Origin of the sequence: Sphingobium sp. B2D3C, from assembly GCF_025961835.1 — a bacterium.
Classification (GTDB): Bacteria; Pseudomonadota; Alphaproteobacteria; order Sphingomonadales; family Sphingomonadaceae; genus Sphingobium.
This window is the reverse complement of record NZ_JAOQOK010000001.1, coordinates 3,181,902-3,367,500: the sequence shown is the minus strand read 5'-3', so window position 1 is coordinate 3,367,500 and position 185,599 is coordinate 3,181,902. Positions and strand designations below refer to the sequence as shown.

Below are 185,599 nucleotides of genomic sequence, written 5' to 3'. Positions count from 1 at the left end.
GACGCTGTCCGTCCGCGCCGCACAGATGACGTCCTTATAGGATGCGCCCAGCAATGTTCTGATGGTCATCGGCCTCTCCTCTGTCTTGCAGCCCTTCCATATGAGGGCGCTGCACGGACCGGCCGGTCGACATCCTGGCTGCAGACCGGATGCACGGTCTCGTTGTGACAGACTATGCGCGCGTCAGGCGCGAGCGTCAAAGGAGGCGTGCTCACGATGGTTGATCCGCACCGCCGCTCTCCCATATGGGCGGCATATGGCCGAACCTTCCACTCTTGATGATCCCCGCTACGCCCGCTTTGCCTGGGCGCGCTTCCGCAAGATCCTGTGGCTGATCGCCGGCGTGTCGCTGCTGGTCGGTCTTGCGGTCGCCGGGCTGCTCTGGTGGCTGCGCGGTCCCTTGCCCTGGGTCTTCCTCGGCATGGTCGTCGGTGGCGTGTTCGCCACCATCATGATGGCGGCGGCGCTCATGGGCCTGATGTTTCTCTCGAGCGGGACGGGACATGACCAGAGCGTCGAAGATCCGCTGAGCGACGATCTGCTCGAGGCAACCGAGCGCTAGGCCCACTCAGCGCCTGAAACGACAAGAGCACGATCAGCTATATGGCCGATCGTGCTCTTTTGATTTGGTCGAACCGGATCACACGTCCGCGCCCTCAAAGAGAGCGGCTCCGGATCAGATCATTCCGCCGCTTCGGTCGCACGAGGGCGACGGCCCCGGCGCGGCTTTGCGGGCGCTTCCGTGGCCTCGGTCACCTCGGCCGGCGCTTCGGCCCGATCCTCGGGCTCATCCGATTCGATGCGGGCGATGGAGGGCGGCAGACCGGGAAGGCCGATCTCGCCCTCATCCCGATCGGTTTCGTCATCATTGGCAACGCGCGGACGGCGCGGCTGACGCTCTTTGCGTTCAGCACGCTCCGGGCGCTCGGCGCGTTCCGGGCGTTCAGCACGCTCGGGCCGCTCTGCCCGTTCCGCACGCTCGCCCTGGTCCTGACGCGGCTCCTGCCGTGCCGGGCGATCCTGCCCGTCCCGGTCCCGCCCACGATCGCGGCGCGGGCGCTCGTCCTGATTGCGATTGTCCTGCTGACGGAAATCCTGATGGCGCGGTGCGAACTCGTCGCCATCCTCGCTGCCGTCGATCAGCTCGTCATTGTCGAAGCTGTTGTCCTGATCGCCATCGTCGTTGCGACGGAAGCGGCCCTGCTGCTCCTCCTGCCGCGCACGGTTGTCGGCGAGGACGCGAAAATAGTGATCGGCGAACTGCAGATAATATTCCGCGTTCACCCGATCGCCGGACATCTGGGCGTCGCGCGCCAGATTGCGATATTTTTCGAGAAGCTGAGGCGCATTGCCCCGTGCGCGGCTGTCGATCCGGTTGCCCGAATCGCCGTTACCGCGATTGCCTCCGCCCCCTTGGCGCGGGTTATTCCGACCGCGACGGCGACCGGCCTGACGATTATTGATCAAAGGTTCGTCCCTATGCTCTCGACTAAAACCCGGCGTTCCCGATCAATGGCCCCAAGCGCTATACAACACATCGTTGGCGGAACGGTTTTGACACCGCTCTCGCCCCGCGCTTCGGCCAACGGCTCCAATTCCAGAACGCCGCCAAAACTGTGGGAGCAGACCACTCACGCAAGCGCTTCGCGCGTTTGCAACAGTGGTCCTGAAACTGGCAGATAGTCGTTCCCGTGCATCAAACCAAGCGAAAATCGTTGGGAGCCGTGAAAAAGCGCAGCCCTATGCCCTGGTGAGCACCAGCGCCCGCGCCCGCCCGGCCAGATCGCGGCGCACCGCGACATGGAAGCCGGCTTCCCGAAACAGTGCGCCGGCCGTCTCCTCCTGGTCGAAACCGATCTCGAAGATCGCTGCGCCCCCTGCGGCGAGGCGGTCGCCCGTCTGCGCGGCAAGCCGCCGATAATCGTCCAGTCCGTCGGCTCCCGCGAACAGGGCGCTGGCTGGCTCATGATCGCGCACCTGCGGGGGCAGCATGGCGGACGTGCTGATATAAGGCGGGTTGCAGAGAATGAGGTCGAAGCACTCGTCGATCCCCTCGGCCCAGTCCCCCGCGCGGATCTCAGCCCGCCCATCCATCCCGCAATGCAAGACATTCTCCCGCGCGATCTCGATCGCGGCCGCAGAGGCATCGATGCCAATGCCGCTCGCCTCCCGCCAGACATCCAGCGCCGCCAGCAGCAGCGCGCCCGAGCCAGTGCCGAGATCGAGAATGCGCCCCGGCGCCCGCCTCCCCTCGAACTGCGCGATCGCCGCCTCGATCAGGGTCTCGCTGTCCGGTCGCGGCACCAGAACGCCCGGCGCGACCTTCAGGGTCAGCGTCCAGAAATCCCGCTTGCCGGTGATGTAGGCGATCGGCTCATGCGCCAGCCGCCGGGCAAGCAGCGCATCGGCGCCCTCGGGGCAGGAGAGCCGGGGCATGGCGAGGATCATCTCCTCGCGGCTCATCGCCAGCGCGTGGGCGGCAAGCAGTTCAGCATCGAGCCGGGGCGTATCGCTGACCGCGCCCAGAGCGGTCGTGGCGGCGCGCAGCCAATCGGGCAGCCCGCTCACAAGCTCGTACTCCTGCGCAGGCAGGAGACCCGGACAAAGCAGCCCGCCACGCCCGGCTTCATGGTCGACACACCCCCGCCGCTCACGCCGCCATGTCGAGCTGCGCCAGCCGCGCAGCCTCATCCTCGGCGATGAGCGCGGCGATCACCTCGTCTAGTCCAGGGCCTTCGAGAATTTCCGGCAGGCGATGCAGGGTCAGGTTGATGCGATGATCGGTCACGCGGCCCTGCGGGAAATTATAGGTGCGGATGCGCTCCGAGCGGTCGCCCGAGCCGACCATCGCCTTGCGCGCGCCCGCATGCTCCGCCTGCGTGCGCTCGCGCTCGGCTTCATAGAGGCGTGTGCGCAGCACCTTCATCGCCTTCGCCTTGTTCTTGTGCTGGGACTTCTCGTCCTGCTGCGTCACGACGAGACCCGTCGGCAAATGGGTGATGCGCACGGCGCTGTCGGTCGTGTTCACATGCTGCCCGCCCGAGCCGGACGAGCGATAGACGTCGATCCGCAGGTCGGTCGCCTCGTTGATCTGCACGTCGACATCCTCGGCCTCGGGCAGCACGGCCACGGTCGCCGCCGAGGTGTGGATGCGCCCGCCGCTCTCCGTCACCGGCACGCGCTGCACGCGATGGACGCCGCTCTCGAACTTCATGCGCGCGAACACCCCAGTGCCGGTCACGCTGGCGATCACTTCCTTGAAGCCGCCCGCTTCGGACGCGCTGGCCGAGATGATCTCGACGCGCCAGCCCTGCGTCTCGGCATAGCGCTGATACATGCGAAACAGATCGCCCGCGAACAGCGCGGCTTCATCTCCACCCGTGCCGGCGCGAATCTCCAGCATCGCCGGGCGGGCATCCGCCGCATCCTTGGGGAGCAGCGCCACGGCCAGCGCATGTTCGGCCTGCGGGAGCCGCGCGCGCAGGCTCTCCAGTTCCTCCTGCGCCATCGCCTTCATTTCGGGATCGATGAGCATCGCCTCCAGCTCACCCTGCTCGGCGCGCAACGACACAACCGCCCGCGCGGCCTGCACCACCGGCTCGAGCTCGGCATAATCCTTGGACAGCCGCACGAACTCCGCCGGATCAAGATCCGGCCGCGCCATCTGCGCCTGCACCTCATCCTGCCGCCGGAGGATCGCAGCGATGCGATCGGGGGAGATGGTGGTCATGCCTGCGCCCTGCCCCCGTCATGCTGAACTTGTTTCAGCATCCATGGCACGGCAATGATGGGGGCATGCGACGTCGCAACCCGTGCACCTATATTCTCGCCAGCCAGAAACGCGGAACCTTGTATGTCGGCGTGACGTCCGATCTCCCCGCCCGCATTGGGCAGCACCGGTCCGCCGAGTGTCCGGGTTTCACCTCGCGCTACCGCGTTTACCGCCTCGTCCATGCCGAGTTCTTCGAGACCATGGACGGGGCGATCAGCCGCGAAAAGCAACTCAAGCGCTGGCATCGCGCCTGGAAGATCAACCTCATTGAAGCGAACAATCCCGACTGGGCCGACCTCGCCGTGACGTGGGGACTGGCCGAGCCGCTGCTCCATGGACCCTGAAACAAGTTCAGGGTGACGGGAGAAAGGAGCAGTGCAACCAATCATCCGATGGACCTGATCATCGCTTCGGCACGCGCTGCTGTATCGCTGCCGTCTCCGCGCACATTGAGATAAATCGCACCGTCGCGCGTCCCGAGGGATATAAGGGCATGCGCGTCGATCTTCGCCGCCTTGTCAAAGCGTTTGCGAGCCGAGCCCGTCGCTACGAGGTCAGCGGAGTGTCCAGCCTGGCGCAAAGCCGTGAGGCCGCGCATGGCCAGGCTCAGCAGACCATCATCCTCCAGAGCGATGACGGCATCCAGCTTCTGCGAGCCACTGTCACCCAGCAGCATCCCCAGCCGCTCAATCCCCGCCGCCCAACCGACCGCCGGGGTCGCCGGCCCGCCCAGCGTCTCGATCAGCCCGTCATAGCGTCCACCGCCGAGCACCGTCCCCTGCGCGCCCAGCCGATCCGTGACGAACTCGAACGCGGTGTGCCGATAATAATCCAGCCCGCGCACCAGCCGGGCATTGCGGGTCCACGCCACGCCGGCCGCCTTCAGCCCGTCGGTCACCTTCTCGAAGAAGGCCTGCGCCTCCTCGGTCAGATAGGCGTCGATATCCGGCGCGTCCGCCACGACCGCCTGATCGCGCGGGTCCTTGCTGTCGAGGATGCGCATCGGGTTCTTTTCGAGCCGGGTCAGACTGTCTTCGCTCAGGCTCGCCTTGTGCCCCTCGAAATGCGCAACCAGCGCCTCGCGCCACGCATCGCGGCTCGCGGCATCGCCCAGCGTGTTGAGCGTCAGCGTCACGCCCTCGCTGATGCCCAGCTCCTTGAGCAACTGATCGGCGAAGATCAGCAGTTCGGCATCGGCCAGCGGCTCGGCCGCGCCGATGATCTCGGCATCGATCTGGTGGAACTGGCGATAGCGTCCCTTTTGCGGCCGCTCATAGCGGAACAGCGGCCCGTGCGTCGCAACCTTGAGCGGCGCATATTGCTGCCAGCCCTCGGTGATATAGGCCCGCGCGATGCCGGCGGTGAACTCCGGGCGCAGCGTGAGCGAATCCCCGCCGCGATCCTCGAAGCTGTACATCTCCTTGGAGACGACATCGGTGGTTTCGCCCAGCGAGCGGGAGAAGACCGCCGTCTGTTCGAACACGGGCACCTCGATCCGCCGGAAGCCATAGAGCTTGCGGACTTTCTCGAACGTTTCGACCACATGCGCGAAGCGGTCCGCGCTGTCGCCGATCATATCCTGAGTGCCGCGAACGGGCCGGGGTGTCTCGATTTTCGCCATGGCCGCGCCTCTAGCGGGAATCGCGCTTTAAGGAAACCGGCTTGCAAGTGCAGCTTGTTCTCTTTATGTTCCAAATTGGGCTTGAGGAGACGATGATGAGCGAGAGTTTGGAAGGTGGATGCCAATGCGGCGCGGTGCGTTACCGGGCGACAGGAGTGCCTGAGCATGTGGCGCTCTGCCATTGCGCAGACTGCCGCAAATCGTCCGGCGCGCCGATGGTGCTCTGGGCCGCCTTTGCCGAAAAGGCGGTGACGGTGCTGACCGGTTCTGTCAGCGATTATCAGTCCTCGCCGTCGGTGACCCGGAGCTTCTGTCCCGTCTGCGGCACGGGCCTGTTCTTCACAAATCCGGAGGCGCTGCCCGGGCTGATCGACATCCAGGCTGCCACGTTCGACGATCCCGAGGCGCTGCCGCCGCAAGTGCAGATCCAGACCGCCGAGCGACCGCACTGGATGACCACGCTGGATGCCCTGCCGAGCTTCGCGCGCTTTCCTGGCGAATAAGGTTCGCCCCATCCACTTCACCTAAAGCGCGACGAGGCGGAGGGTTTGACACGGATCAACGCCGCCCCTGTCGAAAGCGGCCATTCACTCGACTTGTTGAGAGATCAATCAAGGAGAGTCGGATGGCCCACTACCCCAATACGCCCGGCATGACAGGCGTGCTGCGCCCGTTGCGCATCGAAGGTGACATTCTGGATATGGAAGTCGAGGGGGAAATCCCCACGCAACTCAATGGCACCTTCCATCGCGTCCACCCCGATGCGCAATTCCCGCCGATGTTCGAGAACGATCAGTTCTTCAATGGCGACGGCATGGTCAGCCTGTTCCACTTCCATGATGGCAAGGTCGATTTCCGCCAGCGCTACGCCCAGACCGACAAGTGGAAGGCCGAGCGGGCCGCCGGCAAGTCGCTGTTCGGCATGTATCGCAATCCGCTGACCGATGACGAGAGCGTCAAGGGCATGATCCGCGGCACGGCCAACACCAACGTCATGGTCCACGCCGGCAAGCTCTATGCGATGAAGGAGGACAGCCCCTGTCTCATCATGGATCCGCTCAGCCTGGAAACCGAGGGCTACACGAATTTTGACGGCAAGATCAAAAACCAGACCTTCTCCGGCCATGGCAAGATCGACCCCGTCACCGGCAATTTCTGCAACCATGGCTATGCCGCGACCGGCGTGCTGACCGACGATGTCAGCTATTTCGAGATCGACCCGCAGGGCAATGTGCTGTTCGAGACCTTCTTCAAGGTCCCCTATTATTGCATGATGCACGACTTCGGCCTGACGCAGGATTATGTGATCTTCCACATCGTGCCGATCACCGGCAATTGGGATCGGCTGAAGGCCGGCAAGCCGCATTTCGGCTTCGACAAGACGCTCCCGGTCTACCTCGGCGTGCTGAAGCGCGGCGCTGACGGCTCCGACATTCGCTGGTTCAAGCGCGACAACTGCTTCGCCAGCCATGTCATGAACGCCTATCAGGACGGCACCAAGATTCACTTCGACACCTGCGAGGCGAAAGGGAACAGCTTCCCCTTCTTCCCGGACATCCAAGACGACAGCTTCGATCCGGTGGCGGCGCGTCCCTTTCTGACCCGCTGGACGGTCGACCTGGCTTCCAACGGTGAAGAATTCGCCAGCATCGAGAAGCTCACCGACTGGATCGACGAATTTCCCCGCATCGACGAGCGCTTCGTCGGCCAGCCCTATCGCCACGGCTGGGGCCTGGTGATGGACCCGGACATGCCGATGGACTTCCTCCGTGGTCGCGCCAGCGGCTTCAAGATGAACAAAATCGGCCATTGGGATCTCGTCGCACGCACCGAGGATTGCTGGTGGGCGGGTCCGGAATCGATCATCCAGGAGCCCTGCTTCGTGCCGCGCTCGGCCGACGCGCCGGAGGGCGATGGCTACATCATCGCGCTCGTGGACAATCTCATCACCAACTATTCCGATCTGGTGGTGCTCGACGCGCTCAACCTGCCCGCCGGGCCGATCGCCCGCGCCAAGCTGCCGATCCGCATCCGCTCGGGCCTGCATGGCAATTGGGCAGACGCCAGCAAGCTGCCGCGCGCAGCCTAAAGACCAAGCATAGGATATAGAGCGAGGGGGTGGACGCCTTGCCACCCCCTTGTCATGCTGGGCGCATCTACTTCCCCGGAGTGCCATGATGCGCCGTTGCCTTTTGCCTGCCCTTCTTCTGCTGACCCTGCCCGCAAGCGCGCTTTTCGCTCAGGATGCCGCCGCGCCGCCGCTGCGCTCTGCACCCGCCGCGCTGCCGATCCTGAGCACCGTGCCGCAAGCGCGGGACATCGCCTGGACCAGCGGCACGCTCAAGCTGGAGGTGGACGCGACCGATGTGGACCGGCGCATCATCACCATCCGCGAGACCATCCCCATGTCGACCGGTGGCCCGCTGACCCTGCTCCTGCCGGAATGGCTGCCGGGCCACCACGCCCCGCGCGGGCAGATCGAGAAGATCGCCGGCCTGAGCTTCACGACCGCGGACGGCCGGCCATTGCGCTGGAAGCGCGACCCGCTCAACGTCTACGCCTTTCACCTCTCCGTGCCGGACGGGGCAGGCGCCGTGATCGCCAATTTCCAGTTTCTGGCGCCCACCGCGGGCAATCAGGGCCGGATCGTGATGACCGACTCGCTGCTCAACCTGCAGTGGGACAGCGTCTCGCTCTATCCGGCCGGCTTCTACACCCGCCGCATCCCGATTCAGGCCAGCGTCACGCTGCCGGAAGGCTGGACCGCAGCGACTGCGCTGGCCAGTGAACGCGACGGCAAGACGGTCCGCTACGAGGAGACCGATTACGAAACGCTGGTCGATTCGCCGATCTTCGCAGGGCTCCACAGCCGCGAGATCGCGCTGGCGCCAGACGTGCGGCTGAGCGTCTTTGCCGATACGCCGGAAGAGCTCAAAGCCACCGAGCCGCAGATCAACCTGCATCGCCGCCTTGTCGATGAAGCCGTCGCGCTGTTCGGCGCGCGCCATTATGATCGCTATAATTTCCTGCTCTCCATCTCGGACAAGCTGGGCGGCATCGGCCTGGAGCATCACCGGCTCAGCGAAAATGGCGTCTCGCTGGGCTACTTCACGCAATGGGAGGCCGCGCTGGGCGACCGCGACCTGCTCGCGCACGAATTCACCCATAGCTGGAACGGCAAATATCGCCGCCCGGAGATGCTCTGGACACCCGATTTCGCCACGCCCATGCAGGACGACCTGCTCTGGGTGTATGAAGGACAGACCCAGTTCTGGGGCTATGTGCTCTCCGCCCGCTCGGGACTGTTGAGCAAGGCCGAGACGCTCGATGCGCTGGCCGCCATCGCGGCGCGGCTCGACGCGACCAGAGGCCGCACCTGGCGCCCGGTGATCGACACCACCTACGATCCGATCATCGCGGCCCGCCGCCCCAAGGCCTGGACGAGTTGGCAGCGCTCGGAAGATTATTATAATGAAGGCCTGATGATCTGGCTGGAAGTGGACGCCATCATCCGCCGCGAAACCGCTGGCGCGCGCGGCATCGATGATTTCGCCAAGGCCTTCTTCGGTGTGAATGATCGCGACTGGGGCGTGCTGACCTACAATCGTCAGGATGTCATCGACACGCTGAACGGCGTCGTCGCTTATGATTGGGACGGGCTACTGCGCGAGCGGATAGAGCAGACCAATAGCGAGGTCACCAAGGCCGGGTTCGACCTTGGCGGCTACAAGCTGACCTACGGCCTTATCACCAACTCGACGATTCGGGCCGCCGAGACCGTGAGCAAATATGTCGACCAGAGCTTCGGCCCCGGGCTGATCGTCGGGGAAGATGGCGTCGTGCGCTCCGTCACCTGGGATAGCCCCGCCTTCAAGGCAGCCATCGCGGTCGGCGATTCGATCACGGCGGTTGGCGACACCGAGTTTTCCGCCGATGTCTTCCGCGAGGGGGTGCGGGCGACGGCCCAAAAACATCCGCTCGTCCTGACCCTGAGGCGGGACAAAAGATATCGCACGATCACGCTCGATTATTCCGGCGGCCTGCGCTATCCGCGCCTCGAAAAATCACAAGAGGGTTCAACCAGTCTCGACCGACTGCTGACAGCGCGGACCGGCGAGACTTCCGTCAATTAACCTGTGGGTGCGAAAAACCATGAACATCGATATGATTCCTGTCGGCAGCAATCCGCCGGAAAGCCTCAATGTCGTCATCGAAGTGCCGACCGGTGGCGAGCCGGTGAAATATGAGTTCGACAAGGCATCGGGCGCCCTGTTCGTCGATCGCATCCTCCACACGCCGATGCGCTACCCCGCAAATTACGGTTTCGTTCCGCACACGCTCTCGCCCGATGGCGATCCGCTCGATGCGCTGGTCGTGGCCCGCTCGCCCTTCATCCCGGGCTCGGTGGTGCGCGCCCGCCCCATCGCCGTCCTCAACCTCGAGGATGAGCATGGCGGTGACGAGAAGCTGCTCTGCGTCCCCGACGACGCGACCTTCCCTTATTACGCCAATGTGACCGAGAAGGAGCATCTGCCCGACATCGTGTTCAAGCAGGTCGAGCACTTCTTCACGCACTATAAGGATCTCGAGGCCGAGAAGTGGGTGCGTGTCGGCACATGGGGCAACAGCGCGGAAGCCCGCCAGATCACGCTGGAAGCCATTGAGCGCTACCAGCAGAACAAGGCCGCGAAGAGCGCCGCCTGATCGTTTGGCCCACTGCACGGGCCCCGCAGATACAAAAAGAGGCTCCCAGCGCACCGCCGGGAGCCTCTTTTTTATGAGATTATGTCGGAATGAGTTCAGCTCGCGGTCTTCACCTTCTCATAGGGAACGAACTTGCCCAGGCTGACGAACCCGCGCGGGAAGTGCCCGGCGCGATCCACCAGCCGTACGATATCGACATCGCACAGCTGCGAGCTGCTCGTCTTGGTGACGAGAATATCGTCATCGTCGAGAGACGAGGCGCCGCTCACCGGCCGGTTGACGTAGAGCTTGCCGCCGACCTCATAGATGATCGCCGTCTTGTCGATGATCTGCGTCGAGCGCACGCTGCTCAGGCTGATGCACCGGACCGGCTCTCCGGCGGTGCGCCCTTCCAGCGCCTTGGCGAGCTTGGCGTCATTTTTGGCCTGCGCCTCTGCTGCGCGAGTCGATTGGGCGGCGGCGGGCACTGTAGCGACCATCGCGACCCCGATAATGCCTGTGAACAGGCGAGACATGAAACGCATCCTGCGTCCTTTCCGGTTTCCCATTTCCCGCGCCCGATTGCCGCTCTACCCCCTTCTGCCTGAATGGGCCATGAGCGCCCCTTTCCGCCCGGTGAAAAAACAGCATTTCGCTTCCGTTCGTCGCCCCCTTTTCCTATAGGCTGGGGCATGACGGACAATAGCAATACGACCCCCGCTCAGAACGCAAATGATTATGGTGCCGACAGCATCAAGGTGCTGAAGGGCCTGGATGCCGTGCGCAAGCGCCCCGGCATGTACATCGGCGATACCGATGACGGCTCCGGCCTGCATCACATGGTCTTCGAGGTGAGCGACAACGCCATTGACGAGGCGCTGGCCGGACATTGCGATCTGGTGCTGATCGAGCTGAACCCGGACGGCTCCGTTTCGGTCGAGGATAATGGTCGCGGCATCCCGACGGACATTCACCGCGAGGAAGGCGTTTCGGCGGCCGAGGTCATCATGACCCAGCTCCACGCCGGCGGGAAGTTCGAGAACACCTCCGACGACAATGCCTATAAGGTGTCCGGCGGCCTGCACGGCGTCGGCGTCTCTGTCGTCAATGCCCTGTCCGAGTGGCTGGAGCTGACCGTGTGGCGCGAGGGCAAGGAGCACTGGATGCGCTTCCGCTATGGCGATGCGGAAGGCCCGCTCGTCGTGCGCGGCGATGCGCCTGTGGTCGACGGCAAGCCCAAAAAGGGCACGCGCGTCACCTTCCTCGCCTCGACCGACACGTTCAAGAACGTCACCGAGTTCGATTTCGACAAGCTGGAGCATCGCTATCGCGAGCTTGCCTTCCTCAACTCAGGCGTGCGCATCCTGCTGCGCGACAAGCGCCATGAAGAGGTGAAGGAGCACGACCTGTTCTACGAGGGCGGCATCGCGGCCTTCGTGAAATATCTCGATCGCAACAAGAATGCGCTGATGCCCGACCCCATCGCCATCTCGGCGGACCGGGACGGCATCGGCATCGATGTCGCGCTGGAGTGGAACGACAGCTATTATGAGAACGTCCTCTGCTTTACCAACAACATCCCGCAGCGGGACGGCGGCACCCATCTGGCCGCCTTCCGCGCCGCGCTGACCCGCACGCTCAACAGCTATGGTGACAAGTCCGGCCTGCTCAAGAAGGAGAAGGTCAGCCTTACCGGTGAGGACATGCGCGAGGGGCTGACCGCCATCGTTTCGGTCAAGCTGCCCGATCCCAAGTTCAGCAGCCAGACCAAGGACAAGCTGGTCTCCTCCGAGGTGCGCCAGCCGCTTGAGAGCCTGATGGCCGACAAGATGCAGGAGTGGCTGGAGGAAAATCCCGGCCACGCCAAGTCGATCATCCAGAAGGTGGTCGATGCCGCCGCCGCGCGCGAGGCCGCCAAGAAGGCCCGCGAACTGACGCGCCGCAAGGGCGTGATGGACATCGCCTCCCTGCCCGGCAAGCTCGCTGACTGTCAGGAGCGCGACCCCGCCAAGTCCGAACTGTTCCTCGTCGAGGGCGATTCGGCCGGTGGCTCCGCCAAGCAGGGCCGCGACCGGCATTTCCAGGCGATCCTGCCCCTGCGCGGCAAGATCCTCAATGTCGAGCGGGCCCGGTTCGACCGGATGCTGGCCAGCCGCGAGATCGGCACGCTCATCCAGGCGATGGGCACCGGCATTCGCGACGACTTCAATCTCGAGAAGCTGCGCTACCACAAGATCGTCATCATGACGGACGCCGACGTGGACGGCGCCCACATCCGCACGCTGCTGCTGACCTTCTTCTACCGGCAGATGCCGCAGATCATCGAGGCCGGCCATCTCTACATCGCCCAGCCGCCGCTCTACAAAGCCACGCGCGGGCGCAGCGAAGTCTACTTGAAGGACGAAGCCGCGCTCGACCAGTATCTGGTCGACAATGGCGTCGATACGCTGGTGCTGGAGACGGAAACCGGCACCCGCTCGGGTCAGGACCTGCGTGACCTCATCGACCATGCCCGGCGCAGCCGCGCGCTGATGCGCTATGTGCCGCGTCGCTATGACGGTGCGATCGTCGAGGCGCTGGCGCTGGCGGGCGCGCTGGCCTTCGATCTCTCTGATGATGCCCGCGCGCAGGCGCTCGCCCGCGCGGCGGAATGGCTGGACCGGACCGACGAGGAAGGCCGCTGGACCGGCCGCCTCTCGGCCGAGGGCGGCTATCATCTCGAGCGGCTGGTGCGCGGCGTGACCGATCACCACATCATCGAGCCGGCCTTCCTCAATTCCGCCGAAGCCCGCAAGCTGGACACGCTGACCAAGGAGCAGGCGAGCCTCTACGCCAGCCCAAGCCATCTGCTCGCCGCGCGCGCTGCCGCCGCGCAGGCGCAGGCCGAGAGCGAGGCAGAGGACAGCGACGGCGAAGAGAGCGCCCCGCCCGCCGCCACGCAGGCGCGCGGCGTGCGGATCACCCGCCCGTCCGAGCTGCTCGACGCCGTACTGGCCGCCGGCCGCAAGGGCCTGGCGATCCAGCGCTACAAGGGCCTTGGCGAAATGAACGCCGACCAGCTGTGGGAAACCACGCTCGACCCCAATGTGCGATCGATGCTGCGCGTGGAGATCGAGCAGGCGGACGTCGCCGACGAGATCTTCACGCGCCTGATGGGCGACATCGTCGAACCGCGCCGCGAGTTCATCCAGGACAACGCCCTCAACGTCGCCAATCTCGACGTTTGAGGGATCCTCACTAACCAGCTTGGAATGAGGCACCCTCGGTCCGCTCGATATCGAGTCGGCTGAGGGCACCCATCAATGCGCCGCGCCCGGATCGACGGCCCTTTTCGGCCGGGGCGCAAACCATACCGCTGCGGCAGCGAACACGAAGGCGGCTGCGGACAGCAGGAACATGTGGTTGATCGCCACCGTCAGGCTTTCCTGCTGGACGGTCTGCTCGATCACCCCGCGCACCTGATCCAGCGAAAAGCCGGCGCCTTGCAGCGCCTCGCGCGTCGCCTCGCTGTTCATCGCGCCGACCATCTCGCTGCGCGCGGTCACGGCATTATTGGCCCACATGGTCGTCGCGACGGAGGTGCCGATGGCACCCGCCATCGTGCGCAGGAAGCTCATCACGCCCGCCGCCGATGCGGTCTCGTCCGGGTCCACCGCCGAGAGCGCGATCGTGGTGAGCGGAATGAAGAAGAAGGGCATGCCGATGCCTTGCATCAGCTGCGGGAAGGCCAGCGTCCAGAAGTCCGCACCCGACGTCCAGTGTGCGCGCAGCAGCGACGTGAGCCCGAGCCACAGGATGCCGAATGTCACCAGAATGCGCGGATCGACCTTGTTGGTGAGCTTGCCGACGATGGGCGACATGATGACGGCAGCCACGCCCATGAAGGCGGTTACGTAGCCAGCGTCGGTGGCAGTGTAGCCAAGGTCGGTCTGCAGCCATTGCGGAATGAGCACAACCGCCGAGAACATCGTCCCGAAGGCAAGCGACAGGCTGAGCACCGCCGCCGAAAAGCCGCGATGCCGGAACACCCGCAGATTGACGATCGGCTGCGCCTCAGTCAGCTCCCAGGCGAGGAACAGCGCGAAGCCGATCAGCGCGATGATCGCCAGGGTTACGATCTTGCTGTCCCCGAACCAGTCATGCTCGCGGCCAATGTCGAGGATGATCTGCAACGCACCGATCCACAGGATCAGCAGTGCCAGACCGATCGTGTCGACACGCATCTTCTCGGTCTTCGTTTCGGCGCGGCTCAGGAAGCGCACGGCGCCATAAGCGCAGAGCGCGGCGACCGGCACGTTGATGAAGAAGATCCAGTGCCAGGACCAGCTATCGCTGATCGTGCCGCCCAGGATGGGGCCGAGGATCGGCGCGATCACGGTGGTCATCGCCCACAGACCCATTGCCTGCCCCTGCAGATGCTTGGGGAAGATGCGCATCAGCAGGGTCTGGCTAAGCGGCATCAGCGGCCCGCCGCACAGCCCTTGGCCGATGCGGAAGGCGACCAGCATCCCGAGGCTACTCGACAGGCCGCAGAGCACCGAGAAGATGCCAAAGCCGATCATGCCGAAGGTGAAGGTACGCACGGTACCGAAGCGCCCCGCCAGCCAGCCGGTCAACGGCACGCAGATCGCTTCCGCCACCGCATAGGAGGTGATGATCCACGTCCCCTGCGAGGAGGAGATGCCGAGCGAGCCGGCGATATGCGCCACGGAGACATTGGCGATGGTCGTATCCAGCACGACCATGAAATTGCTGAGCGCGAGCACGGCGCCGGCAATCACCAGCGCAGCGCCCGAGAGCGGCGTGAAATCGTCCGCCTTGCTGGCCATGCCTGTGCCCTTCCCTATCCGGTCGCGCTCACTGCGCCGATGTATCGACCTCGGCGGTCATCGAAAGCCCGACCCGCAGCGGATGCGCGGCCAGCTCCTTGGCATCGAGCGCGACGCGCACCGGCAGGCGCTGCACCACCTTGATCCAGTTGCCGGTCGCGTTCTGGGCGGGGATCAGCGCGAAAGCCGATCCGGTGCCACCCGAAAAGCCGACGACACGGCCATGATATTCGACGCTGCTGCCATAGAGATCGGACACCAGCGTCACCGGCTGGCCCGGCTTCACCTTGGTGAGCTGGCTTTCCTTGAAATTGGCGTCGACATACACCTGACCGACCGGGACCACGCGCATCACCGTCGCGCCCGGCGCGATGCGCTGGCCCACCTGCACGGTCCGGTTGGCGATAACGCCATCAATGGGCGCGCGGATGACGGTTCGCTCAAGATCGAGCTCGGCCTGACGCACCTTTGCTTTGGCGGCGAGCACATCCGGATTGGTCTCAACCGTGCTGCCCTGGATCAACGCATCGTTGGCGGCGAGATTGCCGGCCGCGACGCCGCGCGAGGCGCTGGCCTGCGCCATGGCGGCCTTGGCCTGCTCCAGCGCGGCACGCGCGCTGGCCAGCGCATTGGTCGCCGCTGTCAGCTCATCACCGGAGACTGCGCCATTGGCGGAGAGCGCCTTGCGCCGACCGTAATCGACCTGCGCCTTCTCGAACGAGGCCTGCGCCGCGACGAGTTGGGCCTTCGTGCTGCGGATGTCCGCGCCCCGGGCGAGAACCTGATCGGACAGCGCGTTACTTGTCGCGCTCGCCTGCCCGAACTGGCGGCGCGCCTTGGCCAGCTCGGCCTGCGCGGTCGCCAGGGCAATCTGCGCATCGCGATCATCTAGACGGACCAGGATATCGCCCGCCTTCACGCTGTCCGTGTCCGTCTTGAGCACGGCGGCGACTTGCCCGCCGACCATGGGGGTGATCTGCGCGGTATCTGCGCCGACATAGGCATTGTCGGTCTCGACATAATGGCTGCCAATGGCGGCATACCATCCGCCATAGCCAATGCCCGCCAGCAGAACCGCGCCGGCAATGGCGAGCAAGGCCGTCTTGCGCCGACTGCGGGAGGGCGCAGCGTCCGACGTTTGCGTTGCAGTAGCCGCGGGGAAGTGAGGGTCAGCTTCAGCCATGGGTAGCATCCTTGGTGGGCATCATGTGGGCAGCCGTGCCCGTATCGGTAAATCCGCCGCCGAGCGCGCGGACGAGCGCGACGTCGAGCGTGAAGGCGCGCGCCTGAAGATCGGCCACGATGCGCTTGGCCTGCAGCGCACGGTCCTGCGCGGTCAGCACATCGAGGAAGGTCGAGAGCCCGCCCTCGTAACGCTGCGTGGCAATCGCGTACGCCGCTTCGAAATCCGCGAGCGACTTGCGCGATTGCTCAAGCTGAACGGCAAGCGCGCGCTGGCTGACGACGGCATCTGCGACGGCGCGATAGGCGTCGGTCACTGTCCGGTCGTAGCTCGCAACGGCCTCGTCATAGCCGGCGCGGGCGCCTTTATACTGCCCTTGCAGCGCGCCGCCGCGAAAGATCGGTAGCGTGATCGCCGGACCAACGCTGCCATAGTCGGAGCCGCTCTTGAACAGGTTGGATAGCCCGAGCGACTGAAAGCCGAAGATCGCGGACAGGTTGATAGCCGGATAGAAATCGGCGCGGGCAACCTTGATACGGCTTGCCTCGGCCTCCACCCGCACCCGCGCGGCGGCAATGTCGGGCCGGCGGCCGACCAGATCGGTCGTGACATTCTCGGGAATGCCCCGCGCCGCGATGGTCACGGCCGGAGGCATGATCGCCAGACCGCGATCGGGGCCGGCGCCGAGCAGGGCTGCCAGCCGGTTGCGAGCCAGCCCGATCTGCTCATCCGTCGCGGCGAGATCGCTGCGGGCGGCGGGCACGGCGGCGCTGGCCTGCTTGAGCTCTGCCTGGGTATCGAGGCCGGAGGTCACGCGATCGCTCACCAGGCCCTGCGTCTTCTCGCGCACTTCCAGCGCCGTCTGCAGCACCGCCCGCTGCGCGAACAGCCGCGCCAGATCGGCATAGGCATCCGCAACATTGGTGGAGAGCATCAGCGCCGCCTGCTGATAATCGAGCTGCGCCGCCTCGGCATCCGAGCGGGCAGCGGCATAGGCCGCGCGATTGCGCCCCCAGAGGTCAAGATCGAAACCGAGCGCGGCGTGGACATTGCCCGAGCTGTTCCAGCCCTGCGGCACGAAGGCCGGCGGAATGCCGTTGTTATAGCTTTGCTTGGCAGCGGAGCCGCCGGCCGACACATCGAGCGACGGCAGGCGGGCCGCGCCGGACTGCTGGGCGATCGCCTCGGCCCGGCGGACGCGCGCTAGCGCAACCGCGAGATCGGGCGATCCGGCCAGCGCCTCCTGAATCAGCCCGTCGAGCTGCGGGTCGCCATAGCTGGCCCACCAATCCGCCTTGACCCAAGGCGCGCCCGGGGCGGTCGGAGTCAGGCTCTGGCTCGCCGCGTAATGATCGGCCGGCGCGATCGCCGGTGCCGGCCCCATATGAGGGACGGTCGCGCAGCCGGGGAGAGCCAGCATCGCGAGCAGGGCACCAGCGCGTCGAGACAGGAAAGTCGTGTCCATGAGTCGAAAAACCGTACTGTTGGGTACAGTCAGCGCTCTGATCCTCATCGACGGGCTTGTCAACAGAAAACTGTACTGTATAGTACGGTTATGGAGCAGGATACTGAAACACTCCCCGTCACCCGCCGGGAAAGCCGCAAGCAGGACCGTCGGCAGGCCATTGTCGACGCTGCGCGCACCTCGTTTCTGGAGCATGGTTATGCCGGCACGTCGATGTCCGGCCTGCTCAAGACGCTCGGCGGCTCCAAAGCGACTTTGTGGGGCTATTTTCGATCCAAGGAAGACCTGTTCGCCGCAGTCGTTGAGGAAGTCAGCCTGCAGTTTCGCGCCGAGATTCAGGACGTGCTGGCAACGAAAGCCGATCTTGAGTGCACGCTCATCGCCTTCTGTCGCGCCTTCCTGCGCAAGATCACGTCGCCGGACGGCCAAGCCACTTGGCGGCTGGTCGTTGCGGAGAGTGGGCGCTTTCCCGAGGTCGGCAAGATTTTCCACGAGCGGGCTGCGCGGCCCGTCCAAGGCGCATTGCAGGCTTTCTTTGCCCGGCAGGTCGCCAGCGGCGCGCTGATCGAGGAAGACCCCGCAGTCATGGTGGAAGCCCTGATGGGCCTTTGCATCGGCCAGCACATGCGGGCGATCTGGGGATTCGAGCGACTGAACGACGCCGAGATTGACGTCTATGCACTCCGTTTCACGCACATCTTCATGCGGGCCTACGCGCGGGGCGCCTGAGATCGCAGGCGCATCGTCGCCCCCGCGTAGCCCGCCGCCTCATTGTCTCCAACACATCCTCTCCTATGTGCAGAAGACAGGAGAAATTCGATGCGCATCGGGACAGTCAAGGAAATCAAGAACCACGAATATCGTGTCGGTCTCACCCCGGAGAGCGTGCGGGAACTGGTGGCGCACGGCCATGAAGTCTGGGTCGAACAGGCCGCGGGTCTAGGCATCGGCAGCAGCGATGAGGATTATCGCGCCGCCGGAGCGATCATCCAGCCCGATGCGCGGACGGTGTTCGAGCAGTGCGAGATGATCGTCAAGGTGAAGGAGCCGCAGGCCGAGGAACGCGCGATGCTTCGGCCCGGGCAGATCCTCTACACCTATCTCCATCTCGCCCCCGATGCCGCCCAGACTGCCGATCTCGTTCGCTCCGGCGTGACGGCCATCGCCTATGAAACGGTAACCGGTCCGCAGGGCACGCTGCCCTTGCTCAAACCGATGAGCCAGGTGGCCGGGCGGATGAGCATACAGGCCGGCGCGACCGCGCTTGAGAAGGCGCATGGCGGGCGCGGCGTTCTGCTCGGCGGCGTGCCAGGCGTTCTGCCGGCGAAGGTGGTCATTCTCGGGGGCGGCGTGGTCGGCTTCAATGCCGCGCAGATGGCCACAGGATTGGGCGCCGACGTGACGATTCTCGACCGCAATCCGGATGTTCTGGAGCGCCTCGGCACCCACTTCGAGGGGCGCGCGAAGACTCGCTTCTCCAGCCGGGCCGCGCTAGCGGAAAGCCTTGTCGATGCGGATCTGGTGATCGGCGCGGTGCTGGTACCCGGTGCCACTGCGCCGAAGCTGGTCTCACGCGACATGCTCTCGTCCATGAAGAGCGGCGCGGTGCTTGTCGATGTCGCGATCGATCAGGGCGGCTGTTTCGAGACCAGCCGGCCCACCACTCATGCCGAGCCGACCTTCATCGTGGACGGCATCGTGCATTATTGCGTCGCCAACATGCCCGGCGCCGTCGCGCGGACGAGCACCTACGCGCTGAACAACGTCACCCTGCCCCATGCGCTCAGCATCGCCGATCTCGGCTGGCGCGCCGCGCTTGCCCGCGACCCGCATCTGGCCAGTGGCCTCAATGTCCATGCCGGCAAGGTCACCTGCCCCGCCGTCGCGGAGGCGCTGGGTTATGAGGTGGAGCCGGTGAAGGCCGTGCTCGGGCTCTAGATCCCGGAAACGGTCGGCCCCTCGCCAAAGGGCATCAGCGGGCTGACGCCCAGCACATCGGCCAGCGGTCTGCCATCGCTGAGCCGCCGGAACAGCGCATAGGCAATCCAGCGGGCGCGACCATCGACATTCGGCGCGCCGCGCCCTGCCAGATGATCGCTGATCCGAACAGTGCGCGTCTCCAGCGAGATGCGCGTCAGCCTGGTCCGGTTCTCCACCCCGACATGAGCGTGCTGCGCCGAAAAGGCGATGATCTCGCCCGGCGCGATCAGCACCGGCGTGCCCTGGGCCGCATCGATGGGGACGAGCGGGCGCGGCGCCATGCGACCGCGATCGGCTGAGGCGCTGCCGGTGCGGCGCCGGGCCAACGCCTCGGCGAGATCGAAATCGGCGCTGTCATTGGGGATCGGCCGATCGAACAGCTCGGGCAGAAACGCGAAGGTCCGCCCGCTTGTGATCGGCCAGACCGGCGCCCACCAGTTGACCTGCGCCGCCAGATTGGTGCCCCAGCTATCGCGATGAAAGCCGACCGTCGCCGTGCTGCGCGCGCTGTGCGGCTGGTTATCCGCCGGCACGGGCGGCTGGAAGCGCAGCAGCAACCGGTCCCGCGCCACGTCGTCAGCCTGCAATCCCACCGCCTCGAACAGCGCGCGCCATAAGTGCTTGGCTTGCGCATCATTGGAGAAGGCGCGCTGCACGGCGTCGAGCGTCTCGGCCAGCGCCACCCTGCCCAGCGCCTCGTGAATGCGCTCCGGATCGTGGGGGGCGAGGTGCTGCTCCACGAAGGCGCGCGCATGATCCGCCAGCGCGCGCATCGCCGGAAGTGTCCTGAAGCGGACGATATCGCCGCGATAGAGCTGGTCATGCAGCGCATCGACCGACACCGCCGGGGCCGCGTAGATATCCGCCGCTGCGGCCATGCTCAGTCCCGCACCTGCCGGCCTTCGATGGGATAGGCCGGATCGGTATAGCCATGGGTGGAGGCATAACCGGGGGCCACCAGCCCGTCGGCAAAGGCCTCGTCCTCGGGGCCCATCGGTACGCTCAGCGCATCGAGATAGGCATCCCACTGCGCCTCGGTGCGCGGGCCGGCAATCGCGGCGCTGACGAAGCGGTTGCGCAGCACCCAGGCGAGCGCAAAGGCGACGGTGCTCACCCCCTTGGCAGCGGCATGGGCATTCACCGCCTCGGCAATGGCCAGCGATTCGGTGCGCCACTCGGTTTGCTTGAGACGGATGTCGCCCCGCGCGGCGCGAGAGTCCGCCGGCGGCGGCCCATCACCGGCATATTTGCCGCTCAGCACCCCCCGGGCCAGCGGGCTGTAGGGCACCACGCCCAGGCCATAATGGCCAGCGGCGGGCATCTGCTCCACCTCAACGAGGCGATCGACCATATTATACAGCGGCTGACTGGCAATCGGCCGATCCATGCCAATGGCGTCCGCCGCGCGGCAGATCTCGGCAATGCGCCAGCCGCGAAAGTTCGACACGCCATAATAACGCAGCTTCCCCTGCGCGATCAGATCGTCAATCGCCCGCAGCCCTTCCTCGAAGGGCGCATGCGGATCGGCCTTATGAAAATAGAGCAGGTCGATATAGTCGGTGCCCAGCCGCTTGAGGCTCGCCTCGACATCCTGCACGATCCATTTGCGCGATTGCCCGCCCTCATTCGGCCCCTTCCCGAAGGCATGGCCAAATTTGGTGGCGACGACCCAATGATGCCGGTGGTCGCGGATCGCCCGGCCCACCACTTCCTCAGATTGGCCGCCATTATAGCCATCGGCGGTGTCGAGAAAATTGATGTCCTGGTCGCGCGCCTTGTGGATGATCCGCGTCGCCGTGGGCTCATCCGTCGCGTCGCCGAACATCATGGTGCCAAGGCAAAGTGGCGAGACCTTGAGGGCGCTGCGCCCCAGATAGCGATAGTCCATAGTCCCTCTCCTCTCCCTCCTGACACGATCGTGCGATTGGCAATCGCTATCATGCTAAGCAATCGCCGTCAGCCTTGAGGACAGCGCATCCATTCAAATTTCCATCTTCGGCCATTAGCCTCCGCTCGATGATGCCCGGCAAGGGCGCATAGAACGGAGGGAGAGTGCGATGCGTGATGCAATTATAGCTGTAGGCCTGCTGGCCATGGCCGGACTGAGCGGGGCGAGCCTCGCGGAGACGCCAAAGGCGCCGCTCACCGTCGAGCAACGGCTGCAGCGGGTTGAGGATGAACTGGCGATCCGGCGCATCATCGTCGATTATGCCGCCACACAGGATGCCCGCGACTATACCGCCTATGCGAACCTGTTTGCCACTGATGGCGAATGGGCGAACGGCAAGGCCGTCCACAAGGGGCGCGCGGCAATCCGGCAGTTGCTCGTCAACCTCTATGGCACGCCGCCCGCGGGCTTCGTGAACAACGAGAACTATCACCTCACGTCCAACATCCAGATCGACATCGACGGTGACCGGGCGACTGCGCACTCGCGCCACCTGCTCATCTGGCGCGGCCCGAATGGCGAGCCGGTGCCGGCGCTCGCGGGCCGCTATGAGGACGAATTCATCCGCGAGAATGGCGAATGGAAAATCCGGCGCCGCGTCGATTATCCGGTGATGCCCACCGCCGAGGAATGGAAGAAGGTCGTCCGCGCGCGCCAGGCCGCGCAATGATCGCGTTGCGCCCCATCGCTGCCATCGCGCTGCTCGCCGGCGCCGCTCTTCCGGCCAGCGCCCAGCGCGACGAAACCGCCGATCGGGCCGCCATCCACGCGCTGCTCGTCGCTTATGGCAGCACGCTCGACGCGCGCGACTTCGCGGGGTTCGGGCGACTGTTCGGTAAGGATGGCGTCTATGCCGCGGGCGGTGGCGCAGAAGCGCGGGGGCCGGCTGCCGGCGAAATGATGCGCAAGGTCTTCGCCGGCAATGCCATGGGCTTTGCAGAGCCGAATTATCACCTGTTCTTCAACGAGGTCGTGACCTTCACCGGCGCGGACAGCGCGAGGGCGACATCCATGTCGCTCTACGTCGTGCCGGATGAGCGGAACCGGCCCACGCCCATGCTTATGGCCGCCTATGAGGACGATCTGGTCCGCGAAGACGGCCGCTGGGTTTTCGCGCGCCGGTCTGTGAAGGGGCTCATGCCTGCGCGCCGACCTTAGCGGAGCTGGGGCGGCGCAGGAGGAAGCTGCCGTTCCTCGCGGAAAAGCAAATGTTCATCGCAATCCTATTGTCAATATAATCGATTGAGTTAAGTTAGTGCCTCCGACCCGGCAAAACAGGAGGAACGGCCGATGTCTACACCCACGCCCCATTCCGCTGCCCAGAGCGGGGATGACCCCCATGGCAGCGCGCTCTCTCTGATCCGGCAGCATCTTGACCGCCTCAAATTCGGCGCCGTGCATTTGACTGTGCACGAAGGCCGCCTCGTCCAGATCGAGGTAACCGAGAAGACCAGGCTGACCGCCTGACCCTTTCCGTCGGGCCGCTGACCGCCCGCACCGATAACAGACCCATAGCATGATGCTGACCGGACCACTGGAGGCATCCCTTTTCCAAACAAGGGGATTTCACCATGGTCAACAGACCACTTCTTTCGTTGAGCGCGCTCGCCGCAGCTCTTCTCTTTCATGGCACTGCACAAGCGGATGAAACCGCGGGCGCAGCGCCCGCTACCGGCTCCCGCAGCACGGCCGTAGCGCATGAAGACCGCAGCGCCCCGCAGGATATTGTCGTGACAGCGCGCCGGCGCTCCGAAACCTCGCAGGAAATTCCGATTGCCGTCTCCGTCGTCGGCGGCGCCCAGCTCGACAGCACCGGGGCCTTCAATGTCGGCCGTCTCCAGCAGCTTGCGCCGACGCTGCAATTCTATTCGTCCAACCCGCGCAACACGGCCGTGAACATCCGCGGCATCGGCGTGCCCTTCGGCCTCACCAGCGACGGCTTCGAGCAGGGGGTCGGCATCTATGTGGATGACGTCTATTACTCGCGGGTCGCCTCAGCCACCTTCGACTTTCTCGACGTCGCGCAGATCGAAGTGCTGCGCGGACCGCAGGGCACGCTTTACGGCAAGAACACCACAGCCGGGGCGATCAATATCACCACCAATCAGCCGACCTTCGACTTTGAGGGCAAGGCGGAGGTCAGCGTGGGCAGCCTGAACTTCAAGCAGGCCAAGGCCGCCATTTCCGGCCCGCTCTCGGACACGCTGGCTGCGCGCATCGCCGTCTCCAGCACCAGCCGGCGCGGCACGATCTACAATGTCACAACCGACCGGTGGATTCAGAGTCAGGACAATATCGGCCTGCGCGGACAGTTGCTCTGGAAGCCCACCGACACCTTCAGCGCCACCCTTGTGGGCGACTATAGCGAGCAGGATGCGGCGTGCTGCGGCTCGGTGTTCGTGCGCACGGGCGCCACCCAGCGCCCGCTCAATCGCCAGTTCGCCGCCTTGGCTGCCGCGCAGAACTACGCGCCACCCAGCCTGAATGGCTTTGACCGCCTGACCGATCTCGATGCCAGCCTCAATGCCGGCAACGTCATCGGCGGCGTCGCCCTGCGGTTGAAGTGGGATGTCGGCCCCGGCACGCTCACCTCCGTAACGGCCTGGCGCAGCTGGAACTGGAAGCCGGAGAACGACCGCGATTTCACCGGCCTGCCGATCGTCACGCTCTCGCAGAACCCCTCCCAGCAGGATCAGTACACGCAGGAGCTGCGCTATAATTACAGCGGCAAGCAGTTCGATTTCGTCCTGGGCGCCTTTGCCTTCAATCAGCGGATCGACACGCAGGGAACCGAGCAGCATGGTTCGGCATCGAGCCGCTGGACGCTGAACCCGACCAGTGCGCTCGCCAGCAACCCGGCGGTGCTGAACGGGCTGACCGCGCGCAACACGCAATATCTCAAGAGCACCAGCCTGGCGCTGTTCGGCCAGCTGGCCTGGAAGGCCACCGACGCGCTGACCATCCAGCCGGGCCTGCGCCTCAACTATGACAAGAAGGAAGGCTTCTATCAGCGCCGCGTCTTCGATGGGCAGGGTGTGGAAATCTACGCGACGGACACGGGCACTGTGCGTGCGGCGCAGCTCGGTGTCTTTACCCCGCAGCTCAGCGCGCCGGAGGCCAGCGACTGGAACTTCAGCTACGACCTCACAGTGAGCTACCGCGTCGCCCCGGACATCCTGACCTATGCAACCTATGCCAAGACGTTCAAGACCGTCGGCATCAACCAGAACGGCCTGCCCACCGATGCCGCCGGCAATCCGATCCTTGCCGCCGGGCAGATCCGGCCCGAGCAGGTCCAGCATTTCGAGGCCGGCATCAAGGCGCAGTTCTGGGATCGCCGCGCGACGCTCAACGTCTCGGCCTTCCGCACCGACATCAAGGACTATCAGGCCACGGTGAACAACGGCCAATTCGGGGTGCTACGCGGTTACCTCGCCAATGCCGACAAGGTCCGCTCGCAAGGCGTGGAGGTCGACTTCTCGGTGCGCCCGAGCCAGCGCTTCAATGCCTATGTGAATGGCGCCTACACGGATGCCACCTATCGGCGCTTCGTCGACGCGCCCTGCCCGCCGGAGCTTTCGGGCGGCACGGCGGCCGGAAGCAATGCGCCGAGCGTGCCGGGCACGCCCGGTGGCTTCAGCCCGGCCAATTGCGACATCTCCGGCCAGCGCCTGCCGGGCGTCTCCAAATGGGCGCTCTCCTTTGGCGCGGAGGGCAATGTGCCGGCCACGCTGCTGGGCCAGACCGGCGAGGTGTATCTCGGCTATGACGGCAGTTATCGCTCCAACTTCTCGTCCAACGCCTCACCCTCGGCTTACACCTGGATCGACGGCTACAGCCTGTCGAACGTCCGGCTCGGCTTCCGGACGGATGCCGGCCTCGACATCTTCGGATGGGTGCGAAATGCCTTTAACGAGAATTATTACGAGCAGCTGTTCGTCGGCCCCGGCAATACCGGCCTGATCGCCGGCCTGCCCGGCGACCCGCGCACCTGGGGCGCGACGGTGAAGGTCTCCTTCTGAAGACATGCGGGCGGGGGACTAAAATCTCCCGCCCTAATGCGCGCCCGCCCCCCCGTTCGTGTCGAGCGAAGTCGAGACACGGAAGCACAGCGCTGGGCGTGTCTCGACGACTTCGCTCGACACGAACGGGAGGTAGAACGAGATTTGGTCCGCGGCTTTCGGAGGGAGTGCCGCTCACCCCCCCGCCAGCTGCGCCCCAGTCGACCAATTACCGTGCAACCCCTGCCGGATACGCACCGGTAGCTTAGCCCGGGCGATCGGCCCTTCATCGACATGCTGGGCATCGAAGAAGCACAGCTCCGAATAATTGGTCACGTGATTGTCGACCAGCGCGATGACATAGCCATCGCCTTCCGGAGCATCCGCCGATTTCGGAACGAAGCAGGGCTCCTGGATGCCACATTGCGGCCCGGGCCACCAGCTCTTGGTGCTCCCGGTCGCCAGATCGATATGAGCAAGGCTGTTGATCATGCCGACGAACGGACCGCCCGGCCCTTCATAGGGTTTCTCGCGATCCATCACGAGCATCCAGCCATGACGATAGGCCTGCGTGGCATAGCGGTCATCGATCCGGGGAAACTCGTCGGCGAGATTGGTCAGCTTCTCGATGCTCTCGAACTCGTCGCTGTTGGACGCCATGTCGACGCTCCAGCGGCTGAGATAGCCCAGGCCCGCAATCGGATCGAACGGCGCGCCATGAATATCCGGGAAGAAGGGGAAGCTGTTGTTGGCCGCCACCGGATGATCGAAGTAGATCCGCGTGCCCTCGTTGAAGGCATTCATCACATGCCCCACGAAGCAGTTGGATGGCGCCTTGAACCAACGCATGTCCGCGGCCGTGGCGCCGGCCTGCCGGGGTAGCACGGCAAGCCAGACCGGCTGGGTGGTATCGAACCCGAAATAGGGCAGGCGCTTTTCCAGCCGCTCCATGCTGGTGAGCAGCGGCATGACCGAGAACACCGCATAATCTTCCGTCACGCCGAAATCGTGCATCATGCACAGATACTTGTTCTGGAAGGGAATCTCGAACAGCAGCTCGCCGGTTGGCGAGATTTCCATATAGCTCATGTCATGGGTCATCGGCCCTTTGGACATGTAGGAGAAGGCGCACATATTGCCGGTGGCCGGATCAATCTTCGGGTGGGCGCAGAAGGTCTTGCTGTCGATCCGCCCACCGAAATCGGTATAGCCATGCGTCTCCAGCGTGTTCGGGTCCATGAGCAGGCAGGGGCTGTCCTCCTTCATGGCGTAGAGCTTGCCGGCATGGACCAGCACATTGGTGTTGGCGGTGCCGCGAATCTGCCCTTCGACGCTCGGATCGTCGGTCAGGTGATTGCGGTACATGCCGAACAGCGACTTGCCGGCCTTGTTCTCCAGCTTCCATTTGTCGGTCTGCGCATAACGCTGGCGGAAATCGACCTTGCCATCTTTGACCCGGAACATGCTGACCATGCCGTCGCCATTGAAGAACTGGTCGTCCTCGAATTTGGGCGCGAACTGATTGTCCGGGTGGACGCGGTGGAAGGCGCCATCCAGATCGGCGGGGATTTCCCCCTCGATTTCGACGTCGTGAATGTCGCCCTGCAAACGGAGCGGGCGAAGTGTACCGGTGAAACCGAACGTGTTGGGGAAATGGGCCATGCGTCGCTCTCCTCGATTCTCTCTCTCTCGCGCCTGATCTACAGGCCCGCGCATCTGCAGAAATTGATCGAGCGCAACACGCGCCTGGATCATCTCGTCGCCTGATTGGACAGGCTGGCAACCGCGCCCTCGCAGCCCTGTTTTTTGCGAAACAGCTCGTTAACCAGGCTCCGCTAGTGTCTCAGCGCGCATCGTCGCGCGGACGGGGAACCTGCAATCATGCGGCATGTGATCGCTTTTGGCTCGGTAGTGGCGCTGCTGACGCTGGCCGGCTGTGGGGGTGGCGGTGGCGCGCTCAACTCGACGCCCACACCCGCGCCGGCTCCCACACCGACTCCGACCCCGGCACCCACGCCCGCGCCGACACCCAGCACAGTCAATTACGACACCAGCGAATACCGCAATTCCTCCGGCCTGCCTTATCACGGCGCGATTACTGCCTATCAGGCGGGCGCCAGCGGCGCGGGTGTGACGGTGGGCGTGGTGGACAGCGGCCTCTCGGATCCGACCGGCGAGTTCACCGGCCGGATCAGCGCCGCCTCCGCCAACTTTGCCGGCAACAGCAGCTACACGGATGTGGAGGGCCATGGCACGGCAGTCTCGGCAGTGCTGGCCGCCGGACGCAACAACCGGCGCGTGATGGGCATGGCCTGGGGCGCGACCGTGATGGCGCTGCGAACCGACGACCAGTCCGACTGCGACGCCAATGGATGCAAGCACAGCACCACGGCCATCGCCAACGCGATCGACCATGCCCGGATCAATGGCGCGCGGATCATCAACGTCTCGCTCGGGGGCGGCGCGGCTCCCAATTATCTGCTGCAGGCGGTGAAGCGCGCCACCCAAGCCGGCATCATCATCGTCATTTCCGCCGGCAATAACGAGGACGGCCAGCCCATGATGGCCGCGCCGGACGAGCTGGCGCAATCCTTTGCCAACCCGGCCTATAGCAATGGCCTCGTGATCATCGCGCCATCGGTGAACAGCAACGATACGGTGAGCAGCTTCTCGGCCGGTGTCGCCGGCTTCGAGAGCGTGAGCATCGCCGCGCTCGGCAGTCGCGTCCTGTCCTTCGATCACACCGGCACTGACTATCTCTACTCCGGCACATCGTTTGCAGCGCCGCAGGTGGCCGGCGCCGCTGCGCTGCTGGCGGATGCCTTCCCCAATCTCACCAGCGCGCAGATCGTTGCGTTGCTCAAGAACAGCGCGCGCGATGTCGGCGCGCCGGGCGCCGATGCGCGCTATGGCGTGGGCATCCTGGATATCGCCAAGGCGTTCCAGCCGGTCGGCACGCTCAGCATGGCTGGCACACAGATCGCGCTCTCACCCCTTTCGACCAGCACACTGTCCGCACCGATGGGCGACGCCACGCCTGCCGCGCTGGATGCGGTTGCGCTGGACGATTATCAGCGCGCCTATCGCGTAGACCTGACCCCGCGCTTCGCCCGCCCTGCACCGCGCCGTGCGTTCGCCGCTGCGCTCGACACCACCCAGCGCCATCTCAACGTCGGGACGCAGTCGCTCAGCCTCTCGCTCAATCTCCGCCCGACAGTTGAGGCGACCACCACGCGCGATCCGTTTGCGTTCCGTCAGTCAGACGAGGCCCGCACCCGGCTGCTCTCCGGCACGCTGAGCGCGCAGATCGCACCCCAGGCGCGCATGATGCTGGGCTTGCGGACGAGCATCGCCGCGTTGGAACAGCGCCTCGCCGGCCGTGCCGGCCCCAGCTTCCTGATGGCGGATCATGGCTTCGATGCCGATCAGGCCGACCGGCAGGCGCAAGCTGCCCTCACCGTCTCGCAGCAGCTGTCACCGGCGCTGACCATCATCGGCGGGTTCGAGCGGGGCGATATGCAACGTGCCGCTCTCGCGGATGCCGAGCAGTGGCGCGCCACGCCCTATCATGCAGCGTCGCTCTCGCTCGACTATCAGCGCGGGGCGATCGGCCTCACTGCCGGGACGACGATGCTGGACGAACAGGCAACGCTGCTCGGCGCCCGCTTCTCCGCCAATTTCGGGGCGCAGTCAGCGCGCAGCCTGTTTACGCGGCTGGGTGCGCGCGCCGACTTGCCCGGTGCCATCCGCCTCTCCGCCAACTGGCAGCGGGGCTGGTCTCGTGCCGCCGCGGGCGGAACCTTGCGCGAGGGCGGGTCGCTGGTCAGCCAAAGCTGGTCGGCCGATCTGGCCCGTGGCGATCTCTTCGCGCCCGGCGATCTGCTGGGCCTGCGCATCGCGCAACCGCTGCGCGTCATCGCCAGCCGCTTCACACTTATCGTCCCGCAGGCCTGGGACTGGGAGCAGGAAATCGCGACGGACGCGCGCGTACCGCTCAACCTTGTGCCGCGCGGCCGCCAGCGCGATTATGAGCTGAGCTATGGGCGCGGCATCGGCCCCGGCTGGCTGGGCGCCAACCTCTTCCTGCGCGAGCAGGGCAGCAACATCGCGGCCATACCCAATGAACTGGGCATGGCCCTGCGTTGGTCGGTAGGGTTCTGAGGCTCGACTGCTGCCGAGGTTCAGGACAGGAAGCTGGCCATGCGCTGCTGAAGCAGCTTGATCAGTGCCGGGTCCATGAATGCGTACTCGTCGGGGATATTCAGGCAGACGATCCGCCGCCCGTTCAATATCCGCCGGAAGCGTTGTTGAATCTTGGCGCGGTGAACGCGCTCCATCACGACGATCAGGTCGGCCCAGTCCACCAATTCGCCGGTCAGCGGGTTTTCGGCATTCTGATTCGTGCCCGCAGAGCTGACTTCCATGTCGCCGCGCTCAGCGAAAATCTGCTCTGCCGTCGGGCTGCGCAGCCGGTTCTGGCTGCACACGAACAGGATGCGGCGCGCCTTCAGACGGTGAAGCTTTCGCCGCAGCCGCAGGCGCCCTTGGCGTTGGGATTGTTGAACACGAAGCCGGCGGTGAAATCGTCTTCCACCCAGTCCATGGTCGAGCCGATGAGGTAGAGCACCGAGGCGGCATCGATGAAGAACAGGCCGCCGGGCGTCTCGATGCGCTCATCGAACGGCGCGACCTCGCTCACATAGTCGACGGAATAGGCCAGCCCCGAGCAGCCCCGGCGCGGCGTGGAGAGCTTGACGCCCATCGTGCCCTCAGGCGCCTTGGCCATCAGGTCCGCGACGCGCTGCTCGGCGGCCGGCGTCAGCGTAACGGCGGCAGGCAGAGGGCGCTTGGTGGTGGTCGTGGTCATCAGTCTCACTCTCACTCAATGTCCGTGCAGTCTTCAAAAGAAGAACCCTTCGACAAGCTCAGGGCGAACGGACAAGAATTGTTCCCAACTCGCCAAAAGGTCTCCTTTTGGCGAAGCGTTACAGCATCCCCAGTTCCAGCTTGGCTTCGTCGCTCATCTTCTGCGGGTCCCATGGCGGGTCCCACACGAGGTTGACGTCCACCAGCCCGACGCCGGGCACCGATCCCACGCGCATTTCCACTTCGCCGGGCATCGATTCCGCGACCGGGCAATGCGGCGTCGTGAGCGTCATGGTCACGGCGACATGATTGTCCTCGCCCACCTCGACCCCGTAGATCAGCCCCAGATCGTAGATGTTCACGGGGATTTCCGGATCGAAGATGCTCTTGAGCGCATCGATCACCGCATCATAGGTCGCGCCGCCCGGCTCGCCGGCGGGCGCATCGCTGGGCTTCTGGGCGAGAAAGCCCTCCAGATAGTCGCGCTTGCGGGCGACCTTGTCCGAGGCGTTTTCCGCAACGCCGGAAGCATCCTCCACCACATCGCTCACGCGAGCGCGCGGCGGCGGGGCGACGCCTTCGACTTCCTCGGTCCTGATTCTGCTCTCGTCATTCATCCGAATATCGTCCTGACCCGATCGAGGCCACGCAGCAGCGCCTCGATATCGCTTTCATCATTGTAAATCCCGAAGCTGGCCCTCGCCGTCGCCTCGACGCCGAGATGCGCCATGAGCGGCTGCGCGCAGTGATGGCCCGCGCGGATCGCCACGCCGCTCTCATCCAAGATAGTGCCGATGTCGTGGGGATGAACCCCCTCCATCACGAAAGAGACGATTCCCGCCGCATCCTCCGGCCCGAGCAGGCGGATGGTGTTGATGCCGCGCAACGCCTCACGCGTGCGTGCGACCAGCGCATCCTCATGGGCAGCCATGCGATCGAGCCCGATCGCCTCGACATAATCGATTGCCGCCGCCAGCCCGATCGTCTCGATGATCGCGGGCGTGCCTGCCTCGAACCGCGCCGGAGGCGGCGCATAGGTCGTGCGCGCAAAAGTCACCTTGTCGATCATCGCGCCGCCGCCATGATAAGGCGGCATGGCCCCCAGAATCTCGCCGCGCGCCCAGAGCACGCCGATGCCGGTCGGGCCATAAAGCTTGTGGCCGGAGAAGAGATAGAAGTCGCAGCCCAGCGCCTGCACGTCGATGGCGAGCCGTGGCGCGGCCTGACAACCATCGACCAGCAGCAGCGCCCCGGCGCCATGGGCAATCTCCGCCACGCGCCGCACGTCCAGCACGCTGCCGAGCACATTGGAGACATGCGCAAGTGCCACGAGCTTGTGCTCCGGGCGGATCATTGCCGCCATGGCATCCAGATCGATGCGGCCATCCGGCGTCAGCGGCACGACGTCGATTTGCGCGCCGGTCCGCTCGGCAATCAACTGCCAGGGCACGATATTGCTGTGATGCTCCAGCGTCGAGAGCAGGATACAGTCGCCGGCCTTGAGATTGGCGCCGCCCCAGCTCTGCGCGACGAGATTGATCCCCTCGGTCGCGCCGCGCACGAAGACGATCTCATTCTCGCTCGGCGCGTTGATAAAGCGCGCCACGCGACGGCGCGCGGCCTCGAAAGCCAGCGTCATGTCCGCCGACCGCGCGTAGACGCCGCGATGGACCGTCGCATAGTCCGCGCCCATTGCCCGCACCGTGGCGTCGATCACCACCTGCGGCTTCTGTGCCGTGGCGGCGGTATCGAGATAGTGCCAGGGCTTGCCGTCAACGGTGACGAGGCCGGGGAAATCGGCGCGACGGCTGAGGAGCGCGTTCATGGTTGCGGCGGAGGGTGTCTCGACTTCGCTCGACACGAACGGGGTCTTGGTCGTCATCACGCTGACATCTCCGAACAGAGCGCGCGAGCGCGAACCCGAGGCCGGAATAACCCGATCACGCCCACCCTCCCGTTCGTGTCGAGCGAAGTCGAGACACGCCCAGCACCGTCCCTTCCCGTGCTCCTGCGAAGGCAGGAGCCCAGGGCGGCAAGGGCAGTCGGTTGCGCCCTAGACCCCTGCCTTCGCAGGAGCACGGGGGCGGCAGAAGCCAGCGAACCGTTCAGAAGAGCAGCACGCACCATCATCCCAGCGCCTCCAACCGGGCCCGCGCCACCGTTCCGAACCGCTCGCGCTCGGCCTCGTCGGCCATGTCGTCGAACAGCCCGGCGATGAAGGCTTCGAGCAGCAGCGCCTTGGCGCTCGCCGGATCGATCCCGCGCGAGGCCATGTAGAACAAGGCAGCGGCATCGAGCTGGCCGATGCTGGCGCCATGGGCGCACTTCACGTCATCGGCGAAGATCTCCAGCTCCGGCTTGGCATTGGCCGTGGCGGTACGGCCGAGCAGCATCGCCTTGAAGCTCTGCGCGGCATCGGTCTTCTGTGCATCGCGCGCGACGCGGATCTGCCCGAGATAATTGGTCGTCGCCTTGCCCGCCGCGATCGCCCGCACGGTCTGCGCACTGGTCGCTTCCGGCTCGGCATGGTTGAGCGTCGTCACCAGCTCGATGGTCTGCGACGCGCCACCGATCAACGCCGCCTTCAGCTCGAAATGCGCATGGCGCGCCAGCGTCACGTCGAAGGTGACCCGCCCCAGCGTGCCGCCGCTGTTCAGCAGATGGACGTTGAGCGTCCCGCCCGCGCCGATCTCGACCAGATGATCGCGCACGATGCTCTCGCCGTCCGTGCCATCCTGCAGCAGCGCCAGCGTGCGCACTTCGCCGGGCGCGACGACGATCCGCTCGGGCGCGCCCACGGGCCAGACCTGCGCCACGGCATCGAGGTCGCTATAGCGCCAGGCCTCGTCGCGGCGCGTGGGGAGCGTTGCCGGTGCCATCATGCGCCGCCTCCCGCACGCTCGATCGACAGATACTCGCGAATGCGCGCGACCAACGAGGGCCGGGCCTTGTCCACACAGGCGCGCACCTCGTCCTGCGTCGCCTTGCCATTGCGCACGCATTGCGTCGTGGCCTTGCACAAGGCCGCGTCGAGCTTGCGCACGCCGGTCGATTCACTCAATCCGCAATGATATTTGCCCGCCGCGTCACGGGTCATGCCCACTTGGACGCCGCGCAGGCGCTGCGCGATGACGGTGATGTCCTCGGCAGCCGCACCCTCATTCGGTACCGGCGGCGCGGCGACGGCGCTCTGGGCAAGCACCAAGGCGGCAATCAGACTCATGCGGCGACCACCTCGGCATAGCCGTCCTTCTCCAGCGCCAGCGCCAGTTCCGGTCCGCCCGATTTCACGATGCGGCCCGCGGCAAGCACGTGCACGAAGTCCGGCTGCACATAATCGAGCAGGCGCTGATAATGGGTGATGAGCAGCACGGCCTTGTCCGGCGCGCGCATGATCGCGTTGATCCCTGCGCCCACGGTCTTGAGCGCATCGATATCGAGGCCGGAATCGGTCTCGTCGAGAATCGCCAGCTTCGGGTCCAATATGCCCATGTGGACCATCTCGGCGCGCTTCTTCTCGCCGCCGGAAAAGCCCACATTCACCGGGCGCTTGAGCATCTCCATGTCCATGCCGAGCAGCGCCGCCTTCTCGCGCGCCAGCCGCAGGAAATCGGCGGCGGACAGCGGCTCTTCCCCGCGGACGCGGCGCTGGCTGTTCAGCGCCTCGCGCAGGAACTGGACATTGGAAACGCCAGGAATCTCGACCGGATATTGGAAGCCGAGGAACAAGCCGGCGGCGGCGCGCTCATGCGGCTCCATGTCGAGCAGATCGGCGCCGTTGAACGAGACGCTGCCCTGCGTCGCTTCATAGCCGGGCCGGCCGCCAAGCGTATAGGCCAGCGTGGACTTGCCCGCGCCGTTCGGCCCCATGATCGCGTGGATTTCCCCCGCATTGATCGAGAGGCTGAGGCCCTTGAGGATGGCCTTGCCGTCGATTTCGGTGTGGAGATTGTCGATGATCAGCATCAGCGCGCGCCTTCCTGCTCGTGCTGGCGGATGAGCGTGCGGGCCGTCCAGAAGGCCATGTCGCGCACGTCGCCGGGGGCGGGGAACAGCGTGTCGATGTGCCGCTTGATCGGCATATAGGGCCACCAGTCGGCGCCCGGCTCCGGTGCGCCCTTCTCCAGCAGGCCCACGACGAACTCGCTCACCGGCCCCATGCGCGCGAGGTTGGGCGCCTTCGCCTTGTGGAACGCCTTGTCCGTCCGCAGCCGCTCGGTGAACGTCGCATCGCCCTTGGCCAGCGCCTCGCGGCACTGCGCCTGATAGGCATCGAGATCGCCGAAATCCTGGACGGCACGCGGCTGAAGCTCGCCCTCTTCCAGTTCATAATCCTCGGTCAGGATGCGGATGGCCGCCGTCCACGACTGGCCATTGCCGACATCTTCCGCGAAATCGGCGAGGGCATCCTGGATATCGTCTTCGTCGCTCAAAAGTCTCGTTCCTGTAAAAGCCCGCTCAGGGAGAGGGTGTTTAATGTTCGTCACCCCGGACTTGATCCGGGGTCCAGCTGCCCTTCGGCGCCGCGTCGTAAGAAGCGGGATGCCGGATCAGGTCCGGCATGACGTGGGAGGACAAGGTAGAAGTCACCCCACCGACCCTTCCAACGAAATCCCGAGCAGCTTCTGTGCTTCCACCGCGAATTCCATCGGCAGTTGCTGGAGCACGTCCTTCGCAAAGCCGTTGACGATAAGGCTCACCGCCGCTTCCTGATCCAGCCCGCGCTGCAGGGCGTAGAAGAGCTGATCGTCGCTGATCTTGCTCGTCGTCGCCTCATGCTCGACGATGGCGCTCGGGTTCTTCACCTCGATATAGGGCACGGTGTGGGCGCCGCACTGGTCACCCAGCAGCAGCGAATCGCACTGGGTGAAGTTGCGCGCCCCTTCCGCATTGGCGCTCATCCGCACAAGGCCGCGATAGGTGCCATTGGACTTGCCGGCGCTGATGCCCTTGGAGACGATCGTCGAACGGGTGTTCTTCCCGTTGTGGATCATCTTGGTGCCGGTATCGGCCTGCTGGCGATTGTTGGTCACAGCCACCGAGTAGAACTCGCCGACGCTGTTCTCGCCGTTCAGCACGCAGCTGGGATATTTCCACGTGATCGCGCTGCCGGTTTCCACCTGAGTCCAGCTCACCTTGCTATTGCGCCCCTGGCAGAGCGCGCGCTTGGTGACGAAATTGTAGATGCCGCCCTTGCCCTCAGCATCCCCGGGGTACCAGTTCTGCACGGTCGAATATTTGATCTCGGCATCGTCGAGCGCGACCAGTTCGACCACGGCAGCGTGGAGCTGATTCTCGTCGCGCTGCGGGGCGGTGCAGCCTTCCAGATAGGAGACGTAGCTGCCCTTGTCGGCGACGATCAGTGTGCGCTCGAACTGGCCGGTATTCTCGGCATTGATGCGGAAATAGGTGGAGAGCTCCATCGGGCAGCGGACGCCCTCGGGAATGTAGACGAAGGTGCCATCCGAGAAGACCGCGCAGTTCAACGTGGCGAAGTAATTGTCATGCATCGGCACGACCTTGCCGAGCCACTTCTTCACCAGATCGGGGAACTCGCGGATCGCCTCGCTGATCGAGCGGAAGATGACGCCGGCTTCCTCCAGTTCCTTGCGGAAGGTGGTGGCGACCGAAACGCTGTCGAACACGGCGTCCACAGCGACCCGGCGCGCGCCCGCGACATTGGCGAGCACTTTCTGCTCCTCGATTGGAATGCCCAGCTTCTCGTAAGTCCGGCGGATCTCCGGATCGAGCTCGTCCAGGCTCCCCAGCTCGACCTTCTTCTTGGGCGCCGCATAATAATAGGCGTCCTGATAATCGATGGGCGGCACGTTGAGCTTCGCCCAGTCCGGCGAGTCCATCGTCAGCCAGTGGCGATAGGCCTTGAGGCGCCACTCCAACATCCATTCCGGCTCGTTCTTCTTGGCCGAGATGAAGCGGACAGTGTCCTCGCTCAGGCCCTTGGGCGCGAACTCCTGCTCGATGTCCGAACTGAAGCCCCACTCATAGTCGCTCACCTTCTTGGCGGCGGCGAGCGCATCTTCATTCTTGGGGCGGGTATCGACCGGGGCAGTCATTGCACGGACTCCATGGCGGTGGCGCTTGCAGGGCCAGTCAGGCCCGGAGGCGAGAAAGCCGCAACCGGCAGCGTTTCAGGGGAAGCGATGAGATGAGCCAGCGTGACATGCGCCAGCGCATCGCGGACCAGCGCGTTGACGCCGATCCAGTGCGGGCGGATGTCACAGGGCTGCGAGAGGGCGCAGCATTCCGCCCCGTGCGGCTCGAGGCAGCCAGTGAGCGCGATCGGTCCATCGACCGCTTCGATGATGTCGGCCAGCGTGATCGCCGCCGCCGGGCGCGCCAGCTTGATGCCGCCGCCGCTGCCACGCGTCGCCTTGATCAGCCCGGCCCGTCCGAGCAGGCTCGCAAGCTTCTGTCCCGTCGGCACCGGAATGCCGGCCTTGGCCGAGAGGCTCGCCGCATTCGCCCGCGCGCCACCGCACTGCGAGGCGGCGGTCCGCATCATCAGCACGGCATAATCGGCAAGGCTCGACAGGCGCATGTTTGCAAACGACTCTCAAATCGGAGTAAATCGGTCTGATTGCGCAAATGGGCCGGCGCTCGCCGGAAATCAAGCCCGAAAGCAGAGCAATTCGCAGCGCGGGCGCTTCTGTTGCCTTACGCCATCAGGGGCGGGCAGGCGACAGCGGCTGGCGAGTCAGCTGATCTGGCTCAACCTGGCGATCCCGCCCTTCAGCTCCGCGCGCTTCATCGAGAGGCGAATCACGATGCTGGCCCGCTCGCGCAGTTCGGTGGGCGTGAGACCCGTGAAATGCTTGATCTCGCGGATGAAATGCGACTGGTCATAGAAGGCATCGCCGCTCACTTCCGCCCATTCCAGATCTTCGCGCGCCAGAACCTGGGCACAGCGCAGCGCCCGATACTTTCGCGCCAGATATTTGGGCGGCGCGCCGTACAGGCGGTTACACCAGCGCGCGAGCTGGCGCGCGGAAAGGCCCGTCGTCTCCTGCAGCACCTCGACCCGCGGCGACTGTTCGTCTGCCAGCCAGCGGTCCACGACCTCGATGAATTTGCGCTCTGCATCCGGGACGGGATGAAGGTGATCGCGGATGAAAGCCCAGAAGATAGCTTCCGCGCTGCCGGGATCATCGATCCTCCGCAGCGCCGAGAGCATGTCGGTCCAGCCCGGGCCGAACCGGGCAGCGAGATCGACGACATCATCGGATGCCGCATCCGCATCGCCCGCCCGCAGCGCCGCCCAGCCCAGCGGTAGAACGGAAACGCCGAACACCTGCAGCGGCCCGTGCACATCGAAATGCGTCGCCGCGCTGGTCGCGCCGAGCAGGCAGCATTCAGGGGTCTCCGCCCGGTGCCCGTCCACGAACCGATAGGCGCCCGAACCGGCGAGCATGAAGCGAATTTGCGCGAAGTCCGCACGGGTATGGTCCGCCACGCGCGGCTGGTCCGCCGTGAACAAGTACATTGCGCCAAAATAATGTGCCAGATCGACAGGCGGAACGAAGTAGCTGAGCGCTACCATGTCCGCAGTATCGGCAACGGAGAATCTGTGACGCACGCGCGACCCTGACCACTCTCCAGGGAAAGACGAGCCGAAATGTTCGATCGGAAGGACTGGCAGTTCGGCAGGGCCAAGGCCACGCCATCGCGTGCTCCACCCTGACCGACCTTTCGCACAAATCGCTGATGCGGCAAATAAAAAAGCGGCCCGGCAGGCAATATCACCCGCCAGACCGCTAAAGTTCAAGGTCTCTGAGCCAAATGACCAAGAGCCCTTCGGGTCGCAGTCTCGCCGTAACGCGATTCGTTCAGCTTGGATTGGACGGAATCGTCATGATAATGCGAATCGTAGCCCGGTGGACATTCCACGCCACGGCTCCGTCGCGCTGCCCTTTGACCGCTTGACCGAGCGCTGGCATAGCGCGCGGCATGTACCAGAAGCTCCGCCCTCTCCTGTTCGCGCTCGACGCGGAGCGCGCCCATGGGCTCGCCCTTGCCGCGCTGCGCCTGCCTTTGCCCTCCGCCCCCAAGCCGGACCCAGTTCTGGCCCAGCGGCTGTTCGGACTGGACTTCGCCAGCCCCGTCGGCCTCGCTGCCGGGTTCGACAAGAATGGCGAGGTGATTGACCGGGTCGGCGCGCTGGGCTTCGGCTTTGGAGAACTGGGGACGCTGACCCCACGCCCACAGGTCGGCAATCCACGCCCGCGCATTTTCCGGCTGGTCGAGGATGGCGGCATCATCAACCGGCTGGGGTTCAACAATGGCGGGCAACCGGCGGCCTGCGCCCGGCTCGGTCGACGCGGCAAGCCACGGGGGCTGATCATCGGCATCAACATCGGCGCCAACAAGGACACCGAGGATCGCATTGCCGATTATGAGGAAGGTGTGCGGGCCATGAGCCCCCATTGCCATTACCTCACCGTCAATGTGTCGTCGCCCAATACCCCCGGCCTGCGCGCCCTGCAGGACCGGGGCGCGCTCGACGCCCTGCTCGGCCGCGTGATGGCCGCGCGTGCAGAGGATGGGCCGCCGATGCTGCTTAAGATCGCACCCGATCTCGAGCCGGCGGACGTCGACGACATCGCGGAACTGGCTTTGCAGCACCGCATCGACGGACTGATCGTAACGAACACCACGATCAGCCGTCCGGCCTCCCTCCGCTCCGCCAATGCCGGGGAATCGGGTGGCCTGTCCGGCGCACCGCTGCATGATATGGCCCTTGGCCGCCTGCGCGATTTCCGCCAGCGCCTCGGCGACCGGCTGCCGTTGATCGGCGCCGGCGGCATCCGTACCGCCGAGCAGGCCTATGCCCGCATCCGCGCCGGCGCGAGCCTCATCCAGCTCTATTCGGCGATGGTCTATGAGGGGCCGTATCTGCCCGCGCGCATCAATGCCGGGCTCGCCGATCTCTTGCGCCGGGATGGGTTCACGTCGATCAGCCAGGCTGTCGGGGTCGATACGCGCTGAGGAATCGCCGACCTCAACGGATCGACATTGCCTTTGCGCTGTTTTTGCGATGAGGTCGCGCCAGACGAACTGAACGGAATTCGCCCATCATGGATGCCAGCCCACCGCCCCGCAAGATCGAGGATCACGCCTTTCTCGCGCTGGTCATCCTCATCACGGTCGCCTTCGCGTTCATTCTGGAGCCTTATTTCCAGGCGATCCTGTGGGGCGTGATCATCGCCATCCTGTTCCAGCCGGTGCATCGCGAGATTCGCGACATCATGCCGCGCTGGCCCAGCGCTGCTGCCGGCCTGACGTTGCTGCTCATCATCGCACTGGTGATCGTACCGGCGCTGCTGCTCACCATCGCGCTGATCCAGGAAGCGAGCGTGTTCTACGCGCGCATTCAGTCCGGCGAGATCAACTTCGCGCAATTGTTCGATGATCTGCGCGCCAGCATGCCCGCTTGGTCCGAAAGCTGGCTCCAGCGTTACGGGCTCGACAATTTCAATGCCGCGCAAGAGCGGCTGCGCGAAGCGGCGGCAGACAGCTTCCAGTTCGTGGCAGCGCAGGCCGTCAACATCGGCCAGAGTGCGTTCAGCCTGTTCATCGCGTTCACCGTCATGCTCTATCTCACCTATTTCCTCCTACGCGACGGCGAGACGCTCATGGAGAGCGTGATCAAGCGGACGCCACTGCGCGATGGCCCGCGCCGGGAACTGCTCCGCCAGTTCGTGCTGGTGATCCGCGCGACCGTGAAGGGCAGCATTATCGTCGCCATCGTGCAGGGCTTCATCGGCGGGGTCGTGTTCTGGCTGCTAGGCGTCGAAGGCGCCTTGCTGTGGGGCGTGATGATGGGCTTCTTCTCGCTGCTGCCCGCCGTGGGTACCGGCATCGTCTGGGTGCCGGTCGCAGTCTACCTGCTGGTCAGCGGCGCGCTGGCCCAAGCGCTCATCCTCATCTTCTGCGGCATCTTCGTGATCGGGATGGTGGATAATCTGCTGCGGCCGATCCTCGTCGGGCGGGATACCAGGATGCCGGACTATCTGGTGCTCATCACCACGCTGGGGGGGCTGCAACTGTTCGGCTTCAGCGGGCTGGTGATCGGTCCGGTTATCGCTGCCCTGTTCATCGCCACCTGGAACATCGTGGCCGGGATGCGCGGGCAGGATGAGGCTGCGCTCCCCATCACGGAGCCAGACGACCTGCCGGATGCCGCTTCCGTGCCGGTCGGCGAGGTGGAAGCGCGCTTACGCACCGATGCGACAGGCACGCAGAAGCCGGCTTCGTCGCCACAAGGCGGTTGACGCTGTCCCGGATCAGGGCTAATGGCCCGGCCTTCGCGCGCCTGCGGCTTCCGCCTGGCGAGTCGGGCCGCGCGCCCAAAAACAGTTTCGAGTTCGAGGAATTTCATGGCCAATACGCCGCAGGCAAAGAAGCGCATTCGTCGCAACGCACGTCGCGCCGAGATCAACGGTAGCCGCATGAGCCGCATCCGCACCCTCGTAAAGAAGGTGGAAGCAGCGGTCGCAGCTGGTGACAAGTCGGCGGCGCAGGCAGCCCTTTCCGCCGCACAGCCTGAGCTGTCGCGCGGCGTGGCCCGTGGCGTGCTCCACAAGAACACCGCTTCGCGCAAGTTCAGCCGCCTGACCAAGAGCGTCGCCGGCCTGGCCTGAGCGCTCTCGCGGATTTCGAGACAAGAACGGCGTCGGACTTTCCGGCGCCTTTTTTGTTGTCCGGACGAGCGGCTGGCCCCTTCCGTCCCTCATGATCAGCCGCGCCTCTCGCGGGCTCGTCAGTCCTGCCCGGCGATCTTGATCTTCTTCCCAAGCAGGGTCCGCACATAGATCCGCTGGACCATCACGAACACCACCACCGTCAGCGGCGCAGCCAGCAGCATGCCCATGAAGCCGAACAGAAGCCCGGCCGCCACTACCGCGAAGAGCAGCACGGCGGGCGGCACGTCCACGGCCTGTTTCTGAATCATCGGCTGCAGGAAATTGCCCTGCAACTGCTGGATGACGAGAAAAACCAGGGTCGTCCACAAGGCGGTCATCGGCGACACGGTGAAGGCGAGCAGGACGGCCGGCACGCCCGCGATGATCGGGCCGATCATCGGGATCACATCCAGCAGACCCGCAATAATGCCAAGACCGCCTGCTGCGGGCACGCCCAGCGCCGCGAGCCCGGCCCAGGTCAACGCCGCCACGACCACCGACGAGACAGCCTGTCCCATCATCCAGCCTCGCAAGCCGCGCACCGCATCATCGAGTGCCTCGCCGAGCGGGGACTCGGCCCGCTGGGGCATCAGCAAGATGAGGCCGCGCCGATAGACGGCGGGATCGCTGGCGATGAAAATGGCGCCAACGAACAGCAGCACCAGATTGGCTATACCATTGCCCGCCGTGAGCGCATAACCGCCGGCCTGAGAGAGAAGATTGGAGAGGTCGCCCTGCCCCTGCTCGATCAGGTCGCGGGTGGCGTCGCCGAGGCCAAACCGCTCCAGCAGCGCCTGCACCTGATCGATGGCGGGCGGAATGCTGTCCCGGATGGTGTCGAATTCGCCGACGATCTGCGTGCCGAACAGCGTAAAGGCGCCGGTGATGACCGCCAGCAGGGTCACCACTGCAAGCGCCAGCCCAAGCCCGCGCGGCAACCCGGGGATGCGGCAGATGACGCGGGTTATGGCGTCGAGAATGGCCGCCAGCACCAGCGCCGCGAAGACCAGCAGCAGCAGGCCGGACATTTTGACGAATAGCCACGCTGTGCCCACGACCGCCAGAATGATCACGGTCGCCATGGCGATCCGCGCGCCCGGACCTTGCCGTTCGCGCGGCGCCTGATCCGCCTCGCGCTGCTGAACTGTCATGACATCCCCCTTATCGTTCGCCGCCAGCTTAGTGCCTCGCGGTGTCTGCGCAATGTACCGTTGGGCTTCCGCTCACCAGCCGAAGCGCGATGCCCCGCTCGCCAAAGGGCCGGCAGAAACGGTCTGCAGGCGCCGGTAACGCGCTTCGATCAGGCTGAATATGCCAAAACCGAGCAAGCCGATGGCAATCAGGATGTCCCACGGATTGGTCAGCCAGGCGAGCGCATCCGACATGCCCCCGGCCTCGCTTGCCTGCGAATCCAGCCCCGCAGAGACCAGAAAACCGCCAGTGATCAGGAAGATCGCCCCACGCGCCGCATAGCCCAGCCGACCGGTCCATTGTGCCCAGGCCTTGCGCGCGACCTGCGGTTCCAGGTGCTTCAAGTAGCTGCCCTTGGCGGCCTTGAAGAGCTGGTACAGCCCCGTCCCGATCAGGATCAGGCCACCGATGATGAGCAGGATAAAGCCGCCCGGCAATTGGAGGGCGCTCTGTGCGCTTTCCTCCGTCCCGCCGCCCGAGCCACCGGAGGTGCCCCGCATGAGCCGGATCGCCTGCCACGCCAGAAACAGGTGGATCAGGCCGCTTGCTGCCGCGCCGACGCGGCTGATCTTGCCCTTGGTATCATCATCATGCTGCTCGATGTTGAAAGCGGCGTCCGACAGCCGCCAGAGCCCATAGCCGATCAACCCCGCCGCCATCAGGCCGAGGAGTATCATGCCGCCACCATCGCCGAGATATTCAAGCGCGCCCGACGGATCCTCGGCCCGCCCGGCCCGCAACACGAGAAAGGCAATGACGATGTAAAGCGCGCCACGGGTCGCGAAGCCGGCGCGCGCGAGCATCGTCAGTCTGGCTCCGGCATCCATGTACGCATCTCCCTGTTCACCGACGCTAACGATCAGGGCGCAGCGACGTTCCGCGCCGATGCGTCGATCGGATAAGGTTCGCTCGACCGGGAGAGGTCGCTCATAAGGGAGGCCTTGGACCGTGCAACGGTCAGGCGGTGGTGGCGCGGCTGTCCATGGGTGACACGTCCACCGAATTGAAGGTCTTCTGGGAATGGCCGCCGACGAACACGCCGTCGATGGGCGAGATGTCCGAATAATCCCGGCCCATGCCGACGACGAGATGATCGCCATTGGCGAGCACGCCATTGGTGGGATCGATCCCCACCCAGCCGCGCAGGGGACCGCACCACAAGGCCACCCAGGCGTGCATCGCGTCCGCGCCGACCAGCCGCGCTTGCCCCGGCGGCGGATCGGTCCGCAGATAGCCGCTCACATAAGCCGCCGGCAAACCGGCGGCACGCAGCGCGACGATGAGGATGTGCGCGAAATCCTGGCAGACGCCGCGCCGGATGGAGAAGGCCTCGGCCACCGGCGTATCGGCTTCGGTTGCCTTGGTGTCGTAATGGAAGGTCGCCTGAATGTGCCGGGCCAGCGCCAGTGCCGCGCTCAGGCAGTCCGCATCGGGCGCCAGATGCGGCCGCGCCCAGGCGGCGATCTGCGGCACGAGCGGTAGCAAGCGGGATGGGAAGATATAGGTCACGGGGGACATCGGCCCGACATCCATGACGGCTAGCGCCGCCTGCGCCACCTTCGTCACGCTCATCTGGGCGCCAAGCAGATCCAGCTCGGCCTCGCTCACATCGGCAATGAAGGTGGAGCGCACTTCCAGCGAGGCCACCGGCTTGAGCATCTCGATGCGGGTGAGGTTGAACGGATAGGCACCGACGCGCTCCTGGCGCACGTCGGGCACAGGATCGACGATGAGGCGATAGTCCCGCACCTGCTGACCCGGCCATGCGATGGGCGCAAGACGCAGATTGAAATGCGCCAGCCGCACGGGCGGATCATAATCGACGCGGATGATGTGGCTGACCCGATATCTCATCGCCTGTTATGCATCCGCCTCATCTATGCCAGCCGCGTCATGCCGGAGGCGCGCGGCGCATCCTCGCCCTTGAGGAAGAACCGATCGTCGATCCGATCCGAGAGATCGAGCAGCGCTGTCTCGATGACCTCCAGATCGCGCGCCGTGAGCATCTCGGCGGAGGCGGCGTGCAGGCGGGCGGAGAGCGCCAGAGCGAGTTGCACCGGCGGCTCGGGCATCCCGTCGTCGCGCAGCGTCGGCAAGGCGCGCAGATGATCGAGAATCGCATCGACCTGAAAGGCAAGCGAGCGCGGATTGCCCGGCTCCAGCAGCAGCATGTCGCGCACCGGCGCCAGCGCCAGACCGGAGAGGTAGCGGGTGCGATAGCTGATCTGGCAATCGCAGAGATCCAGAAACAGATTGAGATCATGCCCATTGGCATCGTCGCCGGCAAAGGTGCGCGCCAGCCGGCAAAGGTGGATGGCGCGCTCCAGCCGCCGGCCCAGCTCCAGGAAACGCCAGCCGGCGCCGCGCACCATATTCTCGGCGGACAGGCCAGAGAGCGCCGCGCAACGATCCAGCAGCCGCGCGACATGGGCCATGAGTTGAGATTCGCGCGCTTCGCTCACCCGGTCGATCTGGCGGCTGAGCAGGCGCCAGAAGTCCACCGCCAGCCGCTCGCGCAGGCCCCGGCCAATCGCTTCGGCCGCCTCGAACAGGGACTGGACGCTACCCGGCATCTCCGGATCGCTGAGTGCATGGACGCAAAGCTTGCCGGTGCCTTCACCCAGCTTGTCCTTGCGGGCGCTGCCCCAGGCAACCAGCGTATCGGCCACGCGGCCGAGCGTCGGGCGGTCGAGCGCGGAGGCTGCCTCGCCTTCGATGCTGCCGCCGATCAGCACGCGGATCATCCGCAGCACCATTTCGCCACGCTCCAGATAGCGCGCGAGCCAAAAGAAGTTATCCGCCGCCTTACTGGGCAGCGTGCCGGCGACGCGGCGAATGGCGACCGGCGCACCGCTGTCGAGCGTGACCACCGCCGTCTGCGGTTCATCGGCGACAATGCAGACGTCGGCGGACATGTCGCCCTGCCCCATCAGCACCGCCCGCATGTCGTCATGGGCTGCAAGCCGCGCAAACCCGCCCGGCATTGCGCGCCACTGGCCATGCGCATCGCGGGCGAGAAAGGCGCGCAGGATGAACGGGCGGGGCAGCAGCACGCCATCGACCAGCGCCGGCGTGGTGGACAATTGCACCAGCTCCTGCCCGATATAATCCATCGGGCGCTGCTCCAGCTCGGCGAGGAACGCGGCATTCTCGGCCGGACTGAGGCGCGAGGCCAGGCGCGCGCGGCCATGGGGGATCGCCGGCACCGGCAAGCCGAAGGCAGAGCCGATGGCCAGCCGGTCCGCCTGCTCGCGGACGTGGGCGCGCTCCTTCGCTTGCCCGCACCACCATGTCGCGACATTGGGAATACGCAGCGGCTCGCCGAGCAACTTGCGGCAGAGGCGCGGCAGGAACGCGGCGAGCGCCGGCGTCTCCAGCACCCCGGCGCCGGGCCAGTTGGCGATGACAAGGCCGCCATGGCGCATCGCCTCGAAAATATCCGGCACACCGATGGTCGAGCGTGAATCGAACGCCAGCGGGTCGAGCAGGTCCGTGCCCATCCGCCGCCACAGCCCATCGACCCGCTTCACACCCTCGACGGTGCGGACGTAAAGCTGCCCGTCGCGCACGGTGAGGTCCTGCCCCTCGACCAGCAGGATGCCGAGATAGCGCGCGAGGTGCGCCTGCTCGGCATAGCTCTGGTTGTAGCGCCCCTGCGTCAGCAGCGCGATGCGCGGATCGGGCCGGGCACAGATGGCGGCGAGGCCCTGCCGGAAATCGGAGAAGAAGGGCGCCAGCCGCACGAAATTGACGATCCCGAGTGCGTCATCCGTCGCCCGCGTCATCGCGAGGCGGTTTTCCAGCGCATAGCCGGCACCGACCGGTGTGCGCACATAATCCGCCAGCACCCGCCATTCGCCATCCGGCCCGCGCGCCAGATCGACCGCGTAAAATTGCAGCCGGTGGCCGCGCGGCGGCGGCAGGCCGCGCATCTGCCGCCAGTAATCCGGCGCGCCGGCCACGATCGCCGCCGGCAGCTCGCCACTGGCGACGAGGCTGCACGCGCCATAGAGATCATCGAGCACATGCTCGAGCAGATCGGCCCGCTGCGCCAGACCCGCCTCGATGCCCTGCCACTGCGTCGCGTGGATCAGCATCGGCACGGGACTGAGCGGCCAGACGCGCTCCTCAACCTCGCCGGTCAGGCGGAAGGCCATGCCGAGATCGACGACCTGCTGGTCGGCCCGAGCCTGCAGGCCGGCGAAGCCGCCCCGCGCGGCGCTGGCAATGGCACCGAACATCGCTTCCCAGCGATGCGCCATGGCAGGATCGCCCTGCGCCGCGAGCATGAGATCACCGCGCCCGGCTTCCCGCGCATAGCGCGCGAGGGCCTGGCCGATGTCCTCTTCCCCGGCAGTCATGGCAAGCGACGCATTCAAAGGGTCGCGGGCCGTCGCAGATCGAGCGTCAATGGAAATTCCCCCGTTTTCTCATCCGGCGGCAGCGCCATGGAGCCCGGCGTATGGCCATGATCTTGGAACCGAGCCTTGCGCCGCGCCTCCGCCTCATAGGCATTCACCGGCACGTCGTCATAATTGCGTCCGCCCGGATGCGCCACATGATAGACGCAGCCGCCGAGCGACCGGCCGCTCCACGCGTCGAACACATCGAAGGTCAGCGGTGCGTTGACCGGCAGGCGGGCATGGAGACAGTCTGACGGCGCCCACGCCTTGTACCGCACGCCGCCCACCGCCTCGCCCGCCACGCCAGTGGCTGCCAATGGCACCCGACGCCCGTTGCAGGCGACGACATGCCGCCCCTCGACCAGCCCGGAGACGCGCACCTGCAGCCGCTCGGTTGAGCTGTCCACATAGCGCACGGTGCCGCCGATCGCGCCGGTTTCACCCAGCACATGCCAAGGCTCCAGCGCATGGGAAATCTCCAGTTCCAGCCCGCCGGCCCGTACCGCGCCATGGACCGGGAAACGGAACTGCTTCTGCGCTTCGAACCAGTTGGGGTCGAAATCATAACCGGCCCGGCGGAGGTCACCGAGCACGTCGAGAAAATCCTCCCAGACGAAATGGGGCAGCATGAAGCGATCGTGCAGGCGCGTGCCCCAGCGCACCAGATTACCTTCCTGCGGTTCGCGCCAGAACCAGGCAGTGAGCGCGCGCAGCAGCAATTGCTGCGCCAGACTCATTCGCGCGTCCGGCGGCATCTCGAAGCCGCGGAACTCGACCAGCCCCAGCCGCCCGGTCGGCCCATCGGGCGAGAACATCTTGTCGATGCAGATCTCGGTGCGGTGCGTATTGCCAGTCACGTCCACCAGCAGGTTGCGGAACAGCCGGTCGACCAGCCAGGGAGGTGGCGTGGCGCCTTCCCCCGGTTTCGGCACCTGCGCCAGCGCCACCTCCAGCTCGTACAGCCCGTCATGCCGCGCCTCGTCGATTCGGGGTGCCTGGCTGGTGGGACCAATGAACAGACCGGAAAAGAGATAGCTGAGCGAAGGATGGCGCTGCCAGTAGAGCACGAAGCTCTTGAGCAGGTCCGGCCTGCGGATGAACGGTGAATCGGTGAGGCTCGGCCCGCCGAGCACGAGATGATTGCCGCCACCCGTCCCCACCGCGCGCCCATCGACCATGAACTTGTCGGCCGTGAGCTTGAGCGCCCGCGCGACATCGTAGAGCGTTTCGGTCAGTTCGACCGTCTCGCCCCATGTCGCGACCGGCTGCACATTGACCTCGATGACGCCGGGATCGGGCGTGATCTTGAGCACCTGCAGGCGGGGGTCGGGCGGCGGAGCATAGCCCTCGATCCGCACTTCGACGCGCATGGCGCAGGCTGCGGCCTCCACCTGCGCGATCAGCTCCAGATAATCCTCCAGCTCACGCACCGGCGGCAGGAAGACGGAGAGATAATGCGCCTTGGGCTCGACGGTGATCGCGGTGCGCACCGCGCCCTCGATGATCTCCTGCTCCACACGCTCCTGCGCAGCCGCGCCGCCAGCCTCCGCGCGGGAGGCGACCATCTGCTCGCGCACATCCGGCCGGTGTGCCCGCTCCGCACGCTGGACATGATAATCCGCAAGCGGCTCGCGGGGTTCGCTCGTGTCGCGCGGGTGGATGTAGGGGAAGTCGGCCGGCGGCACGAAGGGCAGCGAGCCCAGCGGCAAGCGATAGCCGAGCGAGCTGTCGCCCGGCACGGCATGGAGCTTGCCCCGGCGCACCGCCCAGACCTCGCTCTGCCAGCGTGGCTTGGTCTGCGCGGCCTGCCAGCGCTGGATGGGCAGGGCATAGCCGACGGGCTCGACCAGCCCCATCGCAAACGCCTTCTTCATCCGCTCGCGCGCCTCGACATCGCTGAGCTTGTTATCGTCTGGCGTAACATTGACGGGCAAATCTTCCGCCTTGCGCGCCCACTCCTGCTCATCCTCATAGACCGGCGCGACATAATCGGGCTGAACCTCAAGGCCTGCGGCGATAGTCGCCAGAAAGCGCGCGGCAAGCGCCGGCGTCGCGAGCGGCTTGCGCTCGGCCTCTTCCCGCGCGATCAGCATCGGGTCGCGCCACACCGGCACGCCATCCTTGCGCCAGTAGACCGCATAGGCCCAGCGCGGCAGGCTCTCGCCGGGATACCATTTGCCCTGACCGTGGTGGAGCATCCCGCCCGGCGCGAATTTCTCCCGCAGCGCTCGCACGAGCTTGTCCGCATAGCCCTGCTTGGTCGGCCCGACGGCGCCGCCGTTCCACTCATCCTCCTGCCCGCCATTCTCGGCGACGAAGGTCGGTTCACCGCCGGTCGTCAGCCGCACATCCTGCGCGACGAGGTCGGCGTCCACCTGCTCGCCCAGCGCCTGCACCGCGGCCCAGCGCTCATCGGTGAACGGTTTGGTGATCCGCACCGCCTCGGCAATGCGCGAGACGCGCATCTCGAAGCGGAAGTCCACTTCCGCCGGCTCGGCCAGCCCCTCAATGGGCGAAGCCGAGCGATAATGGGGCGATGCACAGAGCGGGATATGCCCCTCGCCGGCGAACATGCCGGAAGTGGCATCCAGCGCGATCCAGCCAGCGCCCGGCACATAAACTTCCGCCCAGGCGTGGAGATCGACCACGTCGCGCGTCACGCCCTTGGGGCCTTCCACCGGCTCGACATCCGCAACCAGTTGGATCGAATAGCCCGAGACGAACCGCGCCGCGAAGCCCAGCCGCCGCACCAGCTGCACCAGCAGCCAGGCGCTGTCCCGGCAGGAGCCGGTGCCGATCTGCAGGGTCTCTTCCGGGGTCTGCACCCCGGTTTCCATGCGGATGACATAGCCGATACGCTGTTCGAGCTGGCGATTGATCTCCACCAGAAAATCGATGGTGCGGCCCTGATGGCCTGCGTGCTGCGCCACCAGCGCCTCGAACAGAGGCCCCTGCGCCTCGACCTCGAAATAGGCGGCCAGATCCGTCTTCAGCGCCTCGTCATAGGCGAACGGATACTCCTCGGCATAAGGCTCGACGAAGAAATCGAACGGATTGATGACGTCGAGATCGGCGAGCAGATCCACTTCCACCACGAAACGGTCGACCGGATCGGGAAAGACCAGCCGCGCCTGCCAATTGCCGTGCGGGTCCTGCTGCCAGTTGATGAAATGGCCCTCCGGCTCGATCCGCAGGGCATAGTTCGGCACCTTGGTGCGGCTGTGCGGCGCGGGTCGAAGCCGGATGATCTGCGGCCCGAGACGGATCGACCTGCTGTAGTGATAGGCCGTGCGATGATAGACTGCAGCTTTGAGCATCCGCACAGTGAATGCGAATATTGTGCAATGCGCAATAGACAATGCACGCCCGGTGCGCCAACGGCTCGGCCCGGCCTTTCCAAAACGTTAAGAAACGGCGGTCAGGGATTGCACGAGCAGGACGGCGCGCAAGCCGGGCGCAACAGAGGAAGGCATGGCGGAACAGGATTTCAGGCGGCAGGAGTATATTTCCGGGGCGCTTATCGATTGGGAGCGGCGCGGCGCTGACCATGGCGTCATCCTGACGCTGCATATCGCCGAAAGCGGCATGCGCGGCGGCCACCACCGGGTGTCGACGGCGCTTAACGACCGCCAGCTGCGTGCGCTGACCCGGGATCTCATGCGGGCGGCGCGCGCGCGTGGCCTCAGCATCGAATCGCGCACGCCGCTGCGCACGCGAATCTGGCGGCGCCTCAAGGCGATCGTAAACTGAGCGCCGGTCAGCCCGCCCGGTCGATCAGCTTGCGAAAGGCATCCAGGAAGCTGCGGAAAAAATCCTCCGTCTTCTTGTCCGTCAGCCGGCCGTCATCCTCGAACAGCTTGGCCGCGTTGCCGACATAGGCCTCGGGCTGCTGGAGGATCGGCGTATCCTGAAACACCAGCATCTGGCGCAGATGATGATTGGCGCCGAACCCGCCGAGCGCTCCGGGCGAGACGGTCATGATCGCCGCCGGCTTACCCATCCACACGCTCTGGCCGTAGGGCCGCGAGCCGACGTCGATAGCGTTTTTGAGCACGCCCGGCACCGAGCGGTTATATTCGGGCGTGACGAACAGCAGCGCGTCGGCCGGGGCGATCTCCTTGCGAAAGCGCGTCCACACCCCGGGCGGGCTGTCGGTCTCCGCATCTTCATCATAATGCGGCAAATCGCCGATCTCGACGATCCGCAGCGCCATATCGCCATCGGCGAGGCGTGCCAGCTCCAGCGCCGCCTTGCGGTTATACGAGTCCTTGCGCAGACTGCCCACGATTACCGCGACATCGATCTTCCCGCTCATCACTGACCCTTTCATCTGGTTGCTATCCGGCGCGGCCAAGGCGCAGCCGTCTCACCTTCCTGAACGGCCCGACGAGGCACGCGTTCCCCGAACACGTTCCCTGCAAGCTGCGCCCGCCGACCGGGAATCGCAACCGAACCCTCGCTCAAGCATTTCATCGCCCGGAACAAACAGAAGGAAGACGATCATGAAACAGCGCGGCACATTGATTCTGCTGCTCGGCGCGGCCCTCGCACTCCAGGCTTGCGCGACTGTCAAAGGCGCCGGCAAGGACATTGAATCGGTTGGTCAGGCCGGGCAGGAAGTGATCGACGGCAACTAAGCGAGAGTGACACGGGCGGCCTTGATACGGCCGCCCGATCCTTCAAGAGCCCGCCCGCCAACTATCAACGTCCCCAGCATCACAATTTGACGGCGGCGTTGCCCCCATCCGCCCACAGCGCCGAGCCAGTCACAAAGCTCGCCATGTCGCTGGCCAGAAATAGCGCCGCCTGCGCGATTTCTTCCGGTTGGGCGATCCGCTTCATCGCGTGAAGACTTGCCGCCCAGGCCTGCTGATCGCCATCGCCTGCCATCCCTGTCGCCGTCCCGCCCGGCAGCAGAGCGTTGGCGCGAATGCCCTGCGCGCTGTAATCGGCCGTAATGCCGCGCACGAGGCCAAGCAGCCCCGCCTTCGCCGCCCCATAAGCCGACATGCCCGGCAAGCCGACGCTATTGCCCACGAAGCTGCCAGTGAAGATGAGCGCGCCGCCGCCTTGATCGAGCATGGCCGGAATCTGCGCGCGGGCGCCGAGGAAAGCCGCCGTCAGGTTGACCGGCAGCACCTGCGACCAATCCTCCGGCGTGAGATCTGCCAACGGCTGCATCGTCCCGACAAGCCCGGCATTGTTGAACGCGATATGCAGCCCCCCGAAGGTCTCACAGGCGACCGCAACGGCTCGGCGGTGCGTCTCCTCCTCGCGCACGTCGCCCGCGACAATGGCCGCACGACCACCCTGCGCTCTGATGGACTCGGCCACGCTCTCAAGCGCCGCCTCGCGTCGGGAAACCAGCACGAGGGCCGCGCCCTGTTGCGCGAACAGCAGCGCAGCGGCGCGCCCGATCCCCGAACTCGCGCCAGTGATGATGGCGACTTTGCGATCCAGTAATGTCATGATCCAGCTCCATAAGTGGAGCCGGTCAGCTAGACGCGCGGCCGGACGGGCGCGTCCCGTTTCTTGTGGTCAAACCCCTCCCGCATGGCTCAGCCCTGCGCGGAAGGCTCGTCCCCATAATACAGCTCGCCGATGCGGATTTCCTCACGGCCTTGGCTCACCCGGTGCGCATTGGTGTCGCGCAGCGAGAAGACGCAGCCGCAATATTCCTGCTGGTAGAAGCGCTCACGCTTGCTGATCTCGATCATCCGCGCCGCGCCGCCGCCCTTGCGCCAATTGAACGTCCAATATTTGATGCCGGGATAATGCGCCGCCGCGCGCTCCCCGCAATCGTTGATCTGGTTCATGTTCTTCCAGCGCGAGATGCCGAGCGACGAGGTGATGACCGGGAAGCCATGCTCATGCGCGTAAAGCGCCGTGCGCTCGAACCGCATGTCGAAGCACATGGTGCAACGCGCGCCGCGCTCGGGCTCATTCTCCATGCCCTTGGCGCGCTTGAACCAGTTCACCGTGTCATAGTCGGCATCCACGAAGGGAATATTATGCTGCTCGGCAAAGCGGATATTCTCCTCCTTGCGCAGCAGATATTCCTCCTTGGGGTGGATGTTCGGATTGTAGAAGAAGATGGTGTAATCGATGCCGCTCGCGGTCATCGCTTCCATCACCTCGCCCGAGCAGGGCGCGCAACAGCTGTGCAGCAGCACCTTCTTCTCGCCATCGGGCGGCGTGATGACCGGTCGTTCGTAATCGAGGCTATTGGGGTTCGTCATGGCGCGCGCCTTTAGCAGATCGCCGGGCGCGCGTCACCCGCTGTGCGGTGGGCGAGTGGACTGATCTATGCCTTAACCCCAATCACGGTTCGGCCTTTCCCCACGCCGTTCGGGCTTAGCTGAGAAGGACAGCCCTTCGACAGGCTCAGGGCGAACGGAGATCATATGTCTCATCATCCGCCCGACCAACCGGCCGTCCTCTAAAAGGTCGAGGTCGTGGCACCGCCATCGATGGTGAGGCTCTGGCCCGTGGTGTAGTTGGCAAACTCGCTGCAGAACATCGCCACGAAGGCCCCGACATCGTCCGCATTGCCGAAGCGCCCGCTGGCGATCCGCCAGTCTCGCACGAACTCGGCGACCTCATCCTCATAGGTCGTGCCCTTGGCCTTCGCGCGGGCATTGAACTGGTCCTCGACTGTCGCGGTGTGGTGCATGCCCGGCAGCAGGTTGTTGATGACGACATTGTGCTTGGCTACCACCTTCGAGACGGCGACGCTGTAGTTCACCAGCGCCGCCCGCGTGCTGCCGGAAAGCGCCCGGATTTCGCCGGGATATTTCGCAGCCACCGTGGCGATGTTCACCACCCGCCCCCATCGGCGCTCCACCATGCCATCGAGCACGCGGCGCATGAACTCAATGGGCGAAAGCAGCGAAATCTCGATAGCGCTCTGCCATTGCTCACCGGTGATCGCGCGATAGTCCGGCGTCATCGGCGGCGGGGCGCAGGTGCCGACGAGAATGTCCGGCTCCGGGCAGGCCGCCAGAATGCGCTCGCGCCCCTCGGCGCTGGCATGATCGGCGACGATTGGCACGACCCGCGCGCCGGTCTCATCGGCAATCTCCTGCGCCGCGTGCATCAGCCGGTCCTCGCCCCGCGCCGAGATGAACACGTCCACGCCCTCGCGGGCCAGCGCCATCGCCGCGCTCTTGCCCATGCCGGCGCTGGCGCCATTGACGATCGCCTTGCGGCCCCTGATGCCCAGATCCATGGCCTGCCTCTCCTGTGTTTCTCGTTCGGCCCAGCCTAGCGCGTCCGACTAAGCCGCGCCACCGCCCGCTCCCTCCGTCATTCCCGCGGACGCTGGAATCCAAGGGCGCGATGGAAATTCGGCTGGGTTCTAGATTCCCGCGTTCGCGGGAATGACGAACGGAAATGTCGTATCCTCTTATCCCAAAGGCCGCCCGCTTGCCGTTTCCGCCGGCATCGCTTGCGTCACGTCCCAATGCTCCACGATCAGCCCGTCCTCGATGCGGAAGATGTTCATGACCGCACTGCCGCCATCTTCCGGCCCCATCCGTCCGATGATCTGCACGGTGGCATAATCGCCATCCACCAGCACCCGCCGGACCTGAATCTCCGTGCCCGGTTTGGAGAAGACCGGCTCCAGCCATTTGAGCGCATTTTCGCGGCCATCGGCGATGATCGGGTTGTGCTGGATATAATCCTCATGGACATATCGCTCAAAGGCCCGGCGGGGATCGCGCTGCTCGTAGAGGATCGTCACGAAGTCGATCATCAACGCCCGGTTGCGCGCCGTCAGCGCGATATGATCGGCGCTCCCGGCCTGTGCCGGATCGACGACCGCGCCCTGCGCGATCGCCCGATCCACCGGAAACAGCCCTGCAGAGGACTCCGCCATGTTCAGAGCACCGCCCAATAGTTGAACACGGACTTGGTCTTCTGCCGATCCGTCTTGCCGATGAACACGGTCCGGCTGAGCCAGCCATGCGGCCCTTCCGGTGCATCGAACTGCGGCGTCACCCGCATATAATATTCGGAGGGGTCGACGGGCTCATAATTCTGCAGGCGATCCAGCACTTCCTTGGGTCCATGGCGCACGCCGGTGTTGCGCAGTTGGATCAGCGTGCCGTCGTCGGCCTCGATCAGGTAACGCGCATTGAAGTCGCAGGTCTGGTCCGGGCGGATGCTGGGCCAGTCCCCGCCGGTGTGGGGCACGATGCGCCCGTTGAGGCGCGGGCCGGTGATGCGGCCGCCGAGCACGCCCACATAGCCGCGCTCCAACCCGTCCGTGGTCGGGCCGTAGCGAAAGCGGGGGCTCAGATCGATCTCGATGGTGAAGACATATTCCAGTTCAGGCGGCTGCATACCGGTTCCTTGCATGTGGTGTGTGGATAAGGCGGGCGGCGGCGCTCAAGCGAGCGGAGGTGGCTTGGCGTTGACTTTGCCGGAGACGAAATCGTCCTCATCGGTCACCATGCGGACGCCATGGGTTTCGTATCGCAGCATCGAGGTGGCGAGGAAGCCGATGACGGCAAAGGCGGCGAGCGTGAGGAAGCCGGGCGTGATCGCGGCTTCCGTTGCCTGGGGCGAGAGCAGATTGCCGCTGCCGGCGATCAGCGCGAGAATGATCGGCCCGAGCAGCTTGCCGAAGCCGCTGACCATCTGGACGAGGCCGCCACCCAGCCCGGCGAGGCGGACTGGGAACAGTTCCGTCCCGTAAGGCGAGCTGTTGGAGGCCCCGCCATCGTAGAACAGTGATCCGCACATCAGGCACAGCAGGAACACCGGCACGCCGGCCACGAAATAAGGGTGCAGGAAGGCCGCAGCGCTGATCGTCACCGCCGTTCCGAACAGGCAGATGAGCGCGGAGCGCCAGCGACCGATGAAATGCGGGGTGATCGTCCACAGCGCCCGACCGGCGATGCCGGCAATGCTCACGAACACGAAATAGGCAGCCGCCTCGGCCGGCTGGATCTTGAGCAGCATGGTGAGCACCGTCGGCCCCCACAAGGCCACGCCGAAGCCGGCGATGCCGAGCCCGGAGCTGGTCGCCACGATCAGCCAGAAGCGACCCGGATACAGCGCAATGTCGCGCAGGCGCGCGCGGCGCACTTCCTTGGGCACGCGCGGCAGCGGGATCTGGTCCTTGGGCAGATCGACATATTTGGCGAGCACATCATGCGCTTCGGTCGCGCGGCCCTGGGAGACCAGCCAGCGGACCGATTCCGGCACCAGGAAGTAGAGTGCGAAGGCGATGACGAGCGGGAAGAAACCGAGCAGGGCGAGGCCGCGCCAGCCGATGGTCGGCAGGAAATTGGCGACCAGCAACGAGGCCAGCAACACCCCGCCGGGCGCGATCAGGCCGCTCGCACTTGCGATCATGGTCCGCCAGCGCGTCGGCGCGATCTCTATCAGCAAGGTGATCTGCGTGCCGCCATAGCCCACCCCGACGATGAAGCGCAGGAACGCGAACAGCATCCAGCTCCCGTCCGGCACGAAGGCCGCGCAGCCGGCCGCCAACGAATAGAGCACGATGCCGGAGATCAACGCCGGCTTGCGCCCGTAACGATCCGCGAACCAGGCGAAGGGTAGCGCACCCACCAATTGACCCACGCCCGCCGAGAGCAGCACGATAGAGACCTGGCCGAAGGTGAGGTTCCATTCCGGCCCGATGACGCTGACCAGAAAGCCGATGATGTAGAAATCGAAAAACTCGAACAGGCCCTGCGTCATCAACAGGACGACGAGCAGCCAGTAGCGCGGCTTGAGCCGGGCCGATTCGAAAATGTCGATGCCATCCTGCTCGGGCAGGGCCGTCGCTGCGGCAGTCATAAGCGACCACCCGCGTCCGAGGCCAGGCAGACAAGGATGCTCATCCTCAGGGGACGCCTCTCCACATCTCTCGAGAGCGATACCCTTCCGAACAGTGAGAATATATCATCCATCTCGCTCATGCTCTCATCAGTTGGCCGTGGTGATGCGGGAGTAGATCGGGGTTTCCGGCGGCGCTCCGGCCTGCTGCCGGGCGTATGCCTTGCTCTGCAGATCGATCAGATGGGCGTGGATCGCCTGCACGTCGGCGCGCGTCAGCAGATCGTCCCAGCGCGGCATTCCGTTGGGCAGCAGCAGCCCTTCCAGCACGATCTGCTCGAACGCCTGATGCGCGCCCTCGCTCATGCGGGTCAGGCTCGGCAGCGGCGCGCGCGGCATGTTGGAATGGCAGATGGAACAGTTTTTCGAGAAGAGCACTCGTCCCTTCGCCAACCGATCGGCATCGGTGCCGGAGATCTGCAGGGGCGGCGCCGGGATCGGCCCCTCCGGCGGAAGATCCGGCGGGATCGGCACCGGCCCACCATCCAGCCGAAAGACCAGGATGCGATTGGCGTTCCCCTTGGCATAGGCCGCGGAATAATCGGGGACCAGTCCCCAGCCGCCCCCGCCCCAGCCGGTCTGCACCGCGATATATTGCACGCCCTTCACCCGGTAGGTCATGGGGGCGGCGAGGATCGAGCGACCGGTGTCGATCGTGCGCACCACCTTGCCGGTATCGGAATCCAGGATGACCAGCTTGCCCGACAGCGTGCCGAAGATGGTGAGGCCGCTCTGCGTCGTGAGTACGCCACTGCGGTCCTGCCAGCCGTCCTCGCGCGGATAGCTCCAGATCGTCCTGCCGGTCACCGGATCGACGGCGCGCACATCGGCCGCCCAGGGCTTGTCCTTCACCCATTGCCATTGCGGCAGATCGGTGATGGTCTTCTGCACATCCTTGGGCAGACCGGGAAGCGCAGCCTCCAGAAAGGGCGTGAAGATCGATTCCGTGCCCGCGTTCAGGGCCAGCTTGCGCCGCGGCATCGTCAGATTGGCGGGCGGCACCATGATGAGATTGCCCATGTCGAGAAAATGGGCGACGTACATCTTGCGCTGCGGATCATAAGCCGCGCCATACCAGTTGCGTGCACCGGGCGGGGCCGGGAAGACCAGCTTGGGACCCGCATTGATGTCCGAATATTCGGGCGTGGCGATCGGCTTGCCGGTCTTGAGGTCCCAGCCCGAAGCCCAGCTTGTGCGCACCATCCTGTGCACAGCGAGCGGCTTGCCCGTCTCCCGGTCCAGCATGAAGAAGAAGCCGTTCTTGGGCGTGTGCAGCAGCACGGGGCGCTCGGCGCCGTTCACCGCCATACGCGTCAGGATCATGGGTTGGACGGAGGTGAAATCCCAGTTGTCGCCCGGCGTCTCCTGAAAATGCCATTTCATCGCGCCCGTCTTGCGGTCGAGTGCGACCAGCGAACTCAGGTAGAGATTGTCCCCGCCGCCCGGCGAACGGATCGCCTGCGCATAAGGCCCGCCATTGCCGACGCCGATGATGACCTGATCGAATTCGGGATCGTAGGTGATCGCATCCCAGGCCGTGCCGCCGCCGCCGATATCCCAGCGGCTTTTCGGATTCCAGGTCTTGAGCGCCGCCTCCAGCGCCTTGCTTTCCTGCGGCCCCAGCGCGGGATCGCGCGGTATGGTGTAGAAGCGCCAGGCCTCCTTGCCGGTGCGGATGTCGAACGCGATGACATAGCCGCGCGTGTCATATTCCGCGCCGGCATTGCCGATGATGACGAGGTCGCCCGCCACTTCCGGCGCGCCCGTGCTGGTATAGGCCCGATTGCGATCGAGAAAACTGTCGGCCTTCCAGACGACCGCGCCGGTCTTCTGGTCGAGCGCATAGAGCCATCCGTCGAGCGCGGCGACGAACACTTTCCCGTCCGCCACGGCCACGCCGCGATTGGCCTGATCGCAACAGGCGTAGCGATTGACTTGCATGTCGACCTCGGGCGAGAAGGCCCAGAGTTGGCGGCCCGTTGCCGCGTCCAGCGCATAGGCCCGGCCGAGATTGCCAGACGTATACATCACCCCGTCGATGACGACCGGCGTCGCTTCCTGCACGCGGGTGGTGCCGAGATCATAATCCCAGGCGAGGCCGAGCCTACCCACATTGGTCTTGTCGATGTCGGTGAGGCGGGAGTAGCGGCTTTCCGCCCAGTCCCCGCCCGGATTGTCCCAATCGTCGCCCGCACCGAACGGAGGCGGTCCCGCCATGCTGCCGGGCGGCGCGTTCGAGCAGGCCGCCAGCAGGGCAAGGCCCAGCATGGCGCCAAGCAGGCTCGACACACCGGATGGCGGCACGGCAGGACGCCCGGACACTGCTCAACCCATCTGCGTGACGGGGTTCACATATTCGGCGGCGCGGTCCTCCATGCACTCGTTCCAGATCTTGCGGAAGGTGAAGAGCCATTTGCCATCGACGCGGCGCAACTCGTCTTCATAATGGCCGTAGCCGCCGACATAGGGCGTGCGCAGGCGGGTATCGTTGTCGATTTCGAACCAGAAGGAGCGGCTCCAGGCCTTGTCGCCCTCCACCTTCACGGTGATGTTGGTGATGAAGTGGCGCAGCCGCGGCGGGCGAGTCGGCTCCTCGCCCTTGCCGCGCCCCGAGAAGTAGGTGCGCATGCCCACGCATTCCTCGCGGATTGCCTCGCGCCCTCGCACGATGCCACCGGCCCAATCCAGTACGCCTTCCTCGGCGAAGGTGCCGGCGTAGCCATCCGGGTCCTGCCAATCGAGCGCGAACAGATAGCGCGCCTGCAGATCCTCGATTTCCGCGCGGTCGTCAGCGAAACTGGCCATGAACGTTCCTCTCCTCAGGTCTCAAATCTTGTCTTGGGCGCCGGAACTGGGGGTCAGCGCCTAGCGCCGCCAGGGTGTCAGCGCCTTGCGGGTATCGTCCCAATGCTCGACCACCTTGCCATCGGCGATGCGGAACATGTCGAAGGCTTCGCCGGAGTAGGTCTCGCCGGGATTGTGCGGATCGGGCTGCGGCTGGGTCCAGATCACCACCACATAGTCGCCCTGCGCGATGGCCTTCTTCAGCGTCTTCTTGCCGGGCGGGATCATTGCGGGGGGCGGATTGCGGATCAGCGAGATCAGCTCCAGCACGCCCTCGCGGCCCTGCCGCACATTGGGGTTATGCTGGATGTAATCCTCATCGATGTATTTCATTACCGCATCGGGATCGGCGCGATTGATGACGCCATCCCACATTGCCAGCACCATCTCGATATTGGCCTGCTCGCGCCTGCGCTCGTGATTGATCCCGAGCCACCAGCTGATCGCGGCAGTCACGCCCACCAGCAGGAGGGCACCGAGCACTAGCGATATCTTCATCCTCTCACCTCTTCCCGACCCATGATCGTCCGATCCGGTGTCGACGGTCCGTCGCGCACGCGCCGGACCGAATCGCACCCTCTCCGCGCGGCCGCCTGTTCAGACCTCTGGCCCGACTCGGCGATCCGCATTTCCCCGCTCAACCGCTCCGCAACGAAATGGGAAACGGCAATTTTTTCTCATTGAACGGAACCAGCTTGCACTGAATGAACAAATTTGCAAGTTTCATCTCATGATTGCTAGACGATTCAGGAAAGAGTCGCGGCAGGAGCTTGGTTCACAGGAGAGGACAATGCTGCATCCCGGCTGCATCCGCGTGTCTCAGCGCGCCTTCCCATCGCGGAAGGTGATGCGATGAGCGATCCGTTCTCCACCGCACGCACCGGCAGCTTGTCACGGCGGCCACACATGGCCTTCTCGCGGCGCGGCCTACTCGGCGCTGGCGTCGGATTGATCGCCGCGCCCTCGCTCGCCGCCATCGGCGCGGTCGGTGAGCGGCCCATTGTTTCGACCTCGGCCGGCAAGGTGCAGGGCATTACCGAGGGCGCCGTTTATGCGTTCAAGGGCATTCCCTATGGCGAGCCGACGGGCGGCGCCGCACGTTTCCTCCCGCCTGTCCCACGCAAGCCCTGGAGCGATGTGCGCGACGCCTCGCGCTACGGGCCGCGCTGCCCGCAGCATGGCTTTCTCGGCGGTCCCGACACGCCCACGCATTCGGAAGACTGCCTTGTCGCCAATGTCTGGACCGGCTCGCTGACCGGCAGCAAGCCGGTGATGGTCTGGGTCCATGGCGGCGGCTGGGAAGTCGGTGGCTCGGACGATCCCGTCAGCAATGGCGCCTGGCTGGCGCGCAATCATGACGTCGTGATGGTCTCGATCAACCATCGCCTCAACGTCCATGGCTATCTCAATCTCTCGGAAGCGGGTGATGAGCGTTATGCGCTCTCCGGCAATGCCGGCGCACTCGACATTGCGCTGGCCCTCGCCTGGGTGCGCGAGAATATCGGCCAGTTCGGTGGCGATGCCGACCGGGTGATGATCTTCGGCCATTCCGGCGGCGGCCGCAAAATCAATGCGATGATGACGATGCCATCGGCCTCGGGCCTGTTCCACCGCGCCATCTCGCAAAGCGGCCCCGGCATCCGGCTCGACTCGCGTGAGGTCTCGCTCGACCGCGCCGACCGCCTCCTACACAAGCTCGGCATCCGCAAAGGCGGGCTCCGCCGGCTGGCGGACGTGCCGACCCGCACGCTCACCGCCACCGGCATCGAGGTGCGCAACGAGACCGGCCAGTTCCGTCCCTTCGTGGATGGGTTGAGCGTGGTCCAGCACCCGTTCCTGCCGCACGCGCCGCTGCTCAGCGCCGACGTGCCGATGATGCTCGGCACCACGATCGAGGAAACGACGATATTCCTCGGCCATGTGCCTTCCTACGACACGATGAGCGATGCGCGGGTGCTGGAGGAATCGCTGCGCTTCTTCCCGTCTGGCGAGGCGCCCAAGGCCATCGAGACCTGGCGGGGCATGTTCCCAGACCATAGCAACACCCGGCTGTTCGCACGGCTGACCACCGACCGGTCCTATCTGCTCGACGCGACGATCCAGGCCGAAAGCAAGGCCGCGCTCGGGCGGGCACCGGCCTATCTCTATCTGGTCGACTGGCCGACTGACATTGGCAGTCTGCACGGGGTGTCGCCCCATGGCATTGAGCTGGCCTTCACCTTAGGCAATATCGAGGCACATTCCGGCGTCGGCACGGTGACGCCCGAAGCCGATGCCCTGCGTGCCGCCATGTCCGGCGCATGGACGTCCTTCGCCCGGACCGGCCGGCCGGACAATCCGCACATGCCGGTGTGGCTGCCCTACGAAACCTCGCTGCGGGCCACGATGCGCTTCGGCAAGACCGTTCGGCTCGAATCCGATCCGCTGGCCGCGCAGCGCAGCTACATGGCGCGCTTCGGCTCCGAGCAGCTCGGCGAACGCGAACCGCGCCCGCCCGGGCCTTGGATACGCTGATGAGGAGGGGCCGCTAATGAGTAGATCGCTAACGCCCGAGCGCCAGCCGCCCGCGCTCGATTTCGCCTTCGAGATCGAGATCGAGCTGACCAAGCGCTATCGCTACGGCCCCACCTTCTGGGGTGCCGAGCGCGGCTTTGTGGGCGTGGAAAGCGGCATCGTACGCGGCCCGCGCCTGAATGGGATCGTCGTCCCGCACAGCGGCGGCGACTGGCCGACCATCCGCACCGACCACACCGTCAAGTTCGAGGCGCGCTATCTGATCCAGGCGGATGACGGCACGATCATCGAGCTGCAGAACCGCGGCGTGCGGCATGGCAACAAGGATGTGCTGGCCCGGCTCCAGAATTACGAGGCCGTCGACCCGGCGGACTATTATGCCGGCGCCAGCCCGGTGTTCGATGCGCCGGAAGGCCCGCATGACTGGCTCTGCCGCACGATGTTCGTGGGCAAGATCGATCGCCGCGCCGACCGCGCGGTGTTCTCCTACTGGGCGGTGCTGTGATCGCGGCGCGATCCCTCACAGCTTTCAAGACCCTCGCTTTGGCGGGCCTGCTCGGCAGCGCCTCCGTTGCGCTCGCCGCCAATGGAACGCCGGCCTTTGCCGATCGCTGCGCAGCGGCCCGCGCCCTCCTGCCCGCCAACGTGACGCTCACCACACTCGAAACGGTGGCGCCCGCTTCGCACTGGCAGAGTCCCACCTCGCCGACATCGCCGCAAGGCGAAGCGGTGCGAGCGGACTTCTGCCGATTGGCCGGCAGGATCGACGGCGACATCGGCTTCGAGCTCTGGCTTCCCCGCGACTGGAATCGGCGCTTCCTCGGCACCGGCGTCGGCGGCGAGGCCGGCTATTATAATTATGCCGACATGGCGCGCGGCGTGGAGCAGGGCTTTGCCGCTGCCTCCAGCGATACCGGGCACCGCCAGGGCGAGCGCTGGATCGACGATGCCCGCAAGTCGGAAACATACGCTCATCTCGCATATCACCGGCTGACGCAGGTCTCTAAGGCGATCATCGATGGCTTTTACGGCGTGCCGGCCGCGCACGCCTATTTCCTCGGCTGCTCCGGCGGCGGACGGCAAGGCCTTCGTGAGCTACAGCTTTACCCCGGCGATTATGACGGTGCGCTCATCGGCGCGCCGGGTCTGGACGTGCCCCTGCTCGCCGCCCGGCTGCTGCATGTGCATCTGGCCCAGACGCAGAACGACGGCGTCGCGATCAGCGCGGCGGAATGGGATCTGGTCTCCCGCCGCGCCATTTCGCGCTGCGATGCGAATGACGGCGCGGTCGATGGCATTATCGACGATCCGCGCAGCTGCGCTTTCCGCGTCGAGGAGCTCGCCTGCAAGCCCGGCCAATCTACAGACTGCCTTGCGCCCGCCACCGTCAAAACCATCGCGAACATCGTTGCGCCGCTCACCGACAGCACCGGCAAGGCCCATGATTTCGGCCTGCTGCCCGGCATCACCGCCCGCCCCGGCGGCCTGCCACCGCTGCCGGTCCAGATGTTCGGCCATGCGCGTCACAGCGCAGGCCGGGGCGACGCCGGCTGGGACCCGGCAAGCTTCGATCTCGCCGCCGATCTCGCGGCCGCCCGCAAAAGCTTTGCAACCATGGATGCCCGCAGCGCCGACATGCGGACCTTCGCGGCGCGCGGGGGCAAGCTGATCCTCTATCATGGCTGGGCCGATGCATCCGTGCAGCCACTCTCCACGCTCGATCTCTTCGCGCGCATGGGCGCAGAGGCGGAGCAGGACCGCGACGCCTTCGCCCGGCTCTACATGGTCCCGGGCATGCAGCACTGCCGGGGCGGGGCCGGCACGGACCGCTTCGGCGGATCGGAAGACCGCAGCGCGACCGGCAAGCCCGAGAGCGACCTGCTCGCGGCGCTGGTGGCATGGGTGGAGCAGGGCACCGCGCCCGGCGCGATCCTCGCCCGGCATGCGGACGCGGACGGGACCGTGACGACGGCCCGCCCGCTCTGCGCCTGGCCCGCACAAGCATCACACTCCAAGGGCGCCGAGACCGGTCCAGGCGCCGATCTGCGCTGCGACAGCCATGCGCGGGGAGGCACGTAACGACACTCGCGACACCCTATGGCTCGTCGCCTGAGCGACTCTGCCGGAGGGTGCGCGCCAGACACTGAAGAAGGAGGGGAAGAAGGGGGAGCAGGGCCCGATCCGGTTCACGCAATCGCGCAGATACAGGCACGAAGCCAGACCGCATCGACCGGGCCACGCCAGTTTTCAGACGACGTAAAAAGACAAAATTCTGAGTCCAGACAGCCGATTTTTTCAAAATTCGAGTTGAGGGAGAGAGCCAATGATTTCCGAGTTTCTGAAAGGACGCGCGCGTGGCCATGTCCGCCTCGGTGGCATATCACGCATCACCCTGGCCGCCGCATTGTGCGTGCCCGCCAGCCTGTTCGCCACCGCGGCCGCCGCGCAGACGGATGCCGCCCCGCAAGAGAGCGGGAAGACGGAAGACATCATCGTCACCGCCCAGTTCCGCTCGCAGAATGTGCAATCGACGCCGATCGCCATCACCGCGCTGAGCGCGCAGCAGCTTGAGGCACGCGGCCAGACCAGCATCACTGAGATCGCCACCAAGGCGCCGAACGTGAACCTGCGCGAGAGCAATCCGCAGGGCCCGTCGCTGCAGGCCCATATTCGCGGCATCGGCCAGGCCGACTTCAGCCTCGCCTTCGAGCCGGGCGTGGGCGTGTATGTGAATGACGTCTATTATTCGACGCTCACCGGATCGGTGCTCGATCTGCTCGATCTGGAGCGGGTCGAAGTGCTACGCGGGCCGCAGGGCACACTGGCGGGCATGAACTCCATCGGTGGCGCCATCAAGCTCTACACCAAGAAGCCCGATGGCAATGACGGCGGCTTCGTGGAAGCGACCGTTGGCAGCCTCAATCGCGTGGACGTGCGCGCAGCGGCTAACTTCACCATCGTGCCGGATCGCCTGTTCGCCCGCATCTCGGGCGTGTCGCGCAATCAGGACGGTTATGTGAAGGTCTACGACTTCGCCTGCACCCATCCGCAACTGGACGCGGTCTACAACATTCCCTCGCAAGCCGATGGCCGCAAGTGCCAGCTCGGCACGGAGGGTGGCAAATCCTATGTCGCGGCGCGCGGCTCGCTGCGCTGGGTGCCGACCGAGGATCTGGAGATCAACATCAGTGGCGATATTACCCGCGACGATTCGGAGGCCGCGCCGCAGACGCTGATCTTTGTCGGCACTGCCAACGCGACAAGCTACACGCCGGGCACGACGGGGCTGAACCTCAGCCGCAACTATCCCATGTATTCCACGGCCCCCACAAACGGCCTCAACCTGTGGAATCCCACGACCGGCACCTCGCCGTTCGTGCCCTATTCGCCCTGGGGTGTGGCGGGGGACAGCTTCACCAAGAGCCCCTATGTCAATTACTCCACCTACTGCGATGCGCAGCCGGTGGATGGCTCCGCGCCCTATTGCTTCAAGTCGCAGAGCCGCGTGAATGGCTGGGGCGTCAGCGGCAACATCGATTACAGCTTCTCTGACAATCTCAAGCTGACCTCGATCACCGCCTATCGCAGCTTCACGGCCAACTGGGTGCAGGATTTCGATGCCACACCGCTCAGCAACGCGCTGATCGATTATGAAGCGACCAACTGGCAGTTCAGCCAGGAACTACGCCTTGCCTCCAGCCTGTTCGACAACAAGGTCGATCTGGTCGTGGGCGGCTTCTACATCAATCGCTTCGGCACCTATCGCGGCACGATCAACCAGGGTCTGTTGATCTTCACCGAATATGACGAAATCCCCGCCACCAACTGGGCGGCCTTTGCCAATGCCTCCTGGCGGATCACCGACAAGCTCGAGCTGAACGGCGGCATCCGCTATTCCGAGGAGGAAAAGACGTTCCGCTTCTTCCGGGGCGGTCGTCCGGGCGTGCAGGCCGGTAACCCGGCGCCTTATTTCCCCTGCACGGTCAATGGCGTGAACTATGGCGTCGTCCACGTTGCCTTCTGCGGACTGAATGGCGCTGAGGGCGATTACAAGGGCAACAATGTCGATTGGCGCGCCGTGCTGCAATATCAGTGGACGCCGGATATCATGACCTACGCAAGCGTCGCCACCGGCTTCAAGGGTGGCGGCATCAATCCCCGTCCTTATACACCGGCGCAGGCGGTTCCGTTCGACCCCGAGAACCTCAAGGCGTATGAAATCGGCTTCAAGTCGCGGTTCTTCGATCGGCGCGCGCAGCTAAACGTCTCGGCATTCGTCAACAAATATTCGGACTTCATCGCGAGTGTCTTCTCCCGCGTGACGACCGCACCGAATGCCGGCTGCCCGATTTCGCCCAACGACCTGACCTGCTCCTATTTCGTCAATGCAGGCAAGGCCACGCTCAAGGGTCTGGAAGCCGAACTGTCGCTCGAGCCGGTCGACAATCTGCTCATCGATGCATCGGCGGCGCTGTTGGACTTCAAGTACGATCAGCTGTCGGGCTGCTCGCCGGCCCTCACGCCGACGACCTGCACGGCACCGTCGGGCGGTCTGGGCGCCGGCCTGCGGTACGGCATGACGCTGCCCTATGCGCCCAAGCGCCAGATCAGCGTCGGCGCGCAATACAAGTTCGATCTCGGTTCCACCGGTTCGATCACGCCGCGCCTCGACTGGAGCTGGCGTTCGCGGCAACAGACCCTGACGGTGCAGAACAACGTGCTGTCCTATCTGCCCTCCTACGGCCTGCTCAACGGCCGCATCGCCTGGAACTCGGCTGATGACGACTGGCAGCTTGCCCTGCAGGTGACCAACATCACCAACAAGCTGTACTGGACCGGCATCGGCCCCAACAACAACTCGGGCACCGTGGCAGCCAATCCCGGCATGCCGCGCGAGTGGTCGCTGTCGCTCAAGCGCACCTTCTGACGAACCGGCAGGCGGCGGCGGGATGGCCATCATCCCGCCGCCGCCCCGGCCATTTCTCAAATCCCGATGAAGCCGGAGAGGCAGCAATGTTGAACAGCAGCAGCAAGGCCCTGATATCCCTCGCGCTCGGCGCGGCGCTGGCCACGGCGGCCCCAGCGACCACCTCCACCAGCGGCGGAGCCGGCCCCTATCGGGTGACGATGACCGACGAGATTGACGGCCTCGATCATCACACCGTCTATCAGCCGGCCAATCTGGCCGCGCTCAGGGACAAGAAGCTGCCTATCTTCATTTGGGCGAATGGCGGCTGCGCGGACAAGGGCAACGCCTATCGCTACATGCTCGATCACATTGCCGCGCATGGCTATCTCGTCGTGGCGCTGGGCAAGATCGGCCCCAAGGGCGAGGAGAATAATTTCGGGCGCTGGCCGCGGGAGTTCGGCATGCCGGCAACGCCGCCGCCGCTCGATGGCCCCACCGGCACGTTGCCGCACGAAATGAAGGCGGCGATCGACTGGGCAGTGGCGCAGAACAGCAAGGATGGCAGCCCGCTCAAGGGCCGGCTCGATACCAGCAAGATCGGCGTTTCCGGCCATAGTTGCGGCACGCTGCAGGCGCTGGCGATGTCCTCCACCGATCCGCGCGTCACGACCACGCTGATGCTCAATGGCGGCGTGTGGAACATCGGCACCGGCGGCCTGCCCGGCGCCCCCGAGATCACCAAGAAATCGCTCGAGACGATCCATGGAACCATCGCCTATATTCATGGCGAGAAGGACAGCGCCCTGCCCAACGGCACGGACGACTTCTCGCGCATCAGCGGCATCCCGGCGATGCTCGCAGTGCGCAAGGATGTCGCCCATTCCGGCACCTTCCTGCTCAAAAATGGCGGGGCTTATGGCACGGTGGCGCTGGCCTGGCTGGACTGGCAGCTCAAGGGCGATGCGCGCGCCGCGCGCTGGTTCGTCGGCGCGGATTGCACGCTCTGCACCGATCCGCGCTGGACGGTCCAACGCAAGAACTTCCCCTGAAGCCGCGCCGCAAATTGGCATTGCGCGCGACCGGGGTCCGGTGATTGCGAATTTACCGCCCACTCCCTAAGAGCCTGCGAAGCTGGGCTGCGCGGAGCGGGCGGGAAACGGCCTGCGCGGCAAGAAGGATGCGTGGTGATGGCAAAGGCCAGTGAAGCTCCCGAAATGACCGGCGCGATCGAGCGCGCGCTGCGGGCGCTCAAGTCGGTCGCCGAACATGGCGAGTTCACCCCGCGCGACCTCGCCGAGGATGTCGGCATCCCAACCAGCACCGCCTATCGCCTGCTCCAGTCGCTGGGCGCGATGAACTTCGTCGAAAAGTCGAGCCATGGCAGCTATCGCGTCGGCCGCGAGTTGGTGCGCCTCTCCTCCATGGTCGCCGCGCAATTCGATTATGGCGCCATTGCGAGGCCGTTCCTCGCCGACCTGTCGGATGCGTTTCAGGAGACCTGTGCCTTCGCCCTCTACCTGCCGAACGAGCATAGCTGCTCGATCATCGAGACGATCAACGCGCTCCACCCGCTGCAATATGTCGTGGAGACCTACAAGACGCGCGCGCTCGTCTGGGGCGCGCTCGGCCGCGCCATGCTGCCCTGGCTGGACGAGGCCGATGTGCGCATCGCCATCGAGCGGCAAGGCCCACCGCTGGAGGCAGGCACGCCGCCGATGACCTACGAGCTGCTGCAGACCGAGAACGAGCGCGTGCGCAAGCAGGGCTGTTTCGTGGCGACCAGCCCCAGCGCGCTTGGCACCAATGGCACGGCGGCGCCGGTATTCAATGCGCGCGGCCAGATCTTCGGCAGCCTTGGCGTCGCCATTCCCGCCGTGCGTTACGATGCCGAGATGCAGCCCAGCTTGAGCGCGGCCGTGATCAAGGCCGCGCGCGGCATGAGCGCGGCACTCGGCCATGGCGGAAGCCGACAGCGCAAGAGCCTCTGATCGATAGGGACATGACGGAGAGGCCTCGCTGCGGGACGGGGCTGCGGCCCCGCGCGCTCACGGCATTGCCGGGCTCGCCGTCACCCCGGCTCCATATCAGCAGACAGCAAAAAGCCCCGCCGGTCGTGCCAGCGGGGCCTTTTAAATACTTGGTCTGGTCAGGCGGGCTGTGGCGGCTTCAGGCGGCTTCCAGCTCGTCCTCATCGGCGGTCTGCACCGGGCCGCTGTCCTGGCCCTTGGCGCTCTCGTCGCGGTCGACCAGCTCGATGATCGCCATCTGCACGGCGTCCGACGCGCGGATGTCCGCCTTGATGATGCGGGTGTAGCCGCCGGCGCGATCCTTGTAGCGCTCGGCCAGCACGTCAAACAGCTTGGTGAGCTGCGCGTCGTCGAGCAGGCGGGCATGGGCCAGACGACGGTTGGAGAGGCCACCACGCTTGGCGAGCGTGATCAGCTTCTCGACATAAGGGCGCAGTTCCTTGGCCTTGGGCAGGGTGGTCTTGATCTGCTCGTGCTTGATGAGCGCGGCCGCCATGTTGCGGAACATCGCGGTGCGGTGAGCGGAAGTGCGCTGCAGCTTGCGGCCGCCATATCTGTGACGCATGAGTCCAGTCCTTCGTTCGTTATGGGGCCGTGCAAGGCACCCCGTACCAGGCGATGCATAACGGGCACCGCCAAAACCCGGCCTCCTGCAAGAAGGACTTGAAGCGCCGCCCTAAAGCGGGTTGCGCGCGAAGAGTCAAGGGGAAGCATTCTGTGCGTCAGCTGCGCAAATAGCGAATCCCGCGCGCAATCTCCTGACGCAAGGTCCTGTGAGCATGACAGGAGGTGCTACATGTCGTCTTGAAGAGATCGCACGCGACGGTTTGCTCGATCATGGCCCGCCTCTCGGCGCTCTCCCAGATATCTGCAATCGAAGCTTCGCGGACATTTCCGATCCGATTGAAGTTCCAGCAATGGATGACATCGCCGTTCGGGCGAATGTCGAGGCTACGTAGTCCCACCCTACATCGACCAACACCGTGACTGTTCGGACGACCCGAGAAATGATCAATCATCGCCAACAGCTTGTCTGCGCTCGTTTCAATCGGTGCACCGGCGACTTTGCGCCTAATCAGGATGCCGACCACCGCCTCTAGTTGACGTAAATCTTCCGGGGTGGCCGGATAAAGTGCTTGGACATCAGACTGGCGCCAGAGACGTACCGGGGAAAAGTCGACAAACACGCCAACTTGCGTTTCGGCCCAATCTACCAAGTTTGGCAACGAGGTCATCGTTTGCCTGGTAACCGTCGGTTTCAGCCGGATGAGGAACCGGCTGTGCGTCCGCGTCCTCTCAGCGACCAGCCGCTCGACGCCCGCACGCACTTTTCCGAATGATCCTGCAACCCCTCGTAAGGAATCATGTTCGGCCGAAAGGGCGCTATCTATCGAGACATCAATGTTGAGAGGCTTTGCGGCGACGATATCCTGTACCCGGGCTTCGCTGAGGCTGGAGCCATTCGTGATGACGCCCCAGTCGATTCTTTCCTCGTGACAAAATGAAACCAAATCGAAAAACCACGGGACGATCATCGGCTCGCCGCCGATAAATTGGACCGCACCGCCGGGTGTGAAATCCTTCAACGACCGAAGAGCGTGCTTCCAAGCTTCCAGCGGCATTTCGTCCGTGTAATGTTTCTGCCGCCAGTGCGCACAATAGACGCACCGATAATTGCATCGCTCGGTCAATGTCGCTTTGATGTCTGACGGGCGCGTGAAATTAATGCGCGATCGAAAAAACAATGCTTCGGTAAAGCTTCTACGCAACGCTTTGGCGCCAAGCCGGCTCAATGTTCCAATTTGCACAGGGCCTCACAGATTCGCTGGTGAAGTATGCAAATATCATTGAAATTTATAAACGTTGTATATTCAAAATAACACTTGCGCTGCACCTACATAGAAAAAGCCCCCACCTTGCGGCAGGGGCTTTTCTCATCATCCAAGCTGAACCGGGTCAAAGGTTCACTTTGGCCCGATGCTTTCAGCCCAAAAGCTCCTGCTCGAGCTTCTTGGCGATCTCTTCGATGTTCTCCGGCGGCCAGCCCGGGATGTCCATCCCGAGGCGCAGGCCCATGCTGGAGAGCACTTCCTTGATCTCGTTGAGGCTCTTGCGGCCGAAGTTCGGCGTGCGGAGCATCTCGGCCTCGGTCTTCTGAACGAGGTCGCCGATGTAGATGATGTTATCGTTCTTGAGGCAGTTGGCCGAACGGACCGAAAGCTCCAGCTCGTCCACCTTCTTGAGCAGATAGCGGTTGATCTGGTTCGCGTCGCCCTCGCCTTCGTCGGCTGCGGCACCGGCGCCTGCACCCGTGCTCGGGCCGGCGGTCGGCAGCGCATCCTCGAAGTGGACGAAGAGCTGCAACTGGTCCTGCAGGATGCGCGCGGCATAGGCCACGGCGTCCTCGGGGCTGACGGTGCCGTCCGTCTCGACCGTCAGGTTGAGCCGGTCATAGTCCAGCTCCTGGCCGATACGGGCGTTCTCGACCTTGTAGGCCACCTGGCGCACGGGCGAGTAGAGCGCATCCACCGGGATGAGGCCGATCGGCGCATCGGCCGGGCGGTTGTTCACGGCAGGCACATAGCCCTTTCCGGTGTCGACGGTCAGCTCCATGTTGAAGCTGGCGCCTTCGTCCAGATGGCAGATCACCAGATCGCTGTTCATCACGGCCATGTCGCCGGTCACCACGATGTCACCGGCGGTGACGGTCGTGGGCCCGGTGGCGCTGAGCTGAAGACGGCGGGGGCCTTCGCCCTCCATCTTGAGCGCGATCTGCTTCACGTTGAGGACGATGTCGGTCACGTCCTCACGCACACCGGCGAGGCTCGAGAATTCGTGAAGCACGTTCTCGATCTTGATCGCGGTGACGGCGGCGCCCTGCAACGAGGAGAGCAACACGCGGCGAAGCGCGTTGCCCAGCGTCAGGCCAAAGCCGCGCTCAAGCGGCTCGGCGACGAAGGTCGCGCGGCGTTTCGGGTCGCCCCCGGCCTTGATCTCGAGGCCATTGGGCTTCTTCAATTCCTGCCAGTTCCGGATGTTGACAGTCATGTATTTCCCCTGGGAGTTGGGCGGAGGACGGTGGAGTGCAGCTGCGATCCGGCCCCGGCCTTAGAAGGAATGGTCGGGCAGGGATGGGGTTTCCGCAAAGAAACCCCCGCCCTGCTCGTCGGGCCGAATCAGACGCGGCGGCGCTTGCTCGGCCGCACGCCATTGTGCGGGATCGGCGTGACGTCACGGATGGACGTGATGGTAAAACCGACGGCCTGCAGCGCGCGCAGAGCCGATTCGCGGCCCGAACCGGGGCCTTTGACTTCCACCTCGAGGGTGCGCACGCCATGCTCGGCGGCCTTGCGGCCGGCGTCTTCGGCGCAGACCTGCGCGGCATAAGGCGTCGACTTGCGGCTGCCCTTGAAGCCCATCATGCCGGCGCTGGACCAGCTGATCGCATTACCCTGCGCATCGGTGATGGTGATCATGGTATTGTTGAAGCTGGCGTTCACATGCGCGACGCCTGCCGAGATATTCTTGCGCTCGCGCCTGCGAAGCCGCTGGGGTTCCCGTGCCATCTGACTAACTTTCCTACTCGAAACTGGTTGAACCGGTGCCTGCGCCTGTTTCGCAATTTCTGCGTCGCACACACCCTGCCATGCCTGTCCGCGCCGGGAGCATCGTCCCTTTGCCGGTCCCCATGCCGATCACCCATCCCGCCCCGGGAGCCGAGTGATCGGCAGGCCCGTCGAAAGAGGCGATCCCATGCGGGACCAGGACCTGAGCGCTTGCACACTGCCGGGGCGGGGAGCGAGGAACCGGATGATCCGGTGGTCGCGCCTTGCCCCTGCACGTCCCTGCCCTTGCGAGCCTTGCCGGGTCTGGCGCGCCTCCATTGGGGCGGGCCTGCTACGGCGGAGGACGTCTGGTCCGGACTGTTCTGGCGGGTGCGGATGCGATGTTTCAGCACATGCGCCCGGCGGAACAGAAGAAGCCGGATCGCTCCGGCGCCGGGCGGCTCGCGATGGCATGGCCGCAGCCCTGCCAGCATCGCGCCATCCGGCCTTGCGTTACTTCTTCTTGCCGGCGATCGGCTTGGCCTTGCCCTTGCGGGTGCGCGCATTGGTGTGCGTGCGCTGGCCACGGACCGGCAGCCCCTTGCGATGACGCAGGCCGCGATAGCAGGCCAGATCCATCAGGCGCTTGATGTTCATCGCGGTTTCGCGACGCAGATCGCCCTCGACCGTCAGGTCGGCGTCGATCGTTTCACGGATCTGCAGCACTTCCGCGTCGGTCAGGTCCTGAACCCGGCGGCTGTGATCGATGCCGAGCTTGTCGGCGATGCCCACGGCGGTCCGGGGACCGATGCCATGGATGTAGGTCAGCGCGATGATCACGCGCTTGTTGGTCGGGATGTTGACCCCCGCAATACGTGCCATATATCCTCCTGCTCCACAGGATGCTCTGGCGGGCACCCTATCTCGTAGCGTTGAACCCGGACGCGCAAAGCACGGCGAGCGCTCGCTCGCGCTGCCGTTGACCTTGTCGCATTGGGAACGGCGGTCGTTACTGCAACGCTCGTGCCCTGTCAACGGCAGGCCGGAACGGACCGCCTCTTTAACAGTATCAAAACCCCTACCGGGTTCTTATGAGCCTTCCAGCCCGCCGCCCTGTCGCCCGTTTCCGAATCAGAGCCCCTTTTTCATGTCCCAAAGCGCTCCCACATCCTCGGTGACCACGCGACTCGTGAAGGGGGCCGGCTGGGTGATGACGTCGCAGGTCATCATCAACTTAGTCTCCTTCGCCTCGTCGATCGTGCTGGCGCGCCTGCTGATGCCGGAAGACTTCGGCCTGGTCGCCATTGCACTGGGGGTCAGCGCGGTCGTAACGGCCTTGACCTCCATGCCGCTGTCCGAGGCGCTCATCCAGATCAACGATATCGAGGACGATCACTTCCACAGCGCGTTCACGCTGGGTTTCATTCGTGCGATGATGCTCACGCTGCTGCTGGCCGGGGCAGCCTGGCCGGTCGCGGCCATGTATGACGACAGTCGTCTCGCGCCGATCATGCTTGCGCTTGCGGGGCAGGCCTTCATCAGCGGCTTCTACAGTGCCCGCTGGCCGATGATCCAGAAGCAGCTCTCCTTCGCACCGGACGCGATCGCGGGGGTCGTAACGCGCGTGGCGGCCGTCACTGCTTCGGTCGTGATCGCCTATCTGTACCAGACCTATTGGGCGATCGTGATCCCGATCGTGTTGATGCAGTTCCTGAGCGTAGTGGTCACGCATCTCTATGCGCCCTATCTGCCGCGCCTCAGGCTCTCGAAGGTGCGCGAGATCTGGTCCTTCTCGATCTGGATGACCTTCAGTTCCGTGCTGACGACCGTCAACGCGCGCATCGACAGTCTCGTGCTGGGCGGTGTTCTGGGGCAGCGCGAAGTCGGATTTTACAGCTATGCCGATGAGAAGGCGCGGATGCCCACGCGCGAGCTCTCAACGCCGCTCATCCGGCTGCTGTTTCCCGGTCTCACCGCGGTTCGGCATGATCCCGCCCGGCTCGCCGCAGCCTATCAGCGCACGCTGACCGTCATTTTCGCGGTTTGCGTGCCGGCCGGCGCCGGCTTCGGTCTGGTTGCCGACATGTTCGTTCATGTGTTGCTCGGCCCGAAATGGATCGAGATCATCCCGATCATGCAAGTGCTGGCCTTTACCTTCGCGTTCGAGAATCTGGTCACCGCTACCGCGCCGCTCGCGATGGCAATGGGCGCGACCCGCGCGCTGTTCGTTCGCGATCTCATGACCTTTGCATTCCGCGTGCCGCTTATCATCACCGGGCTTCTGCTGTTCGGCATAACGGGGCTGCTCGGGGCGCGCGTGCTGTCCACCCTTGCCTCTGTCCTGCTCAACATGCTGCTCGCCAAGCAGATCGTGCATGTCAGCATCCGCCGTCAGTTTCTCGGCTGCGCGCGCACCTTTGTCGCCGTGGGCGGCATGTGCGCAGGAGTGATCGCCTTCAAGATGGCCTTGCCCACCCATGTCGCGCACAGCGTGTCCGGCCTGCTGGCGACGATTGCGGTGGGCGGGGTGGCTTATATCGCCTGCCATCTGGGCGTGTGGATCCTGCGCGGACGGCCCGCCGGGCCGGAAACGGATCTGATCGCCATCTTCAGCGGCGTCCTGCGCAAGCTGGGACGGTTCAAAAGGCCCCAGCCAGGACTATCCGAGCAATAAAAGGCAGGCTTAGCCGGCCGAGGCGGCCCCTGCCGTCAATCGCTGCAGTAGCGTTTCGAGCTTGGGGCCATCAAGATGTCTCTTGATCGCAGCGAAGGCACGCTCGGCAATGGCCCGGCATTCGTCGGGCCGCTTGAGCAAGTCCGCAACGACATCCTCCAGGTCCGACAAATCCCAACGCACCGGCACATAGGTTTCCCCGGCCCGGTAGATGTCGCAGAAGGTTTCCAGATGGCTCATGTCGGGCTTCACCAGCACGGCGCCGGTCAGCACCGCCTCCAGATCGCGCCAGCAGATCTCGCCAAAACCGAACGGGCTGAAGCACAGCTGGGACTGGTCCATCTCGCTCATGAACGCAGCCCGATCGACCCGGCCCTGCCACGCCACCTGATGGCGCGCAGCGAGGGCTCGCACGGCCTGCTCGGCCTCGCGGCGCATGATTACATACCAATGGGTGCGCTCACCCGCGTCCACCCGCCCCTCGGCGTGCAACTGCGCAGGTGCGAGCGCGAAGCGCGCATGAACGTCGATGGGGCGGGGACCGCTGGGGATCGCCTGACGCTGTTCGAACGCCTTGAGCAGCACTGGCGCGGTCGCAAAAGCCGGCGCCAGCACGAGCCGGTCGACGATGTCCGGCCGACAGCGCCAGTTTGGCTCGTCCACAATCAGCCCCGCCTTGTTGCCGTAATAAGCCGCGAGGTTGGTGTGCGCTGCTTGGGCGACGCGATAATGATCGCGTTCCAGCATCAGTGATTTCTTGGCATAGAGATCGACATAATCCGCGACCCGGTCGGCAAAGCGGACATCGGTCGGCGCGAACCAGTCGAGATAGGTGATGGGCGCGTGCGGATTGGCGGACTTGACCCGCTCCAACACGCGCTCGAGCTCGCCATCCGGCAACACATAAAAGGATTGGATCAGGATGGCAGACGCATCCTTGATCAGATGCTCCGCATTTTCCGCCGGATAAGGCACGGCGCGGAACGCATAGCCCTGTCGGGCAAAGCGATCCGCGTCATGATAGAAAGGGTAGATTTGCGGCCAGGCGATCTGATCATCGGCATAGATGAACAGAATCCGCGTCTGGGCCTGGCGAGGGAAGCGGCGCGCGAGATGGGACCGGATGACAGGCTTCACCGGATCGTAGCGGCGCCTTCCGTCATCCAGAAGGCTTATCACCCGCGCTTCGATCCCCGTCACCACTATCGCTCCGTCCTATTTGCGCCCAGCGCACCAGCCTCGTTTGCGAACGAGGGGAGGATCAGCGATCGAGAATGGTCACAATCGCGTTCGACACCTCATCGATATCCGCCATGCCGTCAACCCGGCTGACGATGTTGCGTTCCTCATAGATTGGCAGGATCGGCGCTGTTTTCGCGCGATACTCGGCCATGCGGGTGCGCACCGTTTCCTCATTGTCATCGGGCCGCCGCTTGAACTCGGTGCTCCCGCACCGATCGCAAACGCCCTCGATCTTCGGTGTCTTATACCGATCATGATAGCCTTCACCGCAGCTTGCGCAAGTGAAGCGGCCGGTGATCCGGTCGACCAGTGCATCCTCGTCGACCGCCAGTTCAATGACATGATCGAGCTGACGGTTGCGCGCGCCCAGCAGCACGTCCAGGCTCTCGGCTTGGGCCGCCGTGCGCGGATAGCCATCGAAGATCACGCCGACATCCGGTGCGAGCTGGTCCAGCGCTTCGCCGATGATTCCCGAGACGATCTCGTCCGAGACGAGCTCGCCGGCATCCATCACCGCCTTCGCCTTGAGACCTACCGGGGTGCCGGCCTTCACCGCCGCCCGCAGCATGTCGCCGGTCGAGAGCTGAACCATGCCACGCGCAGCGACCAGACGCTGCGCCTGAGTGCCCTTGCCGGCGCCGGGCGGTCCCAGCAGGATGATGTTCATGTCACTCCCCCAAAATTCACAAGAAGGATAAGCCTGCGGCCGGGTTGCCCCGGCCGGCTCAGCGCATCCGGCCCTTCAGACGCGCCTTCTTGATGAGGTCGCGATACTGGTGGGCGATGAGATGGCTCTGGATCTGCGTCACGGTATCCACGGTCACGTTGACGACGATGAGCAGGCTCGTGCCGCCGAGATAGAACGGAATCCCGGCACGGGCGATGGCGAACTCGGGGATCAGGCAGACCAGCGCCAGATAGATGGCACCGATCACCGTGATCCGCGTCAGCACGTAATCGAGATAGTTCTCGGTGTTCTTGCCGGGACGGATGCCCGGAATGAAACCGCCGTTGCGCTTGAGATTCTCCGCAGTCTCTTCCGGGTTGAAGACCACCGCGGTGTAGAAGAAGCAGAAGAAGATGATGCCTGCGCCATAGAGCGCCATGTAGAGCGGCGTGCCGTGCGACAGATACTGGTTGATCGACAGCACGAAGTCGCCCCACGCGCCGGTCGATGCATTGGCACCCGCGCCGGAGAACTGCGTGATGGTGAGCGGCAGCAGCAGCAGCGACGAGGCGAAGATCGGCGGGATCACACCGGCGGTGTTGATCTTCAGCGGCAGGTGGCTGCGGTCCGCCTGCATCACGCCCTGCTTGGTCTGGCGCTTGGGATACTGGATCAGCACGCGGCGCTGGGCGCGCTCGACGAAGCAGATGCCCGCGATGAGGCCGAGGCCGACGATGATGATGCCAAGGATGACCAGACCCGAGATCGAGCCGGTACGGCCCGATTCGAAGAGGTTGGTGAGCGTCACCGGCAACTGTGCGACGATGCCGGCCATGATGATCAGCGAGATGCCGTTGCCGATGCCGCGGCTGGTGATCTGCTCACCCAGCCACAGCAGGAACATCGTGCCGCCGATCAGCGAGATGACCGCGCTGATGCGGAACAACATGCCGGGGTCGACCACGGCCTGCAGCCCGGATTGCGCGCCATAGGCTTCGAGCCCGACGGCAATGAAATAGCCCTGGATCGCCGTGAGGCCGACCGTGCCATAGCGGGTATACTGATTGAGCTTCTTGCGGCCGGCTTCGCCTTCCTTCTTGATCGCAGCCAGCTTGGGCGAGAGCGACGAGCCGAGCTGCACGACGATGGAGGCGGTAATATAGGGCATGATGCCGAGCGCGATGAGGCTCATGCGCTGCAGGCTGCCGCCGGAGAAGGTATTGAAGATGTCGAGAATGCCGCCCTGCGTCTGTTGATAGAGCTGGGCCAGCACGGTCGGATCGACACCGGGGAGCGGGACGAACGAGAAAAAGCGGAAGACGATGAGCGCACCCACCGTGAACCAGATCCGCTTCTTGAGTTCTGTTGCCTGGCCGAAGTTAGCGAGGCTCAGATTGGCTGCCATTTGGTCGGCGCGTGATGCCATGATCGCTTGCAATCCCGAAAATGATGCTCGCCCAGGATTTGGGGGACGAACAGCCTTATCCCTTAGACGTCTGACCGGCGCCTGTCGAATAGCGGTGCCTGACCATATGATGGCATATGCAAGCGACCCCACCCGCCCATATCGGCGGGAGGGGTCGGCTATGCAAGCTCACAGTCAGGCCTGTCTCCCGATCAAGGAGATTATGCGGCCTCGGCCGGTGCAGCCTTGGCGAGAATCTCGACCTTGCCGCCAGCCTTTTCGACCGCCTCGATGGCAGCGCTGGAGGCGCCGGCCACGGCGAAGTTCGCCTTGGTGGTCAGTTCGCCCTTGGCGAGCAGACGCACGCCATGCTTGCCGCCGCGCGAAATGCCGGCCGCGCGCAGCGCCGCCTGGTCGATGGTCGCGGCCGCGTCGAGCTTGCCGGCGTCGATCGCCTTCTGGACCATGCCGAGGTTCACGACCGCATAGTCCTTGCGGAAGATGTTGTTGAAGCCGCGCTTCGGCAGACGCATGTGGAGCGGCATCTGGCCGCCCTCGAAACCGTTAATGGCGACGCCCGAACGTGCCTTGGCACCCTTCTGGCCGCGACCGGCAGTCTTGCCCTTGCCCGAGCCGATACCACGGCCGACGCGCATCCGGCCCTTGCGGGAGCCGGCATTATCCTTGAGTTCATTCAGCTTCATAAGTGCACTCGCTTTCGCTGTTGTCGCGCTGGTGGAAAGTGCGGCCCATAGCCGCCGCACTTTGCTTTGTCACCCCATAGAATCTGTCTCGGCCGATCTCCGTCCTTCGCGTCCTGCACACGGCTCGGCGCTATCGGCGTGACAAGCCTCATGGTTAAGCGGAACCCCGGCATTCACAAATTTTGCAAGTGCGAAGGCTCGAAAAGTCATTCGCTGTAGGGCTTTACATGGTTAACGCTCGTGATCAGTCGCGCCCGAGCGCGCCCGGCTCCATTGACGAGTTGCGCATTATCGCGACCGTTCTCCTCGTCGCCTTCCATGTCGTGGGGCAGACCGACAGCGGGCTGCGAATCGAGGACGGGCACCCCGCGCGGTTCATCGTCGATCTGGGCGCCAGCTTCCGGATGCCGGCCTTCGCCTTCGTCGCCGGCTTCATCTACTGCCTGCGTCCGCCCACGCGAGGGCATATGCGCGACTTTCTGCGCGGCAAGGCGCGGCGGATCGCGCTCCCTGGCCTGATCGCTGCCGTCCTGTTCGGATCGGTTGCCTACATGCAAGGCTCGCGATTCGGCATCCCGCCCGAAGCCCTGTGGGGGCTGGCCATCTTCCCCTATGCGCACTTCTGGTTTTTGCAGGCGATCCTCGCGCTGTTCATCGTCGTCGGCCTGATCGACATCGCACTCGATCATCGCGGGCAGTGGCCAATGTTCGCCGGCGCCTTGCTGCTTGCCTTGTGGCCCCCGCCCATCCCGACACTTTTCGCACTGCCGCAAGCGATCGTTCTGGCGCCCTTCTTCATCTTCGGCATGTGCGTCTATCGAAGCTGGGCGTGGATCGCGCAGCATGGGCGGCTGATCGTCCCGCTGGCCGCCGTGGCTGCATTGCTTGCCTTCAGTGGCGCCTTCTATGATTATCTGATGCTCGGCGTCTCTCCGAACACGAGCATTGCCTCATCGCTGCTGCTGGGCATGTCGGTCAGCCTGCTCATTCTGCTGCGCTGGCCGCACCACCCCTATGCACGCAAGGTTGGGCAGTTCAGCTTTACCATCTATCTCTATCATGTGTTCGCCACCGCCGGCGCGCGGATGGCGCTCCACACAGTCGGTATCGACGCGCTCGCGATTCATCTGCCGGTCGGCATTCTCGCGGGGCTGCTCGGCCCGGTCGCCCTGCATCTCATTCTGCTCAAGACGCCCGTTGTCGGCCCACTGGCCCTGGGCATCCGGACCAAGGCGCCCGCGCCCCGCAGCGCTCCGGCCCCGCATGTCAAAGCGCGTGCACCTGCATCCGCTCTGGCTCTTCCGGCAACATCATCCCGCCCGGCCGTCCCGCGCGGCCATTGAGCCGCCTTCCCGAGTACGCGTTCGGCATTACCTACAAACGAAAACGGAGCGCGTAACCCTCAAGGCTACGCGCTCCGTTTTCAATGTCGGTCGTAAAAGGCTTCAGCCTTCGACGATCTGCACCATGTGCGGCAGCTTGCGGATCGCGCCGCGCACTTCCGGCGTGTCCTCGAGCTCGACGACACGGTTCATCTTGCCCAGGCCGAGGCCGATCAGGATCTTCTCCTGAGAGGCCGGACGGCGGATCGGGGAACCGATCTGCTTCAGCTTGATCTTCGCCATGTCAGTTACTCCGCAATCGCTTCGGCGTCAGCCGCAGCGACCTCGGCAGAGGCGCCACCGCGACGAAGCAGGTCAGCGACCTTCTTGCCGCGACGCTGAGCGACCGACTTGGGGCTGGTCTGCTCGGTGAGAGCCGCGAACGTCGCCCGGATCATGTTGTACGGGTTCGACGTGCCGACCGACTTGGTCACCACGTCGGCCACACCAAGGCTCTCGAACACAGCGCGCATCGGACCGCCGGCGATGATGCCGGTGCCTGCCGGCGCGGTACGAACGGTCACCTTGCCGGCGCCGAAGTGCCCGCGACCATCATGGTGCAGCGTGCGGCCTTCCTTGAGCGGAACGCGAACCATTGCCTTCTTGGCAGCGGCGGTCGCCTTGCTGATCGCCTCAGGAACCTCACGAGCCTTGCCATGGCCGAAGCCGGCACGACCCTTGCCGTCACCCACAACCACGAGTGCAGCAAAGCCGAAGCGCTTGCCGCCCTTCACGGTCTTCGAGACGCGGTTGATGTGGACGAGCTTCTCGACGAATTCCTCGCCATTGTCGTCCTCACCGCCACGACCGCGACGGTCGTCACGACGGCCACGGCCGCCACGATCCCGATCGCCACCGCTGCGGCCGCCACGGCCACGGCGCTGTTGCTGCTGCGGCTCGGCGGCCACACCCGACACGTCCTGGGGCGTGGTCTCGGGCGCGAGAACAGCCTCGGGCTGATTGCCCTCACCGGTGGTGTTTTCGTCTGCCATCATCAGAACTCCAGTCCGCCTTCACGAGCGGCATCGGCCAGCGCTTTCACGCGACCATGAAAGAGGAAGCCACCACGATCGAACACGACCTTGGTAACGCCGGCCTTGGCAGCAGCCTCGGCCACGCGCTTGCCGACATCGGCTGCAGCCGATGAAGTGGCGCCGGTCTTGCCACGCACGTCCTTGTCCAGGGTCGACGCTGCGGCCAGGGTCTTGCCCTGCGTGTCGTCGATGACCTGCGCATAGATATGCCGGCCGGAACGGTGCACGGACAGACGGGGCTTGCCACCCGCCCGCGCCTTGATCGCGGTACGCACGCGCCGGGCGCGACGATCGAAGAGAGAGAGTTTCGCCATGGCTTACTTCTTCTTGCCTTCTTTGCGGAAGATAAACTCGCCGCGATACTTGATACCCTTGCCCTTATAGGGCTCCGGCTTGCGCCAGCGACGGATTTCCGCCGCGACCTGGCCGACCTGCTGCTTGTCGATCCCGCTGATTTCCACCGTGGTGTTATCGGGGGTCTTAATCTCGATGCCGGCCGGAACCGGGAAATCGACATCATGGCTGTAGCCGAGCTGCAGCTTCAGGTTCTTGCCCTGGGCCGTGGCACGATAGCCGACGCCGGTGATCTCGAGCACCTTGGTGTAACCCTCGGTCACGCCCGTGACCAGGTTCTGCACCAGCGTGCGCTGCATGCCCCAGAATGCTCGAGCCGCCTTGGTCGCGTTGGCCGGCTTGATCGAAATCGCACCGTCTTCCAGCTCATAGCTGATCTCGTCGCGCATCTGGAGCGCCAGCGTGCCCTTGGGGCCCTTCACGGAAAGCTGACCGTTCTCGATGGTGGCCGTCACCCCGCTGGGGATCGTGACCGGCTTTTTGCCGATGCGGCTCATCAGAACACCTCCGCCAGCACTTCGCCGCCGACATTCTGTGCGCGCGCTTCGGCATCCGAAAGCACGCCACGGGGCGTCGAGACGATGGTGATACCGAGGCCATTGCGTACCACCGGAAGCTCCTTGGAGCCCGAATAGACGCGACGGCCAGGCTTGGAAACGCGCGCGACGTGCTTGATCGCCGGCTCGCCTTCAAAATATTTCAGCTCGATGCGCAGGCCATCATGGCCAGCCACCTGCTCTTCGGAATAGCCGCGGATGTAACCCTCGCGCTGAAGCACGTCGAGCACACGCGCACGCAGCTTGGACGCGGGCGAAACCACGCTGTCCTTGCGTGCCCGCTGGCCGTTGCGGATGCGGGTGAGCAGGTCACCCAGGGGATCGGTCAGTGCCATCTCTTAATCCTTACCAGCTCGACTTGGTGACGCCGGGGATCAGGCCCTTGTTGGCCAGATCGCGCAGCTGAACACGGCAAAGCCGGAACTTGCGATAGTAAGCGCGGGGACGACCGGTCAGCTCGCAACGGTTGCGCACCCGGGTCGGGTTGCCGTTGCGGGGGATCTCGGCCAGCTTGAGACGCGCGATCAGACGCTCGCTGTCATCAAGCGACGTGTCATTCGCCACTGCCTTGAGACGGGCATATTTGCCGGCGTACTTCTTCACCAGCTTCTTGCGCCGTTCGTTCTTGTTGATCGAACTCAGTTTCGCCATGGACTTAAGCTCTCTTCCTTAGAAATTGGATCCGGCCACGCTCACGCAGCCTCTTTTTCCGCCTCGGCGGGGAACGGGAAACCGAAAAGACGCAGCAGTTCGCGCGCTTCTTCGTCCGTGCGGGCCGTGGTGGTCACGATGATGTCCATGCCACGCACCTTGTCGACGCGGTCATAGCTGATCTCGGGGAAGATGATCTGCTCCTTGATGCCGAAGGCATAGTTGCCACGGCCGTCGAAGCTCTTCGGGTTGAGACCACGGAAGTCGCGGATGCGGGGCATCGCGATCGTCACCAGACGATCGAGAAACTCGTACATGCGCTCGCGACGCAGGGTCACCTTCGCACCGATGGGCATGCCTTCACGCAGCTTAAACTGCGCGATCGACTTCTTCGCCTTGGTGATGACCGGCTTCTGGCCGGCAATCAGTTCCATTTCCTCGGCGGCCTGGGTGACCTTCTTCTTGTCCTGGGTCGCCTCGCCCACGCCCATGTTGAGCGTGATCTTCTCGATCCGGGGGATTTCCATGTGGTTCTTGTAACCGAACTTCTCGCTCAGCGCCTTGACGATGGTCTCGTCATACAGCTTGCGCGAGCGCGGGATGTACTTGTCAGCCATCAGATGACCTCCCCAGTCTTAACCGCGACGCGGACCTTCTTGCCGTCACGGTCCTCGAAGCGGACGCGCGTGGCCTTGCCGTCGACAGCCAGTGCAACATTGGAAATGTGCAGCGGCGCCGGCTTGCGATCGATGCCGCCCTGCGGATTTGCCTGGTCGGGCTTGCGGTGGCGGGCGTGAACGTTGATGCCGTCGACCAGCACCTTGTCATCCTTGGGCATCACCTGGAGGACGGAACCGGTACGGCCCTTGTCCTTGCCGGCGAGCACGACGACCGTGTCACCCTTCTTGATACGTGCAGCGCTCATCACAGCACCTCGGGAGCAAGCGAAATGATCTTCATGAAGTTCTTCGCGCGCAGCTCGCGGACCACGGGGCCAAAGATACGCGTGCCGATCGGCTCCGCATTCTTGTTGACCAGCACGGCCGCATTGCCGTCGAAGCGAATGACGCTGCCGTCGGGACGACGAACGTCCTTGGCGGTGCGCACGATCACGGCGCGGTGAACGTCACCCTTCTTCACGCGGCCACGGGGGGCGGCGTCCTTCACGGAGACGACGATGATGTCGCCAACGCTGGCAAAACGACGCTTCGAGCCGCCGAGCACCTTGATGCACTGGACGCGCTTGGCGCCGCTGTTGTCAGCGACATCAAGATTGGATTGCATCTGGATCATCGATCCGGTTCCTTCTCAATTGGCCTGCCGGGACACAGCCTATGTCTGGCCCGGTGGTTCCGTTAAATCCTTGAGACCTGCTCAGGCTGCTGCGTCTGCAGCAACCTGCTCGGGAGACTTGTGGGTGTCGACCCGCGCGATGACCTTCCAGGTCTTCAGCTTCGAGATCGGCGCCGTCTCCTCGATACGGACGGTCTCACCCTCGTGATACTCATTGGCATCGTCGTGGGCGTGATACTTCTTCGAGCGACGGATGATCTTGCCGTAGAGCGGGTGCTTCACCTTGCGCTCCACCTTGACGACGACCGTCTTGTCACCCTTGTCGGAAACCACCGTTCCCGTCAGCACGCGCTTGGGCATGGGCCTGTTTCCTTCTTACTTCGCGGACGAGCGCGAACGCTCGGCCTGGAGGGTTTTGATCCGCGCGATGTCGCGACGCACTTCGCGCACGCGGCTCGGCTTCTCAAGCTGGTTGGTCGCAGCCTGAAAGCGCAGGTTGAACTGCTCGCGCTTCAGCTCGCCCAGATCGGTCGAAAGCTGATCGTCGCTCTTCGCCTTGAGGTCAGAAATCTTGGTCATGACCATCATGCTCCCAGATGCGAGGTGTCGCCGAGACGCGCCACCACCTTCGTCTTGATCGGCAGCTTCATCGCTGCGCGGCTGAATGCTTCCGCAGCCAGCGGACCGGGCACACCGTCCAGCTCGAACAGGATGCGGCCGGGCTTTACGCGCGCCGCCCAATATTCGATCGAACCCTTGCCCTTACCCTGACGGACTTCGGCAGGCTTCTTGGACACCGGCACGTCCGGGAAGACGCGGATCCAGAGACGGCCCTGACGACGGATGTGACGCGTGATCGCGCGGCGAGCCGCCTCGATCTGACGCGCTGTCACCCGCTCCGGTTCCAGAGCCTTGAGGCCGTAGGATCCGAAATTGAGGTCCGTTCCACCCTTGGCGTCGCCCTTGATGCGACCCTTGAAGGTCTTGCGGAACTTGGTTTTCTTCGGCTGTAGCATGATGCTTTACCTTGCTCTCAATTCTCAGCGAGCCGGACGCACACCGGAGGTCTGAGCCTCCAGCATGAGACGGTCGGTCGCCATCGGATCGTGGCCGAGGATCTCGCCCTTGAAGATCCAGACCTTGATGCCGCAAACGCCATAGGCCGTGTGGGCCTCGGCTTCTGCATAATCGACGTTCGCACGCAGCGTGTGCAGCGGAACGCGACCTTCGCGATACCACTCGACACGGGCGATCTCCGCGCCGCCCAGACGGCCGCCGCAGGTGATCTTGATGCCCTCGGCGCCGAGACGAAGTGCGCTCTGCACGGCGCGCTTCATGGCGCGACGGAAAGCGATACGACGCTCGAGCTGATCGGCAACGCCCTGGGCAACGAGCTTGGAGTCGATTTCCGGCTTGCGGATCTCGACGATGTTCAGGCTCACGTCGCTGGACGTCATCGCGCTCAGCTTCTTGCGCAGCTTCTCGATGTCCGCGCCCTTCTTGCCGATGATGACACCGGGACGGGCTGCATAGATCGACACGCGGCACAGCTTGGCCGGACGCTCGATAACCACCTTGGAGATCGCGGCCTGGGGCAGCGTCTTCATGACATACTTGCGGATCTTGAGATCCTCAAGCAGCAGGCGGCCATAATCCTGGCCTTCCGCGAACCAGCGGCTGTCCCAGGTGCGGTTGATCTGCAGGCGCAGACCGATGGGATTGCTCTTGTGACCCATGGATCAGGCCTCCTCTTCCGCAGCTTCACGCACGACGATGCGCACGCGGCTGAAGGGCTTCAGGATGCGGGTGGACTTGCCGCGACCACGCGCATGGAAGCGCTTCATGGTGAACGACTTGCCGACACTCGCCTCGGCGACGACGAGCGCGTCGACGTCGAGATTGTGGTTGTTCTCCGCATTGGCGACCGCACTGGCGAGCACCTTGCGAACATCGACCGCCATCGCGCGCTTGGAGAACGCGAGCACGTTCATCGCGTCCTCGACCTTGCGGCCACGGATGAGCGCGGCGACCAGGTTCAGCTTCTGGGCCGAACCGCGGATTTGCGTGCCAACGGCCAGCGCCTCATTGTCCGAGACGCGGCGGGGAGCTTTTGCCTTGCCCATCAGCGCTTGCCCTTCTTGTCAGCGGCGTGGCCGGGGAAGTAGCGCGTCGGCGCGAATTCACCCAGCTTGTGACCGACCATGTCTTCGTTCACCGAAACGGGAACGTGCTTGCGACCATTGTAGACGTTGAACGTCAGGCCAACGAACTGCGGCAGGATGGTGGAGCGGCGCGACCAGGTCTTGATCGGACCGCCATGGCCGTTGTTCTCCTGCGCGGTTTCTGCCTTCTTGAGCAGATGCAGGTCCACGAAGGGACCCTTCCAGACGGAGCGAGCCATCGCTTACCTCTTCTTCTTGGCGTGACGCGACCGGATGATCATCTTGTCGGTCGACTTGTTGTGACGGGTACGAGCACCCTTGGTCGGCTTGCCCCACGGGGTAACCGGATGACGGCCGCCCGAGGTCCGGCCTTCACCACCGCCGTGCGGGTGGTCGACCGGGTTCTTGGCGACGCCGCGGGTGAGCGGGCGACGGCCGAGCCAGCGGCTGCGGCCGGCCTTGGCGAGGTTCTGGTTCTGGTTGTCGGGGTTCGACACCGCACCGATGGTCGCCATGCAGTCCGAGCGGATGTAGCGCTGCTCACCCGAGCCGAGACGGACGATGACCATGCCGCGATCGCGACCGACGAGCTGGGCATAGGTGCCCGCGCTGCGTGCGATCTGAGCGCCCTTGCCCGGCTTCATCTCGATGTTGTGGATGATCGTGCCGACCGGCATCTGACCCAGTTCCATCGCGTTGCCCGGCTTCACGTCGGTCTTCTTGCCTGCGATCACCTTGTCGCCGACAGCCAGACGCTGCGGGGCGATGATGTAGGCCTGCTCGCCATCGGCATAGCTGACCAGCGCAATGAACGCCGTGCGGTTGGGGTCATATTCCAGACGCTCCACCGTGCCTTCGACGTCCCACTTGCGACGCTTGAAGTCGATGATGCGATAGCGCTGCTTGTGACCGCCGGCGATACCGCGCGAAGTCACATGGCCCTTGTTGTTGCGGCCACCGGTCTTGCGCTTGCCTTCGGTCAGCGCCTTGACGGGCTTGCCCTTGTGGAGGCCGGACCGGTCGACGAGGATCAGGCCACGCTGGGCCGGGCTCGTCGGGTTATAATGCTTGAGTGCCATTGTTCAGTCCGCCCTCAAATGCCCGTGGTGATGTCGATCGACTGGCCTTCGGCCAGGGTCACGACAGCCTTCTTCACGTCCGAGCGCGTGTAGGGCTTGCCCTTCCAGCGCTTGGTCTTGCCCTTCTGGACGATCGTGTTGACCGACTTGACGCTGACATTGAACAGCGCCTCGACAGCGGCCTTGATCTCGGGCTTCGAAGCGTCACGCGCGACCTTGAACACAACCGCGTTGTGCTCGGAGACCAGCGTCGCCTTTTCGGTGATGTGCGGGGCGACAATCACGTCGTAATGACGCGTGGCCACCGCTGCTGCCTGCTTCTTAGCCATTGAAGCGCGCCTCCAGCTGCTCGACCGCGGCACGGGTCAGCACCAGGCTGTCCGCACGCAGGATATCGTAGACATTGGCACCGATGGCGGGGAGCACATTGACACCGACGAGATTGGACGAGGCCTTGGCGAAGGAGAGGTTGGTCGCCTCGCCGTCGATGAACAGCACCTTGCCGAGGTTGAGCTTGGCCAGCTGACCCGCCAGTTCCTTGGTCTTGCCGTCCTTGACGTCCAGATTGTCCAGAACCGTGAGCGAGCCGCCCTTGGCCTTGGCCGAAAGCGCCATCTTGAGGCCCAGTGCACGCACCTTCTTGTTGAGCGAATGCCCGAAGGTACGGGCGCGCTGACCGTGCGCCTTACCACCACCGATGAAGATCGGGGCGCGGCGATCGCCGTGACGAGCCGTACCGCCGCCCTTCTGGCGACCGAACTTCTTGCCCGTGCGGGCAACGTCAGAACGCTCGCGCGTCGCCGAGGCCGGGGCACGGCGCTTTTCAAGCTGCCAGGTGACGACACGGTGCAGAATGTCCGCGCGCGGCTCGAGGCCGAACACTTCGTCATTCAGCTCGACATCGCCGGAGGCCTTGCCGCCGTCCAGAGTGAGAACCTTGATCTTCATGACTTAGCCCTCCTGGCCTTCAGTGGCCTCGGGCGCCGCGACGTCCTGCGCAGGCGTATCGGCCGGAGCCTCGGCGTTATTGTTCGCAGCCGACTTGATGCTGGCCGGGTACGGCACGTCAGCCGGACGATCGACCTTCACGGCGTCCTTGACGAGAAGCCAGGCGCCCTTCGAGCCGGGCACGCTGCCCTTCACGAACAGCAGGCCGCGCTCGACGTCCGTGCGGACGATCTCGAGGTTCTGCTGGGTGCGCTGACGGTCGCCCATGTGGCCGGCCATCTTCTTGTTCTTGAACACGCGGCCCGGATCCTGACGGTTACCCGTCGAACCATGGGCACGGTGGCTGATCGACACGCCGTGCGTGGCGCGCATACCGCCGAAGCCCCAGCGCTTCATGGCGCCGGCAAAGCCCTTGCCCTGCGTCTGACCCGTCACGTCGACGAGCTGACCAGCGATGAAGTGATCGGCAGCGATTTCCGCGCCGACATCGAGCAGGGCGTCCTCGGCCACGCGGAACTCGACGACCTGCGCCTTGGGTTCCACCTGAGCCTTGGCAAAGTGCTCGCGCTGCGGCTTGGCAACATTCTTCGCCTTCGCAACGCCGGCACCCAGCTGCACGGCTACATAGCCGTCCTTATCCATTTCGCGACGGGCAATGACCTGGTTGCCTTCGAGCGCCAGGACGGTGACGGGCACATGGCGGCCATCATCCTGGAACAGGCGGGTCATACCCACTTTCTTCGCGATCACGCCGGTACGCATGATCCAATCCTCCAATAGAGGCCCCTGCATGATGCGGGGGCTTATCCAACGAAAAAACCGCCAGGGCCCTAAGACCCAGGCAGCCAACCCGATTTTGCGATGCGTTCCCCCGTCCGGGCTGGATGCTTCCGGACCCTCGACAAACGAGGCGGAAACGACGGAGGACGCTGCCCGGCCGAAGCCGGCGGTATCCAAATGTCCTGCAAGGCGACCCGAAGGCCGCCCCGCTACGGCCATCAGGCCAGTTTGATCTCGACGTTCACGCCGGCAGCCAGATCGAGCTTCATCAGCGCATCGACGGTCTGCGGGGTCGGCTGCACGATATCAAGCATGCGCTTGTAGGTGCGGACCTCGAACTGTTCACGGCTCTTCTTATCGATGTGCGGCCCACGGTTGACCGTGAACTTCTCGATGCGGGTCGGCAGCGGAATGGGACCGCGAATAAGAGCACCCGTACGACGAGCGGTATCGGCGATGTCGCCGGTCGCCTGATCCAGCACGCGATGATCGAATGCCTTGAGACGAATACGGATATTCTGCGTTTCCATGTCCACTAACCGATGTGAAAGAGCCAAAACAAAACCGCTTCACCCTGATGGCCCCGGTGCCATTCTGGCACTCACGAGCCCGCGCGAAGCGGCGAAAAAAGCAGGCCGCTCGAATCACCTGATCCGAGCGGCTCGCTGCCTATATTACTTCGAGATCGTCGCGACAACCCCAGAACCGACCGTGCGGCCACCTTCGCGAATAGCGAAGCGGAGGCCCGGGTCCATCGCGATCGGCGCGATGAGCTTGACGGCCAGCTTCACGTTGTCGCCAGGCATGACCATCTCGGTGCCCTCGGGGAGGACGACCTCGCCGGTCACGTCCGTCGTGCGGAAGTAGAACTGCGGACGATAGTTGGCGAAGAACGGCGTGTGACGGCCACCTTCGTCCTTCGACAGCACATACACCTCGGCTTCGAACTCGGTGTGCGGCGTGACCGAACCCGGCTTGGCCAGAACCTGACCACGCTCGACTTCTTCACGGCCAACGCCACGGATCAGCGCGCCGATGTTGTCGCCGGCTTCACCCTGGTCGAGCAGCTTGCGGAACATTTCCACGCCGGTGACGGTCGTCTTCTTGGTGGGCTTGAGGCCGATGATCTCGACTTCCTCGCCAACCTTCACAACGCCGGTCTCGACGCGGCCGGTCACCACGGTGCCGCGACCCGAGATCGAGAACACGTCTTCGATCGGCATCAGGAACGGACGGTCAACCGGACGGGCCGGCTGCGGGATGTAGGCGTCGACGGCATCCATGAGCGCCTTGATCGAATCCTTGCCGATCGCGTCGTCACGGCCTTCGAGAGCGGCCAGAGCCGAACCCTTGACGATGGGGATGTCGTCGCCCGGGAAGTCGTAGCTGGAGAGCAGCTCGCGCACTTCCAGCTCGACGAGCTCGAGGAGCTCCTCGTCGTCGACCTGGTCGACCTTGTTCATGTACACGACGAGCGCCGGCACGCCGACCTGACGGGCGAGCAGGATGTGCTCGCGGGTCTGCGGCATCGGGCCGTCAGCAGCGTTCACCACGAGGATCGCGCCGTCCATCTGGGCGGCACCGGTGATCATGTTCTTCACATAGTCAGCGTGGCCCGGGCAGTCGACGTGCGCATAGTGACGGGCGCCGGTCTCGTACTCGACGTGTGCGGTCGAGATCGTGATGCCGCGCTCGCGCTCCTCGGGAGCCTTGTCGATGTTGGCATAGTCCGTGAACGTGGCGCCACCGGTTTCGGCCAGCACCTTGGTGATGGCGGCGGTCAGCGTGGTCTTGCCATGGTCGACGTGACCGATGGTGCCGATATTGCAGTGCGGCTTGTTCCGCTCGAATTTAGCCTTAGCCATTTCCTACCTCTTTTCGCTCAATAGCTTGGGTTCAACCGCTCGGGGAAGCCTCGCGAAGGCGCCCCCATAACAGCAAATTTACATAAATCCAGATGAAAGTGCCGGCTTAGGCCAGCTTCGCCTTCACCTCGTCCGCGACGTTCTGCGGCACCTCGTCATAGTGCGAGAACTGCATGGAGTAGTTTGCGCGGCCCTGGGTGAACGAGCGGAGCGAGTTCACATAGCCGAACATGTTGGCCAGCGGGACCATCGCCTCGACAACCTGCGCATTACCGCGGCTGTCGGTGCCCTGGATCTGGCCACGACGCGAGTTCATGTCGCCGATGACGTCACCCAGGTATTCCTCAGGCGTCACCACCTCGACCTTCATCACCGGCTCGAGCAGCGTGATGCCGGCCTTCTGCGCGACTTCACGCATCGCACCGCGACCGGTGATTTCGAATGCCAGCGCCGACGAGTCGACGTCGTGATAGGCGCCGTCATACAGGTTGATCTCGAAGTCGATGATCGGGAAGCCGATGAGCGAACCCGTGGCCGCTGTCTCGCGCATACCCTTCTCGATCGCCGGGATATATTCCTTGGGAATATTACCGCCCTTGATCTCGTCCTTGAAGATGATGCCCGCACCGCGCTCGCCCGGCGTGACCTTCACCTTGATGCGGCCGAACTGGCCGGTGCCGCCCGACTGCTTCTTGTGGGTGTAGTCGACGTCGACAGCCTTCTTGAGATACTCGCGATAGGCCACCTGCGGCGCACCGACATTCGCCTCGACCTTGAACTCGCGCTTCATACGATCGACCAGGATTTCGAGGTGAAGCTCGCCCATGCCCTTGATGATGGTCTGGCCCGATTCGTGATCGGTCGAAACGCGGAAGGACGGATCCTCGGCGGCCAGGCGGTTGAGCGCGACGCCCATCTTTTCCTGGTCGGCCTTGGTCTTGGGTTCCACGGACAGCTCGATGACCGGCTCGGGGAATTCCATGCGTTCCAGGATGATCGGCTGACGCTCGGCGCACAGCGTGTCACCGGTCGTCGTTTCCTTCATGCCGGCCAGCGCGACGATATCGCCGGCATAAGCCGTATCGATGTCCTCACGGCTGTTCGCATGCATCAGGAGCATACGGCCGATCTTTTCCTTCTTGTCCTTCACGGAGTTCAGATAGGTGCCCTTGCTCAGCGTGCCGGAATAGACGCGCAGGAAGGTGAGCGAGCCGACGAACGGATCGTTCATGATCTTGAACGCGAGACCCGAGAACGGCGCCTCGTCGCTGGTCGCGCGGCTGTCCGGCTCTTCCGTGTCGGGGTTGATGCCCTGCACGTCCTCGATGTCCAGCGGGCTGGGCAGATAGTCGACGACCGCGTCCAACAGCGCCTGCACGCCCTTGTTCTTGAAGGCCGAGCCGCACAGCACCGGCACGAAGCTCTGGTTCAGCGTGCCCTTGCGGATCAGCTTCTTGAGCGTCGCGACGTCAGGCTCGGTGCCCTCGAGATAGGCTTCCATCGCGGCATCGTCCTGCTCGACGGCCAGTTCGACCAGCTTCTCGCGATATTCGGCAGCCTTGTCGGCGAGGTCGGCCGGAATTTCTTCATAGAAGAATTCGGCGCCGAGATTCTCATCCTTCCAGATGATCGCGCGGTTGTTCACGAGGTCGACGAGACCCTTGAAGTCCGATTCCGCGCCGATGGGCAGATACAGGACGGCCGGGGTCGCGCCCAGGCGATCGATGATCGTCTGCACGCAATAATAGAAATTGGCGCCCGTGCGGTCGAGCTTGTTGATGAAGCACATCCGGGGCACGCCGTACTTGTCGGCTTGACGCCACACCGTCTCCGACTGCGGCTCCACGCCGGCAACGCCGTCGAACGCGGCGACCGCGCCGTCGAGCACGCGCAGCGAACGCTCCACCTCAATGGTGAAGTCCACGTGGCCGGGGGTGTCGATGATGTTCAGGCGATGCTCGGGGCCCTTGCCCTCATCGGCTTTCCACAGGCAGGTCGTCGCAGCCGACGTGATCGTGATGCCGCGCTCCTGCTCCTGCTCCATCCAGTCCATCGTGGCGGCGCCGTCGTGCACTTCGCCGATCTTGTAGGACTTGCCGGTGTAATAGAGGATGCGCTCGGTTGTCGTCGTCTTGCCGGCGTCGATGTGCGCCATAATGCCGAAATTGCGGTAACGCTCGAGCGGGTGGCTGCGGGCCATGATCTTTACTCCATTGCCCGCGTGCGGCGGGGCTGCGGTCTGAAAGGTTCCTCTCCGTTCGGGTTGGCTCGGCGGGGACCCGTTTCTCCCCTCACGGAAGAACAGCCCTTCGACAGGCCCGAGCGAACGGTGGTGCAGGAAGCCGGGACAGTCCTGTGACTGCCCCGGCTTCCAATATAGTGCTTACCAGCGGTAATGCGAGAAGGCGCGGTTGGCTTCGGCCATCCGGTGCGTGTCTTCACGCTTCTTCACGGCATTGCCACGGTTGTTCGCGGCGTCCAGAAGCTCGCCGGAGAGGCGGGCCGCCATCGTGGTCTCGCTGCGGCTGCGCGCCGCATTGATGAGCCAGCGAATGGCCAGCGCCTGGGCGCGCTCGGGACGGACTTCCACCGGCACCTGATAGGTCGCACCGCCAACACGGCGGCTGCGGACCTCGATGCCCGGCTTCACATTGTTGAGGGCGTCATGAAAGACCGAGATCGGATCCTTCTTGGCGCGGGTTTCAACGGTGGCCAGTGCGCCATAAACAATCTGCTCAGCGACGGCCTTCTTGCCGTCATACATGACGCTGTTCATGAACTTGGACAGAACCTGATCGCCATACTGGGGATCGGGCAGGATGACGCGCTTTTCGGGGCGACGACGACGTGACATATCTCTGTTCTCCCCTGCTTACTTCGGACGCTTCGCGCCGTACTTGGAACGGCTCTGCTTGCGGTCCTTGACGCCCTGGGTATCCAGAACGCCGCGAAGAACGTGATAGCGCACACCGGGAAGGTCGCGCACACGGCCGCCACGGATCAGCACGACGCTGTGCTCCTGGAGGTTGTGGCCTTCGCCCGGAATGTAGCTGATGACCTCACGGCTGTTGGTGAGGCGCACCTTGCAGACCTTGCGGAGAGCCGAGTTCGGCTTCTTCGGGGTCACGGTGTAGACACGGGTGCAGACGCCGCGCTTCTGCGGGTTCTGCTCCATCGCAGGGACCTTGCTCTTGGCCTTCTGCGGCTCGCGGCCCTTGCGGACCAGCTGGTTGATCGTTGGCATGAAGCCCTTCACCTTTTTTCAGTTACTCTGCCATCTGCATGTCCTGGGCCGGCCGATGGCCAGCCGGGGCTGACCTCCAAACGACAAGAGACCCGGCGGTCGGTAAAGACCCCCTGGCCCCGCAAGAGCATAGGCAATGTTCAAGCTCTGTATGACCCAGCGGACGAGCGACCGAATCCTAGTGAAAGCACAGGTTGCGGGCCGCGAGGCAGGCGGGCCTATACAGAGAGGCCGCCAACCGGTCAAGCATGGCTCACCCCAAGGGGCACGCGTGGCGGCGAGGCGTTTTGAAATGCCGCCTTGCCTCTTTCGGCCTGCGCGCGCACATCCCAATCACCCGGCCCAATCACCCCGGCCCAATACCCTGGCAGCAAAGGCGAGAGCTGATGACCCTGACCATGCACGCGATCACCGCTCCCCTCCTCGTCAACAGCTTGACCAACATGGAGAGGTGGCTCGCGCGCCCGGATGTGCGCGCTGCCGAGGCCGATCTGCTCGGCGCTCGCCTGATCGAGGATATGCGCCCGCTCACGGCGCAATATCAGATGGCGTCGGACAGCGCCAAGAACGGCATCGCCCGTCTCGCCGGCATCGAGCCGCCCGCCATGCCGGACACCGAGGCGAGCCTCGATGCCCTGCAGGAGCGGTGCGCAAAGACCATCGCCTTCGTCCAGAGCGTCACGCCCGCACAACTGGACGGCAGCGAGGACCGCGAGATCGTGCTGCGCTTCCCGAACGGTCAGGGATACCGGTTCCACGGGCGGGATTATGTCACCGGCTTCATGCTGCCCAATTTCCTGTTCCATGCGACCATGGCCTATGCGCTGCTGCGGGCACGTGGGATCGCGATCGGCAAGCCGGATTTCCTGGCCCATCTCGGCGCGCCGGTCGCGCTCGCCGACCCGGCATGAGCTGACGGCGGCCCATCCCGCGCGGCATCGGCCGCTCCGGCATGGTTCGCCCTTTGCGCGACCGGCAGAGTCGGCTAGAGCCCGGCCCCATGAGCGAGACAGTGTCCTTTGGCTATCGTGAGGTAGCCCCCGAGGAAAAGACGAAGCTGGTCGGCGACGTCTTCTCCAATGTCGCCCGCAACTACGACATCATGAACGATGCGATGTCCGGCGGTATGCATCGGCTGTGGAAGGACCAGTTCGTCCGCCGCGTGAAGCCGCGCAAGGACGAGGCGATTCTCGACATGGCCGGCGGCACCGGCGACATCGCCTTCCGCATGGCCAAGCATGGCGCGCACGTGACGGTGAGCGACATCAACGAGGATATGCTCGCCGTGGGCATGACGCGGGCGCAGAAGCGCGGCATCGAGGGCCTGGTCTGGCAGCCGCAAAATGCCGAGCAGCTGGTCTTCGGCGATCGCAGCTTCGATGCCTACACCATCGCGTTCGGCATCCGTAATGTGACCGATATCCCGGCCGCGCTGCGCGAGGCGCATCGCGTGCTCAAATATGGCGGGCGCTTTTTCTGCCTGGAATTTTCCAGCACCACCTGGCCGGGCTTCGGCGATGTGTATGACGCCTATTCGCACAAGCTAGTGCCCAAGCTGGGCAAGATGATCGCCGGCGATGCGGAGAGCTACCGCTATCTCATCGAATCCATCCGCCGCTTCCCGGACATGCCGAAGTTCAAGGGCATGATCGAGGAGGCGGGCTTCGTGCAGGCGAAGGCCGAGCCGATCATGGGCGGCCTCGTCGCCATTCATTCTGGATGGAAGGCATGAGGCTGGTACAGGCTCCACCAACTCACCGAGCATGCAGGGCTGAGCGGTGACGGCTCACATCACGCACCTTTGGCGTCTAGGCAAATGGGGCCTCACTCTTGCCCGGCATGGCGCGCTCCGCGGCATCGCACGAGATCCCAACACTCCGCCGTCGATCCGCCGCTTTGCCCGCATAACGAGCATCGTTACTGGTGCCCCGCAGATACCGCGATATGGCGAGGCGTTTCAGACCATTGGCCCGGCGGCGATCAAGCTCGGCCAATCGCTGGCGACGCGGCCCGATCTGGTCGGCGACGATGCCGCCCGTGACCTGCTTTCGCTGCAGGATGCCCTGCCGCCCGTACCCTTCTCCGCGATTCGCGCCGAGATCGAGGCAAGCTTCGGGCGACCGCTCGACTCGATCTACGCCAGCGTCGATGAGCAGGCCGTCGGCGCTGCCTCCATCGCGCAGGTGCATCGTGCCGTGACGACGGACGGCCGCGCGGTCGCTATCAAGGTGCTGCGCCCCGGCATTCGCGAGCGGTTCAACCGCGACATCGACACTTATGAATGGGCTGCGGCGCATCTGGAGCAACTGGGCGGCGAAGCCTCCCGCCTCCGCCCGCGTCTGGTCGTCGCCAATCTCAAGCGCTGGACAGCGCGCGAACTGGACCTGCGCCGCGAGGCAGCCTCTGCATCGGAGCTGGCGGAGGCCATGTCCGCCGTGCCCCGCTATCGCATCCCACAGATCGACTGGGATCGCACCAACGGCCGGGTGATGACCCTCGAATGGATCGACGGGATCAAGATCAGCGACCGCGCGGCGCTGGTCGCGGCCGGGCATGACCTGAGCGATCTGGCGGCGCGGCTGGTCAACACCTTCCTGCGCCAAGCCATCGCGGACGGATTCTTCCATGCCGACATGCACCAGGGCAATCTGTTCGTGCAGGCCGACGGCACCATCGTTGCCATCGACTTCGGCATCATGGGGCGGATCGACCGGCGCGCGCGGCTATGGCTGGCCGAGATCCTCTATGGTCTTATCACCGGTAACTATCGCCGCGTGGCGGAAATCCATTTCGAGGCGCAATATGTGCCGGCCCACCACAATGTCGCCGAGTTCGCGACCGCCCTGCGTGCCGTGGGCGAACCGATGCGCGGCAAGCCGGTCAGTGAACTCTCCGTCGGCCAGATGCTGGACGGCCTGTTCGCCATCACCCGCGATTTCGACATGCAGACCCAGCCCCATCTGCTGCTGCTGCAAAAGACGATGGTCATGGTCGAAGGCGTGGCGACCATGCTCGACCCGACGATCAACATGTGGGACGTCTCCGGCCCCTATGTGAAAAGCTGGCTGCGCGACGAACTCGGGCCCGAAGCCAAGCTCGCCGATTCGATCCACGAAACGGTGGACACAATCCGCCGCCTGCCCGGCCTCGTCCGGCGGCTGGAGGAAGCCTATCCCGAGCCGGGCGGCGCCCCGCCTCCGCCGCCCTTGCCGGCGGTGAAGCTGGTGCAGGTGAAGGTCGGCTGGTTCTGGCGCTATGCGGGCGTGGCAATTCTCGCAGCAGCGGCCGGCGCGGGTGCCATGGCGCTCCTTGGCTGACATCCCGCCCCTGCCGAGCCGCTAGCCGGACCGGCGCCCAGCCGCTATGGAACCATCATGACCCAGCGGATCCTCCTCATCGTCTCCGGCGGGATCGCCGCCTACAAGGCGCTGGAACTGGTGCGCCTGCTCAAGGGCAAGGGCCTCGCCGTGCGCGCCGTACTGACCGACGCTGCCACCCAGTTCGTGACGCCGCTCTCCTTCGGCGTGCTCACCGAGGATCATGTTTATGGCGACATGTTCGATCTCAAGGAGGAGCGCGAGATCGGCCATATCCAGCTCAGCCGCGAGGCCGACCTGATCGTCGTCGCGCCGGCAACCGCCAACATCCTCGCCAAGATGGCATCGGGCATCGCTGACGATCTCGCCACGACCGTGCTGCTCGCCACCGACAAGCCGGTGCTCGCCGTGCCCGCGATGAATGTGCGGATGTGGCACCACAAGGCCACCCAGCGAAACCTCGACACGCTGCGCGGCGATGGCATCCATGTGATGGAGCCTGACGTTGGCGCCATGGCCTGCAACGAGTGGGGCAAGGGTCGCCTGCCCGAGCCGGCCGCCATCGTGCAGGAAATCGAGCGGCTGCTGGCAGAGGCGCCGTCACCGGCCGCGCTGCTGACCGACACCAGCCGCACGATCCACGCGCCCGACCTCAGCCACGCCAATCTGCTCGGCCGCCATGTGCTGGTCACCGCCGGCCCCACACATGAGCCGATCGACCCGGTGCGCTACATCGCTAATCGATCCTCCGGGCAGCAGGGCTTTGCGATTGCCGCCGCCGCCGCACAGGCGGGCGCGCGCGTGACGCTCGTCGCCGGACCGGTCAGCCTGCCCACGCCGCGTGGCGTCACCCGCGTCGACGTGCAGACCGCGCGGGAGATGCAGGCCGCCGTGGAGGCTGCGCTGCCGGCCGATATTGCCATATTGGTCGCAGCAGTGGCCGATTGGCGCGCCGCCGACGAGGCCGGCCAGAAGATCAAGAAGGATGGCTCGGGCACGCCTGCCCCGCTCGCGCTGGCCGAGAATCCCGATATCCTCGCGACATTGGCGCGCCACGTCCAGCGCCCCGCCCTGCTCGTCGGCTTCGCGGCCGAGACCGAAACTGTCGTCGACCACGCTATCGCCAAGCGCCAGCGCAAGGGCGCGGACTGGATCGTCGCCAATGACGTGTCCGGCGATGTCATGGGCGGATCGCATAACAGCGTCCATCTGGTCACGGCGCAGGGCGTCGAAGACTGGCCGGACATGCCCAAAGCCCTTGTCGCCACGCGGCTGATTGAAAGGATTTCCGATGAACTGTCCGCTCGTTGACATTGCGGTGAAGCGCCTGCCCCATGGCGAAGACCTGCCATTGCCCAGCTATGCCACCGCCGGCGCGGCCGGCATGGACGTGGTCTCCGCCGAGAATGTAACGCTGCCGAGCATGGCCCGCCATGCGGTGGCCACCGGCCTCGCCCTCGCCATTCCCGAGGGGTTCGAGGTGCAGGTGCGCCCCCGGTCCGGGCTGGCGCTCAAGCATGGAATCACGCTGCCGAACACGCCCGGCACGATCGACAGCGATTATCGCGGCGAATTGAAGGTGATCCTGGTCAACCTTGGCGAGGATGATTTCGAGATCAAGCGCGGCGACAGGATCGCCCAGTTGATCGTGGCGCCGGTGCAGGTCGCGCGCATGGTCGAGGTCGCGACGCTCGATGATACGGCGCGCGGTGCGGGCGGTTTCGGCTCCACCGGCGTCCGCACGGTCTGACCTACACGCACTGATGGACTTCACCGACGATCAGCTTGAGCGATATGCCCGCCACATCGTGCTGCGCGAGATCGGCGGCGCAGGGCAGGCAAGGCTGACCGGCGCGCATGTCGCGATCATCGGGGCGGGCGGCATCGGCTGCCCGGCCATCGCCTATCTGGCTGCGGCCGGCATCGGCACCCTGCGGATCATCGATCATGATACGGTGAGCCTCTCCAACCTGCAGCGGCAGATCCTGTTCGAGAGCAACGACATCGGTCGTCCGAAGGCGGAAGCCGCGCGTGACGCGGTGCGCCGGCTCAACCCGGATTGTTACGCCATCCCGATCAACACTGCGCTGGATGCCGACAATGCGGAGACGCTGCTGCGCGATGCCGACATCATTCTGGATGGCTGCGACAATTTCGAAACGCGCCTCGCCGTCTCGGACGCCGCGACCCGGCTGCGCATTCCGCTGGTAAGCGCCGCTGTCGGCCAGTTCGAGGGGCAGATCGGTGTCTGGCGGGGATGGGAGGCCGGCCAGCCCTGCTATCGTTGCCTGGTCGGGGAAACCCGCACCGACCCCGCCCGCACCTGCGCCGAGGAAGGCATTGTCGGGGCGTTGACCGGCATCATCGGATCGATGGCGGCGCTGGAGGTCATTCGCGCCCTCGTGCCCTTCGGTGAAACAGCGACCGGCAAGCTCATTGTCTTCGATCTGCTGGCCCGTCGCCTGCGGACCATGGCCATTCCGCCGGACCCGGCCTGCAAGGCCGCGCTGGCCTGCGCATGAGCGCGCGGCCGCCTCTCGCTCTCGTCGTCGTCAGCGCCGATCCGGCCCGATTGCGCGCGGCCCTGTCGCTCGCGCGGGCAGAGGTCGCCCTGGGAAGTGCGGCCCGCATCTTCCTGCAAGGCGAGGCGGCTGCCCTGTTGCGCACCCCGATCCGCGCACCGCAGGACGCCGCCTGGACTGCAGCTGGGGAGCCGACGCTCGCGCAATTGCTGGATGATGCGCTGGATGAAGGCGTGGCGATCAGCCTCTGCCAGAGCGGCCTTGCCATGGCGGGCGTGGCGGCGGACAGCCTTGACTCCCGTATCGAGATCACTGGCCCCATTGCCTTTCTCGCGGCGGCTGGGCCCGACATCCGCCTGCTGACGCTCTGACCATGAGCCTTGCTCTATCTCCATCGCTGCTCGGGCTTCTCGCCGCTCTCGCCGCCGGCCTTCTGATCGGCCTCGAACGAGGCTGGACTCAGCGCGACAAGCAGGCCGGGCAACGGGTGGCGGGGTTCCGCACCTTCGCTTTGATCGGCTTTGCCGGTGGCCTGTCTGCGCTCCTGCCGGAGATGATCGCCGCGATCATGGCGCTTGGCGTGGTCGGCGCGCTGCTCATCGGTTTCGGCCAGGCGATTCGCGACGACCAGCTTTCCGCCACCACGATTGTCGCGGCGCTCCTGACCTTTGCCATTGGCTATGCCGCAGTGGCGCTATCGGCAGCCATCGCTCTGGCGGCGGCGGGCGCGGCCTTCGTGCTGCTGAGCGCCCGCCACTCGATGCACGCCCTGCTGCGCGGGCTGACGGAAGGCGAGATTGAGGGCGTTGCCCGCTTCGCGCTGGTCGCCCTCGTCGTCCTGCCGCTGCTGCCCGATGCCAATTATGGCCCCTATGATGCCTGGAACCCCCGCCAGATCTGGATGGTGGTGGTGCTGGTCGCCGGGCTCTCCTTCGCTGGCTATGTCGTCGCGCGCCGGTTCGGCAGCAGCCGGGGCGTATTGATGATGGCGCTGACCGGCGCCATCGTCTCGTCCACGGCGGTGACGGCCTGGTACGCCCGCCGCCTGCGCACCGAGCCGGAATTACGCGGCGTGCTGACCGCTGGCATCGCCATCGCCACCATCGTCATGTTCGTGCGCGTGCAGGTGTTGACTGCCATCCTCGTGCCCCGCGCCCTGCCCACGCTCGCGCTGGTGCTGGCGCCGGCGCTGGTCGTCTCTGCCATCATGGCCCTGCTCGTCTGGCGCCGCGACGATTCGCCGGATGGGGCACCGGTGAAGCTCGGCAATCCCTTTGATTTTGGCCCGGCGCTGATGCTGGCGGGCTTCGTCGCGGTCTTCTCGCTGGTCGCGCGCTGGGCGCTGGATGTCTGGGGCGACGAAGGCATCGCGGTTGTCATCGGCCTCACCGGCTTCATGGATGTGGACGCGGCGGTGCTCACCCTTGCCGGCCTGCCCGCACAAACGCTCGACAATGCCACGGCGGGCTTCATCCTCGCCGCGCCGGTCTTCGCCAATACCGCCGTCAAAGGCGTGATGGCGCTTGTACTGGCCGGGGGACGCAATGGCATCGTCGCATCCGCCCCGCTCTTTGCGTCCCTGCTCGCCTCGCTGGCGGGCGCTGCCCTGTTCTGGCTGGGCTGACCGCGGCGCGCCTGCAACGGCGCGGCACCGATGCCACAAGCGGACGCGCGGGGGCATGACAGCCTGCGTTTATCCTGATACCGCCTGCCCCACCTGAACCCATCCACCCTCAATGGACAGATTTCGCATGTTGGACTTCACGACCCAGCCGCTCGCCACCCCCACCTCGCCCGAGGACCGTGTTGCCGCCATGGCCACGCTCGGTTTCGGCACGCTCTTCACCGATCATATGGTGACGATCCGCTATACCGAGGGACAGGGTTGGCATGATGCCGTACTGGGTCCGCGCCAGCCCATCCCGCTCGATCCGGCAGCCGCCGTGCTCCATTATGCGCAGGAGATTTTCGAGGGGCTCAAGGCCTATCGCCTGCCCGACGGGTCCATCGCAAGCTTCCGCCCGGAGGCCAACGCCGCCCGCTTCAACCAGAGCGCGACCCGCCTCGCCATGCCCCATCTGCCGGAGGATCTCTTCATCGAGAGCATCCGCAAGCTGGTCGCGGCGGACATCGACTGGGTGCCGGATGCGGACAAGGGCAGCCTGTACCTGCGCCCCTTCATGTTCGCCAGCGAGGCCTTCCTCGGCGTCCGCCCGGCGCGCGAATATGTCTATTGCGTGATCGCGTCCCCGGTCGGCGGATATTTCAAGAGCGGCAAGTCGGCCGTGACGCTGTGGGTCAGCCATGATTATGTCCGCGCGGTCCCCGGGGGCACCGGTGCTGCCAAGTGCGGCGGCAATTATGCCGCGAGCCTGCAGCCGCAATCCGTCGGCATCGAGCATGGCTGCGACCAGGTGCTGTTCCTCGACGCGGTCGAGCGCAAATGGATCGAGGAACTGGGCGGCATGAACATCATGTTCGTGTTCAATGAAGGCACGATCATCACCCCGCCGCTCAACGGTTCGATCCTGCCCGGCGTCACCCGCGATTCGCTGAGGCTCGTCGCAGAGGATGCCGGCTACACGGTGAAGGAAGAGCCCTACAGTTTCGAGCAGTGGATGGCCGACGCCAAGAGCGGCAAGCTGAAGGAAGCGTTCGCCTGCGGAACCGCTGCCGTCATCACGCCCATCGGCGAGGTGCGCTCGACCCAAGGCGATTTCATCATCGGCAATGGCAATGGCGGCGAGGTGGCCCGCGCGCTGCGCGAGGCGCTGGTCGGCGTGCAACTCGGCCAGAAGCCGGACCAGCATGGCTGGATGACCCGCCTGGCCTAAGCGGGTTGGCCTGAACGGGCCGGCAGACGGCCGGGAACGGAGCGGGTCATTCTGCATAAGGATATGAACCAGTCTATCTGAAGGAGCAGACCCGATGACCTTGCGCCAGACCGGCATCGACAGTGTCGACATGATCATCCTGCCGCCCGTGCGGGATCTGGGCGACGGCTTTCAGGTCCGGCGCGCGCTGCCATCGGCCCATCGCCGGATGGTCGGCCCCTTCGTGTTCTTCGACCAATTCGGCCCGACGACCTTTTCTGCCGGTGAGGGCCTGGACGTCCGCCCCCATCCGCACATCGGCCTCGCCACGGTGACCTATGTGCTGGAGGGCGAAATCCTCCACCGCGATTCGCTGGGCAAGGTGCAGCCAATCCGTCCCGGCGCCGTCAACTGGATGACGGCGGGCCGCGGCATCGTCCATTCCGAGCGCAGCGCCGATGATACCCGCGCCGCAGGCGGGCCGTTGTTCGGCCTCCAGACCTGGGTCGCGTTGCCGCAAGCGAAGGAAGAGGTCGATCCGGCTTTCTTCCATCACCCCGCCGACACGATTCCCGAAACGGAGGCGGAGGGCGTGCGCATCCGCGTCGTCGCGGGGAGCAGCGACGGGCTGACCTCGCCGGTGCAGGCCTTCTCGGACATGCTCTACGCCGACGTCACGCTCCAGGACGGCGCGCGCTACCGGCTGCGTACCGACCATATCGAACGGGCAGTCTATGTCATCTCGGGCGGGCTGGCGGTGGAAGGCCAGAGCGGCGGTTTCAACACCGGCGAACTGGTGATCTTCAAGCCGGACAGCGAGATCGTCCTGCGCGCCAATGGCCCGACCCGCATCATGCTGGTCGGCGGCGAGCCATTGGATGGGCCACGGCACATCTACTGGAACTTCGTGTCCAGCTCCCGCGATCGCATCGAACAGGCCAAGGACGACTGGCGGCAGGGCCGATTCGACATCGTGCCCGGCGAGCGCGAGTTCATTCCGCTGCCCGACTAGGCCTGAACGATTTCAGGCCGGGCGGAGGCCTTCAATCCCGATCCATTTCCTGGATCGCCCGCTCCCGATCGAGCTGGACTTCGGCATTGTGCGTCAGCGCATCGAATGTCGTCAGGAAGCTGTCGAGCTGGTCGGCAGGGATGCCCTGAAACAGGAACTCGCTGCGCCGAACCGCTGTCTCCTCAATGATCTGGCTCACCGCGCGTCCCTTCTCGGTCGGACCGAAGAAGCCGTGGCGGCGTCCCGGGCGTCCGGTCCGCTCGATCAGGCCGATCTCGATGAGATGATTGACGGTGCGGCCCGCCTGGCTCTGGTCGCGCGCCAATGCCAGCACCAGCTGGGGCCAGCTGATCGGCGGATTGCGGCAGATTTCCGCCATGACCCAGGTCTCGAAATTCGACAGGCTGGTCTGGCGCTTATGGGCAAGGGCACCGCCGCGCAGCATGTAGGAGCACAGAGTGACGAACGGCGGCAACACGCGTGAGCGGTCCGCCGCGACACCGTTTTCGTCCGGCAGGCCTTCATCGACGAGATCCTGAAATGCCACGGTCTCGGGCCGCTGATTGCTTGCCGCCTGCTTTCGCTCCTGCTCGAACAGGGCGATGGCGCGGGTCAGCAGCATGTCCAGCACTCCGGAGAGCGTCTGAAGCTCCTCGTCGCTGATGCCGAAGGTGAGCTCCCGATTGCGCAGCTCGGCATGGCGCTGCAGGCGATCCGCCAGCTGCTTGCCGCTCGGGCTAAGCCGGATGGGGCTGCGGATGCCGCTGCGCAGCAGCAGGGCGACCTCGCCCATGCGCTTGATCGCACGGCTGATCTGCGCCTTGTCGACACCGCAGGCCAGGGAAATCTGCGCGAGGGTCATGCCGCCCTGGACATGAAGGAGCAGCAGGATCCGCCGGTCCAGCTCGTTGATATGCGCCGTGCGGGCGAAGGAGATATTCGCGCTCTCCCGGGCATTGCGCAGAAAGACCCAGAGCTTGGACTGGAACCGGGCCTGACGCTCGTCCCGCGGCCCGGGCGCCGGTGACGAGGCATCGACGTCGATGCCGTCGAGCAGGACATCCAGCTGGCGATCGAAGGAACTGTCCGGTCCCGATGGTTCGGCGCGGGCCTGCTCGACCAGCGTCCACCCAATTACGAAATGCTCGAGCGCCTGCGCGATCACGCGAGCTTCATCGAGCGCGAGGCCGACCTCGCACAAGGGCGCAACCGCGTCCGGCGTCCCGACCGCGAGAGGAAAGCGCGAGGCGACATGCGCGAACAGCCTGGCGCCATCGCGACTGGAGAGCATAGCGACCCGGCTGGTCTGCGCGCGCAAGGCAAGGCGACCGCGCCAGCCCGGGCCTGCCGCGCCGCCCTCGGCAGCACGCACCATATCCTGCGCCAACGCCGTCAGAAGTTGATCGTCGCTCGCGAAATGCTCTTCGATTTCGGCCGGATCGGCTTCAAGGTCGGCAGCGACGGCCTGCAGAGTGCAGCCGTCCAGGCCCGACCGGCCCAACAGGGCCAGCCCGGCGCTGATAATCGAAGCCCTGCTGATGCGCGCCCGGACCGAACCGAGCGCCGCGCGCCCCTTATTCATGATGACCGATCCCCAAAGACCCACCTTTCGCGTGATTCGGCCAGATTCATCGCATTTTCGAGCAGCGGTCAATGTTTATGCAAAATAATCAGACATGATCGTCATCCCCGAGCGATCCGTAAAATCGTTAGACCCGCAATAGATGGCGTAGTAAGATTTTCGCCACGCGGACGACCGCGTCATGAGAAGACAAGATATGTGGGAGCGAGAGGACCGGTGATCAGCAAATCCGTGGCGGCAGTCAGCGCCTTCATCATCGTCGCAGCCGGACTGAGCGGCGTGGCCCAAGCGCAGGGCAGCCTGAACGACCAGTTGGCGACCTGCGCGAGAATTGGGTCCACGGAAGCCCGCCTCGCCTGCTACGATTCGGTGGCGCAGTATAATCAGCCGCAAGGCGGCGCCTCTTCTCCCGCGCCTGTGCCGGGCACGGCCGGCTCCGTCAGTGCGAGCCGCACGCCCACGCCCGCACCGGCTGCTCCGGCCGCAACGACCGGCTTTGGCGCCGAGCAGGTGGAGCGCGCCACGCGCCAGCCGCGCGCATCGCAGGAGGACAAGGAAACGAGCGCCACCCTGGCAAGCGTGCGCGAGATCGGCCCGGGGCTGTGGCAGGTCACGCTCGCAGACGGGGCCGTCTGGCGGATGACCGAGCGGATGACCGCCTTCCAGCCGCCCGCCCCCCAGGACTCGGTCACCATCCGCAAGGGCGCGCTCGGCAGCTATCTGATGCAAGTCGGGCGGCAGGCAGCTGTGCGCGTGAACCGCGTGCGCTGATCGCGCGCGGCATCCGGCGGAAAGACCTAATCAACAAACCGCCGACTTGCTGCGAGCAGGATCGGCCCCGCGCCTACCGCCGGCTTATTGGACATCCGCGTTGCGTGCCGCAGCCACGCCAAGCACGCGCCGCCGCTTTTTTGTGGACTTAGTCATTCTGATCTCGATAGGGCCGTGCCATCCCGCATGAGCAGGCGGATTGAGGAGAGGTGATCTGATGTTGAACGTGAGTGGCAAGACGGCCTTCATCACCGGCGGCGCGAGCGGCATGGGCTGGGGCATGGCAAAGGCCTTCGGCGAAGCGGGGATGCGGGTCATCATCGCCGATATCCGTCAGGACGCGCTCGATCAGGCGATGGAAGGCTTTGCCAAGACCAATCTGGCCGTTCACGCTATCAAGCTGGATGTCGCAGACCGCGATGGCTGGGCCCGCGCCGCCGATGAAGCCGAGGCGCAGTTCGGCAATATCCATGTGCTGGCGCTCAACGCCGGCGTGGGCGTCACCGGCTCTATGCTGACGGCGACCTACAAGGACTGGGACTTCAACATGTCCGTCAACGTCGGCGGCGTCGTCAACGGGCTCGTTACCATGCTGCCGCGGATGCTCAAGCATGGCGAAGAAGGGCAGATCGTCGTCACATCCTCGACCGGCGGCTTTTCTGCAGTCGGCAATGCCGGCCTGTATTGCGCTGCCAAGTTCTGCGTGGCCGGCATGTTCGAAAGCCTCGCCACCGATCTGCGCGGCACCGCGCTTGGCGCCTCGGTCTTCTTCCCCGGCCCGGTGCAGACCCAGCTCGGCAGCACAACCAACGCCACCCGCCCCGAGCATCTGCGCAACGATGCGCCGCCCCCGGCCCCCGAGGCCGTCGGCGCGAAGAAGGATGCGCGGCCGGCACCCGGCTTCGACCCAAGCCTGTTCATGTCCAGCGAGGAAGTGGGTGAGCGCGTGCTGCGCGGCATTCGCCGCCGCGACCTGTTCATCATGACCCACCCGGAGTTCCAGCGCGGGATCGAAGCGCGCAACAAGGCGCTGGTCCGTGCCATTCCGGTGGAAGCGCCGAACGAGGCCCGCGCCAATCTCGTCGCCCAGTTCGGAACGCTCATGTACAACCCGATCTACGACGAGCAGCAGCCGCTCGACGAACCGCTTTGAGACGGCGGAGCTGACCGCAACAGGAGAGAACAGATGGCAAAGGTCGTCCGCGTGCATGAACTGGGGCCGCCTGACGTGCTCCGTTTCGACGAGATCGCGGTCGGCGCGCCCGGCCCTGGTGAGGTGCGAATCAGGGTCGAAGCCATTGGCCTCAACCGCTCCGAAGCGATGTTCCGCGCAGGGCGCTATCCCACCAAGCCGACATTGCCGACGCTGATCGGCTATGAGGCCTGCGGCATCATCGAAGCTCTGGGCGATGGCGTGTCCGGCTTCGCCGTCGGTGATCGGGTCTGTGCTCTGCCCATGTATCCGCTCGGCCAATATGGCGTCTGGGCCGAGCAGGCGATCGTGCCGGCCCGCTGCCTCCTGCACGCACCACCCGGGCTCAGCGCCGCGCAGGCTGCAGCAGTGTGGATGCAGTATATGACAGCCTATGCGATCATCGAGGTCGGCAAGGCCGGCATCGGCGATTATGTCATCATCCCCGCAGCCTCCAGCAGTGTCGGTCTCGCTGCGATTCAGCTCGCCAACTGGGCCGGCGCCGTCTCGATTGCGGCCACGCGCACCAGCGACAAGGCCGAGGCGCTTAAGGCGCACGGGGCCGCCCATGTCATCGCGACCGGGGAGACGGATCTGGTCGAGGCCGTGATGCAGATCACCGACGGCAAAGGCGCGCGGCTGGTGTTCGACCCGGTGCAGGGGCCCTATGTGCAGACGCTCACCAGCGCGATGGCCGAACGCGGCATTCTGTTCATCTATGGCGGCCTGTCCGAACAGCCGACCCCCTATCCACACTGGAATATGGCGTTCAAAGGCCTGTCAATGCGCGGCTGGGTCGCCTCGGAAATCTGGAACCACCCCGAGCGGTACAAGCGCGCGCAGGAGCACATCCTGCTGGGATTGAAGCTGGGCAAGCTCAAACCGGTGATCGCGCGCACCTTCCCGTTCAGCGAGATCGTGGAAGCCAATCGCTATCTGGAATCGAACCAGCAAATCGGGAAGATCGTTGTGACCGTCTGAACCCGACGGCAGGCGTCACTAGGGGCAGAGAATATGACGAACGAAGAGGGCGGCCAGACCAGCGTGAAGCTCCCGGCGCGGGACATCCCGCCGCCATGGACGATCAGCCCCCAAGCCCGGCAAGCGCTGATCGAAGGCGCCGCCACGCCGGCGACGAACTGGCCTGCCGCGACCGATCTGGCAGGCTGGCGGGAACGGCTGGCGGCCAGCAACGCCATGTGGGAGCCGATGGCGCAAGCCATGCTCGCCGCGCTACCGGTGACCATCGACACGGTGCAGATCGCCGGCGTGACCTGCCATGATTGCGTGCCGGATGCCGGAACAGCTAATGATGGTCCGGTCTATCTCTTCATTCATGGCGGCGCCTTTGTCTTCGGCGGTGGCGCATTTGCCAAGGCGACCGGCGCCCGGCAGGCAGCGGCGCTGGGCTACCGGGTCGTTTCGGTGGATTATCGTATGCCGCCCGACCACCCTTACCCGGCTGCGCCGGAGGATTGCCTTGCGGTATATCGGGCGTTGCAGGCCGGGACCGATCCGCGCCGCATCGTGATTGGCGGCAGTTCCGCCGGCGGCAATCTCGCCGCGGCTGTGACGCTGATGATTCGCGATCAGGGCCTGCCGCTCCCCGCCGGTCTCGTGCTGCTGACGCCCGAAGTCGATCTGACCGAGTCGGGTGACAGCTTCCTTACCAATGAAGGGCTGGATGTGGTGCTCAAGCGCGGGCTGCCGGAGTGCAACGCGCTCTACGCCAACGGCCATGACCTCACGCAGCCCTATCTCTCCCCGCTCTTCGGCGATTTCACCAGCGGCTTTCCGCCGACACTGGTGCAGACTGGAACGCGCGATCTCTTCCTGTCCAATTCCGTGCTCTTCCACCGCAAATTGCGAGAGGCGGGCGTCGATGCCGAATTACATGTGTGGGAAGCGATGCCGCACGCCGGGTTCGGTTGGGGCGAGGTGCCGGAGAACAGGGAAATCGAGCGCGAGGTTGCGCGGTTCATCGCGCGCGTAGTGCCGCAGCCTACCTAACGCTGCCTCAGGCTGGCCATGAAAAAAGGGAGAGCGCGCGCCCTCCCTTTTCCTATCTCACAGCGAATTGCGCGCTTACTCAGCGGCAATCGCGTCGACGCGGGCCGGAATGTCCAGCCCATAGAGCTTGGCGGCATTCTCATAGGCAATCTTTCGCACCAGCGCCGGATCGGCGCCCTCGGTGAACTCGGCCAGCACCTTGCGGCTGTTCGGCCAGATGCTGTCCGGGTGCGGATAGTCCGTCGCCCACAGCAGCTTGTCCTCACCATAGAACTTGTGCAGCGCGATTGCCGTGGGGCTCTGCTGGAACGTGCCGTAGACCTGCCGCTTGAACAGCTCGGACGGCTTCATCTTGTGCGGAATGCCGCCGCGCGCGTTCCAGAATTCTTCGGCTTCCCACAGGCGCCAGTGGCGATAATCCAGTTCCTCGATCACCCAGGGCAGCCAGCCGATGCCGCTCTCTGCGATGACGATCTTGAGGCCGGGGTGCCGCTCGAGAATGCCCCAAGCAAACAGGTCCACAAACGGATCCATGAACTGCTCGATGAACATCTTCACATGCAGGAAGGTGGCGCCCGGGCTGCCCTTATACTTGTCGAACGCGCGGCTGACGCTCGGGAACACGGTCACATGGAAGGAGAGAATGATGTTATTCTCCTCCAGCATGGTCCACAGCGGCTCCCAGCGCTCGTCCTCAAGGCGCGGCTGGGCCATGGCGATCTGCAGATTGGCCTGCTTGAAACCGCCCAGATCGACGATCTTCTGCAGCATCGCGACGGCCGCTTCCGGCTCGGGCGGCAGCATCGGCACGCCGATCAACCGGTCAGGAGCGGCGGAACAGAACTCCTTGAGCCATTCATTATAGGCGCCGTAGCAGGCGTCGCGCAGTTCCTTATCGTCGAAATCGAGCGAGGTGACCGGGCCGAATATGACATGCGCATACACGCCATCCCGATCCATGTCGGCCAGTCGCAGTTCGGCGACCGCAGGGCGACGCTCGGTCTGATCGACAATGCCACCGCGATCCAGGGCGGTGAAGATCGGCTTGGGACCGGTCATCGTGCTCGGCGCACCGGACCAGCCGCCCAGGCTCTTGCCGTCGCTCATCCAGGCGGCGCGGCCATCGACCATCTCGACCTTGGGGCCGCGATCCTTCAGATGGTCGGGCAGCCGGCTCGTCCAGAGATCGGTGGGAAGTTGATTGAGATCGAGGTGATCGTCACAACTGATCAGCGGATAATCCATGGGCCTGCTCCTCTCGCCTGAAAACCGAATGAAACGATGACGGCTTTGCGCCGAGCAGCCTTCGATCTTCAGCAATGTAATTAGCTACCTAACTATCTTGCAGCTTTTCATGGAGCAATGCAAGCATTTCCGTCGCCTTTGCCCTTCGGTTCAACCCGGCGGGCGCTCCTCAATTTGAAATGGCGCGCAACGGCGCGGTGATCGCGCTGCGCTCCTCGCCATATTCATTGACGTTGGCACGGCGCAAATCGCGCTTGTAGCGCGCATAATCGAACGCAGTCCCACGGTGCAGCGCATAGCGATTGTCCCAGATCAGCAGGTCGCCCTGGCGCCATTTGTGCGCGTAGATAAACTTCTCCTGACTGGCGAAGGCGATCAATTCGTCGATCAGGGCCATGCCCTCGGCATCGCTCAGCCCCTCGACGCGGAACGCATGGCTGCCCACGAACAGGCTCTTGCGACCCGAGGGACTAATTCGCACCATCGGCTGCATCGCGCCCGGCATGATCTCGCGGATACGGGCCGCTTCCTCGGGGCTGGCGCCGCCCTTGATGCGGCTGGCCGCAAAGCTGTGCTCGGCAACAAGAGTCTCGATGCGGTTCTTCATCGCTTGCGGAAGTTCATCGTAGACATGGCGCAGATCCACGAACTCGGTGTCGCCGCGCTCCGGCGGGACGATCACACCGCGCAGCATCGACCATTTGCTCGGCATGTCGTTGAAGCTGCTGTCCGCGTGGAAAATCTCATTGCCCTTGGCGAACTTGGCCCGCAGCGATTCGCGGTCCACGATCTCACCGTTCACGTCGAGATTGGAGGCATCGTAGAGACCATAAGCCATCCTGCGCGGCTCATCCGGGCGATACATGCCGGGCAGTTCGAGCGGGCCGAAGGCACGGGCAAAGCGCAGATGCTCCTCATCCGTGATATGCCCCTGGCCGCGGATGCACAGCACGACATGCTCGTCCATCAGGCGTTCGACGAGATCGATCAGCGCTTGGTCTGGGACTTGCGACAGGTCGGGGCCGGACAATTCGGCGCCAAAAATCAGATGCAGCCTCCTGACGTCCATCGCACCTCTCCCGTCTCACATGTTTGTGCAGCTTCTATTAATTCCGATTCAAATGATTTGCAAATTCAATGCTTGCGATGTCGAGCCGTCAAGGATCGACCAGGATGATCCGCAAGTCGTTGACGTTGGTGAGCGTCGGTCCGGGCGTGAACAGCGCACCCACCTGACCAAGAGCACCCCCGGCATCGTTGGCGGCCTGCACCGCCTCAACATCGATGCCGGCCTCGTCCAGCGCAAAGCCGGTTTCGCCATCGACATAGGCGCCCGCGACATCCCGGTTGCCGTCCACCCCGTCCGTATCGGCGGCCAGCGCGGCGACGCCGGGATGGTCGGCGATCTGCCCGGCCAGCTCCAGCGCATATTCCTGATTGGGACCACCGACCCCGTGGCCGGCAACCGTCACCGTCAATTCGCCGCCCGAGAGCAGCGCGCAGCGTTGGGTGCGATTATGCGCCAGGATCGCGGTCTGGGCATGACGGCGCGCGACTTCGCGCGCATCGCCATGGGCCTCCCGATCGAGAATGACCGGTTCATAACCCTGCGCCTGCAAAAATGCGGCGGCGGCATCCAGCGCGTCATCAGGGCGGACGACCACGTCGAACCGGCTTCCCGCCAGGCGGGGATCATCCGGCTTGACCGATTCGCTCCAGCCGCCCGGATCGGCGATGCCATAGCGCGCCAGCACCGCTTGTGCCTGCGCCACCGTGCTTTCATCGCCCACGGTCGGGCCGGAGCCGATGTCCTGCGGCACATCGCCGACCACATCCGAGACGGCAAGGGTGACGACCTGCGCCGGCCAGGCAGCCGCCGCGAGGCGTCCGCCCTTGATGCGCGACAGGTGGCGCCGCACCATGTTGATCTCGCCGATCGACGCGCCGGAGCGCACCAGCGCGCGGGTCACCGCCTGCTTGGCCGCGAGATCGAGTGGCGGGGATGGCGCTGCGAGCAGGGCCGAGGCCCCGCCCGAAAGCAGCACCAGCAGCAGATCGCCTTCCTCGGCGCTCTCAGCCAGAGCTAGGCAGCGCTCTGCCGCCGCAAGACCTGCAGCATCCGGCACGGGATGGCTGGCTTCGACCAGCTCGATGCGGGTGAGCGGGCCGCCATAGCCGGTGCGGGTCACGGCGAGGCCGGTGGCATCCGGCCAGTGCTGCTCCACCGCCTGCGCCATCGGCACGGCGCCCTTGCCTGCGGCGATGACGAGCACGCGCCCTTTGGGCCGGGGCGGCAGGGCCGCAATGATCGTCTCGGGCCGCTTGCACGCCGCAACCGCGACGGCAAAAGCCTCCTCCAGCAAAGCGCGCCGGTTCATGGCCATTTAGCGCGCCGCCAGGAAGGTTGCGACATTCTCGCCGGTGCGCCGCGCCACTTCCGTCACCGCCTGAGCGCTCAGCCACGCCGAGTGCGGCGTGACGATCACATTGTCGCGTTGAGCAAGGCGCAGAATGGGGCTGCCCGGTGGCGGCGGCTCGACCGGCGCCACATCGATTCCGGCGCCGCCGATATGGCCTGACGCCAGCGCGTCCTCCAGCGCATCGAGATCGATCAGGGCGCCGCGCGCGGTGTTGATGATGACGGCACCGGCCTTCATGCCGGCCAGCGTCTGCGCGTTGAGCATGTGCCGCGTGTCGTCCGTCAGCGGGCAATGCAGGCTGATGATGTCGCTGGTCGCCAGCACCTCCTCGAAGGCCATACGTCCCTCACCGGCCGGCTGCCCCTGGCGCCCGGCGAACACAACATCCATGCCCATCGCCTGCGCGCGGCTGGCGACGGCCTGCGCAATCGCGCCGCTGCCGAACAGGCCGAGCCGCTGCCCGGCAAGATCCCGCACGGGTGCAGCGAAGACGCAAAAGGCCTGGCCATTCTCCCATTGGCCATCGACAACCGAATTGCGGAACGGCACCAGCCCGCGAGCGAGCGCGAGAATCAGCATCATCACATGCTCGGCGACGGATGTGCCGGCGTAACCCACCACATTGCGCACTTCGATGCCCCGGGCCTTGGCCGCGACGCTGTCGACCACGTCCGTCCCGGTCGCCGTCACGGCAATGAGCTTGAGGTCCGGCAGCGCGGCAAGCATGGCGGCGTCCAGCCGCACCTTGTTGATGATCGCCACCTGCGCGCCGGCGAGGCGAGCCGCCACATCCTGCGGCTCGGTGAAATCATGCTCGATCCACTCATGCGCGATATCGGGCCGGGGAATCTCGAACCCGCCCATCGTTATCTTGTCGAGATGCACAATGCGCGGCGCGCCGTGCGCTGCCTGCTCGTTCGTGCCCGTTGCCATGCGGATCGCTCTCCCTAGATCGTTCGCAATGCAACTATCTAGCGCGGCATGCCAAGTCCAGCGCCTGATGCAACGGACCCGACGGGCAATCAGCCCATTGGAGATTCGTACAGCAATCTCATGAGCTTGTCGGTGACGACATTGACCTGATCGATCTCCTTGTCGCTCAGCCCTTCCAGCACGGACGCACGGAAAGCGTGGGCAACAGCCATGATTTCATCCAGCGCCTCCTGCCCGGCCGGCGTGAGTTGGATCAGCTTGGTGCGCCGGTCGCTGGGGTCCTGCAACCGCACCACCAGCCCATCGGCTTCCAGTGTATCGAGCATCCGCGTCAGGGTCGGCCCTTCAATGCCGATCCGCTTGGCGATGGCAATCTGAGCACTCGGTTCCGGCGACCGGGCGATCGTCGAGAGCGCTTCCATGCGGGCCGAGCCATAGCCCAGCGGACGCAAGCGCTCGTCCAGCATCGCGCGATAACGGCGCGCGACGAGGATCATGCGATAGGTGAACCCATATTCGCGATCCAGCCGGCTCCCACCGGTGATCGTCGGCAGGACGATGGCTGCCGGTTCCTCAGAATTCTCAGCCAATAGTAACCCCCACGTGGCCGGCGCGCCTGATTGCAAGTCGTTCCAAAGGCCCGATCATTTGCCCCCTGTCAACCCGAGAGCTGAAGCCCGGCCGGATTGCCGCCCAGCCGGCCGGCGTATCGCAATGCACAATTGAGTGTTGACGCTGCCCGTCCGCCACGCCAGATGCTTGGGCACAAGCCCGTGAGGGTTGGAGAGGACGACAGAAAAGATTGTTGGGAGTTGCTGCAATGTCCACCCTTCGCGCGCTGTCGACTCGCGCTCACGCTGCCCTGATCCTGCCTTGCCTTGCCGTGCTTTCGGCCTGTGGCGGCAGTGCCGAACCGGTCCAGAACAATGTTTCCGAACCTGACAATGTGCAGGAAAACGCCGTGAACGCGGCGGTGGTGCCTGTCACAAATGAAGCCAGCAATCAGGCGGCGGCGACACCCGCGCCGGCTGCCGGGGCGACAGAGGCTGCAGCGACAAAGCCTGCCGCCGAAACCGCAGCACCCAAGGAAACCGCAGCGGCCGCACCGGCCCCCGCGAAGGTCGCAACCTCGGCACCCGCCAGTGCTCCGGCTGCCGCGCCGGAGGGCGATGCCGCCAATGGTGCCAAGCTGTTCGCACAATGCCGCGTGTGCCACTCTGTCGAGCCTGACAAAAATGGTCTTGGCCCGTCGCTCCACGGCGTGGTCGGCCGCAAGGCCGGCACGCTCGCCGGGTTCAATTACTCGCCGGCCGTCAAGGGCAGCGGCATTACCTGGTCGGCATCTGCGCTGAACACCTATCTGCGCTCGCCGATGAAGGCGATGCCGGGCACGAAGATGGCGTTCGCGGGCATTGCCGACGATGCCAAGCGCGCCGACGTCATCGCCTATCTTCAGACCCTCAAATAAGCCGCCAGGCTGAAGCCGAGCCAATAAGGTCCGGCTTCAGCGGGACGACCCGAACCGATCCGGCGCGTAGATGGATGCATCGATGTGCCGGACCGCCGTCGGCAGCGCCTCGTCGAGCAACGTGGCCGCGCCGATCTGTGCTGCGGCCGGCGCCGTTTGCATGCCGAAACCGCCCTGTCCCGCGAACCAGAAAAAGCCGGGCACAGCCGCATCATAGCCATAGACCGGCAGCCGGTCGGGCGCGAAGCTACGGAGTCCTGCCCATTTATGCTCCACGGCCGCGACCGGCCAGTCGGTGACCTGCATGAACCGATCGACCGCGCGCGCGACATCCAGCTCTTCCGGCACCACGTCGCGTGCATCGTCCGGCGTTTCGTCATGCGGGGTCACCCACAAGCGCCCCTGCCCTTCCGACTTGAAGTAGAAGCTTCCATCGAGCGCGATGACCAGCGGGACATGCGCGGGCGCCGTTGGGCAGCGCAGTTGCACGACCGTCCGGCGCAGGGGCGTGATGCCCAGCGGCACGACGCCGCAACGCCGGGCGACATCATCGGCCCAGGCGCCGGCTGCATCGACGATGATGCCGCACGACAGCGGCCCGTCGCTGGTCTCCACAGCCCAGCCAGCGCCCTCGCGGCGCGCTGAAAGCAGCCGATTCGTCAGCCGCTCTTCCACGCCGCCGCGTCGTGCGGCCCGCCGATAGGCAGCGAGAAGCCCGCCGGTATCGATGTCCGCACAGGAGGGGGCCGCGACACCGATCGTCCATTCGTCACGGATGCCCGGCACGGCCTCGGCAACCGCCTCACGCCCGAGTCGCGTGAACTGGACATGGCTGCTCGCGAAATCGGCGATCAAGCGGTCGGCAAGCCCCTGCTGATCATGGCGGCCAAGGTGGATGGCGCCGCGCGGCGAGAGAAAGCCATGCTCGGAAAATGACGGTTCCGGCCGCGCCAGCATCGGCCCGCTCGCACTGGTCAACGGCTGTACGCCGGGACCACCATAGGTCTCTTCCCAGAACGCCACCGACCGCCCGGACGCGTGATAGCCGGGCTGATCTTCCTGCTCGATGAGAATGACCCGAGCGCTGCCGGCTATGCCTGCGGCCAGACTGAACCCGGCGATACCGCCGCCGACGATAAGGATATCGACCGAGGTCATCGGCGCCGCTCCGAATCGGCGGCAGCCCGGCAAAGCCAGGGAATGCGCGCCAGATAGTGGTTACGCTTTGGTAAGGCGTACACTCTAGTCGTGCCCCATCATGTCGGGTGTCTGGATATCGACAGCGCTCAGCGCCGTGCTGGCTTTGCTCCTCATATGGGGAGCGACGACGGACTTGCGCAGCCGAATCATATCCAACCGCCTCAATCTGTCCATCGCGCTGCTCGCGCCCTGCTGGTGGTGGGCCAATGGCCTGTCCTTCTATCCTGACGTTCTGCTGCAAGTCGGCCTTGCCGCCGCAGTTTTCCTGCTGTTCACGGGCTTGTTCGCGCTCGGCATGATGGGCGGGGGCGACGTCAAGATGCTTGGCGCGCTGGCCTTGTGGCTTCCGCTGGCGGCAATGTCGACCCTCATCATCGTCATGGCGCTGATCGGCGGCCTGGTCACCATCGTGACCGTCGTCCACCACCGGACGACGCGCCGAATCGGCCAGCCGGAGATCCCCTACGGCGTCGCCATCGCGCTCGCGGGCCTTTGGGTTCTCGGCGAACGCTATCTTAACCATTTGACTTAATGATCACGCGGATTGGGGCCGGGGGTGGCTCCGCCGACTGGAGGCGAGTTTCGAAATGGAACCGAAGAAGATCGCGCTGCTTGCTGGCGCGTTGATCATAGCGGTGGCGGCGGCGTTTCTCGCCCGGTCCATGTTCACCAGCGGCGGGGGATCGCCACAGGCAACGGCATCGGCCATGCCCGATACCGCGCAGATGCCGCATGTGCTGGTGGCGACCAAGCCGCTGCCTGTCGGGACGATCGTCGGGCCGGATGCCTATCGCTTCCAACCCTGGCCCAAGGAACTGGTCGAGGACGCCTATTATATTCAGGGGAAAGCCGACGAGGCTCAGATGGTCGGCGCGGTCGTGCGCACCGCCATCGCGGCAGGCCAGCCGGTCACGCAGGGATCGCTGATCAAGCCGGGCGACCGCGGCTTCCTCGCCGCAGCCCTCAGCCCCGGCATGCGCGCCGTGACAGTGCCTGTCTCCGTGCAGAGCAGCGTTGCTGGTTTTGTTTTCCCCGGTGACCGCGTCGACCTGGTGCTCACGCAGAGCGTGCCCGGCGGCGGCGACGGCCCGCCCCTCAAAGTCTCCGAGACCATCCTGCGTAACCTGCGCGTGCTGGCGACCGATCAACGCACCAACGCCCTCGACGAATCGGGCAATCCGGTGGTGCGGACATTCTCCAACGTGACCATGGAAGTCACGCCGCGCATGGCCGAAAAGATCAGCGTCGCGCAGACCGTTGGCGCGCTGTCGCTGGCCCTGCGCTCGCTTGCCGACAACACGCAGGAGCTGGAAGCCGCGCTGGCCTCCGGCGACATCGATGCGGTGGATGCCGAGAATGGCGGCAACACGCTGATCACCGCTGCGCGGCCGGTCGATGGCCGCTCCACCTATTCCACCGGTGCCGACGTGTCGCGCTACCAGCGCAGCACCGTTCCCGCCAAACCCATCGACCCCTCGGGCGCACCGTCCGGCAATGGTCCGATGGTGCGCGTGGCGCGGGGGACGGCGGTCACCAATGTCGAGCTGGGGAGCAAGTGAGATGAACAGCCCGTCCAGGCTCCGTATGGCGCGCACCGCGACCGGCGTTCTCGCCACCGCGCTCGCCCTGACCGTCAGCGCTACCGTTGCGCCGGCCCTTCATGCCCAGGCGACCATGGCGCCCAAGACGGACGGCACGCTGCTGCTGGCCGTTGGCGAAAGCCGGGTGATCAACCTGCCGGCCAATCTCACCGACGTGGTGATCGCCAACCCCAATGTGGTCGATGTGCATGTCCGCTCGCAGCGGCAGGTCTATCTGATCGCTAAGGCATCGGGCGAAACCAACGTGTTCATCACGGCGCGTGATGGCAAGATGCTCTACGCCAATGCCGTGCGGGTGGGGAACAACATCACCAGCATCGACCAGATGCTCCGCCTCGCCATGCCTGAATCGGATGTGCAGGTGAACACCATGAACGGCATGGTGCTGCTCACCGGCACCGTCGCCGCACCGGAAGACGCTGCCGAGGTCCAGCGGCTCGTTCAGGCCTTCTCGGGCGCCGACACCAATGTGGTCAGCCGGCTGCGCACCGCGACGCCGCTGCAGGTCAACCTGCAGGTCCGCATTGCGGAAGTGAACAAGAACTTCACGAAATCGCTGGGCTTCAACCTCATCACGCAGGACACGACGGGTGGCTTCCTGTTCGGCATCGGTCGCGGCAATCCCGGATCGCTGGCGACGGGCCAGTTCAACGTCATCGAGAACGGCACGTCCATGGCCTTCTCTGGCAATCTGCTGGGCCTCGATGTGCTCGGCACGCTCGATGTGGCCGAAAATCAGGGCCTTGCGGTCACGCTGGCCAATCCGAACCTGACGGCGCTCTCCGGCGAGACGGCGAGTTTCCTCGCGGGCGGCGAGGTGCCGATCCCCATCGCAACCCAGCAGCAGGTCAGCGTCGAATATAAGCAATATGGCGTCAGTCTGGCATTCACCCCCACGGTGCTCGCCAATGGCCGCATCTCGATGCGCGTGCGGCCCGAGGTCTCGCAGCTCGACAGCAGCTCCGCGGTGCGCGTGAGTGGGTTCGACATTCCCGGCATCCAGACCCGCCGCGCGGAGACGACCGTGGAACTCGGCTCGGGCCAGAGCTTCATGATCGGCGGCCTGCTCTCCACGGCGAGCGGCAACACGATCGAGAAGACGCCGTTCCTGGGCGACATCCCCATCCTCGGCAATCTGTTCAAGTCGCAGAGCTATAGGCGTCAGGAAACCGAGCTGGTGATCATCGTCACGCCCTATCTCGTGCGCCCGGTCGACGCGCGCCAGATCGCGCTGCCGACTGACGGTTATCGCAATGCCGATGACGCGCAACGCATTCTGGGCGGGCAGATCCAGGACGGCAGATCCGGCGATGCCCGGCCCACGCCCCAAGCCCTGCCCCCCAAGACGGTCGAGCAGGGCAGCGTCGCCGCGCGCTCGGGCAATGCCGCACCCGGCTTCAGCTTCTGAGGTGGAAGGACGAGAGATGACCAAGACAAGCTTCTTCCGCACAGCCGGCACCACAACCCTGATGGCACTGGCCCTCATCGGTCAGTCCGCCAATGCCCGCTCCCGCGAGGTCAATCGCGGGGTCGAGCCAGTGCATCAGCCGGTCGTCGAGCGCACCGATTTCGTCTTCGACCTGAGCCCGGACGGCGCAGGCACGCTCAGCCGCATGGACGAGCGCCGGTTGACCGTCTGGTTCAACGCCCTCGGCCTTGGCTATGGCGACCATGTGACGCTCGCCGGCGATACCAGCGGTTCTCTGGCGCTGCGCGATGGCGTGACGCAGGTCGTGGGGCGCTACGGCCTGCTCGTGGATGGCGAGGCGCCACTGACGGCAGGCGCACCGCCCATCGGCGGCCTGCGCGTCGTGGTCAGCCGCTCGGTCGCCAGCGTGCCGGGCTGTCCGACATGGCGGGACAAGGCGGAAGCCAATTTGAGTGGCGGCCTGAGCGACAATTATGGTTGTGCCATGGCCACCAACCTCGCAGCCATGGTCGCCGATCCACGCGACCTGGTCGAAGGACGCGAGGGCGGTCTGGACGTCACCAACGTCGTGAACAGCAAAGCCATCAAGACCTATCAGGAGACGGCCCCGACGGGCGCCGGCGGCCTGCAGGGCATGTCGGTGGGAGGCAAGTGAGATGAACGCACCCTGGAAAGCCGGCGGACCGCATGGCCGCGATGCGTTTCACGCCTATGTCTGCGACGATCATAGCCTTGAGGTACTGCGGACGGCGGTGCAGGAGATGGGTTGGCCCACCGAAAAGCTCTACAAGGGCGGGCTGCGCAATGCCGTGCAGTCGCTCTCGATGTCTGCAAGCCCCAACATTCTCTTCGTCGACCTCTCCGAATCGGCTGACCCGCTCACCGACATCAACAGTCTGGCGGAAGTGTGCGAGCCGGGCACGGTGGTGATTGCCTCGGGGCAGGTGAACGACGTGCGCCTGTACCGCGATCTCGTCGCCAGCGGGCTGCAGGATTATCTGCTCAAACCGCTCGCCGTCGACACCATGCGCGACATTCTCACCGGCGCTCAGGCGGTCTTCCTGACGCCCAAGGCCGAGGTGGCGAGTGAGCGGGCGCACATGATGGTCTCTGTCGTTGGCGCGCGCGGGGGCGTCGGCGCCTCCACTGTCGCCACGTCACTCGCTTATCTCACCAGCGCGCGGGGCAAGCGCTCGACTGCCCTGCTCGATCTCGACGTGCATTTCGGCACCGGCGCCCTCGCGCTCGATCTCGAACCGGGGCGCGGCCTCACTGATGCGGTGGAAAATCCCAGCCGCATCGACGGGCTCTTCATCGAGCGCGCCATGGTCCGCGCCAGCGAAACGCTGGCCGTGCTCTCGGCCGAAGCGCCGATCAGCCAGCCATTGCTGACGGACGGATCGGCTTACTTCCAGCTGGAGGAAGAGCTGCGGTCTGCTTTCGAATGGACGTTCGTGGATATGCCGCGTGGCATGTTGGTCCAGCACCCGCATTTGATCCATGAATCCAGCGCCATCGTGCTGATCACCGACTTCACGCTCGCGGCGGCCCGCGACACCATCCGCATCCTCTCCTGGCTCAAGACGAACGCCCCGCAATCGCAGGTGATCGTAGCCGCCAACAAGGTGCAGGTCGGCGTGGCGGAGATCACCCGCAAGGACTTCGAGCAGAGCATCGAGCGGGCCATCGACGTGGTGCTGCCCTATGACGCCAAGGTCACCGCCCAGGCGGCCAAGCTGGGCAAGACGGCAGCGGAAAGCGGCCGCTCCAGCAAGCTGGGCCAGGCCTTGCTCGATCTGAGCAACCGACTGAACTCGGCAGACCTCGCCGAGACGGGCGCCAAAGGCAAGAGCGGCGGATCGCTGATCGGCCGGCTGCTGGAGGTGAAGATCCCCGGCAAGGCGAAGAAGAAGATGGATGCCGATCCTGTGCCGGGCAATGATTGACGCGGCGCAAGCGCCTGCGAGCAAGACGTAACTGGATGAGACCCTGATGAATAGCCAGCTTCTCCTGCTGATCTTGCTCGCGGCGATGGCCATCGCCTTGCTGGTCATGGCCCTCTCCGGGCCGTCCGCCGACCGCGTCGGGAGCCGCCGGATCGCCGCCATTCGTGGGCGCCATGCAAGCAGCGAGAGCAACCAGATCGAAGCGCGGATGCGCAAGGCGATTGCCGCGCGGGGGCTCGATCAGGGGCATCTGTTCACATCGCTGATCCCGAACCCGGAACTGCTCGCCACCCGACTGCGCATGACGGGCAAGAAATGGACGCTCAGCCAATATGTCACGACATCCGTTGCGCTGGCGATTGGCGTGCTCGCCATCATGGTGCTGCGCGATTATTCGTTTCTTCTGTCGGTGCTCGTCGCGATTGCGATCGGCTTCGGGATTCCGCATTTCGTCGTCGGTCGGCTGATTGCGCGGCGGGTCAACAAGTTCACTACCAATTTCCCTGACGCGCTCGACCTGCTCGTGCGCGGCCTGCGTTCTGGCTTGCCGGTGGGCGAGACAATGATGGTCGTCAGCCAGGAAATCCCCGGGCCGGTGGGTGAGGAATTCAAGCTCATCACCGAGCGGATCAAGATCGGCCAGTCGATGGACCAGGCGCTGCAGGAAACCGCCGCCCGCCTCGGCACGGCGGAATTCAAGTTCTTCTGCATCACCATCAACATCCAGCGCGAGACGGGCGGCAATCTGGCCGAAACGCTCGCCAACCTCAGCAACGTTCTGCGCCAGCGCGCGCAGATGAAGCTGAAGATTCGCGCCATGTCGTCCGAATCCAAGGCATCGGCCTACATCATCGGCGCTCTGCCCTTCATCGTCTTCGGGCTGATCAGCTGGATCAACTTCAAATATATGTCGGCCTTTTTCATCGGCGATCCCAATGGCGTGTTCGGCCTCAGCCTGATGCAGGTCATCGCCATCGGCGCGATGATGTGGATGAGCATCGGTGTGTTCATCATGGCCAAGATGATCAGCTTCGAGATCTGAGGGGAGCGCGCGATCATGCAATCCACCGGCGCTACGCTCTTTGGCCTCACCGCAGCCGATCTCGGCACCTTGCTTGCCGCCATGGCGACCTTCGCCGTGCTGGTCGCGCTCTACGCCGCTACGACCGTGCGCAACCCGATGGGTCGGCGACTGCGGGCGCTGAACGATCGCCGCGAGCAGCTCAAGGCCGGCATCATCGTTGCCCCGTCCAAGCGGCGGACCAAGATCGTCCACCAGAGCGACACGACGGACTGGATGCAGCGCTTCCTGTCCTCGCTCAAGGTGCTGCAGGACGATCAGTTGCGGGATGCGCAGAAGAAGCTCGCCCAAGCCGGCATCCGCTCCAAGGAATATGCTATCGCGGTCATCTTCGCGCGGCTGGTGCTGCCGATCGCCGTGGGCGGCTCGGCGGCTCTGCTGATCTACGGTCTTGACCTCTGGCCGCACTGGGGGCCGCTCAAGAAGTTCGGCGCCTTCGCCGGGGCCCTGCTGCTCAGCTACAAGGCGCCGGACCTCTATGTCGGCAACAAGGTCACCAAGCGCTCCGATGCGATCCGCAAGGGTATTCCCGATGCGCTCGATCTGCTGGTGATCTGCGCCGAGGCCGGCCTGACCGTAGACGCCGCCTTCGCGCGCGTCGCCCGCGAACTGGGCTCGGCCTATCCCGAACTGGGCGAGGAATTTCAACTCACCTCCATCGAGCTCTCCTTCCTCACCGAGCGGCGCATGGCCTTCGAGAATCTGGCCGAGCGGGTGGATGTCGAGGCGCTCAAAGGTGTCGTCACCACGATGATCCAGACCGAGAAATACGGCACGCCGCTGGCCTCTGCGCTGCGCATCCTCTCCGCCGAATTCCGTCATGAGCGCATGATGCGCGCCGAGGAAAAAGCGGCGCGCCTGCCGGCGATCATGACCATCCCGCTGATCCTGTTCATCCTGCCGACGCTGTTCGTCGTCATTCTTGGCCCGGCGGCCTGCTCCATCAAGAAGGCGTTGCTGTAACCTCAGGTTACATCGCGGGCCGCCTTGCGGTCAGGCCGTCCCTGCGCCACTAGGGCCAGAATCGCCATTTGGCACGGACTATCAGGAGACCGTCATTGCCCGCTCAGATCATCACGCCGGTCATCCTTTCGGGAGGATCGGGCACGCGGCTCTGGCCGGTCAGCCGCAGCGAGCATCCCAAGCAATTCATCGCTCTCACGGCGCCGGAAACCATGTTCGAGCTGACGCTGGGCCGGGTGGCCGGTCTCGAAGGCGGCGCGACGCCCCTGGTTGTTGCGAACGCGGCCCATGCCGAGATCATCCGCAAGCAGGCGGGGCCCGAGTTGACGCTGATACTCGAGCCGAGCGCCCGCAACACGGCGCCCGCCATCGCGCTGGCGGCGTTGGCTCTGGAAGAGAGCGACAGCGCCCTGCTGGTGATGCCGAGCGATCATGTGATCGCTGACGTCCCGGCTTTCCATGCCGCCATCGAGCGCGCCCGGCCGCTGGTCGCCGATGGCTGGCTCGTGACCTTCGGTATCGAGCCGACCGCACCGGAAACTGGTTTTGGCTATATCGCGCTCGGGAACGAACTGGCTGCGGGCGTCAACACGGTCAGCCGCTTTGTCGAAAAGCCTGACGCGACGCGCGCCGCGCAGATGCTCGCACAGGGCGGGCATGTTTGGAACGCCGGCATCTTCCTGTTTGGCGCCCGCGACTTTCTGGCCGCACTGGCGACGCACCAGCCGGCGATGTTGGCCGCTGCGCGCGCGGCGATGGCGGCAGCCACCCGCCAGGGTGCCGCAATTCTGCCAGATGCCGCAGCCTTCGCGCAATGCCCGTCCGACTCGATCGATTATGCGGTGATGGAACGGGCGGACAAGGTCGCCTGCGTCCCGGTCAGCATGGGCTGGTCCGACGTGGGGAGTTGGGATGCGCTCTACGACCTCGCCGACAAGGATGAGGCGGACAATGCCCTGCAAGGCGCTGCCTATGCCATTGATGCCAGGGGCTGCCTGATCCGCAGCGATGGCCCGGCCGTGACCGTCGTCGGGGCGGAGGACCTGATCGTCATCGCATCGGGCGACGAGATCGTCATCCTGCCGCGCGGGCGCTCTCAGGATGTCCGCAAGGCTGTCGCGGCGCTGAGCGAGCGGTCGGGGCGGTCATGAATCGCGCCCGCCCTCACTGGCTGCGGGCACTGCTGATCGTCTTGGCGTTGATGATCGTCCTGCCGGTTGTCGCGCAGTTCGTGTAGAGCGGCAAAGGGCACTTCCAAGCTCAACACGCTCGTGGCAAGGCGGCCCCACGCAGCAAGGACAATCCGATGACCGACAAGCCCACCATCCTCGTCACCGGCGGCGCCGGCTATATCGGCAGCCACGCCGTGCTGGCGCTGGTTGATGGGGGATGGCCGGTCGTCGTGGTCGATAATCTCACCACCGGCTTCCGCTGGGCCGTGCATGAGAAAGCCGCGTTCGTGGAAGGCGATATCGGCGACGCCGCGTTCATGGAAGGCGTGCTGCGGCAGCATGACGTCAAGGGCATCATGCACTTCGCAGGCTCCATCATCGTTCCTGAATCCGTCGAGAATCCGCTCAAATATTATCGCAACAACACCGCCAACAGCCGCGCCCTCATCGAGGCGGCTGTTCAGGCCGGCGTGCCGCACTTCATCTTTTCCTCCACCGCCGCCACCTACGGTATTCCGAAGGAAAGCCCGGTGCCCGAAGACAGCCCCAAGCAGCCGATCAACCCTTACGGCATGTCTAAGCTGATGACCGAGATCATGCTGGCGGACGTCGCCGCGGCCCATCCGCTCAATTTCTGCGCGCTGCGCTATTTCAACGTCGCCGGCGCGGACCCGCAGGGGCGGTCCGGCCAGTCGACGGCGGGTGCGACCCACCTCATCAAGGTCGCGGTGGAAGCGGCACTGGGCAAGCGCGAGAGCGTCGCGGTCTTCGGCACGGATTTCGACACGCCGGATGGCACCGGTGTGCGCGATTACATCCATGTGAGCGATCTGGCTGCCGCACATGTGCTGGCGCTGGAAGCGCTCATGGCCGAGCCGGAGCGCAATCTGACGATGAACTGCGGCTATGGCCGTGGCTTCTCGGTGCTGGACGTACTCGACGCGGTGGACCGGGTGACGAACCGCAAGGTGGAGCGCCGCATCGAAGGCCGGCGCGCTGGCGATCCGCCGGCGCTCATCTCCGACAACCGCCGCATCAAGGCCACGCTGCCCTGGCAGCCCGCTTATGCGGACCTCAACACCATCGTCGATCACGCGCTGGCATGGGAGCGCAAACTCTCGGACATCCGCGGCGACAGCTGAACGGTTAGCGCCGGTGCGGCGGGATGGCCCAGTGCGCGGCGAAGTCTGAGGGTTTCTCCGCGAACAACGCCTTGCCCAGCCGGGTCGCCTTGCGGGCAAGAGCCTCGGCGCGTTTGTGCGCCAAGGCAGCGAGTTGCGCCGCTGCAGCGGGGTCGGACAGCAATCCGCCATCCTGACGCAGGCGCGCGATCAGCATGTCGAGATCGTGCCGGTCGCCCAGTAGGTCGCCGAGACGATCGATCCTGGCAAGGCGCCGCTTGGCCTGTTCCGGGTTCAATCGGCTCAGTAACCGGACGTGCTGGCCGTGATATTTGACGTGCTTGCGCCATGCATGACTGGCTTGCGCAGCAGCGGGCGTTCCGCTGACGGCCTCGAGCCCGCGCATCGCTTGCCGGGCCTGTCGGTACGTCTTGCGCAAGCCCGGCAGGATCGCGTCCTCGCCCCGCGCGCTGAGCGCCCATGTCGGCGCGCGGACGCGGGCGGCGAGAAACGGCGCCCGACATCCCTCGATCTGCTCGGCCATAGCCCCGGCAGCATCATGCCCCGGCACTGCCCAGTGGGACCGCAGCGTCGTCCAATCCTGGCGCGCCTCGTCCGCATCGTTCAGGCTATCCAGCGTCTCGATCAGCACCGCGCTGTCCCGCGCGCCGGAAAGCATTGCTGCGATATCCCGGAAGGCGGCATTTTCGGTTTGATAGGCTGGAAAGGCGGGGCGGACGAGCCGCAGCAGGCCGCGCATCGCCTTGCAGGTCCGCCGCAGCTGATGAACGATCCGCGCGGGCGGCTCCTCAACGCCGCGAATGAGAGCGAGCGCTTCATCCAGCCGCTCGCAGGCGATCCGGCGGAAACCCTCCTCCACGGATGTATCGGACGATCTCAACCGAAACGGCATGTCGCGCCCATCCCCCTGATGACGGGCCTGACGCTAAAGGCTCGGGGCAGGCTGGTCCAGCTGGGATGCTGCGGAAGCCGGCCGCGCAGGCCCTGCGCGCAACCGCATGACCGCTCGCCAGCCGAGCAGTGCCGCCACGATCCCCCCATAAATCAGCGGCGAGCGCGTATCGGCCTTCACCAGCAGGAAATAATGCACCACGCCCATGATCGCGATGAGGTAGACAAGCTGGTGCAAACGCCGCCATGCGCGCACGCGCATCTTGCGCCGGATGCGATTGGCGGAGGTGATCGCCAGCGGGACCAGCAGCACGAAGGCTGCCATGCCGATGGTGATATAGGGCCGCTTGACGATATCCGCGACGATGAACGACCAGCCGAACTGCTGGTCCACTGCCACATACATGACCAGATGCAGCGCCACATAGGCAAAGGCCCACAGGCCAATGCGGCGGCGATAACGGAGTAGCGCCGGCATCTTAAGCAGCTTGGCGAACGGGCTGATCGCCAGCGTGATACAGAGGAAGCGCAGGCCCCACAGACCCAGCTCGCGCAACACATATTCGATGGGATTGGACGTCAGCCCACCGGTCAGGCCCTGCCAGACGAACAGCAGTAGGGGCGCCACGCACAGCAGCCAGACCAGCGCCGAGATCAGGCGATCGCGCGTCTTCCTGGTCATGCCGTTAGTAAAGCTTCTTGGGGTTCATGCCGCGATAGAGGCTCGCAACCTGATCGCCATAGCCATTGAACGGCAGCGTCTTGCGGCGCAGCAGCTCGCCGATGCGCCGCTCACGCGCCTGCGACCAGCGAGGATGATCCACATCCGGGTTCACATTGCCGTAAAAGCCATATTCGTCGGGCGCGAGCATCTGCCAGCTGGTGCGCGGCTGGCGGTCGGTTAGCGTGATCCGCACGATCGACTTGATGCCCTTGAAGCCATATTTCCACGGCACGACCAAGCGAATGGGCGCGCCGTTCTGGCGGGGCAGCAGGCGGCCATAGAGGCCCACCGAAAGCAGCGTGAGGGGATTCATCGCCTCATCCAGCCGCAGGCCTTCGCGATAGGGCCATTCGATCACGTTCCGGCGCTGGCCGGGCATCTGCTTGGGATCATTGAGGGTCTGGAAGGCCACGAACTTGGCGCTACCGAGCGGCTCCACCTCGCGCAGCAGCGCGGAGAGCGGAAAGCCGATCCATGGAATGACCATAGACCAGGCCTCGACGCAGCGCATCCGGTAGATGCGCTCTTCCAGTGGAAAGCGGCGCACGATGTCCGAAATATCGAACTTACGCGGCTTCTGGCACAAGCCATCCACGGTGACGGTCCAGGGCGCAATTCGCAGACTGCCGGCATTGGCCGCCGGGTCGCTCTTGTCGGTGCCGAACTCGTAGAAATTATTGTAGGTCGAGACGTCCGCAAAGGGCGTCAGCGTCTCATCGATCTTCATCTTGTTGGGTGAGAATTTGACTGTCGCCGGCGCATCCGCCGCCATCGCCGCCGGCGCGATCAGACCCGCCGCGCCGATGCCGGCCACACCGGCAATGAACTCGCGCCGGCGCAGATACAGCGCTTCATCGGTGACGTCGTTTTCGGTCAGGTCGGCAGATTGACGGATCAGCATGGCAAAACTCTCCTGCCCCCAGAGATGGAACAATGCCTGCCCTTGGCTGCATGTGCAATGAACATGGCCATGACCGAAGGGGCATTATCCGCTCCCGCCAGACGCAAAAGCCGGTTTCCATCCGTCGCACCAGCCTCTAGGGGCGCAGATCATGGATCATTTCGCTTACAGGGATGGCGTGCTGCACGCCGAGGACGTGCCGATGGCGGCAATTGCTGAGGCTGTCGGGACACCGGTCTACATCTATTCGCGCGCGACGCTGGAGCGCCATGCCCGCGTGTTCCGCGAGGCGCTGGCCGGCCTGCCCCGCAAGCACATCGCCTTTGCCATCAAGGCCAACCCCAATCTCTCCGTGCTGCGCGTGCTGGCGCGCGAGGGCTATGGCGCGGATATCGTCTCGGGCGGCGAGATGCAGCGCGCGCTGGCGGCAGGCATGCCGGCCAAGGACATCGTCTTCTCCGGCGTTGGCAAGACTCGCGCTGAACTGAGCGCGGCGCTGGAAGCCGGGATCGGCCAGTTCAACATCGAGCTGGAGGAGGAGGGCGCCGTCCTCGCCGAGATCGCCGCCGCGATGGGCAAGACCGCCGATGCCGTGCTGCGCGTCAACCCGGATGTCGATGCCGGCACGCACGCCAAGATCTCCACCGGCATGAAGGAGAACAAGTTCGGCGTTCCCATCGATCAGGCGGGCGGCATCTTCGAGCGGCTTTGCGCTCTGCCCGGCCTCAACCTGCGCGGCATCGCCACGCATATTGGCAGCCAGTTGTTCGACCTCGCCCCGCTCGAAGCCGCCTATGGCAAGATCGGCGCGCTGATGGGCGAGTTGCGCGCGGCTGGCCACACCATCGACCGCATCGATCTGGGTGGTGGACTCGGCGTGCCCTATGAACGCACGAAGGTACCCCCGACGCCCGCCGATTATGGCGCGATGGTGGAACGGGCGACCAAGGGCTGGGACGTCACGCTCTATTTCGAGCCGGGCCGCGTGATCGTCGGCAATGCCGGCGTGCTGCTCACCCGCGTCATCTGGGTGAAGCCCGGCGTCATTCGCCCCTATGTGATCGTCGATGCGGCCATGAACGACCTCGCCCGGCCGGCCATGTACGATGCCTTCCACGACTTCGAGGCTGTCGCGCCGACCGGCGAGCGGATCGTGGCCAACATTGCTGGCCCGGTCTGCGAGAGCGGCGACACCTTCGCCATGGCCCGCGATATCGACGTGGTGAAGACCGGCGATCTCGGCATCTTCCGCACCGCCGGTGCCTATGGCGCAACGATGGCGAGCACCTACAATTCGCGCGCGCTGGTGCCCGAAGTGATGGTGGATGGCGACCAATTCGCCGTCGTTGCCGACCGCATCATGCCCGAGACGATCATCGCCGCCGAGCGCCTGCCGGATTTTCTCAAGGACTGAGCATCGGTCGCAAGGGGCAGACGGACGGACCAGGACCGGCTAGGAGAGCGCCATGCACAGCCTTCCGCTCTTCGTCACCCTGTCGGGCCAGCCTGTCATCCTGCTTGGCACTGGGGAGGCCGCGGACGCCAAGCGCCGGCTGATCGAGCGGGCCGGCGGCGTGCCGGTTGCGGACGAGAATGCCACTGCCCGCATCGCCTTCGTGGCGGTGGAGGATGAAACAGCCGCTCAAGCCGCCGCAGAGCGGCTGAAGGCACGCGGACTGCTGGTCAATGTCGTCGACCGGCCGGCGCTGTGCGATTTCACGACGCCCGCCATTGTCGACCGCGATCCGGTATTGATCGCCGTTTCCACAGGCGGCGCCTCCTCGGGGCTGGCCGCAGCCTTGCGCCAGCGGCTGGAGACGATCCTCCCGGCCCGGCTCGGCGCCCTCGCCAGCGCGCTCAATGCCGCCAAGGCCGCAATGCGGGAGGCCTGGCCCGATGCCTGCGACCGCCGCCGCGCGCTTGGCGAGGCGCTGGCGCCGGGCGGCATGCTCGACCCCTTCGGCACGCCTGCGGTAGACCCGTGGCTGGAAGCACGCATCGCGCCCGCCTCGCGCGCCGTGCATGTCATCGCCTTGCGCTCGGACGACCCGGATGACCTGACGGTTCGGGAGGCCCGCACGCTGGGCCAGGCAGACCGCATCCTGTTCGCCCCCGACACCCCGCCCGCCATTCTCGCCCGCGCCCGCGCCGACGCGGAACGCCTGCCGCTCAGCGCGGAAGAAGCCCCGCCCGAACTGCCGGGGCTGACCGTCTGGCTCGTCCCGGCCGAGGATTGATAGGCCTTTCCGCCGTGAGCGCCGGGAATACCGGCTCAGGAGATCGTTCATGACGTCACATCCCTCCGCCCCCGCAGCTTCGCCCGCCGTATCGGTCGCGCTCGATGCCCGCGCCGCGCTTGGCGAAGGGCCGCGCTGGCACGCCGCCGAGCGCCGGCTTTACTGGGTGGACATCCTGCGCAACGAACTGCACCGCTTCGACCCCGAAACGGGCGCGGACGAGTTGCGCGCCTTCGCCCAGCCGGTCGGCTGCTTCGCCTTCCGCGCAGCCGGTGGCTTGCTGCTGGCGATGAAAGACGGCCTCGCCATTCTGGCCGACTGGGGCTCCGAGCCGCAGCCCTTTGGCGATCAGATTCTCGCGGACAAGCCGGACCTGCGCTTCAATGATGGGCGGACGGATTCGGCCGGGCGGTTCTGGGTGGGCAGCGTCAACATGGCCAAGAGCGCGCATGATGCCGCGCTCTATCGCGTCGGCAGGGATGGGGCGATCGACCTGATCGAAGGCGGCATGCTCACCTGCAACGCGGCTGCCTTCAATGCGTCGGGGACGACCTTCTGCCACGCGGACACCCCCAGCCACGCCCTGCGCGCCTATGATGCCGATCCGGCGAGCGGCACGCTCTCCAACCGCCGCATCCTTCACCAGTTCGAGCACGGCACCGGGCGCCCCGATGGCGGATCGTTCGATGCGGAGGGTTGTTACTGGAGCGCCTTGTTCGAGGGTGGCCGGGTGGTGCGGCTCTCGCCCGAGGGCGAACTCCTCCAGACGGTGACGCTGCCGGTCAGCCGGCCGACCATGATCGCATTTGGGGGTGAGGATCTGCGCACCGCTTATGTCACCACGGCGCGGGCTGGGCTGGACGAGGCGGCATTGGCACGCGAGCCGCATGCGGGCGCGATTTTCAGCTTCCCCGTCGATGTGCCGGGTCTGCCCGAGGCGCCCTTTGGCGGCTAAGCCTAGGCTTTGTTGGCTCGCTTGGCAAAGCGGGTCACGAACACCGGTGGGCTGGTCGCGTAGCAGGCCTGTGCGAGCGGCAGCGCCGTTTCGCAGACGGCGCATTGGGCGCTGACGCGTCCGACATACCATTGGGTGCTGGCGCAATCGGGACAGTGATTGAGCTTGCCTGGCTCGTAGCGCGCGCCAATGGCCGTGCCATCGAATGGTTTGACGTGAATGCCCGGGTGACGAACGGCAGAGCTCAAAGCCTGCACAGGTGAATGCGCCATGTCACGATCCTTCCGGCGATGAAAACGTCCCGCGCGTTCGCGGGTTCCTGCCTATGCCAACGGCTCGGCGCATCCTGTCTCGTGTCGGGACGATTTACCGCGCGCGCCTGATGGCGACCTGCGACGGGTGCGACCCGTGCCCCCCGCGGCGGGTTGATCCGCGCAATCCCCCCTCGCCTCTGCCCTAGAGCGGGGCTATAAGCGCCGGGATGATGACCGACCCCCGGACACGCCCCCTCTCCAAGGACAATCATGTCAGAGCATAATCCCGGCCTGCGCCCGTGGCGCGACATTGCGCGGCGCGAATGCCGCCAGATCATGGTCGGCAACGTGCCGGTCGGCGGCGGCGCGCCGGTGACCGTGCAGACGATGACCAACACGCCGACCCACGATGCGAAGGCGACGATCGACCAGATCCGCCGCTGCGAGGAGGCCGGTGTCGACCTCATCCGGGTTTCCTGCCCGGACGTGGAGAGCACGGCGGCGATGAAGCAGATCGTCCGCGCGGCCAAGGTGCCGATCATCGCAGACATTCATTTCCACTATAAACGCGCGCTGGAAGCCGCCGATGCGGGCGCGGCCTGCCTGCGCATCAACCCCGGCAATATCGGCTCTGCCGCGCGCGTGAAGGAAGTGGTGGATGCCGCCAAGGCCAATGGCTGTGCGATCCGCATCGGCGTGAATGCCGGCAGCCTCGAAAAGGATCTGCTGGAGAAATATGGCGAGCCCTGTCCCGAGGCGCTGGTGGAAAGCGCGCTCGACCATATCAAGCTGCTGCAGGACCAGGATTTTCACGACTATAAGGTCGCGGTGAAGGCCAGCGACGTGTTTCTGGCCGTCGCGGCCTATATGCAGCTTGCCGACGCGGTGGACTGCCCGCTGCACCTTGGCATCACCGAAGCCGGCGGGCTGATCGGCGGCACGGTGAAGAGCGCAATCGGCATCGGCAACCTGCTCTGGGCCGGCATCGGCGACACCATTCGCGTTTCGCTCTCCGCCGAGCCGGAAGAGGAAGTGCGTGTCGGCTACGAAATCCTCAAGTCGCTCGGCATCCGCACACGCGGTGTCCGCGTCGTCTCCTGCCCGAGCTGCGCAAGGCAGGGCTTCGATGTGATCCGCACGGTCGAGGCACTGGAGAGCCGCCTTCAGCACATCAACACGCCGATCTCGCTTTCCGTGCTGGGCTGCGTGGTCAATGGCCCCGGCGAAGCGCGGGAGACGGACATCGGCCTCACCGGAGGCGGCAATGGCAAACATATGGTCTACCTCTCCGGCGTGACCGATCACCACATCAACGATGCCCAGATGATCGACCACATCGTTTCGCTGGTGGAAGCCAAGGCGGCCGAGATCGAAGCGGCCAAGCTGGAAGCCGAGATGAGCGATGCTGCCAATGCCAGCGCCGTGGCGGCCGAATGACCGACCGGCCCGACATGGCCCCGTCCGCGCCGAGCCGCGATCTGCGCGCGCCGCAGACGCAGGCTGCGTCACGGTTCACGGACGCCAGCGCCACGGGTGCAGTGGCAACCGGTGCGACGGCGACGGGGGCCTCAGCGACCGGCGCAGTTGCGGTCGGCGCGTTCGCGTTGGGTGCCCTTGCCATGGGCGCAATTATGATCGGCGCGCTCGCCATCGGGCGGCTGCGCATCGGACAGGCCCGTATCAGCCGGCTGCGGATCGACACGCTGGAAATCGGGAACGCCACTCGCACCGGGGAACCGCCTCGCCGGTGAGGCTGGCAGTCTCGGCGTCGGCCGTAGCGCGCCCAGCATGCCGAAAAACCGGGGACTCTTGACGCCGAGTCCGTGAAAGAGGATTGTCGCCGCGCGGAACATTTCGGGCACGGCGCATGCGTGACCCCGCCGCGCCGGACGAAGGAGTGAGTGGCAATGGCAAGTCGGGCACCGATGAATCGGACCCCCGAATGGCAGGCGATGCTGCGCCGGAGCCTGATCCGCATCGGCACCTTTGCTGGCTCGGTCGGGCTGTACGCGCTGGCGCTGTTCCTCCTGCTCGCGCTGCTCAGCTACAAGGTGAGCGACCAAGCGCTGAACACCGCGGCCGGGCCGGAGACGCGCAATTTGATGGGCGCCGCCGGTGCCTGGGCAGCGGATATTCTCTTCACCTTCGCCGGCCTGCCTGCCTTGCTGTTGCTGCCCTTCATCCTCGTCTTCGCGCGGCGCCTGTGGGCCGATGCAGACATGAGCGGCTGGCAGGGCCAGATCGCCAAATGTCTCGGCGGCCTGCTGCTCATCGGCACCGGCCTGTGGATCGCCCAGCCCGAACCGCTGGTCGGGCTGCCGGCCCGCTGGGGCGGCGTCATCGGCTTCCTGTTCGCCCACGGCCTCACGGCCCTGACGGCGCGCCTTGGCGAAACCGCCGACCTCATTCTGCAATGGCTGCTGCTGGCGGCGTTCATTGCCTCCGGCCTATGGCTGTGGGTCCGCAGCCTCGCGCTCGAAAAGCCGCTTTGGCATCTCGCCCGCCCCGCCCTGCCGCTGCTCTCCAGCCTTGGCTCCTTGCGAACGGCGAAAGCTGGCAGCCTAGATGTCGCCGAGCCCGAACGCGACCCGCATCCCGAACGCGAGGCGGAACCACGCCGCCCGGTGGACACCACACCCCGCCAGCCGATCACCATCCAGTCGCCGAGCAGCGCCGCCATTCCCAAGGCGTTCGGCCCGGTTTCGGGACAGGAAGACCTGTTCGGCAATGGCGCGCTGCCCTCTCCCGACCTGCTGTCGCCCGCGCCCGCCAGCGCGGTCAGCAAGATCGACCGGCCCGGCCTGGAGCGTAATGCGCGGCTGCTGGAAAGCGTGCTCGATGACTTCCACGTCAAGGGCGCGATCACCGAGGTGCGCCCCGGCCCCGTCGTCACCATGTATGAGCTGGAGCCGGCCCCGGGCATCAAGGCCAGCCGCGTCATCCAGCTCGCCGACGACATCGCCCGCAACATGTCGGCGCTCTCGGCGCGCGTCGCCACCATTCCGGGGCGGACGGTGATCGGCATCGAGCTGCCCAATGCGGACCGCGAATCCGTGGTGCTGCACCAGCTCATCACCAGCCAGCAGTTCGCCGAGCAGAAGGGGGGCCTGCCCATCATCCTTGGCAAGAACATCTTCGGCGAGCCGGTGATCGCCGATCTCGCCGGAATGCCGCATCTGCTCGTCGCGGGTACGACCGGCTCGGGCAAGTCGGTCGGCCTCAACACCATGCTGCTCTCGCTGCTCTACCGGATGACGCCGGACGATCTGCGCCTCATCATGATCGACCCGAAGATGCTGGAACTGAGCATCTACGACAACATCCCGCATCTGCTCTCCCCGGTCGTCACCGAGCCGGCCAAGGCCATCCGCGCGCTCAAATGGGCTGTCGAGCAGATGGAGGATCGCTATCGCATGATGGCCTCCATCGGCGTGCGTAACCTCGCCGGCTACAATGAGAAGGTCCGCGGCGCCCGTGCCAAGGGCAAATCGCTCGGCCGCCGCGTGCAAATCGGCTTCGACGAACAGACTCGCCAGCCGATCTACGAAGAAGAGGAGCTGGATTATCAGCCGCTGCCACAGATCGTGGTGGTGGTCGACGAGCTGGCCGACCTGATGATGACGGCCGGCAAGGAAGTCGAATTCCTGATCCAGCGCCTCGCTCAGAAGGCGCGTGCCGCCGGCATCCACCTCATCCTCGCGACGCAGCGCCCGTCGGTCGACGTCATCACGGGCGTCATCAAGGCGAACCTGCCGACCCGCATCAGCTTCTTCGTCACCTCGAAGATCGACAGCCGCACCATCCTGGGCGAGCAGGGCGCCGAGCAGCTGCTGGGCAAGGGCGACATGCTCTACATGGCGAGCGGCAAGGGCCTGATGCGCGTCCACGGGCCGTTCGTGAGCGATGACGAGGTGCGCGGGGTCGCCGATCATTGGCGCTCCAAGGGCCAGCCGGATTACATCTCCGCCGTCACCGAGGAGCCGGAAGATGGCAGCTTCGCGCTCGATGGCGTCGATCTCGGCGATGACAGCGCCGATGCCAAGCTGTTCCGCAAGGCCTGCCAGCTCGTGTTCGAGAACCAGAAGGCCTCGACCAGTTGGCTCCAGCGCCAGATGCGCATCGGCTATAACAGCGCGGCGCGCCTCATTGAGCGGATGGAAAATGAAGGCATGGTCGGCGCGCCCAACCATGTCGGCCGCCGGGAAGTGCTGCGCGACGAAATGGGCAATCCCAAGTAAGAGCGGCCGATTGCCTCGCCCCCCGGGCGCGGGAACGCGCTGCGGCGCGCGGCATTCAGTGGATATTCAACGGCAGGGACCTATCCGGGCGCGATGATCAGACTTCCCAAATTCACCCGGCGTTCCGCCACCCTCTCTCTGCTGCTGACCGCGCTCGCGGCGCCGGCCTTGGTGCCGGCCAGCCCGGTGGCGGCGCAAGCCGCGAGGTCGAGCGACCTCGCGAGCGTCAGCACGGCGGTTCGCGGCATCACCACGCTGAGCGGCGACTTCACCCAAACCGACCGCAACGGGCAGGTGCAGAACGGCAAGCTGCTCTGGAAGCAGCCGGGCAAGATCCGCTTCGATTATGGCGCCGGCGATCTGCTCATCGTTGCCGACGGCAGCTCGCTCTACATGATCGACTATCAGGTTGCGCAGGTGCAGCGCTGGCCGATCCGCAATTCACCGCTCGGCGCATTGCTCGACCCCAAGCGCGACATCACCCGCTATGGCAAGATCGTCGACACGGGCGATCCGCGCGTCGTCTCGGTGGAAGTGCGCGATCCCCAGCATCCCGAATATGGCGTGATCACGCTCATCTTCACCCGCAAGGCCGGCGTGCCGGGTGGGCTCTCCCTCTATGGCTGGGTGGCGCTGGATGCGCAGGGTAACCGCACCAACATTCGCCTGAGCAACCTCAAATATGGCGCGCCCATTGCCGATTCGGCCTTCCGCTGGCGCGACCCGCGCGGAACCCGCGGCCCGCGCTGATCCGGCCGCGAAACCGGCGACCAGCCGCGCCACCCCGAAAGGGGCGGACGCGGTCGCGATGATCTGAAAAGCTGGATGCCCCGCGAGGATTCGAACCTCGATTGACGGAGTCAGAGTCCGTAGTCTTACCTTTAGACGACGGGGCAAGAGCGGGCGCAGATAGGGCGCGGACTGCCTGCGGTCAAGGCGATTTTCCACCCTCATCGTTCGGAGCATGGCAGCCACCTTGCGTCGCCCGCCACGCACGTCTAGCGTGGTGGCAAGTCCCGGCGGAAGTCCCGCCGGAAGAGAAGGTCAAGAAGTCATGGCGCATAAGGCGACGCCCGCGCCGCGCATGGGGCAGGAGCCCGGCACACTGGTGTCTGCCGGGGGCGCGAAACAGAAGGCGCGGTCCTTCAATCGTCCGCTGCCGCGCGGCAATCTGGCTGCGCTCGACCTCGGCACCAACAATTGCCGCCTGCTCATTGCGCGGCCGGATGGCGACCGCTTCGTGATCGTCGACGCCTTTTCCCGCATCGTTCGCCTTGGCGAAGGCCTTTCCGCCACCGGGCGCTTGTCTGACGCCGCGATCGACCGCACCTTGTCCGCCCTCTCCGTCTGCGCCGAGAAGCTGCGCCGCCGCCGCGTGGTGCTGGCCCGCTCTGTCGCGACCGAAGCCTGCCGGCAGGCAGAGAACGGGCGCGCCTTCGTGGACCGGGTGCAGCGCGAAACCGGCATCATGCTCGACATCATTTCGCCCCGCGAGGAAGCGCGGCTTGCGGTCCTCGGCTGTAAGGCGCTGCTGGAACGTGGCGAAGGCCCGGCGCTCATCTTCGACATCGGCGGGGGTTCGACCGAGCTGGTGCTGCTCGATGGCGATGGCGACCAGTTGCGCATCGTCGACTGGCACAGCGCGCCGCATGGCGTCGTGTCGCTGGCGGAAGCCGTGGCCGGCCATGGCGACACCGCCAGCGAGCGCGCCGCCGCCTATGCCGAAATGCTCCGGCGGATGCGCGAAGCTTTTGCCGCCTTTGCCGAGCGGCTGCCCAAGACCGGGCCGGTGCGCCTGCTCGGCACGTCCGGCACTGTCACCACGCTCGCCAGCGTCCATCTGGGCCTGCCCCGCTATGATCGCAAGGCGATCGACGGGCTGACCGTGCCGGCCGATGCCATGCGGGAAATCGCCGGCCGCCTGTCCACCATGAGCATAGCGGAGCGCATCGCCCAGCCCTGCATCGGCGACGAGCGCGCCGATCTGGTGGTGGCGGGCTGCGCCATCTTGGAAAGCATTCTCGACATCTGGCCGGCAGACCGGCTGGGCGTCGCCGATCGCGGTATTCGCGAAGGGATTCTCCGTGCGCTGACGGACAGCGCCTCAAGCCGGGACCTGGGATAATGGCCAGAGGTGACAAATCTGTCGGGACGCGCGTGCGCACGGCACGCGGGCGCACGGCCCAATCGACGCGCTGGCTGCAACGCCAGCTGAACGACCCCTATGTGAAGCGGGCCAAGGCGGAGGGCTATCGCAGCCGCGCCGCCTACAAGCTGCTGGAGCTGGACGAGAAGTTCGGCCTGCTCAAGGATGTCCGCCATGTCGTCGATCTGGGCGCAGCGCCGGGCGGCTGGACGCAGGTGGTACGGAAGGTGCTGCCCAAAGCGAAGGTCGTGGGCATCGACCTTCTGCCCATCGAGCCGCTGCCCGATGTGACCCTGCTCCAGATGGACTTCATGGCAGACCAAGCCCCCGACCAGTTGATCGCGGAACTGGGCGCCGCGCCGGATCTGGTCCTGTCGGACATGGCGGCCAATACGGTCGGCCACCAGCAGACGGACCATCTGCGCACCATGGGCCTGGTCGAGGCGGCCGCCGATTTCGCGATGCAGACCCTGCGGCCCGGCGGCGCCTTCGTCGCAAAGGTCTTTGCCGGCGGCACGGACGATGGCCTGCTGCGCCAGCTCAAGGCGGCCTTTCGCACCGTCAAGCACGCCAAGCCGCCGTCCAGCCGCAAAGGGTCGGTGGAGTGGTTCGTCGTCGCGCAGGGGTTCAAGGGCCGGCAGGCGCCATAAAGGCGGTTGTGCGGTTGACCCGGACCGCACAAGGGGACTAGCGCCATTTGGCCGGCCACTGCGCGGGCAAGCAGCGTCGCTCACCCGCATGGACATGCGACCAGACGCCGCGTCGGGCGTTGTGCCGGAACAGGATAGAGGAGGCGGCATGAGGTCAGGCGGCAATGGCATGTTTCGCTCCCTCTCCAACCGCAACTTCCGGCTGTGGGTCAGCACCAATCTCTTTTCCAACATCGGCACCTGGATGCAGGGCACGGCCCAGACATGGCTGGTGCTCACCGAACTGACCGATCATAGCGCTGGCGCGGTCGGCATTCTCACCGCACTGCAGTTCCTGCCGCAGGTGCTGCTTGTGGCGGTGACCGGATCGGTCGCCGACCATGTCGACCGGCGCAAGCTGCTCATCACCATCCAGTGTTTCCAGACTCTGCTGGCGCTCAGCCTCGGCGCGCTGATCATTTCGGGTCTGGCGGAGCTCTGGCACGTCTACATCTTCGGCTTCGCGCTGGGCTGCTGCATGGCGTTTGAGGCGCCCGCGCGGCACAGCTTCGTCTCCGATCTGGTGGGGGACGAGATCATCGGCAACGCGGTGGCCATGAACAGCACGGCCTTCCAGACCGCCCGCATGATCGGACCGGCACTGGCGGGCCTGTGCATCGCGCTGGTGGGCACCGGCTGGGTGTTCGTGATCAACGGGCTCTCCTACCTGATCGTCACCACCGGCCTGCTCAATGTGCGGGTGACGCGGCATGCCCATGCGGCCGCGCAGCCGCGCGGGGTGAGCCGGCTGCTCGACGGCTTTCGCTATGTGGCCGGGCGACCGGACATTCGCACCGTGTTCCTGATGCTGTTCTTCTTCGGCACGCTGGGCATGAACTTCGGCATTTTCATCAGCGTGATGGCGGCGACCGTCTATCAGCAGGGCGCCAGCGAATATGGCCTGCTGACCTCCATCATGGCGATCGGCTCGGTCACCGGCGCCTTGCTGACCGCCCGTCGCGACCGGCCGCGGATGCATCATGCCGTTATCGGCACCTTCCTGTTCGGCTGTTTCATGACCGCCGCCGCGCTCTCGCCAAGCTATATCCTGTTCGGACTGGTGCTGATCGGCGTGGGGCTGGCAGCACAGACCTCGCTCACCTCATCCAACGGCTTCGTCCAGTTGGCGACGGACCGGGCGATGCGCGGGCGGGTGATGGCCATCTATGTCGCGATCACCTTGGGCGGCCTGCCGCTCGGCGCGCCGCTGATCGGCTGGGTCGCCGACACCTATGGCGCGCGCGCCGCGATGGGCGTCGGCGGCGCGGCGGGCTTTCTCTCCGCAGCGATTGGCCTGAGCTATCTGATCCGCGTCCGCAACCTGCGCTTCATCTGGGATGACGAAGGACCGCGCCTGCACATGAACCCGGACCCGCATTTGCGTGAGCCGGGCCCGGCGGTGCTACCGCCAGATCGGGCGCTCTAGGAGCAACGCCCCTCCCGCACGCGACGGGAGGGCGCGCGCCTAGTCCTCGTCAGCCCCAGACCTCCTGAGCAACCTCGGCGACCAGTTCCATCTTCGCCTTCTGCTGGTCGAAGGCGATGTCATTGCCGTGGACGGTCGAGGCGAAGCCGCATTGCGGCGACAGGGCAAGCTGGTCGAGCGAGGCATATTTCGTCGCGTCGTCGATCCGGCGCTTCACCTCGTCCTTGGTCTCCAGTTCACCCAGCTTGGTGGTGATCAGGCCGAGCACGACGATCTTGCCCTTGGGCAGGAAGCGCAGCGGCGCGAAGTCGCCCGAGCGCGCATCGTCATATTCAAGGAGGAAGGAGTCGATATCGACCTCATTGAACATGATTTCGGCGACGGGCTCATAGCCACCCTCGGCAGCCCAGCTGGAGCGGAAGTTGCCCCGGCACAGGTGCATCGCCGTGAACATGTCATCCGGCGCGGTGGCCAGCGCATCATTGATCATCTTGGCATAATGGCGCGGCAGGTCATCGGGATCGAGGCCGCGCTTGCGGGCATTCTCGCGCTGCTTGTCATCGCACAGATAGGCCAGATTGGTGTCATCGAGCTGCAGATAGCGGCAGCCGGCATCGGCCAGATCTGCGACTTCCTCCTGATAGGCCGATGCCACGTCCGCGAAGAAATCGGCCATGTCAGGGTAGACCGTCTCGCTGATCCCTTCGCGCCCGGCGCGGAAATGCAGCATGGTCGGCGAGGGAATGGTCACCTTGGGTGTCTCGCTCACCACGCTGGCGAGATATTCGTAATCCGCGCGCTGAATGGGTTTGGCGTGGCGAATTTTGCCCGTCACCACCATCTTGGGCGGCGCGAAATGCACGTCCTTGCCGATGGCATTCTGGAACTGCACTTCCATGCCGCCCTGCTCCTCGATGCCGTCGAGCTGCAGCAGGAAGTCGGTGTGGAAGAATTTGCGGCGGAACTCGCCGTCCGTCACTGCCTTGACGCCGACGCTCTCCTGGAACGCCACGACATCGGCAATGGCCTTGTCCTCGATCGCGCGCAGAGCGGCAGCGTCGATCTTGCCGGCGGCATGATCGTGTCGGGCCTCGATAAGCGCCTGCGGGCGCAGGAAGCTGCCGACATGGTCGGCGCGGAAAGGGGGTTTGGACGTCATGGCAGTCTCCAGCTCCAACCGGCGCAACGCACGCCGTACGAAATCATCATATAAAGGATTCTTTATATATAGGAAGCTTTATGTGACAGACCGACACGCTGGGCCGACTAACGAAAAAGCCAGGCGCAAGGCCGGGCTTTCCTGAGACGCTGTGAAGAGAGCGAAACCGCTCAAAGGCGGGCCTTCGCAGGCGCTTCCGCGATCTCCTTGGGCCGCAGCACGATGTGACCGACGGCGGTGTTGGAGGCCGGAACATGGTAGAAACGATGCAACGCCTCCACCTCGGTGCCGAGCGCGGCGCGCATGATGAGCCACATGATGAGCTCAATGCCCTCAGTGCCCGCCTCGCGCAGATATTCCAGCCGCGTGATGGCGCGCAGCTCATCGGTCTCGCCGACGAGCTTGTCCAGAAAGGCATTGTCGAACTCGGGATTGATCAGCCCGGCGCGCGGCCCCTGCAACTGATGGCTCATGCCGCCTGTGCCCCAGATCTGCACGTTGAGATCTTCGGGATAGGTCTCCACCGCATAGCGGATCGCCTCACCCAGCGCCCAACAGCGCGCGCCCGAGGGCGTCGGGAACTGCGTCACGTTCACCGCGAGCGGAATGACCTTGCACGGCCATTTGTCGACCTTGCCGAACATCAGGCTGAGCGGAACCGTGCAGCCATGGTCGACATCCATATTGTTCATCAGGGTCATGTCGAACTCGTCGATGACAAGTTGTTCGGCCATGTGCGCGGCCAGCTCGATATGTCCCTCGACAACCGGAACCTCGCGCTTGCCCCAGCCTTCGTCGGCCGGCTCGAATTCCTCGGCCATGCCGAGCGCGAAGGTCGGCACCACGTCCAGCATCATCGCGGAGGCATGATCATTGTAGCACAGGATGACGACGTCGGGCTTTTCTTCCTGCTCGAAGGTCTTCACCCACTCATAGCCATCGAAGATCGGCTTCCAGTAATCGTCCGTCGAGCGACCGGTGTCGAAGGCCGCGCCGATGGCCGGCACATGGCTGGTGGCAATGCCGGCGGTGATCCGTGCCATGTCAGTTGCCCTCCCGCTTGGAGCGCTGGCCAGTCGGCGAGCGACCGCCGGACCGCATCATCGCGGCATATTCGTCGGGCGTCATGTTGGTCATCGAGCTCACCGCGCGCTGCGTGCTCCAGCCGTCGGTATTGGAGAGCTTGACGAGGAAGTAGATGTTACCGCCCAGATCGATGAGCTTGCTGAAATCGCGATCCTGCACGGCGCGCTTCTGCTCCTCACTCATCTTGAACTTGTCGAGATAGGCGCGCTCATGGTCCTTGAACTCGGCGCGGTTGCCTGCATCCATCAACGACATGCAGAATTTGTGCAGGTGATAGGCCTCACGCGAACGGCGGGCATTGAACACGGTCGTGCCGGGAATGTCTTCCAGCTCGCTGAGCGGATAAAGGCGAGTGCGCATGGCGGACCTTTCGATCGGTCGAATGAAGAATATAATGGAAGGCCTGCGCCTTTCCAATGGCAGAGGCCCTTGTCATTGTGCGCCTGCGAAATCAAGCGGGGTGATGAGCGTAGGGCAGCAGACACGCGATACCGCAGTGCAGAATCCTGCATGGGCCTAATCAGTTGACTGTCCAGTCCTCCTCTACCGTCACCCCGGACTTGATCCGGGGTCTCGCTGCTCTGTTGGACCTATCAAGGCTTGAGTGCAGTGTGACGGGAAACGGAAGATAGCTGGACCCCGGATCAAGTCCGGGGTGACGGCGGTGTGTCAGCGCATGAGGGCTTTTGCCTCTAATCCCGCTCCGGCTTTCGCGGCCGTGCGCCGCCGGTGGGCCGCTTGGCACCCGGGCGCGCGGCTGGCCCGGCCGGCTTGGCCCCCTTGCCGCGCGGCTTCGGTGGGCCCTTGAAGCGCTCGGGCTTGTCCGGCGCGCTGCGGGAGCGGCGTTCGCCGCGGCGGGCCTTGCGCATGTCCTTGGCGTGCGCGGTCGACGCGCGCTTGTCGGCGGCCTTGCGGTCGGAGGCGGTCGGCTGGAGATCGATCTCCAGCGGCAGATCGCCCTCGTTCACGTCAAAGCCCAGGCTCGCCAGCGTTTCAGCGAAATGGAAGGGCGGCTCGGCCTTCACATCGAGCGGGGAGCCATCGGGATGGTCGATGCGAATGCGCCGGGCGTGCAGGTGCATCTTGCGGCTGATCGATCCGCTAAGGAACGCCTCCTTGCCGCCATATTTGCCGTCGCCCACGATGGGGTGGCCGATCTCGGCCATATGGACACGCAGCTGATGGGTGCGGCCGGTGTGCGGCTGCAACTCCACCCAGGCGGCGCGGTTGCCGGCGCGCTCGATCACCCGGTAGCGCGTGCGGGCGGGCAGGCCGTCCTTCTCATCGACATGCATCTTCTCCCCGCCGGTGCCCGGCTGCTTGGCGAGTGGCAGATCGATGAAGCCGTCCGAGACGGAGGGCACGCCCATCACGATAGCCCAATAGACCTTGCGCGCTGTGCGGGAGGAGAAGCTCTTGGCGAAATGTGCGGCGCTGCGTGAGGTGCGGGCGAGCAGCAGCGCCCCGCTGGTGTCCTTGTCCAGCCGGTGGACGAGGCGCGGGCGGTCGTCCCGCTCGAACATCAGAGCATCGAGCAGTCCATCGACATGCTCGTGCGTCTTGGTGCCGCCCTGCGTGGCAAGGCCGGGCGGTTTGTTGATCACGATGGCTTGCGCGTCGCGATGGATGACCAGACCCTCGGCAAAGTTGATCTGATCCTCGGTCAGGATGGGGCGCGGGCGTGGTGCCTTGCCGGCTTCCTTTACCGCAGCGACATCGAGCGGGGGCACGCGCAAGGTCTGCCCCTCGGCAATGCGGTCGCCCGCTGTCGCGCGAGCACCATCGACACGCAATTGCCCGGTGCGCGCCCAGCGCGAGACGATGGCGAAGCTCGCTTCCGGCATGTGGCGCTTGAACCAGCGGTCGAGGCGGATGCCATCATCCTCGGCACGCACAGTGAACTGGCGGACGCCAGCGAGATCGGTCTTGCTCATGCCGTGGCACTCCGCATGAGGGTGAGCCCCAGCGCCAGCGCGCCGATGGAGGCGGCGACAGAGAGCAGCACATAGCCGAGCGCATTCAACGCTTCGCCGCGCTCGATCATCAGCATCGTCTCTAGGCTGAAGGCAGAGAAGGTCGTGAAGCCGCCGAGCAGGCCGACTGCCACGAGCAGCCGGAGTTGCTCGCCCTGCTGGCCCTGGTAGCGCGCGGCCAGCCAGCCCGCGACGAGGCCCATGGCCAGCCCGCCCAGCACATTGGCGGCGAGCGTGCCCCAGGGATAGCCCGGCCCCATGATGCGCAGGCTCGCGCGTCCCAACTGGTAGCGCAGGGCCGCGCCGATGGCGCCGCCGATCATCACGAGAACTGTATTGAGCATGGTCCACGCCCTAGCCGCTTTTGCGCAACAGGCAAATGGGCGTTCGCTGCGAGGCCGCGCCGGGGCTTGCTCAGTCAGGTTGTGCCAGCAATCCATCCCGCACCAGTGTCCGGTCGATCTCGGCAACGATGCTCGTGTAGCGCGGGTCTTGGACGCTGCCGTAGCGCGCGGCGAAGGCAGCATCGCTCAGCCCCTCCTCGTTCTGAAGCAGGGCAGGCGGCAGCAGGCGTTCCTGCGTCGCGGTCGCCAGGCGTTGCGCCACGTCCTGCGCCCGGCGCGGATCGCCAGCGGCCTGCGCGATCTGGAAGCCAGAGCGGTCCGCCGCCAGATCGACGAAGGAGAAGCCCGAGGCGGTGCCGGTCTGGAACGCCGACGCGGCAGACAGGCTGTCCGCCAGTTCCTTCCACTCGCCCATTGCGGATGAAAACTGCACACCGGTCTGCGCAGCCAGCGCAGCGGACAGCGCCCAATGCTTGGGGAGGTCGTCCCGGCCATGGAGCGTGATTGCCGTCGCGGGGGGCGGACAGCGGCGCGTGGCGCTCGGCTCCAGCCCGGCCAGTTGCCCGGCGCGCGGATCGACCACCAGCATCGCCAGCGCCACAAAGCCCGCGCGATTCGTTTCCGCCGTCGCGGCTTGGCCCGGGGGAAAAGCGCGGCGGACCTGTATGGCGAAGTCGCTTTGCGGATCGCGCGCCTGCAGCGCGACCAGCGCGCAATAGCGATCGAGCACCTGCGCGCCGTCGACCGCGTCACCGCCAGTAAACTGATCGAGCAGGCCGGTCTTGGGCGGCAACTGCACCGCCGCCATCACCGCGCCATTGCGGATGGAGAAGCGCTGCACGACCGTGTCGAGCGGCGGGATCACGGCGCCGCGCAGACGCAGCAGCTGACGCAACCCCTCCAGCAGCAGCCGGGTCGGATATGCCGGCAACGAGACCGCGCCGATGCGCGCCTCTACTTCGGGAAATCCGTTACTTGGGCCGCTTACGACCAGACCGACATTCAGCCAGCGCCCGAGCGGCAGGGCATGGCTCGCGGCGACATGAAGCCGCTCATCGTGGAGATAGAGATCGAGCCGGTCAGGGCGGAAACCATGAGTTGCGAGCGCGCTCAAGCCATCGAGATGGGTGGGCGTGAGCGTAAGCAGGCTGACACCGCCGGGCCGCTGCCTGCTGGCCTGCAACTGCTCGATTGCGGCCCGACCGGCACCGACCTGCAGAGGCGTTGGCGTGGGGCGGGCGTCGGCAAGGGGCGCCCCGCTGGTGAACAGCACCGCGCCGATGAGCACCGGGAAGACGAACAGGACAAAGAGGATCGCCAGAACACGCCAGACCTGCTGCCGCGGGCTACGGCCTGCCAATCCCATCCACGAGCCAGAGGCACGCTTGCGCTGCATCGCGTCCCCTATTCGTTACGACTGCCCCTTCGCCTAGGCGACGAGCGCAATCCGCAGACTCGTCAGCCGGCTACCGTCATCAGGCGCTTTTCACCGGCGATCCGCAACATGGCGCGCTGCAGTTTCTCGAACGCCCGAACTTCGATCTGGCGCACGCGCTCGCGGCTGACGCCATAGACCTGGCTCAGCTCCTCGAGCGTCTTGGGCTCCTCCGCGAGGCGCCGCTCCTGCAGGATATGCCGTTCGCGGTCATTGAGGTCATCCATCGCATCGAGCAGCATGTCGTGCCGCACGTCGCTTTCCTGCGCGTCGGCAATCCGCTCATCCTGCAACGGTCCTTCGTCCGCCAGCCAGTCCTGCCACTGCCCTTCGCCGTCATCGTTCATCGAGACGTTGAGGGAGGTGTCGCCGCCCATGGCCATGCGGCGGTTCATCGAGATGACATCATCTTCCGAGACGCCGAGATCGGTCGCGATCTTCGTCACATCCTCGGGACGTAGGTCGCCATCCTCGAAGGCTTCGATCTGGTTCTTCATGCGGCGGAGGTTGAAGAACAGCTTCTTCTGCGCCGCCGTGGTGCCGATCTTCACGAGGCTCCACGAGCGCAGGATGAATTCCTGGATCGACGCGCGAATCCACCACATCGCATAGGTGGCGAGACGAAAGCCCCGGTCCGGCTCGAATTTCTTCACGCCCTGCATCAGGCCGATATTGCCCTCGGAGATCAGCTCGGAGACGGGCAGACCATAGCCGCGATAGCCCATGGCGATCTTCGCCACGAGTCGCAGATGGCTCGTCACCAGCCGCGCCGCAGCCTCCGGATCGCCATGCTCCTGATAGCGCTTGGCGAGCATATACTCCTCCTCGGGCTTGAGGAGCGGGAACTTGCGAATCTCCGACAGATAGCGGTTCAGGCTTGCATCGCCGCCAAGCGCAGGGATCGTTGCAGGGAGATTACTGCCGTTACTCACGAAACTTCATCCTTCTGGAGCGCGCAAACAAGAAGGGGCATCGCGCTCATCCTTATACGCAAAGATGGCTGAACAGTTGCTGCATGTCATCCGTAATCGGGCTTTCAAAGCTGAGAGGCTGGCTTGTGACCGGGTGGATGAAGCCCAGCCGGGCCGCATGAAGCGCCTGACGATGAAAGCCAAGTTCGGCGAGCAGCGCCTTGTGGACGCCACCGCGGGCATAGACAGGATCGCCCAGCAGCGGGTGGCCGAGATGGGCCATGTGCACGCGCACCTGATGGGTCCGCCCCGTCTCCAACCGGCACTCGATCAGCGCCGCCCGATCCAGTCGCTCGAGTGTGCGATAATGGGTGATGGCGTGCTTGCCGCGCCCCTCGCGCTGCACAGCCATCTTCTTGCGATCCGCATCCGAGCGGCCGATCCACTGATCGACTTTGCCGGAAGGCGGCGCAGGCCGCCCCTGCACGATGGCGAGATAGCGCCGGTCGATACTGTGGTCCTTGAACTGGCGGGCCAGTCCTTCATGCGCCTGATCGGTCTTGGCGACGACCAGAAGCCCCGAGGTATCCTTGTCGATGCGGTGGACGATGCCGGGCCGCGCCACCCCGCCAATGCCGGAAAGCTGCCCGGCGCAATGGTGGAGCAAGGCATTGACCAGCGTGCCATCCGGGTTGCCGGCGGCGGGATGCACGACCATGCCCGCCGGCTTGTCCACCACGATCAGATGCGCATCCTCATGGGCGATCACCAGATCGATCGCCTGCGGCTGCGCCTCGGCGGGCGTCGCCGCTGGAATCTCTACGGCAAAGGCCATGTCGGCCTTCACCTTATAGGCCGGATCAGCCGCCGGGCGGCCGTCCGGCCCGGTCACCTGACCTGCCAGGATCAACGCCTTCACGCGCTCGCGCGACAGGGCTGGCAGCACGCTCGCAAGCGCGCGGTCCAGTCTCATGCCGTGCTCGGCCTGCGTGATCAGCGCCGTAATGCTGGTAACCCCCGTTTCCACGGCCTAATATCTGGGGATGGCCGTGCACATATCAAGACCGCTGCGCGATGCGATCCGCGCGCAGGCGAAGGCCGCCGCCCCGCTGGAATGCTGCGGCCTGCTGCTGGGGCGGCGCCTCGCCAGCGCGGAAGGCGGAACGACTACCATCGCCATCACCGAACTTCGCGCCGCCGCCAATGTCGCGGAGCAGCCCGAGCACCGCTTCGAGGTCGATCCGGCCGTACTCATCGCCGCGCATCGCGAGGCGCGCCAGGGCGGGCCGGCCATTGTCGGCCATTATCATTCGCATCCTCATGGCGAGGCCGTCCCCTCGGCGGTCGATGCGGCCATGGCGGGGGCGGCGGGCGAGATCTGGCTGCTCATCGACTCGCGCGGCGACCTTCTGGCCTGGCAGGTTGTCGCGTCAGGCCGCATCCACGGCGTTTTCGATCCCGTCGAACTGGTCGGTTCGCCGCATGGGCGGCTTGCACCCGCGCGCCCGCAGCGCCATGAGGGCACGGCCATCGCCTGAAGAGAGGATATCCCCGTCTTGGTCACATCCACCGCGTCTGACTCCATCGATTTCGCCAGCCTGCTCTGCTCTCGCCTGTGCCATGATCTGCTCAGCCCCGTCGGCGCGCTCAACAACGGCATCGAGCTGCTTGCCGATGAGACCGACCCGCGGATGCGCGAGCAATGCCTCACGCTGCTGGCGGACAGCGCCCGGACGACGGCGGGCAAGCTCAAATTCTTCCGCTTGGCCTTCGGTGCCGGGGGCGGATATGGCGAGGCCATTCCCGTGCATGAGATCCGCTCCGCCGTGGAAGGCATGTTTCCGCCCGGCGGCAAGATCTCGCTCGACTGGATGATCGCCGGGGACAGCCTTTCCAAGCCGGCCGCCAAGCTGCTGCTCAATCTGGTGCTATTGACCGGCGAAGCCCTGCCGCGCGGCGGCGTGATCGCGATCGGCGCGGAGCAACAGGGCGGAACGACCGAGATTGCGGTGCGCGGCGAAGGCGCACGCATCACCTTCGACCCCGCCATTCGTGCCGGGCTGGAAGGGCATGGCGATCTGACCACCCGCACGGCCGCAGCCGTGATGATCCGCACGGTGGCGACCGAAGCCGGCGGCGAACTGATGATCTCCGGCGCCGACGAGCCCCACCTGCTGTTCGGCGCGCGCCTGCCGGCTTGATCCCGCCTGTGTGAGAGCCCGACCGGCAGGTCTTAACCGGGCTTTCACGACTTGGCCCCAAAGGTGTCGCCGCGTTAACCACAGGCGGCGGCATGGACGAGATCATCGGGGAGTTCATTGCGGAAACTCTTGAAACGCTGGAGGTCCTCTCCGGCGAAGTCGTCGCGTGGGAAGCGGACCCGACCGACAAGTCTCGCCTCGACGCGTTTTTCCGGTTTTTCCACACCGTCAAGGGAAGCTGCGGCTTCCTGAACCTGCCCCGTTTCGAGCGGCTGGCGCATGGCGCCGAGGACGTGCTGGCAGCCATCCGGCGCGGCGAACGGCTGGCCGATCCCGCCACCGTCACGGCTGTGCTGGCGGTTATGGACCGAATCGGCGCGCTGGCGCGTGGTCTGGGCGGCGAGCCCGTCCCGGATGAAGCCGATGATGACGGGCTGCTGGACGCCCTGTCCCTGCGGTCCGGCGGATTTGAGCTCTTTCACCCCATCGCGCCCGCCGGGGCGATGCCGGCCCCGCCCCGCGAACCGCCCGCGCCGCGCACGGACTCCGCCGAGGCACCCGTTCCCCCGTCGCCCAGTCCGCAACAACCAACCGCCCCGCCGCGCGACAAAGCCCCGCGCACGATTCGGCTGCCGTTGGCGCTCATCGATCAGCTGATGAACGGCATCTCCGACATGGTGCTCGCCCGCAACGATCTGGCGCGCCGGATGCGCGACCATGGCGTCGCGCCGGATGTGGAGAGCAGCTTCGAGCGGATGTCGACCAATGTCGCGGACCTGCGCGACATGATCAGCAAGACGCGCATGCAGCGGGTCGACCGCCTGTATGCGGCCATCCCGCGCATGGTGCGCGACCTCAGCCGCGAACTGGGCAAGAAGGTCAACGTGACTCTCGACGGCGGCGATGTCGAGATGGACCGCGAAATGATCGAGATGGTCGCCGACCCGCTCACCCACATCGTCCGCAACGCGCTCGATCACGGTCTTGAGCTGCCAGCAGATCGCATCGCCGCCCGCAAGCCGGACGTCGGGCGGCTGAACATCGTCGCCCGGCAATCGGGCAACCAGATCGTCATCGAGGTGGCCGACGACGGGCGCGGCATGGACCGGGCTGCCCTGGTCGATCGGGCGGTCGCGGCCGGGCTTGTCACCGCTGCCGAGGCGGCCGGGATGAGCGACGCAGAGAAACTGAACCTGATCTTCCTGCCCGGCCTCAGCACGGCGCGGGAGGTGACCTCCATCTCCGGGCGTGGCGTCGGCATGGATGTCGTGAGGGCCAATATCGAGCAGATCGGCGGCGTGATCGACATCACGACCGCGCCTGGCGACGGCACCGTAATCACCATGCGCGTGCCGCTGACACTGACCATCATTCCCGGCCTGATCGTGCGGTGTGGCGGCCAGACCTTCGCCATGCCGCGTGGCAATATCGTGGAACTCATTCACGAAAACAGCAACATGGTCTCGATCGAGGAGGTCGCCGGCGGACGCATCGCGACCATTCGCGGCGAGCGGCATCCGGTCGTGGCACTTGAGGACGTGCTGGGCCTTGCCCGTCAGGCAGAAGCGAACGGACCGCGGACCTTGATGGTCATTCGCTCCTCGGCCGGGCAAAATTATGTGCTCGGTGTCGAAACCGTCGACAGCAATGAGGAACTGGTCATTCGCCCGGCCACACCGGTGATCGCGTCCGCCGGGGCTTTTGCGGGGATGACGCTCCCCGACAACGGCCAGCCGATGCTGCTGCTCGACGCCACCGGGCTCTTCCAGATCGCGCAATTGCCCGTGGTCGATGCCGACAAGGCGCGCAGGGATCATCACAGCCAGGAACCGACCGAGGCCATCGATACCTTGCAGGTGCTCTTCTATCGCGACCGGGATGGCGTGGAACGGCTGATGCCGCTTCCCATCGTCGAGCGCGTCGAGGAGCTGGACTGTGCGCAGATCGGCCGCTCGGAGGGGCGCGCATTCGCGCGAATCGAGGAGCGCCTGTTGCCGGCACTCAACGTCCGCCCGGATGAGACCGGTGTGCTCAAGGCCATGCGCCTGCATGATGGGCGCGATCTGCTCATCTTCCTCATCGAAGAGGTGCTGGACATTCTGGAAATCCCCGCCCGGCTGGACGTGCCGATCGGCCGGGGACGGATCGCCGGCCTGGTGCTGGTTGGCGAGCAGCAACTGGAACTGGTCGATCCGTTCACGCTGTTCGAGGAGGTCGCGGCCCGCCCGGCCTCTGACGCCGCCGCGCAGGCCGTGCGCTGCATGATCGCCGATGTCGAGGACCCGTGGATGCGCAACATCCTGGCGCCGCTGCTCGTTCAGGCCGGCTATGACGTCGTTCTGGGCGCCGCAGGCGACGCGCCGCCCGATGTCGTACTATGTGGCAGCGGCCACGCCCCAGCGCCCATGGGCGTTCCGGTGCTTGCCCTGCGGGAACAGCCGCAACTGCCCGCCGACCCCGACGCGCCGCCCTCCATCTACCGCTATGACCGCGCCGGGCTGATGGCGGCGATCTCCAGCTTCGCACGGAAGGCCGCATGACCGACTCGCTGTTCCTGTTCGCGTCCATCGCGGGCGCCCCGATTACCGTGCGTGCCTGTGCCATCGAAGCCGTGGTGCGGCTGGGGGACATCGTACCCGTGCCATTGGCGCCTGTGCATGTGCGCGGGCTGGCGGCGCTGCGCAGCCGGGTGCTCACCGTGATCGATCTGCAATCGCGCATCTTTGGCACGGCGGCGGATGCACAGACCGCACCGCTTGCGATCGTCGCAGACATTGCCGGGCACAGCTATGGTTTCCTCATCGATGCCGTGACCGATATCTGCCAGGCGCAGGGCGGCGTTCAGCCGTTGCGTGGCCGCGTCGATCCTGCGTGGCGACCGTTCGTTTCGGGCCTCGTCGATTATGATGGCCGCAGCCATCTTCTGCTCACGCTCGCCGATTTCACCAACGCCCCGTCTGGCGCGCTGGCTGCCTGAGATATTTAACGAATTTACCAAAATGACACGCTCTGCCCGTAGGTTACGTAGCCAAGCAAGTATCAGGGGTCGCGACTCATGCCGAACTGCCTCATTGTCGATGACTCCAAGGTGATCCGAAAGGTGGCACGCCACATTCTGGAATCCCTCGATCTCGACGTTCACGAAGCGCAGGACGGACGTGAAGCGCTCGACATGTGCGAAGGGCAGGTGCCGGACGTGGTGCTGCTCGACTGGAACATGCCGGTGATGAGCGGCCTGGAATTCCTCAAGGAACTCTCCCGCCGGAATTTCGCCCATCCGCCCAAGGTGATCTTCTGCACCACCGAGAATGGCGTGGACCATATCCGCGCCGCCGTCGATGCCGGTGCCGACGAATATGTCATGAAGCCCTTCGATCGCGACACGCTGGAGAGCAAGCTCCAGATCGTCGGGGTTCTCTAAGGGCTCGGGAGCGCCGGGAATGGCGTGCGCTGCCCTCCTGTCCGATGCCAGCTCCGGAACCGATGGTTCGCCCATCGATGTGCTGATCGTCGATGATTCGCTGGTCGTCCGCCGCGTGCTGGGTCGGGTGCTGGGCGAAGATCCGCGCTTCCGCGTGGTCGGCACCGTCGCCAGCGGAAAGCAGGCTCTTGCTTTCGTGGCCAAAAAGTCGGTGGACCTGGTGCTTCTCGATATCGACATGCCCGAGCTCGACGGCCTGCAGGTGCTCCCCCACTTGCTTGGCCCCGATCAGCGCCGGCAGGTGGTGCTGCTCAGCGGCTCGTGCAGCGAGGGCAGCGAGGTCGCCTTGCAGGCGTTGGCTTTGGGTGCCGGTGATGTCGTGGCCAAGCCCAGCGCCGGCCATTTCAGCCCGCAATTCGTGGAACATCTACTCGATCGCCTGGCCCATCTGGCGCCGGCGGCCGAACGAAGCCGCACCCCGGAGCGGTTCGACGAGGCAAGCGCCCGCCTGCGGCCGCTCGGCACGCTCGTGCGCGCCGTGGCCATCGGCGGATCGACCGGCGGGATCAGCGCGATTCTCTCCGTCATCAAGGGCCTTGAGGACAACCCAGCCTTTCCCATCTTCATCACCCAGCATCTGCCTGCCAGCTTCCAGCCGCTGCTGGCAGAACAGCTCCGCCGCGCCACACATTTGCCCGTGGTTCTGGCGGAACAGGCCATGCCGGTGCAGCCGGGTACCATCCATCTGGCACCGGGCACTGCCCATCTTTCGCTCGGCAAAGGAGCGCGCGGGCAAATACTGGTGCGATTGAGCACCCAGCGCTGCCTGCATGAGAGCTTCCCGGCGGTCGACCCGATGTTCACCGCCCTGGCGCGCCATTATGGACGCGGCGCCTGCGGCGTCATCCTCTCCGGCATGGGGCGCGACGGACTGGCCGGCGCGCAAGCCATCGTCGGCGCGGACGGCTGGGTGATCGCGCAGGACCACCAGTCGAGCGCGGTATGGGGCATGCCCGGTTCGGTCGTGAAGGGAGGTCTCGCCAGTGCCACTCTGCCCCCCGCTCAGATCGCCGAGCTGATCCTGCAGCAATGGCAGGCAGGCGCATGACCATGCAGCCAGTTTCCAACGCCGCCTGTCGCCTCGCCGAATTGCTCCACCGGGAGACCGGGCAGACGCTCTCGGAAGCACGGCGCTGGCGCATCGAAACGTCGCTGCGACCGCTGCTGCGCGCGCACGGGCTGCGCACTCTGGAAGAGCTCGCGGAGGCGATCGATCGGGCGCCTCACGGGCTCCTGCAGGCCGAAGTGATTGACGCCCTGCTCAATCACGAAAGCTCGTTCTTCCGGGATGTCAGTGTCTTTCACGCAATCGAAAACAGCGTCCTGCCCGCACTCGCCCGGACGCGCGCGGATCGGCGACTGCGCATCTGGTGCGGCGGGTGCTCGACCGGGCAGGAAGCCTATTCGCTGGCCATGATCGTCCACCGCTCGGCCGCGCTGGCCGATTGCACGGTTAGCATCCACGCCACGGACGTATCGGCCCTCGCGATCGCCAAGGCAAAGCGCGGTCGCTTTTCGCAGATGGACATGCAACGCGGCCTGCCGATCAGCGAATTGCTGCGCTGGTTCCATCCCGTCGATAACGAATGGCAGATTGCCGGCGAGCTTCAGCAGATGATCGTGTTCCAGCAGGACAATCTGCTCGACCCCGCTCATGGCGCAGGCCCGTTCGATCTCATCCTGTGCCGCAACGTGCTCTTTTACTTTTCCGAAGAGAGGCGTCGCCGCGCGTGGAAAACGCTGTCCAGCCGGGTTCGGCCCGGCGGCTATCTCGCGCTCGGGGCCGGCGAAATGGCCTGTGCTGAGGCCGGCTTTTTGGCCTGCCGGGGCCTCAGCTGCCTTTATCAGGCCCGTGAAGCCCGGCCCGATCAACCGCGCATGATGCTGCCTGCAGGCGGCGCTTCCTCCGCACCCGCCATTGAGCTAGGACAGGGCTGACCGCACCGCCCGGCAACATGCCGGCATGCGCAAGGAAAGTGGCCCAGTTCTGCATGATCGAGACGCCGTCACCCAATTTTGACGACCGAACGCTCCCGGTTTCCATCCTCGTCCTGCACTATACGGGGATGCCGGACGCCCAGAGCGCGATCAACTGGATGGCCAATCCGGATAGCAAGGTCTCCGCCCATTATGTCGTTACGGAGGAGGGCAAAGTGGTCCGCATGGTCGACGAGACCAAGCGGGCCTGGCACGCCGGACGGGCGTGGTGGCGCGGCATCACCGACGTCAATTCCGCGAGCATCGGCATCGAGATCGTCAATCCCGGCCATGAATGGGGCTATCGGCCCTTCCCGCAGGCGCAGATCGATGCGCTGATCCCGCTCGTCCACGACATCATGCAGCGCCACCGCATCACGCGCGGCAATGTCGTTGGCCACAGCGACGTGGCGCCCGCACGCAAGCAGGACCCCGGCGAGCTGTTCCCCTGGAGCAAGCTCGCCCGGCTGCGCCTCGCCCTGCCGCGCCCGACCCGCAATCTCATGGACCCACTCTGGAGCGACGGCGCCTTCATGCTCGCGCTCGAGCGATTCGGCTATGATATCGCGGAGCCGGAAGCCGCGGTGACGGCGTTCCAGCGCCGTTTCCGGCCGGAATTGATCGACGGCGTGATCGACGGGGAATGCCGCGCCATCCTGCTCGCGCTGCTGCTGCCGAGACCCCGCGGCGACGACTGAGCGCGATCGGACAAGACGGACCGGAATATTTTTCAGCGCCCGCACACTGAAATCCATTTCGGGCGTTTGGCGGGGATGATGACAGCGAGGGTGGTCGCGCAGCGCCGCGACGGGCTTGGGGGGAGAACGCGATGACCGGGCCGCAATGGCTCTCGATCGCCACGCTTGCCGGCATGATGGTGCTCTTCCTCTGGGGGCGCTTCCGCTATGACGTCACGGCCGTCATCGTTCTGCTCTTCGCGGTCCTGATCGGCATTGTCGATCCGGCCGACGCCTTTTCCGGCTTCTCGGACGATATCGTCATCATCGTCGGCTCGGCGCTGGTGCTTTCGGCCGCCGTGCAGCGCTCCGGCGCGATCGAGGTGGGCCTCAAATTCGTCGCGGGCCGCGTGCGCCATGTCCGCTCGCAACTGCTGCTGCTTACCGCCACGGTCGGCACGGCCTCGGCGCTGGTCAAGAATGTCGGCGCGCTTGCCATGCTGATGCCCGCCGCCTTCCAGATGGCCAAGCGCAACAACGCCAGTCCCTCGGTCTTCCTCATGCCCATGGCCTTCGCCTCGCTGCTGGGCGGGCTGATGACGCTGGTCGGCACCTCGCCGAACATCATCGTCAGCCGCGTGCGCACGGAGATGACCGGCGAGCCCTTTGGCATGTTCGATTATTTCCCGACCGGGTTTGGCCTGTTTATCGTGGGCCTGCTGTTCCTGCGTTTCGGCTACCGACTGCTCCCGCGCGATCGTCGCGGCGCGGCGACCATGGGCGATGCCATGGACATCTCCGGCTATGTCACCGAAGCAACCGTGCGCGAGGACACGCCGCCCGACGGCGAGACGATCGCCGCCTTCCTCAAGCGCCACGACCATGAGGTGCAGATCACCAGCCGTCTGCGCGGCCGGCGTCCGCTCTCGACGCAGGGCAATGCGCGACTGCAGGAAGGCGACGTGCTGATTCTCTACGGCGAGCCGGATGCGCTGGAGCGGGTCATCGCCCGCGACGCGCTGGAGCTGGACGGCGAGACGCGCGATTTGCCCGAAGGCAGCGAAGGGGACGAGATCGGCGTCACCGAGGCAGTCGTGACGGCCGAGTCCCCGCTGGTCGGGCAGAGCGCGGAGCGGCTGCTCCTCCAGCAACGTTATGGCGTTAATCTCATCGCCGTCTCGCGCGCCGGGCAGATGCTCGGGCGCAAGCTGGGCGAGATCAGCCTGCGTGCGGGCGATGTCATCGTGCTGCAGGGGCCCCTCGGCCTGCTGCCGGCGCGGCTGCGCGATCTCGGCGCGCTGCCGCTGGCGGAGCGGGGCGTCAAGCTGGGCAAGTCACATCGCGGCTGGCTGCCGCTGCTCATCCTCGCGGTTGCGATGACCGCCACGGCGAGCGGCTATGTGCCGGTGGCCATCGCCTTCTTCGCTGCCGCCGCGCTCACAGTCATCAGCGGCGCGCTGCCGGTGCGGGAAGCCTATGATGCGGTCGAGTGGCCCATCCTCATCATGCTCGCCGCGCTCATCCCGGTCAGCGACAGCATCCGGAGCACCGGCGCGTCTGATGTCATCGCCACCAATCTCGCTCATGTCGCCGCCGCCCTGCCCCCCTGGGGCGCCGTCGCGCTCATTCTGGTCGCGGCCATGGCCGTGACGCCGTTCCTCAACAATGCCGCGACGGTGCTGGTGATGGCCCCCATCGCCGGCGTCTTCGCGCATGACTTGGGCTACCGGCCAGAAGCCTTCCTCATCGCCACCGCCGTGGGCGCGGGCTGCGACTTCCTCACGCCCATCGGCCATCAGTGCAACACGCTGGTCCTTGGCCCCGGCGGCTACCGCTTCAGCGACTACGCCCGCCTGGGCGCGCCGCTCTCGCTGCTGGTGGTGCTCATCGGCACGCCGCTCATCATCTGGACCTGGCCACTGCAGTAGGGGGTCCCCACCACGAAATGGCCTTGGGATCTGCAATTCCGACGAGAACGACTGCAGTATCGCCCTCCATATTTGCATTCTCACCGCCGCACCGCAGCGAGCGTGGGGCGACACACGATGCTCAGTAGGGCAATTGCCACCGAACGTCCTGAACTTGGAACCGGCAGGATGAGCCGCCTTGCATATCGTAACGGATCGTTGGCACCCGTGCCGCTGCCACATGGTCGAAAGCAAAGGGAGGATCGGCCATGAGGATGCGGGGATTTTCAAGTTGGCCGGCACTGCTCAGGTCGAATTCGACCGTTGTATTGCCGGCGATGCCGGAAAAGGTGAGGTCGGATGGATAGTCCTCCGACTGAATGTTCGCTGACACGAACGTCGGCCGAGTGTCAGGTCTCAAGCAGGCATTCGGCGCGATCTTCAACGCATCGTAGAGTGTGGCCGCGGCTTTCATGTCCCCCCGCTCTCTTTCTCGCCCAGCGAGGCGGAGAATGACTGCTCGCCGTCGCGGGTCAGTCGGCGCGACGCGCCGCCGCAGCACCGCGAGCGTAGAGGTCAGCAGCTCTCGCTTCATAGTGCTCGATAGGTTGGGGGCATCGTCTAGAGACACCGCCATCCCATACAGCAAATCGAGGGGCAGGGTGGAATCGGCGGCCGCGGCGTCCATTATACTGGAAAGCTCGACCTCGGCCTGCTCAACTGTTCGAGTTTGCGCAGCCACTGACATTCCTAGAATTTTCAGTCGATAGGCCATTATGAAGGATTTGGGTGCGTCATTGTTATCAAGGATGGACAGGGTGCGTTGCGAAAGTTCCAGCAAGCGCAATTGAGCGTTCTTGTCCGCGGTGAAGAAGGCAGGTTCGCTGGCGATCTCAATATTAATCAAAGGGGGAAGTAGCATGATCGAAGTCGCGCCATATTTCGCCTCTCGTCGACCAAGCTCCGTCAGGTTCTCCAGGAGATCCTCTTGCTCGGTTTGTCCCCACGGTAAATAGACGCCTGCGCCGGACATCCAGGCAACTATTTCATCTACCAAAGTTCTGCCCGCCTTATACGAGGCGGCAGGCAAGCTCCTGCACCGGAGGGCGAGATGGCTGATCTGACGGGCCGGACTGTCTATGGATTCGGCTTGCAGCAACGCCGCCAGAAATGGCTGCGCAATCCCTGCTCTGCTAGCCCATACCAGCCCCACATCCGTTCTGAATTGCGGTTGCTGCCGGAGAAGCTCGACAATCACCACATCTTCCGGCCGTAGGCCTGCTTCCCCACAGACTGGCAGGTTGCCCAAAACAGCATTTTGCGGGGATCCATAAGTAACTTGCGAATGCCCGACCGCGAGCATCGCGAGGTAGCTGGAGCGGTTTGCCGAACGAGCGGCCAAGAAGGCCAAGTCCCCGGCAATGCGGGCTGGAGCAGCGCTTGTGGGCGCCGCATCAACGGCTCCAATCCACGCTCGTCGAAGGATGTCTGCGGATACCGCATCACTGTGAACAATTGCTTCTGATCGGCCTTCGATCAGGTCGGCCTCCCAACGATATTTGGCCGGTAAGTCACTCCGCTGAAAAGACTTCAGATAAGTGATTGCAGCGGCCGGATCAGTAATGAGTAGCTGCCGCGCGACGCCCAGGCGGGCCTGCCACCGTTCGTCTGGGTCGCCTGATGTCTGGTCGGCAACCGCCCGAAAAAGCGCTTCGGCGCCCTTAAAGTCGCCATTCACTTCGGATGCACGCGCCTGCATCAATCGATAACGGGCGCCATCGTCTGCCAAGGGGATTTTGACCGTCCGATCTATGATCGTCCGGACGGCCGGCAAAATCTTTTGAGCGGCAGCAGCCTCGATGGTCATGCGGTCGAGGATGCTATCGGGCTGTTTGGAGTCAGGTGACGGAAGTCGCTCGCTGATTGCGGCGTTCATTGTTTTGGCCGCTGCCGTAAGATCGAGGCGGGCGGTCTGCTCCCGAATTGTAGCAAGTGCCTGAGCCGCCTCAGCTGTTTCAGTGCTGGCTGCAGCGGTAAACAGCGCCAGTCCAACAACTATAGACATATTTGTCCCTTCCCCCTCTCGTCCCAACACCAGATCCTGAAGTGACATCTCATGCCGACAAAACCTAGCCCTTTCTAACGTGACTCCGCAGATGGCGGTCTGCGCCAATTTAAAGTTTTCTTTTCCTGAGTTTAGTGGGCGAAGGTGAACTGAACTGATGACTCTCCGCCCGCCTGCGCCTATAGCCCCGTTCGCCAGGCGGTCGGGCGGCCGCGGCGGGCGCTTGCGTCCGGCGAGGAAAGTCCGGGCTCCACGAAACAACGGTGCCGGATAACGTCCGGCGGCTCTCCTCGCGGGAGTTAGGGACAGTGCAACAGAGAGCAGGTCACGTTCGCCTTCGGGCTTAGGCTTCGGCCGCGTGAACAGTGAAAGGGTGCGGTAAGAGCGCACCGCGTCCCCGGCAACGGCGGACGGCACGGTAAACCCCACCGGGAGCAAGACCGAATAGGGGCGGCGCGCAGGTCTTCGGACCTGCTAGGCTTGTTTCGGCCGAGATCGCCCGGGTTGGTTGCTTGAGGCCCTGCGAGAGCATGGCCCTAGAGGAATGGTCGCCCATCCGCATGCGCGTCCCTTAGGGGATACGGCGGCGGTGGACAGAACCCGGCTTACAGACCGCCTGGCATTTTGCTGATCGCCTGCAGGGCAATGGCGCGACCGCTGCGATACCCGCATTTTCACCGCGCTACGGTGGATTTCACCACGAACCCGCACTAAGTGAGATCGGATGGCCAGAAGCGGACGGAACAATGACTGGGGCTTTCCCCGCTGGCGCAGCTATGGCTCCGCGCGGGAAGCGCAGGCCGTTCGGCTGTGCGACCGGCATGGCTGCGACCAGCCCGGCAACTGCCCCGCGCCCAAATCCCCCAACAGCCCGGACCGCTGGTATTTCTGCCAGGCTCATGCTGCCGAATATAACAAGGGCTGGGATTATTTCGCGGGATTGGACGAGGAAGAGCGCAACGAGCGCATGCACAATGAGCAGCGTGACGCCTCCGGCTATCGGACCAGCGCCCATAATCAATGGGCCGGCCCCGGCGATGGCACCCGCTCGCGCGACGAGATGCGCGCGCTCGATGTGCTGGGGCTGGAGAGCGATGCCGATTTCGAGGCGGTGAAGCGGAGCTGGCGCGCACTTGCCAAGGAATGCCACCCGGATGTGCGCCCCGGCGATGCCGACGCCGCCACGCGCTTTCAGGCCATCCAGGCCGCCTATGACGTGCTGCGCGTGGCCGAGGAGCGCAAGAGCTGGAAGCCCGCGCCATGAGCGCCCGTCAGGTCCGCAGTCGCTGGTCCAACGCGGTGCTGGTTTGTCGCAAATGCGAGAAGAAGATCAAGGGCGGCGGCTTCGGGCCGGAGGGGAACAAGACCCTTGGCAAGGCCCTGCGCAAGCACCTGCAGCTCGGCAAGGGTCGCAAGGCCGGTGCCGGCATTCTCGAGGTCGGCTGCCTCGACATCTGCCCCAAGCGCGCGGTAACCGTGGTCGACACCAGCAAGCCGGACCGATGGCTGATCATCCACCCCGGCGCCAATCTGGATGTTCTCGCGCACGATCTGGGGCTGCGCAACAAATCCTGAGATAATCGATGCGGCGCGGCTGACCGGTGCCGTCAGTCGATGGGCGGCACGGGCTGCGGCGGCGCGTCGGGATCGGCCTCAGGCACTTCGACGGTGCCGCGCCCGACATGGCTGCGCGAGCGGCTATAGGCGAAATAGACGACGAGACCGACTACAGCCCAGGCCACGAACATCAGCTTCGTCTCGATACCGAGTTTGAAGAAGAGGTAGATGCAGCCGAGGATCGCGACCGGCGCGGTGATGGCGATGGCCGGTGTACGGAACGGCCGCTTGCGCGTCGGGTCCGTCCGCCTCAGCACGAGCACGGCGATGGAGACGGCGGCAAAGGCAAACAGCGTGCCGGAATTGGAAATGTCGGCGAGAATGCCGACCGGGAAGAAGGCCGCGAACAGGGCCACGAAAACGCCGGTGATGATCGTGATGACATGCGGCGTGTGGAACTTGGGGTGGACCTTGGAGAACACCGCCGGCAGCAGCCCGTCCCGGCTCATGACGAAGAAGATGCGCGTCTGGCCGAACATCATCATGAGGATGACCGACGGCAGGGCAAGACCAGCAGCCAAACCGATGAGGTTGCCGATCTGCGGCCAGCCGATCTCCCGCATCGTCCAGGCCAACGCTTCTTTCGAGCAGACCACTGCCTGATCGCCGATGGCCGCGCACTGATCGGCCAGCGCCTTGCTGCCCGGCGCCAGCGCTTCCCCGGCCGGGCCCATCAAAGGCTGCGAGCCCACCGTGCCGACAACCCCGGCAGCAACCAACAGGTAGAAAATCGTGCAGATGGTGAGCGACCCAATGAGGCCGATCGGCATGTTGCGCTGGGGATTCTTGGTTTCCTCCGCCGCGGTGGAGACCGCATCGAAGCCCACATAGGCAAAGAAGATCGACGCCGCCGCCGCGCCTATGCCGCCGAAGCCCAAGGGTGCAAAAGGCGAGAACTGCTCCATGTTCATCACTGGCAGCGCCAGCACGATGAACAGAGTGAGCGCCGCGACCTTGATCACCACGAGCACGGCATTGACCATCGCGCTCTCACGCGTGCCGATGACGAGCAGCCAGGTGACCAGCAGGGCGATGCCCATGGCGGGCAGATTGACCAGACCGCCATCGAACGGCCCGCGCACCAGCATGTTGGGAATGTCGATGCCCAGCGCATGTTCGAGCAGGCCGACGACATAGCCGGACCAGCCGACCGAGACGGCCCCCGCCGCCACGGCATATTCGAGGATCAAGGCCCAGCCGACCATCCAGGCGATCAGCTCGCCCATCACCGCATAGCTATACGTGTAGGCCGATCCCGAAACCGGGACCATCGAGGCCATTTCCGAATAGCAGAGCGCCGCCACGGCACAGACGAAGCCGGCGATGACGAAGGAGAGCATCATGCCCGGCCCCGCCTTCTGCGCCGCTTCCGCCGTCAGCACGAAAATGCCGGTGCCGATCACGGCGCCCACACCCAGCATGGTCAGCTGGAAGGCCCCGAGCGATCGGTGCAGTGATTTCTTTTCGGCAGTGGCGAGAATGGCGTCGAGTGGCTTGATGCGGCCAAAGATCATGCGCGTCTCTCTATACAGCGCGGCCGCAGCCGCTCCCCCTGAACTGACCGCCAAGCCTATAGGCTTATCGGCGACGCGCAAGGGGCTTGCGACAGGGGAAGGCGTCGCGGGCAGGCAAACCGCGCTCAGCGCGCCAGCATCGGCCCCAGCGCGCGTCCGCCGAACAGATGAATATGCAGATGCGGCACTTCCTGCCCGCCATGCGCGCCGACATTGGCGAGCAGGCGATAGCCCGGCTCCACCAGCCCCGCCTCCCGCGCAATCGTGCCGACTGCGCGCACGAATGCCGCGATCTCGCCCTCGCTCGCGCGGGCCGAGAAATCATCCCAGCTCACATAGGCGCCCTTGGGAATCACGAGAATGTGCGTGGGGGCCTGCGGGGCGATGTCATGGAAGGCGAGGACGTGATCATCCTCGAACACCTTGTTGCAGGGGATGTCTCCGCGCAGGATCTTCGCGAAGATATTGCTCTCGTCATAGGGAAGGGTCGGATCGATCGCCATGGCTCACTCCAGAAGGAAGGTCATTTCGGACGGTTGGCCTTCTCATCCAGCCCCGAGACGCCCTCGCGCCGGTCCAGCTCGGCGCAGACATCGGCGAGCGTAATGCCACGCTCGGCGAGCAGGACGAGCAGGTGGAACATGAGGTCGGCCGCTTCGCCGGTCAGGGCCGCCTCGTCCTCACTCAGCGCGGCGATCACCGTTTCGACCGCTTCCTCGCCGAATTTCTGCGCCATCTTGCCCAGCCCCTTGGCGCGCAGGCGGGCGACATAGGAACTGTCGGGATCGGCCTCGCGCCGGGCGAGGATGGTCTGTTCGAGGCGGAAGAGGCTGTCCATGGCGCTTGTCCTTGCCGCTGCGCCGCCGGGCGTCAATGGCTTTTCCGGCTGACGCCGCGCTCAGAGATGACGAACAGGAATGCCCGCAGCGGCCAATGCTGCCCGCGCCTCACGCACGCTATGCTGACCGAAATGGAAGATGGAGGCCGCCAGAACCGCGCTGGCATGGCCCTGCGTCACGCCCTCAACCAGATGATCGAGCGTGCCGACACCGCCGCTGGCGATGACCGGCACGGTGACCGCATCGGCAATGGCGCGGGTCAGCGCGAGATCATAGCCCTGCTTGGTGCCGTCCCCATCCATCGACGTGACGAGCAACTCGCCTGCGCCCAGCGCCGCCAGCCGCGCGGCATGAGCCAGCGCGTCGATGCCGGTGGCGCGACGGCCGCCATGGGTGAAGATTTCCCAGCGGCCCTCACCGACCCGCCGGGCATCGACGGAGGCCACGATGCACTGGCTGCCGAACCGATCCGCAATCTCGCTCACCACTTCGGGGCGCGACACGGCGGCGCTGTTCACGGCGACCTTGTCCGCGCCGGCGAGCAGGAGCGCCCGCGCATCCTCCGCGCTGCGCACGCCACCGCCGACGGTGAGCGGCATGAAGCAGACTTCCGCCGTGCGCGCGACGATATCGAGCAGCGTGCCGCGATCCTCGTGGCTGGCGGTGATATCAAGGAAGCACAATTCGTCCGCGCCCGCCGCATCATAGACCTTCGCCTGCTCGACCGGATCGCCGGCATCGCGCAGGTCGACGAAGTTCACGCCCTTGACCACGCGGCCATTGGCGACATCGAGACAGGGGATGATGCGGGTGCGGACGGTCACTGGACTAAATCCTCACATCCGTTCGTGGCGAGCGAACGGGAGGTAGCTGCGTGACATTCACGCGGCATTCGCCACAGCAATCGCGGCCCGCAGGTCCAACCGACCATCGTAAAGCGCCCGGCCGGTCACCACGCCCTCGATGCCATCGCCAGCATGGAGGCTGAGCACCCGAATGTCCGAAATATCCGCGACGCCGCCGCTGGCGATCACGGGAATGTCCACCGCCCGCGCCAGCTCGACGGTCGCATCGATGTTCACGCCCTTGAGCAGGCCATCGCGGCCCACATCGGTGAACAGCAGTGAGGCGACTCCGGCATCCTCGAAGCGGCGGGCGAGATCGACCACCGGCATGTCAGACTTCTCAGCCCAGCCGTCGGTCGCGATCATGCCCTCGCGCGCGTCCACCGCGACGACGATGCCGCCGGGATAATCCGCCGCCATATCCTTGACGAATTGCGGGTTCTTGAGCGCGGCGGTGCCGATGACGACACGCGACACGCCGAGCGCGAACCAGCCCTGCACAGCCTGCGGATCGCGGATGCCGCCGCCAAGCTGGACATGGCCGGGGAAGGCCTGGACAATCGACGCGATGGCTGCGCCATTGACGGCATGGCCGGCAAAGCTGCCATCCAGATCGACCACATGCAGGAAATCCGAGCCCTGCTCTGCCCAGATCAGCGCCTGCGCGGCGGGATCATCGCCATAGACGGTCGCCCGGTCCATATCGCCCTCGGCCAGGCGGACGACCTGCCCGCCCTTGAGATCGATGGCCGGAAAAACGATGAACGGCGGAATATCACTCATGGGGCCCACTCCAGAAAACGGGCGAGGGTCGCAAGGCCATAGGCCTGGCTCTTTTCCGGATGGAACTGGACGCCCAAAATATTGTCCTTGCCGACCGCCGCGACCAGCGGCCCGCCATGGTCGGTGGTGGCGACGACATGCGCCGCCTCCGCCGCCTCGAAATGATAGCTGTGCAGGAAATAGGCCTCGCCGGGCTCCACCAGCGGATGGGCGCACGCGCCGACAACATCGTTCCAGCCCATATGCGGGATCTTGATCGCCGGATCGTCGCGCTCGATGCGTCGCACCGTGCCCGGAATCCAGCCCAGCCCCTCATGCCGCCCGAACTCCTCGCCGGCATCGGCCAGCAACTGCATACCCACGCAAATGCCGAGGAACGGCCGCCCGACCCCGAACACCGCCTCATGCATCGCCTCGATCATGCCCGGCAGCGCGCGCAACGGCTCGATGCAGGCGCGGAAAGCGCCGACACCCGGCAGCACGATTCGGTCGGCCCGGCGCACCACCTCGGCATCGGCCGTAATGACGACGCCATGCGCCCCGGCGGCCCGGAGCGCATTGTGCACGGAGTGGAGGTTCCCCGCGCCATAATCGATGAGCGCGATGGTCATGGAGTGTCAGCCGCCCAGCGTGCCCTTGGTGGAGGGGATCGCATCGCTCTTGCGCGGATCGATCTCCACCGCCTGGCGCAGCGCGCGGGCCAGCGCCTTGAAGCAGCTTTCCACGATGTGGTGATTGTTGCTGCCATAAAGGTTCTCGACATGCAGGGTGATCCCCGCCGACTGCGCGAAGCTCTGGAACCAGTGCTCGATCAGCTCGGTGTCCCACTCGCCCAGCCGGTGCATGGGGATCTCGACCTTCCAGACCAGCCAGGGCCGGCCGGAAATGTCGAGCGCGACGCGGGTCAGCGTCTCGTCCATCGGCGCGTGCGCCTCGCCATAACGGGCAATGCCGCGCTTGTCGCCGAGCGCCTTGGCGATCGCCTCGCCAACCGCGATGCCGGTATCCTCGGTGGTGTGGTGCTGGTCGATATGCAGATCGCCGACCGCCTTCACGCTCAGATCGATCAGCGAATGGCGCGAGAGCTGCTCGAGCATATGGTCGAGAAACCCGATGCCGGTCGAAATGGAATAAGTGCCGGCCCCATCGAGATTGACGCTCACCTCGATATCGGTCTCGCCGGTTTTCCGCCTGATCTCCGCGCTACGCATGGTTGCGGCCTATAACGCGCGCGGCGGACCATGCAATGCGCTTCTCGACCGTTAACGGCTGTAACGCTCTGTGCTTGACCGGCGAGCCCCCCGCGCTAGGACTGTGGCCATGACGGAAGAGCCAGCAGACAGCCTGATTCCCTATGACGAAATCGTGCAGGAGGCGCTGCGTGCGATTCCCGGGCGCGTTTTGCAGGATATTGCGCTGACGGGCGTCCTGCCGGGCAATCATCATTTCTACATCACGTTCAAGACGCAGGCGCCGGGGGTGAGCATTCCCACCTGGCTGGCCGAGCGCTTCCCGGACGAGATGACCATCGTGCTGCAGCATAAATTCTGGGATCTCAAGGTTACCGATACCAGCTTCGAGGTCGGCCTCACCTTCAATCAGGTGCCGGCGCATCTGGTGATCCCGTTCGCGGCGCTGCGCTTCTTCGTGGACCCGGCCGTCAACTTCTCGCTGGAATTCCAGGTGATGGAGAGCGGCGAGGCCGTCGAAACCATGGAGATGGCGGAAAACGATACGCCGGTCGCCCAGGCCGAAGACGGCTCCAACGTGGTAACGGTAGACTTCGGCAAGAAGAAGTAAGGGCCAAGCGCGACCCGAGCGCGCCCTGCTCCCGCTTACTCCGCCCGCTTTGCCTGAAAATTGAAGCTGATCGTCACGGCATCCGGAATCGTGCTGGTATCGGACCATTCTCCGGTTCCGACGCCGAAGGCCGTGCGGTCGATGCGAGTGGAGCCGCGGGCGCGGGCAACCATTCCGTCGATATCCAGCGTGAAATCGAGCGTCACTGGCTTTTGCTGCCCGTTGAGCGAGAGCGTGCCCGTCGCGCGGTAGCGATTGCCATCGCGATGCGTGATGCGCGTTGCCCGGAACGTCGCGCGCGGATGCGCCGCCACGCCGAAGAACTCGTCGCCGCGCAGCATGTCGTCACGCTGGCTGTCGGCGCTGTCGACCGACGCCAGATCGACCGTCACGGCGATGCGCGAGCCGGGCAGATCATCCGGGCTGAAGACTATGTCGGCATCCCAGCGCGAAAAGCCGCCGTCGATGTCGGTGCCGGAATAGGCCGTGCGGAAATTGAGCGTGCCGCCGCGCTGCACCGTCCAAGCGGCGGCCTTTTGCGCCTCATCCTTGGCTGGCTCATCGGCAGGCGCCGCTGCCTGCTTGACCGCCAAAGCATCTTCGGCTGCATTGCTGGCGTTGACGGCAGGGTCACCCGCATTATCCGCGGCCGCCACGTTTGACCCCGCAAGACCGGCATCCGCTTGCGCCGGCGCCTTGCCGCCGAACGGCAGCACCCAGGCCAGTGCAAAGGCCGTCAGCGCGCCCGCAATCACGAGAGCCGCCACCACATTGAGCGCGCCCCGTCTGCTCAAGGCACTAGGCACCATGCGGCCAAGAATATCCTTGCGCAAAAAGTGGTGCCGCAGTGCTCCCGCGACATGCAGGATCACCAGCCCGGCCAGGAGCCAGCCAAGCAGGCTGTGCACGGCTTCCGCCGGGTCGTGCAGGGCAGCGCTCACAGGCAGATGCGGCCATGGAATGACGCCGAACAGCAATGTCGGCACCTTGATCGCCGAGGTCGAGACGATGATCCAGCCCGTGAGCGGTCCAAGGATCATCACCACATAGAACAGGGCGTGGACACCGCCGGCGAGGGCGGCAAGCAGCAGGCTCGTGTTGAGCGGGCGGGGCCGGGGCACCAGCAGCCGGATCACCAGGCGCGCCACGCTGAGCAGCAGGATGCTGATGCCGATGGTCTTGTGAAGCTGATAGGCCGCGAACTGCGGCAGGCCGGTCAGATCCTCCAGGCGCCATCCCAGCGACACCTGAAAGAGCAGCAAAGCGGCAAGCGACCAGTGCAGAATAATCGCGGCAAGCGAATAGCGCGCAGGCGATTGATGCAGGCTCATGTCCGTCGCGTTCCCCCAACACCCAGTCGAATAGAGTGGTGCCGAACCTGCCAGCCGAACCGGCGCTTAGCAAGCGGGTTGGGAGCGGCGTACCGCTTCGGGGAGGGCAAGCGCTCAAAAGGCAAGGAAGTCGAAGCAGCCGCCAGACCGGGACGACCGCACAAGACCCGCCTTTAGGGAAAATGGTGCCACAGACGACAAAGATGGGCACTCAAATCACCGAGAAGTTTCTATTGATCGCGCGTCATAGGGCGGCTTCGAAAGGTCCGTGAGACAACCCGCCCTAAAATCGGACGTTCAATCCCTCGCGTCGCGGAGCGCTTCCAGTTCGGCTAGCCTCACCGGATCGCCGGCGGCAAGCGTTTCCTCAAGATAGAAGCTATAGGGTATGTCGAACACCAATTTGTGGGCCTCGCCGCTATATTCTGAGGCGATCACAGGAAATGCGTCGACCAGCTCTCGAAGGAAAGCTTTGTCCAAATCTTGAAGCCTCGCTGCCATATCCTCCATCATGAGGACGGACACATCAAGATCTAACAATTCCTCATCAGTCATATTCAAGAACAGAAAAAAATCTGCGACTATTCTGGCGATCTGTTCAACAATCATCGCTTGATCACCCTTACCTTGATGTTGGTTATCTTCATTTTCTTAAACAGCTTGAGCGCAGCAATACGCTAAGCTTCATTTGGAACTTCCCAGGTTCCGATAGAGCGATTATGCGCTAGAGCCTCCGACTGGCGCAATAGCTGGTGATCGCCCGGTTTGCCGACACATCTGAGACCCTGCCCCTAAAGCTGACATCGCTCGCGTGGTTGGTCGCGTTCGCCGGCAAGGCCAAACTGCGGAAGCCACCCTTCAGCACGCGATGAAGCACAAAGCCGTCGGCATAGGTGACGCGCAACCCGCCCTGAAATCAGACGTTCAATCCCTCGCGTCGCGGAGCGCTTCCAGTTCGGCCAGCCTCACCGGGTCGCCCGCAGCAAGTGTTTCCTCAAGGTAGAAGCTATAGGGTATGTCGAGCACCAATTTGTGGGCCTCGCCGCGATATTCTGAGGCGATCAAAGGAAATGCGTCGACCAGCTCTCGAAGAAAAGCTTTGTCCAAATCTTGAAGCCTCGCCGCCATATCCTCCATCATGAGGACAGCTGCATCAGGATCAAGAACCTCATCATCGGTGAGATCGAGAAACAATATGAAATCAGCGATGATCCGCGCCACCCCTAGCACACTCATGGCTTCACCACCCTCACCTTGATGTTCGTGATCTTCATCTCTTTAAACAGCTTGAGCGCAGCGATTCGCTCGGCTTCGTTGGGCACTTCCCAAGGTCCAATGGCGCGATTATGCGCTAGTGCTTCTGACTGTCGCACAACTGGGCACGCGCCCTGGGACGGTTCACGACCCTGAACTTTCGGTCAATCACATAGTCACCCTGCACGCCATCAAACTTGACCAGCCGTCTTGAGCCATCCGGCATCGTCCGCATCAACGTGGGCGCCTGACCGGGCCGAGCGCCCGACGCCGCATCCCGAGCAGCAGGATGCTGATGCCGATCGTCTTGTGAAGCTGGCAAGCCGCGAATTGCGGGAGTCAGGTCAGCCTTTAACCCCTTCATCGAAGGGTGATTGAAAATCCACAGGATGGCCCACCGCTTTGAAATCCATGCGTCATCGGCAAAAAGCATGATGGCGAGCGCTACCCATTCGTGGCTCCAATATCTTGGTGATCACTTCAAAGAATATAATCTGGAACATCGTCGTTAAGAGAAGGGTAGACAATCGGCTTGTGACCGAAATGGCGCTCGACTGAGCGATTCCGACGCTCGGTAAGATCCTCTTCGGGATCGATGTCGTCGCGATAGAAATAAGTCACTTCAAATTTGCCATCGCGCAGCACATACTCCATTTCGATCCACCGGTTATTTTCGTCCTGAATCTCCCAGAGATCGAGAAGAGCATAAGGCAACCGATCGATAATGGGCAATCGAAATATAATATGGCTCCCAAGATCCTTGAATATCGACTCTCCAACGACGTTCTGATTTAATTCGGCGTACAAAATCGTCGGTTTGAAAGGATACTCACGATCCTCGGTCAATAATGTTCCGATTTCATTGAGCAAATTTTCGGATCGATCTATTCCCATAACGTCATTTTGACCTCTCGTTAGGAAATTTCTTACTCTTTATTAATCCGTCAACTGACCACCATACATCAATCTCGAACGGTCTCTGAGATGCATGATCGAATCTTGGAATAATCTTCACTGAGACAGTTTTACCGGCCCGCCTCTCTCTTGCCCATTCGTCTTCAAGTGCACGATAATCGCCCCGATTAAACCTTGCATCCTGCGCGAAGTGGTTGAAGGCCTCCGTCGGCCCGCTGAAGCGGGCGGCAATGTAATGACCGCCATCGTCTTCACGGCGCCGATGGATTCCACCCGCCTGCCTCTGGGACGTACGAGAACGGCTCGGAACAAGTGCTATTGTCAATATGCCAGAGACTCTTCGTGTCCGCTCGCGCGAATCGATCTGGTACGTATAGCCATTTCGAATGACGGTTCGAAATTCATCCGCAGACGTTCTGTTCGACGCTGGTTTAGCAGGCGCTTGGTGGATAACCGAGACAACTACTCCCGGCGTTCTTCTTCGATCAGCGAGGGGACGCTTGGGTCGGGGTGAATCCCATGTCCCTGCACTTCCCGCACCCCCAAAACTGCCACCACCGAGATAAAATCGGCCTGTCCCCGCGAAGGTGAACCGACCATCTTCCGGATCATGCCACGGGTTGAACTTATGTTCGACCTCATCCGCTCCGGAAGAGCACGGCAAGCGGCCAGTGCGCAACCAGACCGGAAAAGCCCGGCGCCATTCGACTTCCGATATCTCGATCATGCGCCATCACCTCTAAAATGAGGTGAGAACATTTCAGAAACATTTTCCTATAAGTCAAGCCAATTATCGGCAGACGGGCTACGATCAGCAGCGCCCGCTCACGACTCAGTGTCACGGAAAATGGTGCCGCTTAGGTGACTCGAACACCTGACCCTCGCATTACGAATGCGATGCTCTACCGGCTGAGCTAAAGCGGCTCCGGCTCGCCGGCAAACCGGCGATCATCATGACTCGTGTCCAAATGCGGCGCACGATCATGCAGGCGGGGCGCTTATCAGCGTGTGTCGGGCATGGCAAGCGCCGATCGCGTTTTCGCCTGTGATATCGCGCGGGCTGGCGGCGATATTTGGTGCCTTTACCGGGCCTTTACCCTTGATGGCGCAGGGTTCGCCCCTTGCACGCGACCACAGGCGAATCCTCGAATGGACGTACATCACAGCCAGGCCGATGCGGTCACCACGCTGGACGAAGCCATGGATGCCCCTCCGCTCGTCCGCTTCGACGAGCGGCGCATGCACATCCGCGCCTATAATTACTGGTCTTCGCTGCTGCGCGACCGGTCGCTGCCGAGCATCGAGGATCTCAATCCCGAGGAACTGCAGGATTTCGGCTCGCACAGCGTGCTGCTGGACTTCACGGCGGGCGTCGAGGATCCAACCATTGCCTTCATCGGTCCCGCTCTGGCCGCGCAGTGCGATATCGACACCTCCGTGCGCCGCGCCAGCCAGGTTCCGGCCCGCACATTGCTCTCCCGCCTGACCGACCATTATCTGCAGATCGTGGCCAACGCCGCGCCCATCGGGTTCGAGGCGGAGTTCACCAACCAGCGCGGCGTCGAGGTCATGTATCGCGGCATCATGATGCCCTTCTCGACCCGCGACGACGCGATCGACTTCGTCTACGGCGTGATCAACTGGAAAGAGGTCGCGACGGATGCGCTGACCGAAAGCATCATCGCGCAGGCCGAGGCCGCCGCGCCGGTGCGTGTGAGGACGACCGACGCCACCGCCATCTGGGCAGATGGCCCCTCCGCGCAGACGATCGCGGCTGCGTCCGTGACCGATTTCGCCGAAGACGTGCCGACCGACGATGCGCTGGACCTGACCAGCGAGACGATCACCCTGCCGGACCAGGATACGGCGCTGGCCGACATGCTGGCCCTGGCGCGCGATGCCGCCATGGCCGCCCATGCCCAGGAGGGGCGGACACGCCACGCGCTCTACCGCGCGGTCGGGCTCGCGCATGCGCTGGCGCAGGTCGCCGCCGCCCGGCCGGAGGATTATGCCGCGCTGCTCGCCGACTCCGGCATAGCCGTGCAGCCCCGCAGCCCGCTGACGGCGCTGGTGAAGCTGGTCTTCGGCACGCACTATGACAAGACGCGCCTGGCCGAGTTCGTCTGCGCCATCCAGTTTGCGCTCGACGCGCGGATGCAGCCGGGCGCCCTAATCGCGCATCTTCATGCCACGGTGGGCGGCCTCAAGGGCGTGGTGGCGCAGGTCCGCGCGGCGCGCCGCAATGAAGCTCCCAAAGAGCCGCACAAGGCCATCATGCGCTCCCGCCGGGTGCTGAAGCAGGCCCCTGCCCTCCCCGCCGATCAATTGGCCATGGACGGCGAAGGGCTGGCCGTGGTGATCATGCGGCGAGAGGCCGACGGCTCACTTGCCATGGTCGCAGCGCTCGATGGCGCCGACCAGCTTGCCGAACGGGTTCTGGCGAAGGCAGCCAAGGCCCTTCCGGCATCCTGAGCAGGCGCGGAGCATAAGCAGGCCGAGCAATGGTCCGGTTGCGGACCCTGCCGGCGGGGTTTAACCACACAGGCCCGACACTGCTTCCACAGATGTGCGTTAGGCAGACAAGGGCCGGCACAAGTGGAAGAGGATGTCCATGACCATCAAGACCAATCGCGACGACGCGCTGACAGCAGCCATCGCGGAGGCACTGGCCAAGGGCGTGCTCGAAAGCGAGCAACAATCGCCCCAACCGGACCAATGGGACGAGGCGGCGCGCTTCGTGCTGGAAGCCGCCGCAATGCGCAAGGATGGCGAGAGCGCCATCCTCATCGACAGCCTGACCGACGAGCGCAGTGCCGGCGCCGCGAGCCGGCGGCAGCGCATCGCCATCATCAACGCCGACATGCCCTTTCTTGTCGACAGCATCGGCAATTGCCTGAGCCAGGCCGATCTGGTGATCCACGTGCTCGCCCACCCCATCCTCCCGGTGCAGCGTAACGAGGACGGCGGATTGCTGGCCATTGGCGATGAGGACGGCGCCGGCCGCGAATCGCTCATCTATATCGAGACCGACCGGATCGACGCGCGCGGCCGCCGGGAGCTTTGCCGGGCGCTGGAGGAAACCCTGTGCCACGTCCGCGCGGCGGTAAGCGACTGGCGGGCGATGATCGATGCGCTCAATGCCGACGCCAATCGCCTGGGTGCCGGCGAAGGCGGCGACTTTCTGCGCTGGCTGCTCAAGGGCAATCTCACTCAATTGGGGCACGAGCTGTGGACGCCGAATGCCCAGCCAAGCCGGCGCAAGGGCATCTGCCGGGCCGCCGAAAGCCCCGTGCTTTCGGACCAGTCCGCCGCTGCGGCCCTGGCCTGGTTCGAATCTGGCCATGCCGGGCCGCTGATCCTCAAATCCAACATGATGGCCAAGGTCCATCGCCATGTGCTGATCGACCTGTTCCTCGTGCCGGTGCGGGAAGAGGGCAAGATCACCGCCATTTCTATCCATGCCGGCCTGTGGACGAGCGCGGCGCTCGCCACCGCGCCGGAGGATGTGCCCATCCTGCGCGATACGCTTTCGGGATTGATGGCGCGGTTTGGCTACAATCCCTCAGGTCATGCCGGCAAATCGCTGGTGCACGCCCTCACCGCCCTGCCGCACGACCTGATGCTGGCGTTCAGCGCGCAGGACCGGGACCGCATCACGCTCACCGCCATGTCGCTGGCCGACCGGCCCCGCCCCAAGCTGGAGCTGGTGAGTGATGTGCTGGGGCGGCATCTCTTCGCCTTCGTCTGGATGATGCGCGACGACCTCTCGACCAGCCGCCGGGAAGGCATCTCCGCGCTGATCGCCTCGGCGGCGCACGCCAGCTTGCTCGGCTGGTCCATCGCGCTGGAGGAAAGCGGTCTGGCGCTGGTGCGCTTCACCTTCGACCTGCGTGATGAAGGACAGGTGCCCGACGCCGAGGCGCTGGACCTGCAGATCGCGCAACTGCTGCGCGGCTGGACGCCAGCCGTGGAACAGGGCCTCATCGAACTGGGCGAAAGTTCACGCGCCGCCGTGCTCGCCCAGCGTTATGCGCCGACCTTCCCGATGTCCTACCGGGAAAGCGCCGGGCCGGACGAAGCCGCCCGGGACGTGCTGGCGCTGCATCAACTCACCGGCCCGGATGATCGCAGCGTGCGCTTCTACCGCATCGCGCAGGATGGCGACCACCAGCTGCGGGTGAAGATCTATTCGCTCGAACCGCTTGTGCTATCCGAAGCGGTGCCGGCGTTCGAGAATTTCGGATTCAGGGTGCTGGAGGAACGGAGCACCAGCGCGGGGACGGAGGGGTCGCTCGGCCATATCCAGCGCTTCACCCTGGAGCGGCAGGATGGCGGCCCGGCGGCCGAGGTGCTGGACCGCGCGGCAATTGTCAGCGAGGCGCTCGATGCCGTGCTGGAAGGCCGGGCGGAGAATGATCGCTTTGCCGAACTCATCGTCACAGCGCAGCTTGGCCCACGCGACATCGTCTTCCTGCGCGCCATCTTCCGCTATCTGCGCCAGACCGGCCTTGCCTACGGCCTTTTGACCGTCGTCGAAACGCTGCGGCGCGAGGCGCATATCGCCCGCCAGATCGTGGACCTGTTTTTCGCGCTGCACGATCCTGCGCGCGGCAAGGATGCTGAAGACGCCGCGACGATCAACGCGGCCATTGATACCGCACTCGAAGGCGTCAAAGGCCTTGATGAAGACCGCATCCTGCGGCTCTACCGCGCGGTGGTCAACGCCACGCTGCGGACCAATGCCTTCACCCCGGCCGCGCAGGAGGCGCTGGCTTTCAAGCTGGACAGCGCGCTGGTGCCCGGCCTGCCCAAACCGCTGCCTTGGCGCGAGATCTGGGTCTATTCGCCGCGCGTCGAAGGCATCCACCTGCGCACCGGGCGCATCGCCCGCGGCGGGCTGCGCTGGTCCGACCGGCGCGACGACTTCCGCACCGAAATCTTGGGGCTGATGAAAGCCCAGCGGGTCAAGAATGCGGTCATCGTGCCGACCGGCGCCAAAGGCGGCTTCTACCCCAAGATGCTGCCCAACCCGGCAAGCGACCGCGATGCGTGGCTGGCCGAAGGCACCGAGAGCTATCGCGTGTTTATTCGGGCGCTGCTCTCCGTCACCGACAATATCGTCAAGGGCAAGACCGTGCACCCAAAGGGCATGGTCATCCGCGACGGCGCCGACCCCTATTTCGTGGTGGCGGCCGACAAGGGCACGGCGAGTTTCTCGGACGTCGCCAATGCCATCGCCATCGATCATGACTTCTGGCTGGGCGATGCGTTCGCCAGCGGCGGCTCCAACGGCTATGACCACAAGGCGATGGGCATCACCGCGCGCGGGGCTTGGATCAGCGTGCAGCGCCATTTCGCTGAAATGGGCGTCGATGTGCAGAAGGACCCGGTGCGGGTGATCGGCGTGGGCGACATGTCCGGCGACGTGTTCGGCAACGGCATGCTGCTCAGCAAGAGCATCCGCCTGGTCGCGGCGTTCGACCACCGCCATATTTTCATCGATCCCGACCCCGATGCATCCGCCAGCTGGAAGGAGCGCCAACGCCTGTTCAAGCTGCCGCGCTCAAGCTGGTCGGATTACAAGGAAAGCCTGATCAGCGAAGGTGGCGGCGTGTTCGCCCGCAGCGAAAAGAGCATCCCGCTCAGCCCGCAGATGCAGGCGCTGGTCGGCACCGACCAGACGGCCATGGAGCCGGCGGCGCTGATTTCGGCGCTGCTGCGCGCGGAGACCGATCTGCTCTGGTTCGGCGGCATCGGCACCTACATCAAGGCCGCGAACCAGAACAACGCCGAGGTCGGCGACACCGCGAACGACCGTCTGCGGGTGGATGGCGAGGACGTGCGCGCGAAGGTGATCGGCGAGGGCGCCAATCTGGGCGTCACCCAGGCCGGGCGCATCGCCTATGCGCTCAAGGGCGGGCGGATCAACACCGACTTCATCGACAATAGCGCGGGCGTCGATTGCTCCGATAATGAAGTGAACATCAAGATCGCGCTCAACAAGGAGGTCGCCGAAGGGCGGCTTGCGCAGGAGGCGCGCAATGACCTGCTGCGGGCCATGACCGATGAGGTCGCCGCCATCGTTCTGGAAGACAACCGCCTGCAGGCGCTCGGCCTCTCCATTGCGGAGCAGGGGGGGAGCGCAGACCTCGCCTCCTATGTCCACCTGATCCACACGCTGGAGGATGGCGGGCATCTCGACCGCAAGGTGGAAGGTCTTGCCCCGGACGAGGAGCTGATGCGCCGCGCCAGCGAAGGGTTGGGGCTGACAAGGCCGGAACTGGCCGTGCTCTTCTCGACCGCGAAGCTGACGCTGCAGGATGCCATCGAGAAGAGCGACCTTGCCCGCGATCCCGCGCTGGAAAGCGACCTGATCGGTGCCTTCCCGCCCCTGATGCAGCAGCGCGAGGGGGATGCGATTGCCGCCCACCAGCTGCGCGACGAGATCATTGCCACCAAGATCGCCAACCGCATCGTCAACCGCCTCGGCGTAATCCTGCCTTTTGCCCTCACCGAGGAAGCCAGTTGCTCGCTCGATGAAATCGCCCATGCCTTCGTGATCGCCGAGCGCCTGTTCGGCGTGCGGCAGCTTTGGGACGATATCGATAGCGCCGATCTCTCCGAGCAGGCGCGGCTCGCCCTCTACCGCAGCGTCGCCAATGCGATGGCAGGCCATATCGGCGATGCGCACCGCTCCTTGCCGACCGGCATCGCGCCGCACAAAGCCATGGCAATGCTCGATGGCGCCATCGATACGCTGAAGACCAAGGTCGACAGCCTGCTGCAGCCCGAGCCGCTCAAGGCCGCCGAAGCCATGAGAGCCATGCTCACCAGCCTCGGCGTGCCGGAAGCACTGGCCGAACGGACCGTGATGCTGGTGAAGATGGATGGCGCCATCGGCCTTGCCCTGCTCGCGCAGAAGGGGTCGCAGGACGCGCTGAGCGTTGCCGCCGCCTTCACGCGGCTGGGCAACCTGCTCGGCATCGACTGGCTTCAGGCCCTCGCCGCCCAGATGACGCCGAGCGACCCGTGGGAACGCTTGCTGGTTGCCGGCAGCGCGCGGGAATTGCAGCAGATGCGGCTCGGCTTCCTGGCCCGCGCCGGCGCGAAGACGAGCGAGGAGCATCTCGATCGCTGGCTCGCGGAGAACAAGGTTGCGGTGGAGAAGTTCACGGACTTCATTGCGCGCGCCCGGCAGGCAGCTGCGCCTTCCGCCGCCATGGTCGCGGAACTGACCGGACAGGCCCGGACGCTGCTCAGCCGCTAGCGAACCGCGCCGCGCGGGCTCACCAGCCAGGGCTTCACCGCGCCGCTCGGCTTGGGCGTGCCATCGAGCCGCACGGCGCGCTTGATCGTGACGCGGTCCTTGATCATCTGGCCGAACATCACGCCGCGCCCGCAGCAGGTGTCGCGCGCCATGATGCGCTTGACCACATCCATGCCCGCGACCACCTGGCCGAAGGCGGCATAGCCCGCATAGCCCGGCCTTGCATCGAGCGTGGGGTTGGCGCCGACCTGAATGGAGAAGTTGCCGGTGCCCGAATTCGGCTCCTTGTGGCGCGCCATGGAAATGGTGCCATCCAGATGTTTGAGGCCAGTCTGATCGGTCGGCTCCAGCTCCACAGTGGGGAAGTAGACCCGCCGCGCCTCGGTATCGATCCCGCCCTGGACGAAGCCCGACTTGGGATCGTTCTTGCGGCGGAAGGCCCGGTAGAAGCTCGTCCCGTCCAGCCGGCCATCATCCACATAGATCATGAAATTGGCGACCGTCTTGGGCGCACGACGGGCGTTCAAGGCGAGCACGATGTTGCCCATGTCCGTCTCCAGCCGCACGCGGATGAAGCCCGGCGTCGGCTTCGTCGCGCTTTGCGCAAGCAGCGGCCCGGGCACCGCAACCAGCAGCAGGGAGAAGAGAGCGAGGAAGATGAGGTTCAGGCGCAGGACGGGGACAGGCTGAAGAAACAAGAGCATCGATCCGGGCAGTGGCAGGGCGGGCGAAGCCGCACCATGTCACATCGCGGCGCCCGGCATCAACCCGCCGGCGCGCAGAACCGGGCGGGCCGAGGCCCGCTCCGGCTGCATGCCTACTTCTGCCGGCACAGCTTAGTGGCGGAAGTGACGCATCCCGGTGAAGACCATCGCCAGCCCGGCCTCATCCGCCGCCGCGATCACCGCGTCGTCGCCCAGCGACCCGCCCGGCTGGATCACCGCGCGTGCGCCAGCCTCGGCCGCTGCGAGCAGGCCGTCGGGGAAGGGGAAGAAGGCATCGGACGCTACGGCGCTACCGACGGTGCGCGGCTCGCTCCAGCCCGCAGCCTCGGCCGCCTCGCGCGCGCGGATGGCCGCGATGCGGGAGGAATCGCGCCGGTTCATCTGCCCGGCACCGATGCCCGCCGTCACACCATTCTTAGCATAGACGATGGCATTGGAGCGGACATGCTTGGCGACGGTCCAGGCGAACAGGCAGTCGGTCAGTTCCTGATCGGTCGGCGCCCGCTTGGTCACCACCTTGAGGTCATCGCGGCTGATGCTGCCATTGTCGCGCGTCTGCACCAGCATGCCGCCCGCAATGGACTTCATCGTCATGCCCGCGCGTGCCGGATCGGGCAGCGGGCCGGTGAGGATGAGCCGCAAATTCTTCTTCTTCGCGAACACGGCCCGCGCCGCATCATCGGCATCCGGCGCGCAGACGACTTCAGTGAAAATCTCGGTGATCGCTTCTGCCGTCGGCCCGTCGAGCGGCCGGTTGACTGCAATGATGCCGCCAAAGGCCGACACGGTGTCGCACTGGAAGGCGGCGCGATAGGCGTCGATCAGCGTCTCGCCGGTGGCGACGCCGCAGGGATTGGCGTGCTTGATGATGACTACGGTCGGCGGCCCGTCGCGGAACTCGCTGACCAGCTCCATCGCCGCATCGGCATCGGCCAGATTATTGTAGCTCAGCTCCTTGCCCTGCACCTGCCGGTGATCGGCAAGGCCGCCCTCGGGCGCGAAGGCCGGCAGATACAGCGCGGCCTGCTGGTGCGGGTTTTCACCATAACGCAGCGACTGGCCGAGACGCAGCGGCACCGCCATGCGGGGCGCGAACGGCTCGCCCTGATCCACCGTGGCGAACCAGCTGGCAATCATGGCATCATATTCCGCCGTCGCGGCATAGGCCTTGGCGGCGCAGAGGCGCCGGAAATCATAACTGGTCGCGCCGCCCTTCTCGTCCATCTCGTCCATCAGACGCGCATAATCGGCCGGATCGGTGAGGATCGTCACGCTGGCGTGGTTCTTGGCCGCAGAGCGGACCATCGAGGGACCGCCGATATCGATATTCTCGATCACCTCGTCGCGGTCCGCGCCCTTGGCGACGGTGGCAGCGAAGGGATAGAGATTGACCACGACGAGATCGATCGCACCGATCTCATGGGCCTCCATCGCCGCGACATGTTCGGCATTGTCGCGCACCGCGAGCAGGCCGCCATGCACCTTGGGGTGCAGCGTCTTGACGCGCCCGTCCATCATCTCGGGAAAACCGGTGAGGTCCGAAATATCCTGCACCTCGAGCCCCGCCTCGCGCAGCGCCTTGGCCGTGCCGCCGGTGGAAACCAGCTCCACGCCATGGCGCGCCAGCGCGGCACCCAGCTCGAATAGCCCGGTCTTGTCGGACACCGAAAGGAGTGCCCGCCGGATCGTCACATCCTGCATCTGTCTTGTCCTTATCCCGATTTCTTGAGCAGCCAGCCGATGCTTGTTCCGCCCGGCCCCGTGGTGGCGCTCACCACGAGTTGCTGCGTGGGGTGGGGCCTGCCTTCGCCGTCCACCCAGAGGCTTTCTTCCACTGCGAGTTCCCCGGCGCCGACCCGGAACTGCCACAAGGCACCGCTGGGCAGACGCAGCAACGCGCCCTGCCGGTCAGCGGTCAACGTCGGCTCGATATCGGGGCCAAGATGGAAGCGGATGGCGAGCGGGCAGCTGACCGGCTTGCGGCGGCGGCTGCCGGGCAGCAGCACGTCCTCGCCGCGCAGTTCCCGCCCTTCATGCGTGAGAACCAGCGTGCGCCGATGCAAATGGCCAAGGCGCCGCGCATAGCCATCATGCGCAATTTCGAGCCGGCTGCCCTGCTCATGCTCCTGCCGATCCAGCTCGACTTCGCTCACGCCCTTGCCGAGCGCGCCATCGGGGAGGATCGCGGTGGAATTGGTATCGTCCAGCACCAGCGTCGAATGCGCCGCCGTTGTGCGCAGACCCTGGGTGAGATCAGCCGGGAGAGAAGCGCCCGCCAGTGCCGCGCCGCCGCAATTGACGATGAGCCGCACCGGCCCGTCCGAGACTTCCAGCGCCGTTGTCGAAGCGCAGCCATTGGAGGCCAGCCGGGCCACCGGTGGCGGGGCCGCATCGACCTGAACGACAGTCGTGCCGCCACTCAGCCGCTGATAGCCCCAGTCGCGTGCCTGCCGCAGCGGCCGGGCGCGAATGCCGGAGGCCGCGACGATAGCTGTGATCCGGGCCGGATCGAGCGGCGCCCCGCCCTGCCAGCTTCCGGGCGCGCCATCGCCATGCAATATGCCGAGCAGGGCCGCGACGATGCGCTCCATCGTTTCAGCCAGCCAGGCCGGCAGGTCGGCGCGGCGGACGTCATAGACGGCGCGCAGCATCGCCAGCAGCGTGATCGCCTCGACCTGCTCCAGCGGCGAGCGGGAAATGATGCCGCCATCGCTCGAAAAGCCCGTCTCCAGCGCGCGCCGCAGCCCGGCCTCGCCAAATATCCGTCGCGGATCGCCACCGGGCAGCAACAGGCCGGCCGCGACGATGCCGGTCCACGCGATCACGCGCGGCAGGCCGAGCGGCGCCTTGTCCGCGCCCCGATCGAGGTGACGCGCCGTGCGCGCGATGCTGTTGAGCACCAGGCTGCGGTAGACGAGATCGTTGCTCGAGAGGATCAGCGGCGAATAGGCTGTCCAGTACAGGATACGCCATCCGGCATTATCGGCACGCCAGGCAGGGTCGGTCGGCTTTTCGGCATGGGCGGTCAGCCAGGCCCGCATCTGCGCCTCGGCAACGGGCACCGCATTGTCCCGCGTGGTGGCGGCCGCCAGATCGCGCATCCAGCGAAAGCTGTGGAGATAATCCACGAACTCCGCCGGCTGCTCGATGCGGCGCCAGTCCAGCGTGGCCACGGGCTGCTTGAGGCCGCGAAACAGGAAATAGCCCGCCCGCAGCGCCTTGCCCGCCCGCGCGTCGCCCGGAATGCCGTCATCCGGCACGGCGAGCAGCTTGAGCGGATATTTGCCCTTGAGCCGCATATTGTGGAACGGCGTCGCCCAACTGAGGCGGTAGAAGTGATTGGCCAGCCGCTCGGTCAGCGACACACCGCGATCGTCCGAGACGCGAATCAGCCGCTTGCCCCGCTCAATACCGTCTTCCACCGGCGGTTCCGGGGGCGGCGTAGGCGTGGGGAGCGGCCGGGCGCTCATCCGCCCCTCAGCATCCGGATGTTGTCGGCATAGGATGCCGGGCCACCCCGGAAGGTCGCGGTGCCCGCCACCAGTACATCGGCCCCCGCCGCAATGACGCGCGGGGCGGTGACGGCATCCACGCCGCCATCCACTTCCAGAGCGATCTCCTTGCCGGTCTTGTCGATGGCCTTGCGCACCGCCTCGATCTTGCGCAGCTGGCTATCGATGAAGCTCTGGCCGCCAAAGCCGGGGTTGACGCTCATGATGAGGACCAGATCGAGATCCTCGAGCAGATAGTCCAGCATCTTGGCCGGCGTGCCGGGATTGAGCGAAACGCCCGCCTTCTTGCCCAGCGCCTTGATCCGCTGAACCGTGCGGTGAATGTGCGGCCCGGCCTCGGGATGCACGGTCAGGATATCCGCGCCGGCCTCCGCAAACGCATCGAGGAAGCTGTCCACCGGCGAGATCATCAGATGCACGTCGAGCGGCTTCTGGGTATGCGGCCGCAGCGCCTTCACGACCATCGGGCCGATGGTGATGTTGGGCACGAAATGCCCGTCCATCACATCGACATGGATCCAGTCGGCACCCGCCTCGTCGACCGCGCGGACCTCCTCGCCCAGGCGCGCGAAGTCAGCGGAGAGGATCGACGGGGAAATACGCACGGATGGCATCATGAATTTCGCTTAACCCTGCGATTCGGACAGTGCAACTGCCACAGGCCGAAAGTTGTGGATGGATTGCGCCGCGCGCGCCCTAAACCGAGTCAGAGCGGGACAGGCTCGCGATGAAGAATCCATCCAGCCCGCCCGCCGGCATCAACGCACCGGGGAAAAGGCGCAGCACATGCCCGTCCGCCACGAGCCCCTCGGGCAGCAAGGCCGTGTCGATCGGCCGTGGCAGCATCTCGGGATGGTTCGCGCGCAGGGTGTCCATCTGCGCCTCGCCTTCCTCGGGCTCCAGCGAACAGGTGGCGTAGACCAGCACGCCGCCAGGCTTCAGCCAGCCCGACACGCGCGCGACGAGCGCCGCCTGGATTTCGGTCATCTCGGCAATCTGTGGTGGGCCAACGCGGTGCAACACATCCGGGTGACGCCGGAAAATGCCGGTCGCGCTACAGGGCGCATCGAGCAGGATCGCCTCGACAGGCGCGTCCGGCGCCCAACTGGTGAGGTCGGCGCGCAGCACCGCTGCCTCAAGCCCGGTGCGCGTGAGATTGGCCTGCATCCGCTCCAGCCGGCGCTGGGACTGGTCGACGGCGGTGACGCGCCAGCCCCCAGACGCAAGCTGCATGGTCTTACCGCCTGGCGCCGCGCACAGATCGAGCACGGAACGGCCTCCCCCCACCCCGAGCAGCCGGGCCGGCAGCGAGGCGGCGAGGTCCTGCACCCACCACTGCCCCTCGGCATAGCCGGGGAGGGCTGTTACCTCGCTATCCGCCGGCAAACGGACGTGACCGGGCATGAGTGACACGCCGCCAAGCCGCTCCGTCCATTCGTCAGTCGTTCCGGCATCGCGCAATGTGAGATCGAGCGGGGGGCGGTGCGCGATGAGCTGCCGCGCCGCGGCGACGACCTCTTCGCCCCACGCCTCGCCCCAGCGCGCCTCAACTTCGTCCGGCAGGCGAGGCGCCTCGGGGAGGGCCAGCTGGCGCCGGAACAAGGTGCCAAGAACGCCATGAACGAGCTTGCGCGGCCCGCCATCGACCAGGGGCAGGGACGTCGCAATCACGGCATGAGGTGGTGTTTCGAGGATCAGCGCCTGCGCCAGCGCCAGCCGCAGCACCATGCGCGCCTTCGCGTCCACGGGCAGCGGACGGGCGGTTGCGCTGTCGATCAGCGCATCCAGTTCCGTCATGTAACGCAGCACCCCGGCCGCGATGCCATGCGCCAAGGCGCGGTCTGGCGGATGGCTGATGTTGCGGGCTGCAGCCCCCAGCGCCTGTTCGAGCGGCTGCCCGCGCCGGATCACAGCATCGAGCAGGCTGAGCGCCGCTCGCCGGGCAGGGAGACCGGCAGGTTGGGCATTTTGAGGGACGTGCTGCGATTTGGCGGTTGGGCGGGACATGGCTTGGCCCTATAACAGCTAAAGTCGATACGTGGCCGGGAAATGCCGCTTATGGCATCATCAGGTCACGAACCGCGTGCCATTGGCACGAAAACGGAGCACTAAAGCGTGGGAAAACGCCCCGATCATCTCAAGCCGCCGAGCTACCTTTCGAAAAGCCCGCCGGTGCCCCAGCCAGAGGAAGCCCCGGCGCAGCCGCGCCCTTCTGACGAGGAGCTGGACCCGACCCGCTTCGGCGATTGGGAGCGCAAGGGCATCGCCGTTGATTTTTGAGCGCCGCCCCTTGCACGCAATGTGGCATTTTTTTGGCGTTCGGCTTGGTTCAACGCAATTTTCAGATGCACTCTCGGCGGCTATCATTCATATAGTACACTTAACACTCCACAAAGAGAGTGGGACGAAGAGTCGGTTCGCTGGTCTTGGGGCGAGATGCCATTGTGTCTGCTGTGATGATCCCACCATCATGCCGATGCGCGCTGTTGCCTGACGGATGAGCAACGTGTCCGATTCCCACCGAACTTCTGCTTCGCCCGGTAACAATGCCGGTGTCGAGCAAGGAACGCCGGTCGGTTCTCCCACGCCGACCGGCGAACCGCTTAATGAAGACCAGCCCGATCTTTTCCCCGGCGCACGACCTGCGACTGCGCCTGCCGATGGCGATGCTGCGCTGTTGCAGGCGGTCGGCCGCCTGATTCTCGCCTGGGGCCAGCTTGAGCGCACAACCGCGGACAAGGTCTCGACCATGCGCGAGTCGTTCGGCGATGTGCGCTCCGTCGGCGGACGAACCCGCCCCACACTGCAAAAGCTGCTCGCCGAACTGCGCGCGCTGGTCGCCATGCGCGACCGCCACGATCAGGATGCGCTGGCGGTGATCGCCACCATCGATGGCAGCCTCCAGCGCACCGCCCAGTTCCGCCAGCTGATCATCGACGGCGCACAGGGCGCATCCGGCAAAATCCTGAATTGCCGGGATATCAAGAACTGCCCGCTGGAAATCGGCCTGCGGGAAGTCGAGCGGGAGGCCGCCTCGCTCGACCGGATCTGCGCGCAGATCGCGGAAATCTAGGCGAGCGAGGCGAGGCTGATCTTAGCGCGCGCTGGCCAATTCCAGCTCCCGCTCCACCTCCTGCTGGCCCTCGTCGATCTGGATGATGATCGCCCTGTAGCCCTGCCGCAGCAGCTCGCCCAGCCGCTGGACCGTGTTGACGACGATCGGAGGCCGCGCCGGACCAACCGCAGCGCTGGCGGGCGCGATTACGCCCAGCGTGAGATTGGCGGGCAGGATGATCTCGCCCGTGCCGGTCACCTGACCGCCGACGG

General features: G+C 65.1%; 186 protein-coding genes, 2 tRNA genes and 1 other RNA gene (2 of these 189 only partly in view). 78 read left to right on the top strand and 111 right to left on the bottom strand.

Annotated features, from left to right (window positions below; translation table 11 throughout):
• Positions 1 to 69 carry the 5' end (the start) of a CBS domain-containing protein gene (locus M2339_RS15710; RefSeq protein ID WP_264606463.1) on the bottom strand. It extends 360 nt beyond the left edge of the window, so the window shows 69 of its 429 coding nt (coding positions 1-69); its start codon is at positions 67 to 69; the stop codon falls past the left edge of the window.
• 187 nt (positions 70 to 256) lie between these two features.
• Here M2339_RS15710 and M2339_RS15705 point away from each other — a divergent pair, with 187 nt between their 5' ends.
• Complete coding sequence (locus M2339_RS15705) at positions 257 to 562, top strand: hypothetical protein (protein ID WP_264571838.1); 306 nt, start codon at positions 257 to 259, stop codon at positions 560 to 562.
• Between the two features lie 119 nt (positions 563 to 681).
• Here M2339_RS15705 and M2339_RS15700 read toward each other — a convergent pair whose 3' ends face one another.
• From M2339_RS15700 to prfA, 3 genes are all read right to left on the bottom strand, one after another.
• On the bottom strand, positions 682 to 1,467 hold the full coding sequence (locus tag M2339_RS15700) for a DUF4167 domain-containing protein (protein ID WP_264587995.1): 786 nt from the start codon (positions 1,465 to 1,467) through the stop codon (positions 682 to 684).
• Positions 1,468 to 1,740: 273 nt separating this feature from the next.
• Entirely contained in the window at positions 1,741 to 2,568 is an 828-nt protein-coding gene (gene prmC, locus M2339_RS15695) for a peptide chain release factor N(5)-glutamine methyltransferase (RefSeq protein ID WP_264606462.1), read from the bottom strand.
• 82 nt (positions 2,569 to 2,650) lie between these two features.
• Entirely contained in the window at positions 2,651 to 3,730 is a 1,080-nt protein-coding gene (prfA, locus tag M2339_RS15690) for a peptide chain release factor 1 (protein WP_264587997.1), read from the bottom strand.
• A gap of 65 nt (positions 3,731 to 3,795) precedes the next feature.
• On the opposite strand from prfA, the gene M2339_RS15685 reads away from it, so the two are divergent.
• Positions 3,796 to 4,116, top strand: a complete 321-nt coding sequence (locus tag M2339_RS15685) for a GIY-YIG nuclease family protein (protein WP_264571835.1) — start codon at positions 3,796 to 3,798, stop codon at positions 4,114 to 4,116.
• Positions 4,117 to 4,157: 41 nt separating this feature from the next.
• Here M2339_RS15685 and hisS read toward each other — a convergent pair whose 3' ends face one another.
• Positions 4,158 to 5,393 carry a histidine--tRNA ligase gene (gene hisS / locus M2339_RS15680; RefSeq protein ID WP_264587998.1) on the bottom strand — a complete coding sequence of 412 codons (1,236 nt, stop codon included), beginning with the start codon at positions 5,391 to 5,393 and terminating at the stop codon, positions 4,158 to 4,160.
• 95 nt (positions 5,394 to 5,488) lie between these two features.
• Here hisS and M2339_RS15675 point away from each other — a divergent pair, with 95 nt between their 5' ends.
• The 4 genes from M2339_RS15675 (at position 5,489) to ppa (ending at position 10,097) form a co-directional block, all read left to right on the top strand.
• Positions 5,489 to 5,896: a GFA family protein gene (locus M2339_RS15675; protein ID WP_264585879.1), complete on the top strand. Its 408-nt coding sequence runs from the start codon at positions 5,489 to 5,491 to the stop codon at positions 5,894 to 5,896.
• Between the two features lie 122 nt (positions 5,897 to 6,018).
• Complete coding sequence (locus M2339_RS15670; RefSeq protein WP_264587999.1) at positions 6,019 to 7,482, top strand: carotenoid oxygenase family protein; 1,464 nt, start codon at positions 6,019 to 6,021, stop codon at positions 7,480 to 7,482.
• An 88-nt stretch (positions 7,483 to 7,570) separates the two neighbouring features.
• Positions 7,571 to 9,526, top strand: coding sequence for a M61 family metallopeptidase (locus tag M2339_RS15665; protein WP_264588399.1), 1,956 nt, complete (start codon positions 7,571 to 7,573; stop codon positions 9,524 to 9,526).
• Positions 9,527 to 9,545: 19 nt separating this feature from the next.
• Positions 9,546 to 10,097 carry an inorganic diphosphatase gene (ppa, locus tag M2339_RS15660; RefSeq protein ID WP_181558429.1) on the top strand — a complete coding sequence of 184 codons (552 nt, stop codon included), beginning with the start codon at positions 9,546 to 9,548 and terminating at the stop codon, positions 10,095 to 10,097.
• Between the two features lie 95 nt (positions 10,098 to 10,192).
• Here the strand turns inward: ppa and M2339_RS15655 are convergent, their stop codons facing one another.
• Positions 10,193 to 10,612 carry a hypothetical protein gene (locus M2339_RS15655; protein ID WP_264588400.1) on the bottom strand — a complete coding sequence of 140 codons (420 nt, stop codon included), beginning with the start codon at positions 10,610 to 10,612 and terminating at the stop codon, positions 10,193 to 10,195.
• A 156-nt stretch (positions 10,613 to 10,768) separates the two neighbouring features.
• Here M2339_RS15655 and gyrB point away from each other — a divergent pair, with 156 nt between their 5' ends.
• On the top strand, positions 10,769 to 13,303 hold the full coding sequence (gene gyrB, locus M2339_RS15650) for a DNA topoisomerase (ATP-hydrolyzing) subunit B (protein WP_264588000.1): 2,535 nt from the start codon (positions 10,769 to 10,771) through the stop codon (positions 13,301 to 13,303).
• 72 nt (positions 13,304 to 13,375) lie between these two features.
• Here gyrB and M2339_RS15645 read toward each other — a convergent pair whose 3' ends face one another.
• From M2339_RS15645 to M2339_RS15635, 3 genes are read right to left on the bottom strand one after another with little or no spacing between them, the layout of a single operon-like run.
• Positions 13,376 to 14,905, bottom strand: a complete 1,530-nt coding sequence (locus M2339_RS15645) for a DHA2 family efflux MFS transporter permease subunit (protein ID WP_264606461.1) — start codon at positions 14,903 to 14,905, stop codon at positions 13,376 to 13,378.
• Positions 14,906 to 14,933: 28 nt separating this feature from the next.
• Entirely contained in the window at positions 14,934 to 16,088 is a 1,155-nt protein-coding gene (locus M2339_RS15640; RefSeq protein WP_264588002.1) for an HlyD family efflux transporter periplasmic adaptor subunit, read from the bottom strand.
• Complete coding sequence (locus M2339_RS15635) at positions 16,081 to 17,553, bottom strand: efflux transporter outer membrane subunit (RefSeq protein WP_264588003.1); 1,473 nt, start codon at positions 17,551 to 17,553, stop codon at positions 16,081 to 16,083. The genes M2339_RS15640 and M2339_RS15635 overlap by 8 nt, the downstream gene beginning before the upstream one ends.
• A gap of 90 nt (positions 17,554 to 17,643) precedes the next feature.
• Here M2339_RS15635 and M2339_RS15630 point away from each other — a divergent pair, with 90 nt between their 5' ends.
• Together M2339_RS15630 and ald are read left to right on the top strand one after the other, a co-directional pair.
• Positions 17,644 to 18,282, top strand: a complete 639-nt coding sequence (locus M2339_RS15630) for a TetR/AcrR family transcriptional regulator (RefSeq protein WP_264588004.1) — start codon at positions 17,644 to 17,646, stop codon at positions 18,280 to 18,282.
• A gap of 90 nt (positions 18,283 to 18,372) precedes the next feature.
• A complete protein-coding gene (ald, locus tag M2339_RS15625) occupies positions 18,373 to 19,491 on the top strand; it encodes an alanine dehydrogenase (protein ID WP_264588005.1) in 1,119 nt (372 codons plus the stop codon).
• On the opposite strand, the gene M2339_RS15620 is transcribed toward ald, so the two are convergent.
• Together M2339_RS15620 and M2339_RS15615 are read right to left on the bottom strand one after the other, a co-directional pair.
• Positions 19,488 to 20,411: a hypothetical protein gene (locus M2339_RS15620; RefSeq protein WP_264588006.1), complete on the bottom strand. Its 924-nt coding sequence runs from the start codon at positions 20,409 to 20,411 to the stop codon at positions 19,488 to 19,490. The two genes, ald and M2339_RS15620, sit on opposite strands and share 4 nt — an antisense overlap.
• 2 nt (positions 20,412 to 20,413) lie before the next feature.
• Entirely contained in the window at positions 20,414 to 21,421 is a 1,008-nt protein-coding gene (locus tag M2339_RS15615) for an aldo/keto reductase (RefSeq protein WP_264588007.1), read from the bottom strand.
• Between the two features lie 169 nt (positions 21,422 to 21,590).
• Between M2339_RS15615 and M2339_RS15610 the strand changes: the two genes are divergently transcribed.
• From M2339_RS15610 to M2339_RS15595, 4 genes are all read left to right on the top strand, one after another.
• Positions 21,591 to 22,151, top strand: a complete 561-nt coding sequence (locus M2339_RS15610) for a nuclear transport factor 2 family protein (protein ID WP_264588008.1) — start codon at positions 21,591 to 21,593, stop codon at positions 22,149 to 22,151.
• Positions 22,148 to 22,639, top strand: coding sequence for a nuclear transport factor 2 family protein (locus M2339_RS15605; protein ID WP_181558419.1), 492 nt, complete (start codon positions 22,148 to 22,150; stop codon positions 22,637 to 22,639). Before M2339_RS15610 ends, M2339_RS15605 begins: the two co-directional genes overlap by 4 nt.
• A 132-nt stretch (positions 22,640 to 22,771) precedes the next feature.
• On the top strand, positions 22,772 to 22,948 hold the full coding sequence (locus M2339_RS15600) for a YezD family protein (RefSeq protein ID WP_264571822.1): 177 nt from the start codon (positions 22,772 to 22,774) through the stop codon (positions 22,946 to 22,948).
• A gap of 104 nt (positions 22,949 to 23,052) precedes the next feature.
• A complete protein-coding gene (locus M2339_RS15595; RefSeq protein WP_264588009.1) occupies positions 23,053 to 25,503 on the top strand; it encodes a TonB-dependent receptor in 2,451 nt (816 codons plus the stop codon).
• A 174-nt stretch (positions 25,504 to 25,677) separates the two neighbouring features.
• Here M2339_RS15595 and M2339_RS15590 read toward each other — a convergent pair whose 3' ends face one another.
• Positions 25,678 to 27,144: a carotenoid oxygenase family protein gene (locus M2339_RS15590; protein ID WP_264588010.1), complete on the bottom strand. Its 1,467-nt coding sequence runs from the start codon at positions 27,142 to 27,144 to the stop codon at positions 25,678 to 25,680.
• 219 nt (positions 27,145 to 27,363) lie between these two features.
• Here M2339_RS15590 and M2339_RS15585 point away from each other — a divergent pair, with 219 nt between their 5' ends.
• On the top strand, positions 27,364 to 29,643 hold the full coding sequence (locus tag M2339_RS15585; protein WP_264606460.1) for a S8 family peptidase: 2,280 nt from the start codon (positions 27,364 to 27,366) through the stop codon (positions 29,641 to 29,643).
• Between the two features lie 20 nt (positions 29,644 to 29,663).
• On the opposite strand, the gene M2339_RS15580 is transcribed toward M2339_RS15585, so the two are convergent.
• The 11 genes from M2339_RS15580 to M2339_RS15530 form a co-directional block, all read right to left on the bottom strand.
• Positions 29,664 to 29,969 (bottom strand): low molecular weight protein tyrosine phosphatase family protein, encoded by a 306-nt coding sequence (locus M2339_RS15580; protein WP_264606459.1) that lies wholly within the window; start codon positions 29,967 to 29,969, stop codon positions 29,664 to 29,666.
• Positions 29,970 to 29,989: 20 nt separating this feature from the next.
• Complete coding sequence (locus tag M2339_RS15575; RefSeq protein WP_181558414.1) at positions 29,990 to 30,349, bottom strand: HesB/IscA family protein; 360 nt, start codon at positions 30,347 to 30,349, stop codon at positions 29,990 to 29,992.
• A 118-nt stretch (positions 30,350 to 30,467) separates the two neighbouring features.
• Positions 30,468 to 30,965, bottom strand: a complete 498-nt coding sequence (locus M2339_RS15570) for an SUF system Fe-S cluster assembly protein (protein ID WP_181558413.1) — start codon at positions 30,963 to 30,965, stop codon at positions 30,468 to 30,470.
• A complete protein-coding gene (locus M2339_RS15565) occupies positions 30,962 to 32,173 on the bottom strand; it encodes a cysteine desulfurase (protein WP_264588402.1) in 1,212 nt (403 codons plus the stop codon). Before M2339_RS15565 ends, M2339_RS15570 begins: the two co-directional genes overlap by 4 nt.
• Before the next feature lie 301 nt (positions 32,174 to 32,474).
• Positions 32,475 to 33,227, bottom strand: coding sequence for a SufD family Fe-S cluster assembly protein (locus M2339_RS15560; protein ID WP_264588403.1), 753 nt, complete (start codon positions 33,225 to 33,227; stop codon positions 32,475 to 32,477).
• Positions 33,227 to 33,571 (bottom strand): hypothetical protein, encoded by a 345-nt coding sequence (locus tag M2339_RS15555; RefSeq protein WP_264588012.1) that lies wholly within the window; start codon positions 33,569 to 33,571, stop codon positions 33,227 to 33,229. The genes M2339_RS15560 and M2339_RS15555 overlap by 1 nt, the downstream gene beginning before the upstream one ends.
• The gene (gene sufC, locus M2339_RS15550) at positions 33,568 to 34,314 is read right to left on the bottom strand and encodes a Fe-S cluster assembly ATPase SufC (protein WP_264577202.1); all 747 of its coding nucleotides are present in this window, start codon (positions 34,312 to 34,314) and stop codon (positions 33,568 to 33,570) included. The genes M2339_RS15555 and sufC overlap by 4 nt, the downstream gene beginning before the upstream one ends.
• The gene (locus tag M2339_RS15545) at positions 34,314 to 34,781 is read right to left on the bottom strand and encodes a hypothetical protein (protein ID WP_264571816.1); all 468 of its coding nucleotides are present in this window, start codon (positions 34,779 to 34,781) and stop codon (positions 34,314 to 34,316) included. Before M2339_RS15545 ends, sufC begins: the two co-directional genes overlap by 1 nt.
• A gap of 153 nt (positions 34,782 to 34,934) precedes the next feature.
• Positions 34,935 to 36,422 carry a Fe-S cluster assembly protein SufB gene (sufB, locus tag M2339_RS15540; protein ID WP_264585898.1) on the bottom strand — a complete coding sequence of 496 codons (1,488 nt, stop codon included), beginning with the start codon at positions 36,420 to 36,422 and terminating at the stop codon, positions 34,935 to 34,937.
• Entirely contained in the window at positions 36,419 to 36,907 is a 489-nt protein-coding gene (locus M2339_RS15535; RefSeq protein WP_264573823.1) for an RrF2 family transcriptional regulator, read from the bottom strand. The genes sufB and M2339_RS15535 overlap by 4 nt, the downstream gene beginning before the upstream one ends.
• 156 nt (positions 36,908 to 37,063) lie before the next feature.
• Complete coding sequence (locus tag M2339_RS15530; protein WP_264585899.1) at positions 37,064 to 37,942, bottom strand: AraC family transcriptional regulator; 879 nt, start codon at positions 37,940 to 37,942, stop codon at positions 37,064 to 37,066.
• 371 nt (positions 37,943 to 38,313) lie between these two features.
• Here M2339_RS15530 and M2339_RS15525 point away from each other — a divergent pair, with 371 nt between their 5' ends.
• The 3 genes from M2339_RS15525 (at position 38,314) to rpsT (ending at position 41,006) form a co-directional block, all read left to right on the top strand.
• Complete coding sequence (locus M2339_RS15525; protein ID WP_264585900.1) at positions 38,314 to 39,351, top strand: quinone-dependent dihydroorotate dehydrogenase; 1,038 nt, start codon at positions 38,314 to 38,316, stop codon at positions 39,349 to 39,351.
• An 89-nt stretch (positions 39,352 to 39,440) separates the two neighbouring features.
• Entirely contained in the window at positions 39,441 to 40,637 is a 1,197-nt protein-coding gene (locus M2339_RS15520; protein WP_181558405.1) for an AI-2E family transporter, read from the top strand.
• Positions 40,638 to 40,742: 105 nt separating this feature from the next.
• A complete protein-coding gene (rpsT, locus tag M2339_RS15515; RefSeq protein WP_181558404.1) occupies positions 40,743 to 41,006 on the top strand; it encodes a 30S ribosomal protein S20 in 264 nt (87 codons plus the stop codon).
• Positions 41,007 to 41,125: 119 nt separating this feature from the next.
• Here rpsT and M2339_RS15510 read toward each other — a convergent pair whose 3' ends face one another.
• From M2339_RS15510 to M2339_RS15490, 5 genes are all read right to left on the bottom strand, one after another.
• Positions 41,126 to 42,199 (bottom strand): AI-2E family transporter, encoded by a 1,074-nt coding sequence (locus tag M2339_RS15510; protein WP_264588013.1) that lies wholly within the window; start codon positions 42,197 to 42,199, stop codon positions 41,126 to 41,128.
• A 72-nt stretch (positions 42,200 to 42,271) separates the two neighbouring features.
• Positions 42,272 to 43,066, bottom strand: a complete 795-nt coding sequence (locus tag M2339_RS15505; RefSeq protein ID WP_264588014.1) for a DUF1206 domain-containing protein — start codon at positions 43,064 to 43,066, stop codon at positions 42,272 to 42,274.
• 130 nt (positions 43,067 to 43,196) lie between these two features.
• Positions 43,197 to 44,093: a transglutaminase family protein gene (locus tag M2339_RS15500; RefSeq protein WP_264588015.1), complete on the bottom strand. Its 897-nt coding sequence runs from the start codon at positions 44,091 to 44,093 to the stop codon at positions 43,197 to 43,199.
• 23 nt (positions 44,094 to 44,116) lie between these two features.
• Complete coding sequence (locus tag M2339_RS15495; protein WP_264573830.1) at positions 44,117 to 46,600, bottom strand: circularly permuted type 2 ATP-grasp protein; 2,484 nt, start codon at positions 46,598 to 46,600, stop codon at positions 44,117 to 44,119.
• A gap of 14 nt (positions 46,601 to 46,614) precedes the next feature.
• Positions 46,615 to 49,959 carry a DUF2126 domain-containing protein gene (locus M2339_RS15490; protein WP_264588016.1) on the bottom strand — a complete coding sequence of 1,115 codons (3,345 nt, stop codon included), beginning with the start codon at positions 49,957 to 49,959 and terminating at the stop codon, positions 46,615 to 46,617.
• 154 nt (positions 49,960 to 50,113) lie between these two features.
• On the opposite strand from M2339_RS15490, the gene M2339_RS15485 reads away from it, so the two are divergent.
• Positions 50,114 to 50,392 carry a hypothetical protein gene (locus M2339_RS15485; protein ID WP_264577192.1) on the top strand — a complete coding sequence of 93 codons (279 nt, stop codon included), beginning with the start codon at positions 50,114 to 50,116 and terminating at the stop codon, positions 50,390 to 50,392.
• Between the two features lie 7 nt (positions 50,393 to 50,399).
• Here M2339_RS15485 and M2339_RS15480 read toward each other — a convergent pair whose 3' ends face one another.
• Positions 50,400 to 50,957, bottom strand: a complete 558-nt coding sequence (locus M2339_RS15480; RefSeq protein ID WP_264588017.1) for an NADPH-dependent FMN reductase — start codon at positions 50,955 to 50,957, stop codon at positions 50,400 to 50,402.
• Between the two features lie 187 nt (positions 50,958 to 51,144).
• Here M2339_RS15480 and M2339_RS15475 point away from each other — a divergent pair, with 187 nt between their 5' ends.
• Positions 51,145 to 51,279, top strand: a complete 135-nt coding sequence (locus tag M2339_RS15475; protein WP_181558396.1) for an entericidin A/B family lipoprotein — start codon at positions 51,145 to 51,147, stop codon at positions 51,277 to 51,279.
• A 79-nt stretch (positions 51,280 to 51,358) separates the two neighbouring features.
• On the opposite strand, the gene M2339_RS15470 is transcribed toward M2339_RS15475, so the two are convergent.
• From M2339_RS15470 to M2339_RS15430, 9 genes are all read right to left on the bottom strand, one after another.
• Positions 51,359 to 52,111 (bottom strand): SDR family oxidoreductase, encoded by a 753-nt coding sequence (locus M2339_RS15470; protein ID WP_264588018.1) that lies wholly within the window; start codon positions 52,109 to 52,111, stop codon positions 51,359 to 51,361.
• Between the two features lie 89 nt (positions 52,112 to 52,200).
• Positions 52,201 to 52,881 carry an epoxyqueuosine reductase QueH gene (locus M2339_RS15465; protein WP_264588019.1) on the bottom strand — a complete coding sequence of 227 codons (681 nt, stop codon included), beginning with the start codon at positions 52,879 to 52,881 and terminating at the stop codon, positions 52,201 to 52,203.
• Between the two features lie 200 nt (positions 52,882 to 53,081).
• Complete coding sequence (locus tag M2339_RS15460; protein WP_264588020.1) at positions 53,082 to 53,870, bottom strand: SDR family oxidoreductase; 789 nt, start codon at positions 53,868 to 53,870, stop codon at positions 53,082 to 53,084.
• 177 nt (positions 53,871 to 54,047) lie between these two features.
• Positions 54,048 to 54,521, bottom strand: coding sequence for a nuclear transport factor 2 family protein (locus M2339_RS15455; protein WP_264588021.1), 474 nt, complete (start codon positions 54,519 to 54,521; stop codon positions 54,048 to 54,050).
• Between the two features lie 2 nt (positions 54,522 to 54,523).
• Positions 54,524 to 54,988, bottom strand: a complete 465-nt coding sequence (locus tag M2339_RS15450; protein ID WP_181558391.1) for a DUF3237 domain-containing protein — start codon at positions 54,986 to 54,988, stop codon at positions 54,524 to 54,526.
• Between the two features lie 45 nt (positions 54,989 to 55,033).
• Complete coding sequence (locus tag M2339_RS15445; protein WP_264588022.1) at positions 55,034 to 56,455, bottom strand: MFS transporter; 1,422 nt, start codon at positions 56,453 to 56,455, stop codon at positions 55,034 to 55,036.
• Positions 56,456 to 56,584: 129 nt separating this feature from the next.
• Entirely contained in the window at positions 56,585 to 58,816 is a 2,232-nt protein-coding gene (locus M2339_RS15440) for a PQQ-dependent dehydrogenase, methanol/ethanol family (protein ID WP_264588023.1), read from the bottom strand.
• Between the two features lie 3 nt (positions 58,817 to 58,819).
• Positions 58,820 to 59,299 carry a nuclear transport factor 2 family protein gene (locus M2339_RS15435; protein WP_264588024.1) on the bottom strand — a complete coding sequence of 160 codons (480 nt, stop codon included), beginning with the start codon at positions 59,297 to 59,299 and terminating at the stop codon, positions 58,820 to 58,822.
• Positions 59,300 to 59,359: 60 nt separating this feature from the next.
• Entirely contained in the window at positions 59,360 to 59,836 is a 477-nt protein-coding gene (locus M2339_RS15430; RefSeq protein ID WP_264579941.1) for a nuclear transport factor 2 family protein, read from the bottom strand.
• A gap of 354 nt (positions 59,837 to 60,190) precedes the next feature.
• On the opposite strand from M2339_RS15430, the gene M2339_RS15425 reads away from it, so the two are divergent.
• The 6 genes from M2339_RS15425 (at position 60,191) to M2339_RS15400 (ending at position 68,749) form a co-directional block, all read left to right on the top strand.
• Complete coding sequence (locus M2339_RS15425) at positions 60,191 to 61,852, top strand: carboxylesterase/lipase family protein (RefSeq protein ID WP_264588025.1); 1,662 nt, start codon at positions 60,191 to 60,193, stop codon at positions 61,850 to 61,852.
• A 16-nt stretch (positions 61,853 to 61,868) separates the two neighbouring features.
• The gene (locus M2339_RS15420; RefSeq protein WP_264571798.1) at positions 61,869 to 62,357 is read left to right on the top strand and encodes a DUF3237 domain-containing protein; all 489 of its coding nucleotides are present in this window, start codon (positions 61,869 to 61,871) and stop codon (positions 62,355 to 62,357) included.
• Between the two features lie 38 nt (positions 62,358 to 62,395).
• Positions 62,396 to 63,931, top strand: a complete 1,536-nt coding sequence (locus M2339_RS15415) for a tannase/feruloyl esterase family alpha/beta hydrolase (protein ID WP_264588026.1) — start codon at positions 62,396 to 62,398, stop codon at positions 63,929 to 63,931.
• A gap of 244 nt (positions 63,932 to 64,175) precedes the next feature.
• On the top strand, positions 64,176 to 66,779 hold the full coding sequence (locus M2339_RS15410) for a TonB-dependent receptor (RefSeq protein ID WP_264588027.1): 2,604 nt from the start codon (positions 64,176 to 64,178) through the stop codon (positions 66,777 to 66,779).
• 86 nt (positions 66,780 to 66,865) lie between these two features.
• Positions 66,866 to 67,810: a hypothetical protein gene (locus tag M2339_RS15405; RefSeq protein WP_264588028.1), complete on the top strand. Its 945-nt coding sequence runs from the start codon at positions 66,866 to 66,868 to the stop codon at positions 67,808 to 67,810.
• A gap of 138 nt (positions 67,811 to 67,948) precedes the next feature.
• On the top strand, positions 67,949 to 68,749 hold the full coding sequence (locus M2339_RS15400) for an IclR family transcriptional regulator (RefSeq protein WP_181558382.1): 801 nt from the start codon (positions 67,949 to 67,951) through the stop codon (positions 68,747 to 68,749).
• Positions 68,750 to 68,927: 178 nt separating this feature from the next.
• On the opposite strand, the gene rplQ is transcribed toward M2339_RS15400, so the two are convergent.
• The 5 genes from rplQ to rpsM all read right to left on the bottom strand — a co-directional run bounded on the left by rplQ (position 68,928) and on the right by rpsM (position 73,215).
• Positions 68,928 to 69,353, bottom strand: coding sequence for a 50S ribosomal protein L17 (gene rplQ, locus M2339_RS15395; RefSeq protein ID WP_181558381.1), 426 nt, complete (start codon positions 69,351 to 69,353; stop codon positions 68,928 to 68,930).
• A gap of 157 nt (positions 69,354 to 69,510) precedes the next feature.
• Positions 69,511 to 70,581, bottom strand: a complete 1,071-nt coding sequence (locus M2339_RS15390; protein WP_264606458.1) for a radical SAM/SPASM domain-containing protein — start codon at positions 70,579 to 70,581, stop codon at positions 69,511 to 69,513.
• A gap of 190 nt (positions 70,582 to 70,771) precedes the next feature.
• Positions 70,772 to 71,836, bottom strand: a complete 1,065-nt coding sequence (locus M2339_RS15385) for a DNA-directed RNA polymerase subunit alpha (RefSeq protein WP_181558380.1) — start codon at positions 71,834 to 71,836, stop codon at positions 70,772 to 70,774.
• Positions 71,837 to 71,964: 128 nt separating this feature from the next.
• A complete protein-coding gene (rpsK, locus tag M2339_RS15380) occupies positions 71,965 to 72,354 on the bottom strand; it encodes a 30S ribosomal protein S11 (protein WP_014077853.1) in 390 nt (129 codons plus the stop codon).
• 492 nt (positions 72,355 to 72,846) lie between these two features.
• Positions 72,847 to 73,215, bottom strand: coding sequence for a 30S ribosomal protein S13 (rpsM, locus tag M2339_RS15375; protein WP_181558379.1), 369 nt, complete (start codon positions 73,213 to 73,215; stop codon positions 72,847 to 72,849).
• A gap of 292 nt (positions 73,216 to 73,507) precedes the next feature.
• Between rpsM and M2339_RS15370 the strand changes: the two genes are divergently transcribed.
• Entirely contained in the window at positions 73,508 to 75,007 is a 1,500-nt protein-coding gene (locus M2339_RS15370) for a lipopolysaccharide biosynthesis protein (RefSeq protein WP_264588030.1), read from the top strand.
• A 9-nt stretch (positions 75,008 to 75,016) separates the two neighbouring features.
• Here the strand turns inward: M2339_RS15370 and M2339_RS15365 are convergent, their stop codons facing one another.
• The 4 genes from M2339_RS15365 to rplO form a co-directional block, all read right to left on the bottom strand.
• Positions 75,017 to 76,207: a glycosyltransferase gene (locus M2339_RS15365; protein ID WP_264588031.1), complete on the bottom strand. Its 1,191-nt coding sequence runs from the start codon at positions 76,205 to 76,207 to the stop codon at positions 75,017 to 75,019.
• A 61-nt stretch (positions 76,208 to 76,268) separates the two neighbouring features.
• Entirely contained in the window at positions 76,269 to 76,916 is a 648-nt protein-coding gene (locus M2339_RS15360; RefSeq protein WP_264577176.1) for an adenylate kinase, read from the bottom strand.
• A gap of 58 nt (positions 76,917 to 76,974) precedes the next feature.
• Positions 76,975 to 78,342: a preprotein translocase subunit SecY gene (gene secY, locus M2339_RS15355; protein WP_181558375.1), complete on the bottom strand. Its 1,368-nt coding sequence runs from the start codon at positions 78,340 to 78,342 to the stop codon at positions 76,975 to 76,977.
• 200 nt (positions 78,343 to 78,542) lie between these two features.
• Positions 78,543 to 79,025 carry a 50S ribosomal protein L15 gene (gene rplO, locus M2339_RS15350; RefSeq protein WP_264573848.1) on the bottom strand — a complete coding sequence of 161 codons (483 nt, stop codon included), beginning with the start codon at positions 79,023 to 79,025 and terminating at the stop codon, positions 78,543 to 78,545.
• A gap of 227 nt (positions 79,026 to 79,252) precedes the next feature.
• Between rplO and M2339_RS15345 the strand changes: the two genes are divergently transcribed.
• Positions 79,253 to 80,368 carry an acyltransferase family protein gene (locus M2339_RS15345; protein WP_264588032.1) on the top strand — a complete coding sequence of 372 codons (1,116 nt, stop codon included), beginning with the start codon at positions 79,253 to 79,255 and terminating at the stop codon, positions 80,366 to 80,368.
• Between the two features lie 102 nt (positions 80,369 to 80,470).
• On the opposite strand, the gene rpmD is transcribed toward M2339_RS15345, so the two are convergent.
• From rpmD to rpsL, 24 genes are all read right to left on the bottom strand, one after another.
• The gene (gene rpmD / locus M2339_RS15340) at positions 80,471 to 80,650 is read right to left on the bottom strand and encodes a 50S ribosomal protein L30 (RefSeq protein WP_181561266.1); all 180 of its coding nucleotides are present in this window, start codon (positions 80,648 to 80,650) and stop codon (positions 80,471 to 80,473) included.
• A 5-nt stretch (positions 80,651 to 80,655) separates the two neighbouring features.
• Positions 80,656 to 81,399, bottom strand: coding sequence for a 30S ribosomal protein S5 (gene rpsE, locus M2339_RS15335; protein WP_264588404.1), 744 nt, complete (start codon positions 81,397 to 81,399; stop codon positions 80,656 to 80,658).
• A 2-nt stretch (positions 81,400 to 81,401) separates the two neighbouring features.
• Positions 81,402 to 81,755 (bottom strand): 50S ribosomal protein L18, encoded by a 354-nt coding sequence (gene rplR / locus M2339_RS15330; RefSeq protein WP_181561265.1) that lies wholly within the window; start codon positions 81,753 to 81,755, stop codon positions 81,402 to 81,404.
• 3 nt (positions 81,756 to 81,758) lie between these two features.
• The gene (gene rplF, locus M2339_RS15325; protein WP_181561264.1) at positions 81,759 to 82,292 is read right to left on the bottom strand and encodes a 50S ribosomal protein L6; all 534 of its coding nucleotides are present in this window, start codon (positions 82,290 to 82,292) and stop codon (positions 81,759 to 81,761) included.
• Positions 82,292 to 82,687, bottom strand: a complete 396-nt coding sequence (gene rpsH / locus M2339_RS15320; RefSeq protein ID WP_181561263.1) for a 30S ribosomal protein S8 — start codon at positions 82,685 to 82,687, stop codon at positions 82,292 to 82,294. The genes rplF and rpsH overlap by 1 nt, the downstream gene beginning before the upstream one ends.
• 10 nt (positions 82,688 to 82,697) lie before the next feature.
• Positions 82,698 to 83,003 carry a 30S ribosomal protein S14 gene (gene rpsN / locus M2339_RS15315; protein WP_181561262.1) on the bottom strand — a complete coding sequence of 102 codons (306 nt, stop codon included), beginning with the start codon at positions 83,001 to 83,003 and terminating at the stop codon, positions 82,698 to 82,700.
• Positions 83,004 to 83,044: 41 nt separating this feature from the next.
• Positions 83,045 to 83,620, bottom strand: a complete 576-nt coding sequence (gene rplE / locus M2339_RS15310; protein WP_181561261.1) for a 50S ribosomal protein L5 — start codon at positions 83,618 to 83,620, stop codon at positions 83,045 to 83,047.
• Positions 83,620 to 83,928: a 50S ribosomal protein L24 gene (rplX, locus tag M2339_RS15305; RefSeq protein WP_181561260.1), complete on the bottom strand. Its 309-nt coding sequence runs from the start codon at positions 83,926 to 83,928 to the stop codon at positions 83,620 to 83,622. Before rplX ends, rplE begins: the two co-directional genes overlap by 1 nt.
• Positions 83,928 to 84,296: a 50S ribosomal protein L14 gene (rplN, locus tag M2339_RS15300; RefSeq protein WP_014077869.1), complete on the bottom strand. Its 369-nt coding sequence runs from the start codon at positions 84,294 to 84,296 to the stop codon at positions 83,928 to 83,930. Before rplN ends, rplX begins: the two co-directional genes overlap by 1 nt.
• An 81-nt stretch (positions 84,297 to 84,377) precedes the next feature.
• On the bottom strand, positions 84,378 to 84,656 hold the full coding sequence (rpsQ, locus tag M2339_RS15295) for a 30S ribosomal protein S17 (RefSeq protein ID WP_181561259.1): 279 nt from the start codon (positions 84,654 to 84,656) through the stop codon (positions 84,378 to 84,380).
• Between the two features lie 15 nt (positions 84,657 to 84,671).
• Positions 84,672 to 84,875, bottom strand: a complete 204-nt coding sequence (gene rpmC, locus M2339_RS15290; protein WP_181561258.1) for a 50S ribosomal protein L29 — start codon at positions 84,873 to 84,875, stop codon at positions 84,672 to 84,674.
• 5 nt (positions 84,876 to 84,880) lie between these two features.
• Positions 84,881 to 85,312, bottom strand: a complete 432-nt coding sequence (gene rplP, locus M2339_RS15285; RefSeq protein WP_181561257.1) for a 50S ribosomal protein L16 — start codon at positions 85,310 to 85,312, stop codon at positions 84,881 to 84,883.
• A 24-nt stretch (positions 85,313 to 85,336) separates the two neighbouring features.
• On the bottom strand, positions 85,337 to 86,032 hold the full coding sequence (rpsC, locus tag M2339_RS15280; RefSeq protein WP_181561256.1) for a 30S ribosomal protein S3: 696 nt from the start codon (positions 86,030 to 86,032) through the stop codon (positions 85,337 to 85,339).
• 3 nt (positions 86,033 to 86,035) lie between these two features.
• Complete coding sequence (gene rplV / locus M2339_RS15275; RefSeq protein WP_181561255.1) at positions 86,036 to 86,419, bottom strand: 50S ribosomal protein L22; 384 nt, start codon at positions 86,417 to 86,419, stop codon at positions 86,036 to 86,038.
• Complete coding sequence (gene rpsS / locus M2339_RS15270) at positions 86,419 to 86,697, bottom strand: 30S ribosomal protein S19 (protein ID WP_264606457.1); 279 nt, start codon at positions 86,695 to 86,697, stop codon at positions 86,419 to 86,421. The genes rplV and rpsS overlap by 1 nt, the downstream gene beginning before the upstream one ends.
• A 3-nt stretch (positions 86,698 to 86,700) precedes the next feature.
• Positions 86,701 to 87,537 carry a 50S ribosomal protein L2 gene (gene rplB / locus M2339_RS15265; RefSeq protein WP_181561253.1) on the bottom strand — a complete coding sequence of 279 codons (837 nt, stop codon included), beginning with the start codon at positions 87,535 to 87,537 and terminating at the stop codon, positions 86,701 to 86,703.
• A gap of 14 nt (positions 87,538 to 87,551) precedes the next feature.
• Positions 87,552 to 87,866: a 50S ribosomal protein L23 gene (locus tag M2339_RS15260; RefSeq protein ID WP_181561252.1), complete on the bottom strand. Its 315-nt coding sequence runs from the start codon at positions 87,864 to 87,866 to the stop codon at positions 87,552 to 87,554.
• Positions 87,859 to 88,485, bottom strand: coding sequence for a 50S ribosomal protein L4 (gene rplD / locus M2339_RS15255; RefSeq protein WP_181561251.1), 627 nt, complete (start codon positions 88,483 to 88,485; stop codon positions 87,859 to 87,861). Before rplD ends, M2339_RS15260 begins: the two co-directional genes overlap by 8 nt.
• Before the next feature lie 3 nt (positions 88,486 to 88,488).
• Positions 88,489 to 89,247, bottom strand: coding sequence for a 50S ribosomal protein L3 (gene rplC, locus M2339_RS15250; RefSeq protein WP_181561250.1), 759 nt, complete (start codon positions 89,245 to 89,247; stop codon positions 88,489 to 88,491).
• A 236-nt stretch (positions 89,248 to 89,483) separates the two neighbouring features.
• A complete protein-coding gene (gene rpsJ / locus M2339_RS15245; RefSeq protein ID WP_014077880.1) occupies positions 89,484 to 89,795 on the bottom strand; it encodes a 30S ribosomal protein S10 in 312 nt (103 codons plus the stop codon).
• Between the two features lie 144 nt (positions 89,796 to 89,939).
• On the bottom strand, positions 89,940 to 91,130 hold the full coding sequence (gene tuf / locus M2339_RS15240; RefSeq protein WP_181561249.1) for an elongation factor Tu: 1,191 nt from the start codon (positions 91,128 to 91,130) through the stop codon (positions 89,940 to 89,942).
• A 106-nt stretch (positions 91,131 to 91,236) separates the two neighbouring features.
• Complete coding sequence (gene fusA / locus M2339_RS15235) at positions 91,237 to 93,330, bottom strand: elongation factor G (protein WP_181561248.1); 2,094 nt, start codon at positions 93,328 to 93,330, stop codon at positions 91,237 to 91,239.
• 183 nt (positions 93,331 to 93,513) lie between these two features.
• Positions 93,514 to 93,984: a 30S ribosomal protein S7 gene (gene rpsG, locus M2339_RS15230; RefSeq protein ID WP_181561247.1), complete on the bottom strand. Its 471-nt coding sequence runs from the start codon at positions 93,982 to 93,984 to the stop codon at positions 93,514 to 93,516.
• 18 nt (positions 93,985 to 94,002) lie between these two features.
• Entirely contained in the window at positions 94,003 to 94,374 is a 372-nt protein-coding gene (rpsL, locus tag M2339_RS15225) for a 30S ribosomal protein S12 (protein ID WP_181561246.1), read from the bottom strand.
• 386 nt (positions 94,375 to 94,760) lie between these two features.
• Between rpsL and M2339_RS15220 the strand changes: the two genes are divergently transcribed.
• The 10 genes from M2339_RS15220 to M2339_RS15175 all read left to right on the top strand — a co-directional run bounded on the left by M2339_RS15220 (position 94,761) and on the right by M2339_RS15175 (position 104,038).
• On the top strand, positions 94,761 to 95,285 hold the full coding sequence (locus M2339_RS15220) for a DUF1993 family protein (protein WP_264588033.1): 525 nt from the start codon (positions 94,761 to 94,763) through the stop codon (positions 95,283 to 95,285).
• An 89-nt stretch (positions 95,286 to 95,374) separates the two neighbouring features.
• Entirely contained in the window at positions 95,375 to 96,106 is a 732-nt protein-coding gene (locus M2339_RS15215; protein WP_264588034.1) for a class I SAM-dependent methyltransferase, read from the top strand.
• 46 nt (positions 96,107 to 96,152) lie between these two features.
• Positions 96,153 to 97,691 (top strand): 2-polyprenylphenol 6-hydroxylase, encoded by a 1,539-nt coding sequence (gene ubiB, locus M2339_RS15210; RefSeq protein WP_264588035.1) that lies wholly within the window; start codon positions 96,153 to 96,155, stop codon positions 97,689 to 97,691.
• A 57-nt stretch (positions 97,692 to 97,748) separates the two neighbouring features.
• On the top strand, positions 97,749 to 99,002 hold the full coding sequence (coaBC, locus tag M2339_RS15205) for a bifunctional phosphopantothenoylcysteine decarboxylase/phosphopantothenate--cysteine ligase CoaBC (protein ID WP_264588036.1): 1,254 nt from the start codon (positions 97,749 to 97,751) through the stop codon (positions 99,000 to 99,002).
• On the top strand, positions 98,983 to 99,441 hold the full coding sequence (dut, locus tag M2339_RS15200) for a dUTP diphosphatase (protein ID WP_264588037.1): 459 nt from the start codon (positions 98,983 to 98,985) through the stop codon (positions 99,439 to 99,441). The genes coaBC and dut overlap by 20 nt, the downstream gene beginning before the upstream one ends.
• Positions 99,442 to 99,454: 13 nt before the next feature.
• Positions 99,455 to 100,213, top strand: coding sequence for a HesA/MoeB/ThiF family protein (locus M2339_RS15195; protein ID WP_264588038.1), 759 nt, complete (start codon positions 99,455 to 99,457; stop codon positions 100,211 to 100,213).
• Positions 100,210 to 100,584: a DsrE family protein gene (locus M2339_RS15190; protein WP_264588039.1), complete on the top strand. Its 375-nt coding sequence runs from the start codon at positions 100,210 to 100,212 to the stop codon at positions 100,582 to 100,584. The genes M2339_RS15195 and M2339_RS15190 overlap by 4 nt, the downstream gene beginning before the upstream one ends.
• Positions 100,585 to 100,586: 2 nt before the next feature.
• Complete coding sequence (locus M2339_RS15185; RefSeq protein ID WP_264588040.1) at positions 100,587 to 101,837, top strand: MgtC/SapB family protein; 1,251 nt, start codon at positions 100,587 to 100,589, stop codon at positions 101,835 to 101,837.
• Positions 101,838 to 101,949: 112 nt separating this feature from the next.
• Complete coding sequence (locus M2339_RS15180; RefSeq protein ID WP_413714871.1) at positions 101,950 to 103,047, top strand: branched-chain amino acid aminotransferase; 1,098 nt, start codon at positions 101,950 to 101,952, stop codon at positions 103,045 to 103,047.
• A 94-nt stretch (positions 103,048 to 103,141) separates the two neighbouring features.
• Positions 103,142 to 104,038 (top strand): pirin family protein, encoded by an 897-nt coding sequence (locus M2339_RS15175; protein WP_264588042.1) that lies wholly within the window; start codon positions 103,142 to 103,144, stop codon positions 104,036 to 104,038.
• Between the two features lie 31 nt (positions 104,039 to 104,069).
• Here the strand turns inward: M2339_RS15175 and M2339_RS15170 are convergent, their stop codons facing one another.
• Positions 104,070 to 105,620 (bottom strand): winged helix-turn-helix transcriptional regulator, encoded by a 1,551-nt coding sequence (locus M2339_RS15170; RefSeq protein WP_264588043.1) that lies wholly within the window; start codon positions 105,618 to 105,620, stop codon positions 104,070 to 104,072.
• 216 nt (positions 105,621 to 105,836) lie between these two features.
• On the opposite strand from M2339_RS15170, the gene M2339_RS15165 reads away from it, so the two are divergent.
• The 4 genes from M2339_RS15165 to M2339_RS15150 all read left to right on the top strand — a co-directional run bounded on the left by M2339_RS15165 (position 105,837) and on the right by M2339_RS15150 (position 109,593).
• Positions 105,837 to 106,391, top strand: a complete 555-nt coding sequence (locus M2339_RS15165; protein ID WP_264588044.1) for a hypothetical protein — start codon at positions 105,837 to 105,839, stop codon at positions 106,389 to 106,391.
• 217 nt (positions 106,392 to 106,608) lie between these two features.
• The gene (locus tag M2339_RS15160; protein WP_264588045.1) at positions 106,609 to 107,544 is read left to right on the top strand and encodes an SDR family NAD(P)-dependent oxidoreductase; all 936 of its coding nucleotides are present in this window, start codon (positions 106,609 to 106,611) and stop codon (positions 107,542 to 107,544) included.
• Positions 107,545 to 107,577: 33 nt separating this feature from the next.
• The gene (locus tag M2339_RS15155) at positions 107,578 to 108,564 is read left to right on the top strand and encodes a zinc-dependent alcohol dehydrogenase family protein (protein WP_264588046.1); all 987 of its coding nucleotides are present in this window, start codon (positions 107,578 to 107,580) and stop codon (positions 108,562 to 108,564) included.
• Positions 108,565 to 108,597: 33 nt separating this feature from the next.
• Positions 108,598 to 109,593, top strand: coding sequence for an alpha/beta hydrolase (locus tag M2339_RS15150; RefSeq protein ID WP_264588047.1), 996 nt, complete (start codon positions 108,598 to 108,600; stop codon positions 109,591 to 109,593).
• A 75-nt stretch (positions 109,594 to 109,668) separates the two neighbouring features.
• On the opposite strand, the gene M2339_RS15145 is transcribed toward M2339_RS15150, so the two are convergent.
• The 5 genes from M2339_RS15145 to M2339_RS15125 all read right to left on the bottom strand — a co-directional run bounded on the left by M2339_RS15145 (position 109,669) and on the right by M2339_RS15125 (position 114,781).
• Positions 109,669 to 110,838 carry an amidohydrolase family protein gene (locus M2339_RS15145; RefSeq protein WP_264606456.1) on the bottom strand — a complete coding sequence of 390 codons (1,170 nt, stop codon included), beginning with the start codon at positions 110,836 to 110,838 and terminating at the stop codon, positions 109,669 to 109,671.
• 169 nt (positions 110,839 to 111,007) lie between these two features.
• A complete protein-coding gene (locus M2339_RS15140) occupies positions 111,008 to 111,907 on the bottom strand; it encodes a TauD/TfdA dioxygenase family protein (protein WP_264588048.1) in 900 nt (299 codons plus the stop codon).
• An 88-nt stretch (positions 111,908 to 111,995) separates the two neighbouring features.
• The gene (locus tag M2339_RS15135) at positions 111,996 to 113,216 is read right to left on the bottom strand and encodes a glycerate kinase (RefSeq protein WP_264588049.1); all 1,221 of its coding nucleotides are present in this window, start codon (positions 113,214 to 113,216) and stop codon (positions 111,996 to 111,998) included.
• 6 nt (positions 113,217 to 113,222) lie between these two features.
• Positions 113,223 to 114,191 (bottom strand): NAD(P)-dependent oxidoreductase, encoded by a 969-nt coding sequence (locus M2339_RS15130; RefSeq protein WP_181561227.1) that lies wholly within the window; start codon positions 114,189 to 114,191, stop codon positions 113,223 to 113,225.
• 89 nt (positions 114,192 to 114,280) lie between these two features.
• Complete coding sequence (locus tag M2339_RS15125; protein WP_181561226.1) at positions 114,281 to 114,781, bottom strand: MarR family winged helix-turn-helix transcriptional regulator; 501 nt, start codon at positions 114,779 to 114,781, stop codon at positions 114,281 to 114,283.
• A 230-nt stretch (positions 114,782 to 115,011) separates the two neighbouring features.
• On the opposite strand from M2339_RS15125, the gene M2339_RS15120 reads away from it, so the two are divergent.
• Positions 115,012 to 115,659 carry a c-type cytochrome gene (locus M2339_RS15120; protein WP_264588050.1) on the top strand — a complete coding sequence of 216 codons (648 nt, stop codon included), beginning with the start codon at positions 115,012 to 115,014 and terminating at the stop codon, positions 115,657 to 115,659.
• Positions 115,660 to 115,695: 36 nt separating this feature from the next.
• Here the strand turns inward: M2339_RS15120 and M2339_RS15115 are convergent, their stop codons facing one another.
• Positions 115,696 to 116,817: an NAD(P)/FAD-dependent oxidoreductase gene (locus tag M2339_RS15115; RefSeq protein ID WP_264588051.1), complete on the bottom strand. Its 1,122-nt coding sequence runs from the start codon at positions 116,815 to 116,817 to the stop codon at positions 115,696 to 115,698.
• A 100-nt stretch (positions 116,818 to 116,917) separates the two neighbouring features.
• Here M2339_RS15115 and M2339_RS15110 point away from each other — a divergent pair, with 100 nt between their 5' ends.
• The 9 genes from M2339_RS15110 to galE all read left to right on the top strand — a co-directional run bounded on the left by M2339_RS15110 (position 116,918) and on the right by galE (position 126,193).
• Positions 116,918 to 117,391, top strand: a complete 474-nt coding sequence (locus M2339_RS15110) for a prepilin peptidase (RefSeq protein WP_264588052.1) — start codon at positions 116,918 to 116,920, stop codon at positions 117,389 to 117,391.
• A gap of 55 nt (positions 117,392 to 117,446) precedes the next feature.
• Positions 117,447 to 118,418 carry a Flp pilus assembly protein CpaB gene (gene cpaB, locus M2339_RS15105; protein WP_181561222.1) on the top strand — a complete coding sequence of 324 codons (972 nt, stop codon included), beginning with the start codon at positions 117,447 to 117,449 and terminating at the stop codon, positions 118,416 to 118,418.
• Between the two features lies 1 nt (position 118,419).
• Entirely contained in the window at positions 118,420 to 119,868 is a 1,449-nt protein-coding gene (locus M2339_RS15100; protein ID WP_264588053.1) for a type II and III secretion system protein family protein, read from the top strand.
• A 16-nt stretch (positions 119,869 to 119,884) separates the two neighbouring features.
• The gene (locus M2339_RS15095) at positions 119,885 to 120,544 is read left to right on the top strand and encodes a CpaD family pilus assembly protein (protein WP_264571764.1); all 660 of its coding nucleotides are present in this window, start codon (positions 119,885 to 119,887) and stop codon (positions 120,542 to 120,544) included.
• A gap of 1 nt (position 120,545) precedes the next feature.
• On the top strand, positions 120,546 to 121,835 hold the full coding sequence (locus tag M2339_RS15090; protein ID WP_264588054.1) for an AAA family ATPase: 1,290 nt from the start codon (positions 120,546 to 120,548) through the stop codon (positions 121,833 to 121,835).
• Positions 121,836 to 121,881: 46 nt separating this feature from the next.
• Positions 121,882 to 122,877 (top strand): type II secretion system F family protein, encoded by a 996-nt coding sequence (locus tag M2339_RS15085; protein WP_264573875.1) that lies wholly within the window; start codon positions 121,882 to 121,884, stop codon positions 122,875 to 122,877.
• 15 nt (positions 122,878 to 122,892) lie between these two features.
• Positions 122,893 to 123,879 carry a type II secretion system F family protein gene (locus tag M2339_RS15080; RefSeq protein WP_181561218.1) on the top strand — a complete coding sequence of 329 codons (987 nt, stop codon included), beginning with the start codon at positions 122,893 to 122,895 and terminating at the stop codon, positions 123,877 to 123,879.
• Positions 123,880 to 123,974: 95 nt separating this feature from the next.
• Positions 123,975 to 125,030 carry a mannose-1-phosphate guanylyltransferase/mannose-6-phosphate isomerase gene (locus tag M2339_RS15075; RefSeq protein ID WP_264588055.1) on the top strand — a complete coding sequence of 352 codons (1,056 nt, stop codon included), beginning with the start codon at positions 123,975 to 123,977 and terminating at the stop codon, positions 125,028 to 125,030.
• A gap of 155 nt (positions 125,031 to 125,185) precedes the next feature.
• On the top strand, positions 125,186 to 126,193 hold the full coding sequence (gene galE, locus M2339_RS15070) for a UDP-glucose 4-epimerase GalE (RefSeq protein ID WP_264588056.1): 1,008 nt from the start codon (positions 125,186 to 125,188) through the stop codon (positions 126,191 to 126,193).
• A gap of 4 nt (positions 126,194 to 126,197) precedes the next feature.
• Here the strand turns inward: galE and M2339_RS15065 are convergent, their stop codons facing one another.
• Genes M2339_RS15065 through msrP form a run of 3 tightly spaced genes read right to left on the bottom strand, consistent with a single transcriptional unit; the run spans position 126,198 to position 128,709 of the window.
• Complete coding sequence (locus tag M2339_RS15065; RefSeq protein ID WP_264606455.1) at positions 126,198 to 127,073, bottom strand: CHAD domain-containing protein; 876 nt, start codon at positions 127,071 to 127,073, stop codon at positions 126,198 to 126,200.
• Between the two features lie 45 nt (positions 127,074 to 127,118).
• Positions 127,119 to 127,766, bottom strand: a complete 648-nt coding sequence (locus M2339_RS15060; RefSeq protein ID WP_264588058.1) for a sulfite oxidase heme-binding subunit YedZ — start codon at positions 127,764 to 127,766, stop codon at positions 127,119 to 127,121.
• 4 nt (positions 127,767 to 127,770) lie between these two features.
• The gene (msrP, locus tag M2339_RS15055) at positions 127,771 to 128,709 is read right to left on the bottom strand and encodes a protein-methionine-sulfoxide reductase catalytic subunit MsrP (protein ID WP_264588059.1); all 939 of its coding nucleotides are present in this window, start codon (positions 128,707 to 128,709) and stop codon (positions 127,771 to 127,773) included.
• Between the two features lie 151 nt (positions 128,710 to 128,860).
• Between msrP and lysA the strand changes: the two genes are divergently transcribed.
• From lysA to M2339_RS15040, 3 genes are read left to right on the top strand one after another with little or no spacing between them, the layout of a single operon-like run.
• Entirely contained in the window at positions 128,861 to 130,123 is a 1,263-nt protein-coding gene (gene lysA / locus M2339_RS15050; RefSeq protein ID WP_264588060.1) for a diaminopimelate decarboxylase, read from the top strand.
• Between the two features lie 52 nt (positions 130,124 to 130,175).
• On the top strand, positions 130,176 to 130,946 hold the full coding sequence (locus tag M2339_RS15045) for a siroheme synthase (RefSeq protein ID WP_264606454.1): 771 nt from the start codon (positions 130,176 to 130,178) through the stop codon (positions 130,944 to 130,946).
• 49 nt (positions 130,947 to 130,995) lie between these two features.
• Positions 130,996 to 131,901, top strand: a complete 906-nt coding sequence (locus M2339_RS15040; RefSeq protein ID WP_264588062.1) for an SMP-30/gluconolactonase/LRE family protein — start codon at positions 130,996 to 130,998, stop codon at positions 131,899 to 131,901.
• A 2-nt stretch (positions 131,902 to 131,903) separates the two neighbouring features.
• On the opposite strand, the gene M2339_RS15035 is transcribed toward M2339_RS15040, so the two are convergent.
• Entirely contained in the window at positions 131,904 to 132,173 is a 270-nt protein-coding gene (locus tag M2339_RS15035) for a hypothetical protein (RefSeq protein ID WP_264588063.1), read from the bottom strand.
• A 252-nt stretch (positions 132,174 to 132,425) separates the two neighbouring features.
• Between M2339_RS15035 and ispG the strand changes: the two genes are divergently transcribed.
• The 4 genes from ispG (at position 132,426) to M2339_RS15015 (ending at position 137,143) form a co-directional block, all read left to right on the top strand.
• Complete coding sequence (gene ispG, locus M2339_RS15030) at positions 132,426 to 133,592, top strand: flavodoxin-dependent (E)-4-hydroxy-3-methylbut-2-enyl-diphosphate synthase (protein ID WP_264577138.1); 1,167 nt, start codon at positions 132,426 to 132,428, stop codon at positions 133,590 to 133,592.
• A complete protein-coding gene (locus M2339_RS15025; RefSeq protein WP_264606453.1) occupies positions 133,589 to 133,906 on the top strand; it encodes a hypothetical protein in 318 nt (105 codons plus the stop codon). Before ispG ends, M2339_RS15025 begins: the two co-directional genes overlap by 4 nt.
• A gap of 156 nt (positions 133,907 to 134,062) precedes the next feature.
• Positions 134,063 to 136,393 carry a DNA translocase FtsK gene (locus M2339_RS15020; RefSeq protein ID WP_264577136.1) on the top strand — a complete coding sequence of 777 codons (2,331 nt, stop codon included), beginning with the start codon at positions 134,063 to 134,065 and terminating at the stop codon, positions 136,391 to 136,393.
• Positions 136,394 to 136,486: 93 nt separating this feature from the next.
• Positions 136,487 to 137,143: a LolA family protein gene (locus M2339_RS15015; RefSeq protein WP_264577135.1), complete on the top strand. Its 657-nt coding sequence runs from the start codon at positions 136,487 to 136,489 to the stop codon at positions 137,141 to 137,143.
• Positions 137,144 to 137,215: 72 nt separating this feature from the next.
• Here M2339_RS15015 and M2339_RS15010 read toward each other — a convergent pair.
• Positions 137,216 to 137,289 (bottom strand) — tRNA-Gln (locus M2339_RS15010).
• Positions 137,290 to 137,447: 158 nt separating this feature from the next.
• Between M2339_RS15010 and M2339_RS15005 the strand changes: the two genes are divergently transcribed.
• From M2339_RS15005 to M2339_RS14995, 3 genes are all read left to right on the top strand, one after another.
• Positions 137,448 to 138,518, top strand: coding sequence for a Ppx/GppA phosphatase family protein (locus M2339_RS15005; RefSeq protein ID WP_264588065.1), 1,071 nt, complete (start codon positions 137,448 to 137,450; stop codon positions 138,516 to 138,518).
• The gene (locus M2339_RS15000; RefSeq protein WP_264588066.1) at positions 138,518 to 139,189 is read left to right on the top strand and encodes an RlmE family RNA methyltransferase; all 672 of its coding nucleotides are present in this window, start codon (positions 138,518 to 138,520) and stop codon (positions 139,187 to 139,189) included. The genes M2339_RS15005 and M2339_RS15000 overlap by 1 nt, the downstream gene beginning before the upstream one ends.
• 148 nt (positions 139,190 to 139,337) lie before the next feature.
• A complete protein-coding gene (locus tag M2339_RS14995; protein WP_181561203.1) occupies positions 139,338 to 140,654 on the top strand; it encodes an MFS transporter in 1,317 nt (438 codons plus the stop codon).
• A gap of 49 nt (positions 140,655 to 140,703) precedes the next feature.
• Here the strand turns inward: M2339_RS14995 and M2339_RS14990 are convergent, their stop codons facing one another.
• From M2339_RS14990 to M2339_RS14955, 8 genes are all read right to left on the bottom strand, one after another.
• The gene (locus M2339_RS14990) at positions 140,704 to 141,813 is read right to left on the bottom strand and encodes a 5-methyltetrahydropteroyltriglutamate--homocysteine S-methyltransferase (protein ID WP_264588067.1); all 1,110 of its coding nucleotides are present in this window, start codon (positions 141,811 to 141,813) and stop codon (positions 140,704 to 140,706) included.
• Between the two features lie 170 nt (positions 141,814 to 141,983).
• The gene (locus tag M2339_RS14985; protein ID WP_264588068.1) at positions 141,984 to 142,856 is read right to left on the bottom strand and encodes a class III extradiol dioxygenase subunit beta; all 873 of its coding nucleotides are present in this window, start codon (positions 142,854 to 142,856) and stop codon (positions 141,984 to 141,986) included.
• Position 142,857: 1 nt separating this feature from the next.
• Positions 142,858 to 143,259 carry a protocatechuate 4,5-dioxygenase subunit alpha gene (gene ligA / locus M2339_RS14980; RefSeq protein ID WP_264571743.1) on the bottom strand — a complete coding sequence of 134 codons (402 nt, stop codon included), beginning with the start codon at positions 143,257 to 143,259 and terminating at the stop codon, positions 142,858 to 142,860.
• 332 nt (positions 143,260 to 143,591) lie between these two features.
• Positions 143,592 to 144,833 carry an RluA family pseudouridine synthase gene (locus M2339_RS14975; RefSeq protein WP_264606452.1) on the bottom strand — a complete coding sequence of 414 codons (1,242 nt, stop codon included), beginning with the start codon at positions 144,831 to 144,833 and terminating at the stop codon, positions 143,592 to 143,594.
• Positions 144,830 to 145,216, bottom strand: coding sequence for a fluoride efflux transporter CrcB (crcB, locus tag M2339_RS14970; RefSeq protein ID WP_264577641.1), 387 nt, complete (start codon positions 145,214 to 145,216; stop codon positions 144,830 to 144,832). Before crcB ends, M2339_RS14975 begins: the two co-directional genes overlap by 4 nt.
• Positions 145,217 to 145,286: 70 nt before the next feature.
• Positions 145,287 to 146,612 carry a hypothetical protein gene (locus M2339_RS14965; protein ID WP_264588070.1) on the bottom strand — a complete coding sequence of 442 codons (1,326 nt, stop codon included), beginning with the start codon at positions 146,610 to 146,612 and terminating at the stop codon, positions 145,287 to 145,289.
• Between the two features lie 62 nt (positions 146,613 to 146,674).
• Positions 146,675 to 147,583, bottom strand: a complete 909-nt coding sequence (gene rpoH, locus M2339_RS14960) for an RNA polymerase sigma factor RpoH (RefSeq protein ID WP_181561196.1) — start codon at positions 147,581 to 147,583, stop codon at positions 146,675 to 146,677.
• A gap of 52 nt (positions 147,584 to 147,635) precedes the next feature.
• The gene (locus M2339_RS14955) at positions 147,636 to 148,589 is read right to left on the bottom strand and encodes an RluA family pseudouridine synthase (protein WP_264588071.1); all 954 of its coding nucleotides are present in this window, start codon (positions 148,587 to 148,589) and stop codon (positions 147,636 to 147,638) included.
• A 16-nt stretch (positions 148,590 to 148,605) separates the two neighbouring features.
• On the opposite strand from M2339_RS14955, the gene M2339_RS14950 reads away from it, so the two are divergent.
• The 9 genes from M2339_RS14950 to M2339_RS14910 all read left to right on the top strand — a co-directional run bounded on the left by M2339_RS14950 (position 148,606) and on the right by M2339_RS14910 (position 157,826).
• A complete protein-coding gene (locus M2339_RS14950; RefSeq protein ID WP_264588072.1) occupies positions 148,606 to 149,100 on the top strand; it encodes a M67 family metallopeptidase in 495 nt (164 codons plus the stop codon).
• Positions 149,101 to 149,109: 9 nt separating this feature from the next.
• A complete protein-coding gene (locus M2339_RS14945) occupies positions 149,110 to 149,763 on the top strand; it encodes a histidine phosphotransferase family protein (protein WP_264588405.1) in 654 nt (217 codons plus the stop codon).
• Positions 149,764 to 149,855: 92 nt separating this feature from the next.
• A complete protein-coding gene (locus M2339_RS14940; protein ID WP_264588073.1) occupies positions 149,856 to 152,303 on the top strand; it encodes a chemotaxis protein CheA in 2,448 nt (815 codons plus the stop codon).
• Positions 152,300 to 152,740 carry a chemotaxis protein CheW gene (locus tag M2339_RS14935; RefSeq protein ID WP_264577646.1) on the top strand — a complete coding sequence of 147 codons (441 nt, stop codon included), beginning with the start codon at positions 152,300 to 152,302 and terminating at the stop codon, positions 152,738 to 152,740. Before M2339_RS14940 ends, M2339_RS14935 begins: the two co-directional genes overlap by 4 nt.
• A 78-nt stretch (positions 152,741 to 152,818) precedes the next feature.
• Positions 152,819 to 153,184: a response regulator gene (locus M2339_RS14930; RefSeq protein ID WP_181561191.1), complete on the top strand. Its 366-nt coding sequence runs from the start codon at positions 152,819 to 152,821 to the stop codon at positions 153,182 to 153,184.
• A gap of 19 nt (positions 153,185 to 153,203) precedes the next feature.
• Complete coding sequence (locus M2339_RS14925) at positions 153,204 to 154,292, top strand: chemotaxis protein CheB (protein WP_264606451.1); 1,089 nt, start codon at positions 153,204 to 153,206, stop codon at positions 154,290 to 154,292.
• Entirely contained in the window at positions 154,289 to 155,182 is an 894-nt protein-coding gene (locus M2339_RS14920) for a CheR family methyltransferase (protein ID WP_264588075.1), read from the top strand. The genes M2339_RS14925 and M2339_RS14920 overlap by 4 nt, the downstream gene beginning before the upstream one ends.
• Positions 155,183 to 155,235: 53 nt before the next feature.
• Entirely contained in the window at positions 155,236 to 155,919 is a 684-nt protein-coding gene (locus tag M2339_RS14915; protein WP_264572348.1) for an N-acetylmuramoyl-L-alanine amidase, read from the top strand.
• A gap of 131 nt (positions 155,920 to 156,050) precedes the next feature.
• Positions 156,051 to 157,826, top strand: a complete 1,776-nt coding sequence (locus tag M2339_RS14910; RefSeq protein WP_264573903.1) for an SLC13 family permease — start codon at positions 156,051 to 156,053, stop codon at positions 157,824 to 157,826.
• Positions 157,827 to 157,947: 121 nt separating this feature from the next.
• Here M2339_RS14910 and M2339_RS14905 read toward each other — a convergent pair whose 3' ends face one another.
• Entirely contained in the window at positions 157,948 to 159,870 is a 1,923-nt protein-coding gene (locus M2339_RS14905) for a tetratricopeptide repeat protein (protein WP_264588076.1), read from the bottom strand.
• 194 nt (positions 159,871 to 160,064) lie between these two features.
• Here M2339_RS14905 and rnpB point away from each other — a divergent pair.
• The 3 genes from rnpB to M2339_RS14890 all read left to right on the top strand — a co-directional run bounded on the left by rnpB (position 160,065) and on the right by M2339_RS14890 (position 161,445).
• Positions 160,065 to 160,494, top strand: an RNA gene (gene rnpB / locus M2339_RS14900) — RNase P RNA component class A.
• Between the two features lie 100 nt (positions 160,495 to 160,594).
• Positions 160,595 to 161,134, top strand: a complete 540-nt coding sequence (locus M2339_RS14895; RefSeq protein ID WP_181561186.1) for a J domain-containing protein — start codon at positions 160,595 to 160,597, stop codon at positions 161,132 to 161,134.
• The gene (locus M2339_RS14890; protein WP_181561185.1) at positions 161,131 to 161,445 is read left to right on the top strand and encodes a (2Fe-2S) ferredoxin domain-containing protein; all 315 of its coding nucleotides are present in this window, start codon (positions 161,131 to 161,133) and stop codon (positions 161,443 to 161,445) included. The genes M2339_RS14895 and M2339_RS14890 overlap by 4 nt, the downstream gene beginning before the upstream one ends.
• A gap of 32 nt (positions 161,446 to 161,477) precedes the next feature.
• Here M2339_RS14890 and M2339_RS14885 read toward each other — a convergent pair whose 3' ends face one another.
• The 7 genes from M2339_RS14885 to hisB all read right to left on the bottom strand — a co-directional run bounded on the left by M2339_RS14885 (position 161,478) and on the right by hisB (position 166,679).
• Positions 161,478 to 163,001: an amino acid permease gene (locus M2339_RS14885; protein ID WP_264573905.1), complete on the bottom strand. Its 1,524-nt coding sequence runs from the start codon at positions 162,999 to 163,001 to the stop codon at positions 161,478 to 161,480.
• A gap of 125 nt (positions 163,002 to 163,126) precedes the next feature.
• Positions 163,127 to 163,504 (bottom strand): histidine triad nucleotide-binding protein, encoded by a 378-nt coding sequence (locus M2339_RS14880; RefSeq protein WP_264588077.1) that lies wholly within the window; start codon positions 163,502 to 163,504, stop codon positions 163,127 to 163,129.
• A 20-nt stretch (positions 163,505 to 163,524) separates the two neighbouring features.
• Positions 163,525 to 163,839, bottom strand: coding sequence for a phosphoribosyl-ATP diphosphatase (locus M2339_RS14875; protein WP_264588078.1), 315 nt, complete (start codon positions 163,837 to 163,839; stop codon positions 163,525 to 163,527).
• 60 nt (positions 163,840 to 163,899) lie between these two features.
• Complete coding sequence (hisF, locus tag M2339_RS14870; RefSeq protein WP_264571729.1) at positions 163,900 to 164,664, bottom strand: imidazole glycerol phosphate synthase subunit HisF; 765 nt, start codon at positions 164,662 to 164,664, stop codon at positions 163,900 to 163,902.
• A gap of 57 nt (positions 164,665 to 164,721) precedes the next feature.
• Positions 164,722 to 165,468, bottom strand: a complete 747-nt coding sequence (hisA, locus tag M2339_RS14865; RefSeq protein WP_264588079.1) for a 1-(5-phosphoribosyl)-5-[(5-phosphoribosylamino)methylideneamino]imidazole-4-carboxamide isomerase — start codon at positions 165,466 to 165,468, stop codon at positions 164,722 to 164,724.
• Entirely contained in the window at positions 165,465 to 166,079 is a 615-nt protein-coding gene (gene hisH, locus M2339_RS14860) for an imidazole glycerol phosphate synthase subunit HisH (RefSeq protein ID WP_264588080.1), read from the bottom strand. Before hisH ends, hisA begins: the two co-directional genes overlap by 4 nt.
• 6 nt (positions 166,080 to 166,085) lie before the next feature.
• Positions 166,086 to 166,679: an imidazoleglycerol-phosphate dehydratase HisB gene (hisB, locus tag M2339_RS14855; RefSeq protein ID WP_264588081.1), complete on the bottom strand. Its 594-nt coding sequence runs from the start codon at positions 166,677 to 166,679 to the stop codon at positions 166,086 to 166,088.
• Between the two features lie 109 nt (positions 166,680 to 166,788).
• Here hisB and M2339_RS14850 point away from each other — a divergent pair, with 109 nt between their 5' ends.
• Positions 166,789 to 167,268 (top strand): SspB family protein, encoded by a 480-nt coding sequence (locus tag M2339_RS14850; RefSeq protein WP_181561177.1) that lies wholly within the window; start codon positions 166,789 to 166,791, stop codon positions 167,266 to 167,268.
• A gap of 35 nt (positions 167,269 to 167,303) precedes the next feature.
• On the opposite strand, the gene M2339_RS14845 is transcribed toward M2339_RS14850, so the two are convergent.
• From M2339_RS14845 to M2339_RS14820, 6 genes are all read right to left on the bottom strand, one after another.
• Positions 167,304 to 168,599 carry a YceI family protein gene (locus M2339_RS14845; RefSeq protein WP_264588082.1) on the bottom strand — a complete coding sequence of 432 codons (1,296 nt, stop codon included), beginning with the start codon at positions 168,597 to 168,599 and terminating at the stop codon, positions 167,304 to 167,306.
• A 297-nt stretch (positions 168,600 to 168,896) separates the two neighbouring features.
• Positions 168,897 to 169,208: a hypothetical protein gene (locus tag M2339_RS14840; protein ID WP_264588083.1), complete on the bottom strand. Its 312-nt coding sequence runs from the start codon at positions 169,206 to 169,208 to the stop codon at positions 168,897 to 168,899.
• 315 nt (positions 169,209 to 169,523) lie between these two features.
• Positions 169,524 to 169,820 (bottom strand): hypothetical protein, encoded by a 297-nt coding sequence (locus tag M2339_RS14835; protein WP_264588084.1) that lies wholly within the window; start codon positions 169,818 to 169,820, stop codon positions 169,524 to 169,526.
• 513 nt (positions 169,821 to 170,333) lie between these two features.
• Positions 170,334 to 170,723: a hypothetical protein gene (locus tag M2339_RS14830; protein WP_264606450.1), complete on the bottom strand. Its 390-nt coding sequence runs from the start codon at positions 170,721 to 170,723 to the stop codon at positions 170,334 to 170,336.
• Between the two features lie 28 nt (positions 170,724 to 170,751).
• Positions 170,752 to 171,495 carry a DNA/RNA non-specific endonuclease gene (locus tag M2339_RS14825; RefSeq protein ID WP_264588086.1) on the bottom strand — a complete coding sequence of 248 codons (744 nt, stop codon included), beginning with the start codon at positions 171,493 to 171,495 and terminating at the stop codon, positions 170,752 to 170,754.
• Between the two features lie 121 nt (positions 171,496 to 171,616).
• Positions 171,617 to 171,692 (bottom strand) — tRNA-Thr (locus M2339_RS14820).
• Between the two features lie 225 nt (positions 171,693 to 171,917).
• Here M2339_RS14820 and M2339_RS14815 point away from each other — a divergent pair.
• A complete protein-coding gene (locus M2339_RS14815; RefSeq protein ID WP_264588087.1) occupies positions 171,918 to 173,240 on the top strand; it encodes a hypothetical protein in 1,323 nt (440 codons plus the stop codon).
• Between the two features lie 139 nt (positions 173,241 to 173,379).
• Positions 173,380 to 178,035 carry an NAD-glutamate dehydrogenase gene (locus M2339_RS14810; RefSeq protein ID WP_413714865.1) on the top strand — a complete coding sequence of 1,552 codons (4,656 nt, stop codon included), beginning with the start codon at positions 173,380 to 173,382 and terminating at the stop codon, positions 178,033 to 178,035.
• Here the strand turns inward: M2339_RS14810 and M2339_RS14805 are convergent.
• The 5 genes from M2339_RS14805 to M2339_RS14785 all read right to left on the bottom strand — a co-directional run bounded on the left by M2339_RS14805 (position 178,032) and on the right by M2339_RS14785 (position 184,279).
• Positions 178,032 to 178,739, bottom strand: coding sequence for a peptidylprolyl isomerase (locus M2339_RS14805; RefSeq protein ID WP_264606449.1), 708 nt, complete (start codon positions 178,737 to 178,739; stop codon positions 178,032 to 178,034). The two genes, M2339_RS14810 and M2339_RS14805, sit on opposite strands and share 4 nt — an antisense overlap.
• A gap of 132 nt (positions 178,740 to 178,871) precedes the next feature.
• Positions 178,872 to 180,461, bottom strand: a complete 1,590-nt coding sequence (gene purH / locus M2339_RS14800) for a bifunctional phosphoribosylaminoimidazolecarboxamide formyltransferase/IMP cyclohydrolase (protein WP_264588089.1) — start codon at positions 180,459 to 180,461, stop codon at positions 178,872 to 178,874.
• A gap of 11 nt (positions 180,462 to 180,472) precedes the next feature.
• Positions 180,473 to 182,230: a heparinase II/III family protein gene (locus M2339_RS14795; RefSeq protein WP_181561169.1), complete on the bottom strand. Its 1,758-nt coding sequence runs from the start codon at positions 182,228 to 182,230 to the stop codon at positions 180,473 to 180,475.
• Positions 182,227 to 182,889: a ribulose-phosphate 3-epimerase gene (gene rpe / locus M2339_RS14790; RefSeq protein WP_264583806.1), complete on the bottom strand. Its 663-nt coding sequence runs from the start codon at positions 182,887 to 182,889 to the stop codon at positions 182,227 to 182,229. Before rpe ends, M2339_RS14795 begins: the two co-directional genes overlap by 4 nt.
• A gap of 79 nt (positions 182,890 to 182,968) precedes the next feature.
• Positions 182,969 to 184,279, bottom strand: a complete 1,311-nt coding sequence (locus tag M2339_RS14785; RefSeq protein ID WP_264588090.1) for an RsmB/NOP family class I SAM-dependent RNA methyltransferase — start codon at positions 184,277 to 184,279, stop codon at positions 182,969 to 182,971.
• Between the two features lie 108 nt (positions 184,280 to 184,387).
• Here M2339_RS14785 and M2339_RS14780 point away from each other — a divergent pair, with 108 nt between their 5' ends.
• Both M2339_RS14780 and M2339_RS14775 read left to right on the top strand, forming a co-directional pair.
• Complete coding sequence (locus M2339_RS14780) at positions 184,388 to 184,552, top strand: DUF1674 domain-containing protein (RefSeq protein WP_264573935.1); 165 nt, start codon at positions 184,388 to 184,390, stop codon at positions 184,550 to 184,552.
• Positions 184,553 to 184,778: 226 nt separating this feature from the next.
• Positions 184,779 to 185,345: a hypothetical protein gene (locus tag M2339_RS14775; protein WP_264577665.1), complete on the top strand. Its 567-nt coding sequence runs from the start codon at positions 184,779 to 184,781 to the stop codon at positions 185,343 to 185,345.
• Between the two features lie 21 nt (positions 185,346 to 185,366).
• On the opposite strand, the gene M2339_RS14770 is transcribed toward M2339_RS14775, so the two are convergent.
• Positions 185,367 to 185,599, bottom strand: partial view of a beta strand repeat-containing protein gene (locus M2339_RS14770; RefSeq protein ID WP_264606448.1) — the 3' portion only. It continues 6,688 nt past the right edge of the window; only the last 233 of its 6,921 coding nucleotides appear in the window; its start codon lies off the right edge, out of view; its stop codon occupies positions 185,367 to 185,369.

Coding starts and splice junctions, on each gene's coding strand:
- M2339_RS15705 (WP_264571838.1), top strand. CDS start 257: ATGGCCGAACCTTCCACTCTTGATGATCCCCGCTACGCCCGCTTTGCC.
- prfA (WP_264587997.1), bottom strand. CDS start 3,730: ATGACCACCATCTCCCCCGATCGCATCGCTGCGATCCTCCGGCGGCAG.
- M2339_RS15685 (WP_264571835.1), top strand. CDS start 3,796: ATGCGACGTCGCAACCCGTGCACCTATATTCTCGCCAGCCAGAAACGC.
- hisS (WP_264587998.1), bottom strand. CDS start 5,393: ATGGCGAAAATCGAGACACCCCGGCCCGTTCGCGGCACTCAGGATATG.
- M2339_RS15675 (WP_264585879.1), top strand. CDS start 5,489: ATGAGCGAGAGTTTGGAAGGTGGATGCCAATGCGGCGCGGTGCGTTAC.
- M2339_RS15670 (WP_264587999.1), top strand. CDS start 6,019: ATGGCCCACTACCCCAATACGCCCGGCATGACAGGCGTGCTGCGCCCG.
- M2339_RS15665 (WP_264588399.1), top strand. CDS start 7,571: ATGCGCCGTTGCCTTTTGCCTGCCCTTCTTCTGCTGACCCTGCCCGCA.
- ppa (WP_181558429.1), top strand. CDS start 9,546: ATGAACATCGATATGATTCCTGTCGGCAGCAATCCGCCGGAAAGCCTC.
- M2339_RS15655 (WP_264588400.1), bottom strand. CDS start 10,612: ATGTCTCGCCTGTTCACAGGCATTATCGGGGTCGCGATGGTCGCTACA.
- gyrB (WP_264588000.1), top strand. CDS start 10,769: ATGACGGACAATAGCAATACGACCCCCGCTCAGAACGCAAATGATTAT.
- M2339_RS15645 (WP_264606461.1), bottom strand. CDS start 14,905: ATGGCCAGCAAGGCGGACGATTTCACGCCGCTCTCGGGCGCTGCGCTG.
- M2339_RS15640 (WP_264588002.1), bottom strand. CDS start 16,088: ATGGCTGAAGCTGACCCTCACTTCCCCGCGGCTACTGCAACGCAAACG.
- M2339_RS15635 (WP_264588003.1), bottom strand. CDS start 17,553: ATGGACACGACTTTCCTGTCTCGACGCGCTGGTGCCCTGCTCGCGATG.
- M2339_RS15630 (WP_264588004.1), top strand. CDS start 17,644: ATGGAGCAGGATACTGAAACACTCCCCGTCACCCGCCGGGAAAGCCGC.
- ald (WP_264588005.1), top strand. CDS start 18,373: ATGCGCATCGGGACAGTCAAGGAAATCAAGAACCACGAATATCGTGTC.
- M2339_RS15620 (WP_264588006.1), bottom strand. CDS start 20,411: ATGGCCGCAGCGGCGGATATCTACGCGGCCCCGGCGGTGTCGGTCGAT.
- M2339_RS15615 (WP_264588007.1), bottom strand. CDS start 21,421: ATGGACTATCGCTATCTGGGGCGCAGCGCCCTCAAGGTCTCGCCACTT.
- M2339_RS15610 (WP_264588008.1), top strand. CDS start 21,591: ATGCGTGATGCAATTATAGCTGTAGGCCTGCTGGCCATGGCCGGACTG.
- M2339_RS15605 (WP_181558419.1), top strand. CDS start 22,148: ATGATCGCGTTGCGCCCCATCGCTGCCATCGCGCTGCTCGCCGGCGCC.
- M2339_RS15600 (WP_264571822.1), top strand. CDS start 22,772: ATGTCTACACCCACGCCCCATTCCGCTGCCCAGAGCGGGGATGACCCC.
- M2339_RS15595 (WP_264588009.1), top strand. CDS start 23,053: ATGGTCAACAGACCACTTCTTTCGTTGAGCGCGCTCGCCGCAGCTCTT.
- M2339_RS15590 (WP_264588010.1), bottom strand. CDS start 27,144: ATGGCCCATTTCCCCAACACGTTCGGTTTCACCGGTACACTTCGCCCG.
- M2339_RS15585 (WP_264606460.1), top strand. CDS start 27,364: ATGCGGCATGTGATCGCTTTTGGCTCGGTAGTGGCGCTGCTGACGCTG.
- M2339_RS15575 (WP_181558414.1), bottom strand. CDS start 30,349: ATGACCACGACCACCACCAAGCGCCCTCTGCCTGCCGCCGTTACGCTG.
- M2339_RS15570 (WP_181558413.1), bottom strand. CDS start 30,965: ATGAATGACGAGAGCAGAATCAGGACCGAGGAAGTCGAAGGCGTCGCC.
- M2339_RS15565 (WP_264588402.1), bottom strand. CDS start 32,173: ATGAACGCGCTCCTCAGCCGTCGCGCCGATTTCCCCGGCCTCGTCACC.
- M2339_RS15560 (WP_264588403.1), bottom strand. CDS start 33,227: ATGGCACCGGCAACGCTCCCCACGCGCCGCGACGAGGCCTGGCGCTAT.
- M2339_RS15555 (WP_264588012.1), bottom strand. CDS start 33,571: ATGAGTCTGATTGCCGCCTTGGTGCTTGCCCAGAGCGCCGTCGCCGCG.
- sufC (WP_264577202.1), bottom strand. CDS start 34,314: ATGCTGATCATCGACAATCTCCACACCGAAATCGACGGCAAGGCCATC.
- sufB (WP_264585898.1), bottom strand. CDS start 36,422: ATGACTGCCCCGGTCGATACCCGCCCCAAGAATGAAGATGCGCTCGCC.
- M2339_RS15535 (WP_264573823.1), bottom strand. CDS start 36,907: ATGCGCCTGTCGAGCCTTGCCGATTATGCCGTGCTGATGATGCGGACC.
- M2339_RS15525 (WP_264585900.1), top strand. CDS start 38,314: ATGTACCAGAAGCTCCGCCCTCTCCTGTTCGCGCTCGACGCGGAGCGC.
- M2339_RS15520 (WP_181558405.1), top strand. CDS start 39,441: ATGGATGCCAGCCCACCGCCCCGCAAGATCGAGGATCACGCCTTTCTC.
- rpsT (WP_181558404.1), top strand. CDS start 40,743: ATGGCCAATACGCCGCAGGCAAAGAAGCGCATTCGTCGCAACGCACGT.
- M2339_RS15510 (WP_264588013.1), bottom strand. CDS start 42,199: ATGACAGTTCAGCAGCGCGAGGCGGATCAGGCGCCGCGCGAACGGCAA.
- M2339_RS15505 (WP_264588014.1), bottom strand. CDS start 43,066: ATGGATGCCGGAGCCAGACTGACGATGCTCGCGCGCGCCGGCTTCGCG.
- M2339_RS15500 (WP_264588015.1), bottom strand. CDS start 44,093: ATGAGATATCGGGTCAGCCACATCATCCGCGTCGATTATGATCCGCCC.
- M2339_RS15495 (WP_264573830.1), bottom strand. CDS start 46,600: ATGACTGCCGGGGAAGAGGACATCGGCCAGGCCCTCGCGCGCTATGCG.
- M2339_RS15490 (WP_264588016.1), bottom strand. CDS start 49,959: ATGCTCAAAGCTGCAGTCTATCATCGCACGGCCTATCACTACAGCAGG.
- M2339_RS15485 (WP_264577192.1), top strand. CDS start 50,114: ATGGCGGAACAGGATTTCAGGCGGCAGGAGTATATTTCCGGGGCGCTT.
- M2339_RS15480 (WP_264588017.1), bottom strand. CDS start 50,957: ATGAGCGGGAAGATCGATGTCGCGGTAATCGTGGGCAGTCTGCGCAAG.
- M2339_RS15475 (WP_181558396.1), top strand. CDS start 51,145: ATGAAACAGCGCGGCACATTGATTCTGCTGCTCGGCGCGGCCCTCGCA.
- M2339_RS15470 (WP_264588018.1), bottom strand. CDS start 52,111: ATGACATTACTGGATCGCAAAGTCGCCATCATCACTGGCGCGAGTTCG.
- M2339_RS15465 (WP_264588019.1), bottom strand. CDS start 52,881: ATGACGAACCCCAATAGCCTCGATTACGAACGACCGGTCATCACGCCG.
- M2339_RS15460 (WP_264588020.1), bottom strand. CDS start 53,870: ATGGATCTGGGCATCAGGGGCCGCAAGGCGATCGTCAATGGCGCCAGC.
- M2339_RS15455 (WP_264588021.1), bottom strand. CDS start 54,521: ATGGCGGAGTCCTCTGCAGGGCTGTTTCCGGTGGATCGGGCGATCGCG.
- M2339_RS15450 (WP_181558391.1), bottom strand. CDS start 54,988: ATGCAGCCGCCTGAACTGGAATATGTCTTCACCATCGAGATCGATCTG.
- M2339_RS15445 (WP_264588022.1), bottom strand. CDS start 56,455: ATGACTGCCGCAGCGACGGCCCTGCCCGAGCAGGATGGCATCGACATT.
- M2339_RS15435 (WP_264588024.1), bottom strand. CDS start 59,299: ATGGCCAGTTTCGCTGACGACCGCGCGGAAATCGAGGATCTGCAGGCG.
- M2339_RS15430 (WP_264579941.1), bottom strand. CDS start 59,836: ATGAAGATATCGCTAGTGCTCGGTGCCCTCCTGCTGGTGGGCGTGACT.
- M2339_RS15425 (WP_264588025.1), top strand. CDS start 60,191: ATGAGCGATCCGTTCTCCACCGCACGCACCGGCAGCTTGTCACGGCGG.
- M2339_RS15420 (WP_264571798.1), top strand. CDS start 61,869: ATGAGTAGATCGCTAACGCCCGAGCGCCAGCCGCCCGCGCTCGATTTC.
- M2339_RS15410 (WP_264588027.1), top strand. CDS start 64,176: ATGATTTCCGAGTTTCTGAAAGGACGCGCGCGTGGCCATGTCCGCCTC.
- M2339_RS15405 (WP_264588028.1), top strand. CDS start 66,866: ATGTTGAACAGCAGCAGCAAGGCCCTGATATCCCTCGCGCTCGGCGCG.
- M2339_RS15400 (WP_181558382.1), top strand. CDS start 67,949: ATGGCAAAGGCCAGTGAAGCTCCCGAAATGACCGGCGCGATCGAGCGC.
- rplQ (WP_181558381.1), bottom strand. CDS start 69,353: ATGCGTCACAGATATGGCGGCCGCAAGCTGCAGCGCACTTCCGCTCAC.
- M2339_RS15385 (WP_181558380.1), bottom strand. CDS start 71,836: ATGACTGTCAACATCCGGAACTGGCAGGAATTGAAGAAGCCCAATGGC.
- rpsK (WP_014077853.1), bottom strand. CDS start 72,354: ATGGCACGGGAACCCCAGCGGCTTCGCAGGCGCGAGCGCAAGAATATC.
- rpsM (WP_181558379.1), bottom strand. CDS start 73,215: ATGGCACGTATTGCGGGGGTCAACATCCCGACCAACAAGCGCGTGATC.
- M2339_RS15360 (WP_264577176.1), bottom strand. CDS start 76,916: ATGAACATCATCCTGCTGGGACCGCCCGGCGCCGGCAAGGGCACTCAG.
- secY (WP_181558375.1), bottom strand. CDS start 78,342: ATGGCATCACGCGCCGACCAAATGGCAGCCAATCTGAGCCTCGCTAAC.
- rplO (WP_264573848.1), bottom strand. CDS start 79,025: ATGAAGCTGAATGAACTCAAGGATAATGCCGGCTCCCGCAAGGGCCGG.
- M2339_RS15345 (WP_264588032.1), top strand. CDS start 79,253: ATGGTTAACGCTCGTGATCAGTCGCGCCCGAGCGCGCCCGGCTCCATT.
- rpmD (WP_181561266.1), bottom strand. CDS start 80,650: ATGGCGAAGATCAAGCTGAAGCAGATCGGTTCCCCGATCCGCCGTCCG.
- rpsE (WP_264588404.1), bottom strand. CDS start 81,399: ATGGCAGACGAAAACACCACCGGTGAGGGCAATCAGCCCGAGGCTGTT.
- rplR (WP_181561265.1), bottom strand. CDS start 81,755: ATGGCGAAACTCTCTCTCTTCGATCGTCGCGCCCGGCGCGTGCGTACC.
- rplF (WP_181561264.1), bottom strand. CDS start 82,292: ATGAGCCGCATCGGCAAAAAGCCGGTCACGATCCCCAGCGGGGTGACG.
- rpsH (WP_181561263.1), bottom strand. CDS start 82,687: ATGGCACTGACCGATCCCCTGGGTGACCTGCTCACCCGCATCCGCAAC.
- rpsN (WP_181561262.1), bottom strand. CDS start 83,003: ATGGCGAAACTGAGTTCGATCAACAAGAACGAACGGCGCAAGAAGCTG.
- rplE (WP_181561261.1), bottom strand. CDS start 83,620: ATGGCTGACAAGTACATCCCGCGCTCGCGCAAGCTGTATGACGAGACC.
- rplX (WP_181561260.1), bottom strand. CDS start 83,928: ATGAGCGCTGCACGTATCAAGAAGGGTGACACGGTCGTCGTGCTCGCC.
- rplN (WP_014077869.1), bottom strand. CDS start 84,296: ATGATCCAGATGCAATCCAATCTTGATGTCGCTGACAACAGCGGCGCC.
- rpsQ (WP_181561259.1), bottom strand. CDS start 84,656: ATGCCCAAGCGCGTGCTGACGGGAACGGTGGTTTCCGACAAGGGTGAC.
- rpmC (WP_181561258.1), bottom strand. CDS start 84,875: ATGACCAAGATTTCTGACCTCAAGGCGAAGAGCGACGATCAGCTTTCG.
- rplP (WP_181561257.1), bottom strand. CDS start 85,312: ATGCTACAGCCGAAGAAAACCAAGTTCCGCAAGACCTTCAAGGGTCGC.
- rpsC (WP_181561256.1), bottom strand. CDS start 86,032: ATGGGTCACAAGAGCAATCCCATCGGTCTGCGCCTGCAGATCAACCGC.
- rplV (WP_181561255.1), bottom strand. CDS start 86,419: ATGGGCAAGGCAAAAGCTCCCCGCCGCGTCTCGGACAATGAGGCGCTG.
- rpsS (WP_264606457.1), bottom strand. CDS start 86,697: ATGGCTCGCTCCGTCTGGAAGGGTCCCTTCGTGGACCTGCATCTGCTC.
- rplB (WP_181561253.1), bottom strand. CDS start 87,537: ATGGCACTCAAGCATTATAACCCGACGAGCCCGGCCCAGCGTGGCCTG.
- M2339_RS15260 (WP_181561252.1), bottom strand. CDS start 87,866: ATGGCTAAGAAGCAGGCAGCAGCGGTGGCCACGCGTCATTACGACGTG.
- rplD (WP_181561251.1), bottom strand. CDS start 88,485: ATGAAGATCAAGGTTCTCACTCTGGACGGCGGCAAGGCCTCCGGCGAT.
- rplC (WP_181561250.1), bottom strand. CDS start 89,247: ATGCGTACCGGCGTGATCGCGAAGAAAGTGGGTATGACCCGCCTGTTC.
- rpsJ (WP_014077880.1), bottom strand. CDS start 89,795: ATGGAAACGCAGAATATCCGTATTCGTCTCAAGGCATTCGATCATCGC.
- tuf (WP_181561249.1), bottom strand. CDS start 91,130: ATGGCTAAGGCTAAATTCGAGCGGAACAAGCCGCACTGCAATATCGGC.
- fusA (WP_181561248.1), bottom strand. CDS start 93,330: ATGGCCCGCAGCCACCCGCTCGAGCGTTACCGCAATTTCGGCATTATG.
- rpsG (WP_181561247.1), bottom strand. CDS start 93,984: ATGTCACGTCGTCGTCGCCCCGAAAAGCGCGTCATCCTGCCCGATCCC.
- rpsL (WP_181561246.1), bottom strand. CDS start 94,374: ATGCCAACGATCAACCAGCTGGTCCGCAAGGGCCGCGAGCCGCAGAAG.
- M2339_RS15220 (WP_264588033.1), top strand. CDS start 94,761: ATGACCCTGACCATGCACGCGATCACCGCTCCCCTCCTCGTCAACAGC.
- M2339_RS15215 (WP_264588034.1), top strand. CDS start 95,375: ATGAGCGAGACAGTGTCCTTTGGCTATCGTGAGGTAGCCCCCGAGGAA.
- coaBC (WP_264588036.1), top strand. CDS start 97,749: ATGACCCAGCGGATCCTCCTCATCGTCTCCGGCGGGATCGCCGCCTAC.
- dut (WP_264588037.1), top strand. CDS start 98,983: ATGAACTGTCCGCTCGTTGACATTGCGGTGAAGCGCCTGCCCCATGGC.
- M2339_RS15195 (WP_264588038.1), top strand. CDS start 99,455: ATGGACTTCACCGACGATCAGCTTGAGCGATATGCCCGCCACATCGTG.
- M2339_RS15190 (WP_264588039.1), top strand. CDS start 100,210: ATGAGCGCGCGGCCGCCTCTCGCTCTCGTCGTCGTCAGCGCCGATCCG.
- M2339_RS15185 (WP_264588040.1), top strand. CDS start 100,587: ATGAGCCTTGCTCTATCTCCATCGCTGCTCGGGCTTCTCGCCGCTCTC.
- M2339_RS15180 (WP_413714871.1), top strand. CDS start 101,950: ATGGACAGATTTCGCATGTTGGACTTCACGACCCAGCCGCTCGCCACC.
- M2339_RS15175 (WP_264588042.1), top strand. CDS start 103,142: ATGACCTTGCGCCAGACCGGCATCGACAGTGTCGACATGATCATCCTG.
- M2339_RS15170 (WP_264588043.1), bottom strand. CDS start 105,620: ATGAATAAGGGGCGCGCGGCGCTCGGTTCGGTCCGGGCGCGCATCAGC.
- M2339_RS15160 (WP_264588045.1), top strand. CDS start 106,609: ATGTTGAACGTGAGTGGCAAGACGGCCTTCATCACCGGCGGCGCGAGC.
- M2339_RS15155 (WP_264588046.1), top strand. CDS start 107,578: ATGGCAAAGGTCGTCCGCGTGCATGAACTGGGGCCGCCTGACGTGCTC.
- M2339_RS15150 (WP_264588047.1), top strand. CDS start 108,598: ATGACGAACGAAGAGGGCGGCCAGACCAGCGTGAAGCTCCCGGCGCGG.
- M2339_RS15145 (WP_264606456.1), bottom strand. CDS start 110,838: ATGGATTATCCGCTGATCAGTTGTGACGATCACCTCGATCTCAATCAA.
- M2339_RS15140 (WP_264588048.1), bottom strand. CDS start 111,907: ATGGACGTCAGGAGGCTGCATCTGATTTTTGGCGCCGAATTGTCCGGC.
- M2339_RS15135 (WP_264588049.1), bottom strand. CDS start 113,216: ATGAACCGGCGCGCTTTGCTGGAGGAGGCTTTTGCCGTCGCGGTTGCG.
- M2339_RS15130 (WP_181561227.1), bottom strand. CDS start 114,191: ATGGCAACGGGCACGAACGAGCAGGCAGCGCACGGCGCGCCGCGCATT.
- M2339_RS15120 (WP_264588050.1), top strand. CDS start 115,012: ATGTCCACCCTTCGCGCGCTGTCGACTCGCGCTCACGCTGCCCTGATC.
- M2339_RS15115 (WP_264588051.1), bottom strand. CDS start 116,817: ATGACCTCGGTCGATATCCTTATCGTCGGCGGCGGTATCGCCGGGTTC.
- M2339_RS15110 (WP_264588052.1), top strand. CDS start 116,918: ATGTCGGGTGTCTGGATATCGACAGCGCTCAGCGCCGTGCTGGCTTTG.
- cpaB (WP_181561222.1), top strand. CDS start 117,447: ATGGAACCGAAGAAGATCGCGCTGCTTGCTGGCGCGTTGATCATAGCG.
- M2339_RS15100 (WP_264588053.1), top strand. CDS start 118,420: ATGAACAGCCCGTCCAGGCTCCGTATGGCGCGCACCGCGACCGGCGTT.
- M2339_RS15095 (WP_264571764.1), top strand. CDS start 119,885: ATGACCAAGACAAGCTTCTTCCGCACAGCCGGCACCACAACCCTGATG.
- M2339_RS15090 (WP_264588054.1), top strand. CDS start 120,546: ATGAACGCACCCTGGAAAGCCGGCGGACCGCATGGCCGCGATGCGTTT.
- M2339_RS15085 (WP_264573875.1), top strand. CDS start 121,882: ATGAATAGCCAGCTTCTCCTGCTGATCTTGCTCGCGGCGATGGCCATC.
- M2339_RS15080 (WP_181561218.1), top strand. CDS start 122,893: ATGCAATCCACCGGCGCTACGCTCTTTGGCCTCACCGCAGCCGATCTC.
- galE (WP_264588056.1), top strand. CDS start 125,186: ATGACCGACAAGCCCACCATCCTCGTCACCGGCGGCGCCGGCTATATC.
- M2339_RS15060 (WP_264588058.1), bottom strand. CDS start 127,766: ATGACCAGGAAGACGCGCGATCGCCTGATCTCGGCGCTGGTCTGGCTG.
- msrP (WP_264588059.1), bottom strand. CDS start 128,709: ATGCTGATCCGTCAATCTGCCGACCTGACCGAAAACGACGTCACCGAT.
- lysA (WP_264588060.1), top strand. CDS start 128,861: ATGGATCATTTCGCTTACAGGGATGGCGTGCTGCACGCCGAGGACGTG.
- M2339_RS15045 (WP_264606454.1), top strand. CDS start 130,176: ATGCACAGCCTTCCGCTCTTCGTCACCCTGTCGGGCCAGCCTGTCATC.
- M2339_RS15040 (WP_264588062.1), top strand. CDS start 130,996: ATGACGTCACATCCCTCCGCCCCCGCAGCTTCGCCCGCCGTATCGGTC.
- M2339_RS15035 (WP_264588063.1), bottom strand. CDS start 132,173: ATGGCGCATTCACCTGTGCAGGCTTTGAGCTCTGCCGTTCGTCACCCG.
- ispG (WP_264577138.1), top strand. CDS start 132,426: ATGTCAGAGCATAATCCCGGCCTGCGCCCGTGGCGCGACATTGCGCGG.
- M2339_RS15025 (WP_264606453.1), top strand. CDS start 133,589: ATGACCGACCGGCCCGACATGGCCCCGTCCGCGCCGAGCCGCGATCTG.
- M2339_RS15020 (WP_264577136.1), top strand. CDS start 134,063: ATGGCAAGTCGGGCACCGATGAATCGGACCCCCGAATGGCAGGCGATG.
- M2339_RS15015 (WP_264577135.1), top strand. CDS start 136,487: ATGATCAGACTTCCCAAATTCACCCGGCGTTCCGCCACCCTCTCTCTG.
- M2339_RS15005 (WP_264588065.1), top strand. CDS start 137,448: ATGGCGCATAAGGCGACGCCCGCGCCGCGCATGGGGCAGGAGCCCGGC.
- M2339_RS15000 (WP_264588066.1), top strand. CDS start 138,518: ATGGCCAGAGGTGACAAATCTGTCGGGACGCGCGTGCGCACGGCACGC.
- M2339_RS14995 (WP_181561203.1), top strand. CDS start 139,338: ATGAGGTCAGGCGGCAATGGCATGTTTCGCTCCCTCTCCAACCGCAAC.
- M2339_RS14990 (WP_264588067.1), bottom strand. CDS start 141,813: ATGACGTCCAAACCCCCTTTCCGCGCCGACCATGTCGGCAGCTTCCTG.
- M2339_RS14985 (WP_264588068.1), bottom strand. CDS start 142,856: ATGGCACGGATCACCGCCGGCATTGCCACCAGCCATGTGCCGGCCATC.
- ligA (WP_264571743.1), bottom strand. CDS start 143,259: ATGCGCACTCGCCTTTATCCGCTCAGCGAGCTGGAAGACATTCCCGGC.
- M2339_RS14975 (WP_264606452.1), bottom strand. CDS start 144,833: ATGAGCAAGACCGATCTCGCTGGCGTCCGCCAGTTCACTGTGCGTGCC.
- crcB (WP_264577641.1), bottom strand. CDS start 145,216: ATGCTCAATACAGTTCTCGTGATGATCGGCGGCGCCATCGGCGCGGCC.
- M2339_RS14965 (WP_264588070.1), bottom strand. CDS start 146,612: ATGCAGCGCAAGCGTGCCTCTGGCTCGTGGATGGGATTGGCAGGCCGT.
- M2339_RS14950 (WP_264588072.1), top strand. CDS start 148,606: ATGGCCGTGCACATATCAAGACCGCTGCGCGATGCGATCCGCGCGCAG.
- M2339_RS14940 (WP_264588073.1), top strand. CDS start 149,856: ATGGACGAGATCATCGGGGAGTTCATTGCGGAAACTCTTGAAACGCTG.
- M2339_RS14935 (WP_264577646.1), top strand. CDS start 152,300: ATGACCGACTCGCTGTTCCTGTTCGCGTCCATCGCGGGCGCCCCGATT.
- M2339_RS14930 (WP_181561191.1), top strand. CDS start 152,819: ATGCCGAACTGCCTCATTGTCGATGACTCCAAGGTGATCCGAAAGGTG.
- M2339_RS14925 (WP_264606451.1), top strand. CDS start 153,204: ATGGCGTGCGCTGCCCTCCTGTCCGATGCCAGCTCCGGAACCGATGGT.
- M2339_RS14920 (WP_264588075.1), top strand. CDS start 154,289: ATGACCATGCAGCCAGTTTCCAACGCCGCCTGTCGCCTCGCCGAATTG.
- M2339_RS14915 (WP_264572348.1), top strand. CDS start 155,236: ATGATCGAGACGCCGTCACCCAATTTTGACGACCGAACGCTCCCGGTT.
- M2339_RS14910 (WP_264573903.1), top strand. CDS start 156,051: ATGACCGGGCCGCAATGGCTCTCGATCGCCACGCTTGCCGGCATGATG.
- M2339_RS14905 (WP_264588076.1), bottom strand. CDS start 159,870: ATGTCTATAGTTGTTGGACTGGCGCTGTTTACCGCTGCAGCCAGCACT.
- M2339_RS14895 (WP_181561186.1), top strand. CDS start 160,595: ATGGCCAGAAGCGGACGGAACAATGACTGGGGCTTTCCCCGCTGGCGC.
- M2339_RS14890 (WP_181561185.1), top strand. CDS start 161,131: ATGAGCGCCCGTCAGGTCCGCAGTCGCTGGTCCAACGCGGTGCTGGTT.
- M2339_RS14885 (WP_264573905.1), bottom strand. CDS start 163,001: ATGATCTTTGGCCGCATCAAGCCACTCGACGCCATTCTCGCCACTGCC.
- M2339_RS14880 (WP_264588077.1), bottom strand. CDS start 163,504: ATGGCGATCGATCCGACCCTTCCCTATGACGAGAGCAATATCTTCGCG.
- M2339_RS14875 (WP_264588078.1), bottom strand. CDS start 163,839: ATGGACAGCCTCTTCCGCCTCGAACAGACCATCCTCGCCCGGCGCGAG.
- hisA (WP_264588079.1), bottom strand. CDS start 165,468: ATGAGTGATATTCCGCCGTTCATCGTTTTTCCGGCCATCGATCTCAAG.
- hisH (WP_264588080.1), bottom strand. CDS start 166,079: ATGACCATCGCGCTCATCGATTATGGCGCGGGGAACCTCCACTCCGTG.
- hisB (WP_264588081.1), bottom strand. CDS start 166,679: ATGCGTAGCGCGGAGATCAGGCGGAAAACCGGCGAGACCGATATCGAG.
- M2339_RS14850 (WP_181561177.1), top strand. CDS start 166,789: ATGACGGAAGAGCCAGCAGACAGCCTGATTCCCTATGACGAAATCGTG.
- M2339_RS14845 (WP_264588082.1), bottom strand. CDS start 168,599: ATGAGCCTGCATCAATCGCCTGCGCGCTATTCGCTTGCCGCGATTATT.
- M2339_RS14840 (WP_264588083.1), bottom strand. CDS start 169,208: ATGATTGTTGAACAGATCGCCAGAATAGTCGCAGATTTTTTTCTGTTC.
- M2339_RS14825 (WP_264588086.1), bottom strand. CDS start 171,495: ATGATCGAGATATCGGAAGTCGAATGGCGCCGGGCTTTTCCGGTCTGG.
- M2339_RS14815 (WP_264588087.1), top strand. CDS start 171,918: ATGGACGTACATCACAGCCAGGCCGATGCGGTCACCACGCTGGACGAA.
- M2339_RS14810 (WP_413714865.1), top strand. CDS start 173,380: ATGACCATCAAGACCAATCGCGACGACGCGCTGACAGCAGCCATCGCG.
- M2339_RS14805 (WP_264606449.1), bottom strand. CDS start 178,739: ATGCTCTTGTTTCTTCAGCCTGTCCCCGTCCTGCGCCTGAACCTCATC.
- purH (WP_264588089.1), bottom strand. CDS start 180,461: ATGCAGGATGTGACGATCCGGCGGGCACTCCTTTCGGTGTCCGACAAG.
- M2339_RS14795 (WP_181561169.1), bottom strand. CDS start 182,230: ATGAGCGCCCGGCCGCTCCCCACGCCTACGCCGCCCCCGGAACCGCCG.
- rpe (WP_264583806.1), bottom strand. CDS start 182,889: ATGATGCCATCCGTGCGTATTTCCCCGTCGATCCTCTCCGCTGACTTC.
- M2339_RS14785 (WP_264588090.1), bottom strand. CDS start 184,279: ATGTCCCGCCCAACCGCCAAATCGCAGCACGTCCCTCAAAATGCCCAA.